Below are 215,433 nucleotides of genomic sequence, written 5' to 3'. Positions count from 1 at the left end.
CTCTCCCGATCAGATGAGCCTCGACTATGTCTAACTTTCCCCGGACAGCCCTGCCCTTGTGGGAGAAGGGGGAAGTGCCTCTACTCTTCCGGCTCGGTCGTGAACAGCAGCGGATAGCCCTTGGCCTTGCCGGCATCGGTCGCGCGCGCCGCTTTGGTCTCGGCGACGTCGCGCGTGAACACGGCGACCACGCAGACGCCGCGCGTATGCGCGGTGATCATGACGCGGTGCGCCTGATCCTCGCTGAGCTTGAACTCGCCCTTGAGCACCGTCACCACGAATTCGCGCGGCGTGAAATCGTCGTTGACGAGGATGACCTTGTAGAGCTTCGGCCGCTCGGTTTTCGGCTGCGTCTTGGTGCGGGGTTTGAGCACGGTTTCGAGCATCGGAATCCACCAGCGACGAACTGGGTTCTCGTTTCACTTTGTCACGCAGGAACGCGCACGTCCATTTGCCTCGCGCGACGGCAACGGGGCCAAGGTGATGAAAACCTATGTGGGGAAGCGTCGCCTGCCGGTCAACGCCCCTGCCGCCCGGCCGTGCGCGACCTGCCGGGGCCACCCGATCCGCGCTCGAGCAGCGCGAAGAGCATCCAGGCAGCAAAGCCGATCATCGTCGCGCCGGTCAGCACGAGCAGAATCCAGGACTGCGCCGGGGTAATGTAGTCGAAGCTTGAGGAGATCAGCGGAGCGAACAGCTCGGGCTCGGTCCTGCCGCTGGCGGGATCCGGCACGGGGCTTGCGGTAAAGATGATCAACGATCGCGCGGCCGCGGTGACGATCAGGCCGCCGAGTGCCAGCCAACGCATCAGGGACGAACACCGCTTCTTCATGCGGATTGTCCTACAGCACCGGCATTGCAATCAGGTTAAGGGTCGCGCCAGGCGCGGCGGAAGCTGCCGGTTGGGAGGCTTCCGTCGCGCGTAAGCCGCTCCAGCCGAAATGGCCGGAACGGCTTTGCAAGATGATGCCGAAGCCTGGATCAGGTCTTCGGGGCGTCCTTCTTGTCGGTCTTCTTGACGACCTTCTTGGTCGCAGCCTTCTTGTGCTTCTTGGCGGTCTTCTTGACGACTTTCTTCGCCGTGCTGTCGGCCGGAGCGGTCGTGCTGGTCGCGGTCGAAGCAGCCGGAGCGGTCGTCGTCGTCTGGGCGTTGCCAAGAGTCGGCATCGCGAAGGCGAGAGCAACACCGAGGCCGAGGGCGGAGAGGAGGGACTTCTTCATGGCTTCATTTCCTTTTTCTTGCAGATCTGGATGAGCGTCACTGAACGGGATCGATCGGTGTCACTCCAAGCAGCTTCAAAGCGTTTGCGAGCATCCGGATTCCCTGTGCCTGCTTCTTGTTGGCGCAGAACCGGTTTCCCTTTCTTTGCAGTGCTTTCGCCGCGGTGACCTGCGTTGCCGCGGCATGGGTTTCGAGGGCTTCGTCAACCTGACGGCTCAGATTGGTGCAGCGCTCGGTCCGGGTGAGCGGCGGCGCGACCTTTGCAGTGGAGGCGCCGGCCGCGGCTGTGATGAGCGACATGCTGAGCAAAGCACCCATCACGCTGATCCAGAACCTCTGCATTGATCTCGTCCGTTACTCCGGAAACTTGCGCCGCAGCCGATGACCTGACCGCCACGGCACCGGTTATGACCTTGAAATTTTTCACCAGTTTTTCCCGACTGTAGAATTTTGTTTCTGGATTGTTTCTGGGGAACTCGCCCGGCCCGGCGATCGCGGCCACTGGCCAAGATGTGGCCCGAATTCTATCGTGTGAGAGATTGCCGAAGGGACGCCCGGCTAACAGAATCATAGGTTTCGAGTGAAATCGGACGCACACATACTGATCGTCGACGACGACAAGGGCATACGCGACCTGTTGCAGGAATTCTTCCAGAAGCGCGGCCTGCACACGACGGTTGCCGGCGACGGCACCGAGATGGAAGCGGTCCTGCGCCGCACGCCGGTGGACCTGATCGTTCTCGACGTGATGCTGCCCGRCAAAAGCGGCCTCGAGCTTTGCCGCGAGATCCGCGCCAACTACACGACGCCGATCATCATGCTGACCGCGGTCACCGAAACGACCGATCGCGTGGTGGGCCTGGAAATGGGCGCCGACGATTACGTGCCCAAGCCCTTCGATCCGCGCGAGCTTCTGGCCCGCATACGCGCGGTGCTCAGACGCAACGGCAGCGCCGAGCCGCGCCGCCCGGCCGCCAAGCAGATCTATCACTTTGCCGGTTGGACGATGGACTGCGCGCGGCGCCGCCTGACGGCGCCGGACGACGTCCGGGTGGAGCTGACGATGGCCGAGTTCAACCTGCTGCAGACCTTCGTCAAGAGCGCCCAGCGCGTACTTACCCGCGAGCAGCTGATCGAGCTTTCCGGCGGCGACACCGGCTACAGCTTCGACCGCAGCGTCGACATCCTGGTGAGCCGCCTGCGCCGCAAGATGGAAGACGACCCGAAGACGCCCAAGCTGATCCTGACCGTGCGCAGCGGCGGCTATCAGTTCCTGCCCGAGACCACGTCCGAATGAGACGCTTCCTGCCGCAGACCCTGCCAGTCTGGGTACTGCTCATCGTCATTGCCGGCCTCATGATCAGCCAGGTGGCGACGCTTTACATCGTGGCGCGCGACCGCGCCGCCGCCAACAGTATCGTCGATCTCTACCGGTTGAACGACCGCGCCTACTCGCTGGTGCAGCTGATGCATGACGCCACGCCCGAAGAGCGCAAGGCGACCGCGTCGGGCCTGTTCAACTCGACCTATGCGCTGACGGTCTCGGACACGCCCGCCGTCACCTCTTCGATCGCCGGCGACGACCAGCTGGCGGAGCTGGAGGACATCCTGGTCGGCCGCCTGTCGAAATTCGGCATCACCGACGCGCGCGTGCGGCGCGATCCCGCCACCCAGGAGTCCGATGTCCCGGACGGCCAGGCGGTGAACAAGGATGTCGGCCAGGTCGAGCGTGATCTCCTGGTCCTCGGCGCGGATTTCGCGCAGAGCGACAAGCTGACGGCCTCGCTGCGCTTTTCCGATGGGCAATGGCTGAATTTCACCGAGCCGATCACGCCTCCGGGGCCGATCCTCAGCGTCGACAGCTTGCCGCTCTACTCGCTGATTGCCGGCTTGATCGTGGTGATGTCGATATGGTCGCTGCGCCGCCTGACCGCGCCCTACCGGATGATGGAAACCGCGGTGAAGCGCATCGGAAATGATCTCAAGAGCCCGCCGATCGCCGAGAGCGGCAGCCGCGAGATCCGCGCCGCGGCGAAGGCGATCAACGCCATGCAGATGCGGCTGCGCGACTATGTCGAGGATCGCGAGCACCTCGCGGCGGCGCTGGCGCACGACCTGCGCACGCCGCTGACGCGCATGCGCCTGCGCCTCGAACTGTTGCGCAAGTCGCCGGCGCGCGAGGCGCTCGCGCACGACCTCGCCGACATCGAAAGCATCGCCAGCTCCGTCATCGACTTCGCCAAGTTCGAGGTGACCGAGGAAAAGGCCGAGCGGATCGATTTCTGGTCGCTGGTGGAATCGGTGGCGGACTCCTTCGACGGCGCGTGCTTCGACGAGGACGTGGTCCCTTCGCGCGGCCTCATCTGCATCGCGCGGCCGGTGGCGCTGCGCCGTTGCGTCACCAATCTCATCCAGAACGCCGTGACCTACGGCAAGAAGGCGCATCTCGGCGTGCGGCGATCGGGCGACACGATCACGCTGTCGATCCGCGACGAAGGCCCCGGCATCCCGCAGGCGAAGCTGGATGCCGTGTTCGGCTCCTTCGTGCGGCTGGAGGGTTCGCGCAACCGCGCCACCGGCGGCCTCGGCCTCGGCCTCACCATCGCCCGCAACATCGCGCGCGGCGCCGGCGGGGAGGTCAATCTTTCGAACCATCCCGGCGGGGGCCTTTTGACGGAGTTGAGGCTGCCGGTGGCAGCTTGAGTCAGCAGGCGGTCGTCCCGCCGCATTGCGCCACTGGATCGGCCGCCTCTTCCTTGTGATAGTGCGGCCCGCTTGGTCACGAGGGAAATCCACCCATGTTCTACGCCGTCCTTKCCTATCACGTGGAAGACACCGTGCAGTCCTGGACGCCCGGCGAGGACGCGGCGCTGATGAAAGACCTGCTCGAGGTCAACGACAGGCTGACCCGCGAGGGCAAGCTCGGGCCGGCGGCCCGGCTTGACGCGACGGCCAAGGCCGTGACGCTGCGCGGTCCGGGCGACGGCATGGTCATTGACGGTCCCTTCGCCGAGACCAAGGAACAGTTGCTCGGCCTCTATGTCCTCGATTGCGCGAACCAGGACGAAGCGATCGCCGCCGCGCGCGATCTCAAGCGCGTCAACCCGACCGCCGTCTACGAGATCCGGCCGATCATGCTCTATCTGCCGGGCGCGCCGCTGGCGGCCGGTTGAAATACGCCTAAAGCATGTCTCCCGAAAGTGGGAACCGGTTTCGGGATATAGACATGCGTAAAATCAAACCTAAAGCGCATGGAGCGAATCTGAAAGATCGCGACGCGCTTTAGGTCGCGTGTTTCACATTGGCGCCGCGGCGGCCGCGGTTTCCCGTCCCAACCGAAGCATCTCCGTGACCAGCAGGTCGAGATCGTCGCGCCGCGTGCGGTGATTGGCGATGGCCACTCTCAGGCAATGCCGGCCGTGYACGGTGGTGTCGGACAGAGYCGCGATGCCATCMTCCTGGAGTCTCAGCATGATCTCGGTGTTGAACGCCTTGAGCTTTTCCTCCGACGCACCATCCACCCGGTGGCGGAAGCTGACGATGTTGATGGTGGTCGGCGCCATCAGCTCGAACGACGGCTCCGCCTCGATCCGCCGGGTGAGGTGGCGCGCCTGGGCGATGTTCTGGTCGATCAGCCGGCCGAACTTTTCGACGCCGTGCTCCTTCAGCGCCATCCAGATCTTCAACGCGCGGAAGCCACGCGACGTCTGCAGCCCGTAATCGTGCAGCCACGCTCCGGAAGCCAGGCCTCGCGGTGTCGATTCCAGATATTCCGGCGTGACGRCAAAGGTGTTGCGGTGCGCCGATGCGTCCCGCACCAGCGCGCAGCCGGCCTCGAACGGCGCATGCAGCCATTTGTGCGGATCGAGCGCGATCGAATCCGCCTGTTCGATGCCGGCGACGAGCGATCGGCTCTCGGGCGCGATCGCGATCAGCGCGCCGATGCAGCCGTCGACATGGAACCAGAGGTCTTCTTCGGCCGCCACTTTCGCCAGCGCCCGCAGGTCGTCGACGGCGCCGGTGTTGACGGTGCCGGCGGTGCCGATCACGCAGGCGGGCTTGAACCCCGCCTCGCGATCTTCCGCGATTGCCGCCTTGAGCGCGACGATGTCGATGCGCAGACCGGCATCGGTCGGGATCCGCCGCAGCGCCCGATTGCCGAGGCCGAGCGCCTCCATAGCTTTGCGGTGGCAGGAATGGACCTGGTCCGAGGCGTAGTAGCGCAACGGCTTCGGCATGGCGCCGACGCCACGTTCGCGCACGTCGACGCCCGCCTTGACGTTGCGCGCCACGGTCAGGCCGATGATGTTGGCCATCGAGCCGCCGCTGACCAGCGTGCCGCCGGCCGAGGCAGGGAAACCCACCATCTCCTTCATCCAGTTGACCACCTGGCTGTCCATCAACCCGGCGGCATGGTTGCCGCCGCCGAGATTGGAACCCTGGATCGCGGCCAGGAAGTCGCCGAGCGCGCCGGTGAAGTTGCTGGCCCCCATATACCAGGACCAGAAACGCGGATGGATGTTGCCCATCGGATAAGGCATGACGTTGCGGACGACATCGTCATAGACGTCGGCCACCGGCGCCGGCGACCGCGGCAACGGCGCCGAGAAGAATGAACGCACCTCGGCCGGCATCTCTCGCCAGACAGGACGTTCGCGGACATTCTTGAGATAGGCGATGGCATCGTCGAGGACCTGGTGCGAGAGCGCTCCCATCTCGGTCCAATTCGGCGGATCGAGCGTTTCGTCCGTGGTCGCCGTCTCCTGAAAGCTGTCCATCCGTATCTCTCCCGCCGGCATGTGGGTGATCATGTGCAAGAATGGCGACGCCGCCCTTTGAAGGCGGCGTCGCGGTATCTGTCCTCAGGCTTCGAACTGACAACTTGGCGTCGAGCGCGACAGCGCTGTTTCCTCGGCGTCCATCTCGGCTTCGATGCCGTCGAAAAGCGGCGTCGACATGTAGCGCTCACCGGTGTCGGGCAGCATGCACAGGATGACCGAACCGGCCGGCGCGGTGCCCGCGATCTGCCGCGCGACGGCGAAGGTGGCGCCACCGGAGATGCCGGTGAAGATGCCTTCCTGCTGCGCCAGCGCTTTCGCCCATTTGATGCCTTCGGGGCCAGGGATCGGCACCACCTGGTCATAGTAGCGCTGGTCGATCGCCTCCTGCAGCACGTTGGGGATGAAGTCCGGCGTCCAGCCCTGGATCGGATGTGGCTCGAAAGCTGGGTGGCTGGCAGCCGGCGCGCCGCCGGCGCCGCGCTCCTGCCCCTTGCCGCTGCCGACCAGTTGGGCGTTCGCCGGCTCGGCGAGCACTATTCTGACCTCCGGCCGCTCGCGGCGCAGCACGCGGCCGACCCCGGCGACCGTGCCGCCGGTGCCGTAGCCGGTGACCAGATAATCCAGCCTGGAGCCGGCGAAATCATTGATGATCTCGCGCGCCGTCGTCGCCTCGTGGATGGCGGCATTGGCCTCGGTCTCGAACTGGCGCGCCAAGAACCAGCCGTTCGCCTCGGCGAGCTCGACCGCCTTCTTGTACATGCCGAAGCCCTTCTGGGCGCGCGGCGTCAGCACCACCTTGGCGCCTAGCATGCGCATCAGCTTGCGGCGCTCGATGGAGAAGCTGTCGGCCATCGTCACCACCAGCGGATAGCCTTTCTGCGCGCAGACCATGGCAAGGCCGATGCCGGTGTTGCCGCTCGTCGCCTCGACCACGGTCTGGCCGGGCTTGAGCTTGCCGCTGCGCTCGCCTTCCTCGATGATGTTGAGCGCCAGCCGGTCCTTTACCGAGGCCGCAGGATTGAAGAACTCGGCCTTCACATAGATCGTCGCGTGACCCGGCCCGAGATTGTTGATGCGGATGACCGGCGTGTCGCCGACCGTGTCGAGAATGCTGTCGAACAGCCTGCCGCGCCCGGCCGTGGTCCTGATCTTCAACTGATGCAACATGGGGCTTTCTCCTCGAATCTCACATGCCGGTTACAAACCGGCGGATTGGGCGGCGCGGTTTCGACACCTTGCCGCGTTAGGTTGCTTGATCTGCCGCAAAATGCGGCAACGGCGGCGTTCCGGCGCGGAATGGGGCCGCCGGCTGCCTCCTGTCATCTTTGGTGATAGACTATGGACCAATTGGCCAGCGTTGGAGAAAGCGTGGAAACATACGTGGAATCCACCCGATCGAGGCTGAACGACCGTGTTGGCCTGTCCGTAAGGCTGCTCGGACAACTGACGATTGCTCGCGACGGAGTGCCGGTTACCTTGCCCTCGTCGCGCAAGCTGCGCGCGCTGCTGGCCTATCTGGCGCTGGCGCCTCACCCTGTCAGCCGCAGCCGGCTTTGCGAACTACTCTGGGACGTGCCCAACGATCCGCGCGGCGAGCTTCGCTGGTGCCTGAGCAAGCTGCGCGCCGCGCTGGACGAACCGGCCTTGCGCCGGATCGAGACCGAGGGCGACACCGTGGCGCTTCGCCTCGGCGGTGCGAACGTCGATGCCGTCGAGGCGGCCGCCGCGGTGGCGGAAGGGATCGAGACGCTTGGCCTCGACCGTCTGCGGACGCTTGCGCAACTGTTCGCCGGCGACTTTCTCGACGGCCTGGAGCTCGATCGCAGCCCGCATTTCGGCAGCTGGCTGACGGCGCAGCGCCGCCGATTCGGCGCATGCCATGTTGCCGTCCTTGAGCACATCATCGGTCTTGTCCCGCAGGGGGCYGATGAAGCCGGCGCCTATATCGACAAATGGCTGGAGCTTGCGCCGTTCGACGGCCGCGCGCATGTGGCGCTGCTGGAAAACCTGGCCCGGCGCGGGCAGTTCGGCGCTGGCGAGGAACATCTTGCCACGGCGGCGGAGCTGTTCCACTCCGAAGAGCTTGATTTCACGCCGTTGCGCGAAGCCTGGCAGGAGATAAGGGCCCGCAACGCCGGCGCAACGCCATGCGCCCGGTCCGGGCCGTCTTTCCCGATATCGGATTCGCCGATCGCCGCGATCGAGTCCGAACCCACGGCGACGCGCCGGGCCTCGCTCGCTGTGATGCCGTTTGCGGAGAGCGCCGGCGGCGGCTTCCGCGGCGGCCTGGCCGACGGCCTCACGCACGACATCATCACGCGGCTTGCCAAGCTTCGCGATTTTTTCGTCATCGCCCGCGGCTCGGTCTTCGCGCTCGCCGACAAGAACATCGCGCCGGAAGACGCCGGACGCCGGCTGAATGTCGACTATGTCGCGACGGGCTCGGTGCGGGCTCTGCCGGGCCGGTTTGTCATCTCGGTCGAGCTTGCCGAGGTCCGCACGGCAAGGATCGTCTGGGCCGAGACCTTCGAGCACAAGCCCGACGACATCTTCATCGTCATCGAGGATATCGGCAACAGCATCGTCTCTTCCATCGCCGCCGAGATCGCGACGGTGGAGCGCAACCGCGCATTGCTGAAGGCGCCTAACTCGCTCAATGCCTGGGAGGCTTATCACCGCGGCCTCTGGCACATGTATCGCTTTACCCGCCAGGAAAACGAGCTGGCGCAGYATTTCTTCGGCGAAGCGCTGAAGCTCGATCCCACTTTCGCGCGCGCCTATGCCGGCATGTCCTTCACCCACTGGCAGAATGCTTTCCAGCGCTGGGGCGACCGCGATCGCGAAACCACGCYTGCTTTCGAAAGCGCCGGCCAGAGCCTCTTGGTCGACGACCRCAACCCTGCTGCCCACTGGGCGATGGGCCGCGCGCTATGGCTGCGCGGCGAACAGGACGGCGCGCTGCTGGAACTGGCGAGCGCCGTCGACCTCAGCCCCAATTTCGCGCTCGGCCACTATGCGCTGTCCTTCGTCCATTCCCAGTCGGGCGACCCACTGTCGGCGATCGGCTCATCCGACCATTCGCGTCACCTCAGCCCCTTCGATCCGCTGCTGTTCGGCATGATGGGCGCGCGCGCCATGGCGCATGCAAGGCTGGGCGAATTCGAAGCGGCGGCCGAATGGGCGCTGAAGGCGGCCGCAAGGCCAAACGCCCATGTCATCATCCTGGCGATCGCCGCCCATTGCCTGGCGCTGGCCGGCCGGCAGGACGAAGCGCGCACCTTCGCCGCCGCGATCCGCAACACGCTCCCGAACTATCGCGCTGACGATTTCATCGCCACGTTTCGCTTCGATAGGGACGGAGAAACCCTGTTCCGGAAGGGCGCCAAGCTGATCGGGCTGAATTGAATCCAGCCGGTTGCTAGTGGGATAGCGGCCCGCTGGCTTTCCGCCAGGCGTCGATGCCRCCCTGGATGTGGCGGGCGCTCGAAATCCCGACATCCTGCGCCGCTTGCACCGCCATCGCCGAGCGCTCGCCGAAGGCGCAGTAGAACAGGAGCTGTTTGCTGGTCGATTTCGCCAGCTCGTGCAGCATGCCGCCGGCGGCGATGTTCTCCTGCAGCCGCGCATAGGGCAGATGGATTGCGCCTGGGATGACGCCGTGGCGCTCGCGTTCGGACTGCTCGCGCAGGTCGATCAACGCCACGTCGGGCCGCCCGACCAGGGCCAGCGCCTGCTCTGCGCTCACCGCCCAGCCGCGGGCGGCGATGTCGTCCTGATGCAGTCCGACCCGCATGTTCGCCGGCACGGCCACGTCCATCATTTTCGGGTTGGACAGGTTGAGATTGTTCATGATGTTCACATACTCGTCGACCGACTTCACCTGCAGGCGCGGGTTGAAGGCCTTTTCCTCGCCGATCGTCGACACGGTCTCGCCCTTGTAGTCATGCGCCGGGAAGATCAGCGTCTCGTCGGGCAGCTTGAGCAGGCGGCCGAAGATCGATTCATACTGCTGGCGCGGATCGCCGTTCTGGAAATCGGTGCGGCCGGTGCCGCGGATGAGCAGCGTGTCGCCGGTGAAGACCCGGTCGGGCAGGACGAAGCTGTAGGAATCGTCGGTATGGCCGGGCGTGTAGACGACGTCGAGCGCCAGCCCTTCGATGCCGAGCTTGTCGCCGTCGGCAAGCCGCATCGACACCACGTCGGCCTTGGTCTGCTCGCCCATCACGGTGACGCAATGCGTCCTGTCGCGCAGCGCGCCGAGGYCGGTGATGTGGTCGGCATGAAGATGCGTGTCCACCGCCTTGACCAGCCTGAGATCGAGCTCGTTGACGAGCTGCAGATAGCGCTCGACCTTCTCCAGCACTGGATCGATGATCAGCGCCTCACCGCCCCTGCGGCTGGYGAGCAGGTAGGAGTAGGTGCCCGAAACGGAATCGAAGAGCTGACGGAAGATCATCGTCGCATACCCCGCTGYGTTTCCGCACCGCGCGGGTGCCATCCGCGCGATCGCAGCAATACCCTACCGCATTGAGGCGCGGAATCGGAATGGATTTCGAAAAAAATATGGGCCGGAAGCCTGCCATTCCCCATAGCGAGGAATCACAAGCTTCAAAGGCCGGCGCGAGGTCTTGTCGGGCAACACCCTCAGAAGCTTTTGTCCGCGAGGAAGCCTACCGCCTCAGCACGGCGCTCAGCACGTCCCTGATGCCGATCGCGCCGACGAAGCGCGAGCCCTCGTCGAACAGCGCCACCGGCGCCGTCTGCGAGCGATGCATGGCGAGCATCACCGTTTTCAGCGGCGTGCCGGGATTGGCCCAGAACACCTGCGCCCCTTCCTCCGGCTGGCGCTCGACATCGGCGCAGGACACCCATACCGCCGGCTTGCCGTCGCGTTCGGCTGCCGCAACCAGGCCATGCTCGTCGATCTTGAAGCGCGTCGTCTTGCGCCGGTCGAGCCACACCCAGCCATTGTCGCCCTGCTCCAGATCGCGGCGGTCCCGCATCACGTTCCACGCGGTCAGCACCGACAGCGGGTTCACATTGGCGATGAAGTCGCGGACATAGTCGTTGGCGGGCCGCAGAACGATGTCTTCCGGCGCGCCGGTCTGGACGATGCGGCCGCCCTCCATGATCGTGATGTGGCTGCCGATCTTCAGCGCCTCCTCGAGATCGTGGCTGACGAAGATGATGGTCTTCTTCAACTCGGCCTGCAGTTGCAGCAGTTCGTCCTGCAGCTTGGTGCGGATCAGCGGGTCGAGCGCCGAGAACGGCTCGTCCATCAGAAGGATCGGCGCCTCRGTGGCGAAAGCCCGGGCGAGGCCGACGCGCTGCTGCATACCGCCCGAAAGCTCATGGGCGTATTTCTTCGACCACTGGTCGAGATGGACGAGCTGCAGCTGCTTCTGCACCCGCGCCTTGCGCTCGGCTTCTGGCACGCCGGCAAGCTCGAGGCCAAAGCCGACATTTTCCTCGACCGTGCGCCAGGGCAGCAGGCCGAACTGCTGGAACACCATGGCCACCTGCTTCTGCCGCAGCCGCCGCAAGGTCGCCTCGTCGCAGGTGACGACATCGACGGTGCGGTCACCGTCCTTGACCAGCACCTGGCCGCGCGACACGACGTTGAGCCGGTTGACGGCCCGAAGCAGGGTCGACTTGCCGGAGCCGGACAGCCCCATCAGCACCGAGATCTCGCCTTCATGCACGGTGAGGCTGGCGCCAGCGCATCCCAGCACATTGCCGGTCTTTTCGAGGATTTCGGCACGCGTGGCGCCCTGGTCGATCATCGCCAGCGAACCTGCCTGATCGGCGCCGAAGACGATGTCCACGTTCTTGAAATCAACCGCGACGGTCATTTCTTGCCTCCAACGCCGATGCGGGTCATGCGGTCGAGCACGATGGCGAGCACGACGATGGCGAGGCCCGCCTCAAGCCCGAGATCGATGCGGCGCGAGCCGAGCGCGCGGTTGATTTCCGTGCCGAGGCCGCCGGCGCCGATCAGCGCGGCGAACACCACCATCGACAGCGACAGCATGATCGATTGCGTCAGGCCCGCCATGATGGTCGGCAGCGCCGAGGGCAGCTCCACCTTCCACAGAAGCTGGCGCTTGGTGGCGCCGAAGGCTTCGCCCGCCTCGATGATCGCCTTGGGCACCGAGACGACGCCGAGATGGGTGAGCCGCACGGCCGTCGGGATGACGAAGATGATGGTGACGATCAGGCCGGGCGCGTTGCCGAGCCCGAACAGGGTGAGCACCGGGATCAGGTAGACGAAGGTCGGCAGCGTCTGCATCAGGTCGAGCACCGGCAGCATGACGCGGTAGACCTTCGGCTTGTGCGCGGCCCAGATGCCGAGCGGCACGCCGATCGCCATCGCCATCGCGGCGGCGGCAACGACCAGCACCAGCGTCTGCACCGTCTGTTTCCACAGATTCTGGTTGATGATGAAGATCAGGCCGAGGAAGACGCCGATGGCGAGCGGACGCGAACGCTGCAAAAACCACGCGATGATCGCGATGACCAGCGCCAAGAGCACCGGCGGCACCATCAGCAACAGGTCCACCGCCCCGTCGAGGATGAAATTCAGCCCGTTTGAGAAGGCCCGGAAGATGGTGTCGAAATTGTCGGTCAGGAAGCTGAAGAAGGCCTTGCCCCATGGCCCGATCGGGATCTTGTAGTCGGTCAGGAATTTAGAAATCGGATCCATCTTTCCCCTCTCGGCTTCGCCGCGCTTGCCGCACGGTCATCCTCTCACGTCTCCAGGCATATGAAAAAGGGCAGCCTCTTGAAGAGGCTGCCCTTTTCCGGAAATCATGCCGGTCCCAAGCGGATCAGCCCCCGAGCGCGGTCTTGACGGCCGCAGCCGCGTCTCCGCCGTCGAAGGTGGTGACGCCGGCGATCCAGGGCGCGACCGCGTCCTGATGCTTCTTCAGCCAGTCGGTCGCCACCGTCTGCGGGTCGCCACCCTTCAGGATCGCGTCCATCATCTCGCCTTCCATGTCGAGATTGAACTTCAAATTGGCGATGAACTTGCCCGCGTTCGGGCATTCGGTGGTGTAGCCCTTGCGCACAATGGTGTAGACGGTGGCGGCGCCGAAGCCGCTGTCGCCCATGCCGTCGAGATAGGTGATCTTCATGGCGCCCATCACCGGATGCGGCGTCCAGCCGAGGAAGGCGATCCACTCATTGTTCTTCATCGACTGCTCGGCCTGTGTCAGCATGCCGGCTTCCGACGACTCGACCAGTTCGAAGCCCTCGAGATTGTCCTTCGGGTTCTTGATCATGTCGAGGATGATGCGGTTGCCGTCATTTCCGGCCTCGATGCCGTAGATCTTGYCGTTGAACTTGTCCTTGAACTTRCCGAGATCGGTCAGCGTCTTGACGCCGGCATCCGCGACATAGGTCGGCACGACGATGCCGTAACCGGCGCCCGTCAAATTGGTGCTGATCGTCTCGATCGAGCCCTCTTTGGTGTAGTCCTTGATATCGTTGGTCATCGACGGCATCCAGTTGCCGAGGAAGACGTCGAGGTCCTTGTTCTTCAGCGAGGCCATGGTCACCGGCACCGAGAGCTGGATCGTCTGCGGCTCATAGCCGAGCGCGGTGAGCAGCACCGAGGCGAGGCCCGTGGTGGCCTGGATGTCGGTCCAGCCGACGTCCGACAGGCGGACCGCCTTGCAGCTCGCCGGATCGCCGGCATAAGCGGCGGTCGTGGACAGAAGCGCCGCGAGGCCGAGGCCTGCGACGAAGGATTTCATACGCGACATGAACTTTTCTCCCATTGGAACTTCGAGGCAAAGCGAAGTCACGGTTCTTGCGCCCGCCTTGTTTCGTCAGCCAAACACCATTTTGAAGCTGTTTCAAGCGCTTCAACATCACGACGAACGGCGCGCGCTGGCCATTAAGCGACATGACAGGCTTTTGAACGACATCGGATTTTAGACGGCAGGGAGTTTTTGGTGGACGGAGCCGCGGGCCCCCTCCCCGTGCGCCGATATGTGAGCTTAGAAGGACGGCATGGCCAAGCTTTACTTCCACTACGCGACGATGAACGCCGGCAAGACGACCATGCTCTTGCAGGCGTCCTACAACTATCGCGAACGCGGCATGTCGACGATGCTGTTCGTCGCCGGCCACTATCGCAAGGGCGACCGCGGGTTGATCTCGTCGCGCATCGGCCTCGAATCCGAGGCCGAAATGTTCCGAGACGGCGACGATCTTTATGCCAGGGTCGCCGAGCATCACCAACATGCCCCGGTGCATTGCATCTTCGTCGACGAGGCGCAGTTCCTCGAGGAGGAGCAGGTCTGGCAGCTCGCCCGCATCGCCGACCGGCTGGGTATTCCGGTCATGTGCTACGGCCTGYGCACCGACTTCCAGGGCAATCTGTTCTCCGGCTCGCGGGCGCTGCTCGCCATCGCCGACGACCTGCGCGAAGTGCGCACTATCTGCCGATGCGGCCGCAAGGCGACGATGGTGGTGCGGCTCGGACCCGACGGTAAGGTGGCGAAGCAGGGGGAGCAAGTGGCGATCGGCAAGGACGTCTATGTCTCGCTCTGCCGCCGCCATTGGGAAGAGGAGATGGGCAGGGCCGAGCCCGACGACTTCATCGGTTTTGTGGGCCCTTGAGCCGGAAGCTTTTTTGACTGCCGGTCGTCGGGTAGCCGGCTGCCACCCTCTTGCAGTCGTGCGATCTATGCTGCCTTTGTTAAGGTCGGCGCTCTAATTTCCCGCCCAGCCAGAACCAGCCGGAGAATCCCGCAATGTTTCGAGCCATCGTGTCCGCCGTCGTTTTGCTGTTCGCCGGCGGCCTGGCCGCGCATGCCGGTGGCGATGCGGCGCTGGGCAAGAAGGTCTTCAACCGTTGCATCGCTTGCCATGAGGCAGCGACGGATCGCGACAAGGTCGGCCCGCATCTGCTGGGTGTCGTCGGGCGCAAGGCCGGCTCGGCGGAAAGTTTTCAGAGCCATTATTCGCAAGCCATGAAGGATGCCGGCGCAGCGGGCCTCGTCTGGGACGAAGCCAACCTCACGGAATATCTCAAGGCGCCCAGGCAGAAGGTTCCTGGCAACAGGATGGCTTTTACCGGCCTGACCAGCGATGACGACATCGCCAACGTGATTGCCTATCTAAAGGCYGACCCCAAGCCCTGATCGCTATTGCAAAGAGATAGAGCGGTTCGCCGTTTCCCGGAAACAGCGAACCGCTCTAGAGATTTGCCGGCGCTGTTTCATCGCCTTGGCCGTCCGTAAAAACAATAACTTAAGGCATATAAGCTGAAGCTGTTCGACGGCGGCGCGCATTATTGGACACCATGCGCATGCTTGCCTTGTCTTTCAAGGGTCTAACCAATTCTTTTGTTTTGGCGCCTCTGTTTGTCTTCCTTCTTTCAATCCCTTGAAGCCCCACATATATTCGCCGCCACGACACGGAAAYGGATGCCGAAGCGGGAGGCCCCAATGGCGACATTGCAGAATTTCGATGCCGAAATTGCCAAGACCAAGCAGGTCGTGCAGGACATGCGCACCAAGATCGAGCAGTCCGGCACGGTGCTCGACACGCTCGCCCAGGCCGACAAGAAGATCGGCGACGCCAATTTCGACATCGAGAACGCCCGCATCGAGGATGTGCTCAAGCAGCAGAAGGTCATGGAAGGCAACATCGCCGACCTGATCATCGGGCTCGAGGATGCCACCAATGTCTTCGGCGCCGAATTCGAAAGCATGAAGAACTACACCGGCTGGGAAAACTTCGTCGGCGTCTTTTCGGCGCAGCGCAAGCAGCGCATGCGCACCGACCGCGTCCGCAACATGTCGCTGGCCGGCAATCTGCAGGAGCTTTTGGYGAAGTCGGACACCATCGTCGGCATCCTGAAGGCGCAGAAGCAGGTCCTCGACCAGCGCTACAAGACTTCCGAGACCAGCCTGTCGCAGGTGATCGAGCGCCGCAAGACGACCATGTCCAACCTCGAGGCGGTGCAAAAGCGCATCGAGGAATTGAACCCTCTGCTGCTCGACATCGAAAACAAGATCGCCTCCTCCACGACCCAGAAGGAGCGCACCGAGCTTGAGGGCGAGCGCTCGAAAATGGCGACCGAATACAACGAAAAACAGGCCAAGGAGCAGGAGCTGCTGGCCGAGAGCCAGACGCTGGAGCGCTACACGTCGATGTTCCAGACTTTCGTCGATTCGCTCAACAACCAGATCGCCGCGCAGTCGACGCTGATCAACAAGCTGACCATCGACACCGAGCAGCGCATCGTGCTGTACAAGGCGCTGGAAGATTCGCTGAAGACCGCCGCCCAGCAGGACGTCGCCCACAAGATCAACACGCTGGGCAGCCAGGTCGACAACACGGCCGAGGAGACGATGGCCGRCATCGGCGCCGCCTCGCAGAAGCACATCGGCGACCTTTTGGAGATGCAYGAGAAGAACATGGTGGCTTCAGCCGACATCCAGCGCCGCAAGAAGCTTGCCGACGATGCCTTCGCCCGCCGCTTCGACGATGTGATGAAGAAGCACAACGCCGCCAATTATGTGCAGTCCTAAGCAGGTTCCGCAAAAGTGTCCCACGGTTTTGCGGTCAGAACCTGCGAAAACCAAAGGAATCCAGGCAGATATTCGTGGGGCATCTCACGATTATCTGTCTGGGCGGCGCCGCTGATTTCATTGCAACGGCAGTTCCCATGACACCTGAGAACGACGCGGCGGCTCGCTATTTCTCCGCCATCACGGCGGCGCTGAGCGGGCTGGAAGTGTTCATGCGCGACGATCGCTCGCCGCTTTACCGGCACGGCATCGTCGCCAGGATCGTCGCGGAATATATCGCGCGGCTGGACAAGTCCTTTGCCTGCTGGCGCAACCGGCTCGGCTTCATGGACACGTTCCGCATCTCGCGCGCCGACAGCGGCTATCCCGTTTTCCAGAACCTGCTCGAATTGGAAAACGACCGCCAGCAGGCCGACGCCCGCCTGGCCAACATCCCGCAGGCCGGCGAGCTGCGCGAGGAGATGGCCGACTTCATCCTGYGCCACAAGGAATTTCCGGAAGCGCTGCAGAAGTCGATGGCCGAGCGGCTCTATCTGGAGGACGTCAAGAGCGAGGCGACCTTCGGCCCGTTCACCCTGGCGCAGACGGCCAAGGTCTCGGTCAACCCGAAGACCATGCGGCCCTATTATCTGGTCCATTGGGCGACGTTCGACGGCAGCGCCAACCTGCCGCTGGTCTATATGGTGACGGTGGAGGACTCCTCCGAAAGCATGGTGCGCCAGCTGGTCGACGTGAATGGCAAGCTGAACGAGAAGGTCGATATCCCGCTACCCGTCGACGGCCTGCTCAATCCCGAGCTTGCGCACCGCTTCGACGACTTCACCGAGAAGAATTCGGCCTACACGCTCTCGCCAGYGACGATCGCCGTCAATCTGGACAAGGATTTCGAGCCACTGCACCCCAAGCAATTGCGGCGCGTCGTRCTTGGGCCCTTCTACTCGGCCGGCATCACCGACAACAATTCGACCGTGGCCGAGGTGCTCTCCAAGGTGCGCAAGCCCGAGAATGCCTGGCTGCTCACCTGGACCATCCAGGAGGTCTTTTCCAAGAGCGAGAAGCCGGGCCGCAAGGGTCTTTTCTCCAGCGAGAAGACCACGCAGGAGTTCTTCATCAACACCGACGACCTCGAAGCGGCGCGCCAGGGCGTGTCGAGCTACGAGAACCACGCGCTGATCCCGCACGAGGCCTACCAGGCGCTTTATGCCGCCGGCGAAGCGCAGAAGATCTTTTCCGGCTACAAGGTCCACATCCTGTCCAACGGACAGGTGATCAGCGATGTGTGACCGTCAAACCGCGGAGCATCCTTCATGGACACCGGCCTGACAACGATCTCGGAAGCAGCTATCGAGAAGCACCGCGCGACCGCGCAGAGCTTCATCACCCGCATCGTCGTGCTTGAGGACCCTTCGCGCGAATCCGGCACCGCGCTTGCCGGCACCAACCGCCGCTTCGTCTCGACGGTGTCGGTCGGCTCGGTGCGGCGCACGCGCGAGGTCGAGCTCACGAAAACGGTGGCCGCCATCCACCCTGACGACCAGCTGATGAGCATCCCGCAGCACACGCTGCTTTACCGCGCCCGGCGCGGCCTGGCGATCGCGCTGGCTATTTCGGATGTCTTCGCCGAAGGCTCCGACCTCGAAAGCCTGCAGGCGAAGAACGCGCGGGCGCCGCTGGAAGGTGACGAGGCAGCCACCTTCAAGAGGCTTCTGTCGGCTTCGGCTTACGTCTCGGCCTTCAGCTTCGCCTCCTACCTGCTCCAGTTGATCGACAGCGACGGCGAGGCGCCGAACGATATCCCCGAGCCCGACTTCCTTTTCGACACGCCGCAGGACGCGGTGAAGTCGATCGTCGCCGGCCTCGACAAGGCGATCGCCGGTTCGAAGGATGACGCCGATCTGACGACGCGGACGCGGGCTTTTGCCCGCGTCGCCATCGACGGGCTTTTGGCGCGAAAAGGCCGTTTCGACGGCATCGGTCCGTTCGAGAACGCGCATATCCGCATCGACATCGATGACTTCACCCTCGACGGTTTCGACGTCGCGCCGGGCAAGCGTTCCAAGCCGCTGGTGATGACCTTCAAGAAGCCGGAGGAGGTCGTCGGCAACCACATCGCCAAGTATCAATCGGTCAAATTGGCCAAGATGCTGATGGCCTATGATTTCGAGCGCGAGCTGAACCCCTTCGTCGAGCTTGGCGGCTTCCTGTTCACCTTCATCGGCGACGGCGCGCCGGGCACCGGCAAGACGACGCTGATCCAGATGATCGCCGGCCTCGTCAACGGCTACTGCCAGGTCGCCGGCTATCCCTTCGCTTATGAGAATTTCGGCGTCGACCAGATCTCGTCCTATCAGGGCAAGTCGGGCCAGAACTGCCGCCAGTTCATCAACAACGTGCTCAATCCGCGCGTCATCGGCTTCGGCACCATCGACGACATCGACCAGGTGGCGGCGCGCCGTTCCGACGATCGCGCTTCCGCCGGCCAGCAGGAGATCACCGGCGTCTTGATGGACGCCTTCGCCGGCGCCTCGACGGTGGTGCGCGGCAATTGCTCCTTCGGCATGTTTTCCAACTACCCGGAAAATGTCGACGACGCGCTGCGCCAGCGCGCCGGCGCCCGCTGGCTGGTCGACGGCCCGCAGACCCGCGACGACTACATCGACATCTTCGTGCTGCTCGCCGGCAAGAACCACAAGATCCCGCTCGGGGACCACGAGCTCTATGCCGCGCAGGAGATTCAGCGCGCCGTGGCCGAAGCCTATGAGGAACATGAAAAGCCGCAGGAAGACGGGCTGATGAAGGTCTATGAGCGCTACATGAAGGAGAATGGCGCGCCCAAGACCATGGCCGATGTCGGCACCTACCTGCACCTGATCAAGGACGCCGAGCCGCGCTTCACCGGCCGCGCCATCAAGAACGTCACCGACGCGATAAAAATGCGCGCCATGGACATCGAGCTGCCGGACGATTGGTTCGAGAAGCCGGAAGCCTTCATGCATAAGAGCTACGACGACAAGAAGGCGATGATCGAGGAACTGCGCGGGCCGTTCTCGATGGACATGGTCATGCAGGAGATCAACCGCTACGCCGATTCCGAGTTCCGCTATTCCGACAAGTCGGATGACGCGGCGGTGGAGAAGCTCCTGCGCGACGCAAGGCTGCGCGAGCGAGCAGCGCGCGAGATGGAGGAATTGAAGAAGAAGGGGGCGTGGTGATCTTTTCCTTCTCCCCGTTCACGGGGAGAAGGTGCCCGAAGGGCGGATGAGGGGCAGCGCCGTGCGTGGCAGAAATGAGCCAAAGGTTACGAGAGCCCGCGAGCTGCGGCAGGTCGAAAACGATGCGGAGGAACGGCTGTGGCATGAACTGCGGGGGCGGCGATTGAACGGCCACAAGTTTGTTCGCCAACTGCCGATCGGCCCCTATTTCGCGGACTTCGCTTGCCGCGGAGCCAATCTGGTTGTCGAGGTTGACGGCAGCCAACATGCCGGTCGATCCAGGGATCGATACAGAGATGAGACGATGAATGGAAATGGTTGGTCGGTACTGAGAGTTTGGCATGCGGATGTTTTGACCAGCCGCGCGAGTGTGTTGGAGACGATTGTTGCGGCGCTGGATGGTCGGTTGGATCGAAAGATGATTGGTATCGACGTGAGATTTTTGCCGGCCGCAAGATCGGAGCAAGAACGATGAGCGCCGGCGCCGCCCCTCATCCGCCCTTCGGGCACCTTCTCCCCGTGAACGGGGAGAAGGCATGACCCGCCCCGCCAAAAAGCCCGACCTCCTGCGCGACAACGAGCTAATCTACGGCCGCTTGCTCGCCATCGACGAGCCGCATCTCATCCAGCGCTACAACAAGGCGCTTGCTGCGTTCGGGCTCGAGCCGACCAAGCTTAAGAGCTTCCAGATCGACCGCACCGGCTTCTCGCCCGAGATCGCTGAGGAGTGCGGCGACTACAACTATCTCGATCCCAACGAGGTCAACCGCCGCTTCATCATCCTGACGCCGTCGCAGATCGACCTGCCGGTGGTGCACACCGCCTTCTCCAACACCTCGCAGCTGATGTTCGAATTCATGTCGAAGAACCAGCGCGCCATCGACGCGCTGACCATCAAGGACGTGATCTACGGCGAGATCGAGGACTCGGTCCCCAAGGTCAACGACATCGAGGACCTGCTGTCGATCAACCAGGTCGAGTTCAAGGTGCTGTCGGCCGAGGACGTGCTGGGCAAGGCGGCCGAGCTCGGCAAGCTGGTCGACCGGCTGAAGCAGGAGCCCGACGCCTGGCGCGACAACGCCATGCTCCAGCGCATGGTCGATCTTGCCAAGGTCTGCGGCGACATCCGCGAGAACGCGCTGGTGCCCGACCAGGTGATCTTCCGCCACAACGCCTATTGGACCAGCCATTTCGGCGGCCTCTATGTCTTCGTCGACCCCGATATGACGACGGTCATCAGCGACCCTGCCGCTCCCGGCTTCCGCCGCTCGCGGCCCTGGCAGGTGAGCTATCTGTCGATCAACGACGCCGACAAGGTGTTCCGCTTCCTGGCCGCCACCGGCCGCCTCGACCTGCCACGCGCCTCCTGGATCGAGGCTTCCGGCTATCTCGAGCACCGCGCCGAGATGATCGTGCGCGCGCTGATACGCGACGCCGAGCCCAACCGCAACCTGACCGACGTCGACAAGGTCTGGCTGCAGACCTGGATCCATGGCCATGCCGACCTGATCGCCAGCGACGGCAATTTTCCCTTCCTCAACGCCGCCAAGCGCGAGATCGCCCAATTCGGYCACCTCAAGATCGAGGACGTGCCGCCGCGCCAGCGCTTCCTGGTCGTGCGCGCCAAGCCCGAACACCCCGACGCCTGGYTGACCAACCAGCTGATCTCGGATTTCGTGCCGCAGGACTTCGTTTCGCGCTACGTCTTCAACAAGCCCGGCTTCTACAAGGACTATGACGGCTTCAGCGACGCGTGGCGGACGCATGTTGTGGRCGTTCTGAAAACCACATATTTGAAGGACAAGGCGGCGTTCCGCGCGCGGCTTTATGGCCTGACTGACTAGAACGAAATTAACCGTCATTTCGTTCTGACTTTTGTTTTGGCGCATGATGTTACCCAAAAAGTCTGCAACTTTTTGGCATCATGCTAAGGGGGTGCCACAGCCATGCTCGACCCGATCGTGAACTTCTTCACCCGGATCTTCCAATGGATCGGCCGTGGCATCGGCTTCGTCATCGGCGTCATCCTATGGCCGTTCATGTGGGTCGGCCGCTGGTACGGGCAGCGCGGCTGGATCCTCAAGGCGGTGGTCGGCCTTGCCATCCTGGTGCTGATCGGCCTCTACGCCAATTTCTTCTACGCCACGCAGTGGTGGAACAATTTCAACCCGAGCTATCCCGACACCTACACGTTCGAGAAGCGCGACGTTTCCGCCGGCGAGCAGGTTTCGGCCGGCAGCGGCACCGACACGGCCAAGACCTGCGGCAACTCGGCCATCGCCCAGGTCGCCGCCGATCTGACGGATTTCAACGTCAACCAGAATGCCTGGATCTCGTCGATGATCCTCTACAAGCTCGGCCTGTTCGGCATCAACTGGGACAACACGCCCTGGATGGACAACAAGGCTTCCTTCCAGCGCGGCATCAACCAGGCGGTGCGGCGCACCGCGACGGAGCTTGCCGACAATCTCGGGCGCGTGCGTAYGACCTCGCAGATCGACGCCGACTTGCAGGATGCGCGCGGCAATCTGCAGTTCGACGAATACACCTGGWATTTCGGCCTGAGTCCGTTCGGCCCGAAGACGCCGACGCCGAGCTATTACCGCGACGCGGTGCGCAAGCTGCGTTCCTTCAACGCTCGGCTTGCCTCCTGCCAGGCGACCTTCGACGCCCGCGCCGACAACCTCAAGCAATATATCGACCGTATCGCTTCCGACATCGGCTCGACCTCGGCCATCCTCAAGGAACGCGCCGAGAACCATAATGACGGCTGGTTCGACTTCCGCGCCGACGACCGCTTCTGGTTCGCCTACGGCCAGCTCTACGCCTATTACGGCCTGATGAAGGGCGCCCAGGCCGACTTCGAGGGTGTGATCAAGGAAAAGCACCTGCAGAACCTGTGGGATACGATGGATCAGCAATTCGTGTCGGCGCTGCGCATCCAGYCTTTCATCATCGCCAATGGCCGCGAGGATGGCTGGCTCCTGCCGACGCATCTGACGACGATGGGCTTCTATATCCTGCGCGTTCGCTCCAACATGGTCGAAATCAGCAACGTGCTGACGCAATAGCGCCGTCTCGAGGCGACAGGGCGATGGCGGATTTGCGTCGTCGCCCCTGTCGCTTTTCGCGCATTAGGCGGCTGTTTTGAGACGGCGGAGCGGCATCCGCTCTGGCTTCTATACGGCGCAACGACCAGGCCCGAGATGACTGCTTTGAAGAGGCCCGGCGACAGGAACGCTCTTTCTTAACAGGAAACATAGTTGCATGGAAGTTGACGCCGTGRCAGCGACAGGGTTACATGCCCTTGCGTCCGGGCGGCGTTTCGACCATGCACGAATGATCGACCCCCTCCCCTCCACCGCTCACTCCAGAGGAAAGCCGTCATGGCCGAAGTGAAGTCCGACATCGAGATCGCCCGCGCAGCCAAGAAGAAACCGATCCAGGAGATCGGCGCCAAGATCGRCATCCCGAACGAGCATCTCTTACCCTATGGCCACGACAAGGCGAAGGTCTCGGCCGATTTCATCAAGTCGGTGAAGGGCAACAAGGACGGCAAGCTGATCCTGGTCACCGCCATCAACCCGACGCCGGCCGGCGAAGGCAAGACGACCACCACGGTCGGTCTCGGCGACGGCCTCAACCGCATCGGCAAGAGGGCGATCATCTGCATCCGCGAAGCCTCGCTCGGCCCGAACTTCGGCATGAAGGGCGGCGCCGCCGGCGGCGGCCTGGCCCAGGTCGTGCCGATGGACGACATGAACCTCCACTTCACCGGCGACTTCCACGCCATCACCACCGCCCATAACCTGCTTTCGGCACTGATCGATAACCACATCTACTGGGGCAACGAGCTCGGCATTGATACCCGCCGCGTCGCCTGGCGCCGCGTCATGGACATGAACGACCGGGCGCTGCGTGAGATCATCTGCTCGCTGGGCGGCGTCGCCAACGGCTTCCCGCGCGAGGCCGGCTTCGACATCACCGTCGCTTCCGAAGTGATGGCGATCCTGTGCCTTGCTACCGACCTCAAGGATCTCGAGAAGCGCCTCGGCGACATCATCGTCGCCTACCGCCGCGACAAGTCGCCGGTCTATGCCCGTGATCTCAAGGCCGACGGCGCCATGGCGGTGCTTTTGAAGGACGCCATCCAGCCCAACCTGGTGCAGACGCTGGAGAACAACCCGGCCTTCGTGCATGGCGGCCCGTTCGCCAACATCGCGCATGGCTGCAACTCGGTCGTCGCCACCACGACCGCGCTGAAGCTCGCCGACTATGTCGTCACCGAAGCCGGCTTCGGCGCCGACCTCGGTGCCGAAAAATTCTTCGACATCAAGTGCCGCAAGGCAGGGCTGAAGCCGGCTGCCGCCGTCATCGTCGCCACGGTGCGCGCCATGAAGATGAATGGCGGCGTCAAGAAGGAAGACCTCGGCAAGGAAAACATCGAGGCGGTCAGGAAGGGCTGCGCCAATCTCGGCCGCCATATCGAGAACATCCGCCAGTTCGGCGTGCCGGCGGTGGTTGCCATCAACCACTTCTATTCCGACACCGAGGCCGAAATCCAGGCGATGAAAGACTATGTCGCCTCGATGGGTGAGGAGGCGATCCTGTGCAAGCACTGGGCGCAGGGCTCGGCCGGCATCGAGGATCTCGCCAACAAGGTGGTGGCGCTCGCCGAATCCGGCGCTTCGCAGTTCGCACCGCTCTATCCGGATGAGATGCCGCTGTTCGAGAAGGTCAACACCATCGTCCAGCGCATCTACCGCGGCTCCGAGGCCATCGCCGACAAGTCGGTGCGCGACCAGCTCAAGACCTGGGAGGAAGCCGGCTACGGCAAGCTGCCGGTCTGCATGGCCAAGACCCAGTACTCGTTTTCGACCGACCCGAACCTGCGCGGCGCGCCGACCGGCCATACGGTGCCGATCCGCGAGGTCCGGCTCTCGGCCGGCGCCGGCTTCGTCGTCATCATCTGYGGCGAGATCATGACCATGCCGGGGCTGCCCAAGYCCCCGTCTTCGGAAAAGATCTTCCTCAACGAGCAGGGTCAGATCGAAGGCCTGTTCTAAGGCTTGTGGGGATTCACGTTGAAGCTTGAATGTGATTCAAGCTTTGGATGGAACGATTCGTGTTGACGGACGCCCAATGGGCGAAGATGGAACCGCATTGCTTGGGCAAATCGAGCGACCCCGGGCGCAGCGGCAGTGACAACCGGCTGTTCATAGAGGCTGTTCTGTGGATCGCGCGCACGGGCAGTCCGTGGCGCGATCTGCCGGCGACGTTCGGGAACTGGAGCACGGCATTCCGCCGCTTCAGCGACTGGCGCAAGGCCGATGTGTTCGTGAAACTATTCGAGGCCTGCAGCGACGAACCGGACATGGAATACGCCATGGTCGACGCCACCATCGTCAAGGTCCATCGTCACGGCCAGGGCGCAAAAGGGGGACTCAGAGTCAGGCCATAGGCCGCTCCAAGGGCGGCATGACGACCAAGATCCTGGCGCTCACCGATGCGCTGGGCAATCTCGTACGGTTCGAGTTGTTGCCTGGCCAACGCTTCGACACGGTCGGCGCCGAGCCGTTACTCAAAGGCATCGAGTTCGGCGGACTGATCGCCGACAAGGCCTTCGACAGTGATCGTATCGTCGCCGATCTCAACGAACGCGGCGCAAAGGTCGTCATCTCCCAGCATCCACGCAGGGCACGCCCCCTGCCGTTCGATCGCGAACTCTACAAGTGGCGGCATCTCATCGAGAACTTCTTCTGCAAGCTCAAGGAGTTCAAGCGCATCGCTATGCGAGCCGACAAGACGGATCAAAGCTTCGCAGCAATGATCCATCTCGCCGCAGCCGTCATCAATTCACGATGAATCCCCACAAGCCTTAAAGCAATTCCAGGAAAAGTGCGCAGCGGTTTTCCGTCCGGAATTGCGTAAGAACTAAGAGATTGAGCGGTTCGCCGTTTCCGTGAGACGGTGAACCGCTCTAAGCACCCTCAGGCTGGAAACGATCAAGGGCGCCGCCTCATCGCGGCGCCCTTTTTGCGTCGCCGGCTTTCATGCCACCGTGGGCGAGCCGAACTTCCTGATGCCGGCGACCGACATCGAGACGAACTGGTCGAGGATGGCGAAGAAGATATCCAGGCTGAAGCCGAACAGGAAAGCGAAGGTGAACAGGCTGAAGCCTATGCCGGTCACCTCGCCGCCGAGCTTGGTGCCGGGCGCCATGAACCAGGCGAGGATCATGCCGGCAAGCCCGCCGAGCGCGATCCGGTGGATGAGGCGCGACAGCGGCGGATTGGGCAGAAGCGGGTTCAGGATCATGCGCATGTGGAACATGATGCCGCCAAGCGCGCCGTAGAGCGCGGRCAGGATCCACAGCGCATAGGGACTGAGGACCTCGCTCAGCGTCTTGGCCTGCAATGTCAGCGTCGAGATCGAATTCGGCGTGATGGTGATGACGCCTTCGCATTGCAGGTCGCGTGTCGCCTCGTCGAAATCCGCGTTCACGTCTTCCAACTGGCCGGCCGTGGCGGCGGCGCTCACGGCTTGCACGCCGCCTTGAATATTGCCGTTGTTCCTGCAATCGAAATCCGACTGCTTAAGCGGCTGGCTGTTTTCGGCCCCGCCTTGCTGTTGCGCCAGCGCGACCTGCTGACCACAGAACTGGTCTATGGCCATCTGCCTGGGGTTCGAGAAATCAAGCGGCGCGCCCGCTTTGGCCGAAGAAGCCGAAAGCTTGCAATAGGCCCATTGCATGCCCCAGAGCGGAAACGGCRCCTCCTGCGTCATGAAGCCCTGCGCCCGCACCAGCAACGAGGAAAAACGCTGGTCGAGCGAATGCAGGCTGTCGAYGGAATTGTAATAGGCGTCTTTCAGTAGCGTCAGGTCGGTCGTCGACGCCTGCTGGGCGGTGGCCGAGCTCAGTTGTTTCTTGGTCGCCCAGACCTGCCTGATCGACTGCCCGAACCGGGCGCTGAAATCGTTGTTGTCGATCTCCTGCAGCTCCGCGTTGATCGAGACGCCCCTGTTGTAGACATAGGTCAGCTTGCCGATGAYGATCATCATCGTCACCGACAGGGCGATGAGGAAATAGGTCGCGAGCGCGGTCCGGCGCGACATGTCGCCCGGCGACCAGCCGGTGCGCAGCGCAGCCAGTGTGGAAAATGGCACGGTGTTGGAACAGWCGTTGAGCACCGTCTGAAGTTTGACGACCTCGGGCTGGCTTGCCGTCGCATCATTGAGCTTTTCCGCATCGCCGATCGCGGCGAACAGCGCGCTATCCTTGAACACGCCGTAGCGGCCATAGCCGGCAACCAGCTTGGCGTCGGCAAGCAACCCGGAAACAAGAGGATCGTGGGATGTCGTCATCGCGCCCCCCCGACGACTAGCCCAGGTAACCCGGCACGAAACCATATTGCGACGGGCACCCGCAGGGATAGCCCGCTGGCCCGGGCGGCTGCGCCCAGCACCAGAAGAATTGGGTGAAGCAGATCGTGCCCGGCGCATGCGGCGGAACTTGCGCGAAGGCGGGCCAAGGCAGCAGCGCCGCGCCGATGGCGAGGATCAGGACGACCACGGTTCGTGCAACGCGCGCTTCCAATCCAGCCCCCAAAAGCCAACCGCGCTTACTCGCATGCGCGGCGACTTTGCGAAAATACCGGAGCGGCTTCCGTGAAATGGCTCACGCTCTGCCTGGAAATCGTTCGCCAAGGCAAAAGCGCCGCGATCCTGGCGGCGCCTCGCCATTCCAAATCGGTTCGAACTAGGCAGCGTTCCGCTGCAAGGCCCGCTGGTTGGACGCGTAGATCGTGTCGCGCTCGGGCAGCCTCCCGGTCTTTAGGCAATCGATCCACTCGGCGGTCTTCAGCACCGCGGCGAAGCGCGACTGCAGAACCACGCTCACCACCCGGTGTATGTCCTCGGCCGACGAATAGCCGGCGCTGTTGGCATAGGGCACCGATCCGCTGGCATCCGAGAGGAATTCGACGGCAAAGCCCATATGCACCGCGTGGATGATGGTCGACAGGTCGCAATTGTGGGTCATGTAGCCGACGACCGCGATCGTATCGATGGCGTTGGCGCGCAGCCAAGCCTCGAGGTCCGTGCCGGTGAACGCCGAAGGCAGGGTCTTTTCGACATAGTGGTCGCGGCCGCGCCGGGCGATCTCGGCATGCAGCTCGCCGCCATGGCTGCCCTTGGCGAAGATCGGCGAGGTCTCGGGCGCCATCTGCTTGACGATGACGATCTTGATGCCGGCCGCCGCGGCCGCGTCCATGGCGCGCGCGACATTGGCGACGGTCTCGGCGAAAGGCGGATGCTGGATAGCGAGATTGCCGCCATCATAGTCGTTCTGGACATCGACGACGACAAGCGCGCGGCGCGGCTGGGTGGCTGGTGCTGACATGGCGGTTTTCCTTTCGATCGGGTTGATGGTGCAAAGCTAAGGGAGTGTTCCGGATCGAGAAAGTGTCCCGATTGACATCATTCGAAAGAATTGGGACATTTGACTTTCAACGGAACGATGYCTGCCATGAAGAACCCGATCATCGCCGCTGTCGCTTTCGACGGCATCAGCCCGTTCCATCTTTCCGTGCCGTGCCTGGTGTTCGGCGCCGATCGAACCAGGCTTGGGCTGCCGCGCTTCGACTTCCGCGTCTGCGCGATGGAGGACGGACCCATCCATACCGATGCGGGGCTGAGCATCGTCGTGCCGCACGATCTTTCGGCGCTCGACGAGGCCGATATCGTCATCATCCCGAGCTGGAAGGATCTCGAGGATCCCCTGGCCGCGCCGTTCAAGGGGGCGCTGCGACGCGCGCATCGGCGCGGCGCGCTGATCGTTGGCTTGTGCCTCGGCACCTTCGCCCTCGCCGGCGCCGGATTGCTTGCCGGGCGCAAGGCGACCACCCACTGGGCCTATACGGACCAGTTGCAGAGGCTTCATCCCGACATCGCGATCGACGCCGACGTGCTCTATGTCGACGAGGGCGACATCATCACCTCCGCCGGCGTCGCCGCCGGGCTCGACTGCTGCCTGCATATCGTGCGTGCGCGCTATGGCGCGGAGGCGGCGCTGCGGCTTGCCCGCCATGTCGTGCTCTCGCCGCACCGGCAGGGCGGGCAGGCGCAGTTCATCGAGCGCCCGCTTGCGCCGACGCCGAACGCCGACCGGTTCGCCAAGGCTCTCGATGATGTGCGGGCATCGYTCGGCCAAGCCCACAGCCTGGACAGTGTCGCCGAAGCAGCAGGMCTTACCCGCCGCACCTTCACGCGCCGCTTCCAGAAAACCACCGGCACCAGTTTCGGCAACTGGCTTGCCGACCAACGTCTCGCGTTGGCGCAAAGGCTGCTGGAGCAGACGGACAAATCGATGGACATGGTGGCCTTCGAAGCCGGCTTCGGCAGCGCCACCTCGCTGCGCCAGCATTTCGCCGCGCGGCTCAGGACCTCGCCGAGGCAATACCGGCGCGAGTTTTCGAGAAGCACCCAGGCGCCAGGCGGGCTCAGCCTTTTGTAACGGCCCGAGCCGGGTTGCCGACAACGGTGGCGCTGGCCGGCACGTCGCGAGTCACCACCGCGCCCGCGCCGACGATGGCGCCCTCGCCAATGCTGACGCCGGCGAGGATCACCGCGCTGCCGCCGATCCAGGCATTGTCGCCGATTGTTACGGCTTTTGCGATCTCCAGCCCGGCCAGCCGTCCAGTGGCTTYGCGATGATGCTCGGCGCAGTAGATCTGCACATTGGGCCCGAGCAGCGTCCCCTTGCCGATGCGCACCGGCGCGGTGTCGAGGATGGTGCAGCCGGCATTGAGGAAGACGCCCTCGCCGAGGAACAGGTTGAAGCCGTAGGCGCAATGGAACGGCGCCTCGATGCGCGCCCCTTCGCCCGCGCCGCCGAGCAGCGCCCGCAAGGCCGGGGCGATATTGCCGCGCTGCCTGGGCGGCAGACCATTGTGCTCGAACACCGCATCGCGGGCGGCGACGCGCAAGTCCTCCAGCTCATCGTCGATGCAGGTGTACCATTCGCCAGCCGCCATCTTCATGCGCTCGCTTGTCGCCATGCGACACCTCCGGATTTCGTCTGCTGCCAAAGCACCGTCGCCAGAGCATAATCGATTGTCAGACAAAAGCCCCGTGGCCAAACGCCTGGCTTGTGCTAGCCTGCCGTTGCGAGACCATGCGACGGGCTCAGTTTGAGGGGGGCGATCATGCTTTACATTCTTGCACTGCTGATAGGCATCATTGCCGGCCTGCGCGCCATGACCGCGCCCGCCGCCGTCGCCTGGGGTTCGTATCTCGGCTGGCTGCCGGTCGCCGGCACCTGGGCGAGCTTCATGGGGCATTGGATCGCGGTCGGCATCTTCACCATCCTGGCCATAGTCGAGCTCATCACAGATCAACTGCCGTCGACGCCGAGCCGCAAGGTGCCGCCGCAATTCGGCGCGCGTGTCGTCGTCGGCGCCTTCTGCGGCGCGGTCATCGGCGCCACGGCCGGCGCCACCATCGGTGGCCTGGTCGCCGGCGCGATCGGCGCGGTGATCGGCACGCTGGGCGGCGCGGAAGCGCGTGCGCGACTGGCCGCGGCTTTCGGCAAGGATCCGCCCGCCGCCTTCATCGAGGATGCGGTGGCCATCATTGGCGGCCTGCTCATCGTCGCGGCGGTCGCATGAGCGCAAGGAGCTTCGACGCCATCGTCATCGGCGCCGGTCAGGCCGGGCCGCCGCTGGTCGGCAGGCTCGAGGCCGCCGGCATGAAGGTCGCGCTGGTCGAACGCAAGTTCATCGGCGGCACCTGCGTCAACACCGGCTGCATGCCGACCAAGACGATGGTGGCGAGCGCCTATGCCGCGCATCTCGCCCGCCGCGCTGCCGACTATGGCGTCGCGCTCTCAGGCCCCGTCGGCGTCGATTACAAGCGCATCAAGGCGCGCAAGGACAAGGTCACCAACGACGCCCGCGGCAACCTCGAAAAATGGATCGGCGGCATGAAGGGCTGCACGCTCTATCGTGGCCACGCGCGCTTTGAATCCGCCAATACGGTGCGCGTCGGCGACGAGCTGCTGACGGCGCCGAAGATCTTCCTCAACACCGGCGGCCGCGCCTCGGTGCCCGACCTGCCCGGCATCCACGACGTGCCTTATCTCACCAATTCCTCGATGATGGATCTCGATGTGCTGCCCAGCCGCCTGATCGTCGTCGGGGGCAGCTACATCTCGCTCGAATTCGCGCAGATGTTCCGCCGCTTCGGCTCCGAGGTCACGGTGATCGAGAAGGCGCCGCGGCTGACCGGCCGCGAGGACGAGGACACCTCCGCCGCCATCCAGTCCATCCTCGAGAACGAAGGCATCGCCGTTCATGTCGGCGCCGGCAACATCAGCTTCGCCAGACAAGGCGCCAACATCGCTGTGACATTCGACGCCGGCACGCCGCCAGCGGTCGGCTCGCATGTGCTGCTGGCGCTCGGCCGTGTTCCAAACACCGATGATCTCGGCCTCGACAAGGCCGGCGTCGCCGTCGACCAGCGCGGCTACATCACCGTCGACGACCAGTTGCGCACCAACGTGCCCGGCATCTGGGCGATGGGCGACTGCAACGGCAGGGGCGCCTTCACCCATACCTCCTACAACGACTTCGAGATCGTCGCCGCCAACCTGCTCGACAACGATCCGCGCAAGGTCAGCGACCRTATCGAAGCCTATGCGCTCTATATCGACCCGCCGCTCGGACGCTGCGGCATGACGGAAGCCGCCGTGAAGAAATCCGGCCGCCGCGCGCTCGTCGGTCAGCGGCCGATGACCCGTGTCGGCCGCGCGGTCGAAAAAGGTGAGACGCAGGGCTTCATGAAGATCCTCGCCGATGCCGACACCGGCGAAATCCTCGGCTGCTCGGTGCTCGGCCCGGGCGGGGACGAGGCGATCCACTGCGTGCTCGACCTCATGTACGCCAAGGCGCCGATCTCGACACTCGCGCGGGCGATGCACATCCACCCCAATGTCTCGGAGTTGCTCCCCACGATCGCCCAGGAGCTTAAGCCGCTGGTCTAAGCCTGGCAGCGGCGTTCTCCCGTTTCTGCATTGCTGCATTGCAACAATGGCGCTTGCGCGCCAGGCGCATGCAACGCCAGTCTAATTTGAACCGATTCAGTCCGGATATCCCATGCCGCTGCCGATCCTAGCGCTCGCCATTGCATCCTTCTGCATCGGCACCACGGAATTCGTCATCATGGGGCTGCTGCCGGAGGTCGCGGCCGATCTCGGTGTCTCGATCCCTTCGGCTGGCCTTCTKGTCACCGGCTATGCTCTGGGCGTCGTCTTCGGCGCGCCGATCGTCGCCATGGTGACCGCCCGCCTGCCGCRCAAGCCGGTGCTCATCGGTCTCGCCGCCCTCTTTGTCATCGGCAACCTCTTCTGCGCCATCGCGCCGAACTACTGGCTCTTGATGGCGGCGCGGGTCTTCACCGCTTTCGGCCACGGTGCCTTCTTCGGCATCGGCTCCGTCGTCGCCGCGAGCCTCGTGCCGCGCAACAAGCGGGCGAGCGCGATCGCGCTGATGTTCGCCGGCCTGACGCTCTCCAACATCCTCGGCGTTCCCGCCGGCACGGCGTTGGGCGAAGCCTTCGGCTGGCGCGCCACTTTCCTCGCCGTCGTCGGCATCGGCCTCATCTCGGTCGCGGCCATCGCCTGGCTGGTGCCTTCGGACGTCGCGGAGCCMAGCGGTGGCGGCCTGGTGGGCGAGCTGCGCGTGCTCGGCAAGCTGCAGGTCTGGCTGGCGATGCTGATCGCCTCGCTCGCCTCCGCCAGCCTGTTCGCCGTCTTCACCTACATCAAGCCTTACCTCACCGACGTCTCCGGCCTGTCGACGGCAACCGTCACCTGGGTTCTGCTGCTCTTCGGCGCCGGCATGACCATCGGCAACATCATCGGCGGCAGGCTGGCGGACTGGAAGCTGATGCCGACGGTGATCGCCACGCTGCTCGCCATGGCCCTGCTGTTCGTCGCCTTCACGGAGCTCGGCGCCATCGCAAGCGTGGCCGTGGCCATCGTGTTCCTGTGGGGCATGCTGATCTTCATCGTCGTGCCGCCGCTGCAGATCCGTGTCGTCGAGGCCRCGGCCGAAGGCCCGAACCTGGCCGCAACGCTCAACCAGGGCGCCTTCAATGTCGGCAATGYCGGTGGCGCCTGGATCGGCGGCCTCGCCATCTCACTCGGCGTCTCCTACGCCAACCTGCCGCTGGTGGGCGCGGCGCTCGCGCTTCTCGCCGTCGCTGTGGCCGTGCTGTCACAGGCGCTCGACCGCCGGACAGTCTTGCAGCCGCAACCGGCAGGGTAGCGGCGACTGCCCCGACGGCCCGGAGCGGCTGGACCACTCGACAGCCCGATCGCAAAAATGCATGGGTGAACCTCGTCACGCGGAGGTATCCCATGCAGAAGACGATCGAACGCATTGCCGGCGACAGCGAAGGCGTCGTTTACGAATTTCCGGTCCTGCGCTTCGAGGGCAAGGACAAGGCGGCCCCTTCCGCCTATCTGCAGGCCGCTCTCCATGCCGGCGAGCTGCCGGGCGTCGTCGCCATCGACGCGCTGATGCCGATGCTTGCCAAGGCGGAGGCCGAGGGCCGCATCAGGGGTCCGATCACCATCGTGCCCTGGGCCAACCCGATCGGCCGCGCGCAATATCATTTCGGCGAGCATCAGGGCCGCTTCAATCTCGGCACCCGCATCAACTTCAACCGCTCCTTCCCGCTGCTTGCCACGCCTGATGCCAGGCTGCTGCCGGATGTCAGCCTGGGCGGTGCCGATCGCCGGCTGAAGAACCGGCTGGTCCAGCTGTCGCTTGGGCAGGATATCGTGCTCGACCTCCACTGCGACGACGAAGGCCTCGCCTATCTCTACATCCACACCAGCCTGTGGCCGCATATGGCCGATTGCGCGGCCGCCATGGGCGCCGAAGCCGTCCTGCTGTGGAGCGAGGACAACAGCGGCACCTTCGAGGGCGCCTCGATCATGCCCTACCAGAATGCGCCGACGAGCGTTGCGCGCTTCGACAGGCGCGCCGTCACCACGGTCGAATATCGCGGCATGCTCGATGTCGATGGCGCCCTGGCCGCGGCCGATGCCGCCGGACTCTACCGCCTGCTGGTGACGCGCGGCGTCGTCCAGGACTCGTCCATACCGAAATTCGAGACATTTTCCGGCCCTGTCGTGCCGTTGGAAAACATCGACATGATGCCTTCGCCCAAATCCGGCGCGATCCTCTACGACRTCAAGCCTGGCGATCGCGTCAGGAAAGGCGACAGGCTGGCAACAATCGTGCATGCGCCCGGCGAGTCCGGTGGCCGCACGGAAGTGTTTGCCCCGCAGTCGGGCTTCAYCCTGACCCGCCGCGCGCGCCGCATCATCCGCACCGGCGAGGACCYGCTGAAGCTCGCCGGCGATGCCCGGAGCACCGACGCGCGCTCCGGCACGCTGGAGGACTGAAGCGCTCGCGACAATGTTTCGGATCAGAGGCCGCGCAGGCTCTCCAGATTGTGCACATGGACATGGTCGCCGGCGGCGACGGGCGCCGTCAGCCGGCCGATGACTTCGCCATATTTGCGCACCTTGGCGCCGGCCGGCAGATCACGCAGCGCCAGCTTGTGACCGGCATCGAGCGATGCGCCGGCCGTAAGCACGAGCCCTTCGCGGGCGCCGCGCGTCGCAACGCTCGCCCCTGCCTCCACCGGCCCGACCAGCACCGCGACGTCGTCGTCGGCATGCAGCACGATGGCGCCCGACCGGCTCATGCGCTTGCCAGCCGCACCTGGACGCCAGCAGCGTCCTCCCTGAGCTTCAGCACCGCGCCGACATCCTTGCCCGCCATGCCGGCGTCCATCGTCTCGCCAAGCACCGCAAGCGTGGCGGCGCCGACCGGCGCCTCCAGGCCGAGCGCCTCGTTCATCGCCAACGCCAGGCGGCAGTCCTTGTGCGCGAGCTTGACCATGAAGCCGGGCTCGAAGTCGCCCTTGAGCGCGCGATTGTGCATGGCGACCGCGAGCTGCTGGTTCCAGGCCATCGTCGTCTTGAGCACGCTGATCATCGTGTCGAGCGTCAGCCCCGCCTTGGCGCCGGCGACCAGCGCCTCCGAGCTCGCGGTGATCAATACGCTCGCCAGGAGATTGTTGGTGAGCTTCATGGCCTGCCCCATGCCGAGCGCGCCGCAATGGATGAGGTCCGCACCCATTGCCGACAGGACGGGGCGGGCGCGCTCCAGCACARCGGCATCGCCGCCGATCATCAATGTCGACGTGCCGGCAATCRCATGCTCGACGGTCTTGCCCACCGGGCTGTCGATCATGTCGACGCCGCGCTGGGCGAGCCACGCGCCGATCTTCTGCGTGGTCTGCGGGTCGATCGTGCTCATGTCGATATAGAGGCTGCCGGATTTCAGCCCATGGCCGATGCCATTCTCGCCGAGCACGGCCGCCTCGACGTCGGGCGCGTCYGGCAGCATGGTGATGACGACCTCCGACCGCTCCGCCACCTCGCGCGGCGAAGCCGCCGCGCGGGCGCCCGCGTCGACGAGTTTCGCCACCGACGCGGGATTGAGATCGAAGACGGTGAGCCCAAATCCCGCCTTGAGCACGTTGCGGGCCATCGGTGCGCCCATGGTTCCAAGCCCGACAAAACCTACTTCGGTCATCAATGCTTCCTTTTCGCTGAGTTTCTTAGGAATGCGCTTGCTCAGGAAGGCGCCTTCCACTGGTCGAGCTGCCAGGCCGGCAGGCCGCGCAGGTCCTTGGCGCTCTTGTCGGTAAAGCCGCTTTCGTCCGGCACCTTGCCCGTCCCCTCATAGGCCTTCTGCAGCAATGGAGCCGCCTTGCCGAAGGCGGCCTTGACCTGATCCCAGCTCAACGCCTCGGGGATCATCTTGCCGGCCACCATGAACTGGGAAATCTGGCTGACCGCGGCCGCATCGCCTTCCGTCGGCCAGATCCAGCCGCGCTGGAAGAGCACCTCGTCGCCGACGACCTTGGCGCCGAGCGCGGGATCGAGCCCCCAATATTTGTTGACCGATTGCGAAATGTCCTTCGGGTCGACTTTCTGCAATTCCGCCAGCGCCCGCTGCGCGGCGACCAGGAAGGCCTGGCCGATCGGCGAGTCATCGCCGACGATGCGGTCGCTGCAGATCCAGAAGGAGCGGTGCAGATAGTAGCCGTCGGGATAGAATTTCGATTTCTTGACGCCCGGCAGCAAATGCCCTTCGCCCTCGCCCGCCGGTCCGCTGTAGCCGGCCTCGGTGTAGCCGAAGGAATTCATGATGCCCGTAAGCCCCGTCTCGGCATTGGCCTTGAGAAAGGCCGGGTAGATCACGACCGACGCGTCCATGCCTTCCGGCAGCGATGCCGCCACCGCCTGGGTCGGCGTGTTGACGATGTTGATGTTGAAGGCGCGCGGATCGGCGTCGCCCAATTCCTGCAGCAGCATCTGCGAGAGCGCGTTGTAGGGGTCGCCGCCGACCAGCGCGCCGACCGTCTTGCCCTTCAGGTCCTCGATGTTCCTGATCGGCGAGCCCTTGCGGGTCGCCAACACCATGCGCATATGGCCCTCGCCCACGGTCAGGATGTTGATCGGCTGCGCCTGAGACAGCAGGCGAACGATCGGCGTGTTGCCCCACATGCCGATGTCGAGATCGCCCGAGACGAAGGCCTCGACCATGGGCAGGGCCGAGGGGTAGTCGCGCCAGTCGACGGTCAGGTCGTAGCCGAGCTCGCTTGCTGCCTTCTCCAGCATCTTCTCGTTGATCATGCGCTGCGTCAGCGGCGAATTGCCGGCGGCGTAAGGCTGGCGCCCGATCGAGACTTTCGCCGTCTTGCGGTCCTGCGCCCGCACGATCGCGGGCATGGCGAGGGCGCCCGCGGCGGCGCCCGCAAGGAACATGCGGCGGGTGAAGATGCTCTGCGTAGATCTTGTCATGACATTCCTCCGTCCTGTCGTGTCAGTTCATCGTTGCGCGGTATGCTTCTTCGCGGATCAGCTCCCAGATCGACTGGCAGAGCCTGGCGAAATCGCCCGAGCGGCGGGTCGCGTCGCCGCGCGGCCTCGGCAGGTCTATGTCGACGATCTGCTTCAGCCGGCCGGGATGGCTGCTCAGCACCGCCACCCGGTCGGCCAGGAACACGGCCTCGTCGATGGCATGCGTGATGAACACGACCGTGCGCCGTTCCGGCGCCGGGCGGTCCTGCCCCCAGATCCGCAGCAGTTCGTCCTGCAGGATGACGCGGGTCTGCGCGTCGAGTGCGGCCAGCGGCTCGTCCATCAAGAGGATCTCCGGCTCGCTCGCCATCAGCCGCGCCAGCGCCACGCGCTGGCGCATGCCACCCGAGAGCTGGTGCGGATACTTGTCCTGCGAACCCTTGAGCCCGACCATCTCGATGGTGCGCTCGACGCGCTCGGTTCGCTCGGCCGGCGACAGCCCATTCCCGGCCGGCCCATAGACCAGTCCGAACTCGACATTGCCGCGCACCGTGCGCCAGGGAAACAGCGCGTAGTCCTGGAACATCACGCCGCGCTCGGCGCCCGGCCCCTCGATCGGCTTGCCGTTGAGCGCCATGGTGCCGGACGTCGCGGGCTCGAGACCGGCCAGCATGTTGAGCACCGTCGTCTTGCCGCAGCCCGAGGGTCCGACGATGGCGAGGAACTCGCCGTCCCTGATGTCCAGCGACAGCTTCTCGACGGCGACGACCGAGCCGCCGAAGGACTTGCTGACGCTATCGAGCCGGATCTTCGGCGCGCTCATAGGCGGCTCCACGGTACGGTGATGGCAAGCGCCCAGCGCAGAGCGCGGTCGWGGGCGAAGGCGACGATGCCGACCGCGATCATGCAGACGACCATGCCGTTCAGGTCGATCGAGTAGGCGTAGAAGACGAACATCATCTGGCCGATGCCGCCGCTGCTGCCGGACTTGGCGCCAACCGCAAGCTCGGCGGCGATGATCGCCGTCCAGGCGATCCCCAATCCGATCCGCATGCCGACGAGGATCGACGGCAAGGCCGCTGGCAGGAGCACCACGCGCATGCGGGTGAGCGGCTTAAGCCCCATGGTCAGCGCGGCGCGCATCAGGCTGGGCTCGATGCGCTTCACGCCCGAGATGGTGTTGATCAGGATCGGGAAGAAGGCGGCATAGGCGACGATCGCGATCGCCGCGCCCGAGCCCGACCCCAGCCAGAGGATGACGAGCGGCAGGATGGCGAGCGCCGCGATCGRCCGGAACGTCTCCACCAGCGGGTCGAGATTGCGCTCGACCGTCGGCATGCTGCCCATGGCGATGCCGAGCGGGATTGCCACACATGCCGCGATGGCAAAGCCCGCAAAGACGCGCCCCAGGCTGGTGGCAAGGCCGGCGAGCAGGTCACCGTCCCGCAGCATGGCGATCGCGGCTTCGACCACGGTGCTCGGTCGCGGCGCATGGTCCGAACCCGAAGCGAGGAGCTGCCAGCCGGCAATGAGCAGAACCGGGACGATAAGTCGAAGCGCCATGCGTTTCATCGCGCCGCCCCCGTCTGTGCCCACGGGGTCAGAACCTTCGAAAGCTGGCGCAGCCCCTTGTCGGTCAGGAAGCCGAGCACGCCGATCGTGACGATGAAGGCCATCACCGTCGGGGTCGACAACATGCTGCGATAATATTCGATCGCGTAGCCCAGCCCGTTCGGCGCCCCGACCAGCTCGGYGGCGACGACGGCGGTCCACGACGCGGCGACGGCAAGCCGCGCCGAAACCAGGATCGYCGGCAGCGCCGCCGGCACGATGACGCGCCGCATGATCGTCGGCCCCGACAGGCCCATCGTGCGCGCCGCGGCGATCAGGCGCTTATCCACCGCGGCGGCGCCCGCGGCCGTGCCGACCAGCAACGGGAAGAACGCCGTGTAGAACATGATGAACAGCGGCAGGCGATGGCCGATGCCGAAGAGGTAGAGCGCGAGCGGTATCCAGGCGATGCCGGCGATCGGCCGCAGCATCTCGACCGGCAGTTCGAGCAGATCGTTCCACAGCCGGCTGCGGCCCATCAGCAGGCCGAGCGGCACGRCAATCGCGGCTGCGGCGAGCAGGCTGRCCAAAAGCCTCGCCAGGCTGATCAGCGCATTGCCGAACAGCTCGCCATTGAGCGCGGTGTCGCGAAGCGCTGCGGCGACCGCCAACGGCGACGGCAGCAGCAGTTTTGATGGCACGAAGAGCGATCCGACATACCAGGCAAGCACGAACAGCGCCATCGTGCGCAGATAAACCAGCGCTCCCCCAAACCGCGTTGGGCCGGCCGCCTTCACGCTTGTTGAGAAAACCGCGCTCACAGCGAACCTCGTATCCGGGTCGGGACTTCCAGGCCCTCTCCCAATATCTCGCCGAAGGTGAGCGTGCCGCCGGCGACCTCGAAGATCGTCGCGAGCAGCCGGCACGCGGCCTCCTCGATCGTTTCGGCTCCTTCCGCGACCGGGCTGGCGTCGAAATCGATCTGCTCGGGCAGCCGGCGCGCGGTCTCGCGCCGGGCGGTTATCTTGATCGTCGGCGCGAGCGCGCTCGCCGTGCTGTTGCCGGGCCCGGTGGTGAACAGCATGAGCTGGGCGCCGGCGGCGGTGAAGCCGGTCATCGATTCCGGCGAGAAGGACGGGCCGTCCATCAGGTAAAGCCCGCCGGCAGGCGGCGGCTCGGCGACGGAGAGCATCCCGTCGATCGGGCAGCTGCCTGTCWTCGCCACGGCGCCGAGCGACTTCTCCTCGATCGTGCTTAGCCCGCCGCGAATATTTTCCTCGCCGGGATTGTTGCCCGTCAGGCTGCGGCCCGACGCGCTGGCAAGGCTTTCCCGGCGCTCCACCGCACGCAGGATTCCTTGTGCGATCGACGGATCGCGGGCGCGGCCGGCCAGGATATGCTCCGCGCCCAGCCACTCGACGGTCTCGCCGGCGATGACGGTTGCGCCGCGCGACACCAGAAGGTCCACCGCGGCGCCGACGACCGGGTTGCTGATGAGACCCGACGTCGCGTCGGAATGACCGCATTCGACGCCGACGACCAGTTTTGTTCCCGGCAATGTTTCGCGGCGGGCGCGGGAGRCCTCGCGCAACAGCGCAGCACCTCGCCTGATGCCCTGCTCCAGGACCGAAAGCATATCTTCCTCCTGCTCGGCGAAGGAGACGCTGGCGACGGGCTTGCCGTCTTCCGAGATGCGGGCCGAAACCATCGCGGTCGTCGCGTTGTCGACCCCGACAACCAGCACCGCGCCCACATTGGGGTTGCGCCCAAGACCCACAAGTTGATCAACGTGCAACCCGAGATCCGGTTCGATATGGCCCCTGCCGGCGCTCGTGGCCGCCAGCAGCGCGCCCTCCAGGCTGGCGGCGATCCGCTCGCTCACCCGCAGCGCAAGCCCGTTGATGCACAGGACAAGCACGTAATTGCGGACTCCGACGCTTCCATCGGCCCGGCTGAAGCCGCGAAAGGACGGCAGGCGATCGATTTCCCCTTTGTCGGAGGCATGTGGAGGCATCTGGCGTTCCCGAACCGTCGCTGCAGGCGATCTCCTGGCAAATCTCATATTTGATCAAATGTTCCATTGGCAAGGGCAAAATTGACTTCTGTTGATGGCCATGCGAGCAATATTTGCTCAAATCCGGGTAGCAGGGACATATGGCGCGAATTCCCGACGTTCAAAAACTGCTTCGTGACGACATCATTTCCGGAGCCATTCCGTTCGGCTCGCGGCTGAGGATCGACGAGTTGGCGAGCCGCTATGGCGTGAGCCATATGCCGGTGCGCGAAGCGCTGCGCGCGCTGAGCGGCACCGGCCTGGTGGTGCTGGAGCCCAATCGCGGCGCCCGCGTCAGGACGGTTCACATGTCTTTCGTGGTCGACCTTTTCGACATCCGCAGCGCCATCGAGACCATGCTTGCGCGGCGCGCCAGCGAGCGCCGCACCGCCGATCATCTGCGCGACCTGAAGGCGGCCGAGGAATTGCTCGAAGCCCGGGTCGCGAGCGAGGACTTCCTTGCCGTGCCGCATGCCAACAACGTCTTCCACGGCGTCATCAACGAGGCCGCCGGCAATCCCGGCGCGCTGTCCATGGTGGATCGCAACTGGCTTCTGGTGGCGGCGATCTGGCAGCGCTACGGCTATGACGAGGGGCGCTTCCACGGCGTCATCAACGATCACCGCCACATCATCCGCGCCATCGAGCGCCAGGATGCCGGCTCGGCGGCAGTTCTGATGGGGGCGCATATCGAGAAGGCCAAGCACGACCTTCTGGACAGGATCGCCGTCGATCCCAAGCCGGACATCGGCCTGCAGTGACCGCCGCCGAGTTCGACGTCGCCGCGAAGACGGGCGACATTCTGGGCGAATCGCCGATCTGGCATCCGCAAACCGGCGAATTGTTCTGGGTCGACCTGCGCCGCCCTTGCCTGCACCGCCTGCAGCCGAAAAGCGGGACCGTGACCTCATGGCCGATGCCCGACGTGATCGGCTCCGTCGTCCCGCGGGCGAAAGGCGGGGTGGTCGTCGCGCTCAGGCACGACCTCCRCGCTTTCGATCCGCAGAACGGCCAGTTGAGCCGATTGACGACGGTCGAATACGGGCCACCGCAGCATCGCCTGAACGACATGAAATGCGATCCCGCCGGCGGCATCATCTGCGGCAGCATGTGGGATTACGGATTGCACCCGTCGGGCGCTCTCTACCGGATCGACGCGACAGGGGACCCGCCCCTGCTACGCGGGCGGATCGCCGTGCCCAACGCACTTTGCTTCAGCCCGGATAAGCGAACGCTCTACTTCACCGACACCAGGAAAGGCGACATCGAGCGTGCGGACTTCGATCCGGCGAGCGGCAGCGTCGGCCGATGGTCGACATTCGTCACGGCGCAAGCGGCGCCGGGTCGGCCAGACGGCGCCACTGTCGACGCGGAAGGCTTCCTTTGGAATGCGCGCTACCAAGGGGGCGCACTCGCCCGCCTCGCACCCGAGGGCACGCTGGACAGGCTGGTGCGGGTCCCGGTCAGCCAGCCGACCTCCTGCGCCTTTGGCGGCGAGGGCTTGAGGACCCTCTACGTGACCACCGCCACCCAGACGCTGAACGCCGTGGAACGGGCCGAGCAGCCGCTTGCCGGTGCGCTTTTGGCGCTCGATGTCGGGGTGGCGGGCCTGCCGGAGCCGATGTTCGCCGGCTAGGCCACGATCGCGCCGCCGGAGCATGATGCCGAAAAGTGTGAAGCGGTTTCGGACAACATCATGCTCCATCTCTTTGATTCAGAGCCAGCCGAGGTGACGTCCCCCTGTTGCCTGCAGGTCGATGCCGGTGATGAAACTGCCGGCATCGGAGCACAAAAGCACCGCCGCTCCGGCCATCTCGCTTGCCTCGCCTGCCCGTCGCATTGGYGCTGAATTCTTCTGGATTTCAGCCCACTTCGCCGCATCCTGGCRCCGCCAGCGGTTGCGCTCGGTAATCACAAGGCCCGGCGACAGGTTGTTGATCGTCACGCCGTGCGGCGCGTAATCCTTGGCAAGGTTGAATGACAGATTGTGCTGCGCGCTCTTCAGCGCCGCATAGACGGCAAGATCGGATTCGGGGCGGGTCTGGTTGATGCTGCCGATCGTCAGCACCCGGCCCCAGCCATTGTCCTTCATGCCTGGTAACGCTGCCTGGAGCAGCTCGATCGTCGCCCTGAAATTGATCTGGATCTGGCGCTCCACTTGGTCGGCCGGCAATTCGAGGAAAGGCGTGCGGTACTGGATGGAGGCRCAGACGACCAGCACGTCGACCCCGCCGAGCGCAGCGATCGCCTCATGGACGCAGCGCGTCGCCTCGCCGGGCTCGGCGAAATCGGCGTCGATCGCCACCCCGCGCCGGCCTCTTTCATGGACTTCGCGCACAGCATCGGCGGCGGCGTCGGGCTGGCCGAACGCGATGTCGGCGGCGCGGGCCGAATGGACCGCCACATCGGCGCCGGCCTCCGCGAAAACCCTGACGATCTCGCGGCCGATGCTGACGCTGCCGCCGGTGACCAGCGCGCGCCGCCCGGCCATCGAGAAGCGGCGGGCCAGAAGCAAGGCGTTCTGCGTATCGATTTCGTCGTGCGGCATTCCCATTGATCCTCGATTGATTTGATCATACTCGATCGTCGAACGTCACAGGGCCTGCCGAAATGTCAAGGGTGGAGCTTCCAACCTTTTCAGATTTTGATCAAATTCATGCCTCTTGAATTCACACACAATCGATTGCCGGGCCCGCCATGCAAGTTGGCCGGCTGTCCATCTCGGCCGGCCGCGCGAAATGCCGAACGCCGCCCGCGGCTCGCACGGAAGCCGCGGACGACTTGCTCCATCCGGCGCGTTCCCCGATTCCGCTTGCCGATCCGGTCATTCGCCGCTATGGGAGTCGCCATGAACATGCGTTCGAACAAGACCATTTGGTGGTGKGGCTGCTGACAGCGGCCTGTTCGTGCGCGTGCGCGTGAAAGTAGAGGGTGGCCGCAACGGAATGTCCGGGCGGCCATTTGTTTTTAGAGCCATTCCCGGGTCCGTTGCCCAAAACGCTGATGGAGACGGCAATGACGACTAAAGTTCTGGACAACGGGGCCGAGCGCTTCGTCACCGCTGGCGGCGTGACGATCACCCGAGAGCGCCACGACCAGCCCTATGAAGGCGCGATCGACGCCTATGTGGACGGCCTGAATTCGCGCCGCGGCGCCGTGTTCTCCTCCAACTATGAATATCCGGGCCGCTACACGCGCTGGGATACGGCCATCATCGATCCGCCGCTGGTGATCTCCGCGCGGGGACGCACGATGCGCATCGAAGCGCTGAACAAGCGCGGCGAAGTGTTGCTGCCGGTGATCGGCAAAGCGCTTGGTCAGTTGAGCGAAGTCACGATCGCCGAAACCTCGAAGACGCTCATTCGTCTCGATGTCGCCAAGCCCGGCCGTGTCTTCACCGAGGAGGAGCGCAGCCGCGTTCCGTCGGTCTTCACAGTGCTGCGCGCCATCACCGCGCTGTTCAAGACCGCCGAGGACGCCAATCTCGGCCTTTACGGCGCCTTCGGCTACGACCTCGCCTTCCAGTTCGATCCGGTCGACTACAAGCTCGAGCGCAAGGCAGGCCAGCGCGACCTCGTGCTGTTCCTGCCCGACGAGATCCTCGTCGTCGACCATTATTCGACCAAGGCCTGGACCGATCGCTACGACTATTCCGGCGACGGTTTTTCGACCGAGGGCCTGGCCCGCGACGCCCATGCCGAGCCGTTCAGGACCGCCGACCGCATCCCGCCGCGCGGCGACCATGAGCCTGGCGAATACGCCAACCTGGTGCGGCGCGCCATGGAGAGCTTCAAGCGTGGCGACCTGTTCGAGGTCGTGCCCGGACAGATGTTCTACGAGCGTTGCGAGACCCAGCCCTCCGACATCTCGCGCAAGCTGAAATCGATCAACCCCTCGCCCTATTCCTTCTTCATCAATCTCGGCGAAAACGAATATCTGATCGGCGCCTCGCCGKAGATGTTCGTGCGCGTCAACGGCCGCCGCGTCGAGACCTGCCCGATCTCGGGCACCATCAAGCGCGGCGACGACGCCATCTCCGACTCCGAGCAGATCCTGAAGTTGCTCAACTCGAAGAAGGACGAGTCCGAGCTGACCATGTGCTCGGATGTCGACCGCAACGACAAGTCGCGCGTCTGCGAGCCGGGCTCGGTGCGTGTCATCGGCCGCCGTCAGATCGAGATGTATTCGCGCCTGATCCACACCGTCGATCACATCGAGGGCCGGCTGCGCGAAGGCATGGATGCCTTCGACGCCTTCCTGTCGCACGCCTGGGCGGTCACTGTCACCGGCGCGCCGAAACTGTGGGCCATGCGCTTCATCGAGCAGAACGAGAAGAGCCCGCGCGCCTGGTATGGCGGGGCGATCGGCATGGTCAACTTCAACGGCGACATGAACACCGGACTGACGCTCCGCACCATCCGCATCAAGGACGGCATCGCCGAGGTGCGCGCCGGCGCCACGCTGCTTTTCGACAGYGTTCCCGAGGAAGAAGAAGCCGAAACCGAATTGAAGGCATCCGCCATGCTCTCCGCCATCCGCGACGCCAAGACCGGCAACGCCACCGGAACCGAGCGCACCACCGCGCGCGTCGGCGACGGCGTCAACATCCTGCTCGTCGACCACGAGGACTCCTTCGTCCATACGCTCGCCAACTACTTCCGCCAGACCGGCGCCAATGTCTCCACCGTGCGCACCCCGGTACCGGAAGAGGTCTTCGAGCGTCTGAAGCCCGATCTCGTCGTGCTGTCGCCCGGACCGGGCACGCCGACGGATYTCGATTGCGCGGCCACCATCAGACGGGCGCGCGCCCGCGACCTGCCGATCTTCGGCGTCTGCCTCGGCCTGCAGGCGCTGGCCGAAGCCTATGGCGGCGAGCTCAGGCAATTGCACATCCCCATGCACGGCAAGCCGTCGCGCATCCGCGTCTCCAAGCCCGGCATCATCTTCTCAGGGCTCCCCAAGGAAGTGACCGTCGGCCGCTACCACTCGATCTTCGCCGATCCGGTGCGCCTGCCCGACGGCTTCGTGGTCACCGCAGAGACCGAGGACGGCATCATCATGGCCTTCGAGCACCGCAAGGAGCCGATCGCGGCGGTGCAATTCCATCCCGAATCGATCATGACGCTCGGCCACAATGCGGGCATGCGCATCATCGAGAACATCGTTGCGCATCTGCCGCGCAAGGCTAAGGAAAAGGCCGCTTAGGGCGGCGCCCAGGAATGAGTGYGGCCATCATGACGACAACCCAGGAGACGAAGGCGGCGACACGGCAGAAGGTCGCCAGCCTTGCGTTCTGGTCGATTGTCGTCGCCTGTGTCGTRCTCGTCCTCAAGCTTGTCGCCTGGTATATCACCGGTTCGGTCGCGCTCTACTCGGACGCGGCGGAATCGATCGTCAACGTGATTGCGTCGGCCGCCGCTTTCTGGGCGATCCAGGTCAGCTACAAGCCCGCCGACCAGGACCATCCCTTCGGCCATCACAAGGCCGAATATTTCTCTGYCGTGCTCGAAGGGGTGCTGATTGTCGTCGCAGCCCTCCTGATTCTCAACGAGGTCTGGCAGTCCTGGCAGCACCCCGCGCCGCTGGAACAGCCCTGGAAAGGCCTTGCCGTCAACGGCGTCGCAACGCTCATCAACGCGGTCTGGGCCTGGGCGCTAATCCGCACCGGCCGCAACGCGAAGTCGCCGGCCCTTGTTGCCGATGGCCAGCACATCATGACTGACGTGGTGACATCCGTCGGCGTGCTCGGCGGCCTTGTCGGCGCGGTGCTGACCGGCTGGCAGATCCTCGATCCGGCGCTGGCCGTCATCGTCGCGCTCAACATCCTGTGGCAAGGCTGGCATGTCATCGGCTCGTCGATGAACGGACTGATGGACCGCGCCGTCGACAGCCAGGAGAACATGCAGATCCGCGATATCATCTCGGCCAATTCGAAGGGCGCGCTCGAGGTGCATGACCTGAAGACGCGCATCGCCGGGCGCGCCACCTTCATCGAGTTCCATCTGGTGGTCGACGCCGACATGACGGTCGGCGCCAGTCACGTCATTTGCGACCGCATCGAGGACGCGCTGAAGGCCGAGATCCCCTCGGTGCGCGTCACCATCCACGTCGAGCCGGACGACGAGGCCAAGCTGCCGAAAGGCACCACGGCGGTGCCTTTCGCCTGACGCAAAATGTTCGTTATTTCAGGGCGGAGCAGGAGCGAAGCTCCGTCGCGGAGACCCTGGAATGACGAAGCGCTGATTACGGTGCGCAAGCCGACTGCGGCATCGGYGTCAACCGATAGACCTTGTCGTCGGATTTCGTCTTACCGTTCACCGCCTTCGAGCAAAGATCGACTACCGCCACCGCATTGTTGGGGTTGGCGACCATCATCGTGCCGTTGGGGCCGCGCTTGAGGAAGATTTCCTTCTGCGAGATGTCGCAGGAAAAATCGCTCATCTTCGGGCTGGCCGAGCAGCGCCACTGGTCGGCATCGCCCTGGCAGGAATAGGTCTGCGTGACCTTGGCGCCCTTCTGCCTTGTCGTCACCGAAATGGCGATATCCGCGCCGTCGGGCCAGTTCGCGGCATCGCCGCCGGTGGCGAAGGAGGCAAGCTCGACCGGACCGCGGAAGACACGAATCGATTGCGTCAGCTGGTTGGGGTGCGACTTCAGATGCTGCTCGTCGTAGTCGCGGCCGAAGCAGAAGGGCTGATCGGGCTTCAGCCGCACGCGCAGCGGATCACCAAGCGCCGGATCGATGGGATCGATGCGCGTGAACTCCCCCTTGCAGCTATCGGCCGGCATCGGGTCCAGCTTGAAATTGTCGTCCTCGCTGCCCAACGCCTGCTTGGCATACTCCGCCTTGCTCATCGACTCCGACGCGTCGGGATCGAGATAGACGTCTTGCGACAGGCCGGACAGCAGCAGCTTTCCCTTGTCGTCGACTTTCAGCGAGGCCAGAGTCCGGTCGCAATCCATGCCGCAGCGGATGCCACTTGCCTTGTCGCTCGGATCTTCCTTGTTGCACCAGCTGCTCGCCCATTCCGGCTTCTTGGCGCCGCGCACCGTGGTGGTGAGGAAGCCATTGTAGGAATTATCCTGGTTGGCGGGAGGTTCTTCGTTCGGCCGGCTCACCGGATCGTGGCCGTAGAAAAAGAAGATGCGCGCCACCTTTTGGCGCGGATGCGCCTTGAGATGGGCGGCGTCGTAGACGCGGCCGAAGCAGGCGTCGGCGCCGGTCGGGCTGAGCTCGGGAAGCTTGGGCGGCTGTTCGGCGCGCGCCGCGCCGGCAAAAGCGGCAAGGGCGGCGCAAAGCGCCACGCCCGCCATGGTCCTCGCCACCATGGTCCTCGATGACATGTGATCCTCCTCCCACCGACAGGACCAGGATATGCTAGTCTAGGAGTGCCGCCCGGGCCATGCAAAATCGCGCGAGCGGGCGAGCGAACGGAGGATACGATGCTGCGCCGTGACATTTTTCGTGCCGGTCTCGCAGGCGCCGCAGGCCTTTTCGGCCTGAGCCGGGCAAATGCGGYAACATCGGAGGAAAGGCTGAAAGTCGCCTATCATCTCAGCGACACGGACAAGGTCAACTTTGTCCTCGGCAACATCAAGAACCACTATGAAGGCGCCGGCGGCAATGTCGATATCGTGCTTGTGGTGCACGGCCCGGCTCTTGCCGCCTTCAAGTCCAAGGGCGCTTCCGGCGCGGTTTCCAGCCGCTTTGCCGGCCTCGTCCAGCAGGGGCTCGTCCCGCAAGCCTGCGGCAACACGCTGCGTGGCATGGACATCACGCTGACCGACCTGCTGGCGGGCTTCGAGCTTGCCGAGAAGGGCGGCGTCGTGAAGCTCGCCGAGTTGCAGCGCCAGGGCTATGTCTATCTCAGGCCCTGAATGCGCCCGGACTTGAAGGCCAACACTTGAACGCCCCTACTTGAACGCCCCTACTTGAACGCAAGGTCGACAATGGCCTACGAAAGACGGCAACGCGGAGGCCAGCCGACATGCTGACACTTGCCATCCCCGATCTTGCCGGAAAGGCGGTTCTGGTCACCGGCGCTTCGACCGGCATCGGTGCCGCCCTTGCCCGTGCCTACGCCGCGCAGAAATGCCGCGTCGCGCTGCATTACAATGCGAGCCGCGCGCCCGCTGAAACCGTGGCCGGGACCATCCGCGACGATGGCGGCGAGGTGTTTCTGGTTCAGGGCGATTTTTCGATACCTGCCGACGTCGAGCGTGTGGTCGAAGAGAGCGCCAAGCATTTCGGCCGGCTCGACGGGCTGGTCAACAATGCTGGCGGCATGCTCGGCCGTGTCGCCTACGCCGATCAGGACGAGGCGCATTACGACGCCGTGATGGACCTCAACGCGCGCTCGGTGCTCACCGCCTCGCGCAAGGCGATCCCGTGGCTGAAGCGCCAGGGCGGCTTCATCATCAACACCACCTCGATCGCCGCGCGCAACGGGGCCGGCGGCGGCGCCGGCCTCTACGGGTCGTCCAAGGCCTTCGTCTCCAATGTGACGCGCGGCATGGCCAAGGAGTTGATCGGCTTCGGCATCCGCGTCAACGCGGTCGCGCCGGGCACCATCCTGACGCCCTTCCACGAACGCTATTCGAACGCCGATCAGATCAAGGCCATGGTCGCCACCATTCCGCAAGGCCGCGCCGGAACGCCCGAGGATTGCGTCGGCGCCTATCTTTTCCTGTCGTCCGATCTGTTGAGCGGCTACATCATCGGCCAGGTGATCGAGGTGAATGGCGGCCAGTTGATGCCGTGAGCCGGCGATTGCATACTTGATGCAGCGCGCGACCCAATCTGGAGGGAGAGCAAGGGCATGTACGGACTGATCGGCAAGATGCGGGCGGCGCGCGGCCAGCGCGACGCGGTGATCGACGTGCTGCGCGAAAGCACCGCCGCGCTCCCTGGTTGCCTGAGCTACATCATCRCCATCGACCCGGTCGACGCCGACGCGATCTGGGTCACCGAAGTGTGGACCGACCAGGCGAGCCACAAGGCCTCGCTGCAATTGCCGGAAGTCCAGGCCGCGATCGCCAAGGCGCGTCCGTTCATCGCCGGTTTCGAATTCCAGATCGAGACTCATCCTGTTGGCGGCTTTGGACTGCCGTCGCCCGAAAAGGCTGGCTGATCTCCCGGACGGGCATTTTTCGCGAAAAGCGGGTTCGCATTTGTCTGCGTCCCGTCTAAGGGCCCGATATGGACTCCTCGCCAGAGCAACCGCCCTTGGACCAAGCGCCCATCGAGCGCATGGCGCGCCTGCGCCCGCCGCAGCAATGGCTGGTGCTTTTGGTCTTCTCGCTGCTCTTCGCCGGCGCGCTGGAACTGGCCGCCCTGCCGGCGGCGCTGCTGATCGGCCCGATGCTTGCCGCGATCCTCGCCGGCACCAACGGCGCCACCGTGCGTGTGCCGCGACCGCTGTTCGGCTCGGCCCAGGCGATCGTCGGCTGCTTGGTCGCCGGCTCGATCTCGGCCGACATCTTTCCGGCGCTCTATCACGAATGGCCGCTGTTCCTTGGCGTGGTGGTCGCGACCGTCGCCGCCTCCAGCCTGCTTGGCTGGCTGATCAGCCGCTGGCGCATCCTGCCCGGCACCACGGCGGTCTGGGGCTCCTCGCCTGGCGCCGCGACCGCCATGGTGCTGATGGCCGGCGCCTTCGGCGCCGACCAGCGTCTCGTCGCCTTCATGCAATATCTGCGCGTCATCTTCGTCTCGATGACGGCCGCTCTCGTCGCCAAGATGTGGGTCGACACTTCCGACGTCGAAGCGCCGCCGATCGTCTGGTTTCCGCCGATCGATGCTTTCGCTTTTGCCGCCACCATCGGCATCGCGATCGTCGGCGGCCTGGCCGGAAAGCTGGTCAGGCTGCCCTCGCCGTTCTTTCTCGGCACCTTCATTTTCGGCGCGGTGGTCCATCTCGGTCTCGGCGTGCCGATGCAGTTGCCGCCCTGGCTRCTGGCGACCAGCTACGCCATGGTCGGTTGGTCGATCGGGCTGAACTTCACCCGGCCGATCCTGCGCCATGCCGCGCGCGCCCTGCCGCAGATCATCGGCTCGATCGTCGCGCTGATCGCCTTTTGCGGCGGCATGGCCTTCGTCATCAGCCGCCTGCTCGGCATCGATCCGCTGACCGCCTACCTGGCGACCAGCCCGGGCGGCATGGACAGTGTCGCCATCATCGCGGCGGCGGCGCGCAACGTCGACATCTCCTTCGTCATGGCCTTGCAGTCGGCGCGCTTCCTGGTCGTGCTGCTCATTGGGCCAAGCGTAGCCAGGCTGGTGGCGCGAAACGTCAGGGCCTGATCCGCGATATCCAAGGGTGCAAGGGTAGCTGAGGAGAATTGCCCATGGAACGCCGTCAGAATGCCGTAGATCTTTCCGGCCGCGTCGCCGTGGTGACCGGCGGCGCGCAAGGCATCGGCCTTGCGGTTGCCCGACGCCTGGTGTCGTCGGGCRCCGGCGTCGCCATCTGGGACGTCGACCAGGCCGCGATGGCCAAGGCCGCCGCCGAACTCGCGCCGCTCGGCCGCGTCGAGGCCATCCTCTGCGACCAGTCGCAGATCGAGGCCGTCGATCGCGCCGCTGCCGAGACCGAGCGCACGCTCGGCCCCGTCGATCTCCTCGTCAACAATGCCGGTATCGCCGGGCCGGCGGCAACCGTGGTGGATTACGACCCCGCCGCCTGGCGCCAAATCGTCGATATCGACCTCAACGGCGTCTTCTATTGCTGCAAGCGCCTGGTGCCCGGCATGGTCGCGCGCAACTACGGCCRCATCGTCAACATCTCCTCGGTGGCCGGCAAGGAAGGCAATCCCAACGCCGCCGCCTATTCCGCCGCCAAGGCCGGCGTGCTGGCGCTGACCAAGTCGCTCGGCAAGGAGCTTGCCGGCCACGACATCGCCGTCAATGCGCTGACGCCCTCGCCCGCCCRCACCCGCATCCTCGAGCAGCTCACCGAGGCGCAGGTCGCCTATATGCTCGGCAAGGTGCCGCGCGGCCGCTTCGTCGAGGTCGAGGAGGCCGCCGCCATGGTCGTCTTCATGCTGTCGGACGAGAACTCCTTCACCACCGGAGCGACCTTCGATCTCTCCGGCGGGCGCACCACCTACTGACCTCACGCYGCCTGCCGCGAAACCTATCGTCCGGCCGCAAGCCGCTCCGGCAGGAAATCGACGAAGACGCGGACCTTCGGCGAAAGGTGGYGGTTGGACGGCCACAGCATCCGGAACTGGCCGCGGCCGTCGACATGCTCGTCGAGCACGGTTCGCAGTGTTCCCTCTTCCAGCGCCTCCCGCACCAAGAAATCGGGCATGCAAGCGATGCCGAGACCGGCGATCGTCGCACCCTTCAAAGCCTCCATGTTGTTGCAGGTCAGCATCGAACGAATCTGCGGCGCGGCGCTCCCGGTGATGAACGGCCAGTTGAGCAGCCTGCCGCTGTTGAGGAATCGGAAATGGATGCCGAAATGGGCCGCGAGGTCCGCCGGGGTGTCGGGCGTGCCATGYCGATCGAGATAGGAAGAGGCAGCGCACAAGATCATGCGAAAAGGCGCGRCYGGCCTCGACACCAATCGTGAATCGGGCAGTTCGCCGCTGYGGATCGCGACGTCGATACCCTCTTCGATGACGTCGACGATGCGATCGTTGAAATCGATGTCGAGCTCGATTTCCGGGTATCGCGCCATGAATTCCGACAGCACCGGCAAAAGCAGATGATAGGTGACGATCGGGGTGGAGATGCGCAGTCGTCCGCGTGGCGTCTCGCGTGTCCGCGACAGCATCGCTTCCGCGTCTTCGATATCGTCGAGGATGCGGCGCACCCGCTCGTTGAACAGCTTGCCCTCCTCGGTCAGGCCGATGCGCCGCGTGCTGCGCTGCAGGAGCCGCACGCCGAGCTCCTGCTCGRGCCGGGCGACGCTCTTTCCGACGGCGGAAGCCGAGATGCYGAGCGCCCGTCCGGCGGTGACGAAACTGCCGAGCTCGGCGGTGCGGGCGAAGGCAAGAAGGCCGTTGAGACGATCCATCGCTTGAATCCATTCGAGCGTTTCATTCCGGGATGACCGGAGATCTAATACTATTCTGCCGTAAATGTCGCCGCCCTATCTTGTCGTTGCGATCGGCGCCGCCAGTCAGCGGCATGCCGGCAACCCCGCCTGAGATAGGAAAATCCATGACTTTGATGACCAGGACCGGCCCGGCCGGCAGATGGCTCGTGCTGCTGTCGGTCTGCCTCGCCGCCATGACCATGCCGTTGAGCTTTACCGGTCCGGCAGTGGCGCTGTCCCGCATTGCCGCCGATCTCGGCGGCAGTCCGCTCGCCCTCAATTGGGTGACCAACGCCTTCATGCTGACCTTCGGCGCCGGCTTGATGGCAGCCGGAGCATTGGCCGACAATCATGGCCGCAAGCGGATCTTCCTTGCCGGCCTCGCCACCTATCTCCTTGCCGCGCTGGGCTGCACGCTGGCGCCCGGCATCGTCTGGTTCGACATGTTCAGGGCCCTGCAAGGCATTGGCGGCGCCGCCGCCTTCGCCGGCGGCGCCTCCGCGCTCGCGCAGGAATTCGACGGGCAATCGCGGTTGCGCGCCTTCAGTTTCCTCGGCACCAGCTTCGGCATCGGCCTTGCCTTCGGTCCCGTTGCCTCCGGCCTGCTCATCGACGCATTCGGCTGGCGCTCGATCTTTCTTCTCGTGGCGGCGCTTGGCGTTGCCRCCGCCGCGCTTGGCCTGCGCACGATCGCCGAATCGCGCGACCCGGACGCAACCGGGCTCGACTGGGCGGGAGCCGGCACCTTCACCATCGCGCTTTCCGCGCTGACCTACGGCGTGCTGCAGGCGCCGCAGAGCGGCTGGGCCAATCCCTTCGTTATCGTGCTCCTAGGCGTGGCTGCCGTCTTCTTTGCCGCCTTCGTCATCGTCGAGCGGCGCGTGCGCCGGCCGATGCTGGACCTGACGCTGTTTCGCTTCCCGCGTTTCGTCGGCGTCCAGTTCCTGGCCGCGGCGCCCGCCTATGCCTTCGTCGTCCTGCTCGTGCTCCTGCCGATCCGCTTTATCGGCATCGAAGGGATGAGCGAGATCAAGGCGGGGCAATTGATGATCTGCCTCTCCGGCCCGCTGCTGATCTTGCCGCTGCTGGCCGGCCAGGCGGCACGCCGGATCGCCCCGGCGACGATCTGCGGTGCGGGCCTCCTCGTCGCCGCGGCCGGTCTGGTCTGGCTGAGCCGCGTGCCCGCGGCGGGCAGCGCGCTGGTGCCCCCGCTGATCCTGATCGGCATCGGCATCGCCTTGCCCTGGGGGCTGATGGATGGACTGGCAGTCAGCGTCGTGCCGAAGGAGCGCGCCGGCATGGCGGTCGGCATCTTCAACACCACCCGCGTCGCCAGCGAGGGCGTGGCCTTGGCCATCGTCATGGCGGCCTTGTCCGGTTTCACGGCCACGCAGCTTGGCGCTCAAGGACTGGCCTCGCCTGGCGAGGCGGCCGCGGCGGCCCAGCTACTGGCAACCGGCAATATCAGCGAAACGGTGCAACATCTGCACTTGGCCGACGCCACTGCCCTGGTCCAAGCCTATGAGACGGCTTTCGACCGGCTGCTCATCGTGCTGGCGACGATCACCGTGCTCACCGCCATCGTCGTCTTCCTTGGCTTGCGCCGCGGATCGGCATCGGAACAAGACGTCGCGCCTGTCCCGGCCTGCCAGGAAGGCTGACGCTACGTGACGCCGTCAAGTCCGGCGACGTATAAAAAATACTTGACTCACATACTCATATTTGAGAGCGCGGAAGCGCAACAAAAACATGAGAATTGGAGACAGGTTAATGCCGAAGCGGTCGAGGACGTGGCGCCGGGGATTATCATTGCTGGCGGGCAGCGCCATCCTCGGCAATGCCTGGCCGGCACTTGCCCAGGACGGCGGCGACGCCACCGTTCTCGACAGGATCGAGGTGACCGCCGAGAGCAACGAGATCCTGAAGCAGGACGGCTATGTCGCCAAGAAGGACCGCATCGGCACCAAGACCGACACGCCCATCGCCAGGATCCCGCAGGCGGTCTCGGTCGTCACGCAGAAGCAGATCGAGGACCAGAAGCCGCGCACGCTGAACGACGCGCTGGGCTATACGGCCAGCGCCAATCCAAACAGCTTCGGTTTCGACACGCGCTACGACGCCTTCTTCCTGCGCGGCTTCCAGGCCTTCTACAACGGCATGTTCCGCGACGGGCTGCGCCAGTACAACGGCCCCTCCGCCTGGTTCAAGACCGAGCCTTACGGCATCGAGGGCGTCACCATCCTGAAGGGACCCGCCTCCTCGCTCTACGGCGTCAGCGGTCCGGGCGGCATCGTCAACGTCGTCACCAAGCGCCCCAAGGACGAGCCGTTCCATGAGATCGAACTGCTGGCAGGCGAGCACAACCGCTTCCAGGCGGCGCTCGATGCTTCCGGGCCGGTCAATGACGACGACAGCATCCTCTACCGCTTCACCAGCCTCGGCCGCCTGAGCGAGACCGGCCTGCCCGACTATCCCGACGACAAGCTCTATCTGGCGCCTGCCGTTACCTTCAAGCCGGACGAGGATACCAAGCTCACCATCCTCGGCGAATATTCGAAGTCCGTCACCGGCGGCACCGCAGCTTTCTACAATTCCGCCTATGGCGTGCTGTCGAACGTCTATGAAGGCGATCCGGCCTGGAACGATTTCACCCAGGATCAGGGGCGCATCGGCTACGAGTTCGAGCACCGCTTCAACGACTGGCTGACCGTGCGCCAGAACCTGCGCTACAACGCTGTCGATTCAGACATCGAATACAGCGGCCACTATTCGATCGGCGCCGATCAGCCGCTTGAGCGCTACTGGGGCCACTACACCGAGACGATGAAGAACTTCGTCGTCGACAACATGGCGCAGCTCGAATTCGACACCGGCCCGGTCAGGYACACCGCGATTGCCGGCATCGACTATGCCTGGTCGGATTATGACGCCGGCAGCGGGCTCTCCTATGTCTCGGTCGAGGATATCAAGGCCGCCCCCGTCCCTCATTCCGGCGGGCAGGAGATGAACCAGCTCGGCGTCTACCTGCACGACCAGATGGAGTGGAGCGATTTCACCCTCTTCACCAGCGGTCGCTACGACTGGGTCGACACCACCTCCACCGCCGCCGATTTCAGCCAGTCGAAGCAGAAGGACAGCGCCTTTTCCGGCCGCGTCGGCCTCTCCTACCGGACCGAATGGGGCATCATCCCCTACGTCAACTACTCGACTTCGTTCTCGCCCAACATTGGCTTCGTCTATGACGACGTTAATAGCCCGGTCGACCGCGTCGCCCGCCCGACCATCGCCACGCAGAAGGAGATCGGCGTCAAATACGAGATCCCCGACCACAACGCGACCGTCAGCGCCGCGCTGTTCGACATCGACCAGAAGGATGGCGTCGTCTTCGACGCCTCGACCGGCATCAACAAGCAGCGCCAGCTTGACCTCAACTCGCGCGGCGTCGAGCTGGAAGCCAATGCCTCGCTCGACAATGGCTTCAGCGTCATCGCCTCCTACACCTATCTGCGCGTGAAGATCGAACGCGGCGCAGAAGGCACCGACGGCAAGGAACTGTCGGCGACGCCGAACCACATCCTGTCGCTTTGGGGTCATTACCAGTTCGAGAACGGCACGCTTGAAGGGCTCGGGCTCGGCGCCGGCGTGCGTTTCGCCGGCGCGAGCTACGGCGACGACACCAACACGTTCAAGAACGACGCGCGCGCCTTCGTCGATGCTTCGCTGTCCTACGATTTCGGCTATCGCAACCCGAAGCTCGAAGGCGTGAAGCTGCAGATCAACGCCAAGAACCTGTTCGACAACCAGCAGACGATCTGCTCGGCCGGCTATTGCTACCGCGACGAGGGCCGCTCGCTGTTCGGCAGCCTGCGTTATCGCTTCTGATGTCGGTCTCCGTCTCGAACCGGACCGCCTTGTCGCCGGCCRCCATCGTCGCGGCGATCGGCGGCCTCTATGTGGCGCAGAGCGTGATCGGCGGCATCACCTGGACAGGTCTGCCGGCCGTCATGCGCGACCAGGGCCTGCCGCTCGACCGCATCGGTCTGCTCACTTTGATCGCCCTGCCATGGGCGCTGAAGTTCCTGTGGTCGCCGGCGGTGGAACGCTACCGGCTTCCGCCGGCAGGCAGGAACCGCACCGGCGCGATCGTCCTCGTCGGCGGCCTCGTCTCCATCGCCGGACTGCTGGCCGTCGCCCAGCTCGGCCCGGCCGCCTTCTGGCCCGTGGTCGCCTGCCTGACGGTGGTCGCCTTTGCAGCTTCGACAGTCGACATCGCCTGCGACGGCTTTGCGGTGCAGAACCTTGCCGGCAAAAATCTCGGCTGGGGCAATGCCGCCCAGGTCGGCGGCGCCTATCTCGGCTCGGCGATCGGCGCCGGCCTGTTCCTCTATCTGGTCGAAATCCATAGCTGGCGCGCGGCGGTGTCGGCCATGGCCTCGTTGCTCGTGCTGCTCGGGCTGCCCTTCCTGCTCGGCATCGCCATCAAATCGCGCGAGGAAGTGCGCGAGCACGTGCCCTCACTCGGCACGGCGCTGCGGCGCCCGCAGATACGCCGCGGCCTGGCGGCGTCGGCGATCTATGTGCTGGCGCAGAAGGCGGCGCTGGCCATGCTCGGCCCGTTTCTCGTCGATGCCGGGCTCAGCCTTTCCACCATCGGGCTGGTCAACGGCGCCGGCAGCATGATCCTCGGCGGAGCGGCAGCGCTTGCCGGCGGCGCGCTCGTCCGGTGGCTGGGCACGCGCAGCGTGCTTGTGCTTGCGCTCGTCCTGCAGGCCGGATCGCTGTTCATCCTCGCCGCCTTCGCTTTTTCGGGCGTTTTCCCGACAGGTCCCCTGGTAACCGTCGCGATGCTGAGTTCCTCCGGCATCATGGCGCTCGGCTTCGTGGCGCTCTATGCGCAATTCATGCGCTGGTCGGACCCAAGGCAGGYAGGTGTCGATTTCACGCTTTTCCAATGCATGGACGCACTCGTCAGCATGGCGGGTGGCGTCCTAGCCGGTTATGCGGCGCAGCATCTGGGCTATGGCGCGCTGTTCGGCGGCGCTGGCGTCATCGCGCTGCTGGCGGCGCCGGCGATCGCCATGGTCAGCGACCGCGACTGAAGACGGAACTATCCCTCGCCGGCCCCGTCTTCGCCCGACGCGCCGCGGCGCCAATAGGCGGTGACAAGATGCCGGTCGCGCGGCAGGGCCCATTCCTTGCGCACGATCCGGCGGATCTCGCGGAAGTCGGTGAACTCGCATCCGGCCCAGACAAAGAGATCGTCGGCCCCGCTGCCGCGCTCGCGCAGCGCTTCCGGCAGCAGGCCGGCGCGGCCTGCTTCGCGGCCGTGCCGATAAAGCCAATGGACGGCGATGTTTTCGCCCGCCGCCAACGTCACTCGGTCTTGCGGACCGTTGACCTCGATGAAGGCCTCGGCACGGACGGACGGCGCAAGCTCTTCCAGCATCCGGCCGATCGCCGGAAGCGCGGTATCGTCACCCAGAAGAAAGAGGTTCGATGCCTCGGGCACATCGCCGCCGCCGGGGCCGATCATGCCGATGATGTCGCCGGCCCGCGCATTCTGTGCGAAAGTCGCGGCCGGCGTCTCGGCGCCGGGATGCAGCACGAAGTCGATGTCGAGCCAGCCCTCGGCCACGTCCAGCGCGCGGATCGTGTAGACGCGGATGGTCAGCGCATCCTCGCCCGAGGGCCAGACGATCAGACCGTCCGCGCCCATGGTCGGCCAGACCGCCTGGCGTCCGGCCGGCGGCAGCAGAAGCCGGACATGAAATCCGCCATGGGCGAAGCGGCCGAGGTCGCGGCCCGAGAAGCGCAGGCGCTGCATATGCGGCGACAGCCGCATCGAGGAAAGGACCGAAATCTCGCGAAAGAACACCGGCGTGCCGGCATCCTTGCCGTCGCCTTGCCAGCGTAAACCTTCGGTGGTGCTGAGATGCGCGGCGATGTGGCCGGCGAAGATCATCTTCATGTAGGAGAGGCAGGTCTCGTCCTCCGCCGAGACACGGACCAGCACGCCGCTGTCGTCGAATGAAGCATTCAACGCGCCGTAATGCATGCGGAATTCCCATTGGCCGGCAACGCCGGTGTCGATTTCATGGTCGCCATGCTCGGCGCGCAGCCTGTCCATCACCGCGCGGATGTCATCATTCTGGATACGGGTTTGCGCGCTCAAAAGATTCATCGCCGGGCCTTTCGATACCAAGTGCGACGGCACCGGCCGAAGCTCGGTGTCGCCAGGCGCCGGCATGCCACAGTGCAAGCGGCACTGCCACTAAAACATGATTATAAAAGTCATATTTTTGGATGAAGCCGCGCGAAGCTCCGTGACGCATCCGGTTTCAGCTGATGACCAGGCTCGCGATCCGGTCGCCGTCCAGCGTGAAGGCCATATCGCCCTCGCCGTTGAAGCCGTTGCCCGTCACGGCGACGCGGGCATGGTAGACGCCGTCGCGCTCTGCGACGCGAACGATGCGAAGATTGGACTGGACGCCGATATTGTCCGACCGGTTCCACCGCGCGACCCCGTCGCGGCCGTGGAAATCACGGCCCCAGTCGCTCAAAAAGGCATCGTCGGTGAAGGTAGCCAGAAAGGCTTCGCTATCATCGGCGTTGGTGGCTTCGACAAAGCGGCGGATCGGATCAGGTGTGGTCATTACTCCAGCCTATGCATCAAATCGTCATCCAGCCAGYGGCCGAAAAAATAGACAAGCTGCTTGTGCCACCACGGCCAGTCATGGCTGACGTCGCCGCCCCAATAGTCGACCYAGGCCGGGATGGATTTGTCGCGCAGCACCTGCTCCAGCTCGCGCGTCTCGACCAGCATGCGCTCTTCCCAGGCGCCTTGGCCGCAGCAGAAGATCAGCCTGAGCGCCCTGAGCCGCCCGAGCAGTTTCTGGTCGACGATGCCGGGCAGGTAATCGAGCGGCGAGTTGAAATAGATGTTGCCTTCAAGCGCCCGGCCGAAAAAGTCGCGGGCCGAATAGACGCCGGACAGCGAGATCACGCCGCTCGCCAGTTCCGGGAAGCGGAACACGAAGTTCGACGAGTGGTAGCCACCCATCGAGCAGCCGCAGAACAGCGGCTTCAAGCCGCGTCCGCCGTTAGACTTGGCGGCGACCGCCTGCAGCTCAGGCAACGCCTCCTCGCGCACATAGCGGAAATAGGCCTCGTGGCGGGCGATGCGATGCGCCGCGTCGGCATGCTTGTTGAAGAAGGATTCCGAATCGATGCCGTCGAGCGTGAAGAGCTGGATGCGGCCGGTGTCGATGAACTCCGCGAGCGCGCCGACACCGCCGGAATCCTCGAACTGGTAGAAGCGCCCTTGCGAGGTCGGGAACACCACCACCGGGCGCCCGGCATGGCCATAGCGTTTGTATTCCATGTCGCGGCCGAGATTGCGGGCATGGCCCTTGTGATAGGAGACGTCCATCGGCTCAGGCCTTTTCCGCGTGGATATAGTCGACCGCCTGGCGCAGCGCCTTCTGATCCTTCGAACGCATCTGGTAGGCGTAATTGCCCATGGCGCGGCTGAAGACCTCTTCGATGGCCTGGTGATGGACGATCTTGTCGCCGTGGGCGGCTAGCACGTCCGCATGGCTGTGYAAATAGTCGATATGGCGTTTGCGGCTGGCATAGGCGGTGAAATACCTGCCCTTGTAGGGGCCGCCGGCGGCATCCTTGACCACCATGTCGGCCCAGGCGGCATAGACGTCGATGTCGAACGTGTAGTTGATGGCGTCCGTCATCCAGGCGCCGGGCGGGCGCATGTTGACCTCGAGCGCTATGATGCGCTCGTCCCTGGTCTCGAACAGCTCGATGTGGAAGAAACGCTCGCGCACGTCGAACGCTTTCAGGATCTTGCGCCCCGCCTCCTCGACCGCCGGAGTGATTTCGGGGAAGCAGGTGTAGCTCATGTGGCGGTCCTTGTTGACCGCATCCATGATGCTCTGGTCGTAGCGGTGGCTCGCCGCCAGCACAACCTCGCCGTCGCGGTTGACCAGCCCGTCGAAGGTCACCACCAGCCCCTCGATGAACTGCTCCATGACGAAGGTCACGCCCTCCGGCTTGTCCCGGAAGAACTGGTCGAGCTCCTTGGYGGTGGAGATCTTGAAGGTGTTCGAGGCGCCGGAGCCCGAATCCGGCTTGACCACCACCGGGTAGCCGACGCGACGGATGAAGGTCATGGCGCCGGTGCGGTCGGAGCATTTGCGCTGCGGGATGGTCTCCACGCCRCTCTTGCGGAAGAAGGCGCGCATGCGGCTCTTCCGCTTCAAATTCTTCACGAAATCGACCTTGGTGCCGAAGATGTTGAAATCGGTGCGGATGTTGGCTTCCAGCTCCAGCCAATGCTCGTTGAGCGACTCGAAGCGGTCGATGCGACCCCATTTGTGGATGAAATGCCCCATCGCCCGGAACACGGCATCGTAGTCTTCCATGTCTGCGACGCGGTAATATTCCGCCAGCGCCGCTTTCAGCTTGCCGCTCAAGGTCTCGTAAGGCGCGTCGCCGATGCCTAGCACCGTGGCGCCCGCCTTCCTCAGCCGGTCGCAGAACTCGGCGCCGTTGGCGGGAAAATGCGGCGAGAAGAACACGAAGTTCATGGATGACCCCTCCCCGGCGGCTGCCGCCGATGGCTGAAGTCTGGCGCATTTGCGGCGCGCGGGGAAGTCCGTCCGCAGGTAGGGGATCGCGATCCGCCATGCGTCCCGCTTGCCTCCGCCGTGCCGCTCCTGTAAGAGAGCCGCCATGACCACGCGCGTCCGCTCCGTCGCTTCCTCTCGCACCGGCTTTGCCGGCGAGACCGCGCGCGCGCTCGCTTCGACCCTGCTTCTTCTCGGCCTTATCGGCGATCGCCGGGCTTGCTGAAGGAGCGCCCGGCGGTCGATACCCGCCGCCTCAGGCGCATGCTCCTTGGCAAAGTCACAATCAAGCGAATGAAATTCTGGTAGAGGCGACGCTCGCCATCAATCCGCCCAAGGCGAACATGCGAGCCGCCCGGAGAAGAGACGATGAACGCACGAGAAGAAATCCGCGCCGGCGAGGCTGAAGGCAAGCATGCCGCTCAGGGCATGCCCAACGCGACCCGAAAATACCAACCCTACCCGACCGTCGGCCTTGCCGATCGCACCTGGCCGAACAAGGTCATCGACAAGGCGCCGATCTGGTGCTCGGTCGACCTGCGCGACGGCAACCAGGCGCTGATCGATCCGATGGGCCAGGAGCGTAAGGCGCGCATGCTGGCGCTCTTGCTCGACATGGGCTTCAAGGAAATCGAGATCGGCTTCCCCTCGGCCTCGCAGACCGATTTCGACTTCGCCCGTTGGTGCATCGAGGGCGGCAATGTCCCCGATGATGTGGACCTGCAGGTGTTGGTGCAGTGTCGTCCCGAGCTCATCACGCGCACCTTTGAGGCGCTGAAAGGCGCCAAGACTCCGATAGTTCATTTCTACAATTCGACCAGCGAATTGCAGCGCCGCGTCGTCTTCGAGAAGGACGTCGCCGGCATCAAGCGCATCGCCACCGATGCCGCCAAGATGATCACCGACATGGCCGCCAAGGCCGGCGGCGGTTATCGCTTCCAATATTCGCCGGAGAGCTTTCCCGGCACCGAGCTCGAGGTCGCGCTGGAAATCTGCAACGCCGTCACCGAGATCGTTCGGCCGACGCCCGACAATAAGCTGATCATCAACCTGCCGTCGACCRTCGAATCCTCGACGCCGAATGTCTACRCCGACCGTATCGAGTGGATGATCCGGCACCTGGACAATCGCGWCAGCCTGATCATTTCGCTGCACCCGCACAACGACCGCGGCACCGGCGTCGCCGCGACCGAACTCGCTCTGATGGCCGGCGCCGACCGCGTCGAGGGAACGCTGTTCGGCAATGGCGAGCGGACCGRCAATGTCGATATCGTCAACCTGGCGCTCAACATGTACACGCAGGGCGTCGATCCCGAGCTCGATTGTTCCGACATCAACCGGATGAAGGATGTCTACGAGTATTCGAACCAGCTGAAGATTCCGGAGCGCCATCCTTATGTCGGCGAACTGGTCTACACGGCCTTCTCCGGCTCGCACCAGGACGCCATCAACAAGGGCATGAAGGCGCTGAAGAAGGCCAACACGCCGCTGTGGGAAGTGCCTTATCTGCCGATCGACCCGGCCGATGTCGGCCGCACCTACGAGGCGATCATCCGCATCAACTCGCAGTCGGGCAAAGGCGGCATCGCCTATGTGCTGCAGGCGGATTACGGCCTCAATCTGCCGCGCAATCTGCAGATCGAGTTCAGCCAGGCGATCCAGGCGATCACCGATGCGGAAGGCAAGGAAGTGCCTGCCAAGCGCATCCACGAACGCTTCCTCGAAACCTATGTCGACCAGCCCGGCGCTCGGCTGAAGTTCCTCGACCATCGCACCTTCCCTGATACCGAGGCGAAGGGCCGACGGATCGTAGAGGCGGAGATCCTCGACAACGGCAAGGAAGTGACCATCACCGGCTCGGGCACCGGTCCGATCGACGGCTTTGTCGACGCGCTCTCGCGCCATGTCGGCGTCGATATGTCGGTGCTGGACTATTCCGAGCATTCCTTGCAGCGCGGCTCCAACGCCTCGGCCATCTCCTATGTCGAAATGGAATATCCGGGTGGCAAGCTGTTCGGCGCCGGCATCAACACCAACATCGTCGCCGCCTCGCTGGAGGCCGTTGTTTCGGCTRCCAACCGTATCATCGGCCGCCAAGCCGGCTGATCGGATTCAGTGCTGAAGCGTGGCGCGGCCCAGYTTGCGCCCCGCTTCAAAACGACGCGAAGCTGCCATTCGTTAACCGGCGGGGGAATTTCCGGTGGCTTACGCGATCGCATAATACAAGCATCCTTGTGCGCCGGCGCGAGCGCTATATGATCGCGCCCTAACCTGTGCCGACTTCGAGAGGATCGACACTTGGAGCATGCCCCGCCTGCCGCCCCCGCAGTGCGCGAGACATTGGAGCGACTGCTTGCCAGCGAAACGTTCGGACGCTCCGAGCGTGCACGCCGGCTGTTACGCTATCTGGTGGAACGCGAGCAGGCCGGCGAGGCGGACAGGCTGAAAGGCGTTTCCATCGCCATGGACGTCTTCGGCAAGGACGGCGATTTCGACGCCTCCACCGATGCCGTGGTCAGGGTCCAGGCCGGTCGACTGCGCGAACTCCTGGAGCAGTATTTCGCCAATGAAGGTGTCGCCGAGCCGGTGCGTATCGCGATCCCGCGTGGCGGCTATGTCCCTTCCTACGAGCTGAACGAGATTCGGCTGCCTGGTAACGCCAGGCCCGCCTCCGACACCGTTACGCAGCGGCCCGACGTATCGGCCGAAGCCGCTGCGGCTGTGCCCGAGCATCTCGACAGCTCCGGGCCGGGGCAGCCTGCGGCGCTGACGGCGCCGGCGGCACCCGCGCAGTCGCTCACGCGGCAACTGCGCTTCTTCTGGGCAGCCATGGTCCTGGTCATCATCATGCTCGGCGTGCTCATCGTGCGTCAAGGCAATGCTTTCCTCGGCGGCGGCGACACGGCCTCGACCGTCGAAACGGCGGGCGTGACCGGCACCGCTGCCCAGCCGACATTCGATTCCCTGCCACTGATCTACATCGCGGTGAAAGCCGACGGAGCGGAGGCGGCTCGCGTCGCGTCGTCGCTGCGCGCTGRCCTTGCCGGTTTCGACACCATCGATTTCATCGGGYGCGATGCGGATTCGACGCGCAATCGGTCCGCCGATCCGATCAGTTTCGTTTTCGACATTGTTCCCGGGCCTRCTTCCGGCGACGTCGCGGTGGAATTGCAGAGCGTCGCGACCGGGCGGGTTCTCCTGTCGCGCAATCTGACACCGGCCGAAAGTGCCCCTGGCGTGGTTGAAAGCAACATCGCCAGCCTCCTCACCTCGACCGTTCCCGCTTCGGGCGCGATCTACAGCTACATTGACCAGAGCGACATCCGGACCACTCAGATCGGATGCCTGGTGCTCGACGACCGCTATTTCCTCGACATGAGCGCCCAGACGCACGAAGTGGCGTATCGCTGCCTGGAGAAGTTGGTCGGCGAAGGTACCAAATCGTCGCTCGTCTACGCGGAACTGGCCGCGCTTCATGGCGAGGCTGTCACCGCCCACTATCCCTATCCACCGGAAGCGACGCTCGAAAAGGCCATGTCGCTTGCGCATCGCGCCGTCCAGATGGGGCCGATGAACCCGCACGCGCATCGCGCCCTCGGCTACCTCAACTCACGCCTCGGCAACGCGGACGAGGCGATCCGCTTGACGCGCAAGGCCTACGAACTCAATCCCTATGATCTCGGCATGGCCGCCGCCTATGGCTACGGGCTGATCTTCGCCGGCAAATATGACGAGGGAACGCCGATCCTGGGTCACGCGGTCGAAGCCTTCAGCGGCCATCCGACCTGGTGGGATTATGGCCTCTTCATCGGGGCCTTCATGCAGGGCGATATGAAGAAGGCCGCGATCGCCAGCGAATCGCTGCGCACGACGGCATCCAAGTCGCACTATCTGGCCGCGCGGCTGATCGGCGCCAAGATYTCAGGGCGCGACAAGCTGGCGGGCGAGCTTGCCAACGAGCTCACCGCCGAATTCCCGAACTTCGTCGCCGACCCGCGCGCGACATTCGTCGACCGCAAATACCCCGCCGATCTCACCGACCGGCTGGTGCAGTCCTTGCGAGCCGCCGGGATTGGCAACCCGAGCTAATCCAGCGCTGCGTCTGTGTTTGGGCCACAGGATCCCCAAGCACAAAATAAAGCCCTGTGATCCGGCAGGTATTAGGAAATGCTTGCGCCTTGAGCGCCTCACAGGCAACCAGTCGCAAAAATTTTACTGGCCATGGGTCTGGATCGGGAGCAATTCAGCCGCAATTTCTAATTGCGGCCTGTCTTCTTCACCGTTCCATTTTCATGCTTCCATTCCCTTATGCCGTCGAGGGCGGCGCTGGTCCGAAGACGATCATCTTTCTGCACGGCTTCGGAGCCTGCTGTGAGATTTGGCGTGACGTCATGGCATCGCTGGCGGCGGAAGCGAGACTGTTGGCCTACGATCTGCCCGGCCATGGGCAGTCCCTGGAATGCGAAGGCATGGGGGGCGCCAAGCCGGCGGCGCGGGCCATCCTGGCCGATCTTGCCGCTCGCCGGTTGGGCAAGGTTCATCTCGTCGGTCACTCCATGGGCGGCGCGATCGCGACATTAATGGCGCTTGCCGACCCCAGTCGGGTGGCCTCGCTCACTCTGTTGGCGCCCGGCGGTTTCGGCCCGGAAATCAACGCAGGCTTGCTGCGCCGCTATGCCGCCGCGACCGGCGGGAAAGATATCCGGGCCTGCCTTGCAGCCATGTCGGGCCCGCGCAGCGTGCCGCCTGACCATGTGGTCGACGCAATCTGCCGGATGCGCAAACGGCCGGGCCAGTTGCAGACCCTGATCGATATGGCGGCGGCGATGACCAAAGATGACCGGCAAGGCATCATTCCCGGGGCGCAATTGGATACGCTCCACATGCCGGTAATGGTTGTCTGGGGAGCGGAGGATCCGCTCCTGCCTGTCGTGCAGGCCGAGGCTCTGCCGCCGCATTTCCACCTGCATCATGTTCTTGACGCCGGCCATATGCTGGTCGAGGAGGCCCCGGCCCTGGTTGCCGAGATCGTGCGTCGCAATACGCGGCGGCGTGCCAGCCGGTTGCGTCCACCGCTGGGCGCAGCCGCGAGTTGATTGCTGAGTGCCCTGCGGGGATCGGGTTCCCAGGACCGATCTCGAAAAGCAACCGTAACGCGCTTCATGCGGACCGGGCGGCCGCGCGGCTCGTCATCGGCAGTGCATTTTCCCGGCGACTGTGTTAACTCGCTGTTAACCTACAACGAGGCAGCCGCCCATGAAGGATGCAGGCGACAAAATCACCCCGATAGAGCCGTCGCGAAAGCTCTCGGACGCCATACGCGAGGTCAAGAACGCGTTCGCAGACCGCGATGACGTGGTCGTCGACATGCGCGAGGCGCACCGCATGCGGCTCGATCTGTTGGCGACCGAGCTTGCACCCGTCTTTGCCGATGTCCCGGCCGACATGGACAGCTTCGACTTCGCCGTCTCGTCGGGCCTGCAGCCGCGGCTATGGATAGACGCGGTGAGCCACGTCGCCATGGGGCGCGACCGCCGCACCTACCGCTTCCTCAAGGATACGCGCGTCGGCCGTGTGGTGCTGGCCGAGACGACCGAGATGAAAGCCGTCGCCGATGCAGTGACGCGCTACGTGGCCGAACGGGTCGTCGAGCGGCAGCACATGATGGAGGGCGGCCTGGAGAGCGCCGTTCCCGGCCTGCATCGTCCCGTGGTGCGGGAAGCGGAGCCGCCCATGCTATCTGAAAATCGCCTCAATGGCTGGACGACCTTCTTCGCCGGCCTCGGCCTGATCACCGCCGGCGCCCTTGTCGGCCTGGCGGTTTCGCTGGCGATGTTCTGGGATCGCATCGTGCACATGAAGATCAGCTTCTGACGAGTTCGCGGTCCTTCACGGCCGGCATGTCGAGATCCGTCGTTTGCAGGTCCGAAGGCGGCAGCGCCGGTCCGGTCAGGCCGCGTCGCGTCAAGCGCACGCGCCAGGCACCCTTTTCGCCATCGATCTCGAACAGATTGTACTGAGCGGCCGGATGCTTGCCGCCCGGCGCCTGCCCTGCGGCGGCAACCCCGACTACGGGCACCTTCGCGCCACGTGCGCCGATGCTGAACAAGGACGGCAGATGCGAATGACCGTGCAGGACGAGCTCCGCGCCATGCCGGCGAATGACCTTGTGAAAACGGGCGATGCCGAACAGCCGCTTATGCTGCTGGACGGCGCCGCGCACTGGCGGATGGTGGATCATGATGGCGCGAAACAGCCCTTGCTTCGCCGCCTCGTCGAGAACCTTGCCGAGCCGCTCGGCCTGCCCTTCCATGAAGAAACCGTTGGCCATGAAGGGTGCTGTGGCGCGCGCCGTGGTGACGCCGATCAGCGCGACATTGCCGCGCACGCGCAGATACGGAAAGGAATTGCGGTCGACCGGGCTGTTGACGCCGTCGCCCGTCATCCAGGGAGCCCACGCCCGGCAGACCTTGTCGAAGGCGCCCGGCACATAGGCGTCGTGATTGCCTGGCACCACGGAAACGTCGTGTGGCGATCCAAGCGTCTCCAGCCAGTGCTTCGCCATCTCGATCTCGCCGTCGAGCGCCAGGTTGACGAGGTCTCCGGTGACGGCGAGATGGTCCGGCGCATTCGCCTTGATGTCGGCGACGATGGTGTCGATGACGGCGTCATGCATATGGCGGCGGCGGTTGCGCTGCCAGTTGACATAGCCGAGCACGCGCTTGGACGCGAGATCGCGATAGGTTACATCGGGCAACGGTCCCAGATGAGCGTCGGAAATATGCGCGAGCCTGAACATGGTCTCTTCTTAAGCGACGCCGGCGAGGCTTTCCACTCACCCTTTGYTGTTCGCCCAGGGATCGTTCGATGACCGGCGCAAGCGATCCGGAAGAGGTGTTCCGCCAGACAGGCTGGCCGGGCCTGCGGGCGAGGCTCTTTCATTTTTATTTCGTGCTGCGCCGCCCGATGACGCTTGGCGTGCGCGGCCTGGTTTATGACCGCGCTTCCAATGCCGTTTTCCTGATCCRCCACACCTATGTTCCGGGCTGGCAGCTACCTGGCGGCGGCGTCGAGATCGGCGAGACGCTCGAGGAAGCGCTGGCGCGCGAGCTGGCCGAGGAAGGCAACATCGTCCTGACGGCCCCGCCTGTGCTGAAGTCGATGCATTTCAACCGCCGCTCCAGCAAGCGCGACCATGTCGGCCTTTATCTGATCGAAGCCTTCAGCCAGACCGCGCCGAAACGGCCGGACCATGAGATCGCCGAAGCAGGTTTCTTTCCGATCGACCGTTTGCCGGAGGGCACGACGCCGGCGACGCTGCGGCGGATCGGAGAGATTTTTGGCAGCGAGCGTATCTCAGCCTACTGGTGATCACGCCGCCTTCCTGAACCTGTTGCGATCATGCGCCGCCGCATAGTCGAGCTCGGGCCCCACCGGAATGATCCCCGTCGGGTTGATCGACTTGTGGCTGCCGTAATAATGCGCCTTGACGTGATGCAGGTTGACCGTGCCCGAGACGCCGGGCACCTGGTAGAGATCGCGCAGATAGTTCGACAGGTTCGGGTAGTCGGCGATGCGGCGCAGATTGCATTTGAAGTGACCGACATAGACCGGATCGAAACGCACCAGCGTCGTGAACAGCCGCCAGTCCGCTTCGGTGATGTGTTCGCCARCCAGATAGCGCTGCTTCGAAAGCCGCTCCTCGATCGTATCGAGCGCCGCGAACAATTCGCCGAACGCTTCCGCATAGGCTGTCTGCGTGGTGGCGAAGCCGGCGCGATAGACGCCGTTGTTGATCGCCGGATAGACCAGCGCATTGAGCCTGTCGATCTCCGCGCGCTGCGCCGCCGGGTAGAAGTCGAGGCCCGCATCGCCCCATTCGTCGAAGGCCGAATTGAGCATGCGGATGATCTCGGAGGACTCGTTGTTGACGATCGTCTTTTCCTGCTTGTCCCACAGAACCGGCACCGTCACGCGGCCTGAATAGGCGGGATCGGCCTTGGCGTAGATCTGGTGCAGGAAATCGAGGCCGTAGAGCGTGTCGCCCGTGGCGCCGTCCTCGGTTTTGAAGGTCCAGCCGTTTTCGCCCATGAAATGGTGCACCACGGAGACGGAGATGATGCCCTCCAGCTTCTTCAGGGCGCGGAAGATCAGCGTACGGTGTGCCCAGGGGCAGGCGAGCGACACATAGAGATGATAGCGGCCGGGTTCGGCCTTGAAGCCGCGCGTGCGGCCTTCCGCCGGCGCGCCGTCGCGCGTGATCCAGTCGCGCCATTGYGACTCCGTCCGCACGAACCGCCCACCGCTGTCGGTGTCGAACGGGCGGTCCTRCCATTTGCCTTCGATCAGCAATCCCATGCGAAAAATCTCCCTGTGGCTTTAGAGATATCTAGACCGATAAGCGGACTGGCGAAGCCTTCGGGCACTGAACAGTTCGTCAAACGACGAACCAGTTCATCGGCTGGAACAAAGAAAGACAAAAGGCATCGATTGCAGCGGCACAAAATTGGTGCTAGCGGAGGCGCCCATGTTCGACTTTGCCTCGATCCGGTTCGACCGACGACGAAAGGGCGCCCGCGCTTAAGAAGCGCTGACTGGCGAACGCTGCCGCTTTGCAGCAGACCTTCCTCGTATACCGGAACGCAAAGACCATGAGCCTTGCCGACGTGAAATACCTGCCGGAAACCCCGGCGCATGATGCCGAAATCGAAGCCCTCAACGACGAGGCCTTCGGCCCCGGTCGTTTCGTGCTTGCCGCCTATAAGATCCGCGAGGCCGGCGGGCACGACCGCTCGATGTCCTTTGTTGCCGTCAAGAACGATACGGTGATCGCGTCGGTGCGCATGACGCGCGTGGCCGCGGGCGCCGGTCGCGCCATGATGCTCGGCCCGCTTGCGGTGCGCCCCGCCTTCAAGAATCTCGGCATCGGCCGCAAGCTGGTCGCGATTGCGCTGGAGGCTGCCAGGAAGGCCGGTGCGCCTGCCGTCATCCTGGTCGGCGACGAGCCCTACTACGGACCGCTCGGCTTCAAGCGTTTCCCGCGCGGGCAGATAACAATGCCGCGCCCGGTCGATCTCGACCGGCTGCTGCATCACGAGATCAAGCCGGGCGCCGTCGCCCGCTTTGCCGGCGATGTCTGTCACGCCAACACGGCAAGGGTTGCGGAATTTGCCCCGGCTTTGGCGCGTTCGGCCGCCAGTGCGCAGCCGTCGATCGACCCGCCTATTGCGGTTGCGCCGCCTTTGCGCGCTTCGTAGCATAATCCGGAATCCTGGGAGGCTTGCATGAACCCGAACGGCCAGATCGCGATCGTCACCGGCGGGGGATCCGGCCTTGGCGAGGCGACGGCGCGCGCGCTTGCCGCCAAGGGCGCCCGCGTCGCCATCCTCGATGTCGGCATCGAGCGCGCCGCGAAGGTCGCGGCCGACATCGGCGGCGTTGCCGTCCAATGCGATGTCTCTAGCGGCGACAGCGCGACGGCCGCAATCGCTGAAGCGGCCGAAAGGCTTGGGCCGCCGCGCATCCTGATCAATTGCGCCGGCATCGCCATCGGCGTGAAGACGATCGGCAAGGACGGACCGCATCCGCTCGACCAGTACCGCAAGGTGATCGAGATCAACCTGATCGGCACCTTCAACATGATCCGCCTCGTCGCCGACCGGGCGGCGAAACTCGATCCGCTCGCCGGCGGCGAGCGCGGCGTCATCGTCAACACCGCCTCCGTCGCCGCCTATGATGGCCAGATCGGCCAGGCCGCCTACGCGGCCTCCAAGGGCGGCGTCGTCGGCATGACGCTGCCTGTGGCGCGCGACCTGGCGCGCTCCGGCATCCGCGTCTGCACCATCGCGCCCGGCATCTTCAAGACGCCGATGATGGCCGGCATGCCGCAGGAGGTGCAGGATTCGCTCGGCGCCTCCGTCCCCTTCCCGCCCCGGCTCGGCGAGCCGTCGGAATATGCCGCACTTGCTCTCCACATCGTCGAGAACCAGATGCTGAACGGCGAGACCATCCGCCTCGACGGCGCCATCCGCATGGCGCCGAAATAAACGGGATGACTGGCTCGCCGACAGGCGCCGGTGCCTCTACCGAAAAGACCGGCCCGCTCGCCGGCCTGAAAGTGATCGAGATGGCCGGGCTGGGCCCGGTGCCGCTTGCCGCGCTGATGCTGTCCGAGATGGGCGCCGGGGTCCTGCGCATCGAACGCGCCGACTCTGGCCAGCCGCTGCTGAGCCTGCCGGAAGAATACGATCTCGACCGCCACGGCCGTTCCATCCTCAAGCTCGACCTGRAGGACCCGCCGGGCGCGGAACTGCTGCTGCGCCTTGCGGCAAAGGCCGACATCCTCGTCGAAGGTTTCCGCCCCGGCGTCATGGAACGGCTCGGCCTCGGTCCCGATGTCGTTCTCCAGCGCAATCCGGCGCTGATCTATGGTCGCCTGACCGGTTTCGGCCAGGACGGACCGCTGTCCGCGCGAGCCGGGCACGACATCACCTATCTCGCCTATGCGGGCCTCTTGCATGCTCTCGGCAGGCAGGACGCGCCGCCGGTGCCGCCGCTCAACCTCGTCGCCGATCAAGGCGGCGGCGCCATGATGCTGATCGCAGGCGTGCTCGCCGCTCTTTTCCAGCGTTCCCTGACCGGCAAGGGCCAGGTGATCGATGCCTCGATGATCGAGGGAGCCTCGATGCTCGCAGCACCCATCCACGCCTATATGGCCGCGGGCCTCTGGAGCGACAGGCGCGGCGAGAACCTGCTCGATTCCGGTGCGCCGTTCTACGATACCTATGAGACCGCCGACGCAAGGCATATTGCCGTCGGCTGCCTCGAACCGCGCTTCTTCGCCGAATTCGCCAGGCTGCTGCCGCTCGACAGTCGTTTTGTCGGCAGCCAGTACGACAAGTCGTCATGGCCCGCGATGCGAGCCGCCATTGCCGGTCGTGTCAGGGAAAGAACACGCGACGAATGGGCCGCGCTGTTCGCCGCGACCGACGCGTGCGTCGCGCCCGTGCTGTCCCTGGTCGAAGCCAGGGATCACCCGCACAATCGCGCCAGGCAGAGCTTCGTGAAATCCGGCGGGCTCGATCGCCCGGCGCCGGCGCCGCGTTTCTCGCAAAATCCGCAGACGCTTGCCGCGGCGCCGGCCGCCGGCGATCGCCAGCCCGTGGTCATATTGACCCGTTTCGGTTTGAGCGAGGAGGAAATCGGAGCCTTGCAAAGGCGGGTGTAGTCGGCCGATAATCGGAGAATAAAAATCAACTTATCTCGGGTGAGCTTGTGACCGAACCGAAAAAAGATGTCATCCGCGAAACCGACGCCGAAGCGGTCAGGCTGGCGAAAACCCTAATCCGATCGGCGCGTTTCGGCGCGCTCGCGGCGATCGAGCCTGGCACCGGCGCGCCGCTGGCAAGCCGGGTTGGCGTCGCCACCGACATCGACGGCGCACCGCTGATCCTGATCTCGATGCTGTCCGCGCACACCGGTGCGTTGCTCGCGGATCCGCGCTGTTCGCTGCTGCTTGGCGAGCCAGGCAAAGGTGATCCGCTGGCGCATCCGCGCATCAGCCTGGCGTGCCGCGCCCTACGGCTGGAGCGGGGAACGGCCGATCAGATCCGCGCCGAACGGCGCTACCTCAACCGCAATCCGAAGGCGAAGCTTTATGCCGGCCTCGGCGACTTCTCGTTCTTCCGGCTCGAGCCCGAACGCGCCAGCCTGAATGGCGGCTTCGGCAAGGCCTTTCTTCTCGACCGCGACGATTTCATCACCAGCGCCGCCCTTGTCGAGGAGTTCGCCGGCGGCGAGCAGGCGGCGCTCGATCATATGAATGCCGATCATCGCGACGCGCTTGCCCTTTATGCCCGCCATTTCGGCCGTGCCGAGGGCGGCGACTGGATCGCCACCGGCTTCGATCCCGATGGCATGGATCTCGCCGCCCYGGACGCGACCTGCAGGATTTTCTTCCCTAAGCCTCTGCAAAGTGCGCGCGAATTGCGTCCGACGCTTGTCGAGATGGCAAAGGCGGGGCGCGCGGCAGAGCAAGACCGATAGTTGATCGCGAGCCGGCGAAAGCAACGCTTGAGATTTAAACAAAATGATCTACCTTCGTTGTGACGCTGATTCAGCAGCGCCCATCGACATCTGAACATTGTGGAATCAGGCGCCATTGYCCCCTGGCGCCAGGATGAGCCAGGACCCTTGGGGGATCTATGATCTCAAATAAGCTAATCGCCAACGCGGAATCGGCGGCCGCCTTTCTCACTCTCATGGGCAACGAAAAGCGATTGCTGATCGTGGCCTATCTGATGGATGGCGAAATGTCGGTCGGCGCCATCGCCGAGAAGGTGCAGCTCAGCCAGTCCGCGCTGTCGCAGCATCTCGCCAAGCTGAGGGCGCTCGATCTCGTCGAGACCCGGCGCGACCGCCAGATGATCTATTATTCCTGCAAATCCGAAGCGGTACGCGAATTGCTGYGCATGCTGGAAGGCATTTTCGGCGAAGGCGATCTTTCCCAGATGGCCTACCGGTTGCGCCGCGCCGGGGCTTGACCCGCGGTTCCAGTCGCTCATACCTCGCCGACTAAAGCGCGTCGCGCTGAACCGGATTCAGTCAACGCGCTTTAAGTCTTTGTTTTGATGCATGTCGTCGTCCCAGAATCGCTGCACACTTCTGGGCGACATGCATTGGTCTTCGGCGAGCCACGCATGAACCTCATCCCCATCGACGACCCCCGGGACCCGCGCGTCGCCGCCTATCTCGACATCCGCGAGCGCGATCTCATCGGCCGGCAAGGYCGCTTCGTCGCCGAAGGCAAGGTGGTGCTTGACCTCCTGTTGTCGGCCGGGCGCTTCGCCGCCGAGTCTGCCCTCATCCTCGAAAACAGGCTGGCTGGCGTGCGCGAGATCCTGGACAAGGCGCTGCCGGATTTCCCCGTCTATGTTGCCGCCGGTGAGGTCATGGACCGGATCGCCGGCTTCCACATGCATCGCGGCATCCTGGCGATCGGCATGCGTAGCGACCCGGTGCCCGCCGAGATTCTGGTGGAGACCTTGCCCCCGCGCGCATTGGCCGTCGTCCTGGTCGGCATATCCAATCACGACAATATGGGAGCGATCTTCCGCAACGCGGCGGCCTTCGGCGCGGGCGCGGTACTGCTCGACCGGACCTGCTGCGATCCGCTCTACCGCAAGGCAATCCGTGTTTCGGTGGGCGCGGCGCTGAAGGTTCCCTTCGCGTCGTTCGGCGATAYCGGAGCCTTCACCGCGACGCTCGATCGGCTTGGCTTCAGCCAGTTCGCTCTGTCGCCGGGCGGAGCAACCGACATCCGCGCCGCGGAGCGGCCAGCGAGGCTGGCGCTCTATCTCGGCACCGAAGGCGAAGGCCTGCCGCGGGACCTGCTTACCCGGCTGCGCACTGTGAGGATCGGCATGGCGGAAGGTTTTGACAGCCTGAACGTCGCCGCGGCGTCCGCAATAGCGCTGCATCACTTTTCCGACCGGTAGCCACGGAACGACCCGGGGCACCTCGCGGTCGTCTTTCTCAGTTAGGAGCCGGCCTTCTGCAAAGCCCTCACGCGGTCGGCAAGGCTGACGCCGCGCCCATTCTGCTGCCCCTCGCCTGCCAGCGCCTTGGCGATAGGCGAATCCGGCCCGTCGAGCTTCATCGTCWGATTGACGACCTCGGCCGCCAGTTCGTTCATTTGTTCGCGAAGGCCGGCGCCGGAGCGTGCGTCGCCCGCCGATTCCGGCAACGGCGTCCCCGCGGCGGCAAGATCGGTTTTCAGCCGCTTGTTCTCGCGCGCCAGCGCCGTCAGCCTTGCCTCCAGCCGTTCCCGGTCGCCCTCGAGCCTGGCGATTGCCTTATCGACATCGTCACTTTTCGCGGCCGAGCCGGCAGCCAGCCGCGCGACGCCGTTCGCCGCAGCGGTCTCCTTCGAACGTTCGCGCATTCGAGCAAGGTCCTTCTCATGCCGGTCGAGCTTTTCCTCGCGATCGGCAAGCGTGGCGAGCAGCCGTTCCACCTTCTTCTCGAGCTCGGCCGTTTTCTTCTTCTCAACCTTCAACGCTTCGCGAGCGGCCTTGCTTTCGGAAGCGACCTCCTGGTTGCGCCGGTCCGCCTCCTTGCGCTGGGCTTTGAGCAACGCGATATCGCTGGCGAGCTTTTCCAGCTCCGATTCTCGCGCGACCAGCTCGATCTGGCGATTCGAGGACGAAAAGCTGGCGTCATCATACATCTGCTCGAGCTTTTGCAGCTCCAGCGCGCGCTTCTCCAAAGCCCGCTCCGTCTGTGCATGCTTTTCCGACAGGCGGTGCAGATCCTCCTCGCGCTGCCTGAGCTCCGCATTCTTGGCCTGCAGATCGGAAAGCGCCTGGTTCTTGTCCTTCGTTTCGACCGCGAGCCCCTTCAAGGCCTCGCGCCCGCGACCGATCTCGACCAGCTGTTCGGCCACCTTCTCCTGCAGATTCTTGACGGTTATCTCCAGCCGGCGCGTCGTCATGGCGTATTCCGCACGGACCCGGTCCTTGTCCGCCTGGATCTCGGCGGGCGTCAGCGGCAACGAAGCCTCGAGGCGCCTGCGCGTCAGGACAACGGCCCGCCGCCAGACCGCCGGCGCGATCAGCGACACCAGAAAAACGGCGCAAAGGAAACCAAGTACGAAGAACAGAACCGACTGGACCAAGGCGTGCTATCCACTTTACGGGGCGGCAATCGCGGGATTGTACCATCTTGGCATGGCGGAAATTCAACGCCGCGGCAAGAGCTTGCCGCGGCGCGATCAGCACAGTCCGAGCGATTGTAGCGAGCGCAATCCGATCAGAACGGGTTCCAGGTCGGCCTTTCGGTGAGCTTCAGATAGCCGAGATTGACCCCGAGGCGGGCACCGACGCCGGTGCGGATCGGCACGAGCAGCACCCGGTTGCTCTGCAATACGTTGAAGCCGACGCCCGCAATGACATAGGCGGAGCCGGCGACGCCGCCGAAGCGGTTATAAAGGCTGCTGATGTCGTCGAGGTTATAGACCAGCATCATCACCMGCGATCCCTCGCCGCCGAAATCCCAGCCGAGCGACGGACCTTGCCAGAACACCTTATGGTCGCCGGCGTTCTTGGTGTAGAGCGTCCCCTCACCATAGGTCAGGCCGCCGATCAACGCGCCGGACCCTTCCTCGCCCAGCAGGTAGCCGTTGGGCAGGCCGTAGGAGGCAAATATCTTCTCGACGACGGTGGCCAGGCCGCCGGACGTCTCGCCGAAGAATTTATGACCGGAATCGACGATTTCCTGAGCGGTGTACTGTTGAGCCCGCGATGCCGAGGTCGAAAGGACCAGGGCCGCCAGGAGTGTGATGGTCATGGTGAGGACTCGGACGAACGTCCGGTCGTAGTATCGGGAAAACATGCTTCCAAATCTCCGTCAGGGAGCACTTTCGCCGACGCCTCGCACCCCTGCGGCTCTTGCCGGCCGTTCAGGGTGGCTATCACTGGCAAACTATGCCGTAATCCTTTTTCAACCATTAAGCTCCCACACGAAGATGGCGGTTAGAAGGCCGCGCTTGCGCCTCCACGGCGGGTTTCCCCCGCGAACACACCAYTTTCGCCGCCGATAATTTTGGATTTGTTGATGCGCGCCCGGGCCCTGTGTATTCAGAAAGCCTTGGAAAAGAGCGTGATTCGTGTGGGCAGGCGCGAAAAACTGTCGCTCGGCCATGAACAAGTGACTTAAGCAGGGATTTCGCCGATGGCCGAGCTTTTCACCCTTTCCGCGCCTGATCTCGCGGCACTGCTTTGCAGTCGCGTCTGCCACGACATCATTTCGCCGGTGGGCGCAATCAACAACGGCCTCGAGCTGCTCGACGAGGGCGGCGCCGACGAAGACGCCATGAAGCTCATTCGCCAGAGCGCCAGGAACGCCTCGGCGCGACTGCAGTTTGCCCGCATTGCCTTTGGCGCCGCGGGTTCCGCCGGTATGATGATAGACACCGGCGATGCCGAGGCCGTGGCCAYCGCCTTCTTGAAGAACGAAAAGCCGGAACTGGTTTGGAACGGCTCCCGGGCGCTCCTGCCCAAGAACAAGGTCAAGCTGCTGCTCAACCTCATTCTCGTCGCCAACGCGGCCATACCGCGCGGTGGCAAGCTGGTGGTCACGCTGGAGAACCTTGAGACCGAGCCGCGTTTTTCGCTGTCGGCCAGYGGCCCGATGCTGCGCGTGCCRCCGAAATTCCTCGAGCTGCATTCYGGCCACAAGCCGGAAGAGCCGATCGACGCTCATTCGGTCCAGCCTTACTACACGCTGCTTCTGGCGCGTGAGGCCAATATGACGATCTCGATCCATGCGACCGCCGACGAGATCGTGCTGACGGCTGCATAAGAAGAGCCGAAGCATCTTTTATCGCTAATATTTGCTCCAGCAGTGCAGGTAGAGTAGTACCAGCCGCAATTCATGTAACGTCGCCGCGGAGGTAAAACCGCGCGATACGCCTGTTTGGAAAAACTTTACCTAACGGCTTTTCGGCTTCTTTACCAGATTGACCTATGGTGCTTTCCGGTTACCGGAGGTTGCCGGTTCGGCAGATGGCAAAGAGGACCCGGACATGAAGCGTTGCCTGTTCGTCGATGATTCGAGCGTCATCAGGAAGGTTGCAAAACGCATTCTTGGCTCGGACATGATCGTCGTCGAGGCGTCGACCGGGGTCGAAGCCGCCGAGATCTGCGCCGACAACATGCCCGATGTCATCGTCATCGACGGCGGGCTGACCGACATCCAGGCGGTCGACCTCATTCGCCGCATCCGCGCCATCGAAGCTCCCGTCAAGCCGCAGATCCTGGTCTCGCTGGTCGAGGTCGATGTGGCTGCGATCATGCGCGCCAAGCGCGCCGGCGCCCAAGGCTATCTGCTGAAGCCCTTCAACCGCGCGCAACTGCTCGAAAGCTTCCGTTTCCTCAAGATCGCCGCCTGATTCGCGGCACCGATCCAACAAAAAAAACCCGGCCGGAGCCGGGTTTTCGTTGGAATCGTTGGATCGCCTAAAGCATGTCTCCCGAAAGTGGGAACCGGTTTCGGGACAAAGACATGCGTAAAATCAAAGCCTAAAGCGTAGGGAGCGAATCTGAAAGGTCGCGACGCGCTTTAGGCGCTGACGCGGATATCTTCCGGCTCGCGCAGCACATAGCCGCGACCCCACACCGTCTCGATATAGTTCTGGCCACCGGACGCCGCGTCGAGCTTCTTGCGCAGCTTGCAGATGAAGACGTCGATGATCTTCAGCTCCGGCTCGTCCATGCCGCCATAGAGATGATTGAGGAACATTTCCTTGGTGAGCGTGGTGCCCTTGCGCAGCGAGAGCAGCTCCAGCATCTGATATTCCTTGCCGGTCAGGTGCACGCGCTGGCCACCGACCTCGACCGTCTTGGCGTCGAGATTGACCACCAGGTCGCCGGTGGTGATGACCGACTGGGCATGGCCCTTGGAACGGCGCACGATGGCGTGGATGCGCGCCACCAGCTCGTCCTTGTGGAAGGGCTTGGTCATATAGTCGTCGGCGCCGAAACCGAGGCCGCGCACCTTGTCCTCGATGCCGGCCATGCCGGAGAGGATCAGGATCGGCGTCTTGACCTTGGAGAGGCGCAGCGTGCGCAGGACTTCATAGCCCGACATGTCGGGGAGATTGAGGTCCAGCAGGATGATGTCGTAATCGTAGAGCTTGCCTAGATCGACACCTTCTTCGCCGAGATCGGTCGTATAGACGTTGAAGCTCTCCGATTTCAGCATCAGTTCGATGCTCTGTGCGGTTGCACTGTCATCTTCAATCAGCAGAACACGCATTTCATTCCCCTTTTCTGCTGCCGGGCCATCTCACGACCCGTCCGGGACCCGGAGCAGTGATTGCCTGAACAGAAGGTGCCACCGACTGGTTAACAAATCCTAATTTCGTGTCATCCACGATACCAGATTTTTTAACCCCTTTCTACACCCACTTGAATCTAATAACGAATCACAGACCAAAATCGCTAATGCACCACATTAATAAGCCAGCCTAAGTGACTCCAGAGACTCGCAGGCCCGGGCTTCCGCCGAGAGCCGGAATTTTTACCCGGCCTTAAGTCCTCGCCCGTATGATTAACAATGCCCGTAAACGAATGGTTACCGCCGGCAAAAATCTTTAGGGCTTTGTTTCCCATAGCCCAGGGAAAGCCGGGGGAAACGGGCGGCGCTYGGATCGTTCCGGGCGGACTGGGYGGTATTGCAAGTGTGCGGTTGCGGAGTATCGAGTCATGAAGTCACGTGAAAACCTCGTTCGACTGAAGCAATTTCAGGTGAATGAGAAACGGCGGCAGCTCTTGCAGCTGGACATGATGATCGCCGAGTTCGAGCGCATGGCCGTGGAGCTGGAAGCGCAGATCATCGCCGAAGAGAAAAAAGCCGGCATCACYGACATCAACCATTTCGCCTATCCGACCTTCGCCAAGGCGGCGCGCCTGYGCCGCGACAACCTCAGGAACTCACAAAGCGACCTCGCCCAGCAGCGAAGCACCGCCGAATCATTACTCGGCGAAGCTGAAGCGGAGCTGTCCAAGGCGGAGATGCTGGAATCGCGCGACACCAAGATTCGCGAGGCCGAAACAGGCGGCCGCAGCGCCATGATCGGCTGATCGCCGGGTATATTCGCAGTCATGCCGGAGGCCTGCCGGCATCTTCAGAACCGGCGATCGGCAGCAATCGGCCTCGCTGTCTTCAGGGCACAGCGCCCATCTCGCCGTGATCTGCCAATGCCCGGGCCCGGGCATCCTTGATTTCGGGCGCATGCTCTTCCGCCCAGGAGCGTATCTGGCTGAGCAGGCCAGCAAGGTTCTGRCCAAGCTCCGTCAGTTCGTACTCCACGCGCGGCGGAATGACCGCAAACACCTCGCGTCGCACAAGACCGTCGCGCTCCAGAACACGCAGCGTCTGGGTCAGCATTTTGGGCGTGATGCCCTCCAGCTTGCGCGCCAGCTCGCCATTGCGCAGCCGGCCGCGCCGCAGCGCGCAGACGGTGAGATAGACCCATTTGCTGGCCAGCATCTCGAGCACGGTATGCGACGGGCAGGTGCGCCGGAACGCGTCGTAGCCGAATGGGGATCTATCGTCACTATCCATAAGGTGTCTATATATAGAAAAGGTACATACTCGACAATCGAATATTACTATCCAAATGATAGCGGCATATCCACTCGAACAGGAGGCGTTCATGCGTGCCGTTATCCAGAATTCCGTCGGCGGACCCGAGGTCCTTTTCGTAGCCGAGCAGCCCGACCCCTCGCCCGGCCCCGGTGAAGTGCTCGTCCGCGTCAAGGCGGCGGGCATCAACCCGGTCGACGGCGCCGTGCGCGGCGGCTTCTACCCGCTGCTCGGCGAGCCGCCTTTCATCCTTGGCTGGGATATTTCGGGGACTGTCGCGGCGCTCGGTTCCGGCGTGACCGCCTTCAAGGTCGGCGACGAGGTGTTCGGCATGCCGCGCTTCCCCAAGCAGGCCGGCGCCTATGCCGAGCTTGCCGCGGCGCCGGCGGGCGAGATCGCCGCGAAACCAGCCGCCATTGACCATGTTCATGCGGCTRCCTTGCCGCTGGCCGGCCTGACGGCCTGGCAGGGCCTTGTCCGCCATGGCGGCCTGCAGGCGGGGCAACGCGTGCTGGTCCATGCCGGAGCAGGCGGCGTCGGCCATCTGGCGGTGCAGATCGCCAAGGCGCGCGGCGCCTGGGTGGYCTCGACCGCCAGCCCGGACAAAACGGACTATGTTCGCTCGATCGGCGCAGACGAGGTCATCGATTATACGAAGGGCGAATTCGCCGGAAAGGCCGGCGATCTCGATCTGGTGCTGGAGACGGTCGGCGGCGACCATGCCGCGGATTCGCTCAAGGTGTTGCGCGATGGCGGCGTGCTGGTGTCGCTGCTCGCTGTCCCCGACGCGGTAAAGGCAAAGGCCAAGGAACGGAACATCCGCGTCGAGCGGATGTCGGTCACGCCCGACCGGGAAGGCCTTGTCGAGCTCGCCAGGCTCGTCGATGCCGGAAAGCTCGCGCCCCATGTGGCGAAGGCTTTTCCGCTCGACCAGGCGGGGGCCGCCCACACTTTCCTCGCCACGCGGCCGATCGGCAAGGTTGTGCTGACGGTCTGATACCTTCCAAAACGAAAGGGCGCGGTGTTCCGCGCCCTTTCGATTTACGGCTATCCTGGCTAGTGCCGGTATTGCTGGATCCGCGTGGTGCGGAGACCGGCAAGGCCGTATTCGTCGATCGATGCCTGCCAGGAGAGAAATTCTTCGGTGGTGAGCTTGTAGCRCTGGCAGGCTTCTTCAAGGCTGAGCAGGCCGCCGCGCACCGCCGCGACCACTTCTGCCTTGCGCCGGATAACCCAGCGCCGCGTGTTCGTTGGCGGCAGATCGGCGATCGTAAGAGGGCTGCCGTCGGGCCCAATAACATACTTGACTCTAGGTCTAACCAGATCGGTCATCGTACTCTCTACTAAAAACTCAAAGACCCAATCCCCGCCACAGTACCGCCACAGCTTTAAAAATTGCCTAAGCGAACCCTAATCACTAGGTAAGGATCGTGAACGCCCGGTTAGGATTTCGTTTAGAATTTGAAACACCGGCCTCCAGGCCTTGAAATTGCCGGTAATCTCGTCCTGAGGCGTAAGCTGGCGCAGACGTGGCGCTTGACCTATATTCCGGCCATTGGCATTGAGCGCCGCACAGTGAAAGCACCATGAACAGCCTCGATCTTCCCCGCCGCCCCGAAGAAACCCGCGTCGTCGTCGCGATGTCGGGCGGTGTCGATTCGTCTGTGGTCGCCGGCATCCTGAAGCGCGAAGGCTATGACGTGGTCGGCGTGACGCTGCAGCTTTATGATCACGGCGCGGCCACTCATCGCGCCGGTTCATGCTGCGCTGGCCAGGACATCGACGATGCCCGCCGCGTCTCCGAGACGCTCGGCATCCCGCATTACGTGCTCGATTATGAGGAGCGCTTCCGCAAGGCGGTCATCGATCCCTTTGCCGAGAGCTATGTCGCCGGCGAGACACCGATCCCCTGCGTTTCCTGCAACCAGACGGTGAAGTTCGCCGATCTTCTGGCGACCGCGCAGGATCTCGGCGCCGACGCGCTGGCCACCGGCCATTACATCCGCTCGCGCGCCAATGGCGCCCATCGCGCGCTCTACCGGCCGGTCGACGCCGACCGCGACCAGAGCTATTTCCTGTTCGCCACCACGCAGGCGCAGATCGACTATCTGCGATTTCCCCTCGGCGGCCTGTCGAAGCCGCAGGTCCGCGCCATTGCCGAGGAGATGGGACTCACCGTCGCCGCCAAGCAGGACAGCCAGGACATCTGCTTCGTGCCGCAGGGCAAATATTCCGACATCATCGCCAAGCTGAAGCCGGCCGCGGCCAATCCGGGCGACATCGTCCATATCGACGGCCGCGTGCTCGGCCGCCACGAAGGCATCCTGCGCTACACGATCGGCCAGCGCCGCGGCATCGGCATCGCCTCCGGCGAGCCRCTCTATGTCGTTCATCTCGACGCCGACCGCGCGCGCGTCATCGTCGGCCCGCGCGAGGCGCTGGAGACGCACAAGATCTATCTGCGCAACATGAACTGGCTGGGCGACGGGCCGCTGTCGGATGTTCCGGCCGGCGGTATCGAGCTCTTCGCAAAAGTCCGCTCGACCAGGCCGCCGCGTCCGGCCGTGCTGCATCACCGCGACGGCGTGACGTCCGTCGAGTTGGCCGACGGCGAGTCAGGCATCGCGCCAGGACAGGCCTGCGTGCTCTATTCCGACGACGGCAACGAGGCGCGTGTCTTCGGCGGCGGCTTCATCGAGCGCTCCGAGCGTGGAGCCGAGGCCGAGGCGATGCTGTCCAGGCTCGCGGCCAGTCCAGCGCAGATTCCCGCCGAGTAAAATTAATGTCCGTAGGCCCGGCTTTTCGAGCTCATCGCCGCGGGTTCGGGCAGGTTCACGAACCGGTGTGGATCACCGTGCCGGCGGTCAGGATGCGCAGCACCCTGATCGCTTCCTCACCGTCGGTGCGGGGCTCGGCGCGCGTCTCGATGCATTGCATGAAATGGGCAAGCTCGCGCGTCAGCGGCATGCCCTCGCCGACGGCCACATAGGAAGGCTCGTTGGCGGTGAAGGCCCACTGGCCGCTGTCCTGCCACACCGCGTGGCGGTAGACGGCAAGCTTGCGCTCCCAGGGCTCGACATCGTCGAACACCGCCATCGCCTTGGTGCCGACCACCGTCAGGCGCCGCTCGCGATAGGGATTGAGGCGCGAGGCGAAGAGATGGCTGCGCAGGCCGTTCGGGAAACGCATGTGCAGATGCGCGAAGTCGCTGAGATTGTCGAGGAGCGCCGCCCCCTCGCCCCTCACCTCGATCGGCTCGGTGCCGGTGATGGCGAGGATCATCGACAAATCGTGCGGCGCCAGGTCCCAGAGCGCATCGTTTTCGGTATGGAACTTGCCAAGGCCGAGCCGGTGCGAATGGATGTAGCGCACCTCGCCGAGCTCGCCATTGTCGATCAGCGCCTTCAGCGTCTCGAAAGCGGGATGGAAGCGCAGCACATGGCCGACCATGAAGATGCGGCCATTATCCTTTGCCGCCTTCACCGCGCGCTCGGCATCGGCGACGGTCAGCGCGATCGGCTTTTCCACCAGCACGTCCTTGCCGCTTTCGACCGCGCGCACCGCGGTGTCGGCATGGAATTGCGGCGGCAGCGCCATGACGATGGCGTCGATGTCGTTGCGCTCGAACAGCCTGTCCGGCTCGATCRCCAGGCAATCCTGCTCGCTGGCGAAACCTTCGGCGCGGGCGCGGTTGACGTCGGAAACGGCATAGAGCGCGCCAAGCGCCTTGAGGGTGCGGATATGGTTGCTGCCCCAGTATCCGCAACCGAGGACGGCGATGCGCGGCTTCATTCGTTCAAACTCTAGAATTTCATGGCCGAGACATAGCGACGTGCCCCGCCGAACTCAACCCCGGGAGATCAGCTGAGTGTCTGTCCGGCAAAGCTTTTCTGGGATGAGATTATGYCGGCCGGATTATGCCGGCATGTCGGCCTTATACAAGCTTGACAGGCTCACCCTCGCAACCTTATATCCGCGCGACCTTGGCGAACGCCTCGCGACGCCCGTCCATTCAGGACGGTTTTCCGGGCCATTTGCCACCCTGGCGGGGTAGCTCAGTTGGTTAGAGCACGGGAATCATAATCCTGGGGTCGGGGGTTCAAGTCCCTCTCCCGCTACCATCTTTCCCCACACTCCTTTGGCACCGTTGGGAAAGCGCCCTTACCGAGGATCCCGGTGAGACGCCCGGCGATTTCGGCTTCTGTTCCGCCGAGCCTCGACGTATCTCGAAAACGGTAACGGTGGCGGTCAAGCCTCGCATGGCCGCCTTGGCTCCGGAATCTCCAGAGCCGCTCTATCCGCTAGTTGGAGCCATTCCGGGCGAAAAGCGCTTCTCCCGGAATTGCTCTGATACGGCCGAATTCAACCCCTCAGCAGGTCGAACATCAGCTCGAAGAAGCGATCCGCATCCACCTCGTTGGCGATCATGGCGTTGTCCTTGAGGCCGCGCTCGCTCCAGAAGTCGGCGACGGTGGCGCCGAAAGTGTAGCTGCCGCCGAGATCGACGCCGATATGCGCCGGCCGCGTCCTGACGAGCGTGGGGTCGATCACCAGCGCCAGCGCCAGCGGATCATGCATGGCGCCGCCCACGCCCATCGAATTGCGGTGGAGCTTCTCGTAAAACAGCAGCCAATCGTTCACCAGCTTGCCCAGCGGTGTATCGATCTTGGCGAGCTCGGCATATTGCGGTTTCTCGACCAGCACCTGCATGGTGACGTCGAGGCCGACCATGGTGATCGGCACGCCGGAATCGAGCACGATCCGCAGCGCCTCCGGATCGCAGAAGGCGTTGAACTCGGTCGGCGTGATGATCTCGCTCTTACGATAGAACACGCCACCCATCCAGATCAGCTGCTTGATCTTGGGCAGGACATGCGGATGTTTCAGCAGCAGCAGGCCGATGTTGCAAAGCGGCCCTGTGGCCACGACCACGGTCGGCTCGGCGCGCGACAGYAGCTTCTCGGCCAAGAAGTCCACGGCATGCTGCTTCACCGGCCTGATGGTCGCCTGTGGCAGGTAGGGCGAGCCCTCCAGGCCGCTTGGGCCGTCGGCGGTGCCCAGCACCAGCGGGCGCGCCAACGGCCGGTGGCAGCCGGCGGCCACCGGAACAGCGCCGGCGCCGATATATTCGAGGATTCGCAGCGCATTGGCGGTGGTCTTTTCGATCTCGGCGTTGCCACAGGTGGTGGTGACGCCGAGCAATTCGACGGCCGGCGAGCGATGCGCCATGACAAGCGCGATGGCATCGTCATGGCCGGGATCGCAATCGAAGAGGATGGGCGTAGGGGTCATGGTCGGGCTCGTCATGCGGTCCGCTCGTAGCGGGCAAGGGTGTCTTTGAAGATCTTGAGGAAGCGGCGGCCGTCGAGGTCGGTGCCAATGCGGGTGGTCTTCGGTCCGCCGCCCGGCAGGATCTGGAAACCGCGATAGGCAACCGTCTGGCCGCGAGCCACATGGCCGTCGGTCAGCACATCGACGAACAGCGGTTCGGTGAGCGTGGCGAGGCTGGGATCGAAAGCCAGCGCCACGGTGATCACGTCATCCAGCGGGAAGCCGACGAGCCCGAAGAATTCGCGCCAGATGTCCACATAGATGGGGAACACGTCGGCGATCATGTCGACCACCGGATTGTCCTTCGCCACCGCCTGCATGTCGGCGATGTCGTCGCGCGTCAGCATGGAGGTTGCGACGCGATTGTCCTCGCAGATGTCGAGCGGCACGAGGATCTTGTCGACCTCGGCGTTCAGCACGATGCGCGAGGCTTCGGGATCGGCCCAGATGTTGTATTCGGTGACCGGCGTCATGTTGCCGGGAGTCTGGAAGGTGCCGCCCAGCACCAGCAGGCGCTTGAGCGCGTCCGCAAGGCGCGGCTCCTGCAGCAAGRCCATGGCGGCGTTGGTGAGCGGCCCTGTGGTGACCAGCGTGATCTCGCCGGGATTGGACATCACCGTGTCGATGATGAAATCGACCGCGTGGCCCGGCGTCGCCTTGCGTGTCGGAGCGGGCGCCGGCGGATTGAACTTCTTCAGTCGGTCGCCGAAGCGCGCGGTCAGCCGCTTCTCGAAATGCACCGGAGCTTCCATGTCGGCCTTGGCGTGRCCGACGATCGGCCGCCAGGCGCCGGCATGGACGGGGATGTCGTCGCGCCCGGCCAGCGAAAGCGTGTTGAGCACGACATTGGTCACCTGCTCGATGGGCCCGGCCGCGCCGGTGACGGTCGTGACCGCTTCCAGCTTCACGTATGGACTGGCTGCGGCAAACAGCACGGCGAGGATGTCGTCGCCCGCTGAATCCACGTCGAGGATTATGCGTTCCATATGCGTATGGGGTCCTTACGTTGAGGGAGTGTTGTCGGCGTCGGCCCGACCGGGTTCGACGGAAAGCAGCTTGCGCATRCTCTCGAGCGTCTCGCGGATGATGCGGGGCCTGCTGCGGTAGGAGAGCGCGAACAGCGCCACCAGCGCCACCGCGTAGGGTACCGCCAGGATCAGATACGACGGGAAACCGAAGGTCTGCAGCCTGAGCGAGAAGGCGTCGGCGAAGCCGAACAGCAGGCAGCCGCCCAGCACCCTGAGCGGATCGCCGTTGGAGAAGATCAGGATTGCGACGGCCATGAAGCCGCGCCCCGACGACATGTTCTCGGTGAACATGGTGATGTAGCCGAGCGACAGATGCGCCCCGGCGAGCCCGGCGAGAAGACCGCACAGCAGCGAGGCGACATAACRGATCCGGGCGATGGAGATACCGAGCGCCTCGGCTGCCTCGGGTTTTTCGCCGACGACGCGGATGTAGAGGCCGAGCCTGGTGCGCCTGTAGAACAGCACGAGCAGCGGCACGGCGAAAAAGGCCACATAGACCAGCGGCGTGTAACCCGAGACCAGCGGCGCCCAGGACCCAAGCAATTCACGAGCCCATGGGATTTGAACCTTCGGCAGGCCGACGATGCCATGGCCGACGATGGATCCGCGCGTGCCGAAAACCGCCTTCATCAACGATATGGTCATGCCGCCCGCGAGGATGTTGAGCGCCAGGCCGACCACCACCTCATTGGCGCGGAAAGTCACGACAAGGAGCGCGAAGACGAGCGCGAAGACAAGCGCGGCGGCAACGCCGCACAGCACGCCGACAAAGGCCGAGCCGGACCAGATGGAGCCAAGCACGGCGAAGAAGGCGCCTACGAGCATCTGGCCTTCGAGGCCGATGTTGAAGATGCCTGCCTTGGTGGTGAACGAGCCGCCGAGGCCGACCAGCAGGATCGGCGCGGTGGTCCTGAGCGTCGCGACCAGGAGCGCGACGTTGAGGAGTTTGTCTAGAACTTCCATCGACGCTCTCCCGCCGTGCTGTCGCCGCGGCGCTTCATCAGCACCTGCGCGGAAACGCTGAGGATGATGAGGGCCTGGATGACCGTGATGATCTCGCGCGAGGCCGTGGTCTCGACCTCCAGCAGCAGCGAGCCGCTGCGCAGCGCGCCGAAGAACAGCGCGGTGACGATCGTGCCGATCGGTGAGCCGTTGGCGAGCAGCGCGGCGATGAGGCCGTCGAAGCCGAAGCCGGGCGCGAAGCCTTCCATGAAGCGGTGATGCACGCCCAGCGTCTCGACGCCGCCTGCCAGCCCGCCGACCGCGCCGGAGACCAGCAGGACCAGGAAGCCCTGCCGTTTGACGTTGACACCGCCATATTCGGCGAATTTCGGCGCCGAGCCGACCATCGAGATCGAATAGCCCTTGCTCGTATAACGGAAGAACCACGCGACGGAGAGCGCCAGCACCAGTCCGATGACAAGGCCCCAGTTGAGGCGCGAAAAGGAAAAGAGCTCGGGCAGATAGGCCGTCGGCAGAACAGGCGGCGTCTCCGACCAGCCGCCCGGCCTCTTGAACAGGAAGATGGTGAAATAGGACGTCAGCAGCACCGCGACGTAGTTCGACAGGATGGTGGAGACCACCTCGTTGGTGTTGTAGCGCGCACGGAAGAACGCCGGAATGGCTACCCAGGCGGCGCCGGCGAGCGTCGCCACGGCCAGCCCGACCAGCATGTGAATGCCGGCCGGCAGCGGCAGGGCGAAGCCGACCCATGCCGCTGCGAAACCGCCGAGGAACAGCTGGCCCTCGATGCCGACATTGAACATGCCGCCGCGCAGGCCGATGCAGGCGGCAACGCCGCAGATCAGGATGGGCGTGGTCTGCAGCAGAGTGCCGGCGATCTTGGCCTGGTCGCCGAAAGCGCCCCGCAGCAGCGTCATGAAGACCTTTACCGGGCTCTCGTCGACCATCAAGATGATGATGGCGCCGATGGCGAGGGCAAAGAGGACAGCAAGCAGCTGCCCGTAAACGGCACGCAACCTGTCGCTCATCGGGCCGCGCCGCCCGTCGCTGCGCCGGCCTCGACACCTGCCATCATCATGCCGATCCTTTCGCTGTCGGCTCCGTCGCCGTCGACCTCGCCCATGATCCGGCCGTTGAACATGACCAGGATGCGGTCGGCGAGCGTGAGAAGCTCATCGAGCTGTACCGATATGACGAGCACGGCGCGGCCGGCCGCACGCTGGCGCATGATCTCGTCGTGGATGGATTCCTGGGCGCCGATGTCGACGCCTCGCGTCGGCTGGTCGATGAGCAGGAAGTCCGCGTCGTTCGTGAATTCCCGCGCCAGGACGACCTTCTGGATGTTGCCGCCCGACAACCGCTTGACGGTATCCTGGGGGCCGCGCGCGCGGATATCGAAGCGCTTGATCATGTCCGCGGCCTGGCTGGCGGCCGCCTGCCAGTCGAGAATGCCGTTGCGCGACCACGGYGCCCTCGTCTGGCGCCCCATCAGGAGGTTCGCCGAGATCGAGGCGCCGCCATCGACGCCGCGCACCATGCGGTCGCCCGGAACATGGGCCAGTCCGGCCTCACGGATCTGCGCCGGCGACTGCGTGGTCAGGTCGCGGCCCTTGAGAACGGCTGTGCCGTGGCTGGCGGGACGCAGGCCGGTGAGCACCTCGGCGAGCTCGGTCTGGCCGTTGCCGGCCACACCGGCGATACCGACGATCTCGCCGGCGCGCACGGTGAAGCTGGCGTCGCGCAGCGCCGGCAGGCGACGGTCGTCGCGGGCCCACAGGTTCTTCACCTCGAGCACGACGCTGCCCGCTGTCCGTTCGCGGCGGCGRCGCGCGAAGCTGACGTCGCGTCCGACCATCATGCGAACGAGATCGGCCTTGGTCAGCTCGGCCGTCGGTCGCGTCGCCACATGCTTGCCGTTGCGCAGCACCGTGACGGTGTCGGAAACCTCCATCACCTCCTCGAGGTGGTGGGAAATGAAGATGACCGTCATGCCGCCGGCAACGAAGYCGCGCAGGGTCTGGAACAGCTCACGGCTCTCTTGCGGGGTCAGCACAGCCGTCGGCTCGTCCAGGATGATGATGCGCGCACCGCGCGCCAKGACCTTGAGGATCTCGATGCGCTGCTCGATGCCCACCGACAGCAGCGAGACGCGCTCGGTCGGTTCGACCCTCAGTCCGAACCGTTCGGAAAGCTCGCGCGTCTTTTCGATCTGCGCGGCGTGGTCGATCAGCCCGTTGCGACGGATCTCCATGCCGAGGAACACGTTCTCGGCCACGGAAAGCGAGGGCACCAGCTTGAAATGCTGATGCACCATGCCGAGGCCCGCCGCGATGGCCGCGGCCGGATCGGCCATTATCATATCCTTTCCCTCGATGCGGATCGCGCCCTGATCGGGTTGCAGCAGACCGAACAGGACATTCATCAAGGTTGTCTTGCCGGCGCCGTTCTCCCCGATGATGGCGTGTATCTCGCCACGACGCACGGCGATGGAAACGTCGTCGTTGGCGGCGAAAGCACCGAAGCGCTTCGTAACGCCGATCAGCTCGACGGCCATCTCRGCGGCGGCGGGCTTGACAGGTGCCGGAGATGGCGAYGCGTCGGACACGGTAGCTTCACGGCTCCAAGGTTGAGCGTGCGGGCCACCGACCCGCACGAGGCTGGATGAAAGTCCCGGAGGACTCCGGGACGGCGCGAAGCCTACTTTGCCTTGGCGACCTTGATGGAGCCGTCGACGATGCCCTTCTTGATCTCGTCGAGCTTGGCCTTGACCTCTTCGGGGATCTTCGGCGCGATGTCGTCGCAGACCTTCAGCTCGACACCGCCCGAGGCGAGATCGAAGGTGCGGGTGCCTGGCATGACCTTGTGGCCTTCGACCTCGTCCTTGATCAGGCTGTAGACCGCGATGTCGCCGCGCTTGAGCATCGAGCCGAGCACATTGCCGGGCGCCGTGGAGCACATGTCGATATCGACGCCGATCGAATACTTGTCGGCAGCGGCGCTGGCCTGCATGACGCCCTCTCCCGTCGGGCCGGCGACGTTGTAAACGATGTCGGCGCCTTCATTGTAGAGCGCCTGGGTCAGCTCGCTGCCCTTGGCCGGGTCGTCGAAAGTGCCGGCGAAGACAGGTTTCACGGTGACGTCGGGGGCGGCATATTTCGAGCCCTGCTCATAGCCGCCGAGGAAGTTGCGGATAACCGGGATGTCGCGGCCGCCGACGAAGCCGATGGCCTTGCCGTCGCCGATCTTGTCGAAGGCGCTGCCCTTGTTTTCGATCATGCCGGCGAGCGCGCCGGCGATGAAGGAGCCCTGTTCCTCGGCAAAGTTGGCATAGATCATCTTGTCGCTGTCGAGGACGCCGTCGATGAAGACGAAGCGCTGGTTCGGATAGGCCGCGCTCGCCTTCTGCAGCGCGTCGACGAGCTCCCAGCCCATGACGAAGATCAGGTCGTACTTGCCGTCCTTCGCCAGGTTGGCGAACTGCTCCTCATAGTCGAGCGCGCGATTGCCGGTATCGACCAGCTTGAGGTCGATGCCGAAATCCGTCTTCGCCTTGTTGAGGCCGTTGACGATCGAGACGCCGAAGCCCTGCGCGAAATAGCCCGAGATGGCGGCCACGGATACCTTGCCCTGCGCGCAGGCAAGGCTGACCGAAGCAACAAGCGCGGYGCCGGCAAAGATGCACTTCGAAATGATTTTTTTCATGTTTCTCCCCTGTTTGAAGGTCGCCCCAAGTGCCGGCTCCGCAAGGGGCGCCGGAAAACTTGTTGGTGATCATATGACCTTATGGGTGCTCCAATGACCTGTCAATCTGGCGCCACGCGACGTTCCATGCCTTCGTTCCCGAACGACGCGCAATTGGCTTGACAAAGCCGCCGGATCGATAATTGTTGATACTCAAACAATTTCATAGGGCAATTGGAGCAGCCGATGCCGAAGCCAGCGGTCAGGAAGTTTGTCGTACAGGTCGAGGAGATTTTTCACGAAGGCGGGCCGGTGCGGGCAGAGCCGGTCAAGCGCGGCGCCGTGCTGGCGGTGATCGAGAATCCGTTCGCTGGCCGCTATGTGGAGGAGATCACCGGGTTCATGGAGGATCTCAAGCCGCTCGGTCTCGAAATGGCGCAACGCCTGCTGAATTCGCTTGGCGGCGATCCCTCGAAGGTCGAGGGCTACGGCAAGGGCGCGATCGTCGGCGGCGGCGGCGAGCTGGAGCACGGCGCGCTGTGGCACAATCCGGGCGGTTATGCGATGCGCGAAMTGCTGGGCGGCGCCAAGGCGATCGTGCCGTCGACCAAGAAGGTCGGCGGGCCCGGCGCGCGCATCGACATCCCGGTCACGCACATCAACGCTTCGTACGTGCGCAGCCACTTCGACGCCATCGAAGTGGGCATCAACGACGCGCCGMGCGCCAACGAGATCGTACTGGTGCTGGCCATGACGACKGGCGCCCGCGTCCATGCCCGCGCCGGCGGGCTGGAGGCGAAGGACATCAAGGGAGAGGACGGGCTGAGATGAGCGTTGAAATCCGCCGCATCATAACCATCGTGGAAGAAACGCGCGAGGAAGGCGGCCGGCCGGTCGATCCCCCGACGCGTCGCGCAGCTGCAGTCGCGGTCATTCGCAATCCGTTCGCCGGCCGCTACGTGGACGATCTGTCCGCACTGAGCGACATCGGGGCCGAGCTTGGCGAGATCCTTCCAAAGCGTGCGGTCGCAGCGCTCGGCATTCCCGGCGACCAGGTCGAAAGCTTCGGCAAGGCGGCCGCCGTTGGCGCCAATGGCGAGCTGGAACATGCCGCCGCGATCCTCCATCCGAAGCTCGGCGCGCCGTTCCGGGACGTGCTTGGCACGGGTGCCGCGCTCATTCCGTCCTCGAAGAAGCGGGGCGGCCTCGGCGTTCCGCTGGATGTTCCGCTCGGCCACAAGGATGCGGCCAAGGTGCGCAGCCATTTCGACGGCATGGAAGTGCGCGTTCCGGACGCGCCGCGCGACGACGAGATCGTGGTGGCGATCGCGGTCACCGATTCGGGCAGGCCGCACCCACGCGTCGGCGGGCTGACCAAGGAACAGGTCGTCGGCAAGGATGGGCTGATCTAGAGCATTTTGCAGCCAAGCGGAATCGCTTGGCGTCGCACAAATGCGGCTAAAACAAAGAGATAGAGCGGTTTGGCGTTTCCGTGAAACGGTGAACCGCTCCAACTCCCGGCAGCGGGCGATACCTTCGCAAAGCCACGGGCTGTCCCGCCGGCGAAAAAAGCGGCCCGTGAGCCGCTTTTTTTCGGCTTTCCTCAGATCAGGCCGCGACGACTTCGGGCACGCGGATGGCCGGCGGTGTGTTACGGCTGCGCGCGGTACGCACTTCCCCGTCGATCATGATCATGCCGATGCCGGGCAGGTTGCCGAGCGCCAGGCTTTCCAGGAAATCCTTGCCGAGGCCGCCGGCTGCCTGGTCCATGAAGACAAGGTCGGCGGCGCGGCCTGCCTCGATGATGCCGCGATCGGCAAGCTTGCGCACGCGTGCCGTGTTGCCGGTGGCAAAGCAGAAGACCACCTCCGTGGGCACGCCGCCCAGCGATGCCAAATGGCAAATGGTGCGAAGGATGCCCAGCGGCTGCACGCCCGAGCCGGCCGGGCCGTCGGTACCGAGAATGACCCGGTCGAGCTCGTTCCGTTGCTTGGCGATGCCGAGCACGAACAGGCCGGTGCGCAGGTTGCCGTTGTGGACGATCTCCAGGGCGCGGGTGCCTTCCTCGCAGATACGAYGGATCTCGTCGTCCGGCAGCGCCGTGGGRCCACCGTTGATATGCGCCACCACGTCGGCGTCGACCTCGAGCACGACTTCGGCCCCGATGCGGCCGGAACCGGGGATCGAGGGCCCGCCGGTATGGGTCATGGAGGTCATGCCGTATTTGCGGGCCCAGGCGATCATCTGGCGGCCCGTCGGACCGTCCTTGACGCCGCCGAGGCCGACCTCGCCGATCAGCGTCACGCCGGCTTCGGCGAGTTCGCGGAAATCGTTCTCGGTCATGCCTGGCTCCAGCACCGGAGCGCCGGCAAGGATCTTCATGCCGCCGGGGCGGAAATTCGAGAAGCTGCGCTGCGYGGCGATGCCGAGTGCCTTGACGCCGACGATGTCGCGAGGGCGGCCGGGATAGTGCGCCTCGCCGGCCGAGACGATGGTGGTGACACCGCCGTGGAGCGTCGAGTCTATCCAGCCGAGCTGGTTCTGGCGCGGGGTCCAGTCGCCGGCCGTGGGATGGACGTGGTTGTCGATCAGGCCGGGGGCGACGACGCAACCCTGCGCATCGATGACCTTCGCAGCTCCACTTGTCTCGACGCCGCCCTGCTTGCCGACCGCAGCGATGCGGCCATCCACGACCACAATGGTGTCGGCGTCGAGGATCKGGCGGGCGATGTCGCCGCTCAGCATCAGGCCGATATTGCGGATGACGGTCTTCCCGGCAGCAGGATTGGCTTGGGGGTCGGAGGACRTCGGACTGGTTCCTTCTGTTCGGCGCGGACAAGGGGAGGACATCCCGCCGCCGAAAAATCCAGCGACGCCCGCTGTTTTGCTGCGTCTGGGTTGGGGATCAGTAGGTCATTTGACGGCCGTGTCGCCTGTGTCGTCACGGCTGATGCGCTGGAGCAATTGCAACAGCGTGGCCTGCTCAGCCGTGGAGAGCGGCGAAAGAAGCTGCCGGCCGACTTCGACGCTACGGTCCAGGCGATCAAGCGTGTAGCGCACGCCGTCGTCCGTCAGCGTGATGATGGCCAGCCGCTGGTCTGTCTTGGAAGCGTTGCGCTTGACCAGCCCCTGCTTCAAAAGCTTGCGCACCACGAGGCTGATGGTGGACGGATCCATCGCCGTCAGCCGCCCGAGATGGTTCTGGGACACCTCGCCGTGACGCAGCACCGTCGCCAGCGCCGCGAACTGGGTCGGGGACAGGTCCTCGCCGGCCATCTCCTGCTGGAAGCAGAGCGTCGCCCGCTGATGGGCGCGGCGCACGATGTGGGCCGGGTGCAGATCGAGATCGTATCCGGTCGCGGCATAGCGGGCGAGCGCCTCCTCGCGGCTCAGCCGCTTGTCCTGCGCAGCCTTGCGCTTGGTTCGCTTCGTTTGCTCGGTCACCGTCATYGGGATGCTTGAACTCCTGGCAGGCCTGTTGTCGCTGGCACCGGAGCGATCATGCCGCGACGCTGGCGTTTTCCACGAAGACGCCTTCCCGCAAAGCCCTGACCACGCTGGCCGAGTCGCTGACCACGCCGAAATGGGTGGCGATGTCGTAAAGCGAGCTTTCCTGCTCGCGCGGGCCGGTGGCGGCGCAGCAGTCGCTCGGCACCACGACCTCGTAGCCGTTGAAGAAGGCGTCGTGAACGGTCGAACGCACGCAGATGTTGGTGACCACGCCGAAGACGATGATCTGGTCGACCTTCAGGTCCTTGAGCGTCAGGTCGAGATCGGTCTGGAAGAACGCGGAGTAGCGCCGCTTGATGACATGGATTTCGTCGGCGCGCGCGCCGAGGTCGTCGATGATCTCGACACCCCACGTGCCTTCGACGCAGTGCGGCGTGCGCTTCAGCCATTCGCGGTCCTGCCGCACGTTCTTGCGGTGGACGTCATGCACCCAGATCACCGGGACGCCCGACGCACGCGCGGCATCGATGACGGCGAGTTGCGGTCCGACCAGCACCTCATAACCCGGCAGCACCATCGCGCCGCCCGGCTTGCAGAAATCGTTGAGCATGTCGACCACGACGACCGCAGCGCGCTTCACGTCGATGCTGACGCCTGCTTCCTGTCGATGCGACGAGAAAGTGTCCACGGACATGGCAGATCTCCCCGGCAGCCATTGATTGTTGGTGGTCATACAAAACCGTACAAGGCCCGAAGTCAATCCTTGGAGGCATGTTGCCGGCCATCCCGCTTCACCGGCAACGAAAAAGCCGTTGACAAGCATGGTGTTTCAAGTGTCCGATTGTTTGACCATCAATGATATTGGYGCGCACCGTGGCCGGTCATGAGGGATGAGACATGAACATCATTGTCACGGGATCAAGCGRCCTGCTCGGCCGTCATGTGGCGGCGGCTTGCCTGGCCGTCGGCCATGAGGTTCTGGRCATCGACCTGGCGCCGCCCGCGCGTGGGGCCTGGAAACATGTGAGCGCGGACCTGACGGATCTCGGCCTTGCCCTGCAGCTGATCCGCGACGCCGACGCGGTGATCCATGTCGCGGCGATCCCGCGTCCCACCGGCAAGGCCGCCGCCGAGGTGTTCGGCACCAACATGGCGGCCAGCTACAATGTGGTGGAAGCGGCAGCGCTTTCGGGAGCCTCGCGGTTCATCTACGCGTCTTCCTTCTCGGTCCTCGGCTACCCCTTCGGCGAAAGGCTCGCGCCGCCCGCCTACCTGCCCATCGACCAGGATCATCCGACGGGCGCGCAGGATGCCTATGGCCTGTCGAAATGGCTTGGCGAGGAGATCGTCGAGGCGGCTGTGCGCCGCGGCGCCTTTTCGGCGGTAAGCCTGCGCATGCCCTGGATACAAACGCCGGAAAGCTTCTTCGAGACGGTCGGGCCGCGTCGCGGCACGCCGGACGCGGCGTGGGACCTCTGGGGCTATCTCGACGCGCAGGACGCCGCCGACGCCTTCCTCCGCGCGCTGGCCTGGAAGGGACAGGGACACCTGCGCACCTTCATCAGCGCCGCCGACACCTATTCGGAGACGCCGACGGCCGAGCTGCTGAAGGCCGCTTTTCCTGCGGTCCCGGTAAGACGGCCGCTCGAGGGTCACGCCACGGTCATCGACAACAGCCATGCCCGCGAAACGCTGGGCTTCGCGCCGCGCCGCTCGTGGCGCGGCTACGGCAAGTAAGGCAGGAGAAGGACGATGACCCGTTTTGTGGACAAGACCGTGCTCGTCACCGGCGGTGGCGGCGCCATCGGCAGCGCGGCTGCCCGTCGCTTCGCGCAGGAGGGCGCCAAGGTGGCGGTGCTGGACCTCGATGCCGGCCGCGCCGAGACCATCGCCTCGACGATCGGCGACAAGGCGATAGCGATCACGGCGGACGTAACCGACGAGGCTGCCGTCGAGGAGGCGGTGGCCAAGGTCGTGAGGGTTTTCGGCAGGCTGGACGCGGTGTTCAACAACGCCGGCATCTCGGGCAAGGTGGCCCCTGTCCATGAGTTGCCCACGCAAGACTGGGACGACATCGTGCGCATCAATCTGCGTTCGATGTTCGTGGTGCTGAAGGCTTCGGTGAAGGCGATGATCGCTGCCGGCGTCGAGGGCTCGATCGTCAACATGGGTTCGTCGATGGCGGGATGGGATGTGCTCGCCGGCGGCGCCGGCTATGCTTCGACCAAGCACGGCGTGGTCGGCTTGACGCGCGTCGCCGCGCTCGACGTGGCGCCGTACGGCATCCGCGTCAACGCCATCTGCCCGGGCGTCATCGAGACCACGCTAGGCGTTCCGGCCGCCGACAAGGCGCAATATCTGGCCGGCGTGCAGCGCTTCGCCGACCGCATTCCGCTCCGGCGCATCGGCCAGCCCGAGGACGTGGCGGCTGCGGTCGCCTTCCTCGCTTCCGACGACGCCTGCCATGTCACTGGGGTCGACTGGCTGATCGACGGTGGACAGACCTTGCAGAGTTGGGCCAACGCGCCCGAGGCTGCCGCGTTCCCGAACCTGCGGCGCACGCGCTGAACCGCTTGGCAGATCACCTCTGCGGGCCTGCGGCRTGGCAGGACTATCTTGTCCCTCCCCGCCCCAGTCGCCGCGGCGGCGCGAGCGCCAGCAGCTTGCCGAACAACCCTTGCGGCAGCACGACGACCACGACGATGAACAGCGCGCCGAGCGCGATCAGCCAGTACTGGTCGAGGCTTGCCGACATGGCGTTCTCGGTGGCGCGCACGGCAAGCGCGCCGAGGAAGGCGCCCATCAGGACCGAGCGGCCACCGACAGCCACCCAGATCAGCACTTCTGTGGAGAGCGCAAATCCGACCAGCGGCGGCGAGACGAAGCCGAACTGGGTGGTGAACAGGCCGCCGGCGAAGCCCGCCATTGCGCCCGAGACGGTGAACACGAAGATCTTGTGCAAGCGCACGTCGTAGCCGAAATGCAGCGTGCGGCGCTCGTCGTTGCGGATGCCGGCGAGCACAGTGCCGAGCGGCGAACGCCCGATCCACAACGACAAGAGATAGGTGAGCAGCGCGGCGATACCGACGAAGAAATAGGTTGCATTGGTGGAGAGCGGATCGCCATTAGGCGCCGACAGCGGCGGCACGTTGAACAGGCCGTTGAAACCGCCGATGAACTCCCAGCGCCGCGCCGCGATCTCGCACACGACCGCCGCGCAGAGCGTGACGATGGCAAGATGCGCGCCTGACAGCGCGCGGCCCTGGAACATGATCCAGCCGAGCAGCGCGGCGACCATCATGGGCAGCAGCACGGCGAGCGCCAGGCCCGTCCATTGGCTGTCTCCAAGCCATGGCAGCTTGCCCAGCGTCACCAGCGCCATGGAATAGGCGCCGATGCCGAAGAAGATGGCCTGGCCGAAGCACAATATGCCGGCCTGACCCCAGATCAGTCCAAGGCTGAGCKCGAAGATGCCGTAGGTCACGTATTGGGTGAGCAGGCCGATATTCCAGTCATCGAGCGCAAGCGGAGCCAGTCCGAGCCCTGCCCAGGCGAGCACCGTGAGGCTGAGGCCGAGACGCGCGGGGCGGGTCATTTGCGGCCTCCGATGATGCCGTTGGGCAAGAAACGGATGATGATCATGGCGAGCAGGAACACCAGGATCTGGGCGTCGGCCTGCGAGATGCCCGCCGAGAAGATGGTGGTGGCGCCGCCGATCACGCCGGACCCGATGAGCGCGCCGACGAGCGAGTTGACGCCGCCCACGAGCACCGAGAGGAAGGACGGAATGAGGAAGCCGACGCCCATCTGCGGGTCGACGCTCATGATCGGCRCCATCACAGCGCCCGCGAAGCCCGCCAGCGCCGAGCCGACGGCGAAAGTGGCCCGGTCCATGCGCCGTGTGTTGATGCCCAGGGACGCCGCCATGGCGCGATTGGCGATGACGCCGCGTATCTGCAGTCCAAGTTTTGTCCTGAAGAACAGATAGTAGGTGGCGAGCGCCAGCGCGGCCGCAAGTGCCATGATGAAGAGGCGGTAGGCCGGATACTGAACGCCGAACACATCGACGGCAGTGGGAAGCGGATTTGGAACGCTCTGGGCCCCCGGCCCGAACAGCACGACGACGCCTTGCTTGATCACCAGGGACAGGCCCCAGGTGGCAAGGATGGTGTCGATGAAGCGATGGTAGATGTGGCGGATGATCAACCATTCGACCAGCAAGCCGACGACGGCGAGCACAAGGGGCGCCAGCAGCAGGCCCAGCCAGAATGAGCCCGTCGCATTGCTGACCGCGACGACGACATAGGCGCCGATCAGGAAGAACTCGCCATGGGCCATGTTGATGACGTTCATCAGCCCGAATATGACGACGAGGCCCAGCGTCACCAGCAGCAGGGCAAGGGTGAAGTTCGCGGTATCGAGCAGAAGTGCGATCGTCGCTTGCACGGCAGCCTCAGATTGACAGGTAGCGATGGACGAGTTCGGGTCTTTCGCGCAACTGCCCGATCCGGTCGGCACGATCGGCGATGACGCCGTTTTCCATGAACAGGGCGCGTCCCGCCAGCGTCTCGACGAAGTCCAGATTCTGYTCGACCACCAGAATGGTCAGTCCGGTGGAGCGGGCAATGGCCTGCAGCGTGCGGCCGATCTCGTCGACGATGGAGGGTTGGATGCCCTCCGACGGCTCGTCGAGYAGCAGGAGCTTGGGCTGGCCCACAAGGCAGCGCATGATGGCGAGCTGCTGCTGTTGCCCGCCCGACATGGTGCCGGCCTTCTGCCTGCGCCGCTCGCCCAGGACGGGGAAGAAGTCGTAGATGTCCCGCGGCAGCCGGTTGGGCAGGCGCGGCTTGCCGAGCACGCCCATCAGCAGGTTCTCCTCGACGGTGAAGTCCTTGAAGATCTCGCGCCCCTGCGGAACGTAACCGATTCCCTCATTGGCGATGACATAAGAAGGACAATTGCCGAGCTCACGACCGTCCAGGCGGAAGCTTCCGCCCTGTGTGGCGAGTTGGCCGGCGAGCGCACGCATCAAAGTGGTCTTGCCCATCCCGTTGCGGCCGAGCAGGGCCACGACCTCGCCCTTGGCGACGTCGAAAGTCGTACCCTTCAGCACGCGGCCGCCGGATGGATARCCGGCAACGAGATTTTCGACCTGCAGCATCAATGACGCTTCCCGAGATAGGACTCGATGACGCGCGGGTCGCGGCTGACCTCGTCGTAGCGGCCCTCGGCGACGATCTTGCCGCGAACCATGACCACGATCGGGCATTCGAGCTGGCGCACGAAATTCATGTCGTGTTCGATCACCAGGATCGACTTGCCTTCCTCGTCGCGCAGGCGCCGGATCAAGCTTGCCACAGCGCTGGTTTCCGCGCCGGACATGCCGGCGGTCGGCTCGTCCAGCAAAATGAGCTCCGCGTCGCGGGCGACCAGCATGGCGATCTCCAGCCTCTGTTTCTCGCCGTGGGCGATTTCGCCGACCTTGTCGCCGGCCTTGCCGGCAAGCCCACAAAGATCGAGCAGCCGGTCGCGGCGGACAGGGTCGGGACGATAACCCAACAACGAGAGCGGACCGTAGCGGCCCGCGCCGGCGGCCAGCGGTATCTCGATATTCTCTGCCACGCTGAGCTCCGGATAAACGCCCGGAACCTGGAACTTGCGAGCCACGCCGAGCCGCGAGATGCGATAGGGCGAAAGGYCGGCGACGTTGCGGCCACCGAGCCTGACCTCTCCGCCATCGGGCGCGAACTCGCCGGTGACGACGTTGAACAGCGTGGTCTTGCCGCAGCCGTTCGGTCCCAGGATGCACTGCATGGCGCCCCTGGGCAGCGTCAGGCTGAGCCCGTCGAGGACAACGAGCCCACCGAAGCGCTTGGTTACCCCCGCAAGCTGCAGGATAGGACCACGCGGTTCGTTCACGGCGTCAGCCGCACTGGCTGGGCGCAACGATACGGCCGAGGTCCTTCAGGACCTTGAGTTGGCCGTTGTCCACCTGAACGATGAGCACGTTGAGGTCGGCGTGGCGGTCCGAGGCGCGCAGATCCACCTCGCCATTGCCCGACATCAGCGACTGCCCGACCATCGCGGCAAGTATCTTTTCCTTGTCGTCGGCGCCCGCCTTCTTGACGCCTTCGATGAAGAAGCGCGTCAGCGTGTAGTGCGCGTCGGTGGTGTTGGAGACCACCGCATTCGCGCCGTAGCGGGTATGGAAACGCTGCACGAAGGCCTTCGCCTCCGGCTTGTCCAGATTGGCGATGAAATTGGACGGCGCGACGATGCCGTTCGATTCCGTCTCGGAGAGACCGGCCACGTAGTTCTCGTTGAAGCCGAAGAAGATGATCTTGATCTTGCTCTGCAGCCCGGCGGCGGCGAACTGCTTGACGAAGGTGACGGCGTCGGCGCCGACGATGGTGATGACCAYGACGTCGGCGCCGGCGCTTTCGATCTTGCGCAGAGTGGCCGCGTAATCCTTGGCGCCCCAGGGCGTGTATTCTTCGCCAACCACCTTGGCCTTCACCTTCTCGACTTCCTCGCGGAAGGCCTTGTTCATCTTCTGCGGCCAGACATAGTCGCTGCCGACGAGATAGAACGCCTTGCCGAGGTTCTCCACGGCATAGGGCACCAACGGGTTGACCCAGTGCGCCGGCAAGGCGCTGTAGCAGGTCACATAACGGCTGCAGACACCGCCCTCATAGTCGGTGGCATAGAGCAGCGGGGTCTTGTAGCGCTCGATCGTCGGCAGCATGGCGTCGCGGTTGGCGCTGGTGACGGGGCCGATGATGGCGGTGACCTTGTCGCGGCGGATCAGTTCGCTGGTGCGCTCAACCGCGGTCTTGGGATCGGTGCGGTCATCCGCCTTGACGATCTCGAACATGCGCCCGCCGAGCACGCCGCCCGCCTCGTTGGCCTCCAGAAGCGCCATTTCAGCGCCCTGGAATCCCTGCTGGCCGAGCACCTCGAGGCCGCCCGAGAAGGGTTGCAGGATGCCCACCTTGATGGGGTCTCCGGCAGCGCGCGCGACGTAGGGCATGGCCAGGCCGGCCAGAGCGCCGGCAGCGCCGGTGAACAGCACCTTGCGGCGTGAAATCCTCGAATTCAGATGCATCTCGTTCTCCTCCAGATCTGGATGCCTGCTTGCCGAGTCTACCTCTCGGCTATGTCCGCCCGGCAGCGCCGGGCAATCCCCATGCGACGTCCGGCCCCGGGAATGGCCTCGGAGARACCGGCAAACGGATGACTTCCTGCCGCGCCCTTGTGCGCCGATGAGCGGTGTGACGACTGAGACTGGGTCAATGCGCAGGTCCACCTAACGCGCCCCTCGCGCGGTCGATTATTTGTTTGTAGTCAAACAAGATTATGGGTGTTCAAACAATCTGTCAATCGACCCGAAATCGAGGTTAATTGAATTCGCGCTGCCGGCGTCCTATACGTCGAGGCCATGGAAACCATAGCCAGCGCCCAGCAAAACATCGCTCCCCTGTCCGGCAGCAAGCCTCCTGCCGGACGGGCGGCGCCGTTCCTGYCGATGAGCCGCGCCGAGATGACGGCGCTCGGCTGGGATGAATGCGACATCGTGCTCGTCACAGGCGACGCCTATGTCGATCATCCGAGCTTCGGCATGGCGATCATCGGCCGCTTGCTCGAAGCCCGGGGTTTTCGGGTCGGCATCATCTCGCAGCCCGACTGGCAGTCGGCGGAACCGTTCAAGGCGCTGGGCAGACCGAGACTGTTCTTCGGCGTCACCGGCGGCAACCTCGATTCCATGGTCAACCGCTACACCTCGGACCGCAAGCTGCGCCACGACGACGCCTATACGGCAGGCGGCGAAGGCGGCAAGCGGCCGGACCGCTGCACCATCGTCTATACGCAGCGCTGCCGCGAGGCCTACAAGGACGTGCCGGTGGTTTTGGGCGGCATCGAAGCCTCGCTGCGCCGCATTGCCCACTACGACTACTGGTCCGACAAGGTGCGCCGCTCGATCCTGGCCGATGCCAAGGCCGACCTCTTGATCTACGGCAATGCCGAGCGCGCCGTCGTCGAGGTGGCGAACCGGCTCGCCGCCGGCGAGACGCCGCGCCAGCTCGATTCCGTCAGGGGCGTCGCCCTGTTMCGCCGCGTGCCCGAGCACTTCACTGAGCTCCACGCAGACGATCTCGATTCCGCCGACGAGGGCGCGAGCCGCAAGCCCGGCGACATCGTGATCCGGCTGCCGTCCTTCGAACAGGTCGAGGACGATCGCGACGCCTATGCCCGCGCTTCGCGCGTGCTGCACCGCGAGGCCAACCCCGGCAATGCCCGCCCGCTCGTCCAGCGCCATGGCGACCGCGACCTGTGGCTCAATCCGCCGCCCATCCCGCTGACTTCCGACGAGATGGACGCCGTCTACGACCTGCCCTACGCGCGCGCCCCGCATCCGTCCTATGGCGATGCCAAGATCCCCGCCTGGGACATGATCAAGTTCTCGGTGACGGTGATGCGCGGCTGCTTCGGCGGCTGCACCTTCTGCTCGATCACCGAGCACGAGGGCCGCATCATCCAGAACCGCTCCGAGGGCTCGATCCTGCGCGAGATCGAGAAGATCCGCGACAAGACCCCGGGCTTTACCGGCGTGATCTCCGATATCGGCGGGCCGACCGCCAATATGTACCGGATGGCTTGCAAGGACCCGAAGATCGAGGCGGCCTGCCGGCTGCCGTCCTGCGTGTTTCCCGACATCTGCCCCAACCTCAACACCTCRCATGACGACCTGATCCGGCTCTACCGCAAGGTGCGCGAGGTCAAGGGCGTCAAGAAGGTGATGGTTGCCTCCGGCGTGCGCTACGACCTGGCCGTCAAGAGCCCCGAATATGTCAAGGAACTGGTGACCCACCACGTCGGCGGCTATCTCAAGATCGCGCCCGAGCACACCGAGCGCGGGCCGCTCGACAAGATGATGAAGCCCGGCATCGGCGCCTATGACCGCTTCAAGGAGATGTTCGACGCAGCCGCCAAGGAAGCCGGCAAGAAATACTATCTCATTCCGTATTTCATCGCCGCCCATCCCGGCACGACCGACGAGGACATGATGCACCTCGCGCTCTGGCTGAAGAAGAACCGCTACCGTGCCGACCAGGTGCAGACCTTCCTGCCTTCGCCCATGGCGACCGCGACGGCCATGTACCATACCGGCGTCAACACGCTGAAGGGCGTGCGGCGCGGCGCGACCGACAAGGTCGAGACCGTTCGCGGTGGGCGGCAGCGCCGGCTGCACAAGGCATTCCTGCGCTACCACGACCCCGACAATTGGCCGCTGCTGCGCGATGCGTTGAAGGAGATGGGCCGCGCCGACCTCATCGGCCCCCGCCCCGACCAGCTCGTGCCAGCCCACCAGCCGCCCGGCACCGGCAAGGCCGCCGCCACGAAGCGGCCGGTGAGGCCTATCGGCAGGGGGCAGAGGTTCACGACGAAGGGCGTGCCGCTGCTGAAGAAGTGAGGCGTAACGCTCGGTCAGCATAACTGACCTGCCGGGTGTCGGTTCGAGCCAGCAGATCTGGCTTCGACGGCAGCTTGGCGCCCAGAATTGGCCGTTCATGGCGCCTTTGCCGTAGGCTGAGAACAGACATTGCCCGTACGTTTGCGCCTGACGAAATAGCCAAAGAGCAATGTAGCGTTCCGCCGCCTCAGGGTGTGCTCTTCGCGGTCAGTTAGTGAGTTCGATCTCGACAGGGATTTTAGGCGTAATCTCGGCCGCAATTGGGGTATAAAGATCGATCTCCACGTCCGGCGACGCCAGCGTCACCACCAGCGCATAACGTGCCTGCTGCTCTAGCACCGCCTTGTTGCCTCGCTCCTTCCACCAGCCCCCGACGGGTTTCACGCAGATAAGGTCCCGCGAGGCAAGCCTGGCACCGCTGCCGATCCATTGGTCGCAGTGAATCGACCCTGCCGATATGCTGCTTGGTCCGAAYTGCCAACCTGAGTCATTGGGACGCGCGGCTGTGRCCAATCCGAGAGGCAATTTCTCTTCGGCATTGATACCGGCACGAAACCGAATCTCACTCTCCTGCGGGCGCTTGAGGTCGAAGCGCAAGCCAAATGACTGGTACTTTTGGGGGTCTATGGCTGCCGCACGGCCGGGGTTCGGTTCGATGAAATAAGAGAGTGTCACCTTCAGGATGAAGTCCTGATCCGCATATTGCTCCAAGATCTCCTTCGGCCAGGGCAGCGGATAATAATGGCATTCGTTGAAGCCTTTGCTGTATGTCTTCACTCCATCCTCGATGGTGATTTTTCTGCGGTAAGGCTGGATCACCTGCTGCGCAACAAGCGCCAGATGATCGGTGGCCGATGCCGTCGCGCGCTCGTAGGATGGCACGCCATAGCCGAAGCATCGCGCGAGGCRCTGCTTTTCGCGGAGGCTGTCCGTCGCCTGAAGGCGCTGCCACATCGGCTCGGTCCATTCGGCGCTGTGCACCATGAGCGCACGGATGGTCTCCGGCCAGTAGTTTGGATGATCGGCTTTCAGTCGGGCGGCGAGCCGCGAGGCAAGTGCCGTGGCTGCGCTGGTCGCAGCGAAGTTCACGATCGGCAGACGGTCGGCTTCACTGCCGGTCGTCAGCAGCTCCAGTGAGGGGCAGGAAACAAGGCTCTGGCCGTTGACGGACCTCGCCCGGTTGCCTGCCTCCATGACGATTTCGGGTTTGACAGGGGTCTTGCCCTGCACCCAGGCCAGCGAATTGCGCGAATACGGGCTTAGCTCACCCATTGGGGCCATGGGCTGATAGCCGTCCAGCCCATCATCAATAATCTGTTTCTGCGTATATCCGCCGACAGTCAGCGCATTCCAAGCCTGCGCTGGGTCTTCGATCGGATAATTCTCAAAGGGTTGAAGATCGGCGAAGTTCATGACGGCTGGCACGTTGCCCGCCGAAATAAAGAACAGGCGGCGCGGAGAGTTCGCGTCATCCCCCTCCATTCTGCCGATGGCGGCACGATCAACCGATGCGCTCCAACTTGTGCCGCGTTCGCCCGACACTTCCTCATTGGTGATGGCCATGCAAAAGATGCGATCCGAATCCGGATTCTGGATTTCGGCGAGGGYGATGGCGGTCGACGTGATCGTGCCCAATCTCGCCGGTTCGTTCGGCGGGAAGCCATCGGCGGGCATGATGCGCACGGATTCCAGCCGGTGACGAAGTGGYCTCTCGCCCTGATCCTGAAGGGCGGCGAAGAGATCGCCATGGAGCGCCAGTCCGGCCATCTCCGTGCCGTGGCTATCCACCTGATTGTCAGTGGGCACCCAATCTGGATTGGCGGTGAGCAGATCGGCTTCCGCCAGAGCGGGTTCGATGAGTACATGGGCGCGGTTGACGCCGGTATCGAGCAGGCAGACGCGGGGAGCGTCAGCACCTGGCCAAGCGACACGCTCGGCCAGATCACTGGCCCAATCATGCTGGTTCTCGCGCTCCTCTTCCATAAAGAAGGAAGGCGTGTCGGAGCCACGGCGAAGCTCGGTGATGCCCCTGCAGGCGAACAGCGCCACTTCGATATCCGTACGGCGGGCGAAGACCGGCACAACAATCGTTTCGGGGAAGGTCAGGCGGTAGTCGTCATCGGCGATCTGGCATTCGAGCTGCGCCAGTACCTCAAGCACCTCGCCCTCAAAGCCGCGAGTACACCAGACTTCCCACCAGATTTGCGCCTGTGGGTCGTCGGGAAGCGCAACGGGATTGTCGGTCCAGAAGGACAGCAGACGAGCGCGCCTGATGCCCTCGATCGGCTCGACATAGGATTTATGCTGCGGCTTATCCCTCGCGGTCAGCGGCCCGGCGCGATAATCCTCCAGTATGGTCTCCAGCACTGGCAGGGATTCGTCCGGCACGAACAGGABGGCAGTCAGCTTTTCAGTTTCGGCGTCCCGCTTTGCCGCGCCTGACAGAATGCCGGAGTTCTTTTTGTCGAGATTCTCCGCGTCGGCACCCTTTCGCAGTTCCACCTCGTAATAGGCACCCGCAGAACGTTCAAACCGTTCGTCGGGCGAAGGGGATTCGGCGACCTCCTGAAAGGCGGCGCGCAATTGGTCAAGGAGCATAGCACCATGCTCCTGGCGAACGCGCGGGGCGCTTCCATCTCCCATGTTTCGAGGAGGTGATTTGTAGAGGCTGGTCTGTCGTCGATTGGAAATGTCGAGATGAGGCAGGACGAAATCAGGCATATCGGGTTAGCGGGGCTTCGGGTTGGAGAATGCCTCCTGCATAGCGCGTCGTTCGCCCAGCCGCCGGACGAGCTGATCTGAGGTGACGACATTGGTCTCGCTGAGAATGGCCGATTTCACGGCGTCTTCCGTCGCGCGGGCAATCTCGGCCTGACTTAGGCCTTCGGCGGCCTTGAACAGCGTTTTCCACGCGAGACGCGGCGCTTTGAAGGGACGCAACGCGCTGAGGATGATTTGCCTTACCTGAGCCTGCGATGGCATGTCGAAGGGCGCCACAAGATCGAAGYGGCGCAACAGCGCGTTATCGAGCAGATCGGGATGGTTCGTCGCGCCGATAATAAGGCTGTCGGTCGAGTTCTCCTCCTCCATATATTGGAGGAAGGAGTTCAGGACGCGTCGCATTTCGGCCACATCGTTTGTGGCATTGCGCCTCCCGCCGACTGCATCGAATTCATCGAAGAGATAGACGCCGCGCCGTTTCACGGTTTCGTCAAAGACGAGCCGCAGCTTCGCGGCGGTTTCGCCCATGAAACGCGTTATCAAGCCTTCCAGTCGAATAACGAAAAGCGGGAGGAGGAGTTGCCCTRCCAGCGCCTCGGCGGTCATGGTCTTGCCGGAGCCGGGTGGGCCGACGAATAGGGCACGACGATTTGGCGTCTTGCCGTGCTCGCGCAGCCAGCTCCGCTTTTGCTGCTCGCGCACCAATTCATCAAGACGCGCGCGAAGCGTCTGATCCAGCACCACGTCCTTGAGGGTGTAGCGGGGTTCCCGATGCTCGATAAGTCCTTCCAATTCGCCACGCGGCTTGGCGAACGGGATCGCGACGGGGGTTTCCCTGCGCGATTTCCGTGCGATTTCAACGGCGGAGCGAAGCGCCTCGGCGCTGGAGCGGCGTCCCTGCCGCGCCTCGGAGGCGGCTACCTGCAACGCGATCGAATAGAATTGCTCGTCGTCGCCCTCAGCGCGACTGTGCAGCATCGCCAATATTTGTTTCGCGTTGGACAAAGGTTTGAGCTTTCTAAGTCACCAGCCGTGTTCTGCTCAGCCTGATGYGATCCTATATCGGAACAGCAGAAACAAAAGGTCAACCGCGACGTCGAATCGGTAGCCCACAGAAAATGATCAGTACCATGGGCATTCTACGCGAGAAATGGCGCTGACGTGCCGCCAGCGTCGCCAGAATGTCCGCCGATCAGAGTGGCAGTTGTTTGAGTTCCGCAGCCTCAGGCTGCCAGTCCGCTTGCGGCCCGTTCGGGCCATTTAAAAAATGGATCTCGAATAGCAGGCATGGCTACCCGCCAAGGCTTCAACCTCGAGCATCAGCCCCGGTTGGCTGACCACACCATCATCGTCCAATCTCAGCCCCCGCCGGGTGGCGACACCGCCTCTCGCTGCATAACAGCGGCAAAGAAGCCGTCGGTGTCGTTGCGCGCGGGCGACAGCGACAGGTAGTCGGAATGGGATGAATTCGTCAGTTGCGGCGCGGCCTCGTTGAGCGGCACGGCACGAAAGGCGGGATGCGCCGCAAGGAAAGCGGCCACCTGGTCCTCATTCTCCTCCGACAGCATGGAGCATGTCGCGTAGACCAGCCGTCCGCCGGGCTTCACCAGACGCGCCGCGCTCGCCAGGATGCGGGCTTGCAGCGACACGAGATTATCCAGACCCTGTTCCTCTGGCGCGCGCCAGCGTGCGTCGGGATTGCGGCGCCAGGTGCCGGTGCCGCTGCAAGGCACGTCCACCAGAACGCGATCGAAACCACCCTTGTGGCGCTTGATCCACTGATCCGTTTCGCTGGCCAGGAGCCGGGTCTGGATGTTGTGCAATCCTGCCTGCCGGAAGCGCTCGGCGCCGCGCTTCAAACGGCCTTCCATGACGTCGCAGGCGACCACATGGCCCTTGTTGTTCATCTGCGCGGCGATGGCCAGTGTCTTGCCRCCGGCTCCGGCGCAAAAATCGACCACGCGCTCGCCCGGCCGGGCATCGACCAGCATGGCGACAAGCTGCGAGCCCTCGTCCTGGATCTCGACCTCGCCTTTCTTCAGCATCGGCAGGCTGGCCAGCGAGGGGCGCTCCTGCACGCGAATGCCGTAAGGGGCCAGGGCCGAAGGCTGCGCCCGCAGGCCAAGGTCCTTCAACGCGCCAAGCATGGCCTCACGTGTCGACTTGATCGGATTGACGCGCAGGTCGAGCGGCGCCGGCGTCAAAAGCGCGGCCATTTCTTGGCTGAACGCTTCCCCGAAACGGCGCCGCAGCGGATCGGCCGCCCAGGACGGACATTCGAGGCGCACTTCTTCCGGCATGCCGGGATGGTCGATCGTGCATCCCTGCAGTTTGACCAGCAGCGCGTGCTCTTGACCCGTCAGGATGGCAGGCGCGAATTTCACGCCATTGAACAAGCGTTCGATCTGATCGGGCGTCGTGCCTGYCTTGAGCGTCAGCCATGCAAGCAGCCGGTTGCGGGGCTTGTCCTCGCGCCCATGCCTGGCCAGCCACCAGCCAAGCCGCGCATGATGCCGCAGGAGCGCATAAAGCAGCTCCAGAATCTGGCCACGGTCCTTGTCGCCGATATAGCGTCGGGCCCGAAACCAGACCGAGACGACGGCATCCGCGGGACGCGGAATGCTATCGACTTCATGCATAAGTTCGATTGTGGCTTGCAGGCGGGCGGCAGGGGTCACGGAACGACGGTCAGGCTGGAAAAACGCCTATATAGGCGACAGAGCCGTTCCTGACCATTGTTCGCGTCCCAGCGCTCATCCCTTGCGTTCCTGCAGGATGTTGCCGCCGTCCACGACGAGGACCGCGCCGTTGACATAGCTCGCCGCGTCGGAGGCCAGGAACAGCACGGCGGCCGCGACTTCCGCGGGGCTGCCGGCGCGGCCAAGCGGCGTGTTGYGCGCGGCGACCAACTCCTCCGGCGTCGAGGCGCCGGTCGCGATCCAGCCCGGCGCCACGGCGTTGACCGTGACGCCGTCGCGGCCGACCTCCAGGGCGAGCGCATGCGTCAGCCCGATCATGCCTGCCTTGGCCGCGGAATAGGCGGCCTCGCCTTCGTTGGACACGTAAGGCCCTGTCACCGAGGCCATGTTGACGACGCGCCCATGGCCGCGCCGCACCATGCCGGCCAGGAATCCGCGCGTGCTCAAGAAGGCGGTCTTCAGGCTGACATCGATGCCGCGATCCCAGTCGCTTTCGCTGAGATCGAGAAACCGCCGCTGCAATGCCGGCTGGGCAACGGTGCCCATCCCGGCATTGTTGACGAGGATATCGATTTCGCCGACCTCGGAGCCTAAGCGATCGACATCCCCGGAAAGCGTCAGGTCGGCCACGACAGCGCTTATATCGAGCCCCTCCCCCCGCAATTCCTCCGCGCGTTGCTCGACGCGTGCGGAGGAAGCGGTGATGACGACCGAAAGACCGGCCTCGCCCAGCGCCCGCGCGGTAGCGATGCCGATACCGTCGGCGGCGCCCGCGCCGGTCACCAACGCCCTGCGAGACTTGCGGAACACAATCATTTCCTCTCCACCGTTAGAATGCCGGCATGCCGGCGCGGGCGATCGCGATGAAACCGATCCCTGGGTTCAGTAACYGGCGCTGACGCCGAAATCGATCGAAAGCGCGGCCCCGGTGATCGGCGCCGCGCCCGGCTGGCAAAGATAGTGGATGAAGGAAGCGATCTCTTCCACCTGGATGAACCTTGCTTTGTCCCCTTGCGGATAGTGCCCCAGAAGCCGGCGCTTGTAGCCGTCGGGGTCATCTCCGCCATAGGTCTTGGCCTGATATTCGATCATCGGCGTCGCCGTGTCGCCGGGGCAGACGGCGTTGACCCTGATGCCTTGCGGGGCAAGTTCCAGGGCAAGGGCCTTGGTCAAAAGCACCAGCCCGCCTTTCGAGGMGCAATAGACGGACGCCCCGTTGTTGCCGACGATGCCGGCGTCGGACGCGATGTTGACGATCACGCCCTGCGCCGCCGCCAGATGCGGGATGGCCGCCGAGATCAGGAAGAACGCGCCCTTGAGATTGACGTCCAGCACAAGGTCCCACTGGTCTTCTGCGACCTCGCTCGCCGGCCCTTCGAGCCAAACGCCCGCGGCGTTGACCAGGATGTCGAGCGCTCCGCCCCAGTCCCTGGCCTTGCCCACCACATCGCGGCAGGCGGCAACGGAGCGGATATCGAGCGACAAACCGATCGCCTGCGCCCCGGTCGCGRCAATCTTGGCCACGGCGGCGTCGAGCTTGGGACCGGCAAGATCGGCAAGCGCGATCCGCTCGCCGTCAGCGGCGAAACGCAGCCCGGTCGCGAGACCCATTCCCCCGGCGCCGCCGGCAATCAGGACCGTCTTGCCRGCCATTCGACAACCTCCACGAAACGCAGTTCGGCAAAGGCAACCACGCCATTGGGCCATGTCGCATGAACCAGCCAGGCAAAACAATGATCTCAGCGCGCCGTGCCGCGCGGGATCATCCCAGCTAGAGCGTCGTGACACCGAAGACCGTCGACAGGGTGTTGCCGGGCTTGCCGCCCTTGCACAGGCGTGTCGGCACAAACCCCCGGAACCGTGCCGGCAGGCTGCTCAGCCAACGGCAAGGGCGGACATATCGAAGATCGTCCCCGGAGGTCCGGCGGAAACAGCCCACGCCGGTGGCGCGCTCATAGGGACTCGTCAATTCAACGCGGGGCTGCGGGTCCGACTATTATTGGGACGGGTTTCGCGAACCGATGCAAAGAGTTAGCAACGAATTCACCACCTGATCGTTCGTTGTCCCAATGGGCAACTGGACACGACCGGCCAAGACTGGAAATCTTCATTTGTCGTTGCTTGGAATCGCATGGAGTGCCGCAAGGAATGCCGCTAAGTGCCGCAGAGATCGCCCGTCATCCGGCAGCGCTTCGCAGTGTGCAGGAGCAGTCGCGCGCGCTCATCCGTGTCTACGAAACGACTCCGCGGCTGGCCGCCGTCTTCGCCACCCAGCAGCGCTGGCTGCTTGGCCATGTCGGCCTGGCGTTGCATTTCCGGCGCGATCCCAACGACCGCCGCACAGAGATGACGATGGCGCGCTTCATCGAGGCCGTGCGCCGCCATTCGGTGGCCAGCCGCAACACCGCCGAAGCTTTCGTCAAGGAGATGCTGCATTACAACATCGCCGAATATATCTCGGCCGGCGGTGATGGCCGCGCCCACCCCATGCAGGTCACGACGGCCACCGTGGAGACCTTCACCAACTGGATCTACGCGCATCTGAGAACGCTCGACCGCATAGATGGCGGAACCCGGCTGGCGGCCTTCCTCGACCAGCCCGAAATGCTCCCCACCCTGCAGCCGCTGATCGCCGACGGATTGCTCGCCAGCGACGGCGTGCGGGAGCMCGGACCGACTTTCTCGTTGTTTATCTGGCTGAACAACGGCGGCATCGTCATGGATTGGCTGATGTCCGGCATCGATCCGGAGGACGCTTATCTCGACAGGATACCGACCAGCGTCATTTCGGTCAGCGAATTCGCGCACTGGCTGAAGCTCTCCCGCACGCATCTGGCGCGCAAGCTCTATGATGCCGAGGCGCTCGGCAGCATCGGCTGGATCGGCCAGCGCGGTCATTCCGTGATGTGGGTTTCGAGGGCTTTCTTCGACGAATACATGGCCGTCCAGGYAGCCAAGCTGGCCGTCGTCGACGAAGCGTTCGAGGCCTGTCTCTCAGCTCTGAAAGAGCGCTGACCACCGCAACGGCGCGGCCCCGCTGGCGAGTGCGGGCCAAAACTGCTATCCGCAGCGTGCGAGCATACAGCATCTTTGGGGTGGAAGCTGGGAGGGTGCGTTGACCTATGAAGACATTGCCGGTCACCCGGCATTGCCCGCTTGCGTGCGCGCACAGGCCTTGGCGATGCAGCAAGCCTATCAAGGAAACCCGCGAGCCTCCTCGGTCTTTGCCACCCAGCAACGCTGGCTGATGGCGCATATCGGTCTTGCCTTGTATTTTCGCAGGGATCCCAGCGACTACCGGAAGGAGCTGACGGCGGCGCGTTTTGTCGACGTCACCGTCCAGCATGCGGTGGCAAGCCGGAACACGGCTCATGCCTTCATCAAGGAAATGCAGCACTACAATTTCATCGAGGTCGGGCCGGCGGGCGACGACGGCCGCATTCGCCCTTTGCGGCTGCCCGCCATCACCCTGGAGCCGTTGATCGGCTGGATCCATATGCATCTAGGCACGCTCGATGCTCTTGACGGCGGGCACCGGCTGGAAACATTCCGGGCACGGCCGCAATTGCTGGCGCAATTGCAGCCGTTGATCGCGGACGGGCTGGTTTCCTCCGTGCCGGTGCGCGAGCCGCAACAGACTTTTTCGCTGTTCACCTGGCTCAACAATGGCGGCGTCGTCATGGATTGGCTGATCTCGGGCGTCGACCCTCAGAATGCCGGCCAGGAGCGTATCCCGACCGGCGTGCTGTCGATCGGCGATTTCGCCAGATGGCTGAAGCTGTCGCGCACCCACCTTGCGCGCAAATTGCGCGATGCCGAGGCGCTTGGCAGCGTCGGCTGGCTGGGGCAGCGCGGCAATTCCATCATGTGGATCTCGAACGAATTCTATGGCGAATACCTCACCGCGCAGGCGGTCAAGCTCGCCATCATCGACGCGGCTTTCGCCGCCAGCACCACGCAAGCGATGGACTGACCGGCTCTATCCGGCCTTCAGGATAGCGGAAAAACGCGGATCGAAGGCCCGGCTGATCGGCTCTGCCGCGGCGCCCACCGCGATCGCCCAGGGATCGGTGGTGCCCAGCTGCAGCCGCGGCAGGCGCCGGACCGGCCGGTCCGCGATCGACGGCAGCAGCGGATGCATGGCCTGAARCAGGAGCCGGGCCAACGCCTCGGGCGCGCTGCTGGTGAGAATGACGGTTTGCGGGTCGAAGATCGTTTCGATCAGATGTACGCTCCAGCGCAGGTCGGACGCGGCTCTTTCGACCCAGCCCATGACCCTCGGGTCTTGCACGAGCGCCAGCGCGCCGAGCTTTTCGTAAAGTCCCCTTTCGGCGGGATCGAGGCCGAGATGCTGGTAGAGCGACGCGAGCGAGGCGCGATGCTCCAACGGCGTCGAGCCGGGTCCGGACGGCGACAGCAATGCCCTGCCGATCTCGCCGGCATTGCCGTTGCCGCCATTGTAGAGCTCGCCGTTCAGGATAAGCCCCGCGGCGATGCCATAGCCGACATAAAGGCAGACCGCATGGTCGACGCCGTGCGCGGCACCGACGATGCGCTCTGCCGTGGCGCAGGCAGCGGCATCGTTCTGCAGCCCGACATTCAATCCCGTGCCGGCGGCAAGYGTCTCGAGCAGCGGGAATTGCTGCCAGGCCGGCATCATCCATTTGTCGTCGGATTCCCTTAGGCCGAACGGCCCCGGCATGGCGACGCCAAGGCCGACCAGCCGCCGCTCGGACTGGGCGAACAAGGAAGYCAACTCCCGCCTGACGCGGTCGACTAGGCTCAGGATGATCTTGGCGCCGGCTGATGGCTCGTCGAGCGGCAGACCTGCCTCGGCGCGCGCGATCACCTTGCCGACGAGGTCGACCACCACGACGCGCGTCAAATGCCGGTCGATCTRCAGCCCGATGGCGAACGCCCCTTCGGGTACCAGCCGATAGGGCGTGAAAGGCTGCCCCCTGCCCTTGCGCACCGCATCCAGGGCCACGACCAGGCCGTCCCRCTCGAGATCCTCGACGATGTTGGAAACCGCCTGCTTGGTGAGCTGCGTCGCCCGYGCAAGGTCCGCGCGCGAGAGCGCGCCGTTGAGCCGCAGCGCCTCTATCATGACGCGGCGGTTATGCGCGCTGGTACCCTCCTGGTTGGTGCCGCTCTTGGCACGGATCGGGCTGATATCATGCACCGTCGCTTCCCCTCTTGACTCCATTAAAGGATTGATCGACTAATTAAGTCAAGCGAATTGACTTAATAGGTGAGGCCCGCGCGGCTCTACAAAAAGACGGCAAGGCTTTCGGGCTCCGCCGCACGCCGCTGAGGACGGATCCGGTCACGCGAAGCGAATTCGAGGAAGCGGCTGGCCGCTCCCTTGCAGCTGTCTAAAATGGGAGAAAGACAAATGCTGAAATCGATCGGTAAGACACTTCTGGGCGCGGTGTTCGTCGGCGGGCTGTACGTCCCCCACGCCTTCGCCGAAACCACCTTGAACGCGCTCTTCATGGCGCAGGCCGCCTACAGCGAGGCTGACGTGCGCTCGATGACGGAGGCCTTCACCAAGGCCAATCCGGACATCAAGGTTAACCTCGAATTCGTTCCCTATGAAGGCCTGCACGACAAGACCGTGCTCGCCCAAGGATCCGGCGGCGGCTATGACGTGGTGCTGTTCGACGTCATCTGGCCTGCTGAATACGCGACCAACAAGGTGCTGGTCGACGTGTCGTCGAAGATCACCGACGACATGAAGAAGGGCGTGCTGCCCGGCGCCTGGACCACCGTCCAGTATGACGGCAAGTATTACGGCATGCCGTGGATCCTCGACACCAAATACCTGTTCTACAACAAGGAAATCCTGGAAAAGGCCGGCATCAAGGCGCCGCCGAAGACCTGGGAAGAGCTCGGCCAACAGGCCAAGATCATCCAGGACAAGGGGTTGCTGAAGACGCCGATCGCCTGGAGCTGGTCGCAGGCCGAAGCAGCCGTCTGCGATTACACCACGCTGGTCAGCGCCTATGGCGGYGACTTCCTCAAGGACGGCAAGCCCGACTTCCAGAATGGCGGCGGCGTTTCGGCGCTGAAATACATGGTCGACAGCTACAAATCGGGCCTAACCAATCCGAATTCCAAAGAATTCCTGGAAGAGGACGTCCGCAAGGTGTTCGAGAACGGCGATGCCGCTTTCGCGCTGAACTGGACCTACATGTACAACATGGCCAACGACCCGAAGGATTCGAAGGTCGCCGGCAAGGTCGGCGTCGTGCCGGCGCCGGGCGTCGCCGGCACCAGCGAGGTGTCCGCCGTCAACGGCTCCATGGGCCTCGGCATCACGGCGGTGTCGAAGCATCAGGACGAAGCCTGGAAGTACATCGAGTTCATGACCTCGCAGGCGACGCAGAACCAGTATGCCAAGCTCTCGCTGCCGATCTGGGCCTCGTCCTATGACGATCCGGCCGTCACCAAGGGCCAGGAAGAGCTGATTGCCGCCGCCAAGCTCGGCCTCGCCGCGATGTATCCGCGCCCGACCACGCCGAAATACCAGCAGCTGTCGACGGCGCTGCAGCAGGCGATCCAGGAATCGCTGCTCGGCCAGACGACGCCGGAGGACGCGCTCAAGACCGCCGCCGAAAACAGCGGCCTCTGATCTGGCGTTCCTCGACGCGGGCGGCCTCATCGACGAGCGCCGCCCATGCTATTTCGAGAGCAATTCCAGGAAAAGTGTGAAGCGGTTTTCCGTCCGGAATTGCGTTAAAACAAAGAGATAGAGCGGTTCGCCGGTTCCGTGAAACGGTGAACCGCTCTGACCGGATGACGGGAGAGAGGCGCCTCTGATGTCAGGCACCTGGATGACGACTCGCGCGTGGCTGTTGATGCTGCCGCTTCTGGTGGTCATGGTCGCCGTTATCGGCTGGCCATTGGTCGATACCGTCAGGCTTTCCTTTACCGACGCCCAACTGGTCGGCACGGCGGGCAACTATGTCGGCTTCGACAACTACGCCAAGATGCTGACGAGCTCGAATTTCACCCGCACCCTGGTCACCACCACCTGGTTCGCCGTCATTTCGGTCGCCGCCGAGATGGTGATCGGCGTGCTCGCGGCCCTCCTGCTCAATCAGGAGTTCCGCGGCCGTGCCGTGTTGCGCGGGCTGATGATCCTGCCCTGGGCGCTGCCCACCGTCGTCAACGCGACGCTCTGGCGGCTGATCTACAATCCCGAATATGGGGCGCTGAACGCGGCGCTGACGCAACTCCATCTCATCGACGACTATCGTTCCTGGCTGGGTGAGCCCGGCACGGCGCTCGCGGCGTTGATCGTCGCCGACTGCTGGAAGAATTTTCCGCTTGTCGCGCTGATTGCGCTCGCCGCCCTGCAGGCCGTGCCGCGCGACATCACCGCCGCAGCGCTTGTCGACGGCGCCGGGCCGTTCAACCGCTTCCGTTTTGTGATCCTGCCCTATCTTGCAGGCCCGCTGATGGTGGCGCTGGTGCTGCGCACCATCGAAGCCTTCAAGGTCTTCGACATCATCTGGGTGATGACACGCGGCGGCCCCGCCAGCAGCACGCGCTCGCTGTCGATCCTCGTCTACCAGGAAGCCTTCTCCTTCCAGCGCGCCGGCTCCGGCGCCTCGCTGGCGCTGATCGTCACGCTGCTCGTCACCGTGCTCGCCGTCGCCTATGCGGCGCTGGTGAGGAAAACCGCCGGGAGCGCGGCCTGATGGAACGCAGAAGCCCGGTCTTCACCGTCTTCGTCCATGCCTGCGCCCTCCTGCTCGCCGCCGTGATCCTGGCGCCGCTCGCCTGGCTCTTCGTCATGAGCATATCGCCGGCGGCCGATCTTGYCGCCAAGCCGCTGCGCTGGTGGCCGCAGGCGGCCGATTTCTCCCGCTACGCGCAGCTTCTGTCGAGGGCCGAAAATAGCGCCGGCGCGGCCTTCACGTCATCGCTGCGCAACAGCCTGGAGGTCGCCGGCATGGCGACTCTCGCCGCTGTCGTCCTTGCCGTGCCCGCCGGCTGGGCCGTCTCGCGCACGCCCTCGGTCGGCTGGTCGCTGTCGATGGTGATCGCCACCTACATGCTGCCGCCGGTGGCGCTCTCCGTGCCGCTTTATATGGGCCTGTCCTGGCTCGGCCTGCTCAACAACGTCTTTGGCCTGGCGCTGATCTATCTGACCATCCTCGCGCCCTTCACCACCTGGCTGATGAAATCGGGCTTCGATTCCATCCCGCGCGAGATCGAGGCCGCGGCGATGATCGACGGGGCGGGACTGCTCCAGACTTGGCGCATCATCACCTTGCCGCTGGCCGCGCCCGTGGTGGCGACATCAGCGTTGTTTGCCGTGCTACTCGCCTGGGATGAGTTCTTCTACGCCCTGCTCYTCACCTCGGACCAGCGGGCAAAGACACTGACCGTCGCCATCGCCGATCTCGCCGGCGGCCGCGTCTCCGACTACGGACTGATCGCCACCGCCGGCGTGCTGGCAGCCTTGCCGCCAGTGCTGATCGGCCTCGTCATGCAACGCGCGCTGATCTCAGGCCTAACCAGCGGCGGAGTGAAAGGATAAAGATGACTGCGGAAAGGAAACGCCCGGCAGGGCTCGTCGCGATCGATCGCGAGATGGCGCGCCAGCATCAGGATGCGCTGGCCTCCTTCGAGAATAACAGGGATGCCGCCGCCAAGGTCGCTGCTTCGATCAGGAAGAACGGGCGGCTCGTCCTGCTCGGCATGGGCGCCTCGCATGCCGTCGCCCGCGCGGTCGAGCCGCTCTATCGCGCCCATGGAATCGACGCCATCGCGCTGCCGCTGTCGGAACAGCTCGGACAGCCGCTGCCGCTTGAAGGCAGGACGGTGCTCGTCACCTCGCAGTCGGGCGAGAGCGCCGAGGTGCTGCGCTGGTTTGCCGAGACCGGCGGTCGCGCCGAAACCTTCGGCCTGACGCTGGAGAAAGGCTCGTTCCTCGGCCGCACCGTGCCTTGCCTCGTCGGCGCCGGCGGCACYGAGCTTGCCTTTGCCGCGACCCGCAGCCTGACCGTGACCTTCGCCCTGCATCTCGCCATCCTGGCCGCGCTTGGYGACGATCCCGCCGCCGCGATTGACGAGCTCAAGGCGCCTCGAATGGTCGAGATCGATGCCGCGCTCGCGGCGCTGAGAACGGTCGCGACCATCGTCACGTCCGGCCGCAAGCTTCAAGGCGTGGCTGAAGCCCTTGCGCTCGGCTTCACCGAACTGTCGCGCCTGCCTTGTTTCTCGCTCGAAGGTGGCCAGCTGCGCCACGGGCCGATGGAGATGCTGGGCCCGAGCATTGGCGTCGTGCTCTTCCGAGGCAACGACCCGACCGCCGACCTCGTCACCGCGATGGCCCTGTCCGTCGTCGAGACCGGCGCGCCGCTGATTGTCTTCGACGCCTCGGGCATGTCGCCGGTCCCGGGCGCCGTGACATTGGCCTTCGAACCCGCCACGGGCCTGGCGGCGGTCTTTGCCATGCTGCCGGTGGCGCAGCGCCTGATGATCGCCTTTGCCGATTCCCGCGTCGAGAACGCCGGAACGCCGGTGCGTACGACCAAGATCACCAGGAGCGAGTGATGCGGCCGCTTGCGGTGATCGGCAACGTCAATGTCGACCTGATCGTCGGCCCGGTCGCGCCTTGGCCGAAGGCAGGGACGGAGACCGTCGTCGACCACGACGATCTCCGCGTCGGCGGCCAGGCCGGCAATACGGCGCTTGCCTGGCAGGCGCTGGACATCGACTTCGAAATTGCCGCCAATATCGGTGACGATCAGTTCGGGCGCTGGCTGCGCGAAGCCTTTGGAGACCGGGCGCAAAAATGGYCGGTTTGTCCCGAAGGCACGACATTGTCGGTCGGCATGACCCATCCGGACGGCGAGCGCACCTTCTTCACCACGCGCGGCCACCTGCCCCGCTTCAGCCTGGCCGACGTGCTCGCCGTGCTTGACGGAAATCGGCTTTCCGGCGGCTACGCGCTGCTCTGCGGCTCTTTCCTTACCGACGACCTGACGCGCGATTACGATGCCTTCTTCGACTGGGCCGAGGCGCACCGCATCGCCGTCGCGCTCGACACAGGCTGGCCGATCGACGGTTGGACCGAGGCGAACTGCGCCGCTGCGCGCAACTGGCTGTCGCGCTGCGAACTGGCGCTCTTCAACGAGGTCGAGACGACGACATTGGCCGGTCTCGCAAGTCCGGCGGAAGCGGCGCGCAAGATCCGCGACGGCATGAGGAATGGCGCGACGGTCGTCGTCAAGCGTGGACCCGACGGCGCGATTGCCATCGGCTCCGACGGCAAATTCATCGAAGTGCCTGCGCCGAGCGTCACCGTCATCGACACGATCGGCGCCGGTGATGTCTTCAACGCCGCTTTCCTGGCCGCGCTGGTGCAAGAGCAGTCGCTGGAGGACTGCCTCTCCACCGCCATTCAGGTGGCGTCGCGCGCCATCTCAACCCTGCCCCGCGACTATGGCGGGCCGATCCAGTTCGAGGATGCCGCCCATGAGCGCGCTTGAAATCCGCGATGTCCGCAAGAATTACGGCAGCGTCGAGACGCTGAAAGGCATCGACATCGCGCTCGAGAACGGCGAGTTCCTTGTGCTRCTCGGCTCCTCGGGCTGCGGCAAGTCCACTCTGCTCAACATCATCGCCGGTCTCGCCGAAGCAACCAGCGGCGACGTCAAGATCGGCGGGCGCTCGGTGCTTGGCGTGCATCCGAAGAACCGCGACATCGCCATGGTCTTCCAGTCCTAYGCGCTCTATCCGAACCTGACGGTCAGCCGCAACATCGGCTTCGGCCTGGAGATGCGCAAGATTCCCGCCGCCGAGCGCGACAAGGCGGTGCGCGAGACGGCGAAGCTTTTGCAGATCGAGAACCTGCTCGACCGCAAGCCCGRCCAGTTGTCCGGCGGCCAGCGCCAACGTGTCGCCATCGGCCGCGCGCTCGTGCGCAAGCCGCAGGTCTTCCTGTTCGACGAACCGCTCTCCAATCTCGACGCCAAGCTGCGCCTGGAAATGCGCACCGAGCTCAAGCGCCTGCACGAAATGCTGCGCACCACGGTGGTCTACGTCACGCATGACCAGATCGAGGMGATGACGCTGGCGACCCGCATCGCCGTTATGCGCGACGGTCGCATCGAACAGCTCGGCACACCGGAGGAGATCTACAACCACCCGGYGACGCTCTATGTCGCCGGCTTCGTCGGCGCGCCGGCGATGAACATGCTGGAAGCGGCTGTCGAGGATGGCAAGCTCGCCATTGCCGGCACGGATGCCCGGGTGACGCTGCCGCAACGCTACGCCAGCGCCGTCCGCAACGGTGCTTCGGTTGTCGTCGGCATCAGGCCAGAGGCGCTCCGCCTTGGAGCGGGCAGCGGTGCCGACATGTCGCTGCCGGTCGAGATCGATGTCGTCGAGCTGACGGGACCAGAGCAGGTCACCACGGCGCGGGTCGGAACCCAGCGGCTGACGGCAACCTTGCCGCCGCAGGCCCGCGTCGCCAAAGGCCAGTCATGCGCCTTTGTCTTCGACGCTGACGCGCTTCGCCTGTTCGACCCGGCGACCGGCAAAGCTTTCTGAGGAGCAATATCGAGCGGTTCGGCTTCTCCAAGCTGAACCGCTCGATAGAGCAATTCCAGGAAAGTGTGGGCGGTTTTCCGTCCGGAATTGCATCAAAATAAAGAGATAGGGCGTTTCGCCGTTTCCGTGAAACGGTGAAACGCACTGGTCTCAATCGATGTCGAACGACACGCCCTGTGCCAGCGGCAGCGCCTTGGAGAAGTTCACCGTGTTGGTGGCGCGRCGCATATAGGCCTTCCAGGCATCCGAGCCGCTCTCGCGGCCGCCACCCGTCTCCTTCTCGCCGCCGAACGCGCCGCCGATCTCGGCGCCCGAGGTGCCGATGTTGACGTTGGCGATGCCGCAATCCGAGCCGTCGACGCCGAGGAAACGCTCCGATTCCTGCAGGTCGCGGGTGAAGATCGACGACGACAGGCCGGCGCCGACCGCATTGTGCAGCTCGAGCGCCTCGTCGAAATCGGTGTATCTCATCACATAGAGGATCGGCGCGAAGGTTTCTTCCGTCACCGGCGAAACCTGCTTCGGCATCTCGACCAGCGCCGGATGCACGTAATAGGCGTCCGGATGACCGTTTTCGAACCGCGCGCCGCCGGTCACCTTGCCGCCATGGGCGGTGGCTTCCTTGAGCGCCTTCTGCATGTTGTCGAAGGCCGCCTTGTCGATCAGCGGGCCGACCAGCGCCTTGCCTTCGAGCGGATTGCCGACGGAGACGGACTGATAAGCCTTCTTCAAGCGCGGCAGGAGCGCGTCGTAGACGCTGTCATGCACGAACAGGCGCCTGAGCGTCGTGCAGCRCTGGCCGGCGGTGCCCATGGCGCCGAAGGCGATGGCGCGCAGCGTCATGTCGAGATCGGCGGTGGGCGTGACGATGYCGGCATTGTTGCCGCCGAGCTCAAGCACGGCGCGGGCAAAGCGCTTGGCGAGCCTGGGACYGACCTCGCGGCCCATGCGCGTCGAGCCGGTGGCCGAGACCAGCGRCACCTTCGGATGGTCAACCAGCACCTCGCCGACGGCGCGGTCGCCGATCAGCACCTGCAGCAGCCCCGCCGGCGCGTCGGCACCGAAGCGCTTGGCGGCGCGCTTGAAGATCGCCTCGCAGGCGAGTGCCGTCAGCGGCGTCTTTTCCGACGGCTTCCACACCACCGCATCGCCGCAGACGAAGGCAAGGGCCGCATTCCACGACCACACCGCGACCGGGAAGTTGAAGGCCGAGATCACGCCGACGACGCCGAGCGGATGCCAGGTCTCCATCATGCGGTGCCCGGGGCGTTCGGTGGCGATGGTGAGGCCATACAATTGCCGGGAAAGACCGACGGCGAAATCGCAGATGTCGATCATTTCCTGGACCTCGCCGAGCCCCTCGGACGGGATCTTGCCGACCTCGATCGACACCAGCCGGCCGAGCTCGTCCTTGTGCGCGCGCAACTCTTCGCCAAGAAGGCGCACCAGTTCGCCGCGCTTCGGTCCCGGCACCAGCCGCCAGGCCTGGAAAGCCTTGTGCGCGGCATCGATGGCCTTGCCGGMATCGGCGGCCGAGATCGACTTCAGCGCCGCGATCTCCTCGCCCGTCACCGGGCTGCGCACGATGAGGTCGCCTCCGACAAGCGCCTCCTTGGCGACGCCCAGTTTCTCGAGAAGCGAGGCCGTTTCCTTCACCAGTGTCATTTTTGTCCCTTTCAGATTCCGCCTCTCATAGGGCGGAAATGGAAGCCATGCGCCATGTCTTGGATGTGCCGTCAGGCACGCCCGGGCGCTTTGATGGCGTGRCATTACTCGTTTCAGGGAAAAACCGCCACCCCGRCATGGTCTAAGGCCCGAGCGTGAAATTGGGCCAGACGCCAAGGTCGGATCAGCGCGCCTTCTGCAATGAGGACTTCTCGGCGCTTTCCTTGATCAGCCGATCGATATGCATGCGGATATGCGCGGCCTCTGCCGCCGTGTTGGCCAAGGCGATGGCGCGGTCGAAGGCGACGCGCGCCTCCTCGTTGCGGCCAAGCTGCATCAGCAGCCCGCCCTTCAGCCCGAAGAAGTGGAAATAGCCCGACAGCCRCTCTTCCAGCGGCTCGATCATGGCAAGTGCGGCTTCCGGGCCGCGCACCTTGCTGACCGCGACGGCGCGGTTCAGCGTCACCACCGGCGAAGGTTGCATCTGCTCCAGCAGGCCGTAGAGCAAGTCGATCTCGGTCCAGTCGGTATCCTCGGCCGTCGCCGCCCGCGCATGCAGCGCCGCAATCGCCGCCTGCACCTGATAGGGGCCGGGCTTGCGGTGGCRCAGCGCCTTGTCGACCAGAGCCAGGCCCTCGTCGATCATCTTGCGGCTCCAGAGCGAGCGGTCCTGATCCTCGAGCAGCACGATCTCGCCATTCTCGTCGAAGCGCGCCGGCGCGCGCGCATGCTGGAGAAGCAGCAGCGCCGTCAGCCCCATGATTTCCGGTTCCTGCTGGAACAGCCTGAGCAATAGACGAGCAAGGCGGATCGCCTCTTCGCACAGCGGCGCGCGCGCCGGCGCCTCGCCGCCATTGCTCGAATAGCCTTCGTTGAAGATCAGATAGACCATCGCGGCGACGGCGGCGAGCCGCTCCGAGCGCTCGACCGCGCCCGGCGTCTCGAACGGCACGCCGGCATCGGCAATACGCGCCTTGGCGCGGGTGATGCGCTGTTCCATGGCGCTCTCGCCGACCAGGAAAGCGCGCGCGATCTGCTTGACGGTGAGGCCGKAGACGATGCGCAGCGCCACCGCGATCTGCTGCGTTGCCGGCAGATCCGGATGGCAGCAGATGAACAGAAGCCGCAGGATGTCGTCGCGATAATGCGCGCCGTCCAGCCGCTCGGCCATGTCGCTCTCGGCGTCCTCCAGATCGGATACCTGGTCTTCTTCCGGCATCGGCGCCTGCTTGGCGCGCTTGCGCACGGCGTCGATGCCGCTGTTGCGTCCGACGAAGATCAGCCAGGCCGCCGGATCGCGCGGCGGCCCGTTCTTCGGCCAGTTCTTGAGCGCCCTCAGGCACGCGTCCTGGAAAGCCTCTTCCGCGGCGTCGAGGTCGCGGAAGTAGCGCAGCAGCGCGCCCATCGCCTGCGGACGGGCGTTGCTGATCGCCGTGCTTATCCAGGCAATATCCGTCATACCGCTACCTTTGTCGGGTTGAAGACCGAAACCGGCCGGATCTCATAGGAGCCGCCGCTCGGATTGACCTCGGAGAGCTCGCGCGCGAACTCGACGGCTTCGTCGAGACCCTTGCATTCGAGCGTGTAGAAACCGAGGAACTGTTCCTTCGTCTCGGCGAACGGGCCGTCCAGCACGACCGCCTCGCCCTTGACCTTGCGCAGCGTCGTCGCCGCCGTCGTCGGCAAAAGGCGCGCCACGGGCCCGAGCCGGCCGGCCTTGGCGTATTTGTCCTGCACGTCGAGGATCTTCGCCATGACCTCGTCGTCCTGTTCCTTGCTCCAGGAGCAGACGACGTCTTCGGAGGCGTAGCAGAGGATGGCGTAGAGCATGGTTCGTCCTTTCCGTATCAAAGGACGCGACACTAGGGCCCTTCCCGACACGAGGTCGATAAAAAAATGTATCGACGGATCACGGACTTGGCGATCTTTGCGCTTGCCTGTCAGGCGCCGTGCGCCTGGAGCCACCTGAGGACCAGCGTTTCTTCCTCGTCCAGCCCGGATATCAGGCGCTTGCGCTTGTTGGCCTCGGCCATTTCGTCAAGCAGTCGTCCTTGGCTCCATGTCTCGAATACCAGCGGATGGATGTAGCATCTGCGGCAAACCGCCCGGGTGTTTCCCAGCCGCTCGGCGACCTTGTCGACGACACTGTTGACCACCCGTTTTTGTTGTGTCTTGCTTTCCGGCAACTCGGTCGCGGCAAACAGCGACGCAGCATGGATCGTGCCGCCCCAGGTGCGGAAATGCTTGGAGCTGAAGTCGGCGCCGGAGGCATCACGGATATAGCGGTTGACGTCCTCCGAGCGCACCGGCCGCCGGTCGCCATCCTCGTCGAGATATTGGAACAGCTTCTGTCCCGGCAAATCCTGGGCGCCGCGCACGACCTTGGCTATCCGGCGATCGACCAGCTTCAGCTTCCATTCCTTGCCCGACTTGCCCTTGAAGGCGAAGCGCAGGCTGGAGCCGGTGATCTCGACATGGYGGTCGCGCAGCGTGGTCAGCCCAAAGCTCTTGTTGTCGCGTGCGTAGGCCGCGTTGCCGATACGGATCATTGTGTTGTCGAGCAGCCAGACCACCGAAGCGACGACACGCTCCAAGGGCAGGCCGTGCCGGCGCAGGTCCGTATCGATCTGCCGCCGCAGCRCAGGCAGGCTTTCGGCGAAAGCGACGAGACTGGAATATTTGACGCCGTCGCGTTCCTCGGTCCATTGCGGGTGATAGCGATACTGCTTGCGGCCGCGCTGATCCCGGCCTGTCGCCTGGATATGGCCGTCCGGATCGGGCGAGATCCACACATCCGTCCAGGCCGGCGGGATAACGATCGCCTTGATGCGTGCAAGGGTCGTTTCGTCGACGGTTCCGCCGTCGGCGCAGACATAGGTGAATCCCGTACCCTTCCTCAATCTGCGGATGCCGGGATCGGCATCGCTTACATAATTGAGCGATGTGCCTTCGACAGAGGTGCGGGCGCCGTTCCTTCGGGTTTCCTCGGCCCGCGCCGAACGGTCCGATGACAATTGTAAATGCTGCAGCATGCCGGCTCCGCGAAATGACCCGTAGATAAAGCCGCGCGGCGAAGACTGGTTCCGAATGCAAACCCGCAGTGCGAATGACTGACGCGTCAGGCAGCGACCGGAATGACGTCGACCGCCTGCTCGCCGACCTGGCCGCCCGTCGTCTTCAGCACGCCGACGATCGGCGCCACGTCGGAATAGTCGCGGCCATAGCCGACGGTGATATGGTCGTTGCTCGCCCGCATGCCGTTGGTCGGGTCGAACTCCTGCCAGCCGGCATCGCGCCCGCACCAGGCCTTGACCCAGGCATGCATGGCGTCCRCGCCTTCGAGCCGAGGCTTGCCCTTGGGCGGGATCGTGCGCAGGAAGCCGCTGACATAGCCGGCCGGAATGCCAAGCCCACRCAGGCCGGCGATCATGATGTGCGAGAAGTCCTGGCAGACACCGCGCTTCAGCGCGAAGGCATCGCTGGCCCGCGTCTGCACCGTGGTTGCCTTACCGTCATAGGTGAAGTCGCGATGGATGCGGTTGCACAGATCGACCGCCGTGGCCACGGCGGAACCGGCAAGGCTCTCCCGCGCATAGGCGGTGATCGCCGCGTCGATGCCGACATGATCGCTGGCGGCGAGGAAATGATGCGGCGCGGACGGCGATAGCGAGCGCACCAGGTCGAGTTCCGATCTCAGCCCGCTTATGTCGGGCGAGACATCAAGATCAGGCTCGGGCCGCGAGACCGAGACGCGCGCGTTCATTCGGATGTCGAGCGTCTCGTGGGCGTCGCGAAAGGCGATCGAGGTGACGCTGTTGCCGAAGAAATCGGAAAAATCGGCGCGCTCGGCCGGCGGCGGCTGGAAGGACAGCGAGGCGGCGATCACGCGCTGCACCCCGGCGATCGTCTGCGGCATCACGCGCACCTGGTGCCGTCCGCCGCCGGCGGCCGCCGCATAGTCGTAGTGCAGATGGAGTTTGATGTCGTAGAGCATTAGAGCAATTCCAGCAAAAGTGCGCAGCGGTTTTGCGTCCGGAATTGCGCAAAAACAAAGAGATAGAGCATTGAAGGCGATCCTTTTCGCTGGAAATGCTCTAACCGAAATAAGCCTTCGAGAGGCTGTTGTAGAGGTCGCCGATCTGGCCGGCGAGGTCGTCGAGCACCTTGGCGCTCATGTCCGACGGCTCCATGATGGCGATTGCCGTGTTGAGCTGCAGGATTTCCTTGGCGGCGGGCGACATATGCCCCTCGCCGCCGACCGAAGGCAGCATGCCGATCTCCGCCTTCAGCCGCTCGAGCTGGAACAGGATCGAGCGCGGATTGAGAGGGTCGAGCGCCAGCAGGTCGATCACCGTGCGCCGCCCGGCCTGCACCGGATATTGCCGGCGATGGGTCATGACGCTGTCGCCGATCTCCAGCATCATGTCGAGCGCGCCCTCCGGCGCCCCGTTCCTGGTCAGCCGGCTAAGCGTGCGTGCGGTCTGGATGCCGCGCTCCAGCCTGCGGCCGATCTCCAGGAACCGCCATCCGGTGAAGCGGTACATGTTCTCGTGCAACAGGCCGGAAAAGCCTGCGAGCTTGCGCAACATCACCGTCATCGCCCGCGTCGCGTCATCGCCTGGCGCGACCGTTTCGGCGAATTTGTGGATGGTCTTCGACAGATCCTTCAGCGCCAGCCAACCATCGGGAGAGAAGCGGTCGCGGATCTGCCCTGCGCTGTAGACCGCGCTGTCCAAAGTGCCGATCAGCCCCTGCGGTATCGCCGTTTCGACCTCGATGCCGAACGGCTCCAGATAGTCCCTGATATCGGCAAGCAGCGGCATATCCGGATCRGATGTCTCGGCCAGCCRCACGTGATAGGCGCGCAGCACGCGCACGGTGTCTTCCGAACGCTCGATATAGCGCCCGAGCCAGGTCAGGTTCTCCGCCGCGCGGCTGGGCAGGCTGCCCGGCATGGTGCGGGTGAAGCCCTCATGCTCCTGCGGCAGCAATGTCTCGTGCTCGACCGGCCTGTCGCTGACCACCCAGACATCCRCCGCCTGGCCGCCGCGCTGCATGGCGATCGCCGTCGGGTCGAGCGAAAAACCGACGCGGGCGAAGCCACCGGGCATCACCGTCCAGCCTTCCGGCGTGCGCGCCAGATAGACGCGCAGGCTGGCGGGCCGCGGCTCAAGCACGCCGCCGACGAACACAGGCGTGGTCGACAGCGTCACCGCTTCCTGGCCGACGAAACCGGCGCTGTCCGCCTCGATCCGCGCCACGAGCTCGGCCCGCTCGCCGGCCGAAAGGGACGACCCCAATCGGGTCGTACCATCGTCCTCGAAGGCAAGCCGGGTCGACAGCGCCGGGCCGACCACCATGCGGTCGATATTGGCGAGCACATGGGCGCGCTCGGCCTCCTGTCCGCACCACCAGGTGGCGATGCTCGGCAGCTTGAGATCGTCGCCCTGTAATTCCCGCGCGATCCTCGGCAGGAACGACAGCAAGGCCCGCGTCTCGATCAGGCCCGAGCCAAGCGCGTTGACCGCCGAGACCATGCCGCGCCGGATTGCCTCGACCAGGCCCGGCGTGCCGATCTGCGAATCCGGCCTCAACTCCAGCGGGTCGGCGAAGGCGGCGTCGAGTCGTCGCCACAAGACGCCGATCGGCATCAGGCCGGAAACCGTGCGCACCATCAGCCTGCCGCCGGAAACGGTCAGATCCTCGCCCTCAAGCAGCATGATGCCGAGATAGCGGGCGATATAGGCGTGCTCGTAATAGGTTTCGTTCAGCGGTCCGGGCGTCAGGATGGCGACGCGGCCACCGGATTCCTTGGCCATGCCGTTCAGCGCGTCACGGAAACGCCGGAAGAAGCCGGCGAGGCGATGCACATGCATCTCGCCATAGACGTCCGACAGCGCGCGCGTGGTGGCGACGCGGTTCTCCAGCGCGAAGCCCGCGCCGGACGGCGCCTGCGCGCGATCGCCCAGCACCCACCAGCGCCCGTCCGGGCCAYGGCCGAGCTCGAAGGCGACCATATGCAGGAAATGCCCGCTCGCCGGCCAGACGCCGGCGACGGGGCGCAGATATTCGGGGCTCGCCGCGATCAGCCCGGCTGGCAGGATGCCCTTCTCGATCAGCCGATTCGGCCCATAGATGTCGGCCAGGATCGCTTCGAACAGGTCGGCGCGCTGGACGAGGCCGGCGCTGATCTCGGCCCATTCCTTCTCGTCGATCAGCAGCGGGACATGCGCGAGYGGCCATTCGCGCTCATTGGCGCCGGCCTGTTCGTAGACGCGGTAATAGACGCCGGCGTCGCGCAAATACTGGTCGGCGCGCGCGAAGCGCTGTCCAAGCCGCTCCGCCCCCAGATCGTCGAGCGCGTCGATGAAGAAGCGCCAGGCCGGACGGGGGCTGCCCGAGTCGTCGACCATCTCGTCGACGACGCCTTCGATCGGCCGATAGCGTTCCAGCAGTCCCTGCGCCCGCGGCCTACCGCCCGCCCGTCTCTGATTCCCCTTGGCCATTGTCGATCAGAATCTCGCCGGCCGCCTGAGGTCAAGGGTCATGGGAAACTCTTCAGAAGCTTCTTCGTCACGCAGCACATAGCCGCCCGGCTTGTGGCCGCGCGGTTCGAACCGGGCAAGCCGCCGCGCCTCGGCCTCGTTGCCGTTGACCGGGAAGGTGTCGTAATTGCGGCCGCCCGGATGCGCGACATGGTAGACGCAGCCGCCGACCGAGCGGCCCGACCAGCGGTCGTAGATGTCGAAGACCAGCGGCGTGTTGACCGGCAGCGCCGGATGYAGGCCGGATGYCGGCTGCCAGGCCTTGAAGCGCACGCCCGCCACCGCGACCTCGCGATTGTCCGTCACCTTCATCGGCACGATGCGGCCGTTGCAGACGATGGCGTGACGTTCCGGATTGAGGCCTTCGGCGCGCACCTGCAGCCGCTCGACCGAGGAGTCCACAAACCGCACAGTGCCGCCGATYGCGCCCTGCTCGCCCATCACATGCCAAGGTTCCAGCGCCTGCCTGAGCTCCAGCTTGACGCCGGCATGGCTCACCTCGCCGCAAAACGGGAAGCGGAACTCGAGCTGGGCGGCGAACCATTCCGGGCGGAGATCGAAGCCGTTGAGCTTCAGATCCTCCAGCACGTCGAGGAAATCCGCCCAGACATGATGCGGCAGCATGAAACGGTCATGCAGCGAGGTGCCCCAGCGCACGAAGCGGCCCTCGAGCGGATTCTTCCAAACGCGCGCGATGATGGCGCGGACCAGCAATTGCTGCGCAAGCGACATGCGCGCATTGGGCGGCATCTCGAAACCGCGGAACTCGACCAGCCCGAGCCGGCCGGTCGGACCGTCCGGCGAGAACAATWTGTCGATGCAGATTTCCGAACGGTGCGTGTTGCCGGTCACGTCGGTCAGGAGATTGCGGAACAGCCGGTCGACCAGCCATGGCAAGGGTGCCGTGCCCGTGTCGGGATGCGGCACCTGCGCCAGCGCGATCTCCAGCTCGTAAAGGGAATCCTGCCGCGCTTCGTCGATGCGCGGCGCCTGGCTGGTGGGACCGATGAAAAGGCCCGAAAACAGATAGGACAGCGACGGATGCCGCTGCCATTGCAGCACCAGGCTTTTCAACAAGTCCGGCCTGCGCAGGAACGGGCTGTCATTGGGCGTCGCGCCGCCAACCACGACATGGTTGCCGCCGCCGGTGCCGGTGTGGCGGCCGTCGATCATGAATTTGTCGGTGCCGAGCCGCGATTGCCGCGCCTCCTCGTAGATCGCGCTCGTCGTCGCGACGCATTCCCGCCAGTTCGCGGCCGGATGGATGTTGACTTCGATGACGCCGGGGTCCGGCGCCACACGGATGACGTTGAGGCGCGGATCGTGCGGCGGAGCGTAGCCTTCGATATGCACCGGCAGGCCGATCGCCTTGGCGGCATTCTCCGCCGCCGCCACCAGTTCGAGATAGTCTTCCAGCGCCTCGACCGGCGGCATGAACACGCAGAGCCGCCCGTCGCGCGGCTCGACGGTGAGCGCGGTGCGCACGGCGCCGCCGATCTCGGTCAGTTGCTGCTCGACCCGGTCCTGCTGGGCCGTGGCGGCGGTGAAGGAGGCCTCGGCCTGCTGACGCGCCATTTCGTCGGCGCCGCCGGCTGGAGCTTCCGGCAGGATGGCATCGCGCGCCGGCAGCGCGCCGCGCGGCACGGAGGGATCGACCGGCACGATATAAGGGAATTGCGCCGGCGGCACGTAAGGCAGCGCGCCGAGCGGCAGGCGGTAGCCGACTGGAGAGTCGCCGGGCACAAGGAACAGGCGGCCGCGCCGGGTCTTCCATTTCTCCGAGCGCCAGCGCTGTCCGGCGGCCTGGCTGTTCCAGCGCTGCACCGGCAGCACATAGCCGGACGGCCTGGTCAGCCCCCGCTCGAAGACGCGCGCCATGCGGCTGCGCTCTTCCGGGTCTTCCAACTTCGAATTGGAGGGATCGACATTGTCGGGCAGCTTGCCTTCCTTGAGCAGCCACTCGCCCGGATCCTCATAGGCCTCGCTGACCATCGCCTTGTCGATGCCGAGCTCGCCGGCGACCGCCTTGAGCAGGCTTTCGGCCTGTTCGGGCCCGACCGCGGCATTACCGTTTTCCTTCGCGATCAGCGACGGATCGCGCCAGACCGGCTCGCCGTCGGTGCGCCAGTAGAGCGAGAAGGTCCAGCGCGGCAGGCTCTCGCCCGGGTACCACTTGCCCTGGCCGTAGTGGAGAAAACCGCCCGGCGCGAAGCGCTCGCGCAGCCGGCGGATGAGCTGGTCGGCCTTGTCGCGCTTGGTCGGACCGACGGCCGCGGTGTTCCATTCCGCGGATTCGAAATCGTCGATCGACACGAAGGTCGGCTCGCCGCCCATTGTGAGCCGCACGTCCCCGTCCCTCAGCGCCGCGTCGACTTTTTCGCCCAGTTGGTCGAGCGCCTCCCAGCTTTCATCCGAAAACGGCTTGGTGATGCGCGGATGCTCGGCGATCCGGWCGACCCGCATGTCGAAGCCAAAGTCGACATTGGCGAAGCTCGCCATGCCGGAGATGGGCGCTGCATTGCGAAAATGCGGCGTCGCGGCCAGCGGCACATGGCTTTCGCCGGTGAGCAGGCCGGAGGTCGGGTCGAAACCGATCCAGCCGGCGCCCGGAATATAGACCTCGCACCAAGCATGCAGGTCGGTGAAGTCGACGGCCGTCCCGGGCGGTCCGTCGAGCGCGACGAGATCGGGCTTGAGCTGGATCAGATAGCCGGAGACGAAGCGCGCGGCGATGCCCAGATTGCGCAGGATCTGCACCAGGAGCCAGCTGGAATCCCGGCATGAACCCTTGCCGGCGGCAAGCGTCTCTTCCGGCGAATAGACGCCGGTCTCCATGCGCACGATATAGGCGATCTCGCGCTGCAGCCTTGCATTGAGGCCGACCAGGAAATTGACGGTGTTTGCCGGGCTGCGGTYGATGCTTTCCAGGAATTTCGACAACAGCGGTCCTATCGGCTCGGGTTGCCGGTAGATGGCGAGGTCTTCCCTGATCTCTTCCGGGTAATCGAACGGAAAATTCTCGGCGCTCTCCTCGACGAAGAAGTCGAACGGATTATAGACCGTCATGTCGGCGACGAGGTCGACCTCGATCTTCAGCTCGCTCACCGGTTCCGGGAAGACGAAGCGGGCGAGAAAGTTGCCGTAAGGGTCCTGCTGCAGATTGACGAAGTGGTTTGCCGGCTCGACCTTCAGCGAGTGGCTGAGCACCTTGGTGCGCGAATGCGGCGCCGGCTGCAGCCTGATCACCTGGGGACCGAGCACCACCGGCCGGTCATATTTGTAATGGGTCAGGTGATGGACGGCTGCCAGAATTGCCATGGTGCCCCGGAGTTCGGCGTTTCAATCCGCCGAACCCTGACATAAATGCTGGCCCTTCTCCAAGCAGAGATGTTGCGCTGCACCTAATTTAAGCAGCGTTGCCGGCTTAGAAGAACGCCTGCAGGCCCGTCTGCGCCCGTCCCAAGATCAGCGCATGCACGTCATGCGTGCCTTCATAGGTGTTGACCGTCTCCAGGTTCTGCGCGTGGCGCATCACATGGTAGCCGATCTGGATGCCGTTGYCGCCATGCATGTCGCGGGCCTGGCGGGCGATGTCGAGCGCTTTGCCGCAATTGTTGCGCTTGACGATGGAGATCATTTCCGGCGCCATCTTGCCTTCGTCCATCAGCCGRCCGACGCGCAGCGAGCCCTGCAGTCCAAGCGCGATCTCCGTCTGCATGTCGGCGAGCTTCTTCTGGAACAGCTGCGTGCCGGCGAGYGGCTTGCCGAACTGTTTCCTGTCGAGACCGTACTGCCGCGCCCGATGCCAGCAATCTTCCGCCGCACCCATGGCGCCCCAGGAGATGCCGTAGCGCGCCCGGTTGAGGCATCCGAACGGGCCTTTCAGGCCCGAGACATTGGGCAGCAGCGCGTCCTCGCCGACCTCGACGCCTTCCATCACCACTTCGCCGGTGATCGAAGCCCGCAGCGAGAGCTTGCCGCCGATCTTCGGCGCCGAAAGCCCCTTCATGCCCTTTTCCAGGATAAAACCACGGATCTGGTTGTCATGCGCGGCCGACTTCRCCCAGACGACGAAGACGTCGGCGATCGGCGCGTTGGAAATCCACATCTTGGAGCCGGAGAGCTTGTAGCCGTTGGCTGTCTTCTCGGCGCGCGTCTTCATGCCGCCCGGATCGGAGCCGGCATCCGGCTCGGTGAGGCCGAAACAGCCGATCCATTCCCCCGACGCCAGCTTGGGCAGATACTTCTTGCGCTGCGCTTCCGAGCCATAGGCATGGATCGGATACATGACCAGCGAGGACTGTACGCTCATCATCGAGCGATAGCCGGAATCGATGCGCTCGACTTCCCGCGCGACCAGGCCATAGGTCACGTATCCGGCGCCAAGCCCGCCATATTCCTCCGGAATGGTGATGCCGAGCAGGCCCGCCTCGCCCATCTCGCGGAAGATCGACGGGTCGGTCTTCTCGTCGGCATAGGCTTCCTCGATGCGCGGTGCCAGCTTGTCGGCCGCGAAGGCGGCCGCGCCGTCGCGCACCATGCGCTCATCCTCGGAAAGCTGGTCCTCGATCAGGAAAGGATCGTTCCAGACGAAAGCGTTCTTCTCGGCGGCCATGGCCTCGGGCTCCCAGTATTTCGATGTGCCCGGCTTATCCGCCCGCACAAGGGAAAAATCAAACGAAATTGCATCGCGGATCAATGAGCATTAGTAATAGATCATGAACGTCCAGCGCCGCCTTTTGCCGAACACCGCCGCGCTCGCCGCCTTCGAGGCGGTGGCGCGCCTCGGCTCCTTCACCGCCGCCGCGCGCGAGCTCGACCTGACCCAAGGCGCCGTCAGCCGGCAGATCAACCTGTTGGAAGAACAGTTCGGGCGCCGGCTGTTCGAGCGCGACAGCCGCAACGTCCGGCTCTCAGCCGCAGGCGAGACCTATGCCGAAGCGGTGCGCTCCGCGCTTGGCCAGTTGCGTGATGCTGCGCTTGGATTGATGAGCAATCGGCATAGCGGTGTTCTCAACCTTGCCATCCTGCCGACCTTCGGCACGCGCTGGCTGATGCCATTGATCCCGGATTTCGTCGCCCGTCACCCCGACATCACCATCAATTTCGCCACCCGCATCGGGCGGTTCGACTTTGCCCGCGAGCGGCTCGATGCCGCGATCCATCACGGCATGCCCGACTGGCCGGACGCCGAGAGCACGCTTCTGATGCGCGAAACCGTGATGCCGGTGGTTTCGCCCGAGTTCCTCGCCACCCGCGCCGTCGTCGCGGCATCCGATATCAGTCGTCTGCCGTTGCTGCATATGGCAACCCGCCCTGGCGCCTGGAGCGAATGGTTCGAGCATCAGGGGCTCGAGGCGCCGACCGGTCCGGGCATGCAGTTCGAGCAGTTCGGCACGGTCGCCCAGGCCTGCATGGCGGGCCTCGGCGTGGYGCTGCTGCCGGAAATCCTGATTGCCGGCGAATTGCAGCGCCGCCAGCTGGTGCCGGCGCCGGGCACACCGATGYAGAGCCGCAGCGCCTATTACCTGGTCGTGCCGCACGACAAGCGCGGCCATCCGCCGGTCGCCAGCTTTCGCGACTGGCTGCTGGGTCAGATCGGCAAGGAGCCGGCAGTGCTCGCGTGGTAGCTACTTGCGCTTCATCGCCTCGGCGAGTGCCGCGCCGAAAGCACCCTGCGAAGGCTTTTCCGGCTGGCGCTGCGGTGCCGGCGAACGCGGCGCCGGCTTGCCGCCGCCGTGGTCGCGCTGGCCGCCACGGGGAGCCCCACCCTCACCGCCATCCTTGCGCATCGACAGGCCGATGCGCTTGCGCTTGATGTCGACATCGACGACGCGCACCTTAACCACGTCGCCGGCCTTCACCACCTCATGCGCATCCTTGATGAAACGGTCGGCCAGTTGCGAGACATGCACCAGCCCGTCCTGGTGCACGCCGATGTCGACGAAGGCGCCGAAGGCGGCGACATTGGTGACGGTGCCTTCGAGCAGCATGCCTGGCTTCAGATCCTTGATGTCGTCGACGCCGTCGGCAAAAGTCGCGGTCTTGAAGCCGGGGCGCGGGTCRCGACCAGGCTTTTCCAGCTCGGCAATGATGTCACGCACCGTCGGCAGGCCGAAACGCTCGTCGACGAAGACGCGCGGATCGAGCGCCTTGAGCGCGGCRCTGTCGCCCATCAAAGCGCGCACGTCGCGGCCRCAGGCGGCAACGATCTTCTTCGCAACGCCATAGGCTTCCGGGTGCACAGAGGAAGCATCCAACGGCTCCGCTCCATTCGGGATGCGCAGGAAGCCGGCGCTTTGCTCGAATGCGCGCGGCCCGAGCCGCGCCACCTTGAGCAGGTCCTTGYGGCTGGCGAACGGCCCGGCGGCGTCGCGATGCGAGACGATCGCCTCGGCGAGCGACGGCCCCAATCCCGACACGCGCGCCAAAAGCGGCGCCGACGCCGTGTTGAGGTCGACACCGACCGCGTTCACCGCATCCTCGACCACCGCTTCCAGGGAACGGCCAAGCCGGTATTGGTCGACATCGTGCTGATACTGGCCGACGCCGATCGACTTCGGCTCGATCTTGACCAGCTCGGCCAGCGGATCCTGCAGGCGCCGCGCGATCGACACCGCGCCGCGCAGCGAGACATCGAGGCCCGGGAATTCAGCGGCCGCCGTCGCCGACRCGGAATACACGGAAGCGCCGGCTTCGCTGACGATCACCTTGAGCGGCTTCGGCCCCGCCCCTGCGGGCAGCTCCGACAGCATGTCGGCAACCAGCTTCTCGGTCTCGCGGCTGCCGGTGCCGTTGCCGATCGAGATCAGCTCCACCTTATGYTGGCGGATGAGCGCGGCAAGTTCAGCCTGCGTGCCGCGCACATCGTTTTTCGGCGGGAACGGATAGACGGTCGTCGTCGCCACCAGCTTGCCGGTGCCGTCGACCACCGCCACCTTGACGCCGGTGCGGATGCCGGGGTCGAGCCCCATGGTCGGCCGAGAGCCGGCGGGCGCGGCGAGCAGCAGGTCCTTCAGGTTGCGGGCAAAGACATGGATCGCCTCTTCCTCGGCCCGCTCGCGCAGGTCGCGCATCAGGTCGAGCGTCAGATGCAGCGACAGTTTGATCCGCCAGGTCCAGCCGGCCACTTCCATCAGCCATTTATCGCCGGGCAAGCTGCCGCCAATCGCATAGGCGTTGGCGATCATGCGCTCGACCGGCTTCACCGGCGATTGATCGTCGGCATCCACCTCGATATCGAGCGACAGGACCTCTTCGTTGCGGCCGCGCAGCATGGCCAAGGCACGGTGGCTGGGCACGCCCGACCAGCGCTCGACATGGTCGAAATAGTCGGCGAACTTCGCGCCGGCCTCCTGCTTGCCGTCGACGACTTTTGCGCGCAGGAAGGCGCGTTCCTTCATATAGGCGCGCAGCTTGCCGACCAGATCGGCATTCTCGGCGAACTGCTCCGACAGGATGTCGCGCGCGCCTTCGAGCGCCGCCTTGGCGTCGGCCACCTCTTCCGTGACATAGGCGAGCGCCAGCTCGGCCGGCACTTTCGACCGATCGGCGAGGATCGCCTCCGCGAGCGGACCAAGCCCGCGCTCCCTGGCGATCTCGGCCTTGGTGCGCCGCTTCGGCTTGTAGGGCAGGTAGATGTCCTCGAGCTCCGCCTTTGTGGCGGCCGCCGCGATCTTGRCCTCCAGCTCCTCGGTCAGCTTGCCCTGCTCGCGGATGGAGCTGACGATCGTCTCGCGCCGCGCATCGAGCTCGCGCAGATAGGCGAGCCGCTCGGAGAGGTCGCGCAGCTGCGTGTCGTCGAGCCCGCCGGTGACTTCCTTGCGGTAACGTGCCACGAACGGCACCGTGGCGCCCTCGTCCAGCAGCCCGATCGCCGCCGCGGCCTGTTCCGGCCGCGCGCCGATCTCGGCTGCAATGATTGCTGCGATGCGCTTGATGTCCGATGCCATGCTGGTCCCTCTCGAAAAGAGCGGCGACCATAGGCCGGGAGAACCGCTACGCCAACGGCAACGGTTTCATCATGCACCGAAGGTCCACAGAAAACAGCCCTTGGAACCAGCCTCTGGTCGCTCACACCATCCCGCTCAACGCCTCGAAGAACGCCACGAGGTCCTCATCCAGCTTGTCGTCCACCGGCTCCGGCTGCGACGACATCTTGGCGATCACCACTTCCGTCTTCGGATTGACGTAGAGCCATTGCCCATGAATGCCGATGCCACAGAAGGCGCCGCTGTCATGGCCGGTCTGGTACCATTTGTTGCGGTAGCGTCCCTTCGGGAACAGGAACGCCATCGTGCCGCGCTGCCAGGCCTCAAAGCTGCCGCCGGTGGCGACCGTGTCGCGCACCCAGGCTTCCGGGACGATGCGGCGGCCRTTCGCCGTGCCGCCCTGCCGCATCATCTCGCCGATGCGGGCAAGGTCGCGCGGCGTTATCGACATGCCGCCGGCCGTGCGCGCCGTGCCTYCCATGTCGACCGTCACCGACATGTCGCTCGCGGCGCCGAGCGGCAGCCACAGTTTTTCACGGAGCAGCTCGGTCACGCGCATGCCCGACGCCCGCTCGACCAGGATGCCGAGCATGTCCGAATTGGGCGAGCGGTAGCGATAGGTCTGGCCATGCGGCTCGGAAAGCCGCTGGATCGTCATCAGGAAAGCCGCGAGGCTCTCCGATCCGCCACCGGGATTCCACAACGTCGAGCGGCGGTAACGGGCAAAGGCGCTTTCTGGATCGAGATAGGCCTCCTCGAAATCGAGGCTCACCATCATGTCGAGCACGTTGCGCACGCTGGCATCGCCATAGGCCGAGCCCTTGGCCTCGGGGATGTAGTGCGTCACCGGCGCGTTGGGATCGAACACGCCCTCGCCTTCCAATATGCCTGCAAGGATCGCCGTCACCGACTTGCTGATCGAAAAGATGATGTGGCGGGCTCCGAACGGCATATGCGACGCCGACCAGTCGCCGACGAGCTTGCCGGCCTTCAGGATCGTCAGTCCATCCGTATCGGAACGCTCCAAGAAGCTACCGACGGTTTCGCTGCCGCCTGCGAGCGAGACCTTCTCCTCGAGCAAGGCGCCGAGCGATTTCGCCTGCTCTCCGCCGCTCAGCGCCGCGGCGACATGCGCGCTCGGCACCAGCTCGCCGACGTTCTGGAACGACCATCGGTTGAACGGCGAAAGCCGCCAGGTTTCAAGCCGCACATCCTTGCGGGCAAAGCCGTATCTGGCCTCGAAGGCGCTCTTGCCGATCACGACACTCTCCGGGATTTTATTCTGCGATTCAGGCCAGCGCGGCGGCGATGGCATGCACCGCCTTCTGCGTCGCCACCGAATAGGCGGCGTTGAGGAAATCCGGATAGGTCGAAAGCTTCACCACGACCATCCTGTGTTCCCAGCTCATATGGATCAATTGGCCGAACACGCCGCGGCACATCAGCGAGCGCGAGCGCGAATCCTCGATCCAGAACTGATTGCGGTAGCTGCCGTCCGGGAGGCTTGGGCTGAAATTCGGCCCGTGCTTGCCGCTGCGCGTCGCCTCGATCCAGTCGGCAGGGATGACGCCGCCGCCATTGTCGAGGATCAACTGCCCGAAGCGGCCATAGTCGCGCAGCGTCGCGTTGAAGYCGCCATCGGCAAGCGCATAGCCGGCGCTGTCGACGGTGAAGCAGGCGCTCTCGTCGGCGCCGAGCTTTTGCCAGAGCTCTTCCGAGACGAGCTGCGCCAGGCGCTTGCCGCTCACCCGCTCCATGATGAAGGCGAGCACGTCGGTCTCGATCGAGCGGTATTCGAACGCCTCGCCATGCGAGCGCACTTGATCCTTCAGCCGCAGGATCAGCTCGAACAGGTGCGAGGGCCATTGAAAGTCCGGATCGCTGCCCGGCGGGATCGGCTTCCAGCCGGTCGCGACGTCGACCTGGCCGATCTCGGAATAGCGGTCGGTGTATTCCTCGGAAAAGCGCACGCCCGTCGTCATGTCGAGCACGTGCTGGACCGTGGCGCCGGCCCAGCCGGTCTCGCCGAGCTCCGGCAGGTAGTCGGTCACCAGTCTGCCCGGATCGATCAGGCCGCGCCCGACCAGGATGCCGCACACCGAGCCGGTGACCGATTTCGCCATCGATTGCGACAGATGCAGCGTGCGCTCGTCCATGCCGTTGAAGTAGCGCTCATAGGCGACCTTGCCGTCCTTCAGCACCAGGAAGCCGTCGGCGTAGGTTTCGTCGAGCAGGCCGGCGAGCGTCGTCGGCGCTCCCTTGCTGTCGACCACCGGCAGGTCGTCGAGATCCACCTCCGCGCGCTCGAGGCGACGGCGATGGCCGTTGCCGCGCCACACCTCGACCGTCGGCAGGAATTCGCGGATGTGCTGGAAGGCCCAGCGATTCCAGGGTGGCCGGTCCCAGTCGAGCTTCGGCGGCACCAGCTTCGGCGGCGAGCCCTGCATGATCGGCGGCCGCGGATCGGAGTTGCGATAGGACGACAAGGCTTCCTCCCGAGGCATGTCGCTCAAAAGGGAGAGCGATATGCACAGTAGCAGTCACAAGAAAGGGAGGCCGGAGCCTCCCCTCCTTCCACGTCTTTGCGCGGAATTATTTGCGCAGGTTGGTCCAGATCTTGTTGTAGATCTCCACCACGTCGGGCGGGCACGGCTCGACGAATTCGGGCGTCGGCGAGCCGGCGGGCGGAGTGATCTCGGGCGAGTTGGCGAACTCCGGCGACAGGAACTTGTGGCTGCCCGCGATGCCGTTGTCGTAGCCCGCGAATTCCGAGATCAGCGCCGCATTTTCCGGCGCCATGACGAAGTCCTGGAACAGCTTGGCGTTCTCGAKGTTCTTGGCGCCCTTCAGCACCGCGACATTGTCCATCCAGCCCTCGACGCCTTCCTTCGGATAGGCATATTTGATGGCCGGAATCTTCTGGCGCGAGCGATAGGTCGCGCCGTTCCACTGTTCGGTGACGATCACGTCGCCGGAAGTGATCTTGGTGATGGTGTCATAGCTGAAGGTCTTCCACGACGGCTTGGCGGCCACGAGGATGTCGTTGATCTTCTTCAGATTGGCCTTGTCGGCGCCGCAGCGCGGCACGCCGGCATAGCGCTCGGCCGCATGCATGACGGTGTTGACGTCGTCGAGCATATTGATTTGGCCCTTCAACGCGTCCGGCGGGTCGAACAGGATGGCCAGCGTGTCGATGTCGCCTTTGAACTTGTCCATGTTGACCGCGAACGTCGTCGTGCCGAACTGCCAGGGCGCGGTGTAGTGGCGGCCCTTGTCCCAATAGACGTCGACGAAGCGCGGATCGATGTTCTTGCCGTTCGRCATCGCGTTGGGCTCGGTCTTTTCGAGCAGGCCCTCTTCGACCATGATCTTCACGGTGTAGTCGGACGGCACGACGATGTCATAGCCGGAATTGCCGGCGCRCACCTTGGACAGCATGGTTTCGTTGGAATCGTAGTCGTCCAGCGTCACCTTGACGTTGTATTGCTTCTCGAATTTTTCGATCAGCTTGGGGTTGGTGTAGTCCCCCCAGTTGTAGATGTGCAGTTCGCCGTCGGCGAGCGCCGGCACCGCCCACAGCAGAACGGCCGCGGAAACGGCCGCCATCAGTTTTCCAGACATTTTATGTTCTCCTTGCCTTCCCATTGTTGTGTTGGAGCTCGCGGATCATTTTGCGCGCCGCCGCGCGATCAGGAACGAGACCGAGACGAACAGGATCGACACCAGGAGCAGGATGGTCGAGATGGCGTTGATCTCCGGCGTCATCGGCCGCCGGATCTGGTTCCAGATATAGAGAGGCAGCGTCGTCTGGYCGGGGCCTGCGACGAGCTGCGTTATGGTGAAAWCGTCGAAGGAGACGATGAAGGCCAGCGCCGCGCCCGACATGATGCCGGGAACCAAGAGCGGCAGCGTGATGCGTTTGAAGGCGTTCCACGGCGTCGCGTAGAGATCGGCCGCCGCATATTCCAGCGTCAGGTCCATATCCTCCAGCCGCGYCCTGATCGGCATGTAGGCGAAGGGGATGCAGAACAYGGTGTGGGCGAGGATCAGGTTGCCGATGCCGAAATTCAGCCCGAGCGTRCCGGCGATCAGCGCGAAGAAGGAGAGCGTCGCCACCGCCGTGATGATCTCCGGCACCATCAGCGGCAGGTTGATGACCATGAAGGCCGCCGCCAAGCCGCGCCATGGCTTCACCCGCGTCATGCCGATCGCGGCCAGCGTCGCGCAGATGGTCGAAACGATCGTCGCGGTCACCGAGATGATCAGCGTGTTCTTCGCGGCGCTGTGGAACTCCTCGTTGAGCAKCGCGCTGCCGTACCAGTTGAGCGTGACGCCTTCCCAATGCGTGACCAGCGATCCGCTGTTCAGCGAGAAGATCATCAGGATCAGCACCGGTATATAGAGCACCAGCAGGCAGATGACGGCGATCGAGCGGAAGCCCGGCTGGTCCTTGATATCCATGACACGGGGCTCAGCCATGCTGCACCTTCCCCGACGTGTTGCGGACATAGAAGAACAGCGCCACCAGCACCGCCGCCATCAGGATCAGCGCCTGCGCGCAGCCGAGCGGCCAGTTGCGGCCCGAACCGAATTGCTGCGCGATGAGATCGCCGATCATCAGGTGCACGCCGCCGCCCAGGATCAGCGGCGTCACATAGGCGCCGAGCGCCGGGATGAAGACGAGCAGGCAGCCGGCGATAATGCCGGGCTTGGACAGCGGGATGATCACCCGCCACAGCACCTGCCGGCGCGTCGCGTAAAGATCGTAGGCTGCCTCGACCAGGCGGAAGTCGAGCTTTTCCAGGCTCGAATAGAGCGGCAGCACCATGAACGGCAGGAAGGCATAGAGCAGGCCGAGCTGGATGGCGAAGTTGGTGTAGAGCATCGTGATCGGCTTATCGATCACGCCGAGMGCAAGGAGCGCGTTGTTGATCAGCCCCTCGTCGCGGATGATGAACATGATCGCCAGCGTGCGGACCAAAAGGTTCGACCAGAACGGGATAGTGATCAGAAGCACCCACCAGTTGCGTTGCGCCGGCGGYCGCGTCGCCATGAAATAGGCGGTCGGAAAACCGAGCAGCAGGCAGATGATCGTCGTCACCACCGCGAACAGGAAGGAGCGAAGATAGATGATCAGGAAGTCCGGCGTGAACTGCAGCGTGTCGTCGAAGATGTCGCGCTGGAACAGGAAATTGAGATAGGCGTCGGTCGAGAACTGCCACTGCACGCCGCCATAGGGCGCGGCGACGAGAAACGAGTAGACGCAGATGATGATCAGCGGCAGCACGCCGAAAATGCCGATGATGATCAGTGCCGGCAGCGACAGCAGGCGGTTGCGCCGCGCACTTGTCTTCACCGCCTGGGCTTCGAACAACGCGGCCTTGGAAAGCGTGGTCGGGGAGAGCGTGGCTGTCRTCATCAGTCTTTCAGGACGCGGGCGGCGTCCTCCTCGAACTGGATGCCGACCTTGGCGCCGGTCTCGTAGGTCACCGCGCTCGAACGRCTGTTCTGGTGGCGCACGATGAAGTTCTCGCCRCCGCCGTCGAGCTTGACGTGGTAATGGGTGTYGGTGCCGAAATAGACGATGTTGGAGAGCGTGCCGGTGATCGTGCCCTTGGCCGGATCGGGAACCAGATCGGCGTGCTCGGGACGCACCACCAGCGTCACCTCGCCGGTCGGGTTGAAGCCTTCGGGATAGCCGGCGCTGATCGTAGCGCTGCTGGCGAACTTGACCGTTGCCACGCCGGCCTGCTTCGACACCACCGTGCCGGGCAGGAAGTTCGTTTCGCCGATGAAGTCGGCGACGAAGCGTTCGGCCGGCCGGTCGTAGATGTCGCGCGGCGTGCCGACCTGCAGGATCTTGCCGGCCGACATCACCGCGATGCGGTCGGACATGGTCAGCGCTTCTTCCTGGTCGTGGGTGACGAAGATGAAGGTGATGCCGGTCTCGTTCTGCAGCCGCTTCAGCTCGATCTGCATTTCCTTGCGTAGCTTGTAGTCCAGCGCCGAGAGCGGCTCGTCGAGCAGGAGCACCTTCGGCTGCGGCGCCAGCGCGCGGGCCAAAGCCACGCGCTGCTGCTGGCCGCCTGAAATCTGGCTGGTGCGCCGCGCCTTGAGCGCTTCCATCTTGACCAGCTTCAGCATCTGCGCGACGCGCGCCTCGATCTCGGCTTTCGGCTTGCCGAGCATCTCCAGTCCGAAGCCGATATTCTGCGCCACCGTCATGTGCGGGAAGAGCGCATAGCTCTGGAAGACGGTGTTGACCGGGCGTTTGTAGGGTGGCAGCGGTGCGATGTCCTGGCCGTGCAGCAATATTTCGCCGGCGGTTGGGAAATCGAAGCCGGCAATCAGCCTCAGCAATGTCGTCTTCCCGCATCCGGAAGGGCCGAGTAGTGTGAAAAACTCGTTCTCGCGGATCGACACCGACACCGTGTCGAGGGCGGCTACCTGGTTTTCGCCGGTTCCGAAGACCTTGCGAACACCGCGAACTTCAATCGCGTTCTTACCCGGTTGTTCCGGCACGATTACCCCATTGAGAGCGCCTGCTCTTGTCGGCAGGTGTGTTCCTGTTTGATTGTCACCATAAGCCGGTCGGCTTGGCAACTGCGCAGCAGTGACTCGATCCGAGTCCCCATTCAATTAAGCAATTCCTATGCCATCGTTAGGCTTGGTAGGTGATCCTCCCTCCGCAGATGGTGGTCACCGGATGCACGGTGTGCAGCGCTTCCGGCGCGGTCGCCTCGATATCCGCCGACAAGACGACGATATCGGCGAGGTAGCCCGTCTTCAGGCGACCCTTGCGATGTTCGTTGAACTCAGCATAAGCGCCTTCGACCGTGTAGCCCTCGATTGCTTCCCGCAACGAGAAGCTCTGGTCCGGCATGCCTTCTGCCCAAGGTTTGCGCATCACTGCCGCCTGGATGGACAGGATCGGATCGATCGGCGAAACCGGYCAGTCGGACGCGAACACCACGCGCGCGCCGGCGTTTTTCAGCGTGCGCCAGGCATAGCTCAGCGGCCACTTGTCACGGCCGATGCGCGAGATCGTCGGCTCCATCGGGAAGTTCAGCGCGCCCGGCGGATGCGCCGGCTGCATCGAGGCGAGCACGCCGAGCTCGGCGAAACGCGGCACGTCGGGGGCCGTGATCACCTCGATATGCTCGACGCGGTGGCGGCTGTCGCGCCGGCCGTTCTTCTTCGCCGCCGCCTGGTAGCCGTCGAGCACCGCGCGCACGGCGCCGTCGCCGATCGAATGAACGGCGATCTGCAGCCCGCGCCTGTCGGCCTCGACCGCCACCTCGGCGAAATGTTGCGGCGAAAACAGCGGCTCGCCGCGCCATCCGGGCCGGTCGGCATAGTCGTCGACCATCACCGCCGTCCAGGAGTCCAGCACGCCGTCATAGAAGATCTTGACCATGCCGGACGTCAGCCATTCGGAATTGTAGGTCGCGGCCATCCGCGAAGCCTTTTCCAGCATGTCCAGCTTCATGAAGTTCTTGAAGTGGAACGGGATCTTGGTGCGGCAGAGCAGCCGCCCCTCCTTTTCCAGCCCGGCGAGCAGCTCGAGCTGGTAGAGATTGCCGTCCATGTTCTGGATCGAGGTGATGCCATGCTTGGCGCACCATTCAAGACCGCGATGCATCAGGTCTCGATCGGCGGCCAGTTCCTTCGCCGAAGGATAAGGATCGGGCTCCGCGCCTTCGAGGCCAAGCCGCGTCCGGTTCGCCCCGTAATGGTCGAGGAGCGGTCCGAAGGCCTCGCCTTCGCGCAGCTCGCCGGCCGCAAGCCCGTCGGCGCCCATGACGATCTCGTTGCCTTGTCCGACCTCCCTGCCATGCAGCAGCCCGGCCTCTTCCAGAGCCTTGGTGTTCGCCCACATCGTGTGGTGGTCCGAAGCCGACATGGCGAAGGGACGGTCGGGAATGATACGGTCGAGATCGTGGCGCGTCACCGGCTCCGGCAGGATGGCGTAGTCCACGCCGGCGCCGATCAGCAGCCGGGCATCCGGGCGCTTGGCCGCGAAATCCTGGATCGCGTCGCGCAACGCGTCGAAGCCGTGCACGCCGGCCAGATGCAGGTTGTCGAGCTCGGCCGCGCCGCCGAACAGATGCATATGCGCTTCGATGAAGCCCGGCAGAACGGAACCGCCCTGCGCGTCGATAATTTTTGTCGCGGGCCCTTTGAGCTCTTCGATCGAAGCGCGGCTGCCGATGGCGATGATGGCGCCGTCCTTGACGGCAATAGCTTCAGCGGCGGGATTGTCGTCGTCCATGGTCAGCACGCGGCCGTTGACGACCACCAGATCCGCACCACCACCCGCAACCGACATCGCGACTCCACATTTTGCTGAGGGACCGACAGCGCCAACGTCCAACGAGCTGCCGATCCATCGGGCGGCGCCATGGGACAAAGTCGATGYCGATGCGCCGCCTTCGAAATTCCCCTTGTTATCGTTGAAGACAGCGTGGATAAAGAATGCGACTGTTTATTCGCGTTTGTCAACAGCCGGAATTTGCAATGTATAGTGGACCGCACCGCGCGCCGATGGTGGGGTCGAGCGGGGAACGGGGGCAACGAGCCGTGAAGCGCAGTCTCGACCGCAAGACCAAAATAGCGCTCGAACCGCGCAAGCAGCCGCGGCAGCAACGGTCAAGCAAGGTGGTCGACAGGATTCTCGATGCGGCCCTGATCCTGACGCGGGAGCAAGGAACCAGAACGCCGACGACGCTCGCCATCGCGCAGCGCGCGGGTCTATCAGTCGGTTCGGTCTACCAGTATTTTCCCAACAAGGAAGCCATCCTTCTCGAACTCGGCAGGCGCTGGCTGTCGTCCTTTCCCGAGGTGATCGCCAAGCGCATCAAAGTCTCCCCACCCAACAACCGCGAAGAGTTTCGCCGCGAAGTGCGCAAGCTCTTTATCGACACGTCGCGGATCTATCTCGACAACGCGACGCTGATGCCGGTGATCGAAGCCATATCCGGCAACGCCGACCTGAGGCCGATCCAGGACGAATACGACAAAGAGATCATCGCCCTCTATGCAGCCTGGCTGCAGCATGTGAACCCGGCCCTCGAGGAAAAGACCGCCAAGCGATTGGGCCTGGTGATGATGGAGGTCGGGCACGCCTGCAGACTTGTCGGACTGAAGCGGGATCGCAAGACATTCGACCTCATCGAGGACGATGTGGAAGCCATGTGGCTGGCTCTCGTGAACCCCTATCTCAACCTCGACTGATTTCGCATTTCCAGCTGATTTCGCACTCCAGGGGAACTCAATGAAAACTGTCTTTTCGCCTCTCCACGCCGRCCATTCAGGCCAGATGGAACTGGTCACGTCGGCGATCGTGCCAGGCTTCGAGAAACCGTCGCGGGCCGAATTCATCAAGGCGCGAGTGGAGAGCGAGAAGCTCGGCCCGATCATCGGTCCGGTCGARCATGATCTGACCGCCGCCAAGCGTGTTCATGAAGCCCACTATATCGACTTCCTGCCGACGGTGTGGCCGGAATGGGTCGCCGCCGGTTTCACGGGATCGGCCATGGGCTTCACCTGGCCGACGCGCGGYCTGCGCGGCGACGTGCCGCCGAAGCGCATCGATGCCTTGCTCGGCTATTACTCCTTCGACGCCGGCGCAACCTTCGTTGAGGGCACATGGGCGGCGATCAAATCCTCCTATGACGTCGCGCTGACCGCGGCGGCCCTCGTCAAGGGCGGCGAGCGCACCGCCTTCGCGCTCTGCCGTCCGCCAGGCCACCATGCGGGCGCCGCCTTCATGGGCGGCTATTGCTTCATCAACAACGCCGCCGTCGTCGCGCAATGGTTTCGCGACCAGGGCGCGAAGCGCGTTTCGATCCTCGATGTCGACTACCATCACGGCAACGGCACGCAGGAGATCTTCTATCGTCGCGGCGACGTCCAGGTGCTCAACCTGCATGGCGATCCGATGGTCGAGTATCCCTTCTTCCTCGGCCATGCCGACGAGCGCGGCGAAGGCGAAGGCGAAGGTTTCAACATCAATTACCCGATGCCCTTCGGCACCAACTGGGACGGCTGGGGCGCGTCGCTGGAGGACGCCTGCGCCAGGCTCGCGGCCTATGCCCCGGACGTCGTCATCGTCTCGCTCGGCGTCGACACCTTCGAGAAGGACCCGATCAGCCAGTTCAAGCTGAAGAGCGTCGACTATCCCAAGATCGGCCGCCGTATCGCCAAGCTCGGCCTGYCGACGCTGTTCGTCATGGAAGGCGGCTACGCCGTCGAAGAGATCGGCATCAACGCCGTCGGCGTGCTGACCGGCTTCGAGGATCGCTGAGCCGCACCCGAATGGACATACGCCCTCGGTTGCGGCCGGGGGCGTATTTTTGCGCCGCGCCACGAAATCATCGGCTCAATTCGGCTTTGAAATCACCGCCAAGTAACGCAAAGACCGGCTGCTGAGTCGCAATGCGAGTCCACCRGATTCGATTTTGTCAAATCGCGTTTGATGTCGGATTCATCTGCGGGTAGATTAGACCCGAATCAGCCGGTCCACGGGGGGCGCGGCGACCACCCAAAGTCTCAAGTTCCGGCGCCAGGCCGGCACCAGACGCGGACGGATTTCGCGTTCCCTAGAGGGATTCGGCGTGATTGGGCGCCGTTCGCGCCCATGAGTGTGTCTTCGTGAATGTGACGCGTTTCGGGTCCGGCCGTTGGTTTCTCCAGCACCGGGCACAAGGATCGATTCCGGCAAGAATCCAAGAATTAAAATGAGCAGTTCCGCCGCGCTTCTCCAACCCGACGCCTCAGGCTCGCGCCTGACGTCCCGCGGCGATCTCACCTCCTTCTTCATGCAGCTTGYCGCCGATATCGGCGCCGACAGCTACATGCTGGTCVCCATCGTGCACGACCAGGACCGCAACGATGCGCGCATCCTCTCCTCGAACTGGATCTTCGACGGCATAGAGCTGATCGGCAAAAGGCTGATTGCCAACCTTGCGTTGGGGCCCCTGACCGTGGCGCCGGGCGTACGCCCAAAGCCGTTGGTGGCAGCGCACGCGCCCGACGCCGGCGCATTACTGAGCGGCGAGGAARCCCGCCTGCTCGACGTGCTCGGCCACGCCGAAATCTATTCGCTGCGGTTGAATGTCGGCCGGCAACGCCTGTTCGTGCTGTTCTCGGCGGCCGAAGCGGGCAAGATCGACCTCGCCGCCCTGATGAAGGCGCAGATCAAATGCTGCTATGCGCTTTCCAGCATTCCGCAGCTGATCGCGGCGGCATCCATGCAGGATCCGCTGTCGGACCGCGAGCGCGAATGCCTGTTCTGGGTCTCGGAAGGCAAGACCACCGACGAGGTGGCCGTCATCCTCGGCGTCTCGTCGAACACCGTCAACAGCTACATCACGCACGCCATCCAGAAGTTCGCGGCCTCGAACCGCGCGATGGCGATCGCGACGGCGATCAGGAGCGRCATCATTTGAAGCACGCACAGGCCAGAGAGGCGGCAGCAGCCCTTTTCAACGATCAGCGCAACCCGTTCGGCGCCTTCTCGCTCGGCTCCGAGACGCACCACGCCGTCACCATTCCCGATGCCGTGCGCCGATGCCGCTGGATAGCCGTCGATATCAACGCTTCGGCTTTCGGCCTCTATTTCGTCAGCCCCTCGCCCGAGCGCGCGCGTCTCGTGGCGTGTTTCGATTCCGACTATCCCGGCACCGCGGTCGCGACCAAGTTCATTTCCGGCGCCAATGGCGAGGATATGGTGCGCCACAGCCGCCTCTCGACGGCGCCGCGATGGTGGGCCGACGATGGCGCCGCCGGATCGCGGCAGGCCTTCCAGTCGCTCGCCTGGGCCGAGCCGACCGCGCCGCTGGCGCCCGGCACCAACGGCATCGCCTTTCCGGTGCATGCCGATCGCGGGCAATGCGGGCTGGTCGTCTTCCTCGGCTCGGAGATCGCGCTCACCGACGACACGCTTTGCGAGATTCACGCCCGCTCCTTCGCGCTCTTCGCGGCGGTCGCCCGCATCCGTCCCGGCGACACCGGCCGGACGCGCTCGATCTCCAAGCGCGAGCTCGAATGCCTGAAGCTGACCGCCAACGGCAACACCAGCGAGGAGATCGCCAAGCTCCTCAAGCTGTCGGTGCATACCGCCAACCAGTATCTCACCCAGTCGACGCAGAAGCTCAACGCGGTCAACMGCAACCAGGCCGTCGCTAAGGCTTTGCGGCTCGGGCTGATCGAGTAGTCGCAGTGGACCTGGGCGCGGTGCAGCCTGCTTAGGCGACCGCAATCAATTCATCAGGGAAATGCCACCGGCTCGGTCCTGCGGATGCGCGCTTCGTCGATCGCGTCCTCGAGCAAGGCCGTGTTGTGCTCGGGCGTCTCGCCGGGCTTCTCGAACGACACGTAGTTGACCACCACGGAAGCCTCGCGCTCGGTCAGCGTCAGCTGGAAATAGACGGTCACGCCGCGCGGCCGCAGCTCCAGATCGAGCACGATGCGCGGGCTGCCGCTCCAGTCRACATGCGCCTCCGCGCCGTGGCCGAGCCGCAGCGTCCCCGGCCGGAAGTAAAGCTCGACCGCCGAATCGACGAGGTCCGACAGGCAGGCGAGATGCTCGAGCCGGATGAAGGCGATATAGTCGGCAACGTCGATGAGCCTCAATTCGCCCACCACGGGCTCGATGGCGCTGGCGACGATCAGCTCGCGGGAGTTGGCGTGTGGTTGCCGGTCCATGGATTAGCGGCGTCCGTTCATTGGGTTGCTTTGCGCGCGGCCTTCTTCGAGTAGACGATCCGCACCAACTCGGCGACCGCCTGGTAGAATTGCGACGGGATCACGCTATCAACCGAAACTTGCTTGTACATGGAGCGCGCAAGCGCCACGTCCTCGAAGATCGGGATGTTGTTCTCCTTGGCGATCTCGCGGATCTTCAACGCCACCAGATCCTGTCCCTTGGCCAGCACGATCGGCGCGGAATCCTCCTCGCGCACATATTTCAGGGCGATCGAATAGTGCGTCGGGTTGGCGATCACCAGCGTCGCGCGCGGCACGRCCGTCATCATGCGTCGGCGCGCCCGGTCGCGCGCCAGCGAGCGCAGCCGCGACTTGACGATCGGATCGCCTTCCGACTGCTTCATCTCGTCCTTGACTTCCTGCTTGGTCATGCGCAAGTCGCGCCGCCAGTGGAAGCGCGACCAGACGATGTCGACCACCGCGATCAGTCCCATGACGAAGACGATCGCCACGAGGATGTCGACGAAGATGCCGCGGATGACCATGYCGAACGAGATCGGGTTGGTGATCATGCCGGCGAGCAGCTTGCGATGATCTTCCGAGAGCGTGAAGCTCAGCACTGCGATGGCGAAGCCGAGCTTGGCCAGCGACTTCAGGAACTCGACCCACCCTTGCGCGCCGAACATCCGGCTCCAGCCCTTGGCGATCGAGATACGCGAAAGCTGCGGCCTGATCCGTTCACCGACGATCTGCGGCATGTTTTGGAAGACCGAGGCGCCGATGCCGGCAACCGTCAAGAGCACCAGCAGGCTGACGACGGCGCGGCCGATCTCGGTCATCACCTGCTTGTAGAGCGAGATGACGTCGGTCTCGGTGTCCATCGGCCAGGCTTCCGGCTTTTCCAGGAACGTCGACAGGAACATGCCGAGATCGACGATCGCGTCCTTGGCGTAGAAGACGGCGAAGACCAGTATGGCGAGGAAGGACGCAAAGATCGCGGTCTCACGCGAATGCGGCAGCTTGCCTTGTTCGATCGTGTCGCGGATCTTCTTTTCTGTGGCTTCCTCGGTTTTGGAATCCTTGTCGACCGCTTCAGCCATGGCGCTCTGACCGGGTGGTTATCGTCAGGCGGCTTCGGCGGCGGCGGTCTGCGTCGAGGGCAGCTCGAAAGCCCCTTCGCGCGATAGCCGGATGGCGGCGACCGATATGCTTTTGCGCGCCGCCATGATGTCGGCAAGCGCAATGCCTTCCGATCCCTGTCCGAGTTCGGATTCGATCATGCGACGGGAGCGCGCGCCAATGGCCGACAGCGCCGATTCGGCGAGTTCCGGCGACGCGCCGCGCAGCGCCAGCGTGACGAGCTCGGTCGACAGCCCGTCGAACAGCAGGACGCGGGCTTTCTGCGGCAGCAGCGGCAGGTCGTCGAAGGCGAACAGCCGCGACCTGACGCCGGCGAGATCGGGCGTGCCGGCTTCCTCCAGGTCCTGCATGAGTTCGTCCAGTTCGGGCTTCGCCATTTCGTTGAGCATGCCTGCGACACGCTCCTGGCCGGCCGTGGTGTCCCGGCTGRCCTTCTGCGACAGCACGCTCACGCGCAGCTGGTTCTCGACGATCCTGGATGCCGCGTCGGGGATGTTGGCCATCGTCACCATGCGTTTGATGATCTGGCTGCGCATCGGCTTTTCCATGGTGAGCAGCACGTTGGCGGYCGTCTGCGACGTAAGCTTCGACAGCACCATGGCCGATGTCTGCGGATGYTCGCCGGCAAGGAAGCTGCCAAGCCGCGACGGCTCGAGCTTCTCGAGRTCCGGCCATATCGGCGGAGGCCCTTCCACGACCGGCTCGAACTTCTTCTCGCCCATGATGGCGCTCATCTCTTCGGGCGACAGCGATTCGTTGAGGATCGTGTCCATCCGGTCGGCTGAATCGAGCAGGCCCGCGCCCTCGGTGAATTCGGCTTCGAACTCGGCGACGATGCGCTCCAGGTCGGCCTGCGGAATGGTGCGTAGGAGACGCGCGCCCTCGATCAGCGCCTTCAGCTCGTCCTGCTTGAAGAATTTGAGCAGGCGGCTGGCCGCGGGCTTGCCCATGGCCACCAGTATGGCCGCCGCCTTTTGCGGACGTGTCAGCGCCAATGCCGTCGTCATGCGTGTAGCCCTCGCTGCCGATTGGTCCGCCCGCCGTCCATTCTCAGGCGCTTTTTGTCGCGGCGATGATCTCGGTGAGCCGGATGCCGAAGCGCGTCGGATCGCTTTCCAGCACCGTGATCTCGCCGCGCGCTATTTTGCGGCCGTTGACGACGACGTCGACCGGCTCGCCGATACGGCGATTGAGCGCGACGGTGGAACCCTTCTGCAGTGCCATCAGCTCCGAGACCGGCATCTCCGTGCTGCCGAGGATGATCTGCACGTCGACCGGAATGGTCATGATGATGGAGGAGTTGGCGCCCGACTGGAGGGCGGCGTCCGGGCGCTTTTCCTCTTCCCGCAGCACGCCGCGCAGTTCCTCGATGGCGCGGTCGAGCTGCTCGTCGGGCTGATCGGGTTCGGCTTCCACCTTGGTCTTTGCCATCTGTCGTCTCCATGAATGCCGCGCCCGGCGTCAGCCCGGCAGYAGTCCGTCGATGAAATCCTGCCCGGCATCATGCGGATGGCTGATGCGGACGGTGTAGTTCTGCCCCAGCTTGCCGAACTCGCAGACAAACAGTGTTTTGTCGCGGGCGCTGAGCCTGGCGTTGAGCTGGGCGTTTTCCTCCAATTCGATCACCTGGCCGGGCTCGAACGCCGCGAGGTCGCCGAGCGTCAGCCGGGCGAGAGGCATCGTCGCTTCGAGCCGGACGGTCGAGCGCATCACCTCCTCGGAGAAGCGGGCCCGCCAGTCGAATTCCGTGGTCTCGCCATGCTCGCCAGCGGCGGCGTCGCCGCTGCGCGAGGTGAGCAGCAGGCGCTGCGGGATCATCACCGTGAGCGTGCCGCTGTCGGATGGCGTCGACAGGCCATAGACGATGCGTACGGCGGCGCCGTCGCGCAACACGCGCCGTCTCGCCTCGTTGCCGGACATTGCTTTCGGCACGGGCAGGCGCAGGTCGAGCGAACGTTTGCCGGATCCGTTGAGAGCCGCCGCGACCTCCTGGAACACGGTGGTCGCCACGTCGGCCTCGATCTGCGACAGGTCGCGCTCGATCGGCGCTACCGGCTGGTCGGGATCGCCGCCGAACAGCGCGCTCACCATGACGGCGACCGCTTGCGCATCCATCACCAGCGTCATGGCGTCGGCCGAGGTCGGCGAGGACACGACGGTCAGGGCAAAGGCATCGCCGGCGCGTGAACGCGCCTCGGGAACGCGGCCGACCTCCACCGCTTGCAGATCGACGGTCACCGGCGCGCCGAGTTCCGCGGCAAGCGCCTTCTGCAGCAACGGCAGCGCCCGCTCCGCCATGCCGCGGCCGGCGCCGATCACCTGCGCCGCCTCGCCGCTGTCGCCGACGAGCCGCTCGATGATCAAGGCCCGCGTTTCTGACGGACTGGCCGGACTGGTCATGACGGCAGGCGGCCCTGTCTCGGATGCTGCATGCTCAGGCCGCCTTCTTCTCGGCGGTGCCGGCGCTCATGGTGCTCTGCTCCACCRCATCGATCGTCGGACGTTCGTACGAGGAAATGGTCTTGCGGCCGAATTCGATCGCCACCTGCGGCAGGGCGCCGTTCATATACGCAAGCAGCGTCTGCTTGACGATGATGTAGAGACGATTCCTCTTCTCGCGCACCGTCTTGATCTTGGTGGCGACCGGACCGACCACCGCATAGGACAGGAAGATGCCGAGGAAGGTTCCGACGAGCGCAGCACCAATCAGGCCGCCGAGGATTTCCGGCGACTGGTCCAGCGCGCCCATCGCCTTCACCACGCCGAGCACGGCTGCCACGATGCCCAGCGCCGGCAGGCCGTCGCCGACCGCGACCATCGCGTGATAGGCCTTGAGCTTGTCGGTGCGGATCGTCTGGATTTCTTCGTCCATCAGCGCTTCGATCTCATGCGAGCGGGCATTGCCGATGATGATGATGCGGCAGTAGTCGCAGATGAAGTTCGTCAGGTCATGGTTCTTGAGCACGGTCGGGAAGGCCTGGAAGATCGCCGACTCTTCCGGATTGTCGATATGCGCCTCGACCTCGCTGCGCGACTTCGAGCGCAGTTCGCGCATCAGGCTGTGCAGGACGCCCAGCGTCTCGAGATAGTCGCGCTCCTTCGGTACCGCCTGCTTGAAGGCTTCGAGGATGCCCTTGCCGGTGTCCTTGACCGTCTTCATCGGGTTGGCGACGAGGAAGGTGCCGAGCGCGGCGCCGCAGATGACCACCGCTTCCCAAGGCTGCARCAACACATGCAGATGCCCGCCCATGGCCATGAAGCCGCCGAGAACGCAGCCGAGCGTCACCACAAGTCCGATCAGAATGCCCACGACAGGTCCTTCCGCATGTCACGTCGTGAATCAGGGATAGTCCCCGTGCCTTGTGTGAGGCTTGAATCGAAGGCAGCGGACGCGATTCAGCTTCGCGCAAGGAAGTGGCGCTATCGTGCGGGGATAGCTTCGGCCGGAGGCATGCCCTTTGCTCAGTACCTATATCAGCTATCAGTTGATCGCCAAAGACATCCCCAAGTCTATCGCCCGCATCGAGYAGCAGCCGACGGTGGATCGCGACACCCAATACTATCTGGCCAACATCACCAAGGTGAAATCGATCGACGATTTCGTCAACAACGACCGCCTGTTCAAATATGCCATGAAGGCCTACGGGCTCGAGGACATGGACTACGCCAAGGCCTTCATGGTCAAGGCGCTGAAGGAAGGCGTCTCCGATCCCGACAGCTTCGCCAACAAGCTGACCGACAAGCGCTACGCCCAGTTCGTCGCTGCCTTCAACTTCGCTGCCGACGGCGCCAATGCGACGGTCTACAACCCGACACAGCAGCAGGTTACGGCGAACTACGCCACGCAGGCTGAGATCGCGGGCCTTGATCCGGATTCGGACTATGTGAAAGGCGAGACGACCTACTATCTCGCCAACATCACCAAGGTGAAGTCGATCGACGACCTGATGTCGAACGACCGGCTCTACACCTACGCGCTGGCCGCGTTCGGCCTGGATTCGGTCACCGAGGACAAGGATCTGATCAAGTCCGTCCTGCAAGGCGGCGTGAAGGATCCCGACAGCGTCGCCAACCAGCAGACCAACAAGGCCTATGCCGGGCTCGCCGCCGCTTTCAACTTCGCGCAGTACGGCGATACGACCACCACGCGCGTCACTGCGCAGCAGCCGACCGTCGACATGTATCTGCGCCAGACATTGGAGGAGGACGCCGGCCAGACCAACGAAGGCGTGCGGCTGGCGCTCTATTTCCAGCGCAAGGCGCCCGATATCACCAGCTGGTACGACGTGCTGGCCGACACCGCTTTAGCCAGCGTGGTGCGTACCGCGCTCGGCCTGCCGGATTCCTTCGCCACCGCCGACATCGACAAGYAGGCGCAGCTCTTCGGGCAGAAGCTCGACATCAAGGACTTCACCGACCCCGAGAAGCTCGGCAAGTTTCTGACCCGCTTCACCAGCATGTACGAGATCGCCCATCCGACCTCGACGGYGGTGACGTYGGTCAGCGTGCTCTTCGCRCAGCCGACCACTGTCGGCATCTCCACCGATCTGATGATGGCCATGCAGCAGTTGAAGTTCTGAGAAGATCATGCAGGACAGTCTTTACGTCGCCCTTTCCTCTCAGATCGCGCTCGAGCGTCGTCTCGACACCATCGCCGACAACGTCGCAAACGCCTCGACCATCGGCTTTCGCGCCACCGGCGTGAAGTTTGAGGACGTGGTCTCGGGCACCGGGCCGAAATCGGTCTCCTTCGCCTCTTCCGGCAAGACCTATCTTTCCGGCGCGCATGGCGCGCTGACCGAAACCGGCAACCCGTTCGATTTCGCCATCCAGGGCGATGCCTGGTTCGCCATCGAAACCCCCGCCGGCACGGTTATGACGCGTGACGGCCGCTTCTCCATGAACGAGAACGGCGAATTGATGTCGATCGAAGGCTATCCGGTGCTGGACGGCGGTGGCGCTCCGATCCAGCTCGATCCGCGCAACGGCCCGCCCAAGGCAGGCGCCGACGGCTCGCTCAGGCAGAACGACCAGCTGGTCGGCGCCATCGGCCTCTACAATTTCGACCCCGGCGAGAATTTCGTCCGCTACGGCAATTCGGGCATCRTTCCGGCGCGCACGCCCGAACCTGTCACCGATCGTTCGGACGTCGGTGTCGCTCAAGGGTTCCTGGAGGAGTCGAACGTCAACCCGGTGCTGGAAATGACCCGGCTGATCCAGGTGCAGCGCGCTTTCGAGAACACGGCGGCGCTGATGCGGCAGACCGATTCCTCCACCGACGACGCGATCAAGACGCTCGGCTCGAAGTGACGGCATGACGACCGGCTCGTCCCTGTTGCGCGCCTCCGAGAGCCCGGCGGACACCGGACAGACCGACAGGCTGGCCGCGCTCGAACGCATCTGGYGGCGGTTCGACGATCCGCAGGCGCTGCTGTCGCGCGGCGGCCRCATCGCCGAGATATCGCCGACGCATTACAAGGTCCGCGGCCTGTCCGGGATTGCCAGGCTCGGCGACATCGTCGAGCAGCGCGGCAAGGCCGGCGCGCGACGCGGCGAGATCGTCAAGATCGGCAGCGACGAGGTGGTGGTCGCCCCTTTCGAGCGCAGCGCCGATGCCGGCATCGGCGACGCCGTCTTTCGCCGCGGGCCTCTCGCGGTCACGCCGCATGTCTCCTGGCGCGGGCGCGCCATCGACGCATTGACCCGCGCCATTGACGGCGGCCCGCCGCTGATCAGGCCGAATGCGGCGGATGCAGCGCATGGCGCGACGCCCGGCGCCTTGGCGCGCCAGCGCGTCGGCACCGGCTTCCTGACCGGCGTCAGGGTGATCGACATCTTCACCCCGCTCTGCTTCGGCCAGCGGCTCGGCATTTTCGCCGGGTCCGGCGTCGGCAAGTCGACGCTGCTTGCCATGCTCGCAGGCGCCGAGGCCTTCGATACCGTCGTCGTGGCGCTGATCGGCGAGCGCGGCCGCGAAGTGCGCGAATTCCTCGAGGACACGATCGGCGCCGAGAGCATGACCAAGACCGTCGCCGTCGTGGCCACCAGCGACGAAAGCGCCATGATGCGCCGGCGCGCGCCCGACACCGCCATGTGCGTGGCCGAGCATTTCCGCGACCAGGGTCACCGCGTGCTGCTGGTGCTGGATTCCATCACCCGTTTCGCGCATGCGCTGCGCGAGGTGGCGACCGGAACCGGCGAACCGCCGGTGGCGCGCGGCTATCCGGCCTCGGTCTTCACCGACCTGCCGAAGTTGCTCGAACGCGCCGGCCCCGGCGCCGAGGGAAAAGGCTCGATCACCGCCATTATTTCCGTGCTGGTCGACGGCGACGACCACAACGATCCGGTCGCCGATTCGGTGCGCGGCATCCTCGACGGCCATGTCGTGCTCGACCGCGCGATCGCCGAGCAGGGCCGCTATCCGCCGGTCAATCCGCTGTCGTCGATCTCGCGCCTTGCCGACAAGGCCTGGAGCCCGGAGCAGCGCATGCTGGTGACAAAGCTGAAATCGATGATCGCGCGCTTCGAGGATACGCGCGACATCCGCCTGCTGGGCGCCTACCAGAGCGGCGCCGACGCCGAGCTCGACAACGCGGTGCGCCAGGTGCCGCTGATCTACGAGGCGCTCACGCAATCGCCGAGGGACCGCGCGTCGGCCGATCCGTTCGCCGATCTCGCCCGCCATCTCAAGGGGAAGCTGAATGGCGATCAAGGAGACTGAGCTCCAATACACCGAGCGCATGTTGCGCGACATGCTTGCCGAGGCCGAGGCGGCGGAGAGAGCCGAGGCCGACGCGGCAAGGACTGCCAAGGAGAAGGCCGCGCATGCCAGGACACAGAAGGCAACGGCTCTCCTGACCAGAGCCGACAGGCCGCATCCGCCGCGGCCATCCACCGCCGAGACGGCCGATGTCGCGCAGGCCAGCCGCGATTCCCTGCTTGACGGGCTCTTTCCCCGCACCGAATGGCCGGAGCCACCGAAAGCCCAGTTCCCGCGCCTGGTCGACAGGAGCGCCGACCGCCGAAGCGATTTCGTCATCGCCGCGCTCGGCATCACGCTCGGCCTCATCTGCGCGTTGTTCCCCTGGTACATCTTCTTCAACCAGGAACAGTTCGGCGTCCAGACCATCAAGTTCGGCGGCAGCGGCAGYAATGCCGGGCGCGAGGGCGGCGGCGTCGTGGCCCAACGCAGCGGGCCGCTGACGGCCAAGGACGTTCCCAATGCCGATATAGACCTCTTTGCCACCGGAACGGTCGAGGACGATCCCGCGCCGCCGCCCGCCGACCAGCCCTTCCCTGCCGCCGCTTCGGAATTCAAGATGGTGCATGTCGCCAACGGCCGCGCCATGATCGAGGACGATACCGGTCTGTGGCTCGTCCAGCGCGGCTCTATCCTGCCTGATTCCAGCCGCGTCGCCTCGATCGAGCAGCGCGGCGGCAGATGGGTGATCGTCACCAGCGCCGACAAGGTGATCCAGCTCTCCAAGTAATTATGCCGGGCCATGTGGCCGCCCCGCGCGCAAGGTCCGCGCAAGACTGGCCGCCTAGTCTTGCGCGTACTTGCCCCGGAGATTCCCATGGAACCGGTAAATCTTTTCGATCTCGCCACGCGGCAGTCGCAATGGCTGGCCGTGCGCCAGTCGACGATTGCCTCCAACATCGCCAATGCCAACACGCCGGGCTACACCGCCAATGACGTCGAGCCGTTCGAGAAGGTGCTCGACCGGACCGCCGTGACGCTTGCCGCCACGCAGGCCGGCCACCTAGGCGCCGAAACGGCCAATGCCGGCTTCAACGTCAAGCCCGAGGATCCCGACGGCGCGATCATGCCGTCGAAAAACACCGTGGTTCTCGAACAGGAGCTGATGAAGGCCGGCGAGGTCCGCCGCTCCTTCGAGCTCAACACGGCGATCGTCAAGGCCTTCCATTCGATGATGACGATGGTGGTGAAGAGCTGACCATGGATGCCCTCACCGCAGCCCTCAAAGTCGCGGCCTCCGGCCTCGGCGCCCAGTCGGAACGCCTGCGCGTGGTCTCGGAAAACCTCGCCAACGCCCAGTCGACCGGCAACACGCCGGGCGCCGATCCCTATCGCCGCAAGACCATCACCTTCCAGTCCGAGGTCGATCGCGCGACCGGCGGCTCGCTGGTGGAAGTCAGCGCGATCTCCCGCGATCCTTCGGACTTCCCGATCGAATTCCAGCCCGGCAACGAAGCCGCCGACGACAAAGGGTACGTCAAGATGCCCAACGTCAACACGTTGGTCGAAATGGCCGACATGAGCGAGGCGAACCGCTCCTATGAAGCCAACCTGCAGGTCATCAAGCAGGCTCGCGATCTGATTTCCATGACCATCGACCTGATGAGGAACCAGTAATGATCGGCGGTATCGGGGCAATACAATTCAAGACGGCAGTCGACGGAGCGGAGCAGGCTTCACCGGGTCTGCTGCAAGGCGGCATCGGAACGCAGGCAAGCGAAAGCGTCGGCAGCAGCTTCGCCGAAGTCCTCAGCCAGGCGGCGACGAAAACCGTCAACACGCTGCAGGGCGCCGAGCAGATGTCGATCCAGGCGCTGAAGGGCGACGCCGACACGCGCCAGGTCGTCGATGCGGTGCTGAGCGCCCAGCAGGCGCTGCAGACCACCATCGCCATCCGCGACAAGGTCGTCTCGGCCTATCTCGAAATCAGTCGCATGAGTATCTAGGACCGCGTCATGAAAGCCCTTGCCATCGCCGCCACCGGCATGAACGCCCAGCAGACCAACCTGGAAGTCATCGCCAACAACATCGCCAACATCAACACCACCGGCTACAAGCGGGCGCGGGCCGAGTTCTCCGACCTGCTCTACCAGGTCGACCGCACGCAGGGCGTGCCCAACCGCTCCAACACCTCACTGGTGCCGGAAGGCGTCTCGATCGGTCTTGGCGTCAAGACGACGGCTGTGCGCAACGTCCACACGCAAGGCGAGTTGGCCAGCACCGGCAACAGCTTCGACCTGGCCTTGACCGGCAGGGGCTGGTTCCAGATCCAGGGAGCCGATGGCGGCACGCTCTACTCGCGCGCCGGCGCCTTCAACACCAACGCCACCGGGCAGTTGGTGACCGTCGACGGCGCCGAGGTCATTCCGGCCATCACCGTGCCGACCGACGCGGTCGAGGTGATCGTCAACAAGACCGGCCAGGTCTTTGCCCGCTTGGACGGTCAGACGAATTTGCAGCTGCTCGGCCAGCTTCAGATCRCCAACTTCGCCAACGAAGCAGGCCTGGCGCCGCTCGGCGACAACCTCTTCCAGGAAACGGCTGCCTCGGGCCCGGCCAATGTCGGCGTGCCCGGCGACCCGGGTTTCGCCACGATCCAGCAGGGTTATCTGGAATCCTCCAACGTCGATCCGGTCAAGGAAATCACCGAGCTGATTTCGGCACAGCGTGCCTACGAAATGAACTCCAAGGTCATCCAGGCCGCCGACGATATGGCCTCGGTGGTCTCCAAGAACATCAGGTAACGGATGATGGCCCGGTCGATCTCCTCCGCGCTCCGTCGCGCCGCGCTGGCCACCGTCCTGGTGGCCGCCGGCATGCCGGCTTTCGCGCAGGACACGACCGGTCAGTCGGCAAACCAGATCGCAGCCGGCCAGCCCGCCGGCGAGGCCGTGCTGATCCCCAACCGGGTCATCTATCCCGGCGAGACCATCGAGCCCGGCTCGCTCAAGCAGGTGACGCTCATCCCCGGCAAGCACAAGCCCGACGGCATGGCGACGCGCTCCGAGGAGCTTCAGGGCAAGGTCGCCAAGCGCACGCTTCTGCCTGGCCGCTACATCCCGGTCACCGCCATCCGCGAGGCCTGGCTGGTCGAGCAGGGCGCTTCCGTGCAGGTCTATTTCACCGCCGGCGCGCTGACCATCTCGGCGGCCGGCGTCACGCTGCAGCCAGGTGCCGCCGGCGACCAGATCAAGATCCGCAACATCGACAGCGGCAAGATCATCTCGGGCACGGTGATGGCCGACGGCACCATCAAGGTCGGYGCTTCGTGATGYGCGCCTTCGTCCTTCTGCTGRGCGCCGTCATCGGCCTTCAGCCGGCATTGGCGGATGGGCTGACGCCCAAGGCCAAGCGCGAGCTCGCGCAGAAGAATGGCGGCGTCTACGACGATCCGGAATATGATCCGGCCACGACCCAGCGCATGTTCCGGGTCTCGACCGGTCCAAGCACGCTGCCGCCCGGCCAGGTCGCCGCGCGCATCAAGGACATCGCCCAGCTGCAGAGCGCGCGCGATAACCAGCTCGTCGGCTACGGCCTGGTGATCGGCCTTGCCGGCACCGGCGACAGCCTGCGCAACTCGCCCTTCACCGAACAGTCGATCCGCGCCATGCYGGAGAATCTCGGCATCGCCACCGAAGGCGGCAGCGCGCGCGCCAAGAACGTGGCCGCCGTCATCGTCACCGCCAACATGCCGCCCTTCGTCCAGTCGGGYGCCCGCATCGACATCGACGTCTCCTCGATGGGCGACGCCACCTCGCTCGCTGGCGGCACGCTGGTGATGACTCCGCTCAAGGCGGCGGACGGTGAGATCTATGCCGTGGGACAGGGCTCGGTGATCGTCGGCGGTTTCACCRCCAAGGGCCAGGCCGAAGAACTCACTCAGGGCGTGCCGACCGCCGGCCGCGTGCCCAACGGCGCCATCGTCGAGCGTGCCGTGCCGGCCGAGTTCGACGACCAGGGCGTGTTGACGCTGCAATTGCGCAATCCCGATTTCTCCACCGCCATCCGCATCGCCGACGCCATCAACGATTACACTTCGCAGCGCTTCGGCATGCGTGTCGCCGCCGAGCGCGATGCGCGCACGGTGCAGATCAGGCGGCCGAAGAACGTCTCCGCCGCGCGTTTCTACGCCGAGATCGAGAATCTTGTCGTCGAATCGGACGCCCCTGCCCGCGTCGTCATCGACGAGCGCACCGGCACCATCGTCATCGGCAACAATGTTCGGATCTCTCGCGTGGCGATCAGCCATGGCACCCTTACGGTGCGTATCACCGAAGCGCCTAAGGTGGTCCAGCCCGAACCCTTCTCRAGGGGACAGACCGCAGTCGAGCCCTTCACCGCCATCGAGGCGAGCCGGCCCGACGCGCGTGTTGCCGTGCTCGACGGCCCTGATCTCGAAACGCTTGTCTCCGGCCTCAACCGCCTCGGCGTGAAGCCCGACGGCATCATCGCCATCCTGCAAGGCATCAAATCGGCCGGCGCCTTGCAGGCCGACCTGGTCCTCCAATAGGCACGCCGATGATCGCGCTTTTCTCCTCGAAGACACGTCACCCCCTCACAATGATCGCCGCCGCGGCGGCGGCCGCGCTTGTCGGCAGCGTTTCCGTCGGCGCCGAGGAAGTCCGGCAGGTCCTGCCCGGCGGTCAGACGCCGGCTCAGCCGGCCGAACTGACGCGCGAGACGGCATCGGCCCARCCGGCCGCGCTCGCGGCGGGGAAGGCTCCCGACGAAAGCGAGATCCAGCGCTTCTGCTCCAACATTGCGGACGCCGCGCGCGACCGCCGCTATGCGCTTCAGGCCGAGGAATTGAAGCAGCTGCAGGCCGGCATCGATGAGCGCATGAAAGCGTTGGAGGCAAAAAAGGCCGAATACGAGGAATGGCTGAAGCGCCGCGAAGTGTTCCTAGCGCGCGCCGAGGACGGCGTCGTCAAGATCTATGCCGGCATGAAGCCCGATGCTGCCGCCGAACGTCTGGCGATGGTCAATGYCGAGCTCGCCGCGGCCATCCTGATGAAGCTCGACTCACGCAAGGCCGGCGTCATCCTGAACGAAATGGACCAGAAGGCGGCGGCGACTCTCACCGGCATCATGGCCAGCGCGGCGCGAAGGGTTGATCCGTCATGAAGTCGAAGTTCTTTGTCTTGGTCGCGATAGCGGCGCTGTCCGGCTGCGGCACCAATTTCAAGGAGATCGGCAGGGAGCCCGCTTTATCRCCGGTTGGTTCCGGTATCGGCGACGGTGCCTCCGGCCCCTACAGCTATCCCGAGCCGCCGGCCTCGCGGCCGAAGAAGTTTTCGCTGTGGGACGACCGCCAGAGCCGGCTCTTTACCGATCCGCGCGCGCTGCGCGCCGGCGACATCCTTACCGTCAACATCAGGCTCAACGACCGGGCCAATTTCAAGAACCAGAACGACCGCAGCCGCACCGCCGCGCGCAAGCTCGGCTACGACGTCACGCTCGGATGGGACGGCAAGAGCACAAGCGGTAAGGGCGACGCCGGCTTGAGCTCCAGCACAGAGACCAATGCCGACGGCGAGATCAAGCGCTCRGAAGACATCGCCCTCAACGTCGCCGCCGTCGTGACCGAGGTGCTGCCCAACGGCAATCTGATGATCAGGGGCTCGCAGGAAGTCCGGGTCAACTATGAGCTCCGCGTGCTGACCATCGCCGGCATGGTTCGTCCGTCCGACATCGGCGCGGAGAACACCATCCCTTACGAGCGCATCGCCGAGGCGCGCATCTCCTATGGCGGTCGAGGCCGTGTGAGCGAGGTCCAGCAGCCGGCCTATGGCCAGCAGGTCCTCGACCAGGTTCTTCCTTTCTAGGTTCGGGAGAACGCCGCCGTGGCCAATGTCGAGCAGGTCCAGCCCAAGAAGGGACCTTCCCTGGTGATCCAGCTCGCCATGCTCCTGGTCATGACGGGCGCGGCCGTCGGCATGGGTTGGGTTTCCGGCGGCTATCTCAAGCAAGGCGAAACGCCGGCGCCGGTGCCCGCGGCGCCGGAAAACGCCGGCACCGCGGAAAAACCCGCCGAAGGCGGCAAGGCCGCCGGGCCGACGCTCGCGCAACTGGCGCCGATCACCACCAATCTCGCCTCGCCATCGGACGTCTGGATCCGGCTGGAGGTGTCGCTGCTCTATGATGCTCCCCAGCCGCCCGAAATGACCGAGCAGGTTCATCAGGACCTGCTCGCATTCGTGCGCACGCTCAAGCTGCACCAGATTGAAGGCGCCAGCGGCTACCAGCATCTCAAGGCCGATCTCGACGAGCGCGCGGCGCTGCGCAGCGCCGGCCACGTCAAACAGGTTCTCGTCAGGACGATGCTGCTCGAATGAGAAAATTCCTCATAGCCATGGCGCTCATTGTCGTCACCACGTCCGTCGCCGCGGCCCAGCAACTCGATCTTGGCGGCRTCGGCAAGGCCGACGGTACGACAGTCGGCTACCTGATCCAGATGTTCGGCCTGCTCACCGTGCTTTCGGTGGCRCCTGGCCTTCTGATCATGGTGACGAGCTTCACCCGCTTCGTCATCGCCTTCTCGATCCTGCGCGCCGGCATCGGCCTGCAATCGACGCCGGCAAACCTGATCCTGATCTCGCTGTCGCTGTTCATGACCTTCTATGTCATGGCGCCGACCTTCGACCAGGCCTGGAACACCGGCGTGAAGCCGCTGATGGACAACCAGATCACGCAAGGCGAGGCGTTCGAGAAGATCTCCGGGCCGTTCCGCGATTTCATGCTGCACAATGTGCGCGACAAGGATTTCGACCTCTTCGCCGACCTCGCCCGCGAGCGCGGCCAGACCGTCTCGCGCGAAACCGTCGACCTGCGCATCCTGGTGCCGGCCTTCATGATCTCGGAAATCCGGCGCGGCTTCGAGATCGGCTTCCTCATCGTGCTGCCCTTCCTCGTCATCGACCTCATCGTCGCCACCGTCACCATGGCCATGGGCATGATGATGCTGCCGCCTACGGTGGTGTCACTGCCGTTCAAGATCCTGTTCTTCGTCTTGATCGACGGCTGGAACCTTCTGGTCGGCAGCCTGGTGCGATCGTTCACCTGACGATGCTCGGACGGGCGTCGAAATGACGTCCCGTTCCGTACAAATTTTGCGCAATATATTTTCGATTAACCCTCCGATTTAGGTCTTTGGTAGGGACTTCCCGCCATAGTCGCTCGCAGATGGCGGGTGACCCAGTCGAACGGTCATTGGCATGATGCCGCACCGTCATACCGGACATGCCGGTATGTCAAAAAAATCCCTGTAAAATAGGTACGAGTACCATGGCCAGTATCATGACCAACGCCTCGGCGTTGACCGCTCTGCAGAGCTTGAACGCCACCCAGAAGAACCTCGACACCACCCAGTCCCGCATCTCGACGGGCTATCGCGTCTCGCAGGCTTCCGACAACGCCGCTTACTGGTCGATCGCCACCACGATGCGTTCCGACAACCAGGCCATGTCCACGGTTTCGGACGCGCTCGGCCTCGGCGCCTCGAAGGTCGACACTGCCTACACCGGCATGGACAGCGCGATCACCACCATCAACCAGATCCARCAGAAGCTGACCGCGTCCTACGGCCAGACGGACGCTTCGAAGGAAAAGACCCAGGTCGAAATCAAGGCTCTTCAGGACCAGCTGAAGGCCTATGCCGACGGCGCCACTTTCTCCGGCACCAACATGCTGTCGGTCAACAGCGGCGCCACTGCCACGAGCGCGGCCGACGTCAAGATCGTTTCGGCCTTCAACCGCGACGCTTCGGGCGCGGTTTCGATCTCGACGATCGACGTCAATGTGGAAAGCATCAAGCTGTATGAGGCAGGCACGGCGTCGGGCGTGTCGAAGGGCATCCTCGACGCCGACCGCGTCGGTGCGACCGGCGCCGTCACCACTACCGCGCAAAACCCGACCCTGGGTGCGGCAGCTGCGGCGGGCGACACCTATTCGGTCGCCACCATGAAGATCTTCTCCGGCACGACCGCTGCCAGCGACACCCAGATCGCAGAGATGATGAAGGTCGTCGACGCCGCGCTGAAGGACATGACGAACGCCGCGACCAAGCTCGGCGCCGCCAAGAGCTCGATCGACCTGCAGAAGACCTTTACCTCGAGCCTGATGGACTCCATCGACCGCGGCGTCGGCCAGCTTGTCGATGCCGACATGAACAAGGAATCGACCCGCCTCCAGGCGCTGCAGGTGCAGCAGCAGCTCGGTGTTCAGGCGTTGTCGATCGCCAACGGCTCGTCGCAGTCGATCCTGTCGCTCTTCCGCGGCTGATCGCTCTATACTGACCAGGCTAAAGCATCGGGCCGCGCCAAAAGCGCGGCCCGATTTTTTATTGGGGCGGTTCGCCGTTTCACGGAAACGGTGAACCGCTTCGTCTCTATTTGCTTCGAAGCAATTCCGGTTGGAGAACCGTTTCACACTTTTCCTGGAATTGCTTTGCTCAAGGCCCGCGCAATCTTCGTTTCTTAACGTCTCGAAAGCCTACTTTTAACAGGCCATTAACCATATCGCGCTAGGTATGGTTAACCAATGAATACGACAGGTTGCCGACTCGGCCCCGACCGGCACGATCGCAACCGATGGGCAGGTCGAGACCCGGCCTGTGTGGCATGCCGGCTTTTGAGAAGGAGCGAGTTTCTTGGCGAGCATCATGACGAACGCTGCGGCGTTGACTRCACTTCAAAGCCTCAACGCCACCAACAAGTCGCTCGAGCAGACGCAGTCGAGGATCTCCACCGGCTATCGGGTTTCCGAGGCCTCCGACAACGCTGCCTATTGGTCGATCGCCACCACGATGCGATCCGACAACTCGGCGCTGTCGACCGTGCAGGACGCGCTCGGCCTCGGCGCCTCGAAGGTCGACACCGCTTATACCGGCATGAACAACGTGCTGGACACCATCGGCAAGATCAAGACCAAGCTTTTGTCGGCCGTCGGCCAGTCGGATGCCAACAAGGCCAAGACGCAGACCGAAATCACCGCGCTTCAGGCGCAGATGAAATCCTTCGCCGACGCCGCCACCTTCTCCGGCTCGAACTACCTGTCGGTGACGTCCACGCAGGTTGCAGCCGCCAATGACGGTGTCCAGCCGGATGCCAAGATCGTCTCCTCGTTCAATCGCTCGTCGTCGGGCGCCATTTCGCTTGGAACGATCGACATCGATGTCGAGAGCACCAAGCTGTTCGATTCCGGCCTCTCCACGGCCGTCAAGAACCAGGGCATTCTCGATCGCAAGACTTCGATCTATTCCACCGCCGCGGACCAATCGGCATATGATGCCGCCTATGCGGCCTCGATCGCCGCCGGCAACACCGACATCGCCGCCAACACCGCCGGCCAGGCCGCGGTGTCGGGCACGCCCGTCAAGATCGACAACGTCTCCGCCTTCAATCTCGACATCACGGCGACGGGCGTGACCGACGACATCATCACGCAGATGGTCACCAAGATCGACAACGTCATGAGTCAGCTTACCGACGCCGCCACCGTGCTCGGCGCCGCCAAGAGCTCGATCGACCTGCAGAAGACCTTCACGCAGAGCCTGATGGACTCCATCGATCGCGGCGTCGGCCAGCTCGTCGATGCCGACATGAACAAGGAATCGACGCGCCTGCAGGCGCTCCAGGTCCAGCAGCAGCTCGGCATCCAGTCCCTGTCGATCGCCAACAGCTCCTCGCAGTCGATCCTGCAGCTGTTCAAGAACGGCTAAGCCGCCTGATCACCATCGACCGACGAAAAGGCCGCATCTGAAACGCGGCCTTTTTTCGTTGCCCGGAAGGAAAGTGCGCGTTCAGCATCTTGCTGGCTCTTTGGCGGCACGCCCTATCATCCTCGCACAAGCTTCGCGGTCTAGTCTTCCGGCGGACAGTCATGCTGGGAGCGGTTGAATCGTGCCGGAACAGATCCAGGGCATCATCGCGAATTTGAAGAGCTTCGGCGTGCGGCGTCTGGCGCTCATGGGCGGCATCGCGGCCCTGGTCATGGCCGTCATCGGCATYGCGTCCGTCTATCTCAACCGTCCGGCCTATGAGACGCTCTATGTCGGCCTCGAGCGTTCCGACGTCAACCAGATCGGCCTGGTGCTGGCCGACGCCGGCATCGGCTTCGATGTCGGCTCCGACGGTACCTCCGTGCTGGTGCCGGCCGGCACCACCGCGCAGGCGCGCATGCTGCTTGCCGAGAAAGGCCTGCCGACCAGCGCCAATGCCGGTTACGAGCTGTTCGACAATGTCGGCTCGCTCGGCCTCACCTCCTTCATGCAGCAGATCACCCGCGTGCGCGCGCTGGAAGGCGAGATCGCGCGCACCATCCAGTCGATCTCGGGCGTCAAGGCGGCGCGCGTCCACATCGTCATGTCCGAGCGCGCCAATTTCCGCCGCGACGAGCAGCAGCCCTCCGCCTCGGTGGTCATCCGCTATGCCGRCAACGATGCCGAAAAGAGCGCCATGTCGATCCRCCACCTCGTTGCCGCGGCTGTTCCGGGCCTCTCGGCCGACAAGGTCACGGTGCTCGATTCCAACGGCAACCTTTTGRCCGCCGGCGACGACCCGTCCAACACGAGCGCTGCCCRCACGCTCGGCATCGAGCAGACGGTCGAGACGCAGATCGGCGACAACATCCGCCGGGCACTGACTCCTTATCTCGGCCCGGACAATTTCCGCGCCAGCGTCAAGGCCGACGTCAACACCGACACCCGTCAGACCGAGGAGACGATCTTCGATCCGAACTCGCGCGTCGAGCGTTCGGTGCAATCGGTCAAGACCAACGAGGCCAGCAACCAGAAGCAGGCCTCGACGCCGACCAGCGTCGAGCAGAACCTGCCCGAGACGCAGACCACCACCACCGAGGGACCGCAATCCTCCTCGCAGAACGACCGCAAGGAGGAGATCACCAACTACGAGATCAACTCGAAGAAGATCGCGACCGTTTCGAACGGCTACACGGTCAACAAGATGTCGATCGCGGTCGTCGTCAACCAGGATCGGTTGAAGACAATCCTCGGCAAGGACGCCACCCCGGAGCAGATCGCCAAACGCGTCGCCGATATCCAGAAGATGGTCGCCTCGGCGACCGGCTTCGACGACAAGCGCGGCGACGTCATCGACGTGTCCGCGGTCGAGTTCATCAACGGCCTCGACGGCGAGCCTATCGAGCAACCGGGCATCCTCGCCTCGATCGGCACCTATACCGGCACGCTGATCAATGCCGGCGCCTTCATCGTCGTCGTCTTCCTGGTGGCCTTCTTCGGCCTGAAGCCGATGGCCGCGGCGCTGACGGCGTCGGCGAAGCCCGCGGCCATTGCCGGCCCGAGCTTCGACGACGTGCAGCGTTCCTTGCCGACGCCCGATGCGCCCGTCGCCGCGATCACCGCCGAGACCCCGGCCGGCGCCCTGCCTGGCGCGCGCGCCGGCGCAACGCCGCTCGACGACCTGCGCCAGAAGATCCGGCCGGCGCCGCAGGAGCGGCTAGCCCGCATGGTCGATCTCAACGAGGAGCGCACCGCGCAGATCCTGCGCAAATGGGCGGCCGCCCCGGAAGCCGTGGGTTAGGCCATGGCCTCGGCAGCCCTCTTCGATCTCCTGCCCGATTTCGGGTCGCGGACCTCGGCAGCCAGCCAGGTGCCGAAAGATCACGGTGACGTCCAACACATGCCGGCCGCGCCGGCGCCGCAGGCCGATATCGGCGCGCTGATCGCAGAGGCGGTTGCCGACGCGGAGGCAGCGCTCGAGGCGCGCCTTGCGCTCTCCCACCAGGCTGCGCTCGACRCCGAGCGTCAGGCCAGTGACGATGCGGCCAAAGCTTTCCTGGAAAGCTTCGGCGGCGATCTTGGCGCCGCGGTCGCCACGCGGATCGAAGCCATGGAGCGGCGCGTTGCCGAGCTTGCCGGCGCGACCGTCGCCCGCATCGTCGGCGGCCTTCTCAGCGACGACCTTCAGCGACGTTCGCTGCAGGCGCTTTCGCACGCCATCGTCACTGCGGTCGCCGACAGCGAGGYCGTGCGTATCGGTGTCCAAGGACCACTCTCGCTGTTCGAGCCGCTGAAGGCGTCGCTCGGGTCCCGCGCCGCCAATCTCGACTTCACCGAAGCGCCGGGCTTCGACCTGACGGTCACCATTGACGAAACGGTGTTCGAGACGCGTATCGCCGAGTGGTCGGCGTCCTTGTCGGAGGTCTTGTCATGAGCACCGTCGGCCATGCCGACCCCCGGCACGAGATCATCATCGTCAAGCGCAATCACGACGGTCACGACGACGATCACCATGGTGGCGTGTGGAAGATCGCTTTCGCCGACTTCATGACGGCAATGATGTGCTTCTTCCTCGTCATGTGGCTGATCAACGCCGCCAACGAGCAGACCAAGGCAGCCGTCGCCAGCTATTTCAATCCGGTCGAGCTGATCGACCGCAACTCCAGCCGCAAGGGCCTGGAAGATTTGGGCGACGGCCCGAGCAAGGTCGGGCTGACAGCGGACAACCCGCAGCAGGGCGCGACCAAGGCGGGCGATGACGGCAAGGGCGGCGCCGGCTCCTCCGAACGCCGGCAGACGAAGGACGGGGCGCAGGATGCCCAGCTCTCCGATGAGAAGCTGTTTGCCGATCCCTACGCCGTGCTGGCCGAGATCGCCGCCGATACGGGCGTGATGCAGAATGTCAGCGCCAAGGGCGAAGGCGGCGCCCAGACGTCCGGTCCGGCGACCGGCGCGTCCGGCGGCGAATCCTATCGCGATCCATTCGCGCCGGATTTCTGGTCGCAGCAGGTGGCGGCGCCCGGCGCCGAGGCCACCGCCGAGCGCGCCAGGATCGACGGGGATCCGGCCAAGCCCGGCGAGAAAGTCGCCACCGTCGCTGTGCCGAAGGTGAAGGCCGTTCCGGCTGCACCTCCGCTCACGGCCGCGCCGCTCGAGCCGCTGGCAACCCCGGAAAAAGCCGCGCAGGGCGAGTCCGGGAAGCCATCGAGTGAAGGCAGCAAGGCCGAGAGGGCGCAGGGCGGGAAAGCCGAAACCGACAAGCGCGAGGCTGCGGCCGGCGACGCTAAAGCCGAGGCGGCAGAGGCGGAAAAGACCGAACAAGAGCAGGCCGCCGACAAGGGCGGCAAGACGCCGAGCAAAGCCGCCCTCCAGGAAGCGGCGGACATCAAGAAGGAACTCGCCAAGGCATTCCTGCCCGGCGAAAAGCTCGCCGACGGCGTCTCCGTCGAGGCCACCGACAAGGGTGTCGTCATTTCGATCACCGACCAGCTCGATTTCGGCATGTTCGAGATCGGCTCGGCCATGCCGCGCCGTGAGCTGGTGCTGGCGATGGAAAAGATCGGCCACATCGTCAACCAGAAGAAGGGCACCATCACCATCAGCGGCCACACCGACGCGCGGCCGTTCCGAAGCGACACCTACGACAACTGGCGGCTGTCCACCGCGCGCGCCCATTCGGCCTACTACATGCTGGTGCGCGGCGGCGTCGACGAAAGCCGCATCACCGRGGTCGCGGGCTTCGCCGACCGGCAGCCCAAGATCGCCTCCGATCCGATGGCGGCCGCGAACCGGCGCATCGAAATCCTGCTGACGGCCGGCGGATGAAGGGCGGGAGCGTCATCGGCGGYGCGATAGCGCTGTTATTGCTCGCGGCAGGATCGCCATCGGCGGCCTCCGCGCAGGAGGCGTTGCAGCCCTATCAGCTGGTGCGCTCGCTGCAGCTGATCCAGGACCGCATTGCCGGCGGCGATCATGCCGCGCTGCCGATGCAGGCAAAGCTCCTCGAAATGATCGACGCCCGGATGCGCGATGCCAATGCCGGGGATTTCAAGGAGCCGAAGAATTTCCGCGCCTTGCTGGTCTACGGCATGAGCGGCGGCAATCCGGTGACGGTCGCGGCGGCGGCTTCGCGCGCGATGACCGATCCGCAAAGCCTCGCCATCGCCAAGGGCGTCGTCGCCTATCTGAACGGCCGGCCGGCCGAGGCCATCGAAACGCTGAAGCCGATCGATCCGATGAGCGTGCCCGCCGACATCGGCGCCTTCCTGGCGCTGGTCAAGGGCTCGCTGCTTGCGGCCGATGACCCGGCGACAGCGCTTAGGCTGCTCGACGAGGCGCGCCTGCTCAGCCCCGGCACGCTCGTCGAGGAGGCTGCGCTTCGCCGCTCCGTCGGCATCGCGGCCGCGCAGGGCGATGCTGCCCGCTTCGCGCTGGCCTCGACCCAGTATGTCGCGTCCTACCTCTATTCGCCCTACGCCAGCCAGTTCGCCGATGCCTTCGTTTCCGGCATCATCGCGCTGCACATGGCGATCAGCCAGGACAAGATCGCCGACATCACCTCGATGATGGACCCCGAGCGCGAGAAGGTGATCTATCTGCGTATCGCGCGCCACGCCGCGATCGACGGCATGACGGAGCTGTSGGCTTTCGCCTCGGCCAAGGCAGAGCTGGGCCGCAACGGCAACGGCAACCAGGATGACCCGCGCACCCAGCTCTATTCGGGCCTTTCCACCATGACATCGGCCAGTGTCGATGAAGTCCGTGCCAAGCTCGGCAAGATCGATCGGGGCAAGCTTTCGCAAAGCGACCGCGACCTGCTCGACGCCGCGCAGGCTGTCGCAGGCGAAGTCGTGGCGCCGGTGAAAGCGGCCGTGAAAGCCGACGCCGCACCGGCAACCGCCGCAAAAGGCGAGGACGCGAAATCCGCGGCTGAGGCCTCGGCCGATCCGGCCAATGCGGACTTGCCTCCGGTTGAAGGGGCGATGCCCGACCAGCCGGCGGTCGCGTCAAGCGATCCGGTGGTCGCGGCGAGCGATCCGGCGAAAGACGCGTCCGCGGTTTCGCCRCCCCCCGCCCCGCAGCCGGCTGAGACGCCGGCGGCAGCTCCCGCACCGACTGGCGCCGCGCCGGTTGTGCAGGCATCCGCGCCGGTGGCGACGACCGATGCGCAAGACCCGATCGACGCGGCGGTGACCAGCACGCGCCGTCAGCTCGACCAGATCGACCAACTCCTCGGAGCAGCTCCCAAATGACCAGCGTCAACCAGACCCTGCCGGGCTTTGCTTCGAGTCAGCCTCGGCAGCACGCAGCCGGCGGCAAGGACAAGGATCAGAATTTCGGCGAGATGGTGAACGGGGCGGAAAAATCAGATCGGCCGCAGAGCAGACATGCCGCCGGACCGGTAACGCCGGACGCACATCTCGCAGAGCGCTCATCTGCCACTGGCAAAGAGGAGCCGGACCAGGACCCCGGGGGGAAAACCGCCCCGTCGAAAGCGACCACGGGAAAGGCCACGAAGAACAGTGCCGGAGACGCAAAGCCGGGGGCGGACAATGATAGCACAGCACAAACCAGCGATTCCGCGCCGCTGCAGGATCGCCTGCCATTGCTGATGGCGCTGAGCGACATGAAGCATTTCGCGCAGTCGTCGGGCGCGGGCGACAAAGGTTGCACCGACGGTGACGATGGCGCCGGCGGACACGGATCACTGCAATTGCCGCTGCGCCCGGGCAAGCGCGCGGCGGTCGACGGTTCCGGCGAGCCGCAGTCGCGATCCACCCGTTCGACGTCGGCTGAAGACCACGGGCCTGACTTCGGGCAGAAGCCGCTCAAGGCGGACGGGGCTCTCGACATGCCGGGCCGCAGCGATGCCAAGATCATGCCGGCGCAAGGCAACGAACCGCAGGCGGACGGCCTGGTGCCGCCACAAGGCTGGCGGCCGGCCTCTGCCGCCAAGACCGCGCAACAATCGCAGTCGGCCACGCAGCAGACACCGGGCAAGCCGTCTTCTTCCGCCGCACGCATGGAAGTCGTCAGCCAGCAGAGCTTCCCGGCGCCGGCGCAAAACCCGATCGGCCAGACGGCATCGGCGCTGGTTGAAACGCTTGCCTCCGACAAGGGCGTTCAGCAGGCCTTCGCAACCGCCTCGGCAGGCTCGCAGACGACCAATTCTGTTGCCGTTCCGACACATGTGCTCAAGATCGAGCTCCATCCTTCGGAGCTCGGATCGGTCACCGCCAGCCTGCGGCTGTCGGGCGAGCAACTTTCGATTGAGATGAAGCCGCAGACACACGAGGCATATCACCGTCTCACCGCCGACAGCGACGCTATCGTCAAGTCCATGCGCAGCCTCGGCTTCGATGTCGACAAGGTTACGATCCTGCAACCTTCGATAGCAGCGCATGCGGCCAGCCGCGTTGACRCAAGCAGCGCCATGCCGATGTCGACAGGCCGCGACCAGCCTTCGTTCCAGCCCGGGAACTCGGGCGGCAACAGCGCGGGCGGCGACCGGCAACCGGGAAGGAACGATGGCAATGGCGCACAAGAATTCAGTCGTGCCGCTTCGCCTCTTCGCGAGCGCGCTGACGACGATATGTATATCTAGYTTCGCCGTCAGCGCGGCCAGCGCCGCGGCCAATCCCTGCGAGCCGGAGATCCTGCGCGCCGCCGACCGCTACGGCGTGCCCGCCGGCATCCTTTACGCGGTCGGCCTGACGGAGACCGGAAAGAAGGGCAGCCTGCAGCCTAATGCTTTGAATATAGAGGGAAAAGCCATCTTTCCCCACAGCCGCGGCGAAGCGCTCGCCACATTCGAGAATGCACGGCGCGAGGGCAAGACGCTGATCGATCTCGGCTGCATGCAGATCAACCATCGCTATCACGGCGCCCAGTTCCGCAGCGTCGAGGACATGCTCGACCCGCATCAGAATGTCGACTACGCGGCGCGCTTCCTGGTKAGCCTGCATGCTAGGCACATGACTTGGTCGATGGCCGTCGCCCGCTATCATGCCGGCCCCGACAACGACCCGGCGCAGAAGGTCTATGTCTGCCGTGTCATCGCCAACATGGTCGCCACCGGCTTCGGCAAATGGACATCGAACGCCAGCGCCTTCTGCAATCAATAGTTGCCACTCTTCGAACACCGATCGACCGTCGCCGGCATGCTAACCGGCGCCAATATCGTCAGCCGACAGTTCGGCGCGAATACACTTGCACAACCGGCTTTATTACGGCCTCCAAAAAACTCCCAAGAAAATAGCTACAAGAAATGATGGTTTTCCAGGATTCGCCGAGCCGGGTACCCCTTTCCGCACGGGGCAAGTGAATTTGATTCGGAGGGCGGGCCGATGATCGTGATCGTTGACGAGCGAGAGCTCGTGACAGAGGGCTACTCTTCACTTTTCGATCGCGAGGGAGTAGCCACGGCCGGCTTCGCGCCAGGCGAATTCGGCGAGTGGGTGAGTTCCGCCGCCGACACCGATCTCAGATCCGTCAGGGCCTTTCTCATCGGCGACTGCCGCGACGGCGCGATATCGCCGCGCCAGATCCGCGACCGCACCGGCGCGCCGGTGATCGCGCTCAGCGAACAGCACTCGCTCGAACATACGTTGCGGCTGTTCGAAAGCGGCGTCGACGATGTCGTCCGCAAGCCGGTCCATATCCGCGAGATCCTCGCCCGCATCACCGCCATCCGCCGCCGCGGCTCCGAAGAGGCCGCGTACACCGAAGTCGGCTCGATGCGCATCTTCATGGACGGCCGCGATCCGGAGATCGACGGCGAGCCGCTGCCGCTGCCGCGGCGCGAGCGGCGCATCCTGGAATACCTGGCCAGCAACCGCGGCCGGCGCGTGACCAAGACGCAGGTCTTCAACGCCATCTATGGCATCTTCGACGAAGAGGTCGAGGAGAACGTGGTGGAGAGCCACATCTCGAAGCTGCGCAAGAAGCTGCGTGAGAAGCTCGGCCACGATCCAATCGATTCCAAGAGGTTCCTCGGCTATCGGCTGGTGTTCTGATGGCCGCCCAAGGCCCATCCCGCGCCAGCCTCGCGCAAGACACGAGGCATAGTTTCATGGCCTCCTACCCAGGCACTGCGGAGATCCATCGATGAGCCTCTACGGAATGATGCGGACCGGCGTTTCCGGTATGAACGCGCAGGCCAACCGCTTGTCCGCGGTGGCTGACAACATCGCCAACTCCGACACCACCGGCTACAAGCGCTCTTCGGCCGAGTTCTCGTCCCTGATCATGCCCGGCACCGGCGGCGCCTATAATTCCGGCGGCGTGACGACGACGATCCGCTCGGCCGTCAGCACGCAGGGCGTCATGACCTACACCACCTCGGTGTCCGACCTTGCCGTCAACGGCGACGGCTTCTTCGTCGTGCAGGACGCCAGCGGCACACCCTACCTCACCCGCGCCGGCTCCTTCGTACCGGACGCGCAGGGCCGGCTGGTCAATGCCGCGGGCTACCAGCTCATGGCCTACAGCTACGCCAATGGCGAGCCGGCAGCGACCGCCAACGGCTTCGAAGGCCTCGTGCCGGTACAGATCTCCGACCAGGAAATGACGGCGACGCCGAGCACGGAAGGCGTCTTCAGCGGCAACCTGCCGGCAGGCGCCACTCCCGTCGCGGCCGGCAGCCTGCCCTCGACCAACAGCGCTTCGGCCCAGTACACGTCGAAAACGTCGCTGGTCGCCTATGACGATCTCGGCAACAAGAAGCTGCTCGACGTCTATTTCACCAACACCGGCGCCGGCACCTGGCAAGTCTCGGTCTTCGACCAGTCGAAGGCGACTCCCGGCACTTCCTTCCCCTATACCGGCGGCGCGCTGGCATCGACGAACCTCACCTTCGACACCACCACGGGCAAGCTCACCGGCGCAACCGACAGCATCTCCTTCACCGTGCCGGGCGGCTCGACGCTGAACCTCGATCTCTCCAAGGTGACCCAGCTCGGCACCGGCTTCACCGTCGCCGACGCCAAGGTCAACGGCAACGCGCCGAGCTCCATCCAGAAGGTCCAGATCGGCCAGGACGGCGTCATCTACGCGCAGTTCGCGGACGGGTCRACCAAGGCGCTGTACAAAATCCCGCTGGCCGACGTTCAGAGCCCCGACAACCTCACCGCAATGCCCGGCAACGTCTATGTGCAGAGCCCCGACTCCGGCGCCGTGCGCATCGGCTTTGCCAATGAAGGCAAGCTCGGCTCCATCGTCTCCGGAGCGCTCGAAAATTCCAACGTCGATATCGCCGAGGAGCTGACCAACATGATTGCGGCGCAGCGCAGCTACACCGCCAATTCCAAGGTCTTCCAGACCGGTTCGGACCTGATGGACGTCCTCGTCAACCTGAAGAGATAAACGACGGGCGCCGCCCGTGAAAGATCAGCATGTCGCTTTCCTCCGCACTAAGCATTGCCCAGTCGGCGCTCCTGGCCACGTCCAAGCAAACCAGCGTCGTATCGCGCAATGTGGCCGATGCGTCGAACCCGGACTACACCCGCCGCATCGCCGTGGTGACCAGCACGGCGCCCGGCGCCAGGGCGGTGGAAATCCAGCGCGCCGCCAATGATCTTCTGTTCCGGCAGAACCTCTCGGCGCTGTCGRCATGGAGCGGCCAGAGCGCGCTTTACGACGGCATGGATCAGCTCGATCTGTCGGTCAACGGGGTCGACAATGCGTCGTCCCCCTCCACCGCGATCGCCAACCTGCAGAAAGCTCTGCAGCTCTACGCCACCACGCCGTCGAACCAGAACCTGGGCACCAGCRTCGTCGACTCCGCCAAGCAAGTGGTGAATTCGCTGAACAGCGGCACCCAGGCGATCCAGGATTTCCGCACCCAGGCGGACAGCCAGATCGCCACTRCCGTCGACGATCTCAACTCGCTGCTCAGCCAGTTCCAGGACGCCAACAAAGCGGTCATCTCGGGCACGCGTTCCGGCACCGACGTCTCTGACGCGCTCGACCAGCGCGACGCTCTCCTGAAGAAGATATCGGAGTATGTTCCCGTCTCGACCTTCACGCGCGGCGACAACGACATGGTCATCACCACCAAGGACGGCACAACGCTGTTCGAGACCGTGCCGCGCTCGGTGACCTTCACGCCGTCGTCCGGCTATTCGGCCGGCACGGCCGGCAACACCGTCTATATCGACAACGTGCCGGTCTCGGCGGGCACCGGCGACAACTCCACCGCCGACGRCAAGCTTGCGGGCCTTCTGAAGCTGCGCGACGGCGTCGCCTCGACCATGCAGAGCCAGCTCGACGAAATCGCGCGCGGCCTCGTCACTGCATTTGCCGAAACCGCGCCATCGCAGCCCAATGCGACCGGCCTGTTCACATGGTCGGGTGCGCCGGCGATTCCGGCTGCCGGCACGCTGGTCGACGGCCTCGCCGGCACGATCAGCGTCAACGCCGCCTTCGATCCGAGCGCCGGCGGCAACCCCGCGCTGTTGCGCGACGGCGGCGCCAACGGCGTGGCCTATGTCGCCAACGGCGGCGGYGGCGCATCCTATGCGGACCTTCTGATCGGCTACTCCAGCAAGCTTGATCAGCCGATGACCTTCGACAGCTCGGCCGGCATCACCGTCAGCTCCGGCGTCTCCGACTATGCGGCCAATGCCATCGGCTGGTTCGAAGGCGTGCGCCAGCAGGCCTCGGCCAATGCCGACAGCAAGCAGGCGCTTGCGGCGCGCACGGCCGAGGCGCTGTCCAACGACACCGGGGTCAATGTCGACCAGGAGATGTCCCTGCTCCTCGACCTCGAGCACACCTATCAGGCCTCGGCGCATATGATGAAGACGGTAAGCGATATGCTGGACGCTCTGATGAGCGCGGTGGGATAATTCATGAAAGCGACAGGCGTTTCCTCTGCTGCCATTTCCAACGCGCTGCGTTACCAGCAGGCGAAGATGCAGGCCGACCTCGTCAAGGCGACGAAGGAATCGCAGACCGGCACGGTCGCCGATGTCGGCCTGGCGCTTGGCGCCCGCACGACCCAGGCCGTCACCTTCCAGCGCGATCTCGACCGGCTGAACGGCATCGTCGATTCCAACGCGCTCGTCTCGGCGCGCCTGACATCGACCCAGGATTCGCTCGGCCAGATCGCCGATACCGCCCAGAGCTTCCTGTCGGCGCTGACCAGCGGCGTCTCGGGCGACTCCTCGACCAGCATCCTGCAGACCGCCGGCGCCTCGGCGCTGCAGCAGATGACGGGCATCCTCAACACCAGCGTCAACGGCGAATATCTGTTTGCCGGCACCAACACCGACGTCAAGCCGATCGACGATTTCAACGCCGCCGGCTCGCCGGCCAAGGCCGCCTTCGACGCCGCCTTTTCGAGCTATTTCGGCTTTGCCCAGACCRACCCGGCGGCGGCCAACATCACCGCCGCGCAGATGGACAACTTCATCACCACACAGGTCGAGCCGCAATTCCTGGGCGCCGGCTGGCAARCCAACTGGTCGAGCGCCACCGACGACCAGATCACCAGCCGCATCTCGCTCAACGAGACCACCCAGACTTCGGTCAGCGCCAATGAGCAGGGCATCCGCAAGCTTGCCATGGCGTCCGCCATGGTAAGCAGCCTGCTCACCGGCAATATCAGCGAGGCCGCCCAGAACGCCGTCGTCGGCCGCGCCCAGACGCTGGTCGGCGAAGCCATCGGCGGCATTACCCAGATACGGGCCGAGACTGGCATTGCCCAGCAACGCGTGTCCGATGCCAGCGACCGCATGAAAACCCAGGTCGACCTCTTCGAGAAGCATATCGTCGATCTCGAGGGCGTCGATCCGTCGGAGGCCGCGACTCGCGTCGCCGACCTGACGCAGCACATCGAGACGTCCTTCGCCTTGACCGCGCGTTTGCAGCARCTCAGCCTGCTCAACTATCTGACTTGAACACCTAAACCGGAACGCCAGAGCGCCGACGATGTATCAATTCTCCTACGCCGACATCCAGACCGACTCCGTCGCCGATGCCAAGGACCGGGAGCGACAGTTGCTCACCCGATCGATCGACATGCTGGCAGYGGCAGCCGCCGTCGGCACCGAATCGATGGAAGCGGTCGAAGYGCTGCATTTCACCAACCGCATCTGGACCACCTTCGTCGAGGATCTCGGCTCCAGCGACAACGCGCTCCCCAAGGAACTGCGCGCCAACCTGATCTCGATCGGCCTGTGGCTGCTGCGCGAGACGGAAGACATCCGCCAGGGCCGCACCAACAATTTCGAAGGATTGATCGAGGTCTCCCAGATCATCCGAGACGGCATCCAATGACCAACACGCTGAAGATCTCGCTGAAGCCCAACGAGAAGATCTACATCAACGGCGCTGTCATCCGCGTCGACCGCAAGGTCACCATCGAGCTGATGAACGACGTGCAGTTCCTGCTCGAAAGCCACGTCATCCAGGCCGACCAGGCCTCGACGCCGCTCAGGCAGCTTTATTTCATCGTGCAGATCATGCTGATCAACCCGGCAGGCGCCGCGGAGGCGCGCGACATGTTCCGCCGCTCGCTGCCGATGCTGAWCGCGAGCTTCGACAACCAGGACATCTGCAACAGCCTGAAGCAGATCGACCGCATGGTCGGCGAGGACGATATCTATGAGGCGCTGAAAGCGATCCGCGCRCTCTATCCGCTCGAGCGCAAGGCGCTCGAGGACAATGACGACATTCCCGAAACGCCCCGCGCACTGGCTGTAGGAGCATAAGATGGCCGTCGACATGACGACAACGATCCCGGTTGGCGCCAACCAGGCCAGCCAGCAGACCTCTAAGACGGCGGTGGACTACCAGTCGTTCCYGAAGCTTCTGATCGCCGAGATGAAGAACCAGGATCCAACCAAGCCGATGGATTCGACGCAATATGTTGCCCAGCTCGCCACCTTCTCCCAGGTCGAGCAGTCGGTGCAGACCAACACCAAGCTCGACCAGATCATGCAGTCCTCGGCCTTGTCGCAGGCCGACGCGCTGATCGGCCGCTCGATCACCTCGGCCGACGGCAAGACCACCGGCACGGTGGCTTCGGTGACGCTTTCCAGCAGCGGCCTGATCGCGGTGCTGCAGGACGGCACCCAGGTCCCGGTCGGCGCGGGCGTGTCGATCAAGCCGGCCGCCTAACCGGTTTCGCGCAGGGCCAGCCGATGAATGAGGCCGATGCCCTCGATATCGTCCAGTACGCGGTGTGGACGGTTCTCACCGCTTCCGCCCCCGTTGTGCTTGTGGCGATGGTGGTCGGCATCGGCATCGCGCTCATCCAGGCGCTGACCCAGATCCAGGAAATCACGCTGACCTTCGTGCCGAAGATCGTCGCCATCATGCTGGTGGTAGCGCTGACCGGGCCGTTCATCGGCAGCCAGATCTCGGCCTTCACCAACGTCATCTTCGAGCGTATCGAACACGGCTTCTGACGCGAAGCAGACAAGCGCTTGCGCTTGCATGAGCAGCGAGACGATAGGCTGGRCCGAGGCTGAAGGCGCGAAAATCGCGAAATTTTGATCCAGACCGGCAAGAAGCTTGGTCTAAAGCTTCGCCGACGCATTTTCGCTTTTGYCGTCCTATTGTTGGGTCGCACTCTTTGGCGAGTCGCCCGCCTCTTCAGGCGCGGCGAGCCTGAATAGCGGACGAAGGCGCAACCATGATCGACGACGAGCCGGAAAGCGAACGCGTCTCCGCGCTGGCGCCGTTCCGGCATGGCATCTTCCGCGCCGTCTGGTCGGCCAGCCTGGTGTCGAATTTCGGCGGCCTGATCCAGGGCGTCGGCGCCGCCTGGATGATGACCACGATCGCCACCTCGCCCTATCAGGTGGCGCTGGTCCAGGCTTCGACCACCTTGCCGATCATGCTGTTCGCGCTCGTCGCCGGCGCCATCGCCGACAGCTTCAACCGCCGCAAGGTGATGCTGGTGGCGCAGACCTTCATGCTGGTCGTCTCGGCGCTGCTCACCTTGTTCACCTGGCAAGGCTGGATGACGCCCTGGACGCTGCTTGCCTTCACCTTCCTGATCGACAGCGGCACGGCGCTGAACAGCCCGTCATGGCAGGCCTCGGTCGGCGACATGGTGCCGCGCGCCAAGGTGCCGGCGGCGGTGGCGCTCAACTCGCTGGGCTTCAACATCACCCGCAGCGTCGGCCCGGCCATCGGCGGCATCATCGTCGCCGCAGCCGGCGCGGCCGCAGCCTTTGCCGCCAACGCCATCAGCTATATCGGCCTGATCCTCGTGCTCGCCCGCTGGAGGCCGGCGCTGCCCGAGCAAACCTTGCCGCGCGAGTCGCTCGGTGCCGCGATGGGCGCCGGCCTGCGCTATGTCGCCATGTCGCCCAACATCGCCAAGGTGCTGGTCCGCGGCTCGGCGTTCGGCTWCAGCGCCGGCGCGGTGCTGGCGCTTCTTCCCCTGGTGGCCCGCGACGTCGTCAAGGGCGATGCGCTGACCTATGGCATCATGCTCGGCGCCTTCGGCATTGGCGCGGTCGGCGGCGCACTGATCAGCGTGYGGCTCAGGCAGTTGCTGTCCAGCGAGGCGATGGTGCGCATGGCCTTTRCCGGCTTCGCGCTCTGYGCCCTCAACGCCGCCATCAGCCACAATGCCTGGCAGACATCCGCGGGCCTGCTCATCGGCGGCGCCTGCTGGGTGATCGCACTCTCGCATTTCAACGTGACGGTGCAGATGTCCACGCCGCGCTGGGTGGTCGGCCGCGTCCTGTCGATCTACCAGACGGCGACCTTCGGCGGCATCGCTCTGGGCAGTTGGATCTGGGGCGTCGTCGCCGACGCGCATGGCGCCGAGATTGCGCTGATCGCGGCGGCGATCGCCATGCTTGCCGGCGCAGCCATCGGTTTCTTCCTGCCGCTGCCGAAGCAGACGGTCCTCAACCTCGATCCGCTCAACCGCTTCAAGGAGCCGATGCTGTCGCTCGATCTCAAGCCGCGCAGCGGCCCGATCGCCATCATGATTGAGTACATCATCCGCGAAGAGGACGTGCCGGAGTTCCTGGCGACCATGGCCGAGCGCGGCCGCATCCGCCGCCGTGACGGCGCGCGCAACTGGACGCTCGCCCGCGATCTGGAGTATCCATCCGTATGGATCGAGCACTACCACACGCCGACCTGGGTCGAGTACATCCGCCACAACCGGCGCGCCACCCACGCCGACGCCTTGGTCGGCGAGCGCATCCGCGCGCTGCACAGCGGCGAGGAGCCGCCGCGCGTGCGCCGTATGATCGAGCGCCCCACCACCGCCGGCACGACGCTTGTATCGCCCAAGGGCCCGATCGATCACTGATCTTCTGGCCGATCAATGCCCTGTCATGGCGTCGGCAATGGCGGCAAGCTTCGAAGTGTGTGCAAGCCCAGCCGCCTCGCGCTGGTCGGCGATGCGGTAGAGCTGATACATCGAATGGACGCCCAACCAGCGGAACGGCTCCGGCTCCCAGCGCCGCACTTTGCGGTTGACCCAGGGCAGCCGAGTCAGCTCGGTGTTCTCGCCGAGCACCAGATCGGTCAGCGTGCGTCCGGAAAGATTGGAGCTCGACACGCCGAGCCCGACATAGYCGCCGGCCCAGCCGATGCGCGTCGCGGGATCGAGGCCGACCGTCGTGCACCAGTCGCGCGGCACGCCGAGCACGCCGCACCAGGCGTGATCGATGCGGCACCCCGCCGTCTGTGGCAGAAGCGTCGTCAGGATCGTGTGCAGCTGGTCGATCGTCGCCTGCTGCGTCTGGCCGTTGACGTCGGTGCGCGAGCCGTAGCGGTAGGGCACGCCGCGCCCGCCCATGGTGATGCGCCCCTCACGCGTGCGCTGGGCATAGCAATAGGCATGCGCGGCATTGCCAAGCAGCTCGTGCCCCTCCCAGCCGATCCTGCGCCAGAGTTCTTCCGACAGCGGCTCGGTGACGATCTGCGCGCTGTTGAGCGCCAGCCATGTCCGCTCCTCGCCAGGGATGCCGGCCGTGAACCCTTCCGTCGCCCGGATGATGGTTTCGGCCCGCACCGTGCCGCGGTCCGTGGTCACAAGGCCCTTGGCGATGGATGTCACGGTCGTCTTCTCGTGGATCGAAACGCCGAGACGCTCGACCGCCGCCGCCAGCCCTCGCACCAACTTGGCCGGCTGCACGCGCGCCTGGCCGTGGATGACGAAGCCGCCCATGACGTTGCGGATGTCGATGCGCGCCCGGGTCGCCTCGGCGTCGAGCAGCTCGATGCGTTCGGGATCGGCGTCCCAGGAGCGGATCGTCTCGCATTCCTCGCGCACGCGTTCCAGCTGCGCCGGATTGGTGGCGACCGTCAGATTGTCGACGCGGCGGATGTCGGCATCGATGCCCTCTTCCGTCGCCACCCGGATCACCTCGTCGACGCAGCCTGCCATCGCCTTCTGCATGGCGGTGACGCCTTGCCGGGTCGAGGTCTTGAGATATTTCTCGCGCGACCAGCCGAAGCCGCCCGACAGCCAGCCGCCATTGCGCCCCGACGCGCCGAAGCCCGCGAACTCGCGTTCAAGCAACACGATGCGCAGCGATGGTTTGGCCTTCTTCAGGTAGTAGGCGGTCCAAAGCCCGGTATAGCCGGCGCCGACGATCGCGACATCCGCCTCGATGTCGCCCGGCAAAGGCGGACGCGGCGCGGGGATATGCCCCAGATCCGCGTACCAGAACGAGATATCGCCGTTGCGCTTGACTTGCATGGGGTGGCTTCCAAGAATGACGTCTTATTGGCCGGGCTGTCGTTCGGGTCAACCTTCGCCCGACAGGTCGCGGCGCGCCTTGTCGAGCTCTTCGGCGTAACGGCGCATCAGATGGCTTTCGGTGAGCAGGCCGAGAACGATGCGCTCGTCGAAGTCCTCGACCACCGCCAGTTCTTCGGCCCCGGTGCGCTGGAAGGTCTCGGCCGCGGTCTGGACGTTCATAGAAGGCACCAGCACCGCGTCCTTGAATTGGGCCAGCGCGCTCACCGGCGTATCGCCGTCGGAGCGATCGCTGTGCAGTTCCGGCACCAGAAGCATGCCGACATATTGGTCGGCTTGCTCGACGGCGATGACGCGCTGTCCGGAGCCGAGCGGGACCTCCTTGCGGAATTCGGCGAGCGTGGTCGAGGCAGGGATGGTGCGGACATCCTTGCGCATCATCGAGCCGACGGTGAGGCTGCGCATCCAGCCGACGTCATGGGCGCTGCGGATCGTCTCGCCGCGCAGATGGAAGCGCCAGGTCGAGAAGGAGTAGCCGAAGGTCTCGCGCACCAGGATGGCCGACATGATCGAGGCCGCCAGCACGACGCCGGTGAGCGTCAGGTCGCGGGTCGATTCCAACGCCAGGAACGTCATGGTCAGCGGACCGCCGACGACGCCGACCGCAAGCGAGGTCATGCCGACGACGGCGGCGACCGCCGGATCGATGCCGGCCGACGGCGCGGTCATCGCCATGACGCCGGCGAAGACCTTGCCGAGCAGCGCTCCAAGGAACAGCGAGGCGAAGAACAAGCCGCCGCGGAAGCCGGAGCCGAGCGAGATGGCCGAGGCCGCCAGCTTCAGCACGAAGACGCTCGCCACCACCGGCAGCGCGTAGTTCATGGCGAACTCGCGGTGCAGCGCGCCGTGGCCGCTGGAGAGCACTTGCGGCGTGACCAGCCCGAGCAGGCCGACGAAGATGCCGCCGATGAAGGGCCTGACCGACGCGTCGACCGACAATCGCACGAAGACGCGCTCGATAATGCTCACCAGATGCATGATGGCGATCGAGGCCGCTCCGCYGAGCAGTCCCAGAAGCAGGAACGGCACATATTCGCTGGCGGTCAGATTCGGCAAACCCGACAATTCCAGCGGGAACGGCACGCCGCCGAACATTTCCGCCGTTAGCGAGGCGCAGATCGCTGCCGTCATCACCGGCGCCACGTTGGCGACGGAGTAGATGCCGATGACCAGTTCGAAACCGTAGAAGGCGCCGGTCAGCGGCGCGTCGAAGGCGGCGGCGATCGCGCCGGCAGCACCGCAGCCGACCAGGACGCGCACATCATTGCGGCGCAGGTGGAAGGCGCGGGCAAGCCGGGAAGCAATGCCGGAACCGATCTGCGTGTAGCCGGCTTCCAAGCCGACCGAGGCGCCGAAGCCGCTGGAGATCATCGTTTGCGCCACGATGATGAAGGTATCGGTGAGCGACATGCGCCCGCCATAGAGCGCGTTGGCCTCGATCRGGTCGACTGGCGTGCGGAACTTGCGCTTTCTGAGCCAGATGACGGAAAGGCCGAGCAGCAGGCCGCCGATCGCCGGGTACATCGCCTGCGTCGGATCGGCGAGCGAGAACATCRCCGAAAGCCGCCCRCCCGGCTGCACGTCRAACAGCAGCCAGTGCATGRCTTGCACCAGCCCGCYCATGCCGGTGACCAGCGCGCCCGCGATGGCGCCGACCATGCCGGCCATCAGCACGATCACGATGCCGCGCGCCTCGAGCACGGGGATCGAGCTGATCAGCACCGCGCGAAGCCGGCGAGCGTAGACTTGTGGGTCGTTTCTGGCAGGCAACGGAACGGCTCGCCGGTATGCGAAAGGAAAACAGCTGCCGTGCCTGATACGCGCGGCGGCTATGCGTGGCAACCGCAATGCCGACCGCTTGTGGCGCCATTTTGGCGTTGCGCGAATTAGYCTTAAACAAGACTTGTCGTACGACCGAGGAGATAGACTTAGTCAGGTACGGGAATGGTGAGAGGGCCGCAATCATCTTCCGCGACGAAGATCACCAGCAGCTCGGCCGGCTCGGTGGCGCTGGCGTTCTCGGCGAAAGAATGGATCGCGCCAGGCGGTTCGAACCAGGTCTGGCCCTGAGTGTAGGTCACCGCCGGACTRCCTTCCATCTGCGAGCGCAGCGCTCCCTTGATGACGAAGGCCGTGACGGAGCCCGGATGACGGTGTCGCGGCGTGTAGGCATTGGGCGGGAATTCGACCAGCGCCGTGGTGATCGAATGCCCAGGAACATTCGGCAGTTTTTCGCAGGACAGCGGCTTCACCGTGGTGGTCGGACGCGCCGCCACCCCTTCCCCCGCATCGGCTCCCATCATGTGGATATGCGCGTCCATTCCACCTGCGGCGGTGATTGCCCTGTTGTTCTGGACAAGGGCCATGCCAAGCAACCCGGCAGCGATGGCGACGACGCCGAGCAGCGTAAGGCTGCGTGAAGAAACGTCTTCGATCATGACAGCAACTCCTTTCATCCGGCTAGGCGAAAGCCAGCATGCCAGCCTAGTTCGGCGACGGCCTTGTCGGTCGTGATCCGGCCGTTCGGCTCCGCGACATTGAACGCGCCCTGCGTTCCATGCTCGACGGCAAGCAGCGCCGCATAAGCGGCGGCGTCGACATGGACGGCCGGCTCCGCGGCGGTTTCCGTGCCGGTGCCTGGACCGTAGAGATGGCCGTAGCGCAGCACGATGCCGGTGATCGGCGAGGCGCCGAGCACATGTTTCTCCAGCGCGATGACGCCGCCGACGCTGACGGCGCGGCCGCCTTCCGCACCACTGTCCAGYGGATCCGTCTCGGCATGCGGCTCTGCGCCCGGCGCATAGACCCAGGCGATGCTCTGCGCGATCAGCCGCTTGGCCCCGGCAGCCTTCGCCGCTTCGACGAGGTTGCGGGTTCCTTCGTCACGGATGCGGGCGTTGCGGGTGGTTGCCTCAGCCATCTTAGACGGATCGAGCCCTGCCGGCAGGTCTGTGAGCTGATGAATGACGATCTCGGGCCTGGCTGCCACGACCGCCGCGCGCAGCGCGTTRGCATCGAACACGTCGACCRCCACCGGATCGGCGCCGAGYGCGCGWAKGTCCTCGGCTCTTGYCGCCTGGCGCGTCGTCGCCGTCACCTGATGCCCGGCAGCCACCAGTTGCGGCACCAGCCGGCGGCCGATCGCGCCCGAGGCGCCCGCAAGAAAAATACGATAGCCCATCGTCTTTCGTCCCTTGATGCGGTAATATCAGAGCACGAACAACATATAAGAGTACTGATATCATGCGCAAGAGGAATCCCTCCATTCCGTCCGCCGGTGAAGGCAAGCGCGGCGAGCAAGGCTATCTGGGCTATCTGCTGCGACAGGCGGCTGGCGCCTATCGCCTGAAGGTGGAGCGGACGCTGGATGAATTCGGCGTGACGCAGGCRCAGTTCGCGGCCCTCACCATGATCTCGGCCTATCCCGGCCTGTCCAACGCCGACCTGGCCCGGCTGGCCGTGCTGACGCCGCAGACGGTGAGCGTGATCGTCGGCAATCTGGAAAAGGCCGGCTCCCTCGTCCGTCGGCCACACGCCGTCCACGGCCGCATCCAGCACCTCGACCTTTCGGACAGCGGCCGCGCCCTGCTGAAGAAGTGCCGGGAACGCGTCTACAAGCTCGAAGGCGAGCTGACCGCCGGCCTCTCCGCCGAGGAGGAACGCGCCGTGCGGCGCTGGCTGGTCGCCGTCGCGACGACGGACGCAGCAAAGGCCTGAAAACCCACTTCGCCACTCTCCCACCTTCGCGCAAGCTTGGAGGATTACGGTCGAGGGCCTGCCCTATGCGTGGCGGGTCTTGATTTGGGGACGACATGGCGATCAGCGAAACACTCCCGTCCGGCCTGGTGGCGAAGAACGGCCGCGACGTCTTTTTCGCGCTGGGCATCGTCGTCATCCTGGCGGTGCTGTTCCTGCCGATCCCGGCATTCCTCATCGATATCGGCCTCGCTTTCTCGATCGCGCTTTCGGTGCTGATCCTGATGGTGGCGCTRTGGATCCAGCGGCCGCTCGATTTCTCGTCCTTCCCGACAGTGCTGCTGATCGCAACCATGCTGCGGCTATCGCTCAACATCGCCACCACGCGCATGATCCTGTCGCATGGCAATGAGGGCACGCATGCCGCCGGCTATGTCATCTCCGGCTTCTCCAAGCTGGTGATGTCGAGCGACTTCGTCATCGGCCTCATCGTCTTCATGATCCTGATCGTGGTGAACTTCATCGTCATCACCAAGGGCGCCACCCGTATCGCCGAAGTCGGCGCGCGCTTCACCCTCGACGCCATCCCCGGCAAGCAGATGTCGATCGACGCCGACCTTTCCGCCGGCATGATCGACGAGAAGACGGCGCAGTTGCGTCGCCGCGAGCTGGAAGAGGAATCCTCCTTCTTCGGCTCGATGGACGGCGCCTCGAAATTCGTGCGCGGCGACGCCATCGCCGGCCTCATCATCACGGCCATCAACATCGTCGGCGGCATCGCCATCGGCTATCTGCGCCACGGCATGGGCCTTGGCCAGGCGGCCGACGTCTTCATCAAGCTGTCGGTCGGCGACGGCCTCGTCACCCAGATCCCGGCCCTCATCGTTTCGCTCGCCGCCGGCATGCTCGTCTCCAAGGGCGGCACGCGCGGCTCGGCCAACCAGGCGGTGTTCGGGCAGCTCGGCGCGCACCCGCGCGCGCTCTATGTCGCGGCCTCGCTGCTGGTCATCCTCGGCCTGATGCCCGGCCTGCCGCTGTTCCCCTTCTTCGCGCTCGCCGGCGGCATGGCCGGCCTCGGCTACATCATCCCGCTGCGCCAAAGCCGCGAGCGCGCTGCCGCCGAGGCCCTGAAGACGCAGGAGAAGGCCAACAAGGTCGAGGAGGAGAAGAACTCGGTCAAGGCCTCGCTGGTCACCGCGGAGATCGAGCTGCTGATCGGCAAGCAGCTTTCGACCAGGCTGATGGTGGCGCATCAGGAGCTGGTGTTCCGCATGTCGAAGATGCGCAAAAAATTCGCCCAGCAATACGGCTTCGTCGTGCCGGAGGTGCGCGTCGCCGACGACTTCGCCATTCCGCCGAAAAGCTACCAGATCAAGGTGCACGGCACGGTCGTCGCCGAATACCAGATGCGCGTCGGCGAGATCATGGTGCTGCTCGGCACGCGCGGCGTGCCGGAGATCCCCGGCGAGGAAATCCGCGAGCCGGCTTTCGGCATGCGCGCCTATTCGGTGCTCGAAACCTTCGCCGAGGATCTGAAGCGCGAGAACTTCACCTTCGCCGACAACATGTCGGTGCTGCTCACGCATCTCTCCGAGGTGATCCGCAACAATCTGCCGCAGCTCCTGTCCTACAAGGACATGAAGGCGCTCCTCGAACGGCTCGACCCCGAATACCGCAAGCTCGCCGACGAGATCTRCACCTCGCACATCTCCTACCCCGGCCTGCAGGCCGTGCTGAAGCTGCTGCTCGCCGAGCGCGTCTCGATCCGCAACCTGCATCTGATCATCGAGGCCATCGCCGAGATCGCGCCGCATGTGCGCCGCACAGAGCAGATCGTCGAGCATGTCCGCATCCGGATGGCGCAGCAGATCTGCGGCGACCTTTCCGAAGGCGGCATGCTCAAGGTGCTGCGCCTGGGCAACCGTTGGGACCTCGCCTTCCACCAGAGCCTCAAGCGCGACGCCAAAGGCGAGGTGCGCGAGTTCGACATCGATCCGCGCCAGCTCGAGGAATTCGGCCAGGACGCCACAAAGGCGATCCGCAAGCATCTCGAGGCCGGCGAGYGCTTCGTGCTCGTCACCGCGCCCGACGCGCGTCCCTATGTGCGCATGATCATCGAGCGGCTGTTCACGACGCTTCCCGTTCTCAGCCATGTCGAGATCGCCAAGGGCGTCGAGATCAAGGTGCTCGGAACGATCTCGTGAACGCGCTCTCGCAAGGCGTCGTCATCGCCGCCTTCCTCGCCTTCTGCCGCATCGGCGCCTGCTTCATGCTGATGCCGGGCCTGTCCAGCGCCCGTGTGCCGATCCAGATCCGGCTGTTCGTCTCGGTGGCCGCGACCGGCGGTCTGCTCGCCTTCCTGTGGGACCGCATCTACCCCTTCGTCGATCCGCGTCCGCAGGTGCTCGCGCCGATGATCGTCTCCGAGCTGCTGGTCGGCGGGCTGATCGGGGCCATGACCAGGCTCTACATGGAGGCGCTGCGCTTCATGGGCTCGGCCATTGCCATGCTGATCGGCTATGGCGGCTCGGGCGGCCCGGCGATCGAGGAGCCCGAGCCGCAGGCGGCGCTTGCCGCCATCATCTCGTTCTCGGCGCTGCTTCTGCTTTTCGTCTTCGATTTCGACCACGAGATCGTCAAGGCGCTCGTCGCCTCCTACCAGGTCGCCCCGGTCAACGTGTTCTTCAACCCGCAGGCGGCCCTCGTCGACGTCACCGACACCGTGTCGGACGCCTTCTTCCTGGTCATCCGGCTCGGCAGCCCGTTCGTCGCCTATGCCATCCTGGTCAATCTGACGATCGGCTTCGTCAACAAGCTGACGCCGCAAATCCCGGTCTATTTCATCTCGCTGCCCTTCGTCATCGCCGGCGGCATGATCATCTTCTATTTCGCCGTCGGCACGCTGCTGTCGCTGTTCGTCGACGGCTTCGTCGACCTCACGCTGGCGCGGTAGCCATGACCACGCGCAAAGACCGCCTGAAGAAGCTGGTCAAGGTCCAGGAGCAGTTGAAAGCGCTGCACGAGACCCGCCATGCAGGCTTCCTCGCCGCAGCCGTCAAGGCCGAAGCGGAGGCCAAGGAGTTGATCGAGCGCTTCGACACCGATAAATCGCTCGCCGGCCTCTTTCCCGCGCTCTACCACAAGCGCATCACCGACGCGCTCGGCCGGCAGCAACAGAACCTCGAAAATGCGCGCCAGGAAGCCGCGCTGATCGCCACCGCGACGGCGCGCACCAACATGATCGAGCGCGCCTACAAGGATGTTCGCCGCCGCGACGAGCGCGAGCGCTCCGACCGCGAGCGGCTCGACCTGATCACGCAAAAGCGAACTTCCGACGGCTAACCTTCGCAAGCCTGCCACAAGCTTGTTCAGTCATTGTGCGGATAACAAAACCGGCAAAAGGCGGACTTTCTTGGCCATTTCCCCACCCAGCGACATCGTCATGGACGTTGCCCGCGCAGCGGAGCCGGCCGATGTCGAGRCCGCGCGGGCGGCGCTCCTCAGGCGCGCGGGTAGTGCGCCTGGCGCTTTCTCCCTCGATCCATCCGCAACGGTCGATGCCGGTTCCGTGCTCTCGCGCGCCACGGCCGACAAGGCGGAAGCCGCTAACCCCGCGAAGAAGTTCCAGCGCTTCGAGGCGATGGTGCTGACGACCTTCATCCAGAACATGATGCCCAAGGACACCGAGGGCGTTTACGGCAAGGGCCTGGCCGGCGACATGTGGAAGTCGCAGCTTGCCGAAAAGGTGGCCGATGTCATGGCCGCGCATGGCGGCATCGGCATCGCCCGGTCGATGCTTGCCGACCACTATCTCGACGGCAAGCACAAGGTGCCGGTCGGCCCGGTTGCCGGCGGACCGCAGAAAACCGAGATCGACCAGCAGACCCGGCTTTCGACCTCGATGGTCGAGGAGCTTGAGCRCAAGGCCGCACGGTCGATGACCGGCGACGACACAACCATAAAAACGGACATCAAGATCTAGGGACCTACATGGCCGACCAAACGGACCTTTCCAACCTTCCCGCGCGCACCAACGCAATGGAGGCGCCCGCCGCCGCACGACCCGGCAACCTCGCCGCCATCATCGGYCGCATCGAGGAAGTCGTGGACGAGGAGACCGCTGGTATCCGCAGCGGAACGGCCTATGACCTCAAGGCCTCGAACGCGCGCAAGAGCCGGTACCTCTACGAGCTCAACCGCGCCTTGAAGGGCGCCAATGAGATCGAATTCCTCGAGCAGCATAAGGAAGGCCTGGTGCGGCTGCGCCAGAAGCTGGCGAAGAACGAAGCGGCGATCCTTGCCCATCTCAACGCGGTCAACGAGGTCGCCACGCTTCTGAGGAACGCCATCCAGCGCGCCGATACCGACGGCACCTATTCGGCCGGCGAGTTCGGCATGGCGCGGGCATGATTGAGATGATCGGGGCGCAAGGAAAGACCCGGTGATAAAATTCATCGCCGCCGCGCTGTGGATTTGCGCCGTGACGCTCGGCGCGGTCTTCTATTCCTTCCAGGCTGCAGGCCAGCGCGGCGCGGCCGAACCGCCGAAGCCGATGCTGGGCGGCCTCGACTACGTCAAGACCGACATGATCTCGGTGCCGCTGCTGCGCGACGGCTCGATCGACGGCTATTTCCTCACCAAGCTCGTCTATACGGTGGAACCGGCAGAGATAAAGAAGCTGTCGGTCCCCGCGCAGGCGCTGATGACCGACCAGGTCTATTCCTACCTCTATTCCAACCCGCAGATCGATTTCACCAAGAAGGGATCGATCGATCTCGACGCCTTCCGCAAGTCGATCCGCGACACCATCAACACACGCGTCGGCGTCGAGCTGGTGCACGAGGTGCTGATCGATCAGGTCAACTTCCTCTCCAAGGACGATATCCGCGACAACGCGCTTCGCCGCCGCAGGAATGCCGGCGAAACGGCGGCGGCGATGACCAAGGCGTTCAAGACCGCGCCGGAGCATTGACGGCCTAGCCGTCGGAGACATGGCACAGCTCTCCAAGCGATATGACGCAGGGTGACCGCGTTGACGTTTACGTCAACCCGAAGCTATATGCGCCGTGATGGGCGGCCGCTTAGGCGTGGCGCGCCTACCTCGCCCAGCGGCCAAGCGCCGGTGCGCGTCAACGCAACCAACGAGGAGAACCGCCATGGGCGTTCAGGAGATTGCCGACAAGATCAAGTCGCGCGTGGCCAGCGCCGGCTTTGAGCATTCGGTCAAGTTCGACACCGGCAGCGACGGCGTCATCGTCATCGACGGCGCGACCGTCTCGACCACCGACGCGCCGACCGACTGCACCATCAAGCTCTCGCTCGACGATCTGGATTCGCTGATCGCCGGCGACCTCAACCCGACCATGGCCTTCATGGCCGGCAAGCTGAAGGTCGAAGGCGACATGACGGTCGCCATGGCGCTCAGCCAGCTGCTCGGCTGATCGTTCGCAAAAAACAACGCCGCCCATCGGGCGGCGTTGTTTTTTGTCGAATAGTAGACGTCACGCCACGAAGCCCGGCGCCTGTCCCTTGATCTTGCGGCCGGCGGCCTTGATCGTGCCCTTGGCGCCGGCCAGAGCACCTTCCCTCAGTTCCAGCGCCAGAAGCCGATGCCGCTCATAGGGGCCAGGCATGGCGAGCGCCCCGGTGCGGTCGGCCGAGAAGCCGAACCGCCCGTAATAGGGCGCGTCGCCGACGAGCAGGATCGCGCCGTGGCCGAGCCGCTCGGCCTCGGCGACCGCGTGCCGCATCAGCGCCGAGCCGATGCCGCCGCTCTTCAAGCCCGGCTCGACCGCGAGAGGGCCGAGCAGCAGCGCGGCCGGACCGCCCTCGCCCAGCCTCACATCCCACAGCCGCACCGTGCCGACGACCGCGCCCGAGGCATCGCGGGCGACGAAGGCCAAGCCTTCCGAAGGCCGGCGGCCGCGCCGCAGCTTCTCGGACGGCTTCTTCTTGCGCTTCGGCCCCATGGCACGATCGAGTAGCRCTTCGCGCGCCGCGACGTCGCCAGCGCCTTCRCCAAGGATGACGAAAGCCGGCGCCTGGGCGGCCCCCTCGTCCGGCGCGCTGCGCGAGCCAGCCTGTGCCCTGAGGGCAAGGGAGGGCGCGAACGCATTTTCAGGCGAAGTGGAAACCGGTTCGCCGTAAGAAAATGCGCCAAGAAGCACTGCCGTCGAGCCATTCTCCCCCGCGGAGAAAAGCTCAGCCGACGGTCCGGACGAGGGGGCAATTTCGGTGGCCACCATGGCCGATTTGGTCAGGTATTCCATGTCCGCGATCCTTCACGAGCGGAGATCTGTTCCACAAGCGAGCCCGGGCGGGCGACATCATCGCCCGCGCCGGATGATCTGAGCGGTCCTTGCGAACCGGTCAGATCACGTAGGATCGGAGAGGCTCGAAGCCGTTGAAGGCGACCGCCGAATAGGTGGTCGTGTAGGCGCCGGTGCCTTCGATCAGCACCTCGTCGCCGATGGTCAGCGACAAGGGCAGCGGATAAGGCGTCTTCTCGTACATCACGTCGGCCGAATCGCAGGTCGGGCCGGCGAGCACGCAAGGCGCGGTCTCCGAACCGTCATGGCGGGTGACCAGCGGATAGCGGATCGCCTCGTCCATGGTCTCGGCGAGACCGCCGAACTTGCCGATGTCGAGGAACACCCAGCGCACATTGTCGTTGTCGGCCTTCTTCGAGATCAGCACGACTTCCGACTTGATGACGCCGGCATTGCCGACCATGCCGCGGCCAGGCTCGATGATCGTCTCGGGCAGCGCGTTGCCGAAATGCTTGCGCAGCGCCGAGAAGATCGCCTGGCCGTAGGCCTGCGCCACCGGCACGTCCTTCAGGTAACGGGTCGGGAAACCGCCGCCCATATTGACCATCTTCAAGACGATGCCTTCCTCGGCGAGCGTCGCGAACACCTTCTTGGCGTCGCCCAGCGCGCGGTCCCAGGCCGACAGGTCGGTCTGCTGCGAGCCGACATGGAACGACACGCCATAGGCGTCGAGGCCGAGGCCCCTGGCATGGCGCAGCACGTCGACGGCCATCGCCGGCACGCAGCCGAACTTACGCGACAGCGGCCACTCGGCGCCTTCGCCGTCGGTCAGCACACGGCAGAACACGCGCGAGCCGGGAGCGACACGGGCGATCTTCTCGACCTCCTCGACGCAGTCCACGGCGTAGAGGCGGATGCCGAGCTGGTAGGCGCGTGCGATGTCACGCTCCTTCTTGATGGTGTTGCCGAAGGAAATGCGATCGGCCGGCGCGCCRGCATCCATCGCCATCTCGACCTCGGCAACCGATGCGGTGTCGAAGGACGAGCCCATCGCAGCAAGGAGGCGCAGGATTTCCGGCGCCGGGTTTGCTTTCACCGCATAGTAGATCTTGGAATCGGGCAACGCCTTCTCGAAGGCGCGGAAATTGTCGCGCACGACATCGAGGTCGACGACGAGGCAGGGACCGTTCGGACGTCGGGTGGCGAGGAAGTCAAGGATGCGCTGGGTGGCCATCGGGGTCTCTCCATCACGCCTTTCGGYGCGCACAAGGGTGCGGACGCGAGCTGTCGGCCTCGCGAACACGCGATCAAACAAAGGCGGGACGTCAAATCCATGGAACCAGCCGGTGGAGACCCCGGAACCATGAAATGCCGTCTCGCGGCGATGAACCTTGGCCTTGCCCGGCCTCGGTTCGCTTTGTCTGCCTTGGCTTGGATGGGAGAACCCCGTCCGCACTGCCGGCAATGAAGGTGTGCCTCTTTAGTAACCCCGGTCTTTGGACGACCGGAAGAGAACCAGAAAGGCCCGCACCGTCGTTGCTTCAAGGTGTCCTCGGTCTTGTGGTTGGYCACTGACCGACTGGAGGGGTTGGCTCCAGTTACCTTACCGATTGCCCTCACCATTCGAGGATCGGCGGACACCCACAGGCACGTGCGACTTTGGGCAAGCGCGATATAGGAGCGAAGGGTTTCACAATCAATAAAAATCGTAAGCGCAGGTTGTAAAATTTCTGGCATCGAACAATGTTTGTCGCACCGTATCCGGAAATCGAACGATGCCAGGAACTCAAGGACCGCTGAACGCCTTCCTCGATCTGCGCCAAATGCCTGTGGCGAATGCGGAATTGGGCCCGCTCGCCGGTCTGCGCCTGGCCGTCAAGGACATCTATGACGTCGCGGGTTACCGCACCGGCTGCGGCAATCCGCAGAAATTCGAGGAGGCGCATGCCGCCTCGCGCACGGCCGAAGCGGTGCAGACGATTCTCGATGCCGGCGCGCGATTCGTCGGCAAGACCCAGACCGACGAGCTGGCCTTCTCGCTGTTCGGCCAGAACGCGCATTTCCCCTTCCCGGTCAATCCCGCCGCGCCCGACCGCGTCACCGGCGGTTCGTCCTCCGGCTCGGCTGCCGCGGTCGCCGGCGGACTGGCGAACATCGCCACCGGCTCCGACACCGGCGGCTCGATCCGCGCGCCGGCGAGTTTCTGCGGCCTGATCGGGCTGCGCACCACTCATGGCCGCATCTCGCTCGACGGCGCGATGAAGCTGGCATCGAGCTTCGACACGTTCGGCTGGTTCGCCGACGACATCGAGACCTATGAGGCGGTCGGCAAGCTTTTGCTCGGTCGCGATCCGCAACAGCAYCCGCTCAACCGCCCGCTGTCGATCCGCTGGCTGGACGCCTTCGTGACGGGTCCGGCGGAAGCCGCCGAATATCAGCGCATGAAGGCGCTGGCCGCCGCCGTCATCGGCCAGCCCGCGGAGACCGAATACGCCTTCGCCTCGTTCCCCGACGAGCTTTACTGGTGCTTCCGCCGCTTGCAGGCCTTCGAAGCCTGGCGCGAGCATGGCCCCTGGATCTCGGCCGGCGGCCGCCTCAGTCCGGGGGTCGAGGAGCGTTTCGGCTTCGGCCGCACAATAGATGCCAAAACTGCCGCCACCGAAGCGGCGCGGCGGCTGGCTTTCCGGGCTGAGCTTGGCGCCCTGCTCGGCAACAACGGCTTTCTGGTCCTGCCTACCGTTCCAGGCGCGGCGCCGCTTGCCGCCAGCACGCCCGAACAGTTCCAGGTCTATCGCGAAAGGGCGCTGCATCTTTTGTGCCTTTCCGGGCTTTCGGGCTTTCCGCAGATCACCTTGCCGATCGGCGCGATAGACGGCGCGCCCTTCGGCCTTTCGCTGCTCGGGCCTTCCGGCAGCGACGTTGCCCTGATACGGCTCGGCCGCAGGATTCTCGACGCGGCACGAAAGGTCTGACCATGGATACATTGACCCGCATGCGCGCCTTCATCGACGTGGTCGAAGCGGAAGGCTTTTCGGCCGCGGCGCGCAAGATCGGCCGCTCCAAGGCGCTGTTGTCGAAATATGTGCGCGAGCTGGAGGACGAGCTCGGCGCGCTGCTCTTGAACCGCACCACGCGGCAATTCTCGCTGACCGAAGCCGGCCACACCTATTATCAGCGCGCGTCCGAGATCGTGCGCGAGGTCGACAGCCTCGCCGAGGCGGTGCGCCAGTCTTCCGGCGACGTCCGCGGCAGGATCAAGCTGTCGGYGGCCCGCACCTTCGCCGACGCGCCGATCGGCCAGTCGCTGGTCGACTTCGCCAGGCAGCATCCCGACATCGTGCTCGACATCCATCTCGACGACCGCTTCGTCGACCTTGTCGAGGAAGGCTTCGACCTTGCCGTGCGCATCTCGCGGCTGGAGAACTCCTCGCTGATCGCCCGGCGGCTGGCGCCGTTCTCGGTCAGGCTTTGCGCTTCGCCGGAGCTGATCGCCAAGCATGGCGCGCCGACGCGGCCGCAGGATCTCGCCAACATGCCCTGCATCGTCGACACCAATGGCCGCTCGCTGRCCAACTGGCGCTTCAAGGGCGAAGGCGAGGAATCCATCAGCGTCGCCGTGTCGGGCCCGATCGAGGTCAACAGCCCGATCGTGGCGAGAGCCGCCGCGCTCTCCGGCCTGGGCTTCGCCATGCTGCCGGATTTCATCGCCGCCCCCGACGTCGCGTCCGGCAAGCTGGTCACAGCGCTCGACGACCGCCTCCTGGCCGGCACCGGCATCTTCGCCGTCTACCCGCACCGCCGCTATCTGCCGGCCAAGGTAAGGGTCTTCGTCGACTTCCTGGTGCACTGGTTCAGGACGCGCGACACCGCCTGATGCCTGTCGCCTCGACGCCCGCAGCGGCGCGCATCAAAGTGAAGCTGAGGCATGTCGCCCAAAAGTGCGCAGCGGTTTTGGGCGAACGACATGCATCGAAACCAAGCGCGTCCCAATTTCGCCCGCTTTATGTCAACCCTCGGGCTTGCTCCCGAAGTCAATGGAATCGCGGCACGGAATGCATCTGAAACGGCAAGCAACCATGCTGGCTTCGGCCCTTGCGGCCACATTGGCCTCGGTCGAGCAGGCTGAAGTCCATCCGCATGTCTTCGCCGAAGCCCGGCTCGACGTCATCCTCAGCCAGGATCACCAAAGTGTGACGGCGCTGCGCCACCTTTGGCGCTTCGACGATTTGTTTTCGAGTACAGTGATGATGGAGTTCGACAAGAACTCCGATCTGAAACTTGACGACAAAGAGCTCAAGGAAGTGGCCGACACCGTCCATTCCTCGCTGGCTGAGTTCAACTACTTTCAGCTCGTCACCCAGGACGGCAAGGACGTGCCCATGGTGCCGCCGCCGCATCTGATGGCGAATTTCGACAACGACCAGCTGATCATCCTGTTCGAGTCGCAGCCGAAGACGCCGATCAAGCTCGCCGGCAAGATCGACATCGGCGTCTACGATCCGACCTTCTACACCGCGATCGACTTCACCGACGACGCCAACATGACCGTCGAAGGCCTGCCCTCGACATGCACCAAGAAGGTCATCCGGCCGGATCCGGACGAGGCGATCAAGGAAAACCAGAAGACCCTGACGGACGCGTTCTTCAACGATCCGACAGGCACCGACATGAGCAAGATCTTCGCCACCAAGCTCGAGTTGAACTGCCCGCCGGAAGGATGATTTGGTGATGAGACCCTCTCTGCGCGCAAGCAGGTTCCGCAAAAGTGTCGCACGGTTTTGCGATTGGAACCTGCGACAAGCAAGGGAATCCAGGCGGATATTCGTGGGACATCCCACGAATATCCGCCTGGCTCTCGGCCTCTTGGCAGCCGCCTTGATGGCGACCCATCTGTCGGGCGTGGCCCATGCCCAGAGCTCGCTCGGCATCGGCACCAATGACGGCATGGCGCCGACCACTACGGGTCCGTTCGCCCATATCCTGATGTGGATCAATCTCAGGCAGCAGGAATTCTACCATTCGCTGGCCGCCGCCATGAAGGCGATGCGCCAGGACGGCAGCAAGTTGTGGCTGCTGATCGGCCTGTCCTTCGCCTATGGCATCTTCCACGCCGCCGGCCCCGGCCACGGCAAGGCGGTGATCTCGTCCTACATGGTCGCCAACGAAGTGGCGCTGCGGCGCGRCATCCTGCTTTCCTTCGTCTCGGCGCTGCTGCAKGGCCTGACGGCGGTGGTCGTCATGATGCTTGCCTATTTCGTGCTGYGGGGCACCGCGATCTCGATGACCGACGCGGCCTGGTTCCTGGAAATCTCCAGCTTCGTGCTGGTGACGCTGTTCGGTGCCTGRCTTTTGTGGCGCAAGCTTGGTCCGTCGATCCTGCGCCTGTTCGGCAGGACGCCCGCTTACAGCCTGTCGGCTGCCCATGCGGGCCATTCGCATGCGGGACACGCGCATACCCATTCGCACGCAGGCCATTCCCACGCACATGCGCACGCCGCGCACTCCCTGCACGTGCATGACGATCATGATCATCATGATCATTCGCATGCGCACGCCCATGATCATGGCGCGCATGACCATCACGCCGCGCACGGCCACGCCCATCACGACCATGGCCCGGGCGAAGTCTGCGAGACCTGCGGCCATTCGCACGCGCCGGATCCGGCGATGCTGTCGGGCGACCGCTTCGACTGGAAGACAGCCTGGTCGGCGGTGGCCGCCGTCGGCATCCGCCCCTGCTCCGGCGCGCTGATCGTGCTGAGCTTCGCGTTGCTCAACGGACTGTGGCTAGGCGGGTTGCTGTCGGTGCTGGCGATGTCGATCGGCACCGCGATCACCGTCTCGGCGCTGGCGACGATCGCCGTGACGGCCAAGAACTGGGCGGTCTACTTCGCCGGCGACGGACGCATCGGCAACCGTATCCATTCGATCRTCGAGATCGGCGGGGCCGCCTTCATCTTCCTGGTCGGACTGCTGCTTCTGTCGGCCAGCCTGTCGGGCGGCGTCTGAACTCTATCAGGCGATCTTTCCGTCCAGCTCGTCCTCGATATGGGCAAGGATGATCTCGTCGAAATTCTTCTCGGCGGCAAAGCCTAGTTCCCTCGCCCGCCTCGCCTCGAAGCGCGTCGGCCAGCCTTTGACGATCGCCCATATGGTCTCGTCGGACTGCTCGCGGATCCGCCTCGCCACCTCGGCGCCGGCAATACGCTCCAGCGCCTCGATCTGCTCGCCGACGGTCACGGCGACGCCCGGCATCGTGAGGTTGCGGCGCGGACCGACCTTGTCGCCGTCGATTTCGGCCGCATGGATGAGGAAATTCACCGCCGAGCGCGGGCTGGCATGGGTGTGCAGCACCGAGCGCGGCACCGGCAGGATCGCCTCCTGCCCGGCGAGCGGCTCGCGGATGATGCCGGAGAAGAAGCCCGACGCCGCCTTGTTCGGCTTGCCGGGGCGCACGCAGATCGTCGGCAGGCGAATGCCGATGCCGTCGAAGAAGCCGCGCCGCGTGTAATCGGCGAGCAGCGCTTCGCTCATCTGCTTCTGCGTGCCGTATGAGGTGAGCGGCGTCGGATGGAACTCGTCCGGGATGACGTCCGGGAACGGCGCGCCGAACACGGCGATCGACGAGGTGAAGACAAGGCGCGGCGCGAACGCCGCCAGCCGCACGGCGTCGAACAACGCGCGCGTGCCGTCGAGATTGACGCGGTAGCCCAGATCGAAATTGGCTTCCGCCTCGCCCGACACGATGCCCGCCAGGTGGAAGATCACGTCCGGGCGCGGAGCCACGAGGGCCGCCATGGCGCCGGGCGCGGAAAGATCGCCGGTGTGAATCGAGACATCGACGCCGGCGAGCGCCGGCGTCTGCGGCGCCACGATGTCGTGCAGGTCGAGCGCCGTTATCTTTTGCCCGCGCAGCATGCCGTCCTTGGCGAGCCGCGCGACAAGCTTGCGGCCGACCATGCCGGCCGCGCCCGTGATTAGAATTCTCATCTTCAGAGACCTTTCTTGCGCTGGCTGCGTCCGCGCAGCCACAGGACGACGAACAGCCCGACCATGAAGATCGCGGCGATGGCGGCCGCCAGCACCGTCGACACCTTGCCGGCGGCCAGCATGATGGCCGGCAGGAAATAGGCGGCGAGACCGAACAGCAGCAATATCACCGCCGCGGCGATCGCCGCGTTTTTTGTGTCACGGTCCATCAGCGGGCGGTCCTCATTTCGAGGCTGTTCGGTTTCATCGTCACGGCGGGATCAGTGATAATGCCGGCGATCGGCAGGCGCGCCATGCGCGTGATCGTGATCATGGTGATGGTCATGCTCGTCATGGCTGTCGGCGCATTGTCCGAATTCGGGCTCGACCGTGGCATGCTCGATGCCGTGCTTGATCGCAAGCCGCTTCTTGATGGCGCTCACCGCGATATGCGGATCGACGCCGTCGTTCAGGCAGGCATGCAGCGTCGCCATGTTGGAGGTCCCGTCGAGCGACCAGACATGCATGTGATGCACCTCGCGCACCCCCTTGACCGCGCTTTCGATGTCCTTGGCGATCACATCGCGGTCGAGGCTTGCCGGCACGCCTTCGAGCAGGACATGGGCCGCCTCGCGCATCAGCGACCACGCCGTCGACAGGATCAGCAGCGACACCAGCACCGACAGGATCGGATCGATCGGCGTCCAGCCGGTTGCCAGGATGATGAGGGCTGCMGCGATTGCCGCGGCCGAGCCGAGCAGGTCGCCCAGCACATGCAGGATGGCGCCGCGCATGTTGAGGCTCTCGCGGTCTCCGCCATGCAGCACGAAGAAGGAGGCGATGTTGACCAACAGGCCGGCCACCGCCACCACCAGCATCGGCCCGCCCAGCACCGGCGACGGGTGCATCAATCGCCCCCAGGCCTCGTAGACGATCCAGAGCGCGATGACGAAGATGGCAATGCCGTTGGTGTAGGCGACCAGCGTCTTCACCCGGGCGAAGCCATAGGTGAGCCGGCCGGTGGCCGGACGCCCCGCCAGGTGGAAGGCATACCAGGCAAGGCCGAGCGCGATCGAATCGGCGAGCATATGGCCAGCATCCGCGAGCAGCGCCAGCGAGCCGGTGAGCAGGCCGCCGAGCGCCTCGGCGACCATGAAGCCAGCAGTCAGGCAGGCCGCGATCAGGACCCGCTTCTTGTCGGTCGAACCATGCACATGGCCGGCGCCATGGCTGTGACCGGCCGGGCCATGATCGTGCGAAGCGTGGTCATGCGCCATTGCCGAACTCCTGTCTGACCTTGCCGGCAAGCGGTTTCCGCTTCCAGAGATCGTGGTCTACGCACCGAAGTCGGCGCGAAAATCCTCAAGGCGCCGCTTCTGGCCGCCTTCGCTATCGAAATTCGCCGGATCGAGCCAGCCTTCATAGGCTTTGCGCAAGGCCGGCCACTCCTTGTCGATGATCGAATACCACGCCGTATCGCGGTTTTCACCCTTGACCACAAGGTGCTGGCGGAAGATGCCTTCGAACTTGAAGCCGAAGCGCTCGGCGGCGCGCTTGGAAGGCTCGTTGCGGTTGTTGCATTTCCACTCGTAGCGGCGGTAGCCGAGATCGTCGAAAAGATATTTCGCGAACAGGAACTGCGCCTCGGTCGCCGCCGGCTTGCGCGAGATCAGCGGACCCCAATAGATGTTGCCGATTTCGCCGACGCCGTTGTTGGCGTCGATGCGCATCAGCGTCTGGCGTCCGGCGATCTTGCCGCTCGCCTTGTCGATGACGGTGAAGAACAGCGGATCCTCGCTGGCTTCGGCCTTATCGAGCCAGGGCTGGAAGGCGGCGCGAGTTTCCGGCGGGTAGTCGGGCAGCCAGGCGAAACGTCCGCCGGCATCGGAAACCGAGGAGGCCTCGTAGAGGCCGTCGCCATGCTTTGCCGCGCTCAGCGGTTCCAGCCTGACGGTGCGTCCCTCGATCGCCTTGCGTTCCGGCCGCGGGCGCGGCTGCCATTTCTTCAGATCTTCCGACACCGGCCACTCCAATCCGTTGACTTTTCCCGGCGGACGGTCACAAAAACGCTCGCTCACAGAAAGAACCACAGGGACGGGAAAAATGCTCCACACGATCGCGGCCTTCGACCGGCTTGGCGAGGAAAACGCTTTCGCGGTGCTGGCGAGGGCCACCGCGCTTGCCCATCAGGGCCGCGACATCATCAACCTCGGCATCGGCCAGCCCGACTTCAAGACGCCGCAGCACATCGTCGAGGCGGCGATCAAGGCGCTGCGCGACGGCCACCACGGCTACACGCCGGCAAACGGCCTCTTGGCCACCCGCGAGGCTGTCGTGCGCCGCACRCTGACCACCACCGGCGTCGAGGTGTCGCCCGAGAATGTGATGATCCTGCCCGGCGGCAAGCCGACCATGTTCGCCGCGATCCYGATGTTCGGCGAGGCGGGCACCGAGATCCTCTACCCCGATCCCGGCTTTCCGATCTACCGCTCGATGATCGAGTTCACCGGCGCCACGCCGGTGCCGGTGCCGATCCGCGAGGAGAACGGCTTTGCCTTCTCGGCCGACGAGACGCTGGCGCTGATCACGCCGAAGACCAGGCTRCTGATCCTCAACTCGCCCGCCAATCCAACCGGTGGCGTCACCCCGCGGGCCGAGATCGAGAAGCTGGTCAAGGGCTTGGAGAAGCACCCTCAGGTCGCCATCCTGTCGGACGAGATCTACGACGTCATGACCTATGACGGCGAGACCCACTGCTCGCTGCTCAACTTCCCCGAGATCCGCGACAGGCTGATCGTGCTCAACGGCTGGTCGAAGACCTGGGCGATGACCGGCTGGCGCATGGGCTGGTCGATCTGGCCGAACGGCGACAGGGGCGCCCATCTCTACGWCAAGGTGCGCAAGCTGGCGGTGAACTGCTGGTCTTGCGTCAACGCGCCGAGCCAGTTTGCCGGCATCGCCGCGATCGACGGCCCGCAGGACGACGTCGAGAAGATGATGCGCGCCTTCGACAACCGCAGGAAGATCGTGGTCGAGGGGCTGAACGCGCTGCCCGGCATCTCCTGCGTCACGCCGAAGGGCGCCTTCTACGCCTTCCCCAACGTCTCGAAGACGGGTTGGAAGGCCAAGAAGCTCGCCTCGGCGCTGCTGGAGGACGCCGGCGTGGCGCTGATCGGCGGGCCGGATTTCGGCGTTCTCGGCGAAGGCTATATCCGGCTTTCCTACGCCAATTCCGAGGAGAACATCCTGCGCGCGCTGGAGCGGATCGAGGCGTTTCTGAAGAAGTGAACCGTCAGGCGCTTACCCGCGCCCGACAAACGGCATTTTCGTCRCCATCACCGTCATGAACAGCACGTTGGCGTCGAGCGGCAGGCTAGCCATATGCAGCACCGCATCGGCGACGCGCTGCACGTYCAWCACCGCTTCGGYGGCGATCGAGCCGTTGGCCTGCGGCACGCCGACGGTCATCGGCTGCGCCATCTCGGTCAGCGCGTTGCCGATGTCGATCTGCCCACAGGCGATGTCGAAGGGCCGGCCGTCGAGCGCCAGAGTCCTGGTGAGCCCGGTGATCGCGTGCTTGGTCGCCGTATAGGGCGCTGAGCCCGGGCGCGGCGCATAGGCCGACACCGAGCCGTTGTTGATGATGCGACCGCCCATCGGCTTCTGCCGTCGCATGGCGCCGAAGGCCGCGCGAGCGCACAGGAACGAGCCGGTGAGGTTGACGCCGACGACATCGTTCCAGACCTCGACCGGGATCTCGTCGATCAGCGTCGACTTGTAGCCCATGCCGGCATTGTTGAAGAGCAGGTCGACGCGGCCGAAGGCCTCGAGCACGGTCTCGAACATGTCGTCGACCTCCTCGGCCTTGCTGATGTCACAGGCGACGGCCAATGCCTTGGCCTGCGTCTTGCCCGCATCGGCGATCGCCTCTTCCAGCATCGTCTTGCGGCGGCCGCAGAACACCGTGTTCCAGCCCGCCTGGAGCAGCGCCGTGGCGACGCTCTTGCCGATGCCGGTGCCGGCGCCGGTAACGATGGCGGTCTTCTCTGCTATGGCTGTCATCGCCGTCCTCCCGGTTTGCCTGGAAGACGTGGCATCGCAAATGCCGTGGATCATGGCAAGCCGCTATTGGCGACAAACAAGAGGCCAACAAAAAGGGCGGTCATTGGCGACCGCCCCGATCTGAACCGCGCTTGGGAGGAGGAAAAGCCGGTCCGACTGATTAGAATGATGCGCTTGCTGAGTTAACGAAACATTAACGACCAGCAGGGCGGTGCGCAGCGGCGTTTACCAACATGATTCACCACGGCGAATTAGGCGCGTTGCCCGCCGGCACCTTTGCCGCCGAGACAGTCGCCTCGACATGATCGACCAGCGCGTCCGGCAGGCCGAGCCGGCCGGCGAGCAGGTCGAGATAGCCGCGCTCGGCGCGCGTGTCGGGATCGATCGTCAGTCGCGAGGCGGTGTAGAGCTCGAGCTTCTGCGCATCGGTCTTGGCGCCGGCGACCAGCGTGTCGAGATCGAGCGGGCTTTCGAGCTCGGCAAGCAGGAATTTTTCCGCTTCCGCGCCGATGCCGGCGAGCTTGAGCTTGTCGGCGATCTTCTTGCGTTCGTCGTCGTCGACATGGCCGTCGGCCTTGGCCGCCGAGATCATCGCCCTGACCAGCGTCAGCGTGAACTCGGCCTCGCCTTGCGGCGCCTGCGCGGGATCGAAAGCAGTATCGGCCGGTGGCGGCAGCAGCTCCGGCTCGCCGGRTGCCGGCGCCTGCGCGGGTTCATTGCCGGCCTTGTAATTCTGGTAGGCCTTGTAGGCGAGGCCGCCGATCGCCGCCAGGCCGCCGAGCTTGATGGCCGCGCCCGTCACCTGCCGTCCAGTGCCGGTGCCGAGCAGCACGGCGGCAAGCGCGCCGGCGGCCAGCGGATTGTCCTTCGCCATCTGTACCGCCTGCCCCGCCTTGTCGCRGACGGTCGAGCCCGTGCCGGGAATTTGCGAGCCGAGAAGGTCGTCGAGCAGCTTCTTGGGGTCGAGCATCAATGCCTCCAGAATTGGCCCGGCCAAATGCGCGCGGGCAAGGTTTCGGACCGGCAAGACGTAGGCCCCGCACATCAACATTACAATGATGGGGGACATTACAAGACGGGGCCGCTTTTCGGTTGCGGGGCCGGCCGCTCTAATTGCCGATATGACGCTTGCCACCGCGTGCTTGCGCCAGTTCCACCTGGCGATGGCRTTCGGCATAGCGCTCGCGATCCGCATCGGACCGCGCCTCGAAGCAATGCGGGCATGAAACGCCGATCGCGTATCTCGGCGACWGCCGGTCCTCGACCGTCAGCGGATGGCGGCAGGCGCGGCAGAGCTCCGCTTCGCCCTCGGTCAGGCCATGCGAGACGGACACCCGCTCGTCGAACACAAAACATTCGCCTTGCCAGAGGCTGTCTTCGGCCGGCACGTCCTCCAGATATTTCAGGATGCCGCCCTTGAGATGGAAGACATTTTTGAGGCCGAGCGACTTCACATAGGCCGTCGCCTTCTCGCAGCGAATGCCGCCGGTGCAGAACATCGCCACCTTGCGGCCTTCAAGCTCCTCGCGGTGCTCTTCGATCCAGGCCGGGAACTCGCGGAAGCTACTGGTCTTGGGATCGATCGCGCCCCTGAAAGTGCCAAGCGAGACTTCGTAGGCGTTGCKYKTKTYKWYSAMGMMGRWRWCGGCATMCGAGATCAGCGCATTCCAGTCGGCCGGCGCGACATAGGTGCCGGCGCTGGTCGCCGGGTCGATGTCCTCGACGCCCATGGTGACGATCTCGCGTTTCAGCCGCACCTTCATGCGGTGGAACGGCATCTCGGCGGCGCCGCTGTATTTGACTTCCAGCCCGGCAAGACCTTCGATGGCCCGCAGATGGTCCACGAGCGCGGCAATCGCTTCCTCGCTGCCGGCGACGGTGCCGTTGATGCCTTCACGCGCCAGAAGCAGCGTGCCCTTGATGCCGTGCCCGCAGCAGAAGGCTGCGAGCGGCGCGCGCAAGGCCTCGTATCCGTCGAGCCGGGCAAATTTATAGAGCGCGGCGACACGGACGGGCTGAATTTCCTTGGCTATTGTCATGGCTATGCCACTAGACCGTGGTGAAAGCCGTTTCAAGGCAAAGCAGGAAGGGCGGTCAGGTGCGCGGCATCGCGACACGCCGAGCTTCGTGGACTTGGATCAACCCTTCTGCTAATCGGTTTAAAATGATCGAAATGGAGACCAGCATGACCAGCATGACCGAAAAGCTCCTGTCGCTCCTCAACGGTCAGCCGRTTATCCCGGTGCTCAAGATCGCCAGTGTCGCCGATGYCGTGCCGCTCGCCCGCGCGCTTTCGCGCGGCGGCTTGAGGGCCATCGAGATCACTTTGCGCACGGCCGATGCGTTGGAGGCGATTCGCCGCGTCGCGGCCGAAGTCGAGGAAGCGGTCGTCGGCGCCGGCACCATCCTCGACGCCAGGCAGTTCGATGAGGCAGCCAGCGCCGGCTCGAAATTCATCGTCAGCCCCGGCATTACCAGCCAGCTTCTCGACGCGGCCAARGACAGCCCCGTGCCGCTTTTGCCCGGCGCCATCACGCCCGGCGAGATCATGGCCGCGCGCGAAGCCGGCCTTCGCTTCCTGAAGTTCTTCCCGGCCGAGCAGTCCGGCGGCATCGCGTCGCTGAAGGCTTTCGCCTCGCCGTTGGCCGACGTGAAATTCTGCCCGACCGGCGGCATAACGGCCAAGAACGCCGCCGACTATCTGAGCCTGCCCAACGTGATCTGCGTCGGCGGCTCGTGGGTGGCGCCCGACGATCTCATCAAGGCCGGCAGGTGGGACGAGATCGAAGCGCTGGCGCGTGAGGCGAGCAAGCTCAAGAAGTAATCCGTGCTTGCTTACCAGGGCAGCGGGCCGTTCTCATCGAAATAGCCGCCCGTCGGCCCGCCGGGCTCCAGCGTCGCCAGCCGCACGATGATCTCGGCCGCCTGCTGCACCGTGYGGCCGCCTCTGTGCGCATTGAGATCCGTCGCGGTGTAGCCGGGCGCGGCGGCATTGACCATGATGCCGCGTGGCGCGAGTTCCCTGGCGAAGGCGAGTGTTACGGCGTTGAGCGCGGTCTTGGAGCTGCCATAGCCCATGACATTGGGCGACTGGCTGTTGCCGGACGCGCGCGCCAGCGATCCGAGATAGCTGCTCACCATGACGATGCGGGAAGCGGGGGATGCCGCGAGCAGCGGCAGGAACGCCTGGGTGACCCGCACTGGGCCGAAGACGTTGACGTCGTAGGTGGCTTTCATGTCCGCGACATCCTCGCGGCTCGGCGGCCGCTCATAGCGGCCATCCGGGCCTAGCGCCTCGACATAGCCGGGCGCGATGCCGGCATTGTTGACCAGCACGTCCAGGCTGGGAGTCTGCGCCGCGACGGCTTTGGCCGCCGCCGCCACGCTGCCGTCGCTGGCGACGTCGAGTGCGAGCCACTCGACGTCCAGCCCCTCGGTGCGCAGCGCTTGCGCCGCTGCTTCGCCGCGCTCGGCGTCGCGCGCCCCGAGCCAAACCTTATAATCCAATGCCGCCAGCCGCCGGGCGGTCTCAAAGCCGATGCCCTTGTTGGCGCCGGTCACCAGCGCATTCTTTCGCGTCGTCATGTCCATGTCTCCTGTTCGGTGAACCTAGAGATGACGTGAACCGGCTCGCTTCGCGCGCCAAAAGCTCTCAGCCTCTTGCCTGATCCTTGCAGTTGGGTGCCCGCTTGGTTGCCTGGCCGCCATGGATCGGCAATGCTGAAAGCGATGAACGACGCGCTTCAGGAACTGATCTCGATCGCCGGCCGCCATGCGAATGGGCGGCGGACGAAGACGGCCATTCCCCGCGTCACGATCGGCCGCAGCGAGGTTCCGACGCCGCCGCTGCCCGAGCTTTGCCAGCCGACCACGCTGTTCGTCCTGCAGGGAACCAAAACGGTGCTGATCGGCGACCGTACGCTCGCCTACAGCGCCGGCAGCTATTTCGTCTATGCGGTCGAGACACCCGCCACCAGCCAGTTGATCGAGGCGAGCGCCGCGCGGCCTTACATGGCCATCGCCTTCGCGCTCGATACCGAGTTGATCGCCGGCCTGCTCATCGACCACAAGCCGGCGATCGATGACGATAGCTTCGTGACCAATCAGGTTGATGACCTGCTGCTCGACGCATGGCGCCGGATGCTGCGGCTGCTCGACAGGCCGGCGGAGATTCCGGTTCTTGCGCCCATGCTGGAACGGGAGATCGCATTCAGGCTGTTGCAAGGCCCGCAAGGCGAGAAGCTGCGCCAGCTCGCGCGCGCCGACGGCCGCCTTTCGCAGATCCGCCGCGCCACCGCTTGGATCCGCGCGCATTACAACGAGCCGATCGATGTGACGCAATTGGCCGAGCTGTCGCATATGAGCAATGCCGCCTTTCATCGCCACTTCAAGGCGGCGACGGCGATGAGCCCGATCCAGTATCAGAAGCAGCTTCGCCTGCTCGAAGCGCGCCATCTGCTGATCGCGCAACCAGGCAGCGCCGCGCAGGTTGCTTTCACCGTCGGCTACGAAAGCGCTTCCCAGTTCAGCCGCGAATATGCCCGCCAGTTCGGATTGCCGCCTGCGCGCGACGCCGCGCGGCTTCTGGCCAAGGGCGAAGCGGCCACGCTGGAAGTTGACTGAGCACCAAAGCGCGCCGCGATCCTCTTAAACCGGCCGGCTTGCGCCGACCGGGGCAGTCTTGAAACGCAACTATCTGCAGACCCTGACCTTCTCGACCACCTTGTGATGGTGACGCCAATGCGTCACCAGCTTGGTCGCGCAATGGTGCTTTCCGGTCTTGACGATCACGGTTTCGGCTTGCGAGGGAGCGACTACAGCCGATGCCGCAGCCAGCGCCAGAACTGACGCCAATACAATCTTCTTCATGAATATCCTCAGTTTGGAACGAGCCCGTTTTAACCCATCATTGGGCTCGGCGTTCCAACTTCACGGTAAGTTCAGCCTGGCGTGAACATGCACACACGAAACGCCGGTTCGGACATTGCCAAGTCTGGTTCCCGCTCATGGATTCGAACCACGATTCACGCCTTCAAAGGGCGCTGTCCTACCATTAGACGAAGCGGGAAGACCGGCTGGTCAAAACGGGCGGCGCATGCCGCGAAAGACAAAAGCCGCGCTGGCGGACCAACGCGGCTTTGCGGTGGTCACGCTGGCTCGCCTATTTCGTTTGGAAGCGCGCGACCGAGAGGAACTTCACCGCATTGYCGGTGAAACGGCTTGCGTCCGGCACCTGGCCATCCGCCTGGAAGCCGGCCGTGTACACCTCGCTCGGCGGCGTATGCACGATGTTGTAGGCATAGCGCGGCGCCGTCGTCGGGTCGGAAACCGAGGCGATGTTGACGCCGCTGCCCAGCGCCCAGCGCGCGGCCTGCGGCGGCGTCGCCACCACCATGGCCTTGGGTCCTGGCTTCAGGTCGTGGGCGGACGCCCTGGCTTCCTTGGCCGTCGTCTTCACACCGCCGCCGATCGCCTGCGCGGGATCGGTCCCGGCCGGCAGGGCGGCGATGGCTTTGCGCGGCGAGGCCGCATCGACGCCTGACGGATCGTTGAAGGCGGAGCGAGGCTCCGGTTCGGTCAGCGACGCCAGCTGATATTCGGCGCCGCCGCCGTCGACCCCGACGGTCGCATTGGCCTGTTCGAGGACAGCCTTGACCTCATCCTGCTTGCCGGGCTGCGGCCGGGCGGTCGGCAGCACGGAGAACGCGTCGGTCGCGCTCTTGTCCTGCGAAGCCGTTTCGGCCAGCGCCAGAAGGACGTTCTTGTCCTTCGGCGCAAGTTCCGCCGGCGTCGAGCGGTCGGGGCGCCAGGTCGGCAGCGGGATGTTGTTGACCGCCACCTGCGCCGGATCGGTGCTCGCGGCCTCGGCGGCGCTGGCGGCGCCGAACGGAACCTTGTCCGGCACCGGCGCCTGTGCCGTCGAAACCGCCTGCTCCGTCGTCGCCGAGGCGTCGGCCGTGGCGAACGGCACGTTCTGCGGCGTCTGCTGGCCGACATCGACCTTCGGACGCGGCGCGAAGTCGGGCAGCGGAACTTCCTTGGGCGGCAGCGCGGCAATGATCGTCTCGGGCGTATCCTGCTCCGGCTGCTGCGAATCGTCGGCGCTGTCATCCGCGATCTGCGGGATGTTGGCGCGCTTGGCATCCTTCGGCGAAACGATCGCGATACCCGGAAGATTGCTGGTGCGGGCCGTGGCGGCGCTCGCGACCTGAACCTGCTTCACAGTCTTCTGCTGCGGCGCCGGGGCGCTGTCGTCGGCCTCGTCGTCGGCTTCGTCGGCGCCGCCGCCGCGGAACCAGGCGAACAGGCCGCCGGACCGCTTGGTCGAGCCACCGGCGCTGGCCAGTTCGATATTGGGCGTGCCGGCGCCCTTACGCGCCTGATAAGCGGCCATCGCCTGCTYATAGCCAGGCAGCGGCCTGCCGTCGCTCGGCACATGCAGCGTCTTGCCGTTCGGGAACAGGCTAACCAGCTCCTGGCGGCTGATGCCCGGCCAATGGCGCACATTGCCGACATCCATATGCACGAAGGGCGAGCCGGAGGTCGGGTAATAGCCGACGCCGCCGCCCTGCATCTTGAGGCCGATGTTGCGCAGCTTCTTCAGCGGCACGCCGGGGATGTAGAAGTCCATCGCCTTGCCCAGCATGTGCTGGCTCTTCTCGGCGACGCCGCGGCTGCGCGAGCGCAGCATCGCGTTGGTCGACGGCGAGCGATAGCCGCAGACGACCTGGATATAGTCGGTGGCTCCGCTTTCGCGATAGGCTTCCCAGACGAGGTCGAGCAGCCGCGGATCCATCTTGGTCGGCTCGTTGCGCCGCCAGTCGCGCAGGATGATGTTGATCTTGCGCAGGCCTTCCGGATCGTAGCGGCCATTGCGCTTGTAGACGATCTCGGCCTTCTCATGCGTGTGCAGGTGATAGAGCTTGAGCGTGCGCACCTCAGCCCTGGCGCCCGGCATCGTCGCGGACAGGAACCCGGCGGCCAAAATCACGAACGTCAGCCACCTCGGCCAGACGCTCATGTGAAAATGCCGCCCGTTTTTGTGTCGTTCGATTTTGTTCAAATCAAATGGCTTTCAGGCTGCCGTTTGTCCCCGGATTTGACCAAACGGATGCGTGGTGTTCACATCCGAATATCGATCCTAATGGTTAATCATCGTTTATTGAAGCCGAAATGCGGTAACACCGTGGCGATATCCCGTCAAAAATGATGCACAGCATTTCGTGGTAAACCGCTGGTTTAGATCAAGAATCCGGCCTCGGCCAGAACACGATCTGTTACCGTTAGCGTTAATGCGTGATCCTCGGCAACGCCAACCGCTGAAAACCCAGGATTTTCCTGTCAAAAGCGACAATTTGACTCGGATTTTAGGCGGGCAGGCTGGCTCGGAGCTTGCCTGTCACGAGGCGAGCCGGTCGACGCGACCCGCTTCGGGATCAATGCCATATTCCTTCAACTTGCGGTAGAGCGTCGAGCGGCCGATACCCAACCGGCGGGCGACCTCGCTCATCTGGCCGTTGTAATGGTCGATCGCGAGCTTGATCATCTCGAGCTCGACATCGGCCAGCGCCCGCACATTGCCGCGCTCGTCGAGCGCCCGAAGCGTTCCGAAGCGCGGCTGCGGCCTGGCCGGCGCCTCGCCGTCGGACACGCCAGCCCCGGTCGCATCGGCAACGGTCTCGTCCGTTTGCCGGGTCGCGTCCGCAATCGTTTCGGCGATGGCGGATGCCGGCTCCGCTCCGAGATTGACGGTGCCTTCCACCTGCGCCCGGATCTGCGGAAACTCCTCCTCGGTCAGCAYATCGCCCTCGRCAAGCACCGACGCCCGGAAGACCGCATTCTCCAGCTGGCGGATGTTGCCGGGCCAGTCATAGGCCTGCAGCATCGCAAGCGCCGTGGCCGATATGCCGGCAAGGCGGCGGCGTGGATCGGCCGGAGCGACCTTTTCCATGAAATGGCGGACAAGATAGGGAATGTCGTCGCGGCGGTCGCGCAGCGGCGGCACGAAGATCGGGTAGACGTTCAGCCGGTAGAACAGGTCCTCGCGGAACTTGCCGTCCTTGACCTGCTGTAGAAGGTTGCGGTGCGTAGCCGAGATCAGGCGGATATCGACCTTGACGGTCGAGCGGCCRCCGACCGGATCGACCTCGCCTTCCTGCACGGCGCGCAAGAGCTTGACCTGGACGTCGAGCGGCAGATCGCCGATTTCGTCGAGGAACAGCGTGCCGGAATTCGCCTCGACGAATTTGCCGGTGTGCTTCTCCGTTGCGCCGGTGAAGGAGCCCTTCTCGTGGCCGAACAGGATCGATTCGACGAGATTATCCGGGATGGCGCCGCAATTGACGGTGACGAAGGGCTTCGAGCGGCGGTGGCCGCTGCCCTGGATGGCGCGCGCCACCAGCTCCTTGCCGACGCCGGACTCGCCTTCGATCAGGATCGGGATGTTGGAGGCCGCCGCTTTCTGCCCGAGGCGTATCACCCGGTCCATCGCCGGGCTGCGCGTGATCATGTCCTTGAAGGTGAGATGGCCGCCGCCGCGTCGCCGCGAGGCGCGCTTCATCTCGTCCTCGACGGCTTCCACCTTGAGCGCGTTGGAGATCGCGGTCTGGAGGCGGTCGGGCGACGCCGGCTTGACGACGAAATCGAAGGCGCCGTGCCGCATCGCCGAAACGACCGTCTCGATGCCGCCCTGCGCCGTCTGGACGATGACGGGAACGTCGATGGCGCGCTCGCGCATCGCCTTCAGCACGCCGATGCCGTCGAGGCCGGGCATRACGAGGTCGAGGATGACGACGGAGACCTCGCGCGCGTTCGGCCCGTCGAGCACGTCGAGACCGGCCTCGCCGCTATCCGTGACGATCGCGGTGTGGCCGARCTTGGTCAACGCGGCCTCGACAAGCCTGCGCTGCACCGGATCGTCATCGACTATGAGTATGGAACCTGTCATGACTGTTTGAGTTGTCCGCCCGAGAAATCCCATGGATCATCTTGGCACAGGGTTCTAAATAAGGTTTCAAAAAACCCGGTGAACGAATTCCTTAGGATTTGACCGGCTTCTCCTTTCCCTTTGATTCTGGCCCGTTGGTTCAAAAGAGGTATCGCTGATGCGCATGATGTTTGGTCGGCGGCTTGCGGCGCCAGCGTCCGGCCAGGGTGCCGCAGGGCTTGGCGACCTGCCGGAGTGGAATCTCGCCGATCTCTATTCCGGCATRGAAGCGCCCGAGTTGAAGCGCGACATCGCCAAGGCGGCCAGCGACGCCGTCGCCTTCGAGACCCGCTGGAAAGGCACRCTGGCCGCGGAAGCCGGGYGCGGCGGCGCCGGCCGGCTGGGCGAGGCGCTGCAAACCTACGAGGCGCTCGAGGAGCTGATCGGCCGCATCGTCTCCTATGCCGGCCTCGTCTACGCCGGCAACACCGCCGATCCGCAGCGCGCCAAGCTCTATGGCGACGTCCAGGAGAAGATGACGGATGCCAGCGCGCATCTTCTGTTCTTCGCGCTCGAGCTCAACCTGATCGACGACGCGGCGATCGAAAGCGCTTTGGCCGCCGACAAGGCCTTCGGCCACTACCGGCCCTGGGTGCTCGACCTCAGGAAGGACAAGCCCTACCAGCTCGAGGACCGTGTCGAGCAGCTGTTCCACGAAAAGTCGGTGACCGGACGCGGCGCCTGGAACCGCCTGTTCGACGAGACGATGWCCGACCTGCGCTTCGACGTCGACGGCGAGGAGCTGACGCTGGAGCCGGCGCTCAACCGGTTGCAGGATGCCAATGGCGAGGTCCGCCGCCGCGCCTCCGAGGCGCTCGCCGCCACGTTCCGCAAGAACCTGCGCACCTTCACCCTCATCACCAATACTTTGGCCAAGGACAAGGAAATCTCCGACCGCTGGCGCGGCTTCCAGGACATCGCCGACTCGCGCCACCTCGCCAACCGCGTCGAGCGCGAGGTGGTCGACGCGCTGGCGGCGGCCGTGCGCGAGGCCTATCCGCGGCTGTCGCATCGCTATTACGCGATGAAGGCGCGCTGGCTCGGCATGGAGGTGATGAACCACTGGGACMGCAACGCGCCGCTGCCGG

At 64.6% G+C, this 215,433-nt stretch carries 206 protein-coding genes, 2 tRNA genes and 1 pseudogene (1 of these 209 cut by a window edge); 113 read left to right on the top strand and 96 right to left on the bottom strand.

All coding sequences use genetic code 11. The features are described 5' to 3' along the window. Positions 1-80 precede the first annotated feature (80 nt). The 4 genes from clpS to LCM4576_RS16505 form a co-directional block, all read right to left on the bottom strand. Entirely contained in the window at positions 81-386 is a 306-nt protein-coding gene (clpS, locus tag LCM4576_RS16520) for an ATP-dependent Clp protease adapter ClpS (RefSeq protein WP_071033119.1), read from the bottom strand. A 131-nt stretch (positions 387-517) separates the two neighbouring features. After that, positions 518-832: a hypothetical protein gene (locus LCM4576_RS16515; RefSeq protein WP_071033118.1), complete on the bottom strand. Its 315-nt coding sequence runs from the start codon at positions 830-832 to the stop codon at positions 518-520. Positions 833-981: 149 nt separating this feature from the next. After that, positions 982-1,221 (bottom strand): hypothetical protein, encoded by a 240-nt coding sequence (locus LCM4576_RS16510; RefSeq protein ID WP_071033117.1) that lies wholly within the window; start codon positions 1,219-1,221, stop codon positions 982-984. Between the two features lie 37 nt (positions 1,222-1,258). Then, positions 1,259-1,564 carry a hypothetical protein gene (locus LCM4576_RS16505; protein WP_040989724.1) on the bottom strand — a complete coding sequence of 102 codons (306 nt, stop codon included), beginning with the start codon at positions 1,562-1,564 and terminating at the stop codon, positions 1,259-1,261. 238 nt (positions 1,565-1,802) lie between these two features. Between LCM4576_RS16505 and LCM4576_RS16500 the strand changes: the two genes are divergently transcribed. From LCM4576_RS16500 to LCM4576_RS16490, 3 genes are all read left to right on the top strand, one after another. After that, positions 1,803-2,519 (top strand): response regulator, encoded by a 717-nt coding sequence (locus LCM4576_RS16500; RefSeq protein WP_071033116.1) that lies wholly within the window; start codon positions 1,803-1,805, stop codon positions 2,517-2,519. Continuing rightward, positions 2,516-3,925 (top strand): ATP-binding protein, encoded by a 1,410-nt coding sequence (locus tag LCM4576_RS16495; protein WP_071033115.1) that lies wholly within the window; start codon positions 2,516-2,518, stop codon positions 3,923-3,925. The genes LCM4576_RS16500 and LCM4576_RS16495 overlap by 4 nt, the downstream gene beginning before the upstream one ends. Before the next feature lie 95 nt (positions 3,926-4,020). Next, a complete protein-coding gene (locus LCM4576_RS16490; RefSeq protein ID WP_071033114.1) occupies positions 4,021-4,395 on the top strand; it encodes a YciI family protein in 375 nt (124 codons plus the stop codon). A 123-nt stretch (positions 4,396-4,518) separates the two neighbouring features. Here the strand turns inward: LCM4576_RS16490 and LCM4576_RS16485 are convergent, their stop codons facing one another. After that, complete coding sequence (locus LCM4576_RS16485) at positions 4,519-6,000, bottom strand: pyridoxal-dependent decarboxylase (RefSeq protein WP_071033113.1); 1,482 nt, start codon at positions 5,998-6,000, stop codon at positions 4,519-4,521. Between the two features lie 84 nt (positions 6,001-6,084). Next, complete coding sequence (locus LCM4576_RS16480) at positions 6,085-7,170, bottom strand: PLP-dependent cysteine synthase family protein (protein ID WP_040989733.1); 1,086 nt, start codon at positions 7,168-7,170, stop codon at positions 6,085-6,087. A 171-nt stretch (positions 7,171-7,341) separates the two neighbouring features. Between LCM4576_RS16480 and LCM4576_RS16475 the strand changes: the two genes are divergently transcribed. Beyond that, positions 7,342-9,408, top strand: coding sequence for a transcriptional regulator (locus tag LCM4576_RS16475; protein ID WP_116397943.1), 2,067 nt, complete (start codon positions 7,342-7,344; stop codon positions 9,406-9,408). Positions 9,409-9,421: 13 nt separating this feature from the next. On the opposite strand, the gene LCM4576_RS16470 is transcribed toward LCM4576_RS16475, so the two are convergent. From LCM4576_RS16470 to choX, 4 genes are all read right to left on the bottom strand, one after another. Beyond that, positions 9,422-10,459: an MBL fold metallo-hydrolase gene (locus LCM4576_RS16470; protein WP_071033111.1), complete on the bottom strand. Its 1,038-nt coding sequence runs from the start codon at positions 10,457-10,459 to the stop codon at positions 9,422-9,424. A gap of 214 nt (positions 10,460-10,673) precedes the next feature. After that, positions 10,674-11,855, bottom strand: coding sequence for a choline ABC transporter ATP-binding protein (gene choV, locus LCM4576_RS16465; protein ID WP_040989735.1), 1,182 nt, complete (start codon positions 11,853-11,855; stop codon positions 10,674-10,676). Then, positions 11,852-12,706 (bottom strand): choline ABC transporter permease subunit, encoded by an 855-nt coding sequence (gene choW, locus LCM4576_RS16460; RefSeq protein ID WP_040989738.1) that lies wholly within the window; start codon positions 12,704-12,706, stop codon positions 11,852-11,854. Before choW ends, choV begins: the two co-directional genes overlap by 4 nt. Before the next feature lie 124 nt (positions 12,707-12,830). After that, on the bottom strand, positions 12,831-13,766 hold the full coding sequence (gene choX, locus LCM4576_RS16455; protein ID WP_071033181.1) for a choline ABC transporter substrate-binding protein: 936 nt from the start codon (positions 13,764-13,766) through the stop codon (positions 12,831-12,833). Positions 13,767-14,016: 250 nt separating this feature from the next. Here choX and LCM4576_RS16450 point away from each other — a divergent pair, with 250 nt between their 5' ends. From LCM4576_RS16450 to LCM4576_RS34850, 10 genes are all read left to right on the top strand, one after another. Then, a complete protein-coding gene (locus tag LCM4576_RS16450; RefSeq protein ID WP_071033110.1) occupies positions 14,017-14,628 on the top strand; it encodes a thymidine kinase in 612 nt (203 codons plus the stop codon). Positions 14,629-14,762: 134 nt separating this feature from the next. Then, positions 14,763-15,152, top strand: a complete 390-nt coding sequence (locus LCM4576_RS16445; protein ID WP_071033109.1) for a cytochrome c family protein — start codon at positions 14,763-14,765, stop codon at positions 15,150-15,152. A gap of 306 nt (positions 15,153-15,458) precedes the next feature. Then, the gene (locus LCM4576_RS16440) at positions 15,459-16,547 is read left to right on the top strand and encodes a hypothetical protein (RefSeq protein ID WP_071033108.1); all 1,089 of its coding nucleotides are present in this window, start codon (positions 15,459-15,461) and stop codon (positions 16,545-16,547) included. Positions 16,548-16,684: 137 nt separating this feature from the next. Then, positions 16,685-17,830: a hypothetical protein gene (locus tag LCM4576_RS16435; RefSeq protein WP_071033107.1), complete on the top strand. Its 1,146-nt coding sequence runs from the start codon at positions 16,685-16,687 to the stop codon at positions 17,828-17,830. A 24-nt stretch (positions 17,831-17,854) separates the two neighbouring features. Continuing rightward, positions 17,855-19,759: an ATP-binding protein gene (locus LCM4576_RS16430; protein ID WP_071033106.1), complete on the top strand. Its 1,905-nt coding sequence runs from the start codon at positions 17,855-17,857 to the stop codon at positions 19,757-19,759. Positions 19,760-19,820: 61 nt separating this feature from the next. Next, the gene (locus LCM4576_RS16425; protein WP_041004951.1) at positions 19,821-20,234 is read left to right on the top strand and encodes an endonuclease domain-containing protein; all 414 of its coding nucleotides are present in this window, start codon (positions 19,821-19,823) and stop codon (positions 20,232-20,234) included. A 61-nt stretch (positions 20,235-20,295) separates the two neighbouring features. After that, positions 20,296-21,603, top strand: a complete 1,308-nt coding sequence (locus LCM4576_RS16420; protein WP_071033105.1) for a DUF6638 family protein — start codon at positions 20,296-20,298, stop codon at positions 21,601-21,603. Between the two features lie 102 nt (positions 21,604-21,705). After that, entirely contained in the window at positions 21,706-22,830 is a 1,125-nt protein-coding gene (locus LCM4576_RS16415) for a DUF2333 family protein (protein WP_071033104.1), read from the top strand. A gap of 315 nt (positions 22,831-23,145) precedes the next feature. Beyond that, positions 23,146-24,825 carry a formate--tetrahydrofolate ligase gene (locus LCM4576_RS16410; RefSeq protein ID WP_071033103.1) on the top strand — a complete coding sequence of 560 codons (1,680 nt, stop codon included), beginning with the start codon at positions 23,146-23,148 and terminating at the stop codon, positions 24,823-24,825. A gap of 47 nt (positions 24,826-24,872) precedes the next feature. Further along, a protein-coding gene (locus LCM4576_RS34850) for an IS5 family transposase (RefSeq protein ID WP_108703024.1) occupies positions 24,873-25,624 on the top strand; the annotation gives its coding sequence in 2 pieces (ribosomal slippage) (positions 24,873-25,203 and positions 25,203-25,624; 753 coding nt in all). A gap of 186 nt (positions 25,625-25,810) precedes the next feature. Here the strand turns inward: LCM4576_RS34850 and LCM4576_RS16395 are convergent. From LCM4576_RS16395 to LCM4576_RS16385, 3 genes are all read right to left on the bottom strand, one after another. Next, positions 25,811-27,124 (bottom strand): hypothetical protein, encoded by a 1,314-nt coding sequence (locus LCM4576_RS16395; protein ID WP_131803256.1) that lies wholly within the window; start codon positions 27,122-27,124, stop codon positions 25,811-25,813. A gap of 16 nt (positions 27,125-27,140) precedes the next feature. After that, positions 27,141-27,356 (bottom strand): hypothetical protein, encoded by a 216-nt coding sequence (locus LCM4576_RS16390; RefSeq protein WP_131803255.1) that lies wholly within the window; start codon positions 27,354-27,356, stop codon positions 27,141-27,143. A gap of 162 nt (positions 27,357-27,518) precedes the next feature. Beyond that, positions 27,519-28,160 (bottom strand): cysteine hydrolase family protein, encoded by a 642-nt coding sequence (locus LCM4576_RS16385; protein ID WP_071033100.1) that lies wholly within the window; start codon positions 28,158-28,160, stop codon positions 27,519-27,521. A gap of 126 nt (positions 28,161-28,286) precedes the next feature. Between LCM4576_RS16385 and LCM4576_RS16380 the strand changes: the two genes are divergently transcribed. Continuing rightward, positions 28,287-29,273, top strand: a complete 987-nt coding sequence (locus LCM4576_RS16380; protein WP_071033180.1) for a helix-turn-helix domain-containing protein — start codon at positions 28,287-28,289, stop codon at positions 29,271-29,273. On the opposite strand, the gene LCM4576_RS16375 is transcribed toward LCM4576_RS16380, so the two are convergent. Further along, positions 29,260-29,817 carry a sugar O-acetyltransferase gene (locus LCM4576_RS16375; RefSeq protein ID WP_071033099.1) on the bottom strand — a complete coding sequence of 186 codons (558 nt, stop codon included), beginning with the start codon at positions 29,815-29,817 and terminating at the stop codon, positions 29,260-29,262. The genes LCM4576_RS16380 and LCM4576_RS16375 overlap by 14 nt on opposite strands. Positions 29,818-29,964: 147 nt before the next feature. Here LCM4576_RS16375 and LCM4576_RS16370 point away from each other — a divergent pair, with 147 nt between their 5' ends. From LCM4576_RS16370 to LCM4576_RS16355, 4 genes are all read left to right on the top strand, one after another. Then, positions 29,965-30,426 carry a membrane protein gene (locus LCM4576_RS16370; protein WP_041004528.1) on the top strand — a complete coding sequence of 154 codons (462 nt, stop codon included), beginning with the start codon at positions 29,965-29,967 and terminating at the stop codon, positions 30,424-30,426. Next, positions 30,423-31,799: an FAD-containing oxidoreductase gene (locus LCM4576_RS16365; protein ID WP_071033098.1), complete on the top strand. Its 1,377-nt coding sequence runs from the start codon at positions 30,423-30,425 to the stop codon at positions 31,797-31,799. The genes LCM4576_RS16370 and LCM4576_RS16365 overlap by 4 nt, the downstream gene beginning before the upstream one ends. Before the next feature lie 112 nt (positions 31,800-31,911). Beyond that, positions 31,912-33,084, top strand: a complete 1,173-nt coding sequence (locus LCM4576_RS16360; protein WP_071033097.1) for an MFS transporter — start codon at positions 31,912-31,914, stop codon at positions 33,082-33,084. A gap of 92 nt (positions 33,085-33,176) precedes the next feature. Beyond that, on the top strand, positions 33,177-34,232 hold the full coding sequence (locus tag LCM4576_RS16355; protein WP_071033096.1) for a succinylglutamate desuccinylase/aspartoacylase family protein: 1,056 nt from the start codon (positions 33,177-33,179) through the stop codon (positions 34,230-34,232). A gap of 23 nt (positions 34,233-34,255) precedes the next feature. Here LCM4576_RS16355 and LCM4576_RS16350 read toward each other — a convergent pair whose 3' ends face one another. The 7 genes from LCM4576_RS16350 to LCM4576_RS16320 are packed head-to-tail and all read right to left on the bottom strand — an operon-like array spanning position 34,256 to position 40,272. After that, positions 34,256-34,537: a UxaA family hydrolase gene (locus LCM4576_RS16350; RefSeq protein WP_041012747.1), complete on the bottom strand. Its 282-nt coding sequence runs from the start codon at positions 34,535-34,537 to the stop codon at positions 34,256-34,258. After that, positions 34,534-35,433, bottom strand: a complete 900-nt coding sequence (locus LCM4576_RS16345) for an NAD(P)-dependent oxidoreductase (RefSeq protein WP_071033179.1) — start codon at positions 35,431-35,433, stop codon at positions 34,534-34,536. The genes LCM4576_RS16350 and LCM4576_RS16345 overlap by 4 nt, the downstream gene beginning before the upstream one ends. Positions 35,434-35,474: 41 nt before the next feature. Beyond that, entirely contained in the window at positions 35,475-36,707 is a 1,233-nt protein-coding gene (locus LCM4576_RS16340; RefSeq protein WP_071033095.1) for an ABC transporter substrate-binding protein, read from the bottom strand. 22 nt (positions 36,708-36,729) lie between these two features. Further along, entirely contained in the window at positions 36,730-37,530 is an 801-nt protein-coding gene (locus LCM4576_RS16335; protein ID WP_071033094.1) for an ABC transporter ATP-binding protein, read from the bottom strand. Then, entirely contained in the window at positions 37,527-38,270 is a 744-nt protein-coding gene (locus LCM4576_RS16330) for an ABC transporter permease (RefSeq protein ID WP_157901217.1), read from the bottom strand. Before LCM4576_RS16330 ends, LCM4576_RS16335 begins: the two co-directional genes overlap by 4 nt. 5 nt (positions 38,271-38,275) lie before the next feature. Continuing rightward, positions 38,276-39,079, bottom strand: coding sequence for an ABC transporter permease (locus LCM4576_RS16325; protein ID WP_131803254.1), 804 nt, complete (start codon positions 39,077-39,079; stop codon positions 38,276-38,278). Beyond that, on the bottom strand, positions 39,076-40,272 hold the full coding sequence (locus tag LCM4576_RS16320) for a UxaA family hydrolase (protein WP_071033092.1): 1,197 nt from the start codon (positions 40,270-40,272) through the stop codon (positions 39,076-39,078). Before LCM4576_RS16320 ends, LCM4576_RS16325 begins: the two co-directional genes overlap by 4 nt. Positions 40,273-40,412: 140 nt before the next feature. Here LCM4576_RS16320 and LCM4576_RS16315 point away from each other — a divergent pair, with 140 nt between their 5' ends. Further along, entirely contained in the window at positions 40,413-41,072 is a 660-nt protein-coding gene (locus LCM4576_RS16315) for a GntR family transcriptional regulator (RefSeq protein ID WP_052458221.1), read from the top strand. Then, positions 41,069-41,947, top strand: coding sequence for an SMP-30/gluconolactonase/LRE family protein (locus LCM4576_RS16310; protein ID WP_071033091.1), 879 nt, complete (start codon positions 41,069-41,071; stop codon positions 41,945-41,947). The genes LCM4576_RS16315 and LCM4576_RS16310 overlap by 4 nt, the downstream gene beginning before the upstream one ends. A 78-nt stretch (positions 41,948-42,025) precedes the next feature. Here LCM4576_RS16310 and LCM4576_RS16305 read toward each other — a convergent pair whose 3' ends face one another. Then, positions 42,026-42,859 (bottom strand): SDR family NAD(P)-dependent oxidoreductase, encoded by an 834-nt coding sequence (locus LCM4576_RS16305; protein WP_157901216.1) that lies wholly within the window; start codon positions 42,857-42,859, stop codon positions 42,026-42,028. A 467-nt stretch (positions 42,860-43,326) separates the two neighbouring features. Here LCM4576_RS16305 and LCM4576_RS16295 point away from each other — a divergent pair, with 467 nt between their 5' ends. Then, a complete protein-coding gene (locus LCM4576_RS16295; protein WP_071033176.1) occupies positions 43,327-45,516 on the top strand; it encodes an anthranilate synthase in 2,190 nt (729 codons plus the stop codon). 29 nt (positions 45,517-45,545) lie between these two features. Next, a complete protein-coding gene (locus LCM4576_RS16290) occupies positions 45,546-46,478 on the top strand; it encodes a cation diffusion facilitator family transporter (RefSeq protein ID WP_198540254.1) in 933 nt (310 codons plus the stop codon). Between the two features lie 76 nt (positions 46,479-46,554). Here the strand turns inward: LCM4576_RS16290 and LCM4576_RS16285 are convergent, their stop codons facing one another. Beyond that, positions 46,555-47,655, bottom strand: coding sequence for a hypothetical protein (locus LCM4576_RS16285; RefSeq protein WP_071033088.1), 1,101 nt, complete (start codon positions 47,653-47,655; stop codon positions 46,555-46,557). Between the two features lie 99 nt (positions 47,656-47,754). Between LCM4576_RS16285 and LCM4576_RS16280 the strand changes: the two genes are divergently transcribed. The 5 genes from LCM4576_RS16280 to LCM4576_RS16260 all read left to right on the top strand — a co-directional run bounded on the left by LCM4576_RS16280 (position 47,755) and on the right by LCM4576_RS16260 (position 51,423). Continuing rightward, positions 47,755-48,189 carry a DsrE family protein gene (locus tag LCM4576_RS16280; protein WP_071033087.1) on the top strand — a complete coding sequence of 145 codons (435 nt, stop codon included), beginning with the start codon at positions 47,755-47,757 and terminating at the stop codon, positions 48,187-48,189. 110 nt (positions 48,190-48,299) lie between these two features. Next, positions 48,300-49,073: an SDR family NAD(P)-dependent oxidoreductase gene (locus LCM4576_RS16275; protein WP_071033086.1), complete on the top strand. Its 774-nt coding sequence runs from the start codon at positions 48,300-48,302 to the stop codon at positions 49,071-49,073. A 57-nt stretch (positions 49,074-49,130) separates the two neighbouring features. Then, complete coding sequence (locus tag LCM4576_RS16270; RefSeq protein ID WP_071033085.1) at positions 49,131-49,442, top strand: putative quinol monooxygenase; 312 nt, start codon at positions 49,131-49,133, stop codon at positions 49,440-49,442. Between the two features lie 68 nt (positions 49,443-49,510). Then, positions 49,511-50,614 carry an AbrB family transcriptional regulator gene (locus tag LCM4576_RS16265; RefSeq protein ID WP_071033084.1) on the top strand — a complete coding sequence of 368 codons (1,104 nt, stop codon included), beginning with the start codon at positions 49,511-49,513 and terminating at the stop codon, positions 50,612-50,614. Positions 50,615-50,658: 44 nt separating this feature from the next. After that, on the top strand, positions 50,659-51,423 hold the full coding sequence (locus LCM4576_RS16260; protein ID WP_071033083.1) for an SDR family NAD(P)-dependent oxidoreductase: 765 nt from the start codon (positions 50,659-50,661) through the stop codon (positions 51,421-51,423). A gap of 23 nt (positions 51,424-51,446) precedes the next feature. On the opposite strand, the gene LCM4576_RS16255 is transcribed toward LCM4576_RS16260, so the two are convergent. Further along, positions 51,447-52,334 carry a LysR family transcriptional regulator gene (locus tag LCM4576_RS16255; RefSeq protein WP_071033082.1) on the bottom strand — a complete coding sequence of 296 codons (888 nt, stop codon included), beginning with the start codon at positions 52,332-52,334 and terminating at the stop codon, positions 51,447-51,449. Positions 52,335-52,480: 146 nt separating this feature from the next. Here LCM4576_RS16255 and LCM4576_RS16250 point away from each other — a divergent pair, with 146 nt between their 5' ends. The 3 genes from LCM4576_RS16250 to LCM4576_RS16240 all read left to right on the top strand — a co-directional run bounded on the left by LCM4576_RS16250 (position 52,481) and on the right by LCM4576_RS16240 (position 57,454). Next, positions 52,481-54,016, top strand: coding sequence for an MFS transporter (locus LCM4576_RS16250; protein ID WP_071033081.1), 1,536 nt, complete (start codon positions 52,481-52,483; stop codon positions 54,014-54,016). Between the two features lie 148 nt (positions 54,017-54,164). After that, positions 54,165-56,237: a TonB-dependent siderophore receptor gene (locus tag LCM4576_RS16245; protein ID WP_244510815.1), complete on the top strand. Its 2,073-nt coding sequence runs from the start codon at positions 54,165-54,167 to the stop codon at positions 56,235-56,237. Beyond that, positions 56,237-57,454, top strand: coding sequence for an MFS transporter (locus LCM4576_RS16240; RefSeq protein WP_071033079.1), 1,218 nt, complete (start codon positions 56,237-56,239; stop codon positions 57,452-57,454). Before LCM4576_RS16245 ends, LCM4576_RS16240 begins: the two co-directional genes overlap by 1 nt. Before the next feature lie 8 nt (positions 57,455-57,462). Here the strand turns inward: LCM4576_RS16240 and LCM4576_RS16235 are convergent, their stop codons facing one another. The 4 genes from LCM4576_RS16235 to LCM4576_RS16220 all read right to left on the bottom strand — a co-directional run bounded on the left by LCM4576_RS16235 (position 57,463) and on the right by LCM4576_RS16220 (position 60,955). After that, the gene (locus LCM4576_RS16235) at positions 57,463-58,536 is read right to left on the bottom strand and encodes a siderophore-interacting protein (protein WP_071033175.1); all 1,074 of its coding nucleotides are present in this window, start codon (positions 58,534-58,536) and stop codon (positions 57,463-57,465) included. A gap of 157 nt (positions 58,537-58,693) precedes the next feature. Continuing rightward, positions 58,694-59,008 carry a nuclear transport factor 2 family protein gene (locus LCM4576_RS16230; protein WP_071033078.1) on the bottom strand — a complete coding sequence of 105 codons (315 nt, stop codon included), beginning with the start codon at positions 59,006-59,008 and terminating at the stop codon, positions 58,694-58,696. Continuing rightward, positions 59,008-59,784, bottom strand: coding sequence for an esterase family protein (locus tag LCM4576_RS16225; RefSeq protein ID WP_071033077.1), 777 nt, complete (start codon positions 59,782-59,784; stop codon positions 59,008-59,010). The genes LCM4576_RS16230 and LCM4576_RS16225 overlap by 1 nt, the downstream gene beginning before the upstream one ends. A 4-nt stretch (positions 59,785-59,788) precedes the next feature. Continuing rightward, the gene (locus tag LCM4576_RS16220) at positions 59,789-60,955 is read right to left on the bottom strand and encodes an ATP-grasp domain-containing protein (protein ID WP_071033076.1); all 1,167 of its coding nucleotides are present in this window, start codon (positions 60,953-60,955) and stop codon (positions 59,789-59,791) included. Between the two features lie 408 nt (positions 60,956-61,363). On the opposite strand from LCM4576_RS16220, the gene leuA reads away from it, so the two are divergent. The 4 genes from leuA (at position 61,364) to LCM4576_RS16200 (ending at position 66,868) form a co-directional block, all read left to right on the top strand. Continuing rightward, positions 61,364-63,100 carry a 2-isopropylmalate synthase gene (gene leuA / locus LCM4576_RS16215; RefSeq protein ID WP_071033075.1) on the top strand — a complete coding sequence of 579 codons (1,737 nt, stop codon included), beginning with the start codon at positions 61,364-61,366 and terminating at the stop codon, positions 63,098-63,100. Between the two features lie 192 nt (positions 63,101-63,292). After that, a complete protein-coding gene (locus tag LCM4576_RS16210) occupies positions 63,293-65,083 on the top strand; it encodes a hypothetical protein (RefSeq protein ID WP_071033074.1) in 1,791 nt (596 codons plus the stop codon). A 203-nt stretch (positions 65,084-65,286) separates the two neighbouring features. Next, positions 65,287-66,090, top strand: coding sequence for an alpha/beta fold hydrolase (locus tag LCM4576_RS16205; RefSeq protein WP_071033073.1), 804 nt, complete (start codon positions 65,287-65,289; stop codon positions 66,088-66,090). Between the two features lie 160 nt (positions 66,091-66,250). Continuing rightward, positions 66,251-66,868 (top strand): hypothetical protein, encoded by a 618-nt coding sequence (locus LCM4576_RS16200; protein ID WP_041004574.1) that lies wholly within the window; start codon positions 66,251-66,253, stop codon positions 66,866-66,868. Here the strand turns inward: LCM4576_RS16200 and LCM4576_RS16195 are convergent. Then, positions 66,858-67,793 (bottom strand): metallophosphoesterase, encoded by a 936-nt coding sequence (locus LCM4576_RS16195; protein WP_071033072.1) that lies wholly within the window; start codon positions 67,791-67,793, stop codon positions 66,858-66,860. The genes LCM4576_RS16200 and LCM4576_RS16195 overlap by 11 nt on opposite strands. 68 nt (positions 67,794-67,861) lie before the next feature. Between LCM4576_RS16195 and LCM4576_RS16190 the strand changes: the two genes are divergently transcribed. After that, complete coding sequence (locus LCM4576_RS16190) at positions 67,862-68,365, top strand: NUDIX domain-containing protein (protein ID WP_071033071.1); 504 nt, start codon at positions 67,862-67,864, stop codon at positions 68,363-68,365. Here LCM4576_RS16190 and LCM4576_RS16185 read toward each other — a convergent pair whose 3' ends face one another. Beyond that, positions 68,366-69,352 carry a glutathione S-transferase family protein gene (locus LCM4576_RS16185; protein ID WP_071033070.1) on the bottom strand — a complete coding sequence of 329 codons (987 nt, stop codon included), beginning with the start codon at positions 69,350-69,352 and terminating at the stop codon, positions 68,366-68,368. Between the two features lie 293 nt (positions 69,353-69,645). On the opposite strand from LCM4576_RS16185, the gene LCM4576_RS16180 reads away from it, so the two are divergent. From LCM4576_RS16180 to LCM4576_RS16155, 6 genes are all read left to right on the top strand, one after another. Next, positions 69,646-70,251, top strand: coding sequence for a GNAT family N-acetyltransferase (locus tag LCM4576_RS16180; protein WP_083354659.1), 606 nt, complete (start codon positions 69,646-69,648; stop codon positions 70,249-70,251). Between the two features lie 27 nt (positions 70,252-70,278). Continuing rightward, the gene (locus LCM4576_RS16175; RefSeq protein WP_071033069.1) at positions 70,279-71,040 is read left to right on the top strand and encodes a 3-hydroxyacyl-CoA dehydrogenase; all 762 of its coding nucleotides are present in this window, start codon (positions 70,279-70,281) and stop codon (positions 71,038-71,040) included. Positions 71,041-71,045: 5 nt separating this feature from the next. Then, on the top strand, positions 71,046-72,221 hold the full coding sequence (locus LCM4576_RS16170; protein ID WP_071033068.1) for a CaiB/BaiF CoA-transferase family protein: 1,176 nt from the start codon (positions 71,046-71,048) through the stop codon (positions 72,219-72,221). Positions 72,222-72,268: 47 nt separating this feature from the next. After that, positions 72,269-73,039, top strand: coding sequence for a HugZ family protein (locus tag LCM4576_RS16165; protein WP_071033067.1), 771 nt, complete (start codon positions 72,269-72,271; stop codon positions 73,037-73,039). A gap of 158 nt (positions 73,040-73,197) precedes the next feature. Next, positions 73,198-73,536 carry a helix-turn-helix transcriptional regulator gene (locus LCM4576_RS16160; RefSeq protein ID WP_071033066.1) on the top strand — a complete coding sequence of 113 codons (339 nt, stop codon included), beginning with the start codon at positions 73,198-73,200 and terminating at the stop codon, positions 73,534-73,536. Positions 73,537-73,692: 156 nt separating this feature from the next. Next, entirely contained in the window at positions 73,693-74,490 is a 798-nt protein-coding gene (locus LCM4576_RS16155) for an RNA methyltransferase (protein ID WP_071033174.1), read from the top strand. A 41-nt stretch (positions 74,491-74,531) separates the two neighbouring features. Here the strand turns inward: LCM4576_RS16155 and LCM4576_RS16150 are convergent, their stop codons facing one another. Together LCM4576_RS16150 and LCM4576_RS16145 are read right to left on the bottom strand one after the other, a co-directional pair. Continuing rightward, the gene (locus LCM4576_RS16150) at positions 74,532-75,668 is read right to left on the bottom strand and encodes a hypothetical protein (protein WP_071033065.1); all 1,137 of its coding nucleotides are present in this window, start codon (positions 75,666-75,668) and stop codon (positions 74,532-74,534) included. A 134-nt stretch (positions 75,669-75,802) separates the two neighbouring features. Then, positions 75,803-76,339 carry a DUF1134 domain-containing protein gene (locus tag LCM4576_RS16145; RefSeq protein WP_244510814.1) on the bottom strand — a complete coding sequence of 179 codons (537 nt, stop codon included), beginning with the start codon at positions 76,337-76,339 and terminating at the stop codon, positions 75,803-75,805. Positions 76,340-76,723: 384 nt separating this feature from the next. Here LCM4576_RS16145 and chpT point away from each other — a divergent pair, with 384 nt between their 5' ends. Beyond that, positions 76,724-77,353 (top strand): histidine phosphotransferase ChpT, encoded by a 630-nt coding sequence (gene chpT, locus LCM4576_RS16140; RefSeq protein ID WP_071033063.1) that lies wholly within the window; start codon positions 76,724-76,726, stop codon positions 77,351-77,353. 223 nt (positions 77,354-77,576) lie between these two features. Beyond that, complete coding sequence (locus tag LCM4576_RS16135) at positions 77,577-77,942, top strand: PleD family two-component system response regulator (protein ID WP_041004962.1); 366 nt, start codon at positions 77,577-77,579, stop codon at positions 77,940-77,942. A gap of 170 nt (positions 77,943-78,112) precedes the next feature. Here LCM4576_RS16135 and ctrA read toward each other — a convergent pair whose 3' ends face one another. Continuing rightward, positions 78,113-78,808 carry a response regulator transcription factor CtrA gene (gene ctrA, locus LCM4576_RS16130; RefSeq protein WP_006203583.1) on the bottom strand — a complete coding sequence of 232 codons (696 nt, stop codon included), beginning with the start codon at positions 78,806-78,808 and terminating at the stop codon, positions 78,113-78,115. Positions 78,809-79,257: 449 nt separating this feature from the next. On the opposite strand from ctrA, the gene LCM4576_RS16125 reads away from it, so the two are divergent. Then, positions 79,258-79,635: a flagellar export protein FliJ gene (locus tag LCM4576_RS16125; RefSeq protein ID WP_071033062.1), complete on the top strand. Its 378-nt coding sequence runs from the start codon at positions 79,258-79,260 to the stop codon at positions 79,633-79,635. 82 nt (positions 79,636-79,717) lie between these two features. On the opposite strand, the gene LCM4576_RS16120 is transcribed toward LCM4576_RS16125, so the two are convergent. Beyond that, positions 79,718-80,119, bottom strand: a complete 402-nt coding sequence (locus tag LCM4576_RS16120; RefSeq protein WP_041004590.1) for a helix-turn-helix domain-containing protein — start codon at positions 80,117-80,119, stop codon at positions 79,718-79,720. 91 nt (positions 80,120-80,210) lie between these two features. On the opposite strand from LCM4576_RS16120, the gene LCM4576_RS16115 reads away from it, so the two are divergent. Further along, the gene (locus LCM4576_RS16115; protein WP_071033173.1) at positions 80,211-81,137 is read left to right on the top strand and encodes an NADP-dependent oxidoreductase; all 927 of its coding nucleotides are present in this window, start codon (positions 80,211-80,213) and stop codon (positions 81,135-81,137) included. Between the two features lie 59 nt (positions 81,138-81,196). Here LCM4576_RS16115 and LCM4576_RS16110 read toward each other — a convergent pair whose 3' ends face one another. Further along, complete coding sequence (locus tag LCM4576_RS16110; RefSeq protein ID WP_071033061.1) at positions 81,197-81,472, bottom strand: DUF1153 domain-containing protein; 276 nt, start codon at positions 81,470-81,472, stop codon at positions 81,197-81,199. A 254-nt stretch (positions 81,473-81,726) separates the two neighbouring features. On the opposite strand from LCM4576_RS16110, the gene mnmA reads away from it, so the two are divergent. After that, positions 81,727-82,917, top strand: coding sequence for a tRNA 2-thiouridine(34) synthase MnmA (mnmA, locus tag LCM4576_RS16105; RefSeq protein ID WP_071033060.1), 1,191 nt, complete (start codon positions 81,727-81,729; stop codon positions 82,915-82,917). Between the two features lie 55 nt (positions 82,918-82,972). Here mnmA and LCM4576_RS16100 read toward each other — a convergent pair whose 3' ends face one another. Continuing rightward, entirely contained in the window at positions 82,973-83,932 is a 960-nt protein-coding gene (locus LCM4576_RS16100; RefSeq protein WP_071033059.1) for a Gfo/Idh/MocA family protein, read from the bottom strand. Positions 83,933-84,184: 252 nt separating this feature from the next. On the opposite strand from LCM4576_RS16100, the gene LCM4576_RS16095 reads away from it, so the two are divergent. Beyond that, positions 84,185-84,261: transfer RNA gene (locus LCM4576_RS16095), tRNA-Met, on the top strand. A gap of 241 nt (positions 84,262-84,502) precedes the next feature. On the opposite strand, the gene LCM4576_RS16090 is transcribed toward LCM4576_RS16095, so the two are convergent. The 6 genes from LCM4576_RS16090 to LCM4576_RS16065 form a co-directional block, all read right to left on the bottom strand. Next, complete coding sequence (locus LCM4576_RS16090; protein ID WP_071033058.1) at positions 84,503-85,447, bottom strand: nucleoside hydrolase; 945 nt, start codon at positions 85,445-85,447, stop codon at positions 84,503-84,505. Next, a complete protein-coding gene (locus tag LCM4576_RS16085) occupies positions 85,444-86,457 on the bottom strand; it encodes a nucleoside hydrolase (protein WP_071033057.1) in 1,014 nt (337 codons plus the stop codon). The genes LCM4576_RS16090 and LCM4576_RS16085 overlap by 4 nt, the downstream gene beginning before the upstream one ends. Before the next feature lie 15 nt (positions 86,458-86,472). Continuing rightward, positions 86,473-87,462 (bottom strand): ABC transporter permease, encoded by a 990-nt coding sequence (locus LCM4576_RS16080; RefSeq protein WP_071033056.1) that lies wholly within the window; start codon positions 87,460-87,462, stop codon positions 86,473-86,475. Then, the gene (locus LCM4576_RS16075; protein ID WP_071033055.1) at positions 87,450-88,490 is read right to left on the bottom strand and encodes an ABC transporter permease; all 1,041 of its coding nucleotides are present in this window, start codon (positions 88,488-88,490) and stop codon (positions 87,450-87,452) included. The genes LCM4576_RS16080 and LCM4576_RS16075 overlap by 13 nt, the downstream gene beginning before the upstream one ends. Then, the gene (locus LCM4576_RS16070; protein WP_071033054.1) at positions 88,487-90,016 is read right to left on the bottom strand and encodes an ABC transporter ATP-binding protein; all 1,530 of its coding nucleotides are present in this window, start codon (positions 90,014-90,016) and stop codon (positions 88,487-88,489) included. The genes LCM4576_RS16075 and LCM4576_RS16070 overlap by 4 nt, the downstream gene beginning before the upstream one ends. 143 nt (positions 90,017-90,159) lie before the next feature. Further along, the gene (locus tag LCM4576_RS16065; protein WP_071033053.1) at positions 90,160-91,164 is read right to left on the bottom strand and encodes a BMP family protein; all 1,005 of its coding nucleotides are present in this window, start codon (positions 91,162-91,164) and stop codon (positions 90,160-90,162) included. A 225-nt stretch (positions 91,165-91,389) separates the two neighbouring features. Between LCM4576_RS16065 and LCM4576_RS16060 the strand changes: the two genes are divergently transcribed. After that, positions 91,390-91,974: an amino acid synthesis family protein gene (locus LCM4576_RS16060; RefSeq protein WP_071033172.1), complete on the top strand. Its 585-nt coding sequence runs from the start codon at positions 91,390-91,392 to the stop codon at positions 91,972-91,974. Next, the gene (locus LCM4576_RS16055; protein ID WP_040989862.1) at positions 91,971-92,555 is read left to right on the top strand and encodes an amino acid synthesis family protein; all 585 of its coding nucleotides are present in this window, start codon (positions 91,971-91,973) and stop codon (positions 92,553-92,555) included. Before LCM4576_RS16060 ends, LCM4576_RS16055 begins: the two co-directional genes overlap by 4 nt. 196 nt (positions 92,556-92,751) lie before the next feature. Here the strand turns inward: LCM4576_RS16055 and LCM4576_RS16050 are convergent, their stop codons facing one another. The 3 genes from LCM4576_RS16050 to LCM4576_RS16040 all read right to left on the bottom strand — a co-directional run bounded on the left by LCM4576_RS16050 (position 92,752) and on the right by LCM4576_RS16040 (position 95,287). Beyond that, a complete protein-coding gene (locus LCM4576_RS16050) occupies positions 92,752-93,993 on the bottom strand; it encodes an amidohydrolase family protein (RefSeq protein ID WP_083361409.1) in 1,242 nt (413 codons plus the stop codon). A gap of 63 nt (positions 93,994-94,056) precedes the next feature. Next, a complete protein-coding gene (locus LCM4576_RS16045) occupies positions 94,057-94,593 on the bottom strand; it encodes a MarR family winged helix-turn-helix transcriptional regulator (RefSeq protein WP_040989864.1) in 537 nt (178 codons plus the stop codon). 49 nt (positions 94,594-94,642) lie between these two features. After that, a complete protein-coding gene (locus tag LCM4576_RS16040; RefSeq protein ID WP_040989865.1) occupies positions 94,643-95,287 on the bottom strand; it encodes a cysteine hydrolase family protein in 645 nt (214 codons plus the stop codon). Positions 95,288-95,490: 203 nt separating this feature from the next. Between LCM4576_RS16040 and LCM4576_RS16035 the strand changes: the two genes are divergently transcribed. Next, the gene (locus LCM4576_RS16035; RefSeq protein WP_071033052.1) at positions 95,491-96,330 is read left to right on the top strand and encodes an NAD(P)-dependent oxidoreductase; all 840 of its coding nucleotides are present in this window, start codon (positions 95,491-95,493) and stop codon (positions 96,328-96,330) included. A gap of 15 nt (positions 96,331-96,345) precedes the next feature. Beyond that, positions 96,346-97,161 carry an SDR family NAD(P)-dependent oxidoreductase gene (locus LCM4576_RS16030; protein WP_071033051.1) on the top strand — a complete coding sequence of 272 codons (816 nt, stop codon included), beginning with the start codon at positions 96,346-96,348 and terminating at the stop codon, positions 97,159-97,161. Between the two features lie 43 nt (positions 97,162-97,204). Here LCM4576_RS16030 and LCM4576_RS16025 read toward each other — a convergent pair whose 3' ends face one another. Genes LCM4576_RS16025 through LCM4576_RS16005 form a run of 5 tightly spaced genes read right to left on the bottom strand, consistent with a single transcriptional unit; the run spans position 97,205 to position 101,698 of the window. Continuing rightward, positions 97,205-98,188, bottom strand: coding sequence for a branched-chain amino acid ABC transporter permease (locus LCM4576_RS16025; protein ID WP_071033050.1), 984 nt, complete (start codon positions 98,186-98,188; stop codon positions 97,205-97,207). Next, entirely contained in the window at positions 98,185-99,039 is an 855-nt protein-coding gene (locus LCM4576_RS16020) for a branched-chain amino acid ABC transporter permease (RefSeq protein WP_071033049.1), read from the bottom strand. Before LCM4576_RS16020 ends, LCM4576_RS16025 begins: the two co-directional genes overlap by 4 nt. 7 nt (positions 99,040-99,046) lie before the next feature. Then, positions 99,047-99,754, bottom strand: a complete 708-nt coding sequence (locus LCM4576_RS16015; protein ID WP_071033048.1) for an ABC transporter ATP-binding protein — start codon at positions 99,752-99,754, stop codon at positions 99,047-99,049. Continuing rightward, entirely contained in the window at positions 99,754-100,512 is a 759-nt protein-coding gene (locus LCM4576_RS16010) for an ABC transporter ATP-binding protein (RefSeq protein ID WP_198540253.1), read from the bottom strand. Before LCM4576_RS16010 ends, LCM4576_RS16015 begins: the two co-directional genes overlap by 1 nt. Positions 100,513-100,516: 4 nt before the next feature. Further along, a complete protein-coding gene (locus tag LCM4576_RS16005; protein ID WP_083361408.1) occupies positions 100,517-101,698 on the bottom strand; it encodes a substrate-binding protein in 1,182 nt (393 codons plus the stop codon). Between the two features lie 333 nt (positions 101,699-102,031). Between LCM4576_RS16005 and LCM4576_RS16000 the strand changes: the two genes are divergently transcribed. After that, positions 102,032-104,065: a YgiQ family radical SAM protein gene (locus tag LCM4576_RS16000; RefSeq protein ID WP_071033047.1), complete on the top strand. Its 2,034-nt coding sequence runs from the start codon at positions 102,032-102,034 to the stop codon at positions 104,063-104,065. Between the two features lie 207 nt (positions 104,066-104,272). Here the strand turns inward: LCM4576_RS16000 and LCM4576_RS15995 are convergent, their stop codons facing one another. The 5 genes from LCM4576_RS15995 to LCM4576_RS15975 form a co-directional block, all read right to left on the bottom strand. After that, complete coding sequence (locus LCM4576_RS15995; protein ID WP_157901215.1) at positions 104,273-106,663, bottom strand: S8 family peptidase; 2,391 nt, start codon at positions 106,661-106,663, stop codon at positions 104,273-104,275. Positions 106,664-106,792: 129 nt separating this feature from the next. Continuing rightward, entirely contained in the window at positions 106,793-107,764 is a 972-nt protein-coding gene (locus tag LCM4576_RS15990; RefSeq protein ID WP_071033045.1) for an AAA family ATPase, read from the bottom strand. 380 nt (positions 107,765-108,144) lie between these two features. Continuing rightward, positions 108,145-109,425, bottom strand: a complete 1,281-nt coding sequence (locus tag LCM4576_RS15985; protein WP_198540252.1) for an RsmB/NOP family class I SAM-dependent RNA methyltransferase — start codon at positions 109,423-109,425, stop codon at positions 108,145-108,147. A gap of 114 nt (positions 109,426-109,539) precedes the next feature. Continuing rightward, the gene (locus LCM4576_RS15980) at positions 109,540-110,295 is read right to left on the bottom strand and encodes an SDR family NAD(P)-dependent oxidoreductase (RefSeq protein WP_244510812.1); all 756 of its coding nucleotides are present in this window, start codon (positions 110,293-110,295) and stop codon (positions 109,540-109,542) included. 72 nt (positions 110,296-110,367) lie between these two features. After that, positions 110,368-111,138: an SDR family NAD(P)-dependent oxidoreductase gene (locus LCM4576_RS15975; RefSeq protein WP_071033042.1), complete on the bottom strand. Its 771-nt coding sequence runs from the start codon at positions 111,136-111,138 to the stop codon at positions 110,368-110,370. 495 nt (positions 111,139-111,633) lie between these two features. Here LCM4576_RS15975 and LCM4576_RS15970 point away from each other — a divergent pair, with 495 nt between their 5' ends. Continuing rightward, positions 111,634-112,500: a hypothetical protein gene (locus tag LCM4576_RS15970; RefSeq protein WP_071033041.1), complete on the top strand. Its 867-nt coding sequence runs from the start codon at positions 111,634-111,636 to the stop codon at positions 112,498-112,500. A 100-nt stretch (positions 112,501-112,600) separates the two neighbouring features. Next, on the top strand, positions 112,601-113,458 hold the full coding sequence (locus tag LCM4576_RS15965; RefSeq protein ID WP_244508223.1) for a hypothetical protein: 858 nt from the start codon (positions 112,601-112,603) through the stop codon (positions 113,456-113,458). Positions 113,459-113,464: 6 nt separating this feature from the next. Here the strand turns inward: LCM4576_RS15965 and LCM4576_RS15960 are convergent, their stop codons facing one another. Further along, positions 113,465-114,667 (bottom strand): ROK family transcriptional regulator, encoded by a 1,203-nt coding sequence (locus tag LCM4576_RS15960; RefSeq protein ID WP_071033168.1) that lies wholly within the window; start codon positions 114,665-114,667, stop codon positions 113,465-113,467. A gap of 213 nt (positions 114,668-114,880) precedes the next feature. Here LCM4576_RS15960 and LCM4576_RS15955 point away from each other — a divergent pair, with 213 nt between their 5' ends. The 6 genes from LCM4576_RS15955 to LCM4576_RS15930 all read left to right on the top strand — a co-directional run bounded on the left by LCM4576_RS15955 (position 114,881) and on the right by LCM4576_RS15930 (position 121,056). After that, on the top strand, positions 114,881-116,119 hold the full coding sequence (locus tag LCM4576_RS15955) for an extracellular solute-binding protein (RefSeq protein WP_071033039.1): 1,239 nt from the start codon (positions 114,881-114,883) through the stop codon (positions 116,117-116,119). Positions 116,120-116,306: 187 nt separating this feature from the next. Beyond that, complete coding sequence (locus LCM4576_RS15950) at positions 116,307-117,191, top strand: carbohydrate ABC transporter permease (RefSeq protein WP_071033038.1); 885 nt, start codon at positions 116,307-116,309, stop codon at positions 117,189-117,191. Next, positions 117,191-118,036, top strand: coding sequence for a carbohydrate ABC transporter permease (locus tag LCM4576_RS15945; protein WP_071033037.1), 846 nt, complete (start codon positions 117,191-117,193; stop codon positions 118,034-118,036). The genes LCM4576_RS15950 and LCM4576_RS15945 overlap by 1 nt, the downstream gene beginning before the upstream one ends. A 2-nt stretch (positions 118,037-118,038) precedes the next feature. Next, positions 118,039-119,055: an SIS domain-containing protein gene (locus LCM4576_RS15940; protein ID WP_071033036.1), complete on the top strand. Its 1,017-nt coding sequence runs from the start codon at positions 118,039-118,041 to the stop codon at positions 119,053-119,055. Beyond that, entirely contained in the window at positions 119,055-119,993 is a 939-nt protein-coding gene (locus LCM4576_RS15935) for a PfkB family carbohydrate kinase (protein ID WP_071033035.1), read from the top strand. Before LCM4576_RS15940 ends, LCM4576_RS15935 begins: the two co-directional genes overlap by 1 nt. Then, on the top strand, positions 119,980-121,056 hold the full coding sequence (locus LCM4576_RS15930) for an ABC transporter ATP-binding protein (protein ID WP_071033167.1): 1,077 nt from the start codon (positions 119,980-119,982) through the stop codon (positions 121,054-121,056). Before LCM4576_RS15935 ends, LCM4576_RS15930 begins: the two co-directional genes overlap by 14 nt. Before the next feature lie 150 nt (positions 121,057-121,206). Here the strand turns inward: LCM4576_RS15930 and LCM4576_RS15925 are convergent, their stop codons facing one another. The 8 genes from LCM4576_RS15925 to LCM4576_RS15890 form a co-directional block, all read right to left on the bottom strand. Then, on the bottom strand, positions 121,207-122,721 hold the full coding sequence (locus LCM4576_RS15925) for an aldehyde dehydrogenase family protein (RefSeq protein ID WP_071033034.1): 1,515 nt from the start codon (positions 122,719-122,721) through the stop codon (positions 121,207-121,209). 184 nt (positions 122,722-122,905) lie between these two features. Further along, positions 122,906-124,180: an RNA polymerase sigma factor gene (locus LCM4576_RS15920; protein ID WP_071033033.1), complete on the bottom strand. Its 1,275-nt coding sequence runs from the start codon at positions 124,178-124,180 to the stop codon at positions 122,906-122,908. After that, on the bottom strand, positions 124,177-124,551 hold the full coding sequence (locus tag LCM4576_RS15915) for a YciI family protein (protein ID WP_071033032.1): 375 nt from the start codon (positions 124,549-124,551) through the stop codon (positions 124,177-124,179). Before LCM4576_RS15915 ends, LCM4576_RS15920 begins: the two co-directional genes overlap by 4 nt. A 110-nt stretch (positions 124,552-124,661) precedes the next feature. Further along, positions 124,662-125,753 (bottom strand): DNA topoisomerase IB, encoded by a 1,092-nt coding sequence (locus LCM4576_RS15910; RefSeq protein ID WP_071033031.1) that lies wholly within the window; start codon positions 125,751-125,753, stop codon positions 124,662-124,664. Positions 125,754-125,839: 86 nt separating this feature from the next. Further along, a complete protein-coding gene (locus tag LCM4576_RS15905; protein ID WP_071033030.1) occupies positions 125,840-126,715 on the bottom strand; it encodes a transglutaminase family protein in 876 nt (291 codons plus the stop codon). A 100-nt stretch (positions 126,716-126,815) separates the two neighbouring features. Next, the gene (locus LCM4576_RS15900; protein WP_071033029.1) at positions 126,816-129,227 is read right to left on the bottom strand and encodes a circularly permuted type 2 ATP-grasp protein; all 2,412 of its coding nucleotides are present in this window, start codon (positions 129,225-129,227) and stop codon (positions 126,816-126,818) included. A 6-nt stretch (positions 129,228-129,233) separates the two neighbouring features. Beyond that, positions 129,234-132,584, bottom strand: a complete 3,351-nt coding sequence (locus LCM4576_RS15895; protein WP_071033028.1) for a DUF2126 domain-containing protein — start codon at positions 132,582-132,584, stop codon at positions 129,234-129,236. 106 nt (positions 132,585-132,690) lie between these two features. Next, a complete protein-coding gene (locus LCM4576_RS15890; RefSeq protein ID WP_071033027.1) occupies positions 132,691-133,881 on the bottom strand; it encodes an acyl-CoA dehydrogenase in 1,191 nt (396 codons plus the stop codon). Positions 133,882-133,984: 103 nt separating this feature from the next. On the opposite strand from LCM4576_RS15890, the gene LCM4576_RS15885 reads away from it, so the two are divergent. Next, positions 133,985-134,896, top strand: coding sequence for a LysR family transcriptional regulator (locus LCM4576_RS15885; protein WP_071033026.1), 912 nt, complete (start codon positions 133,985-133,987; stop codon positions 134,894-134,896). Here the strand turns inward: LCM4576_RS15885 and LCM4576_RS15880 are convergent, their stop codons facing one another. The 8 genes from LCM4576_RS15880 to LCM4576_RS15845 all read right to left on the bottom strand — a co-directional run bounded on the left by LCM4576_RS15880 (position 134,897) and on the right by LCM4576_RS15845 (position 145,586). Beyond that, positions 134,897-137,218 carry a Tex family protein gene (locus tag LCM4576_RS15880; RefSeq protein WP_071033025.1) on the bottom strand — a complete coding sequence of 774 codons (2,322 nt, stop codon included), beginning with the start codon at positions 137,216-137,218 and terminating at the stop codon, positions 134,897-134,899. 121 nt (positions 137,219-137,339) lie between these two features. Then, positions 137,340-138,518: a serine hydrolase gene (locus LCM4576_RS15875; RefSeq protein ID WP_071033166.1), complete on the bottom strand. Its 1,179-nt coding sequence runs from the start codon at positions 138,516-138,518 to the stop codon at positions 137,340-137,342. 28 nt (positions 138,519-138,546) lie between these two features. Next, positions 138,547-139,743, bottom strand: coding sequence for a serine hydrolase (locus tag LCM4576_RS15870; RefSeq protein WP_083361415.1), 1,197 nt, complete (start codon positions 139,741-139,743; stop codon positions 138,547-138,549). Positions 139,744-139,849: 106 nt separating this feature from the next. Further along, positions 139,850-140,878, bottom strand: coding sequence for an extracellular solute-binding protein (locus tag LCM4576_RS15865; protein ID WP_071033023.1), 1,029 nt, complete (start codon positions 140,876-140,878; stop codon positions 139,850-139,852). Positions 140,879-140,923: 45 nt separating this feature from the next. Next, positions 140,924-141,736 carry an ABC transporter permease gene (locus tag LCM4576_RS15860; protein ID WP_071033022.1) on the bottom strand — a complete coding sequence of 271 codons (813 nt, stop codon included), beginning with the start codon at positions 141,734-141,736 and terminating at the stop codon, positions 140,924-140,926. Further along, on the bottom strand, positions 141,729-142,676 hold the full coding sequence (locus LCM4576_RS15855; RefSeq protein WP_116397940.1) for an ABC transporter permease: 948 nt from the start codon (positions 142,674-142,676) through the stop codon (positions 141,729-141,731). The genes LCM4576_RS15860 and LCM4576_RS15855 overlap by 8 nt, the downstream gene beginning before the upstream one ends. Continuing rightward, on the bottom strand, positions 142,676-143,779 hold the full coding sequence (locus LCM4576_RS15850; RefSeq protein ID WP_071033021.1) for an ABC transporter ATP-binding protein: 1,104 nt from the start codon (positions 143,777-143,779) through the stop codon (positions 142,676-142,678). Before LCM4576_RS15850 ends, LCM4576_RS15855 begins: the two co-directional genes overlap by 1 nt. A 139-nt stretch (positions 143,780-143,918) precedes the next feature. Then, the gene (locus LCM4576_RS15845) at positions 143,919-145,586 is read right to left on the bottom strand and encodes an amidohydrolase (RefSeq protein WP_071033020.1); all 1,668 of its coding nucleotides are present in this window, start codon (positions 145,584-145,586) and stop codon (positions 143,919-143,921) included. 146 nt (positions 145,587-145,732) lie between these two features. Here LCM4576_RS15845 and LCM4576_RS15840 point away from each other — a divergent pair, with 146 nt between their 5' ends. The 4 genes from LCM4576_RS15840 (at position 145,733) to LCM4576_RS15825 (ending at position 149,474) form a co-directional block, all read left to right on the top strand. Continuing rightward, positions 145,733-146,491: a TetR/AcrR family transcriptional regulator gene (locus LCM4576_RS15840; RefSeq protein WP_244510811.1), complete on the top strand. Its 759-nt coding sequence runs from the start codon at positions 145,733-145,735 to the stop codon at positions 146,489-146,491. A gap of 40 nt (positions 146,492-146,531) precedes the next feature. Next, positions 146,532-147,563: a histone deacetylase family protein gene (locus LCM4576_RS15835; protein ID WP_071033018.1), complete on the top strand. Its 1,032-nt coding sequence runs from the start codon at positions 146,532-146,534 to the stop codon at positions 147,561-147,563. A 433-nt stretch (positions 147,564-147,996) separates the two neighbouring features. Beyond that, positions 147,997-148,707 (top strand): helix-turn-helix transcriptional regulator, encoded by a 711-nt coding sequence (locus LCM4576_RS15830; RefSeq protein WP_071033017.1) that lies wholly within the window; start codon positions 147,997-147,999, stop codon positions 148,705-148,707. Further along, positions 148,704-149,474 (top strand): helix-turn-helix transcriptional regulator, encoded by a 771-nt coding sequence (locus LCM4576_RS15825; protein WP_071033016.1) that lies wholly within the window; start codon positions 148,704-148,706, stop codon positions 149,472-149,474. Before LCM4576_RS15830 ends, LCM4576_RS15825 begins: the two co-directional genes overlap by 4 nt. Before the next feature lie 53 nt (positions 149,475-149,527). On the opposite strand, the gene LCM4576_RS15820 is transcribed toward LCM4576_RS15825, so the two are convergent. The 6 genes from LCM4576_RS15820 to motA are packed head-to-tail and all read right to left on the bottom strand — an operon-like array spanning position 149,528 to position 154,415. Then, a complete protein-coding gene (locus LCM4576_RS15820) occupies positions 149,528-149,965 on the bottom strand; it encodes a hypothetical protein (protein WP_071033015.1) in 438 nt (145 codons plus the stop codon). A 17-nt stretch (positions 149,966-149,982) separates the two neighbouring features. After that, entirely contained in the window at positions 149,983-151,065 is a 1,083-nt protein-coding gene (flhB, locus tag LCM4576_RS15815; protein ID WP_071033014.1) for a flagellar biosynthesis protein FlhB, read from the bottom strand. Between the two features lie 24 nt (positions 151,066-151,089). Continuing rightward, a complete protein-coding gene (locus LCM4576_RS15810; protein ID WP_071033013.1) occupies positions 151,090-152,112 on the bottom strand; it encodes a flagellar motor switch protein FliG in 1,023 nt (340 codons plus the stop codon). Between the two features lie 43 nt (positions 152,113-152,155). Continuing rightward, positions 152,156-152,536, bottom strand: coding sequence for a flagellar motor switch protein FliN (fliN, locus tag LCM4576_RS15805; protein WP_041004676.1), 381 nt, complete (start codon positions 152,534-152,536; stop codon positions 152,156-152,158). A 30-nt stretch (positions 152,537-152,566) separates the two neighbouring features. Further along, the gene (locus LCM4576_RS15800; RefSeq protein ID WP_041004678.1) at positions 152,567-153,505 is read right to left on the bottom strand and encodes a FliM/FliN family flagellar motor switch protein; all 939 of its coding nucleotides are present in this window, start codon (positions 153,503-153,505) and stop codon (positions 152,567-152,569) included. A gap of 34 nt (positions 153,506-153,539) precedes the next feature. Beyond that, positions 153,540-154,415 (bottom strand): flagellar motor stator protein MotA, encoded by an 876-nt coding sequence (motA, locus tag LCM4576_RS15795; protein WP_071033012.1) that lies wholly within the window; start codon positions 154,413-154,415, stop codon positions 153,540-153,542. A gap of 148 nt (positions 154,416-154,563) precedes the next feature. On the opposite strand from motA, the gene LCM4576_RS15790 reads away from it, so the two are divergent. The 31 genes from LCM4576_RS15790 to LCM4576_RS15640 all read left to right on the top strand — a co-directional run bounded on the left by LCM4576_RS15790 (position 154,564) and on the right by LCM4576_RS15640 (position 182,905). After that, positions 154,564-155,685: a DUF1217 domain-containing protein gene (locus tag LCM4576_RS15790; protein WP_071033011.1), complete on the top strand. Its 1,122-nt coding sequence runs from the start codon at positions 154,564-154,566 to the stop codon at positions 155,683-155,685. 7 nt (positions 155,686-155,692) lie between these two features. Further along, entirely contained in the window at positions 155,693-156,415 is a 723-nt protein-coding gene (flgF, locus tag LCM4576_RS15785; protein WP_071033010.1) for a flagellar basal-body rod protein FlgF, read from the top strand. A 4-nt stretch (positions 156,416-156,419) separates the two neighbouring features. Then, positions 156,420-157,826 (top strand): flagellar protein export ATPase FliI, encoded by a 1,407-nt coding sequence (fliI, locus tag LCM4576_RS15780; RefSeq protein ID WP_071033009.1) that lies wholly within the window; start codon positions 156,420-156,422, stop codon positions 157,824-157,826. Beyond that, the gene (locus LCM4576_RS15775; protein ID WP_071033008.1) at positions 157,807-158,595 is read left to right on the top strand and encodes a hypothetical protein; all 789 of its coding nucleotides are present in this window, start codon (positions 157,807-157,809) and stop codon (positions 158,593-158,595) included. Before fliI ends, LCM4576_RS15775 begins: the two co-directional genes overlap by 20 nt. An 87-nt stretch (positions 158,596-158,682) precedes the next feature. Further along, entirely contained in the window at positions 158,683-159,063 is a 381-nt protein-coding gene (gene flgB, locus LCM4576_RS15770; RefSeq protein ID WP_071033007.1) for a flagellar basal body rod protein FlgB, read from the top strand. A 2-nt stretch (positions 159,064-159,065) separates the two neighbouring features. After that, on the top strand, positions 159,066-159,482 hold the full coding sequence (flgC, locus tag LCM4576_RS15765) for a flagellar basal body rod protein FlgC (protein WP_040989953.1): 417 nt from the start codon (positions 159,066-159,068) through the stop codon (positions 159,480-159,482). After that, positions 159,482-159,811: a flagellar hook-basal body complex protein FliE gene (locus LCM4576_RS15760; RefSeq protein ID WP_040989955.1), complete on the top strand. Its 330-nt coding sequence runs from the start codon at positions 159,482-159,484 to the stop codon at positions 159,809-159,811. Before flgC ends, LCM4576_RS15760 begins: the two co-directional genes overlap by 1 nt. A 9-nt stretch (positions 159,812-159,820) precedes the next feature. Next, a complete protein-coding gene (gene flgG, locus LCM4576_RS15755) occupies positions 159,821-160,609 on the top strand; it encodes a flagellar basal-body rod protein FlgG (protein ID WP_071033006.1) in 789 nt (262 codons plus the stop codon). A 6-nt stretch (positions 160,610-160,615) separates the two neighbouring features. Beyond that, complete coding sequence (gene flgA, locus LCM4576_RS15750; protein ID WP_041012831.1) at positions 160,616-161,137, top strand: flagellar basal body P-ring formation chaperone FlgA; 522 nt, start codon at positions 160,616-160,618, stop codon at positions 161,135-161,137. 149 nt (positions 161,138-161,286) lie between these two features. Beyond that, positions 161,287-162,375 (top strand): flagellar basal body P-ring protein FlgI, encoded by a 1,089-nt coding sequence (locus tag LCM4576_RS15745; RefSeq protein WP_244510821.1) that lies wholly within the window; start codon positions 161,287-161,289, stop codon positions 162,373-162,375. Positions 162,376-162,383: 8 nt separating this feature from the next. Then, positions 162,384-162,989: a MotE family protein gene (locus LCM4576_RS15740; protein ID WP_071033004.1), complete on the top strand. Its 606-nt coding sequence runs from the start codon at positions 162,384-162,386 to the stop codon at positions 162,987-162,989. Further along, complete coding sequence (gene flgH / locus LCM4576_RS15735) at positions 162,986-163,690, top strand: flagellar basal body L-ring protein FlgH (protein ID WP_040989963.1); 705 nt, start codon at positions 162,986-162,988, stop codon at positions 163,688-163,690. Before LCM4576_RS15740 ends, flgH begins: the two co-directional genes overlap by 4 nt. An 18-nt stretch (positions 163,691-163,708) precedes the next feature. Further along, positions 163,709-164,200 (top strand): flagellar basal body-associated protein FliL, encoded by a 492-nt coding sequence (fliL, locus tag LCM4576_RS15730; RefSeq protein ID WP_071033003.1) that lies wholly within the window; start codon positions 163,709-163,711, stop codon positions 164,198-164,200. Further along, positions 164,197-164,928: a flagellar type III secretion system pore protein FliP gene (fliP, locus tag LCM4576_RS15725; RefSeq protein ID WP_071033001.1), complete on the top strand. Its 732-nt coding sequence runs from the start codon at positions 164,197-164,199 to the stop codon at positions 164,926-164,928. The genes fliL and fliP overlap by 4 nt, the downstream gene beginning before the upstream one ends. 221 nt (positions 164,929-165,149) lie before the next feature. Then, on the top strand, positions 165,150-166,145 hold the full coding sequence (locus LCM4576_RS15720; protein ID WP_040989968.1) for a flagellin: 996 nt from the start codon (positions 165,150-165,152) through the stop codon (positions 166,143-166,145). A 367-nt stretch (positions 166,146-166,512) separates the two neighbouring features. Beyond that, positions 166,513-167,583 (top strand): flagellin, encoded by a 1,071-nt coding sequence (locus LCM4576_RS15715; protein WP_071033000.1) that lies wholly within the window; start codon positions 166,513-166,515, stop codon positions 167,581-167,583. A gap of 181 nt (positions 167,584-167,764) precedes the next feature. Next, positions 167,765-169,423, top strand: coding sequence for a flagellar basal-body MS-ring/collar protein FliF (fliF, locus tag LCM4576_RS15710; protein WP_071032999.1), 1,659 nt, complete (start codon positions 167,765-167,767; stop codon positions 169,421-169,423). Between the two features lie 3 nt (positions 169,424-169,426). Further along, positions 169,427-170,056: a hypothetical protein gene (locus LCM4576_RS15705; RefSeq protein ID WP_071032998.1), complete on the top strand. Its 630-nt coding sequence runs from the start codon at positions 169,427-169,429 to the stop codon at positions 170,054-170,056. Beyond that, positions 170,053-171,447 (top strand): MotB family protein, encoded by a 1,395-nt coding sequence (locus LCM4576_RS15700; RefSeq protein WP_071032997.1) that lies wholly within the window; start codon positions 170,053-170,055, stop codon positions 171,445-171,447. The genes LCM4576_RS15705 and LCM4576_RS15700 overlap by 4 nt, the downstream gene beginning before the upstream one ends. A gap of 83 nt (positions 171,448-171,530) precedes the next feature. Beyond that, positions 171,531-172,874 carry a chemotaxis protein MotC gene (locus LCM4576_RS15695; protein ID WP_244510810.1) on the top strand — a complete coding sequence of 448 codons (1,344 nt, stop codon included), beginning with the start codon at positions 171,531-171,533 and terminating at the stop codon, positions 172,872-172,874. Next, complete coding sequence (locus tag LCM4576_RS15690; protein WP_071032995.1) at positions 172,871-174,226, top strand: flagellar hook-length control protein FliK; 1,356 nt, start codon at positions 172,871-172,873, stop codon at positions 174,224-174,226. The genes LCM4576_RS15695 and LCM4576_RS15690 overlap by 4 nt, the downstream gene beginning before the upstream one ends. Next, positions 174,156-174,746 (top strand): transglycosylase SLT domain-containing protein, encoded by a 591-nt coding sequence (locus LCM4576_RS15685; protein ID WP_407067380.1) that lies wholly within the window; start codon positions 174,156-174,158, stop codon positions 174,744-174,746. The genes LCM4576_RS15690 and LCM4576_RS15685 overlap by 71 nt, the downstream gene beginning before the upstream one ends. A 222-nt stretch (positions 174,747-174,968) precedes the next feature. Next, a complete protein-coding gene (locus LCM4576_RS15680) occupies positions 174,969-175,637 on the top strand; it encodes a response regulator transcription factor (protein ID WP_040989981.1) in 669 nt (222 codons plus the stop codon). Between the two features lie 91 nt (positions 175,638-175,728). Further along, complete coding sequence (locus tag LCM4576_RS15675) at positions 175,729-176,985, top strand: flagellar hook protein FlgE (RefSeq protein ID WP_071032993.1); 1,257 nt, start codon at positions 175,729-175,731, stop codon at positions 176,983-176,985. A 29-nt stretch (positions 176,986-177,014) separates the two neighbouring features. After that, complete coding sequence (gene flgK / locus LCM4576_RS15670) at positions 177,015-178,469, top strand: flagellar hook-associated protein FlgK (RefSeq protein ID WP_071032992.1); 1,455 nt, start codon at positions 177,015-177,017, stop codon at positions 178,467-178,469. Between the two features lie 3 nt (positions 178,470-178,472). Beyond that, positions 178,473-179,522: a flagellar hook-associated family protein gene (locus LCM4576_RS15665; protein WP_071032990.1), complete on the top strand. Its 1,050-nt coding sequence runs from the start codon at positions 178,473-178,475 to the stop codon at positions 179,520-179,522. Positions 179,523-179,553: 31 nt separating this feature from the next. Then, on the top strand, positions 179,554-179,901 hold the full coding sequence (flaF, locus tag LCM4576_RS15660) for a flagellar biosynthesis regulator FlaF (RefSeq protein ID WP_071032988.1): 348 nt from the start codon (positions 179,554-179,556) through the stop codon (positions 179,899-179,901). Further along, positions 179,898-180,335 carry a flagellar biosynthesis repressor FlbT gene (flbT, locus tag LCM4576_RS15655; RefSeq protein WP_071032987.1) on the top strand — a complete coding sequence of 146 codons (438 nt, stop codon included), beginning with the start codon at positions 179,898-179,900 and terminating at the stop codon, positions 180,333-180,335. The genes flaF and flbT overlap by 4 nt, the downstream gene beginning before the upstream one ends. Before the next feature lies 1 nt (position 180,336). Continuing rightward, entirely contained in the window at positions 180,337-180,744 is a 408-nt protein-coding gene (flgD, locus tag LCM4576_RS15650) for a flagellar hook assembly protein FlgD (protein ID WP_071032985.1), read from the top strand. 23 nt (positions 180,745-180,767) lie between these two features. Next, positions 180,768-181,034 (top strand): flagellar biosynthesis protein FliQ, encoded by a 267-nt coding sequence (gene fliQ, locus LCM4576_RS15645; protein ID WP_040989996.1) that lies wholly within the window; start codon positions 180,768-180,770, stop codon positions 181,032-181,034. A gap of 227 nt (positions 181,035-181,261) precedes the next feature. Further along, on the top strand, positions 181,262-182,905 hold the full coding sequence (locus LCM4576_RS15640) for an MFS transporter (RefSeq protein WP_071032983.1): 1,644 nt from the start codon (positions 181,262-181,264) through the stop codon (positions 182,903-182,905). A 12-nt stretch (positions 182,906-182,917) separates the two neighbouring features. On the opposite strand, the gene LCM4576_RS15635 is transcribed toward LCM4576_RS15640, so the two are convergent. The 4 genes from LCM4576_RS15635 to LCM4576_RS15620 form a co-directional block, all read right to left on the bottom strand. After that, the gene (locus tag LCM4576_RS15635) at positions 182,918-184,303 is read right to left on the bottom strand and encodes an FAD-binding oxidoreductase (protein ID WP_071032981.1); all 1,386 of its coding nucleotides are present in this window, start codon (positions 184,301-184,303) and stop codon (positions 182,918-182,920) included. Between the two features lie 48 nt (positions 184,304-184,351). Further along, positions 184,352-186,133, bottom strand: a complete 1,782-nt coding sequence (locus tag LCM4576_RS15630; RefSeq protein ID WP_071032979.1) for a chloride channel protein — start codon at positions 186,131-186,133, stop codon at positions 184,352-184,354. Positions 186,134-186,291: 158 nt separating this feature from the next. Then, on the bottom strand, positions 186,292-186,801 hold the full coding sequence (locus tag LCM4576_RS15625) for a cupin domain-containing protein (protein WP_071032977.1): 510 nt from the start codon (positions 186,799-186,801) through the stop codon (positions 186,292-186,294). A gap of 14 nt (positions 186,802-186,815) precedes the next feature. Beyond that, on the bottom strand, positions 186,816-187,544 hold the full coding sequence (locus tag LCM4576_RS15620) for an NAD(P)-dependent oxidoreductase (RefSeq protein ID WP_071032975.1): 729 nt from the start codon (positions 187,542-187,544) through the stop codon (positions 186,816-186,818). 62 nt (positions 187,545-187,606) lie between these two features. On the opposite strand from LCM4576_RS15620, the gene LCM4576_RS15615 reads away from it, so the two are divergent. The 8 genes from LCM4576_RS15615 (at position 187,607) to LCM4576_RS15580 (ending at position 193,500) form a co-directional block, all read left to right on the top strand. Beyond that, on the top strand, positions 187,607-188,080 hold the full coding sequence (locus LCM4576_RS15615; protein WP_052468314.1) for a MarR family winged helix-turn-helix transcriptional regulator: 474 nt from the start codon (positions 187,607-187,609) through the stop codon (positions 188,078-188,080). Positions 188,081-188,175: 95 nt separating this feature from the next. After that, positions 188,176-190,263 (top strand): flagellar biosynthesis protein FlhA, encoded by a 2,088-nt coding sequence (gene flhA / locus LCM4576_RS15610; RefSeq protein ID WP_071032974.1) that lies wholly within the window; start codon positions 188,176-188,178, stop codon positions 190,261-190,263. Then, positions 190,260-191,012 (top strand): flagellar biosynthetic protein FliR, encoded by a 753-nt coding sequence (fliR, locus tag LCM4576_RS15605; protein ID WP_040990013.1) that lies wholly within the window; start codon positions 190,260-190,262, stop codon positions 191,010-191,012. The genes flhA and fliR overlap by 4 nt, the downstream gene beginning before the upstream one ends. Before the next feature lie 2 nt (positions 191,013-191,014). Then, a complete protein-coding gene (locus LCM4576_RS15600; RefSeq protein ID WP_071032972.1) occupies positions 191,015-191,401 on the top strand; it encodes a hypothetical protein in 387 nt (128 codons plus the stop codon). A gap of 100 nt (positions 191,402-191,501) precedes the next feature. Beyond that, positions 191,502-192,041, top strand: a complete 540-nt coding sequence (locus LCM4576_RS15595) for a rod-binding protein (protein ID WP_083361406.1) — start codon at positions 191,502-191,504, stop codon at positions 192,039-192,041. Between the two features lie 8 nt (positions 192,042-192,049). Then, positions 192,050-192,469 carry a hypothetical protein gene (locus tag LCM4576_RS15590; protein ID WP_071032968.1) on the top strand — a complete coding sequence of 140 codons (420 nt, stop codon included), beginning with the start codon at positions 192,050-192,052 and terminating at the stop codon, positions 192,467-192,469. Between the two features lie 31 nt (positions 192,470-192,500). Then, positions 192,501-193,031: a hypothetical protein gene (locus tag LCM4576_RS15585; RefSeq protein ID WP_041012660.1), complete on the top strand. Its 531-nt coding sequence runs from the start codon at positions 192,501-192,503 to the stop codon at positions 193,029-193,031. Positions 193,032-193,215: 184 nt separating this feature from the next. After that, entirely contained in the window at positions 193,216-193,500 is a 285-nt protein-coding gene (locus LCM4576_RS15580; protein WP_040990022.1) for an SCP2 sterol-binding domain-containing protein, read from the top strand. A gap of 60 nt (positions 193,501-193,560) precedes the next feature. Here LCM4576_RS15580 and LCM4576_RS15575 read toward each other — a convergent pair whose 3' ends face one another. Beyond that, the gene (locus LCM4576_RS15575; protein WP_071033164.1) at positions 193,561-194,085 is read right to left on the bottom strand and encodes a GNAT family N-acetyltransferase; all 525 of its coding nucleotides are present in this window, start codon (positions 194,083-194,085) and stop codon (positions 193,561-193,563) included. Positions 194,086-194,428: 343 nt separating this feature from the next. Beyond that, positions 194,429-195,562, bottom strand: coding sequence for an ornithine/lysine decarboxylase (gene odc2, locus LCM4576_RS15570; protein WP_040990024.1), 1,134 nt, complete (start codon positions 195,560-195,562; stop codon positions 194,429-194,431). A 541-nt stretch (positions 195,563-196,103) separates the two neighbouring features. Here odc2 and LCM4576_RS15565 point away from each other — a divergent pair. The 4 genes from LCM4576_RS15565 (at position 196,104) to LCM4576_RS15550 (ending at position 200,337) form a co-directional block, all read left to right on the top strand. Continuing rightward, a complete protein-coding gene (locus LCM4576_RS15565; RefSeq protein WP_071032966.1) occupies positions 196,104-197,300 on the top strand; it encodes an amidase in 1,197 nt (398 codons plus the stop codon). A 2-nt stretch (positions 197,301-197,302) separates the two neighbouring features. Next, on the top strand, positions 197,303-198,202 hold the full coding sequence (locus LCM4576_RS15560) for a LysR family transcriptional regulator (RefSeq protein ID WP_071032964.1): 900 nt from the start codon (positions 197,303-197,305) through the stop codon (positions 198,200-198,202). Positions 198,203-198,380: 178 nt separating this feature from the next. Then, positions 198,381-199,049, top strand: a complete 669-nt coding sequence (locus tag LCM4576_RS15555) for a DUF1007 family protein (RefSeq protein WP_040990029.1) — start codon at positions 198,381-198,383, stop codon at positions 199,047-199,049. Between the two features lie 157 nt (positions 199,050-199,206). Next, a complete protein-coding gene (locus tag LCM4576_RS15550; protein WP_071032962.1) occupies positions 199,207-200,337 on the top strand; it encodes a nickel/cobalt transporter in 1,131 nt (376 codons plus the stop codon). 6 nt (positions 200,338-200,343) lie between these two features. Here LCM4576_RS15550 and denD read toward each other — a convergent pair whose 3' ends face one another. The 4 genes from denD to LCM4576_RS15530 are packed head-to-tail and all read right to left on the bottom strand — an operon-like array spanning position 200,344 to position 203,318. Further along, positions 200,344-201,318: a D-erythronate dehydrogenase gene (gene denD / locus LCM4576_RS15545; RefSeq protein WP_071032960.1), complete on the bottom strand. Its 975-nt coding sequence runs from the start codon at positions 201,316-201,318 to the stop codon at positions 200,344-200,346. A 2-nt stretch (positions 201,319-201,320) separates the two neighbouring features. Continuing rightward, on the bottom strand, positions 201,321-201,527 hold the full coding sequence (locus LCM4576_RS15540; RefSeq protein ID WP_040990031.1) for a hypothetical protein: 207 nt from the start codon (positions 201,525-201,527) through the stop codon (positions 201,321-201,323). 51 nt (positions 201,528-201,578) lie between these two features. After that, the gene (locus tag LCM4576_RS15535; protein WP_071032958.1) at positions 201,579-202,574 is read right to left on the bottom strand and encodes a cation diffusion facilitator family transporter; all 996 of its coding nucleotides are present in this window, start codon (positions 202,572-202,574) and stop codon (positions 201,579-201,581) included. Between the two features lie 57 nt (positions 202,575-202,631). Continuing rightward, positions 202,632-203,318: a GNAT family N-acetyltransferase gene (locus tag LCM4576_RS15530; RefSeq protein WP_041004977.1), complete on the bottom strand. Its 687-nt coding sequence runs from the start codon at positions 203,316-203,318 to the stop codon at positions 202,632-202,634. 82 nt (positions 203,319-203,400) lie between these two features. On the opposite strand from LCM4576_RS15530, the gene LCM4576_RS15525 reads away from it, so the two are divergent. Next, positions 203,401-204,585, top strand: coding sequence for a pyridoxal phosphate-dependent aminotransferase (locus LCM4576_RS15525; RefSeq protein WP_071032956.1), 1,185 nt, complete (start codon positions 203,401-203,403; stop codon positions 204,583-204,585). Positions 204,586-204,597: 12 nt separating this feature from the next. Here the strand turns inward: LCM4576_RS15525 and LCM4576_RS15520 are convergent, their stop codons facing one another. The 3 genes and pseudogenes from LCM4576_RS15520 to LCM4576_RS15510 form a co-directional block, all read right to left on the bottom strand. Further along, positions 204,598-205,359 (bottom strand): SDR family oxidoreductase, encoded by a 762-nt coding sequence (locus LCM4576_RS15520; RefSeq protein ID WP_071032954.1) that lies wholly within the window; start codon positions 205,357-205,359, stop codon positions 204,598-204,600. A 238-nt stretch (positions 205,360-205,597) separates the two neighbouring features. Next, positions 205,598-206,329 carry a tellurite resistance TerB family protein gene (locus LCM4576_RS15515; protein ID WP_071032952.1) on the bottom strand — a complete coding sequence of 244 codons (732 nt, stop codon included), beginning with the start codon at positions 206,327-206,329 and terminating at the stop codon, positions 205,598-205,600. A gap of 139 nt (positions 206,330-206,468) precedes the next feature. Next, positions 206,469-207,398: pseudogene (locus LCM4576_RS15510) on the bottom strand (rhodanese-related sulfurtransferase). Between the two features lie 146 nt (positions 207,399-207,544). On the opposite strand from LCM4576_RS15510, the gene LCM4576_RS15505 reads away from it, so the two are divergent. Next, on the top strand, positions 207,545-208,183 hold the full coding sequence (locus tag LCM4576_RS15505; RefSeq protein ID WP_071033163.1) for a 2-dehydro-3-deoxy-phosphogluconate aldolase: 639 nt from the start codon (positions 207,545-207,547) through the stop codon (positions 208,181-208,183). Positions 208,184-208,194: 11 nt separating this feature from the next. On the opposite strand, the gene LCM4576_RS15500 is transcribed toward LCM4576_RS15505, so the two are convergent. Beyond that, a complete protein-coding gene (locus tag LCM4576_RS15500) occupies positions 208,195-208,944 on the bottom strand; it encodes an SDR family oxidoreductase (protein WP_071033162.1) in 750 nt (249 codons plus the stop codon). A 144-nt stretch (positions 208,945-209,088) separates the two neighbouring features. On the opposite strand from LCM4576_RS15500, the gene LCM4576_RS15495 reads away from it, so the two are divergent. Beyond that, positions 209,089-209,982 (top strand): AraC family transcriptional regulator, encoded by an 894-nt coding sequence (locus LCM4576_RS15495; protein WP_071033161.1) that lies wholly within the window; start codon positions 209,089-209,091, stop codon positions 209,980-209,982. Positions 209,983-210,051: 69 nt separating this feature from the next. On the opposite strand, the gene LCM4576_RS36820 is transcribed toward LCM4576_RS15495, so the two are convergent. The 4 genes from LCM4576_RS36820 to LCM4576_RS15480 all read right to left on the bottom strand — a co-directional run bounded on the left by LCM4576_RS36820 (position 210,052) and on the right by LCM4576_RS15480 (position 214,306). Further along, a complete protein-coding gene (locus LCM4576_RS36820) occupies positions 210,052-210,228 on the bottom strand; it encodes a hypothetical protein (protein WP_198540251.1) in 177 nt (58 codons plus the stop codon). A 125-nt stretch (positions 210,229-210,353) separates the two neighbouring features. Next, positions 210,354-210,427, bottom strand: a tRNA-Gln gene (locus LCM4576_RS15490). A 93-nt stretch (positions 210,428-210,520) separates the two neighbouring features. Further along, entirely contained in the window at positions 210,521-212,380 is a 1,860-nt protein-coding gene (locus LCM4576_RS15485; protein ID WP_071032950.1) for a DUF882 domain-containing protein, read from the bottom strand. A gap of 378 nt (positions 212,381-212,758) precedes the next feature. Continuing rightward, a complete protein-coding gene (locus tag LCM4576_RS15480; protein ID WP_071032948.1) occupies positions 212,759-214,306 on the bottom strand; it encodes a sigma-54 dependent transcriptional regulator in 1,548 nt (515 codons plus the stop codon). Positions 214,307-214,463: 157 nt separating this feature from the next. Here LCM4576_RS15480 and LCM4576_RS15475 point away from each other — a divergent pair, with 157 nt between their 5' ends. After that, a protein-coding gene (locus LCM4576_RS15475) for a M3 family oligoendopeptidase (RefSeq protein ID WP_071032947.1) crosses the window boundary here: on the top strand, positions 214,464-215,433 show its 5' portion. It continues 869 nt past the right edge of the window; the window shows 970 of its 1,839 coding nt (coding positions 1-970); its start codon is at positions 214,464-214,466; the stop codon falls past the right edge of the window.

The organism is Mesorhizobium sp. LCM 4576, assembly GCF_001854815.1.
GTDB lineage: Bacteria > Pseudomonadota > Alphaproteobacteria > Rhizobiales > Rhizobiaceae > Mesorhizobium > Mesorhizobium plurifarium.
This window is presented reverse-complemented; position numbering and strand designations above follow the sequence as displayed.

Excerpts from the sequence above, each read along its gene's own strand:
- clpS (WP_071033119.1), bottom strand. The coding sequence starts at position 386 with ATGCTCGAAACCGTGCTCAAACCCCGCACCAAGACGCAGCCGAAAACC.
- LCM4576_RS16515 (WP_071033118.1), bottom strand. The coding sequence starts at position 832 with ATGAAGAAGCGGTGTTCGTCCCTGATGCGTTGGCTGGCACTCGGCGGC.
- LCM4576_RS16510 (WP_071033117.1), bottom strand. The coding sequence starts at position 1,221 with ATGAAGAAGTCCCTCCTCTCCGCCCTCGGCCTCGGTGTTGCTCTCGCC.
- LCM4576_RS16505 (WP_040989724.1), bottom strand. The coding sequence starts at position 1,564 with ATGCAGAGGTTCTGGATCAGCGTGATGGGTGCTTTGCTCAGCATGTCG.
- LCM4576_RS16495 (WP_071033115.1), top strand. The coding sequence starts at position 2,516 with ATGAGACGCTTCCTGCCGCAGACCCTGCCAGTCTGGGTACTGCTCATC.
- LCM4576_RS16480 (WP_040989733.1), bottom strand. The coding sequence starts at position 7,170 with ATGTTGCATCAGTTGAAGATCAGGACCACGGCCGGGCGCGGCAGGCTG.
- choW (WP_040989738.1), bottom strand. The coding sequence starts at position 12,706 with ATGGATCCGATTTCTAAATTCCTGACCGACTACAAGATCCCGATCGGG.
- LCM4576_RS16430 (WP_071033106.1), top strand. The coding sequence starts at position 17,855 with ATGGACACCGGCCTGACAACGATCTCGGAAGCAGCTATCGAGAAGCAC.
- LCM4576_RS16385 (WP_071033100.1), bottom strand. The coding sequence starts at position 28,160 with ATGTCAGCACCAGCCACCCAGCCGCGCCGCGCGCTTGTCGTCGTCGAT.
- LCM4576_RS16370 (WP_041004528.1), top strand. The coding sequence starts at position 29,965 with ATGCTTTACATTCTTGCACTGCTGATAGGCATCATTGCCGGCCTGCGC.
- LCM4576_RS16350 (WP_041012747.1), bottom strand. The coding sequence starts at position 34,537 with ATGAGCCGGTCGGGCGCCATCGTGCTGCATGCCGACGACGACGTCGCG.
- LCM4576_RS16340 (WP_071033095.1), bottom strand. The coding sequence starts at position 36,707 with ATGACAAGATCTACGCAGAGCATCTTCACCCGCCGCATGTTCCTTGCG.
- LCM4576_RS16335 (WP_071033094.1), bottom strand. The coding sequence starts at position 37,530 with ATGAGCGCGCCGAAGATCCGGCTCGATAGCGTCAGCAAGTCCTTCGGC.
- LCM4576_RS16315 (WP_052458221.1), top strand. The coding sequence starts at position 40,413 with ATGGCGCGAATTCCCGACGTTCAAAAACTGCTTCGTGACGACATCATT.
- LCM4576_RS16275 (WP_071033086.1), top strand. The coding sequence starts at position 48,300 with ATGCTGACACTTGCCATCCCCGATCTTGCCGGAAAGGCGGTTCTGGTC.
- LCM4576_RS16235 (WP_071033175.1), bottom strand. The coding sequence starts at position 58,536 with ATGAATCTTTTGAGCGCGCAAACCCGTATCCAGAATGATGACATCCGC.
- LCM4576_RS16230 (WP_071033078.1), bottom strand. The coding sequence starts at position 59,008 with ATGACCACACCTGATCCGATCCGCCGCTTTGTCGAAGCCACCAACGCC.
- LCM4576_RS16205 (WP_071033073.1), top strand. The coding sequence starts at position 65,287 with ATGCTTCCATTCCCTTATGCCGTCGAGGGCGGCGCTGGTCCGAAGACG.
- LCM4576_RS16200 (WP_041004574.1), top strand. The coding sequence starts at position 66,251 with ATGAAGGATGCAGGCGACAAAATCACCCCGATAGAGCCGTCGCGAAAG.
- LCM4576_RS16195 (WP_071033072.1), bottom strand. The coding sequence starts at position 67,793 with ATGTTCAGGCTCGCGCATATTTCCGACGCTCATCTGGGACCGTTGCCC.
- LCM4576_RS16180 (WP_083354659.1), top strand. The coding sequence starts at position 69,646 with ATGAGCCTTGCCGACGTGAAATACCTGCCGGAAACCCCGGCGCATGAT.
- LCM4576_RS16175 (WP_071033069.1), top strand. The coding sequence starts at position 70,279 with ATGAACCCGAACGGCCAGATCGCGATCGTCACCGGCGGGGGATCCGGC.
- LCM4576_RS16135 (WP_041004962.1), top strand. The coding sequence starts at position 77,577 with ATGAAGCGTTGCCTGTTCGTCGATGATTCGAGCGTCATCAGGAAGGTT.
- ctrA (WP_006203583.1), bottom strand. The coding sequence starts at position 78,808 with ATGCGTGTTCTGCTGATTGAAGATGACAGTGCAACCGCACAGAGCATC.
- LCM4576_RS16075 (WP_071033055.1), bottom strand. The coding sequence starts at position 88,490 with ATGAGCGACAGGTTGCGTGCCGTTTACGGGCAGCTGCTTGCTGTCCTC.
- LCM4576_RS16055 (WP_040989862.1), top strand. The coding sequence starts at position 91,971 with ATGAGCGTTGAAATCCGCCGCATCATAACCATCGTGGAAGAAACGCGC.
- LCM4576_RS16045 (WP_040989864.1), bottom strand. The coding sequence starts at position 94,593 with ATGACGGTGACCGAGCAAACGAAGCGAACCAAGCGCAAGGCTGCGCAG.
- LCM4576_RS16040 (WP_040989865.1), bottom strand. The coding sequence starts at position 95,287 with ATGTCCGTGGACACTTTCTCGTCGCATCGACAGGAAGCAGGCGTCAGC.
- LCM4576_RS16030 (WP_071033051.1), top strand. The coding sequence starts at position 96,346 with ATGACCCGTTTTGTGGACAAGACCGTGCTCGTCACCGGCGGTGGCGGC.
- LCM4576_RS15950 (WP_071033038.1), top strand. The coding sequence starts at position 116,307 with ATGTCAGGCACCTGGATGACGACTCGCGCGTGGCTGTTGATGCTGCCG.
- LCM4576_RS15915 (WP_071033032.1), bottom strand. The coding sequence starts at position 124,551 with ATGCTCTACGCCATCCTCTGCTACGCCTCCGAAGACGTCGTCTGCTCC.
- LCM4576_RS15840 (WP_244510811.1), top strand. The coding sequence starts at position 145,733 with ATGCGACTGTTTATTCGCGTTTGTCAACAGCCGGAATTTGCAATGTAT.
- fliN (WP_041004676.1), bottom strand. The coding sequence starts at position 152,536 with ATGGCAAAGACCAAGGTGGAAGCCGAACCCGATCAGCCCGACGAGCAG.
- flgB (WP_071033007.1), top strand. The coding sequence starts at position 158,683 with ATGGAACCGGTAAATCTTTTCGATCTCGCCACGCGGCAGTCGCAATGG.
- flgC (WP_040989953.1), top strand. The coding sequence starts at position 159,066 with ATGGATGCCCTCACCGCAGCCCTCAAAGTCGCGGCCTCCGGCCTCGGC.
- LCM4576_RS15760 (WP_040989955.1), top strand. The coding sequence starts at position 159,482 with ATGATCGGCGGTATCGGGGCAATACAATTCAAGACGGCAGTCGACGGA.
- LCM4576_RS15680 (WP_040989981.1), top strand. The coding sequence starts at position 174,969 with ATGATCGTGATCGTTGACGAGCGAGAGCTCGTGACAGAGGGCTACTCT.
- fliQ (WP_040989996.1), top strand. The coding sequence starts at position 180,768 with ATGAATGAGGCCGATGCCCTCGATATCGTCCAGTACGCGGTGTGGACG.
- LCM4576_RS15600 (WP_071032972.1), top strand. The coding sequence starts at position 191,015 with ATGACCACGCGCAAAGACCGCCTGAAGAAGCTGGTCAAGGTCCAGGAG.
- LCM4576_RS15580 (WP_040990022.1), top strand. The coding sequence starts at position 193,216 with ATGGGCGTTCAGGAGATTGCCGACAAGATCAAGTCGCGCGTGGCCAGC.
- LCM4576_RS15555 (WP_040990029.1), top strand. The coding sequence starts at position 198,381 with ATGCATCTGAAACGGCAAGCAACCATGCTGGCTTCGGCCCTTGCGGCC.
- denD (WP_071032960.1), bottom strand. The coding sequence starts at position 201,318 with ATGAGAATTCTAATCACGGGCGCGGCCGGCATGGTCGGCCGCAAGCTT.
- LCM4576_RS15540 (WP_040990031.1), bottom strand. The coding sequence starts at position 201,527 with ATGGACCGTGACACAAAAAACGCGGCGATCGCCGCGGCGGTGATATTG.
- LCM4576_RS15495 (WP_071033161.1), top strand. The coding sequence starts at position 209,089 with ATGAACGACGCGCTTCAGGAACTGATCTCGATCGCCGGCCGCCATGCG.
- LCM4576_RS36820 (WP_198540251.1), bottom strand. The coding sequence starts at position 210,228 with ATGAAGAAGATTGTATTGGCGTCAGTTCTGGCGCTGGCTGCGGCATCG.